General features: G+C 66.0%; 229 protein-coding genes and 2 tRNA genes (2 of these 231 running past the window's edge). 124 read left to right on the top strand and 107 right to left on the bottom strand.

Annotated elements, in window-relative coordinates; translation table 11 throughout:
* Window positions 1–34, top strand: partial view of an ABC transporter substrate-binding protein gene (locus ACERIM_RS01700; protein WP_049905619.1) — the 3' portion only. The gene continues 1,739 nt to the left of window position 1, outside the view; 34 of the gene's 1,773 nt are visible here — the last part of the coding sequence; its start codon lies off the left edge, out of view; it ends in the stop codon at window positions 32–34.
* Between the two features lie 130 nt (window positions 35–164).
* Here ACERIM_RS01700 and ACERIM_RS01705 read toward each other — a convergent pair whose 3' ends face one another.
* The gene (locus ACERIM_RS01705; RefSeq protein WP_006649133.1) at window positions 165–545 is read right to left on the bottom strand and encodes a hypothetical protein; all 381 of its coding nucleotides are present in this window, start codon (window positions 543–545) and stop codon (window positions 165–167) included.
* A gap of 123 nt (window positions 546–668) precedes the next feature.
* On the bottom strand, window positions 669–1,430 hold the full coding sequence (locus ACERIM_RS01710; RefSeq protein ID WP_373630917.1) for a DUF2797 domain-containing protein: 762 nt from the start codon (window positions 1,428–1,430) through the stop codon (window positions 669–671).
* A 110-nt stretch (window positions 1,431–1,540) separates the two neighbouring features.
* Between ACERIM_RS01710 and ACERIM_RS01715 the strand changes: the two genes are divergently transcribed.
* From ACERIM_RS01715 to ACERIM_RS01735, 5 genes are all read left to right on the top strand, one after another.
* Window positions 1,541–1,681 (top strand): hypothetical protein, encoded by a 141-nt coding sequence (locus ACERIM_RS01715; protein WP_172704557.1) that lies wholly within the window; start codon window positions 1,541–1,543, stop codon window positions 1,679–1,681.
* A 2-nt stretch (window positions 1,682–1,683) separates the two neighbouring features.
* Window positions 1,684–3,183 carry a glycosyl hydrolase family 28-related protein gene (locus ACERIM_RS01720; protein WP_373630918.1) on the top strand — a complete coding sequence of 500 codons (1,500 nt, stop codon included), beginning with the start codon at window positions 1,684–1,686 and terminating at the stop codon, window positions 3,181–3,183.
* Window positions 3,184–3,238: 55 nt separating this feature from the next.
* Window positions 3,239–3,583 carry a BsuPI-related putative proteinase inhibitor gene (locus ACERIM_RS01725; protein ID WP_373630919.1) on the top strand — a complete coding sequence of 115 codons (345 nt, stop codon included), beginning with the start codon at window positions 3,239–3,241 and terminating at the stop codon, window positions 3,581–3,583.
* Between the two features lie 233 nt (window positions 3,584–3,816).
* The gene (locus ACERIM_RS01730; RefSeq protein ID WP_015299117.1) at window positions 3,817–4,716 is read left to right on the top strand and encodes a CbiX/SirB N-terminal domain-containing protein; all 900 of its coding nucleotides are present in this window, start codon (window positions 3,817–3,819) and stop codon (window positions 4,714–4,716) included.
* A gap of 3 nt (window positions 4,717–4,719) precedes the next feature.
* Window positions 4,720–5,892 carry a DR2241 family protein gene (locus ACERIM_RS01735; RefSeq protein WP_373630921.1) on the top strand — a complete coding sequence of 391 codons (1,173 nt, stop codon included), beginning with the start codon at window positions 4,720–4,722 and terminating at the stop codon, window positions 5,890–5,892.
* 15 nt (window positions 5,893–5,907) lie between these two features.
* On the opposite strand, the gene ACERIM_RS01740 is transcribed toward ACERIM_RS01735, so the two are convergent.
* From ACERIM_RS01740 to ACERIM_RS01750, 3 genes are all read right to left on the bottom strand, one after another.
* Window positions 5,908–6,492 carry a hypothetical protein gene (locus ACERIM_RS01740; protein WP_373630922.1) on the bottom strand — a complete coding sequence of 195 codons (585 nt, stop codon included), beginning with the start codon at window positions 6,490–6,492 and terminating at the stop codon, window positions 5,908–5,910.
* A gap of 12 nt (window positions 6,493–6,504) precedes the next feature.
* On the bottom strand, window positions 6,505–6,699 hold the full coding sequence (locus tag ACERIM_RS01745; RefSeq protein WP_373630923.1) for a methytransferase partner Trm112: 195 nt from the start codon (window positions 6,697–6,699) through the stop codon (window positions 6,505–6,507).
* A 77-nt stretch (window positions 6,700–6,776) separates the two neighbouring features.
* Window positions 6,777–8,141, bottom strand: coding sequence for an adenylosuccinate synthase (locus ACERIM_RS01750; RefSeq protein ID WP_006649142.1), 1,365 nt, complete (start codon window positions 8,139–8,141; stop codon window positions 6,777–6,779).
* 244 nt (window positions 8,142–8,385) lie between these two features.
* Here ACERIM_RS01750 and ACERIM_RS01755 point away from each other — a divergent pair, with 244 nt between their 5' ends.
* Window positions 8,386–8,691: a hypothetical protein gene (locus tag ACERIM_RS01755; protein WP_006181938.1), complete on the top strand. Its 306-nt coding sequence runs from the start codon at window positions 8,386–8,388 to the stop codon at window positions 8,689–8,691.
* A 151-nt stretch (window positions 8,692–8,842) separates the two neighbouring features.
* Here the strand turns inward: ACERIM_RS01755 and ACERIM_RS01760 are convergent, their stop codons facing one another.
* The 3 genes from ACERIM_RS01760 to ACERIM_RS01770 form a co-directional block, all read right to left on the bottom strand.
* The gene (locus ACERIM_RS01760) at window positions 8,843–11,500 is read right to left on the bottom strand and encodes a transcriptional regulator (RefSeq protein WP_373630924.1); all 2,658 of its coding nucleotides are present in this window, start codon (window positions 11,498–11,500) and stop codon (window positions 8,843–8,845) included.
* A 54-nt stretch (window positions 11,501–11,554) separates the two neighbouring features.
* A complete protein-coding gene (locus tag ACERIM_RS01765; protein WP_006181940.1) occupies window positions 11,555–11,833 on the bottom strand; it encodes a UPF0058 family protein in 279 nt (92 codons plus the stop codon).
* A gap of 69 nt (window positions 11,834–11,902) precedes the next feature.
* Window positions 11,903–12,544, bottom strand: coding sequence for a DUF998 domain-containing protein (locus ACERIM_RS01770; RefSeq protein ID WP_373630926.1), 642 nt, complete (start codon window positions 12,542–12,544; stop codon window positions 11,903–11,905).
* Window positions 12,545–12,677: 133 nt separating this feature from the next.
* Here ACERIM_RS01770 and ACERIM_RS01775 point away from each other — a divergent pair, with 133 nt between their 5' ends.
* Window positions 12,678–12,851, top strand: coding sequence for a hypothetical protein (locus tag ACERIM_RS01775; protein ID WP_373630927.1), 174 nt, complete (start codon window positions 12,678–12,680; stop codon window positions 12,849–12,851).
* Window positions 12,852–12,871: 20 nt separating this feature from the next.
* Here the strand turns inward: ACERIM_RS01775 and ACERIM_RS01780 are convergent, their stop codons facing one another.
* Entirely contained in the window at window positions 12,872–14,050 is a 1,179-nt protein-coding gene (locus ACERIM_RS01780; protein ID WP_006649145.1) for an ABC transporter ATP-binding protein, read from the bottom strand.
* Between the two features lie 89 nt (window positions 14,051–14,139).
* A complete protein-coding gene (locus ACERIM_RS01785) occupies window positions 14,140–14,610 on the bottom strand; it encodes a DUF5793 family protein (RefSeq protein WP_006181943.1) in 471 nt (156 codons plus the stop codon).
* 170 nt (window positions 14,611–14,780) lie between these two features.
* Between ACERIM_RS01785 and ACERIM_RS01790 the strand changes: the two genes are divergently transcribed.
* The 6 genes from ACERIM_RS01790 to ACERIM_RS01815 all read left to right on the top strand — a co-directional run bounded on the left by ACERIM_RS01790 (window position 14,781) and on the right by ACERIM_RS01815 (window position 21,475).
* On the top strand, window positions 14,781–16,631 hold the full coding sequence (locus ACERIM_RS01790; RefSeq protein WP_373630929.1) for a type II/IV secretion system ATPase subunit: 1,851 nt from the start codon (window positions 14,781–14,783) through the stop codon (window positions 16,629–16,631).
* Window positions 16,628–18,694 (top strand): type II secretion system F family protein, encoded by a 2,067-nt coding sequence (locus ACERIM_RS01795; RefSeq protein ID WP_373630930.1) that lies wholly within the window; start codon window positions 16,628–16,630, stop codon window positions 18,692–18,694. Before ACERIM_RS01790 ends, ACERIM_RS01795 begins: the two co-directional genes overlap by 4 nt.
* A gap of 186 nt (window positions 18,695–18,880) precedes the next feature.
* Window positions 18,881–19,354, top strand: a complete 474-nt coding sequence (locus ACERIM_RS01800) for a 30S ribosomal protein S15 (protein ID WP_006649149.1) — start codon at window positions 18,881–18,883, stop codon at window positions 19,352–19,354.
* Between the two features lie 6 nt (window positions 19,355–19,360).
* Window positions 19,361–20,575, top strand: coding sequence for an exonuclease (locus ACERIM_RS01805; protein WP_373630932.1), 1,215 nt, complete (start codon window positions 19,361–19,363; stop codon window positions 20,573–20,575).
* On the top strand, window positions 20,572–20,862 hold the full coding sequence (locus ACERIM_RS01810) for a KEOPS complex subunit Pcc1 (protein WP_049905626.1): 291 nt from the start codon (window positions 20,572–20,574) through the stop codon (window positions 20,860–20,862). Before ACERIM_RS01805 ends, ACERIM_RS01810 begins: the two co-directional genes overlap by 4 nt.
* A complete protein-coding gene (locus ACERIM_RS01815) occupies window positions 20,855–21,475 on the top strand; it encodes a 30S ribosomal protein S3ae (protein WP_006181949.1) in 621 nt (206 codons plus the stop codon). Before ACERIM_RS01810 ends, ACERIM_RS01815 begins: the two co-directional genes overlap by 8 nt.
* A 173-nt stretch (window positions 21,476–21,648) precedes the next feature.
* On the opposite strand, the gene ACERIM_RS01820 is transcribed toward ACERIM_RS01815, so the two are convergent.
* On the bottom strand, window positions 21,649–21,954 hold the full coding sequence (locus tag ACERIM_RS01820; RefSeq protein ID WP_373630933.1) for a putative quinol monooxygenase: 306 nt from the start codon (window positions 21,952–21,954) through the stop codon (window positions 21,649–21,651).
* Between the two features lie 77 nt (window positions 21,955–22,031).
* Window positions 22,032–22,469, bottom strand: coding sequence for a plastocyanin/azurin family copper-binding protein (locus tag ACERIM_RS01825; RefSeq protein WP_006181951.1), 438 nt, complete (start codon window positions 22,467–22,469; stop codon window positions 22,032–22,034).
* Between the two features lie 137 nt (window positions 22,470–22,606).
* Here ACERIM_RS01825 and ACERIM_RS01830 point away from each other — a divergent pair, with 137 nt between their 5' ends.
* Complete coding sequence (locus ACERIM_RS01830) at window positions 22,607–23,332, top strand: protein sorting system archaetidylserine synthase (RefSeq protein WP_006649152.1); 726 nt, start codon at window positions 22,607–22,609, stop codon at window positions 23,330–23,332.
* Between the two features lie 66 nt (window positions 23,333–23,398).
* Complete coding sequence (locus ACERIM_RS01835) at window positions 23,399–24,742, top strand: HEAT repeat domain-containing protein (RefSeq protein WP_373630934.1); 1,344 nt, start codon at window positions 23,399–23,401, stop codon at window positions 24,740–24,742.
* 59 nt (window positions 24,743–24,801) lie between these two features.
* On the opposite strand, the gene ACERIM_RS01840 is transcribed toward ACERIM_RS01835, so the two are convergent.
* Window positions 24,802–25,098, bottom strand: coding sequence for a hypothetical protein (locus ACERIM_RS01840; protein ID WP_373630935.1), 297 nt, complete (start codon window positions 25,096–25,098; stop codon window positions 24,802–24,804).
* 101 nt (window positions 25,099–25,199) lie between these two features.
* Between ACERIM_RS01840 and ACERIM_RS01845 the strand changes: the two genes are divergently transcribed.
* Window positions 25,200–27,029 (top strand): phosphatidylserine/phosphatidylglycerophosphate/cardiolipin synthase family protein, encoded by a 1,830-nt coding sequence (locus ACERIM_RS01845; RefSeq protein ID WP_373630937.1) that lies wholly within the window; start codon window positions 25,200–25,202, stop codon window positions 27,027–27,029.
* A 6-nt stretch (window positions 27,030–27,035) separates the two neighbouring features.
* Here the strand turns inward: ACERIM_RS01845 and ACERIM_RS01850 are convergent, their stop codons facing one another.
* From ACERIM_RS01850 to ACERIM_RS01875, 6 genes are all read right to left on the bottom strand, one after another.
* Window positions 27,036–27,470 carry a metal-dependent transcriptional regulator gene (locus ACERIM_RS01850; protein WP_006181956.1) on the bottom strand — a complete coding sequence of 145 codons (435 nt, stop codon included), beginning with the start codon at window positions 27,468–27,470 and terminating at the stop codon, window positions 27,036–27,038.
* Window positions 27,471–27,603: 133 nt separating this feature from the next.
* On the bottom strand, window positions 27,604–28,098 hold the full coding sequence (locus ACERIM_RS01855) for a rubrerythrin (RefSeq protein WP_049964597.1): 495 nt from the start codon (window positions 28,096–28,098) through the stop codon (window positions 27,604–27,606).
* A gap of 212 nt (window positions 28,099–28,310) precedes the next feature.
* Window positions 28,311–29,525: a Fe-S cluster assembly protein SufD gene (sufD, locus tag ACERIM_RS01860; protein WP_373630938.1), complete on the bottom strand. Its 1,215-nt coding sequence runs from the start codon at window positions 29,523–29,525 to the stop codon at window positions 28,311–28,313.
* A gap of 1 nt (window position 29,526) precedes the next feature.
* Window positions 29,527–30,957: a Fe-S cluster assembly protein SufB gene (gene sufB, locus ACERIM_RS01865; protein WP_006181959.1), complete on the bottom strand. Its 1,431-nt coding sequence runs from the start codon at window positions 30,955–30,957 to the stop codon at window positions 29,527–29,529.
* A 60-nt stretch (window positions 30,958–31,017) separates the two neighbouring features.
* Window positions 31,018–31,929 (bottom strand): ABC transporter ATP-binding protein, encoded by a 912-nt coding sequence (locus tag ACERIM_RS01870; RefSeq protein ID WP_373630940.1) that lies wholly within the window; start codon window positions 31,927–31,929, stop codon window positions 31,018–31,020.
* A 272-nt stretch (window positions 31,930–32,201) separates the two neighbouring features.
* A complete protein-coding gene (locus tag ACERIM_RS01875; RefSeq protein WP_373630941.1) occupies window positions 32,202–34,931 on the bottom strand; it encodes a DNA-directed DNA polymerase in 2,730 nt (909 codons plus the stop codon).
* Window positions 34,932–35,134: 203 nt separating this feature from the next.
* Here ACERIM_RS01875 and ACERIM_RS01880 point away from each other — a divergent pair, with 203 nt between their 5' ends.
* Genes ACERIM_RS01880 through ACERIM_RS01890 form a run of 3 tightly spaced genes read left to right on the top strand, consistent with a single transcriptional unit; the run spans window position 35,135 to window position 36,379 of the window.
* Window positions 35,135–35,320 (top strand): hypothetical protein, encoded by a 186-nt coding sequence (locus tag ACERIM_RS01880; RefSeq protein WP_006649160.1) that lies wholly within the window; start codon window positions 35,135–35,137, stop codon window positions 35,318–35,320.
* A gap of 49 nt (window positions 35,321–35,369) precedes the next feature.
* Window positions 35,370–35,924 (top strand): hypothetical protein, encoded by a 555-nt coding sequence (locus ACERIM_RS01885; RefSeq protein WP_373630943.1) that lies wholly within the window; start codon window positions 35,370–35,372, stop codon window positions 35,922–35,924.
* Window positions 35,921–36,379 (top strand): hypothetical protein, encoded by a 459-nt coding sequence (locus tag ACERIM_RS01890; RefSeq protein ID WP_373630944.1) that lies wholly within the window; start codon window positions 35,921–35,923, stop codon window positions 36,377–36,379. Before ACERIM_RS01885 ends, ACERIM_RS01890 begins: the two co-directional genes overlap by 4 nt.
* Before the next feature lie 18 nt (window positions 36,380–36,397).
* Here the strand turns inward: ACERIM_RS01890 and rad50 are convergent, their stop codons facing one another.
* Both rad50 and mre11 read right to left on the bottom strand, forming a co-directional pair.
* A complete protein-coding gene (gene rad50, locus ACERIM_RS01895; RefSeq protein WP_373630946.1) occupies window positions 36,398–39,085 on the bottom strand; it encodes a DNA double-strand break repair ATPase Rad50 in 2,688 nt (895 codons plus the stop codon).
* On the bottom strand, window positions 39,082–40,443 hold the full coding sequence (gene mre11 / locus ACERIM_RS01900; protein ID WP_373630948.1) for a DNA double-strand break repair protein Mre11: 1,362 nt from the start codon (window positions 40,441–40,443) through the stop codon (window positions 39,082–39,084). Before mre11 ends, rad50 begins: the two co-directional genes overlap by 4 nt.
* A 218-nt stretch (window positions 40,444–40,661) precedes the next feature.
* Here mre11 and ACERIM_RS01905 point away from each other — a divergent pair, with 218 nt between their 5' ends.
* Window positions 40,662–41,357 (top strand): hypothetical protein, encoded by a 696-nt coding sequence (locus tag ACERIM_RS01905; RefSeq protein ID WP_373630949.1) that lies wholly within the window; start codon window positions 40,662–40,664, stop codon window positions 41,355–41,357.
* 43 nt (window positions 41,358–41,400) lie between these two features.
* On the opposite strand, the gene ACERIM_RS01910 is transcribed toward ACERIM_RS01905, so the two are convergent.
* A complete protein-coding gene (locus ACERIM_RS01910) occupies window positions 41,401–41,670 on the bottom strand; it encodes a helix-turn-helix domain-containing protein (RefSeq protein WP_006649167.1) in 270 nt (89 codons plus the stop codon).
* Window positions 41,671–41,795: 125 nt separating this feature from the next.
* Between ACERIM_RS01910 and ACERIM_RS01915 the strand changes: the two genes are divergently transcribed.
* On the top strand, window positions 41,796–43,013 hold the full coding sequence (locus tag ACERIM_RS01915) for a proteasome-activating nucleotidase (RefSeq protein WP_006181969.1): 1,218 nt from the start codon (window positions 41,796–41,798) through the stop codon (window positions 43,011–43,013).
* Between the two features lie 285 nt (window positions 43,014–43,298).
* On the opposite strand, the gene ACERIM_RS01920 is transcribed toward ACERIM_RS01915, so the two are convergent.
* On the bottom strand, window positions 43,299–44,363 hold the full coding sequence (locus tag ACERIM_RS01920) for a polyprenyl synthetase family protein (protein WP_373630951.1): 1,065 nt from the start codon (window positions 44,361–44,363) through the stop codon (window positions 43,299–43,301).
* Between the two features lie 138 nt (window positions 44,364–44,501).
* Here ACERIM_RS01920 and ACERIM_RS01925 point away from each other — a divergent pair, with 138 nt between their 5' ends.
* On the top strand, window positions 44,502–45,812 hold the full coding sequence (locus ACERIM_RS01925) for a M28 family peptidase (RefSeq protein ID WP_373630953.1): 1,311 nt from the start codon (window positions 44,502–44,504) through the stop codon (window positions 45,810–45,812).
* Between the two features lie 75 nt (window positions 45,813–45,887).
* Window positions 45,888–46,694: an NAD(+)/NADH kinase gene (locus tag ACERIM_RS01930; RefSeq protein WP_373630954.1), complete on the top strand. Its 807-nt coding sequence runs from the start codon at window positions 45,888–45,890 to the stop codon at window positions 46,692–46,694.
* Window positions 46,695–46,745: 51 nt separating this feature from the next.
* Here ACERIM_RS01930 and ACERIM_RS01935 read toward each other — a convergent pair whose 3' ends face one another.
* Both ACERIM_RS01935 and nth read right to left on the bottom strand, forming a co-directional pair.
* Window positions 46,746–47,006, bottom strand: coding sequence for a hypothetical protein (locus ACERIM_RS01935; RefSeq protein ID WP_049964608.1), 261 nt, complete (start codon window positions 47,004–47,006; stop codon window positions 46,746–46,748).
* A 100-nt stretch (window positions 47,007–47,106) separates the two neighbouring features.
* Complete coding sequence (gene nth / locus ACERIM_RS01940; RefSeq protein ID WP_373630956.1) at window positions 47,107–47,790, bottom strand: endonuclease III; 684 nt, start codon at window positions 47,788–47,790, stop codon at window positions 47,107–47,109.
* A gap of 206 nt (window positions 47,791–47,996) precedes the next feature.
* Here nth and ACERIM_RS01945 point away from each other — a divergent pair, with 206 nt between their 5' ends.
* From ACERIM_RS01945 to mvaD, 3 genes are all read left to right on the top strand, one after another.
* On the top strand, window positions 47,997–48,329 hold the full coding sequence (locus tag ACERIM_RS01945) for a hypothetical protein (protein WP_373630957.1): 333 nt from the start codon (window positions 47,997–47,999) through the stop codon (window positions 48,327–48,329).
* A complete protein-coding gene (locus ACERIM_RS01950) occupies window positions 48,251–48,631 on the top strand; it encodes a zinc ribbon domain-containing protein (protein ID WP_373630959.1) in 381 nt (126 codons plus the stop codon). Before ACERIM_RS01945 ends, ACERIM_RS01950 begins: the two co-directional genes overlap by 79 nt.
* A gap of 78 nt (window positions 48,632–48,709) precedes the next feature.
* Window positions 48,710–49,693 (top strand): phosphomevalonate decarboxylase MvaD, encoded by a 984-nt coding sequence (gene mvaD / locus ACERIM_RS01955; RefSeq protein ID WP_006649174.1) that lies wholly within the window; start codon window positions 48,710–48,712, stop codon window positions 49,691–49,693.
* A gap of 58 nt (window positions 49,694–49,751) precedes the next feature.
* Here mvaD and fen read toward each other — a convergent pair whose 3' ends face one another.
* On the bottom strand, window positions 49,752–50,729 hold the full coding sequence (gene fen / locus ACERIM_RS01960) for a flap endonuclease-1 (RefSeq protein ID WP_373630961.1): 978 nt from the start codon (window positions 50,727–50,729) through the stop codon (window positions 49,752–49,754).
* 136 nt (window positions 50,730–50,865) lie between these two features.
* Between fen and ACERIM_RS01965 the strand changes: the two genes are divergently transcribed.
* Complete coding sequence (locus ACERIM_RS01965) at window positions 50,866–51,873, top strand: sulfurtransferase (RefSeq protein ID WP_373630962.1); 1,008 nt, start codon at window positions 50,866–50,868, stop codon at window positions 51,871–51,873.
* Window positions 51,874–51,892: 19 nt separating this feature from the next.
* Here ACERIM_RS01965 and ACERIM_RS01970 read toward each other — a convergent pair whose 3' ends face one another.
* A complete protein-coding gene (locus tag ACERIM_RS01970; protein WP_373630964.1) occupies window positions 51,893–52,447 on the bottom strand; it encodes a GNAT family N-acetyltransferase in 555 nt (184 codons plus the stop codon).
* Window positions 52,448–52,567: 120 nt separating this feature from the next.
* On the opposite strand from ACERIM_RS01970, the gene ACERIM_RS01975 reads away from it, so the two are divergent.
* The 3 genes from ACERIM_RS01975 to ACERIM_RS01985 all read left to right on the top strand — a co-directional run bounded on the left by ACERIM_RS01975 (window position 52,568) and on the right by ACERIM_RS01985 (window position 54,740).
* A complete protein-coding gene (locus ACERIM_RS01975) occupies window positions 52,568–53,116 on the top strand; it encodes a hypothetical protein (RefSeq protein ID WP_373630966.1) in 549 nt (182 codons plus the stop codon).
* A 151-nt stretch (window positions 53,117–53,267) separates the two neighbouring features.
* Entirely contained in the window at window positions 53,268–53,570 is a 303-nt protein-coding gene (locus ACERIM_RS01980) for a transcriptional regulator (RefSeq protein ID WP_373630968.1), read from the top strand.
* A 357-nt stretch (window positions 53,571–53,927) separates the two neighbouring features.
* On the top strand, window positions 53,928–54,740 hold the full coding sequence (locus ACERIM_RS01985) for a TrmB family transcriptional regulator (protein ID WP_006649180.1): 813 nt from the start codon (window positions 53,928–53,930) through the stop codon (window positions 54,738–54,740).
* A gap of 50 nt (window positions 54,741–54,790) precedes the next feature.
* Here ACERIM_RS01985 and ACERIM_RS01990 read toward each other — a convergent pair whose 3' ends face one another.
* The 5 genes from ACERIM_RS01990 to ACERIM_RS02010 all read right to left on the bottom strand — a co-directional run bounded on the left by ACERIM_RS01990 (window position 54,791) and on the right by ACERIM_RS02010 (window position 58,123).
* On the bottom strand, window positions 54,791–55,048 hold the full coding sequence (locus tag ACERIM_RS01990; protein ID WP_006649181.1) for a HalOD1 output domain-containing protein: 258 nt from the start codon (window positions 55,046–55,048) through the stop codon (window positions 54,791–54,793).
* A 214-nt stretch (window positions 55,049–55,262) separates the two neighbouring features.
* Window positions 55,263–55,457 (bottom strand): cold-shock protein, encoded by a 195-nt coding sequence (locus ACERIM_RS01995; protein ID WP_006181985.1) that lies wholly within the window; start codon window positions 55,455–55,457, stop codon window positions 55,263–55,265.
* Between the two features lie 530 nt (window positions 55,458–55,987).
* A tRNA-Gly gene (locus ACERIM_RS02000) sits at window positions 55,988–56,058 on the bottom strand.
* A 150-nt stretch (window positions 56,059–56,208) separates the two neighbouring features.
* Window positions 56,209–57,159 (bottom strand): WD40/YVTN/BNR-like repeat-containing protein, encoded by a 951-nt coding sequence (locus ACERIM_RS02005; RefSeq protein ID WP_373630970.1) that lies wholly within the window; start codon window positions 57,157–57,159, stop codon window positions 56,209–56,211.
* Window positions 57,160–57,421: 262 nt separating this feature from the next.
* Window positions 57,422–58,123 (bottom strand): class I SAM-dependent methyltransferase, encoded by a 702-nt coding sequence (locus ACERIM_RS02010; RefSeq protein ID WP_373630972.1) that lies wholly within the window; start codon window positions 58,121–58,123, stop codon window positions 57,422–57,424.
* Between the two features lie 156 nt (window positions 58,124–58,279).
* On the opposite strand from ACERIM_RS02010, the gene ACERIM_RS02015 reads away from it, so the two are divergent.
* Window positions 58,280–58,351, top strand: a tRNA-Ala gene (locus tag ACERIM_RS02015).
* 114 nt (window positions 58,352–58,465) lie between these two features.
* Here ACERIM_RS02015 and ACERIM_RS02020 read toward each other — a convergent pair.
* The 3 genes from ACERIM_RS02020 to ACERIM_RS02030 form a co-directional block, all read right to left on the bottom strand.
* The gene (locus tag ACERIM_RS02020; RefSeq protein WP_373630974.1) at window positions 58,466–59,473 is read right to left on the bottom strand and encodes a tyrosine-type recombinase/integrase; all 1,008 of its coding nucleotides are present in this window, start codon (window positions 59,471–59,473) and stop codon (window positions 58,466–58,468) included.
* Window positions 59,470–60,237, bottom strand: a complete 768-nt coding sequence (locus tag ACERIM_RS02025) for a DNA cytosine methyltransferase (protein ID WP_373630976.1) — start codon at window positions 60,235–60,237, stop codon at window positions 59,470–59,472. Before ACERIM_RS02025 ends, ACERIM_RS02020 begins: the two co-directional genes overlap by 4 nt.
* A 189-nt stretch (window positions 60,238–60,426) precedes the next feature.
* Window positions 60,427–60,783: a helix-turn-helix transcriptional regulator gene (locus tag ACERIM_RS02030; protein ID WP_373630978.1), complete on the bottom strand. Its 357-nt coding sequence runs from the start codon at window positions 60,781–60,783 to the stop codon at window positions 60,427–60,429.
* 452 nt (window positions 60,784–61,235) lie between these two features.
* On the opposite strand from ACERIM_RS02030, the gene ACERIM_RS02035 reads away from it, so the two are divergent.
* Window positions 61,236–61,547: a PhiH1 repressor gene (locus tag ACERIM_RS02035; protein ID WP_373630979.1), complete on the top strand. Its 312-nt coding sequence runs from the start codon at window positions 61,236–61,238 to the stop codon at window positions 61,545–61,547.
* Window positions 61,548–61,881: 334 nt separating this feature from the next.
* On the top strand, window positions 61,882–62,511 hold the full coding sequence (locus ACERIM_RS02040) for a hypothetical protein (RefSeq protein WP_373630981.1): 630 nt from the start codon (window positions 61,882–61,884) through the stop codon (window positions 62,509–62,511).
* 39 nt (window positions 62,512–62,550) lie between these two features.
* Here ACERIM_RS02040 and ACERIM_RS02045 read toward each other — a convergent pair whose 3' ends face one another.
* Window positions 62,551–63,138 carry a tyrosine-type recombinase/integrase gene (locus tag ACERIM_RS02045; protein WP_373630982.1) on the bottom strand — a complete coding sequence of 196 codons (588 nt, stop codon included), beginning with the start codon at window positions 63,136–63,138 and terminating at the stop codon, window positions 62,551–62,553.
* A gap of 436 nt (window positions 63,139–63,574) precedes the next feature.
* Here ACERIM_RS02045 and ACERIM_RS02050 point away from each other — a divergent pair, with 436 nt between their 5' ends.
* From ACERIM_RS02050 to ACERIM_RS02150, 21 genes are all read left to right on the top strand, one after another.
* Window positions 63,575–64,267, top strand: a complete 693-nt coding sequence (locus ACERIM_RS02050; RefSeq protein WP_373630983.1) for a hypothetical protein — start codon at window positions 63,575–63,577, stop codon at window positions 64,265–64,267.
* Between the two features lie 48 nt (window positions 64,268–64,315).
* On the top strand, window positions 64,316–65,500 hold the full coding sequence (locus tag ACERIM_RS02055) for a hypothetical protein (protein ID WP_373630984.1): 1,185 nt from the start codon (window positions 64,316–64,318) through the stop codon (window positions 65,498–65,500).
* An 82-nt stretch (window positions 65,501–65,582) separates the two neighbouring features.
* Window positions 65,583–66,257 carry a hypothetical protein gene (locus ACERIM_RS02060; RefSeq protein WP_373630986.1) on the top strand — a complete coding sequence of 225 codons (675 nt, stop codon included), beginning with the start codon at window positions 65,583–65,585 and terminating at the stop codon, window positions 66,255–66,257.
* A 5-nt stretch (window positions 66,258–66,262) separates the two neighbouring features.
* A complete protein-coding gene (locus ACERIM_RS02065) occupies window positions 66,263–67,024 on the top strand; it encodes a hypothetical protein (RefSeq protein WP_373630987.1) in 762 nt (253 codons plus the stop codon).
* Between the two features lie 374 nt (window positions 67,025–67,398).
* The gene (locus ACERIM_RS02070) at window positions 67,399–68,298 is read left to right on the top strand and encodes a hypothetical protein (RefSeq protein ID WP_006649193.1); all 900 of its coding nucleotides are present in this window, start codon (window positions 67,399–67,401) and stop codon (window positions 68,296–68,298) included.
* A 509-nt stretch (window positions 68,299–68,807) separates the two neighbouring features.
* A complete protein-coding gene (locus ACERIM_RS02075; protein ID WP_373630988.1) occupies window positions 68,808–69,131 on the top strand; it encodes a hypothetical protein in 324 nt (107 codons plus the stop codon).
* Entirely contained in the window at window positions 69,131–70,225 is a 1,095-nt protein-coding gene (locus tag ACERIM_RS02080; RefSeq protein WP_373630990.1) for a hypothetical protein, read from the top strand. The genes ACERIM_RS02075 and ACERIM_RS02080 overlap by 1 nt, the downstream gene beginning before the upstream one ends.
* Entirely contained in the window at window positions 70,222–70,869 is a 648-nt protein-coding gene (locus ACERIM_RS02085; protein WP_373630992.1) for a hypothetical protein, read from the top strand. The genes ACERIM_RS02080 and ACERIM_RS02085 overlap by 4 nt, the downstream gene beginning before the upstream one ends.
* Entirely contained in the window at window positions 70,866–71,405 is a 540-nt protein-coding gene (locus tag ACERIM_RS02090; protein WP_373630993.1) for a hypothetical protein, read from the top strand. The genes ACERIM_RS02085 and ACERIM_RS02090 overlap by 4 nt, the downstream gene beginning before the upstream one ends.
* Window positions 71,402–71,980: a hypothetical protein gene (locus ACERIM_RS02095; protein ID WP_373630995.1), complete on the top strand. Its 579-nt coding sequence runs from the start codon at window positions 71,402–71,404 to the stop codon at window positions 71,978–71,980. Before ACERIM_RS02090 ends, ACERIM_RS02095 begins: the two co-directional genes overlap by 4 nt.
* Window positions 71,977–72,765 (top strand): ATP-binding protein, encoded by a 789-nt coding sequence (locus ACERIM_RS02100; protein WP_373630996.1) that lies wholly within the window; start codon window positions 71,977–71,979, stop codon window positions 72,763–72,765. Before ACERIM_RS02095 ends, ACERIM_RS02100 begins: the two co-directional genes overlap by 4 nt.
* A gap of 6 nt (window positions 72,766–72,771) precedes the next feature.
* Window positions 72,772–72,948, top strand: coding sequence for a hypothetical protein (locus ACERIM_RS02105; RefSeq protein WP_006649200.1), 177 nt, complete (start codon window positions 72,772–72,774; stop codon window positions 72,946–72,948).
* A gap of 102 nt (window positions 72,949–73,050) precedes the next feature.
* Window positions 73,051–73,326: a hypothetical protein gene (locus ACERIM_RS02110; RefSeq protein WP_373630997.1), complete on the top strand. Its 276-nt coding sequence runs from the start codon at window positions 73,051–73,053 to the stop codon at window positions 73,324–73,326.
* A complete protein-coding gene (locus ACERIM_RS02115) occupies window positions 73,327–73,818 on the top strand; it encodes a hypothetical protein (protein WP_373630999.1) in 492 nt (163 codons plus the stop codon). It abuts the gene before it with no gap.
* A complete protein-coding gene (locus ACERIM_RS02120; RefSeq protein ID WP_373631000.1) occupies window positions 73,818–74,555 on the top strand; it encodes a hypothetical protein in 738 nt (245 codons plus the stop codon). Before ACERIM_RS02115 ends, ACERIM_RS02120 begins: the two co-directional genes overlap by 1 nt.
* 6 nt (window positions 74,556–74,561) lie before the next feature.
* Window positions 74,562–74,801: a hypothetical protein gene (locus ACERIM_RS02125; protein ID WP_373631002.1), complete on the top strand. Its 240-nt coding sequence runs from the start codon at window positions 74,562–74,564 to the stop codon at window positions 74,799–74,801.
* A 62-nt stretch (window positions 74,802–74,863) separates the two neighbouring features.
* Complete coding sequence (locus ACERIM_RS02130; RefSeq protein ID WP_373631004.1) at window positions 74,864–75,601, top strand: phage tail protein; 738 nt, start codon at window positions 74,864–74,866, stop codon at window positions 75,599–75,601.
* A gap of 1 nt (window position 75,602) precedes the next feature.
* On the top strand, window positions 75,603–75,818 hold the full coding sequence (locus ACERIM_RS02135) for a hypothetical protein (protein WP_373631006.1): 216 nt from the start codon (window positions 75,603–75,605) through the stop codon (window positions 75,816–75,818).
* A complete protein-coding gene (locus tag ACERIM_RS02140; protein ID WP_373631007.1) occupies window positions 75,815–76,291 on the top strand; it encodes a hypothetical protein in 477 nt (158 codons plus the stop codon). Before ACERIM_RS02135 ends, ACERIM_RS02140 begins: the two co-directional genes overlap by 4 nt.
* Complete coding sequence (locus ACERIM_RS02145) at window positions 76,288–77,283, top strand: hypothetical protein (RefSeq protein WP_373631009.1); 996 nt, start codon at window positions 76,288–76,290, stop codon at window positions 77,281–77,283. The genes ACERIM_RS02140 and ACERIM_RS02145 overlap by 4 nt, the downstream gene beginning before the upstream one ends.
* Before the next feature lie 425 nt (window positions 77,284–77,708).
* On the top strand, window positions 77,709–77,966 hold the full coding sequence (locus tag ACERIM_RS02150) for a hypothetical protein (protein ID WP_373631010.1): 258 nt from the start codon (window positions 77,709–77,711) through the stop codon (window positions 77,964–77,966).
* Window positions 77,967–77,998: 32 nt separating this feature from the next.
* Here the strand turns inward: ACERIM_RS02150 and ACERIM_RS02155 are convergent, their stop codons facing one another.
* The 3 genes from ACERIM_RS02155 to ACERIM_RS02165 all read right to left on the bottom strand — a co-directional run bounded on the left by ACERIM_RS02155 (window position 77,999) and on the right by ACERIM_RS02165 (window position 80,599).
* Entirely contained in the window at window positions 77,999–78,463 is a 465-nt protein-coding gene (locus ACERIM_RS02155; protein WP_373631012.1) for a ribbon-helix-helix domain-containing protein, read from the bottom strand.
* A gap of 121 nt (window positions 78,464–78,584) precedes the next feature.
* Window positions 78,585–79,016 carry an SWIM zinc finger family protein gene (locus ACERIM_RS02160; RefSeq protein WP_373631013.1) on the bottom strand — a complete coding sequence of 144 codons (432 nt, stop codon included), beginning with the start codon at window positions 79,014–79,016 and terminating at the stop codon, window positions 78,585–78,587.
* Between the two features lie 425 nt (window positions 79,017–79,441).
* Window positions 79,442–80,599 carry a Fic family protein gene (locus tag ACERIM_RS02165; protein ID WP_373631014.1) on the bottom strand — a complete coding sequence of 386 codons (1,158 nt, stop codon included), beginning with the start codon at window positions 80,597–80,599 and terminating at the stop codon, window positions 79,442–79,444.
* Window positions 80,600–80,825: 226 nt separating this feature from the next.
* Between ACERIM_RS02165 and ACERIM_RS02170 the strand changes: the two genes are divergently transcribed.
* The gene (locus ACERIM_RS02170) at window positions 80,826–81,005 is read left to right on the top strand and encodes a hypothetical protein (protein WP_373631015.1); all 180 of its coding nucleotides are present in this window, start codon (window positions 80,826–80,828) and stop codon (window positions 81,003–81,005) included.
* A gap of 61 nt (window positions 81,006–81,066) precedes the next feature.
* Here the strand turns inward: ACERIM_RS02170 and ACERIM_RS02175 are convergent, their stop codons facing one another.
* The 4 genes from ACERIM_RS02175 to ACERIM_RS02190 form a co-directional block, all read right to left on the bottom strand.
* Window positions 81,067–84,975 (bottom strand): Eco57I restriction-modification methylase domain-containing protein, encoded by a 3,909-nt coding sequence (locus ACERIM_RS02175; protein ID WP_373631017.1) that lies wholly within the window; start codon window positions 84,973–84,975, stop codon window positions 81,067–81,069.
* Between the two features lie 484 nt (window positions 84,976–85,459).
* Window positions 85,460–86,131, bottom strand: coding sequence for an SDR family oxidoreductase (locus ACERIM_RS02180; RefSeq protein ID WP_373631019.1), 672 nt, complete (start codon window positions 86,129–86,131; stop codon window positions 85,460–85,462).
* Between the two features lie 102 nt (window positions 86,132–86,233).
* Window positions 86,234–86,692, bottom strand: a complete 459-nt coding sequence (locus ACERIM_RS02185) for a hypothetical protein (RefSeq protein ID WP_373631020.1) — start codon at window positions 86,690–86,692, stop codon at window positions 86,234–86,236.
* Window positions 86,693–86,757: 65 nt separating this feature from the next.
* Window positions 86,758–88,167 carry a PQQ-binding-like beta-propeller repeat protein gene (locus ACERIM_RS02190; RefSeq protein ID WP_373631021.1) on the bottom strand — a complete coding sequence of 470 codons (1,410 nt, stop codon included), beginning with the start codon at window positions 88,165–88,167 and terminating at the stop codon, window positions 86,758–86,760.
* Window positions 88,168–88,350: 183 nt separating this feature from the next.
* Between ACERIM_RS02190 and leuS the strand changes: the two genes are divergently transcribed.
* The 6 genes from leuS (at window position 88,351) to ACERIM_RS02220 (ending at window position 94,491) form a co-directional block, all read left to right on the top strand.
* Complete coding sequence (gene leuS / locus ACERIM_RS02195; RefSeq protein WP_373631023.1) at window positions 88,351–91,020, top strand: leucine--tRNA ligase; 2,670 nt, start codon at window positions 88,351–88,353, stop codon at window positions 91,018–91,020.
* Between the two features lie 108 nt (window positions 91,021–91,128).
* Window positions 91,129–91,422: a HalOD1 output domain-containing protein gene (locus tag ACERIM_RS02200; protein ID WP_373631025.1), complete on the top strand. Its 294-nt coding sequence runs from the start codon at window positions 91,129–91,131 to the stop codon at window positions 91,420–91,422.
* A 299-nt stretch (window positions 91,423–91,721) separates the two neighbouring features.
* Window positions 91,722–92,327, top strand: a complete 606-nt coding sequence (locus ACERIM_RS02205) for a DUF420 domain-containing protein (protein ID WP_373631026.1) — start codon at window positions 91,722–91,724, stop codon at window positions 92,325–92,327.
* Between the two features lie 67 nt (window positions 92,328–92,394).
* The gene (locus ACERIM_RS02210) at window positions 92,395–93,294 is read left to right on the top strand and encodes a thiamine-phosphate synthase family protein (protein WP_373631027.1); all 900 of its coding nucleotides are present in this window, start codon (window positions 92,395–92,397) and stop codon (window positions 93,292–93,294) included.
* 9 nt (window positions 93,295–93,303) lie between these two features.
* On the top strand, window positions 93,304–94,029 hold the full coding sequence (locus ACERIM_RS02215; RefSeq protein ID WP_373631028.1) for a class I SAM-dependent methyltransferase: 726 nt from the start codon (window positions 93,304–93,306) through the stop codon (window positions 94,027–94,029).
* Between the two features lie 81 nt (window positions 94,030–94,110).
* The gene (locus tag ACERIM_RS02220; RefSeq protein WP_373631030.1) at window positions 94,111–94,491 is read left to right on the top strand and encodes a hypothetical protein; all 381 of its coding nucleotides are present in this window, start codon (window positions 94,111–94,113) and stop codon (window positions 94,489–94,491) included.
* 12 nt (window positions 94,492–94,503) lie between these two features.
* Here the strand turns inward: ACERIM_RS02220 and ACERIM_RS02225 are convergent, their stop codons facing one another.
* From ACERIM_RS02225 to ACERIM_RS02250, 6 genes are all read right to left on the bottom strand, one after another.
* On the bottom strand, window positions 94,504–95,961 hold the full coding sequence (locus tag ACERIM_RS02225; RefSeq protein WP_373631031.1) for an arylsulfotransferase family protein: 1,458 nt from the start codon (window positions 95,959–95,961) through the stop codon (window positions 94,504–94,506).
* A gap of 181 nt (window positions 95,962–96,142) precedes the next feature.
* Entirely contained in the window at window positions 96,143–96,553 is a 411-nt protein-coding gene (locus ACERIM_RS02230) for an acyl-CoA thioesterase (protein WP_373631032.1), read from the bottom strand.
* A gap of 86 nt (window positions 96,554–96,639) precedes the next feature.
* Window positions 96,640–97,404, bottom strand: a complete 765-nt coding sequence (locus ACERIM_RS02235; RefSeq protein WP_373631034.1) for a DUF6775 family putative metallopeptidase — start codon at window positions 97,402–97,404, stop codon at window positions 96,640–96,642.
* A gap of 12 nt (window positions 97,405–97,416) precedes the next feature.
* Window positions 97,417–98,346, bottom strand: a complete 930-nt coding sequence (locus ACERIM_RS02240; RefSeq protein WP_049964668.1) for a sulfide-dependent adenosine diphosphate thiazole synthase — start codon at window positions 98,344–98,346, stop codon at window positions 97,417–97,419.
* 177 nt (window positions 98,347–98,523) lie between these two features.
* On the bottom strand, window positions 98,524–100,011 hold the full coding sequence (locus ACERIM_RS02245) for an MATE family efflux transporter (protein ID WP_373631037.1): 1,488 nt from the start codon (window positions 100,009–100,011) through the stop codon (window positions 98,524–98,526).
* A gap of 251 nt (window positions 100,012–100,262) precedes the next feature.
* Complete coding sequence (locus ACERIM_RS02250; RefSeq protein WP_373631038.1) at window positions 100,263–100,502, bottom strand: hypothetical protein; 240 nt, start codon at window positions 100,500–100,502, stop codon at window positions 100,263–100,265.
* Window positions 100,503–100,795: 293 nt separating this feature from the next.
* Between ACERIM_RS02250 and ACERIM_RS02255 the strand changes: the two genes are divergently transcribed.
* Window positions 100,796–103,327, top strand: a complete 2,532-nt coding sequence (locus ACERIM_RS02255; protein ID WP_373631039.1) for a DNA topoisomerase — start codon at window positions 100,796–100,798, stop codon at window positions 103,325–103,327.
* A 230-nt stretch (window positions 103,328–103,557) separates the two neighbouring features.
* Here the strand turns inward: ACERIM_RS02255 and ACERIM_RS02260 are convergent, their stop codons facing one another.
* Entirely contained in the window at window positions 103,558–104,178 is a 621-nt protein-coding gene (locus ACERIM_RS02260; protein WP_006649230.1) for a TlpA disulfide reductase family protein, read from the bottom strand.
* A gap of 177 nt (window positions 104,179–104,355) precedes the next feature.
* Between ACERIM_RS02260 and ACERIM_RS02265 the strand changes: the two genes are divergently transcribed.
* The gene (locus ACERIM_RS02265; protein WP_373631040.1) at window positions 104,356–104,979 is read left to right on the top strand and encodes a class I SAM-dependent methyltransferase; all 624 of its coding nucleotides are present in this window, start codon (window positions 104,356–104,358) and stop codon (window positions 104,977–104,979) included.
* Window positions 104,980–105,039: 60 nt separating this feature from the next.
* On the opposite strand, the gene ACERIM_RS02270 is transcribed toward ACERIM_RS02265, so the two are convergent.
* Window positions 105,040–105,660, bottom strand: a complete 621-nt coding sequence (locus tag ACERIM_RS02270) for a TlpA family protein disulfide reductase (RefSeq protein ID WP_373631041.1) — start codon at window positions 105,658–105,660, stop codon at window positions 105,040–105,042.
* Between the two features lie 347 nt (window positions 105,661–106,007).
* On the opposite strand from ACERIM_RS02270, the gene ACERIM_RS02275 reads away from it, so the two are divergent.
* On the top strand, window positions 106,008–106,688 hold the full coding sequence (locus ACERIM_RS02275) for a LysE family translocator (RefSeq protein ID WP_006649233.1): 681 nt from the start codon (window positions 106,008–106,010) through the stop codon (window positions 106,686–106,688).
* A gap of 165 nt (window positions 106,689–106,853) precedes the next feature.
* Here ACERIM_RS02275 and ACERIM_RS02280 read toward each other — a convergent pair whose 3' ends face one another.
* Window positions 106,854–107,528: an HD domain-containing protein gene (locus tag ACERIM_RS02280; RefSeq protein WP_015299133.1), complete on the bottom strand. Its 675-nt coding sequence runs from the start codon at window positions 107,526–107,528 to the stop codon at window positions 106,854–106,856.
* Window positions 107,529–107,750: 222 nt separating this feature from the next.
* On the opposite strand from ACERIM_RS02280, the gene ACERIM_RS02285 reads away from it, so the two are divergent.
* From ACERIM_RS02285 to ACERIM_RS02295, 3 genes are all read left to right on the top strand, one after another.
* Window positions 107,751–108,167: a cobalamin B12-binding domain-containing protein gene (locus ACERIM_RS02285; protein WP_006182017.1), complete on the top strand. Its 417-nt coding sequence runs from the start codon at window positions 107,751–107,753 to the stop codon at window positions 108,165–108,167.
* Window positions 108,164–109,258 (top strand): methylmalonyl Co-A mutase-associated GTPase MeaB, encoded by a 1,095-nt coding sequence (gene meaB / locus ACERIM_RS02290; protein WP_373631044.1) that lies wholly within the window; start codon window positions 108,164–108,166, stop codon window positions 109,256–109,258. Before ACERIM_RS02285 ends, meaB begins: the two co-directional genes overlap by 4 nt.
* A gap of 139 nt (window positions 109,259–109,397) precedes the next feature.
* Window positions 109,398–110,336, top strand: coding sequence for an alpha/beta fold hydrolase (locus ACERIM_RS02295; RefSeq protein ID WP_373631045.1), 939 nt, complete (start codon window positions 109,398–109,400; stop codon window positions 110,334–110,336).
* Between the two features lies 1 nt (window position 110,337).
* Here the strand turns inward: ACERIM_RS02295 and ACERIM_RS02300 are convergent, their stop codons facing one another.
* From ACERIM_RS02300 to ACERIM_RS02315, 4 genes are all read right to left on the bottom strand, one after another.
* Window positions 110,338–110,994 (bottom strand): DUF502 domain-containing protein, encoded by a 657-nt coding sequence (locus ACERIM_RS02300; protein ID WP_006649236.1) that lies wholly within the window; start codon window positions 110,992–110,994, stop codon window positions 110,338–110,340.
* A gap of 72 nt (window positions 110,995–111,066) precedes the next feature.
* Window positions 111,067–111,462, bottom strand: a complete 396-nt coding sequence (locus tag ACERIM_RS02305; RefSeq protein ID WP_006649237.1) for a Zn-ribbon domain-containing OB-fold protein — start codon at window positions 111,460–111,462, stop codon at window positions 111,067–111,069.
* Window positions 111,462–112,628: a beta-ketoacyl synthase N-terminal-like domain-containing protein gene (locus tag ACERIM_RS02310; RefSeq protein WP_006182025.1), complete on the bottom strand. Its 1,167-nt coding sequence runs from the start codon at window positions 112,626–112,628 to the stop codon at window positions 111,462–111,464. The genes ACERIM_RS02305 and ACERIM_RS02310 overlap by 1 nt, the downstream gene beginning before the upstream one ends.
* A 138-nt stretch (window positions 112,629–112,766) precedes the next feature.
* Window positions 112,767–113,825 carry a M20/M25/M40 family metallo-hydrolase gene (locus tag ACERIM_RS02315; protein WP_373631046.1) on the bottom strand — a complete coding sequence of 353 codons (1,059 nt, stop codon included), beginning with the start codon at window positions 113,823–113,825 and terminating at the stop codon, window positions 112,767–112,769.
* Between the two features lie 160 nt (window positions 113,826–113,985).
* Between ACERIM_RS02315 and ACERIM_RS02320 the strand changes: the two genes are divergently transcribed.
* Together ACERIM_RS02320 and ACERIM_RS02325 are read left to right on the top strand one after the other, a co-directional pair.
* Complete coding sequence (locus ACERIM_RS02320; RefSeq protein ID WP_006182027.1) at window positions 113,986–114,231, top strand: hypothetical protein; 246 nt, start codon at window positions 113,986–113,988, stop codon at window positions 114,229–114,231.
* Between the two features lie 56 nt (window positions 114,232–114,287).
* Entirely contained in the window at window positions 114,288–115,907 is a 1,620-nt protein-coding gene (locus tag ACERIM_RS02325) for an SLC13 family permease (RefSeq protein WP_084158236.1), read from the top strand.
* Window positions 115,908–116,031: 124 nt separating this feature from the next.
* Here the strand turns inward: ACERIM_RS02325 and ACERIM_RS02330 are convergent, their stop codons facing one another.
* Both ACERIM_RS02330 and ACERIM_RS02335 read right to left on the bottom strand, forming a co-directional pair.
* The gene (locus tag ACERIM_RS02330) at window positions 116,032–116,496 is read right to left on the bottom strand and encodes an N-acetyltransferase family protein (protein WP_373631047.1); all 465 of its coding nucleotides are present in this window, start codon (window positions 116,494–116,496) and stop codon (window positions 116,032–116,034) included.
* A 406-nt stretch (window positions 116,497–116,902) separates the two neighbouring features.
* Entirely contained in the window at window positions 116,903–118,324 is a 1,422-nt protein-coding gene (locus ACERIM_RS02335) for a heme o synthase (RefSeq protein WP_373631048.1), read from the bottom strand.
* Window positions 118,325–118,473: 149 nt separating this feature from the next.
* Here ACERIM_RS02335 and ACERIM_RS02340 point away from each other — a divergent pair, with 149 nt between their 5' ends.
* Window positions 118,474–118,812, top strand: coding sequence for a hypothetical protein (locus tag ACERIM_RS02340; RefSeq protein ID WP_006649241.1), 339 nt, complete (start codon window positions 118,474–118,476; stop codon window positions 118,810–118,812).
* Between the two features lie 42 nt (window positions 118,813–118,854).
* On the opposite strand, the gene ACERIM_RS02345 is transcribed toward ACERIM_RS02340, so the two are convergent.
* On the bottom strand, window positions 118,855–119,148 hold the full coding sequence (locus ACERIM_RS02345) for a hypothetical protein (protein ID WP_006182032.1): 294 nt from the start codon (window positions 119,146–119,148) through the stop codon (window positions 118,855–118,857).
* 107 nt (window positions 119,149–119,255) lie between these two features.
* Here ACERIM_RS02345 and ACERIM_RS02350 point away from each other — a divergent pair, with 107 nt between their 5' ends.
* Window positions 119,256–120,155: a DUF3267 domain-containing protein gene (locus tag ACERIM_RS02350; RefSeq protein WP_373631049.1), complete on the top strand. Its 900-nt coding sequence runs from the start codon at window positions 119,256–119,258 to the stop codon at window positions 120,153–120,155.
* A 40-nt stretch (window positions 120,156–120,195) separates the two neighbouring features.
* Window positions 120,196–120,495 carry a PadR family transcriptional regulator gene (locus ACERIM_RS02355; protein ID WP_006649243.1) on the top strand — a complete coding sequence of 100 codons (300 nt, stop codon included), beginning with the start codon at window positions 120,196–120,198 and terminating at the stop codon, window positions 120,493–120,495.
* An 85-nt stretch (window positions 120,496–120,580) separates the two neighbouring features.
* Here the strand turns inward: ACERIM_RS02355 and ACERIM_RS02360 are convergent, their stop codons facing one another.
* From ACERIM_RS02360 to ACERIM_RS02380, 5 genes are all read right to left on the bottom strand, one after another.
* Window positions 120,581–120,988 (bottom strand): PIN domain-containing protein, encoded by a 408-nt coding sequence (locus ACERIM_RS02360; protein WP_006649244.1) that lies wholly within the window; start codon window positions 120,986–120,988, stop codon window positions 120,581–120,583.
* Window positions 120,985–121,215 (bottom strand): antitoxin VapB family protein, encoded by a 231-nt coding sequence (locus tag ACERIM_RS02365; protein WP_006649245.1) that lies wholly within the window; start codon window positions 121,213–121,215, stop codon window positions 120,985–120,987. The genes ACERIM_RS02360 and ACERIM_RS02365 overlap by 4 nt, the downstream gene beginning before the upstream one ends.
* Window positions 121,216–121,295: 80 nt before the next feature.
* A complete protein-coding gene (locus ACERIM_RS02370) occupies window positions 121,296–122,441 on the bottom strand; it encodes an acyl-CoA dehydrogenase (protein WP_373631051.1) in 1,146 nt (381 codons plus the stop codon).
* 171 nt (window positions 122,442–122,612) lie between these two features.
* Complete coding sequence (locus tag ACERIM_RS02375; protein WP_049964684.1) at window positions 122,613–124,265, bottom strand: long-chain fatty acid--CoA ligase; 1,653 nt, start codon at window positions 124,263–124,265, stop codon at window positions 122,613–122,615.
* Window positions 124,266–124,594: 329 nt separating this feature from the next.
* Window positions 124,595–125,242, bottom strand: coding sequence for an SDR family oxidoreductase (locus ACERIM_RS02380; protein ID WP_373631052.1), 648 nt, complete (start codon window positions 125,240–125,242; stop codon window positions 124,595–124,597).
* Between the two features lie 151 nt (window positions 125,243–125,393).
* Here ACERIM_RS02380 and ACERIM_RS02385 point away from each other — a divergent pair, with 151 nt between their 5' ends.
* Window positions 125,394–126,452 (top strand): phytoene/squalene synthase family protein, encoded by a 1,059-nt coding sequence (locus ACERIM_RS02385; protein WP_373631053.1) that lies wholly within the window; start codon window positions 125,394–125,396, stop codon window positions 126,450–126,452.
* Between the two features lie 131 nt (window positions 126,453–126,583).
* Window positions 126,584–128,062, top strand: coding sequence for an HTTM domain-containing protein (locus ACERIM_RS02390; RefSeq protein ID WP_373631055.1), 1,479 nt, complete (start codon window positions 126,584–126,586; stop codon window positions 128,060–128,062).
* A gap of 42 nt (window positions 128,063–128,104) precedes the next feature.
* Here the strand turns inward: ACERIM_RS02390 and ACERIM_RS02395 are convergent, their stop codons facing one another.
* Window positions 128,105–129,457 (bottom strand): hypothetical protein, encoded by a 1,353-nt coding sequence (locus ACERIM_RS02395; RefSeq protein ID WP_373631056.1) that lies wholly within the window; start codon window positions 129,455–129,457, stop codon window positions 128,105–128,107.
* A 61-nt stretch (window positions 129,458–129,518) separates the two neighbouring features.
* Complete coding sequence (locus ACERIM_RS02400; RefSeq protein ID WP_049964690.1) at window positions 129,519–130,373, bottom strand: 3-hydroxyacyl-CoA dehydrogenase family protein; 855 nt, start codon at window positions 130,371–130,373, stop codon at window positions 129,519–129,521.
* A gap of 114 nt (window positions 130,374–130,487) precedes the next feature.
* Between ACERIM_RS02400 and ACERIM_RS02405 the strand changes: the two genes are divergently transcribed.
* The 3 genes from ACERIM_RS02405 (at window position 130,488) to ACERIM_RS02415 (ending at window position 133,136) form a co-directional block, all read left to right on the top strand.
* Window positions 130,488–131,246 carry a hypothetical protein gene (locus ACERIM_RS02405; RefSeq protein WP_373631057.1) on the top strand — a complete coding sequence of 253 codons (759 nt, stop codon included), beginning with the start codon at window positions 130,488–130,490 and terminating at the stop codon, window positions 131,244–131,246.
* Between the two features lie 225 nt (window positions 131,247–131,471).
* Entirely contained in the window at window positions 131,472–132,266 is a 795-nt protein-coding gene (locus ACERIM_RS02410) for a class I fructose-bisphosphate aldolase (protein WP_006649252.1), read from the top strand.
* Window positions 132,267–133,136: a class 1 fructose-bisphosphatase gene (locus ACERIM_RS02415; protein ID WP_373631058.1), complete on the top strand. Its 870-nt coding sequence runs from the start codon at window positions 132,267–132,269 to the stop codon at window positions 133,134–133,136. It abuts the gene before it with no gap.
* A gap of 32 nt (window positions 133,137–133,168) precedes the next feature.
* On the opposite strand, the gene ACERIM_RS02420 is transcribed toward ACERIM_RS02415, so the two are convergent.
* The gene (locus tag ACERIM_RS02420; protein ID WP_006649254.1) at window positions 133,169–133,393 is read right to left on the bottom strand and encodes a hypothetical protein; all 225 of its coding nucleotides are present in this window, start codon (window positions 133,391–133,393) and stop codon (window positions 133,169–133,171) included.
* A gap of 98 nt (window positions 133,394–133,491) precedes the next feature.
* Window positions 133,492–134,664 carry a hypothetical protein gene (locus ACERIM_RS02425; RefSeq protein WP_373631059.1) on the bottom strand — a complete coding sequence of 391 codons (1,173 nt, stop codon included), beginning with the start codon at window positions 134,662–134,664 and terminating at the stop codon, window positions 133,492–133,494.
* A gap of 690 nt (window positions 134,665–135,354) precedes the next feature.
* Here ACERIM_RS02425 and ACERIM_RS02430 point away from each other — a divergent pair.
* Window positions 135,355–135,705, top strand: a complete 351-nt coding sequence (locus tag ACERIM_RS02430) for a DUF5658 family protein (RefSeq protein WP_006649256.1) — start codon at window positions 135,355–135,357, stop codon at window positions 135,703–135,705.
* 136 nt (window positions 135,706–135,841) lie between these two features.
* Complete coding sequence (locus ACERIM_RS02435) at window positions 135,842–136,561, top strand: hypothetical protein (RefSeq protein ID WP_373631060.1); 720 nt, start codon at window positions 135,842–135,844, stop codon at window positions 136,559–136,561.
* A gap of 14 nt (window positions 136,562–136,575) precedes the next feature.
* Here the strand turns inward: ACERIM_RS02435 and ACERIM_RS02440 are convergent, their stop codons facing one another.
* Window positions 136,576–137,976 (bottom strand): NAD-dependent succinate-semialdehyde dehydrogenase, encoded by a 1,401-nt coding sequence (locus ACERIM_RS02440; RefSeq protein WP_373631062.1) that lies wholly within the window; start codon window positions 137,974–137,976, stop codon window positions 136,576–136,578.
* A gap of 119 nt (window positions 137,977–138,095) precedes the next feature.
* Here ACERIM_RS02440 and ACERIM_RS02445 point away from each other — a divergent pair, with 119 nt between their 5' ends.
* Entirely contained in the window at window positions 138,096–138,308 is a 213-nt protein-coding gene (locus tag ACERIM_RS02445; protein WP_006649259.1) for a hypothetical protein, read from the top strand.
* 75 nt (window positions 138,309–138,383) lie between these two features.
* Here ACERIM_RS02445 and ACERIM_RS02450 read toward each other — a convergent pair whose 3' ends face one another.
* A complete protein-coding gene (locus ACERIM_RS02450; protein ID WP_006649260.1) occupies window positions 138,384–139,670 on the bottom strand; it encodes a Cdc6/Cdc18 family protein in 1,287 nt (428 codons plus the stop codon).
* 931 nt (window positions 139,671–140,601) lie between these two features.
* Between ACERIM_RS02450 and ACERIM_RS02455 the strand changes: the two genes are divergently transcribed.
* Together ACERIM_RS02455 and ACERIM_RS02460 are read left to right on the top strand one after the other, a co-directional pair.
* A complete protein-coding gene (locus tag ACERIM_RS02455; RefSeq protein WP_006649261.1) occupies window positions 140,602–141,858 on the top strand; it encodes a Glu/Leu/Phe/Val dehydrogenase in 1,257 nt (418 codons plus the stop codon).
* 110 nt (window positions 141,859–141,968) lie between these two features.
* Complete coding sequence (locus ACERIM_RS02460) at window positions 141,969–142,718, top strand: DUF6517 family protein (RefSeq protein WP_373631064.1); 750 nt, start codon at window positions 141,969–141,971, stop codon at window positions 142,716–142,718.
* A gap of 78 nt (window positions 142,719–142,796) precedes the next feature.
* Here the strand turns inward: ACERIM_RS02460 and ACERIM_RS02465 are convergent, their stop codons facing one another.
* Both ACERIM_RS02465 and ACERIM_RS02470 read right to left on the bottom strand, forming a co-directional pair.
* A complete protein-coding gene (locus ACERIM_RS02465; RefSeq protein ID WP_373631065.1) occupies window positions 142,797–143,939 on the bottom strand; it encodes an acyl-CoA dehydrogenase family protein in 1,143 nt (380 codons plus the stop codon).
* A 68-nt stretch (window positions 143,940–144,007) separates the two neighbouring features.
* Window positions 144,008–145,222, bottom strand: a complete 1,215-nt coding sequence (locus tag ACERIM_RS02470) for a hypothetical protein (RefSeq protein ID WP_373631066.1) — start codon at window positions 145,220–145,222, stop codon at window positions 144,008–144,010.
* Window positions 145,223–145,348: 126 nt separating this feature from the next.
* Between ACERIM_RS02470 and ACERIM_RS02475 the strand changes: the two genes are divergently transcribed.
* The 5 genes from ACERIM_RS02475 (at window position 145,349) to ACERIM_RS02495 (ending at window position 150,840) form a co-directional block, all read left to right on the top strand.
* Entirely contained in the window at window positions 145,349–146,158 is an 810-nt protein-coding gene (locus ACERIM_RS02475) for an RIO1 family regulatory kinase/ATPase (protein ID WP_049964701.1), read from the top strand.
* A gap of 79 nt (window positions 146,159–146,237) precedes the next feature.
* Window positions 146,238–146,759, top strand: coding sequence for a hypothetical protein (locus ACERIM_RS02480; protein ID WP_373631068.1), 522 nt, complete (start codon window positions 146,238–146,240; stop codon window positions 146,757–146,759).
* Between the two features lie 410 nt (window positions 146,760–147,169).
* On the top strand, window positions 147,170–148,702 hold the full coding sequence (locus ACERIM_RS02485; RefSeq protein WP_373631070.1) for an aldehyde dehydrogenase family protein: 1,533 nt from the start codon (window positions 147,170–147,172) through the stop codon (window positions 148,700–148,702).
* A 94-nt stretch (window positions 148,703–148,796) separates the two neighbouring features.
* On the top strand, window positions 148,797–149,987 hold the full coding sequence (glmU, locus tag ACERIM_RS02490) for a bifunctional sugar-1-phosphate nucleotidylyltransferase/acetyltransferase (RefSeq protein WP_373631072.1): 1,191 nt from the start codon (window positions 148,797–148,799) through the stop codon (window positions 149,985–149,987).
* A 130-nt stretch (window positions 149,988–150,117) separates the two neighbouring features.
* On the top strand, window positions 150,118–150,840 hold the full coding sequence (locus ACERIM_RS02495) for a hypothetical protein (RefSeq protein WP_373631397.1): 723 nt from the start codon (window positions 150,118–150,120) through the stop codon (window positions 150,838–150,840).
* Between the two features lie 521 nt (window positions 150,841–151,361).
* On the opposite strand, the gene ACERIM_RS02500 is transcribed toward ACERIM_RS02495, so the two are convergent.
* The 6 genes from ACERIM_RS02500 to ACERIM_RS02525 form a co-directional block, all read right to left on the bottom strand.
* Window positions 151,362–152,216 carry a nitrilase-related carbon-nitrogen hydrolase gene (locus ACERIM_RS02500; protein ID WP_373631073.1) on the bottom strand — a complete coding sequence of 285 codons (855 nt, stop codon included), beginning with the start codon at window positions 152,214–152,216 and terminating at the stop codon, window positions 151,362–151,364.
* A gap of 27 nt (window positions 152,217–152,243) precedes the next feature.
* Window positions 152,244–152,678: an SRPBCC family protein gene (locus ACERIM_RS02505; protein WP_373631074.1), complete on the bottom strand. Its 435-nt coding sequence runs from the start codon at window positions 152,676–152,678 to the stop codon at window positions 152,244–152,246.
* 95 nt (window positions 152,679–152,773) lie between these two features.
* On the bottom strand, window positions 152,774–152,998 hold the full coding sequence (locus tag ACERIM_RS02510) for a hypothetical protein (protein WP_006182062.1): 225 nt from the start codon (window positions 152,996–152,998) through the stop codon (window positions 152,774–152,776).
* A gap of 111 nt (window positions 152,999–153,109) precedes the next feature.
* Complete coding sequence (locus tag ACERIM_RS02515; protein WP_006182063.1) at window positions 153,110–153,295, bottom strand: hypothetical protein; 186 nt, start codon at window positions 153,293–153,295, stop codon at window positions 153,110–153,112.
* A 132-nt stretch (window positions 153,296–153,427) separates the two neighbouring features.
* Entirely contained in the window at window positions 153,428–154,459 is a 1,032-nt protein-coding gene (locus tag ACERIM_RS02520) for a phosphate uptake regulator PhoU (RefSeq protein WP_006649272.1), read from the bottom strand.
* Window positions 154,460–154,589: 130 nt separating this feature from the next.
* Complete coding sequence (locus ACERIM_RS02525; RefSeq protein ID WP_373631075.1) at window positions 154,590–155,732, bottom strand: ATP-NAD kinase family protein; 1,143 nt, start codon at window positions 155,730–155,732, stop codon at window positions 154,590–154,592.
* A gap of 190 nt (window positions 155,733–155,922) precedes the next feature.
* On the opposite strand from ACERIM_RS02525, the gene ACERIM_RS02530 reads away from it, so the two are divergent.
* Window positions 155,923–156,057 (top strand): hypothetical protein, encoded by a 135-nt coding sequence (locus ACERIM_RS02530; RefSeq protein WP_006649274.1) that lies wholly within the window; start codon window positions 155,923–155,925, stop codon window positions 156,055–156,057.
* Window positions 156,058–156,059: 2 nt separating this feature from the next.
* Here ACERIM_RS02530 and ACERIM_RS02535 read toward each other — a convergent pair whose 3' ends face one another.
* A complete protein-coding gene (locus ACERIM_RS02535; protein WP_373631076.1) occupies window positions 156,060–156,743 on the bottom strand; it encodes a competence/damage-inducible protein A in 684 nt (227 codons plus the stop codon).
* Between the two features lie 145 nt (window positions 156,744–156,888).
* On the opposite strand from ACERIM_RS02535, the gene ACERIM_RS02540 reads away from it, so the two are divergent.
* From ACERIM_RS02540 to queC, 4 genes are all read left to right on the top strand, one after another.
* Complete coding sequence (locus ACERIM_RS02540) at window positions 156,889–157,245, top strand: helix-turn-helix domain-containing protein (protein WP_015299140.1); 357 nt, start codon at window positions 156,889–156,891, stop codon at window positions 157,243–157,245.
* A 126-nt stretch (window positions 157,246–157,371) separates the two neighbouring features.
* Window positions 157,372–157,851: a 6-pyruvoyl tetrahydropterin synthase family protein gene (locus ACERIM_RS02545; protein WP_373631078.1), complete on the top strand. Its 480-nt coding sequence runs from the start codon at window positions 157,372–157,374 to the stop codon at window positions 157,849–157,851.
* 1 nt (window position 157,852) lies between these two features.
* A complete protein-coding gene (locus ACERIM_RS02550) occupies window positions 157,853–158,641 on the top strand; it encodes a 7-carboxy-7-deazaguanine synthase QueE (RefSeq protein WP_373631079.1) in 789 nt (262 codons plus the stop codon).
* 14 nt (window positions 158,642–158,655) lie between these two features.
* Window positions 158,656–159,390 (top strand): 7-cyano-7-deazaguanine synthase QueC, encoded by a 735-nt coding sequence (queC, locus tag ACERIM_RS02555; RefSeq protein WP_373631080.1) that lies wholly within the window; start codon window positions 158,656–158,658, stop codon window positions 159,388–159,390.
* Window positions 159,391–159,416: 26 nt separating this feature from the next.
* Here the strand turns inward: queC and ACERIM_RS02560 are convergent, their stop codons facing one another.
* The 3 genes from ACERIM_RS02560 to ACERIM_RS02570 all read right to left on the bottom strand — a co-directional run bounded on the left by ACERIM_RS02560 (window position 159,417) and on the right by ACERIM_RS02570 (window position 161,312).
* Entirely contained in the window at window positions 159,417–159,890 is a 474-nt protein-coding gene (locus tag ACERIM_RS02560) for a redoxin domain-containing protein (protein ID WP_373631081.1), read from the bottom strand.
* Between the two features lie 137 nt (window positions 159,891–160,027).
* Window positions 160,028–160,312, bottom strand: coding sequence for a sulfurtransferase TusA family protein (locus ACERIM_RS02565; protein ID WP_373631082.1), 285 nt, complete (start codon window positions 160,310–160,312; stop codon window positions 160,028–160,030).
* On the bottom strand, window positions 160,305–161,312 hold the full coding sequence (locus tag ACERIM_RS02570; RefSeq protein WP_006649279.1) for a hypothetical protein: 1,008 nt from the start codon (window positions 161,310–161,312) through the stop codon (window positions 160,305–160,307). The genes ACERIM_RS02565 and ACERIM_RS02570 overlap by 8 nt, the downstream gene beginning before the upstream one ends.
* A gap of 211 nt (window positions 161,313–161,523) precedes the next feature.
* On the opposite strand from ACERIM_RS02570, the gene ACERIM_RS02575 reads away from it, so the two are divergent.
* From ACERIM_RS02575 to ACERIM_RS02585, 3 genes are all read left to right on the top strand, one after another.
* On the top strand, window positions 161,524–162,432 hold the full coding sequence (locus ACERIM_RS02575; protein WP_373631084.1) for a hypothetical protein: 909 nt from the start codon (window positions 161,524–161,526) through the stop codon (window positions 162,430–162,432).
* 113 nt (window positions 162,433–162,545) lie between these two features.
* Window positions 162,546–163,598, top strand: a complete 1,053-nt coding sequence (locus ACERIM_RS02580) for a DUF2249 domain-containing protein (RefSeq protein ID WP_373631086.1) — start codon at window positions 162,546–162,548, stop codon at window positions 163,596–163,598.
* A 61-nt stretch (window positions 163,599–163,659) separates the two neighbouring features.
* Window positions 163,660–164,142, top strand: a complete 483-nt coding sequence (locus ACERIM_RS02585; protein WP_373631087.1) for a hypothetical protein — start codon at window positions 163,660–163,662, stop codon at window positions 164,140–164,142.
* 7 nt (window positions 164,143–164,149) lie between these two features.
* On the opposite strand, the gene ACERIM_RS02590 is transcribed toward ACERIM_RS02585, so the two are convergent.
* A complete protein-coding gene (locus tag ACERIM_RS02590) occupies window positions 164,150–165,376 on the bottom strand; it encodes an iron-containing alcohol dehydrogenase family protein (protein ID WP_373631088.1) in 1,227 nt (408 codons plus the stop codon).
* Between ACERIM_RS02590 and ACERIM_RS02595 the strand changes: the two genes are divergently transcribed.
* Both ACERIM_RS02595 and yqeC read left to right on the top strand, forming a co-directional pair.
* A complete protein-coding gene (locus ACERIM_RS02595) occupies window positions 165,375–165,614 on the top strand; it encodes a hypothetical protein (protein ID WP_373631089.1) in 240 nt (79 codons plus the stop codon). The two genes, ACERIM_RS02590 and ACERIM_RS02595, sit on opposite strands and share 2 nt — an antisense overlap.
* 46 nt (window positions 165,615–165,660) lie before the next feature.
* Window positions 165,661–166,410, top strand: a complete 750-nt coding sequence (yqeC, locus tag ACERIM_RS02600; RefSeq protein ID WP_373631090.1) for a selenium cofactor biosynthesis protein YqeC — start codon at window positions 165,661–165,663, stop codon at window positions 166,408–166,410.
* Here the strand turns inward: yqeC and ACERIM_RS02605 are convergent, their stop codons facing one another.
* Both ACERIM_RS02605 and ACERIM_RS02610 read right to left on the bottom strand, forming a co-directional pair.
* Window positions 166,411–167,043, bottom strand: coding sequence for a molybdenum cofactor guanylyltransferase (locus tag ACERIM_RS02605; protein ID WP_373631091.1), 633 nt, complete (start codon window positions 167,041–167,043; stop codon window positions 166,411–166,413).
* 101 nt (window positions 167,044–167,144) lie between these two features.
* Complete coding sequence (locus tag ACERIM_RS02610) at window positions 167,145–167,699, bottom strand: hypothetical protein (RefSeq protein ID WP_373631093.1); 555 nt, start codon at window positions 167,697–167,699, stop codon at window positions 167,145–167,147.
* Window positions 167,700–167,914: 215 nt separating this feature from the next.
* Here ACERIM_RS02610 and ACERIM_RS02615 point away from each other — a divergent pair, with 215 nt between their 5' ends.
* Both ACERIM_RS02615 and fdhF read left to right on the top strand, forming a co-directional pair.
* A complete protein-coding gene (locus ACERIM_RS02615) occupies window positions 167,915–168,229 on the top strand; it encodes a hypothetical protein (protein ID WP_006649288.1) in 315 nt (104 codons plus the stop codon).
* Window positions 168,230–168,411: 182 nt separating this feature from the next.
* Window positions 168,412–170,550: a formate dehydrogenase subunit alpha gene (fdhF, locus tag ACERIM_RS02620; protein WP_373631094.1), complete on the top strand. Its 2,139-nt coding sequence runs from the start codon at window positions 168,412–168,414 to the stop codon at window positions 170,548–170,550.
* Window positions 170,551–170,555: 5 nt separating this feature from the next.
* Here the strand turns inward: fdhF and ACERIM_RS02625 are convergent, their stop codons facing one another.
* Window positions 170,556–171,413 carry a hypothetical protein gene (locus ACERIM_RS02625; RefSeq protein ID WP_373631095.1) on the bottom strand — a complete coding sequence of 286 codons (858 nt, stop codon included), beginning with the start codon at window positions 171,411–171,413 and terminating at the stop codon, window positions 170,556–170,558.
* Window positions 171,414–171,672: 259 nt separating this feature from the next.
* On the opposite strand from ACERIM_RS02625, the gene ACERIM_RS02630 reads away from it, so the two are divergent.
* Genes ACERIM_RS02630 through ACERIM_RS02640 form a run of 3 tightly spaced genes read left to right on the top strand, consistent with a single transcriptional unit; the run spans window position 171,673 to window position 175,420 of the window.
* A complete protein-coding gene (locus ACERIM_RS02630) occupies window positions 171,673–172,560 on the top strand; it encodes a hypothetical protein (protein ID WP_373631096.1) in 888 nt (295 codons plus the stop codon).
* Window positions 172,561–172,564: 4 nt separating this feature from the next.
* Complete coding sequence (locus ACERIM_RS02635) at window positions 172,565–174,274, top strand: pyrroloquinoline quinone-dependent dehydrogenase (protein WP_373631097.1); 1,710 nt, start codon at window positions 172,565–172,567, stop codon at window positions 174,272–174,274.
* Window positions 174,275–174,301: 27 nt separating this feature from the next.
* The gene (locus ACERIM_RS02640) at window positions 174,302–175,420 is read left to right on the top strand and encodes a plastocyanin/azurin family copper-binding protein (RefSeq protein ID WP_006649293.1); all 1,119 of its coding nucleotides are present in this window, start codon (window positions 174,302–174,304) and stop codon (window positions 175,418–175,420) included.
* Window positions 175,421–175,465: 45 nt separating this feature from the next.
* On the opposite strand, the gene ACERIM_RS02645 is transcribed toward ACERIM_RS02640, so the two are convergent.
* From ACERIM_RS02645 to lrpA1, 4 genes are all read right to left on the bottom strand, one after another.
* On the bottom strand, window positions 175,466–176,374 hold the full coding sequence (locus ACERIM_RS02645) for a DMT family transporter (RefSeq protein WP_373631098.1): 909 nt from the start codon (window positions 176,372–176,374) through the stop codon (window positions 175,466–175,468).
* 49 nt (window positions 176,375–176,423) lie between these two features.
* A complete protein-coding gene (locus ACERIM_RS02650) occupies window positions 176,424–177,008 on the bottom strand; it encodes a nitrous oxide reductase accessory protein NosL (RefSeq protein ID WP_373631101.1) in 585 nt (194 codons plus the stop codon).
* 89 nt (window positions 177,009–177,097) lie between these two features.
* Window positions 177,098–177,577, bottom strand: coding sequence for an SRPBCC family protein (locus tag ACERIM_RS02655; protein WP_006649296.1), 480 nt, complete (start codon window positions 177,575–177,577; stop codon window positions 177,098–177,100).
* A gap of 72 nt (window positions 177,578–177,649) precedes the next feature.
* The gene (gene lrpA1, locus ACERIM_RS02660) at window positions 177,650–178,078 is read right to left on the bottom strand and encodes an HTH-type transcriptional regulator LrpA1 (RefSeq protein ID WP_006181100.1); all 429 of its coding nucleotides are present in this window, start codon (window positions 178,076–178,078) and stop codon (window positions 177,650–177,652) included.
* A gap of 140 nt (window positions 178,079–178,218) precedes the next feature.
* Here lrpA1 and ACERIM_RS02665 point away from each other — a divergent pair, with 140 nt between their 5' ends.
* Window positions 178,219–178,539: a hypothetical protein gene (locus ACERIM_RS02665; RefSeq protein WP_006181101.1), complete on the top strand. Its 321-nt coding sequence runs from the start codon at window positions 178,219–178,221 to the stop codon at window positions 178,537–178,539.
* 81 nt (window positions 178,540–178,620) lie between these two features.
* On the opposite strand, the gene ACERIM_RS02670 is transcribed toward ACERIM_RS02665, so the two are convergent.
* The 3 genes from ACERIM_RS02670 to ACERIM_RS02680 form a co-directional block, all read right to left on the bottom strand.
* Window positions 178,621–179,556, bottom strand: coding sequence for a thiamine pyrophosphate-dependent enzyme (locus ACERIM_RS02670; protein ID WP_006181102.1), 936 nt, complete (start codon window positions 179,554–179,556; stop codon window positions 178,621–178,623).
* A 2-nt stretch (window positions 179,557–179,558) separates the two neighbouring features.
* Window positions 179,559–181,463, bottom strand: a complete 1,905-nt coding sequence (locus ACERIM_RS02675) for a 2-oxoacid:acceptor oxidoreductase subunit alpha (RefSeq protein ID WP_373631105.1) — start codon at window positions 181,461–181,463, stop codon at window positions 179,559–179,561.
* 226 nt (window positions 181,464–181,689) lie between these two features.
* Window positions 181,690–182,475, bottom strand: a complete 786-nt coding sequence (locus tag ACERIM_RS02680) for a PHP domain-containing protein (protein ID WP_006649298.1) — start codon at window positions 182,473–182,475, stop codon at window positions 181,690–181,692.
* Window positions 182,476–182,683: 208 nt separating this feature from the next.
* On the opposite strand from ACERIM_RS02680, the gene ACERIM_RS02685 reads away from it, so the two are divergent.
* From ACERIM_RS02685 to ACERIM_RS02725, 9 genes are all read left to right on the top strand, one after another.
* Window positions 182,684–183,340: a lactate utilization protein gene (locus ACERIM_RS02685; RefSeq protein ID WP_373631107.1), complete on the top strand. Its 657-nt coding sequence runs from the start codon at window positions 182,684–182,686 to the stop codon at window positions 183,338–183,340.
* A gap of 189 nt (window positions 183,341–183,529) precedes the next feature.
* Entirely contained in the window at window positions 183,530–184,027 is a 498-nt protein-coding gene (locus ACERIM_RS02690; protein WP_006181107.1) for a hypothetical protein, read from the top strand.
* Complete coding sequence (locus ACERIM_RS02695; protein WP_373631108.1) at window positions 184,024–185,526, top strand: UbiD family decarboxylase; 1,503 nt, start codon at window positions 184,024–184,026, stop codon at window positions 185,524–185,526. The genes ACERIM_RS02690 and ACERIM_RS02695 overlap by 4 nt, the downstream gene beginning before the upstream one ends.
* Window positions 185,523–186,920: a prenyl carboxy-lyase gene (locus ACERIM_RS02700; protein ID WP_373631110.1), complete on the top strand. Its 1,398-nt coding sequence runs from the start codon at window positions 185,523–185,525 to the stop codon at window positions 186,918–186,920. Before ACERIM_RS02695 ends, ACERIM_RS02700 begins: the two co-directional genes overlap by 4 nt.
* A 186-nt stretch (window positions 186,921–187,106) precedes the next feature.
* The gene (locus tag ACERIM_RS02705) at window positions 187,107–188,789 is read left to right on the top strand and encodes an acyl-CoA synthetase (RefSeq protein ID WP_373631111.1); all 1,683 of its coding nucleotides are present in this window, start codon (window positions 187,107–187,109) and stop codon (window positions 188,787–188,789) included.
* Window positions 188,790–188,837: 48 nt separating this feature from the next.
* On the top strand, window positions 188,838–190,004 hold the full coding sequence (locus ACERIM_RS02710) for an acyl-CoA dehydrogenase family protein (protein ID WP_373631112.1): 1,167 nt from the start codon (window positions 188,838–188,840) through the stop codon (window positions 190,002–190,004).
* Between the two features lie 2 nt (window positions 190,005–190,006).
* A complete protein-coding gene (locus ACERIM_RS02715) occupies window positions 190,007–191,779 on the top strand; it encodes an acetyl-CoA carboxylase biotin carboxylase subunit (protein ID WP_373631115.1) in 1,773 nt (590 codons plus the stop codon).
* Window positions 191,780–191,784: 5 nt separating this feature from the next.
* Window positions 191,785–193,539, top strand: coding sequence for an acyl-CoA carboxylase subunit beta (locus tag ACERIM_RS02720; protein WP_373631116.1), 1,755 nt, complete (start codon window positions 191,785–191,787; stop codon window positions 193,537–193,539).
* A 28-nt stretch (window positions 193,540–193,567) separates the two neighbouring features.
* The gene (locus tag ACERIM_RS02725) at window positions 193,568–194,032 is read left to right on the top strand and encodes a MaoC family dehydratase (protein ID WP_006649306.1); all 465 of its coding nucleotides are present in this window, start codon (window positions 193,568–193,570) and stop codon (window positions 194,030–194,032) included.
* Window positions 194,033–194,063: 31 nt separating this feature from the next.
* Here ACERIM_RS02725 and ACERIM_RS02730 read toward each other — a convergent pair whose 3' ends face one another.
* Both ACERIM_RS02730 and ACERIM_RS02735 read right to left on the bottom strand, forming a co-directional pair.
* Window positions 194,064–194,786 (bottom strand): class I SAM-dependent methyltransferase, encoded by a 723-nt coding sequence (locus tag ACERIM_RS02730; RefSeq protein WP_373631117.1) that lies wholly within the window; start codon window positions 194,784–194,786, stop codon window positions 194,064–194,066.
* Between the two features lie 47 nt (window positions 194,787–194,833).
* Window positions 194,834–195,661 carry a CoA ester lyase gene (locus tag ACERIM_RS02735; RefSeq protein ID WP_006649308.1) on the bottom strand — a complete coding sequence of 276 codons (828 nt, stop codon included), beginning with the start codon at window positions 195,659–195,661 and terminating at the stop codon, window positions 194,834–194,836.
* A 193-nt stretch (window positions 195,662–195,854) separates the two neighbouring features.
* Between ACERIM_RS02735 and ACERIM_RS02740 the strand changes: the two genes are divergently transcribed.
* Window positions 195,855–196,148: a PadR family transcriptional regulator gene (locus ACERIM_RS02740; RefSeq protein ID WP_006181117.1), complete on the top strand. Its 294-nt coding sequence runs from the start codon at window positions 195,855–195,857 to the stop codon at window positions 196,146–196,148.
* A gap of 75 nt (window positions 196,149–196,223) precedes the next feature.
* On the opposite strand, the gene ACERIM_RS02745 is transcribed toward ACERIM_RS02740, so the two are convergent.
* Entirely contained in the window at window positions 196,224–196,556 is a 333-nt protein-coding gene (locus ACERIM_RS02745; RefSeq protein ID WP_006181118.1) for a hypothetical protein, read from the bottom strand.
* Window positions 196,557–196,746: 190 nt separating this feature from the next.
* Window positions 196,747–197,559 carry a polyprenyl synthetase gene (locus ACERIM_RS02750; RefSeq protein ID WP_373631120.1) on the bottom strand — a complete coding sequence of 271 codons (813 nt, stop codon included), beginning with the start codon at window positions 197,557–197,559 and terminating at the stop codon, window positions 196,747–196,749.
* Window positions 197,560–197,878: 319 nt separating this feature from the next.
* Here ACERIM_RS02750 and ACERIM_RS02755 point away from each other — a divergent pair, with 319 nt between their 5' ends.
* Complete coding sequence (locus ACERIM_RS02755; RefSeq protein ID WP_006649310.1) at window positions 197,879–198,475, top strand: TetR/AcrR family transcriptional regulator; 597 nt, start codon at window positions 197,879–197,881, stop codon at window positions 198,473–198,475.
* Between the two features lie 24 nt (window positions 198,476–198,499).
* Here the strand turns inward: ACERIM_RS02755 and ACERIM_RS02760 are convergent, their stop codons facing one another.
* Window positions 198,500–198,925, bottom strand: a complete 426-nt coding sequence (locus ACERIM_RS02760) for a zinc ribbon domain-containing protein (protein ID WP_373631121.1) — start codon at window positions 198,923–198,925, stop codon at window positions 198,500–198,502.
* 96 nt (window positions 198,926–199,021) lie between these two features.
* Complete coding sequence (locus ACERIM_RS02765) at window positions 199,022–200,050, bottom strand: LLM class flavin-dependent oxidoreductase (RefSeq protein ID WP_373631122.1); 1,029 nt, start codon at window positions 200,048–200,050, stop codon at window positions 199,022–199,024.
* 323 nt (window positions 200,051–200,373) lie between these two features.
* On the opposite strand from ACERIM_RS02765, the gene lonB reads away from it, so the two are divergent.
* Window positions 200,374–202,530 carry an ATP-dependent protease LonB gene (gene lonB, locus ACERIM_RS02770; RefSeq protein WP_373631123.1) on the top strand — a complete coding sequence of 719 codons (2,157 nt, stop codon included), beginning with the start codon at window positions 200,374–200,376 and terminating at the stop codon, window positions 202,528–202,530.
* A 798-nt stretch (window positions 202,531–203,328) separates the two neighbouring features.
* Here the strand turns inward: lonB and ACERIM_RS02775 are convergent.
* On the bottom strand, window positions 203,329–203,937 hold the full coding sequence (locus tag ACERIM_RS02775; RefSeq protein WP_006649313.1) for a TetR/AcrR family transcriptional regulator: 609 nt from the start codon (window positions 203,935–203,937) through the stop codon (window positions 203,329–203,331).
* A gap of 538 nt (window positions 203,938–204,475) precedes the next feature.
* On the opposite strand from ACERIM_RS02775, the gene ACERIM_RS02780 reads away from it, so the two are divergent.
* The gene (locus tag ACERIM_RS02780; RefSeq protein WP_373631125.1) at window positions 204,476–207,505 is read left to right on the top strand and encodes an MMPL family transporter; all 3,030 of its coding nucleotides are present in this window, start codon (window positions 204,476–204,478) and stop codon (window positions 207,503–207,505) included.
* A 127-nt stretch (window positions 207,506–207,632) separates the two neighbouring features.
* Here ACERIM_RS02780 and aroC read toward each other — a convergent pair whose 3' ends face one another.
* Window positions 207,633–208,784 carry a chorismate synthase gene (gene aroC / locus ACERIM_RS02785; protein ID WP_373631126.1) on the bottom strand — a complete coding sequence of 384 codons (1,152 nt, stop codon included), beginning with the start codon at window positions 208,782–208,784 and terminating at the stop codon, window positions 207,633–207,635.
* Between the two features lie 255 nt (window positions 208,785–209,039).
* Here aroC and ACERIM_RS02790 point away from each other — a divergent pair, with 255 nt between their 5' ends.
* Window positions 209,040–210,212, top strand: a complete 1,173-nt coding sequence (locus tag ACERIM_RS02790) for an MFS transporter (protein WP_373631127.1) — start codon at window positions 209,040–209,042, stop codon at window positions 210,210–210,212.
* Between the two features lie 149 nt (window positions 210,213–210,361).
* Window positions 210,362–210,937 (top strand): DoxX family membrane protein, encoded by a 576-nt coding sequence (locus tag ACERIM_RS02795; RefSeq protein ID WP_006649317.1) that lies wholly within the window; start codon window positions 210,362–210,364, stop codon window positions 210,935–210,937.
* Between the two features lie 480 nt (window positions 210,938–211,417).
* Here the strand turns inward: ACERIM_RS02795 and ACERIM_RS02800 are convergent, their stop codons facing one another.
* The 3 genes from ACERIM_RS02800 to ACERIM_RS02810 form a co-directional block, all read right to left on the bottom strand.
* Entirely contained in the window at window positions 211,418–212,560 is a 1,143-nt protein-coding gene (locus ACERIM_RS02800) for a thiolase family protein (protein WP_006181130.1), read from the bottom strand.
* Window positions 212,561–212,645: 85 nt separating this feature from the next.
* Complete coding sequence (gene aroA, locus ACERIM_RS02805; protein WP_373631130.1) at window positions 212,646–213,941, bottom strand: 3-phosphoshikimate 1-carboxyvinyltransferase; 1,296 nt, start codon at window positions 213,939–213,941, stop codon at window positions 212,646–212,648.
* Between the two features lie 40 nt (window positions 213,942–213,981).
* On the bottom strand, window positions 213,982–215,130 hold the full coding sequence (locus ACERIM_RS02810) for an outer membrane lipoprotein carrier protein LolA (RefSeq protein ID WP_373631132.1): 1,149 nt from the start codon (window positions 215,128–215,130) through the stop codon (window positions 213,982–213,984).
* A gap of 99 nt (window positions 215,131–215,229) precedes the next feature.
* On the opposite strand from ACERIM_RS02810, the gene ACERIM_RS02815 reads away from it, so the two are divergent.
* On the top strand, window positions 215,230–216,426 hold the full coding sequence (locus ACERIM_RS02815) for a M24 family metallopeptidase (RefSeq protein WP_373631133.1): 1,197 nt from the start codon (window positions 215,230–215,232) through the stop codon (window positions 216,424–216,426).
* Window positions 216,427–216,613: 187 nt separating this feature from the next.
* On the opposite strand, the gene ACERIM_RS02820 is transcribed toward ACERIM_RS02815, so the two are convergent.
* Window positions 216,614–217,060: a PKD domain-containing protein gene (locus tag ACERIM_RS02820; protein WP_373631135.1), complete on the bottom strand. Its 447-nt coding sequence runs from the start codon at window positions 217,058–217,060 to the stop codon at window positions 216,614–216,616.
* Between the two features lie 102 nt (window positions 217,061–217,162).
* A complete protein-coding gene (locus ACERIM_RS02825; protein WP_373631136.1) occupies window positions 217,163–218,182 on the bottom strand; it encodes an aldo/keto reductase in 1,020 nt (339 codons plus the stop codon).
* A 178-nt stretch (window positions 218,183–218,360) separates the two neighbouring features.
* On the opposite strand from ACERIM_RS02825, the gene ACERIM_RS02830 reads away from it, so the two are divergent.
* Window positions 218,361–219,986 carry a TrkA family potassium uptake protein gene (locus ACERIM_RS02830; protein WP_373631138.1) on the top strand — a complete coding sequence of 542 codons (1,626 nt, stop codon included), beginning with the start codon at window positions 218,361–218,363 and terminating at the stop codon, window positions 219,984–219,986.
* 60 nt (window positions 219,987–220,046) lie between these two features.
* On the opposite strand, the gene ACERIM_RS02835 is transcribed toward ACERIM_RS02830, so the two are convergent.
* Complete coding sequence (locus tag ACERIM_RS02835; protein WP_373631140.1) at window positions 220,047–221,003, bottom strand: TIGR03557 family F420-dependent LLM class oxidoreductase; 957 nt, start codon at window positions 221,001–221,003, stop codon at window positions 220,047–220,049.
* Between the two features lie 365 nt (window positions 221,004–221,368).
* On the opposite strand from ACERIM_RS02835, the gene ACERIM_RS02840 reads away from it, so the two are divergent.
* The 3 genes from ACERIM_RS02840 to truD form a co-directional block, all read left to right on the top strand.
* A complete protein-coding gene (locus tag ACERIM_RS02840; protein WP_373631142.1) occupies window positions 221,369–222,364 on the top strand; it encodes an ABC transporter ATP-binding protein in 996 nt (331 codons plus the stop codon).
* The gene (locus ACERIM_RS02845; RefSeq protein WP_373631144.1) at window positions 222,361–223,134 is read left to right on the top strand and encodes an ABC transporter permease; all 774 of its coding nucleotides are present in this window, start codon (window positions 222,361–222,363) and stop codon (window positions 223,132–223,134) included. Before ACERIM_RS02840 ends, ACERIM_RS02845 begins: the two co-directional genes overlap by 4 nt.
* 169 nt (window positions 223,135–223,303) lie before the next feature.
* Window positions 223,304–223,862 carry the 5' portion of a tRNA pseudouridine(13) synthase TruD gene (gene truD / locus ACERIM_RS02850; protein WP_373631145.1) on the top strand. Its footprint extends 818 nt past the window's final position, so 559 of the gene's 1,377 nt are visible here — the first part of the coding sequence; the start codon lies at window positions 223,304–223,306; its stop codon lies beyond the right edge, outside the window.

The raw sequence follows: 223,862 nt of genomic DNA on the forward strand, positions 1-223,862 counted from the left end.
CGACGAGCAGGGCCGGCTCCGGGTCAGACAGTAGCGTCGAAGCGATAGTTGCTCTTGAAACGATTCATACCGATCGCAACGCTGTCCTGCGATCGGGTGTCCAGTGACTTTCAAGAGCTACTATTGGACTCTCGGAACGGAAAACGGCGAAAACGGCGCGGGTGTTACTGGTCCTCGAGCGCGTCGGCGATCCGCTTGAGCGCGCGGGTCTGGTCGCGGAGTTCGTCACGCATCTGTCGGACTTCGCGGACGAGTTCCTCGTTGCTTTCGTCCTGTCCGCTGCCGCCGGGGCCGCCCGGACCGGGGCCGCCGGGACCGCCGCCCATCATGCCGCCCATCATCTGTGCGAACGGGTTGCCACCGCCCATGCCGCCGGGACCGCCGGGGCCGCCACCGCCGCCGAACGGGCTTTCGGGGGGCTCGCCCTCGCCGTCTCCTTCTTCGGCGCGTTTCTCGCGGATCTCTTCGACTCGCTCTCGGAAGGATTTCTCCTCGCTTTCCTCACCGGCGTCGCCGTCGTCGGGGGCGTCGTTGTCGTCCGTCATACAATCGGGTTCTGGTGCGGCGGGGAAAAGGGTTGCCATGTCTCGGATATCGGCCCTCGACTCGCTCGCGGCGGACCGAACGCGACGACCGTGGCGTGTCGGTCCGGCGGCCGGCCGACCCGATCAGGTGCCGAACGACCCCAGCGACGACTGCAGGTTCCGATCGGGTCGCCCGCCCTCGAGGTCGTAGCCGACGAGGTCGCGCATGTCGACGGCGTAGGCGGTGCCGCCCGTTTCCAGCACCAGTAGTCGACCCTTGACGCCGACGACGGTCCCCGAGGCGATCGTCTCGCGGACTGGCCGGGCCTCGAGACCGAGCCCGTAGTCGAACCGATACCGATCGATGACGTCGAACTCGGCGAGGACCGACTCCCAGCCGGCCTCGTCGACGGTCGCGGCGAGCGAGGCGACTTTCGCCGGCGTCCGAACGCGGTCGACCAGCCGTTCGGCGATTTCGGCCTCGAGTTCGCGGGCGATGCGGCCGTTCGAGACGGTGTGGACGTGGGCCCCGCGGTCGGCCCCCTGTTCGCGCAGTCGGGTCTCGAGCCGCCGGCGTTTGGTGACGCCGACTTTGAACGTATCGGGGGCGAAGGCGGCGATGTAGACCGCGTGGTCCTCGTAACAGTCCATCTCGTCTTTCAGGCAGGTACCGGTACAGCGGGCACAGACCCACGTGCTGGTGTGGTACTCGCAGTGAGGCGCCGACGGCCGATCGCAGGCGACGTGAACCCCCGACTCGTCGATCGTACCGGCACAGTGGCGCTCGCCGAGCGAGTACGCGAGGTCGTCGCCGGCCTCGAGCGGGCGGGCGTCGATCTCGGCGTCGGCGTCGCTGACCAGCAGCGCCGATCCCCGTCCGCTCGGTTCGTAGCCGACCAGTTGCACGACCGGGAGTTGGGACCGGGCGCAAATAGACGTAGCGTCTCGGTCGACCCCGGTGAGGTGACGAATCGTACGACCCGTGGCTATATGTCGGCTCGAGAGAGTCGCCCCGTATGGACGGTTCGGAACTGCGGCGGCGGGAGCTGCTCGGCGCGGCGTCGTGTAGCTGCGTGGCGCTTGCTGGCTGTACCGACGGACTCCTCGGCGGACCGGCGTACGGCGAGTCCTACGGGCGAAATTACGGAGGCGAGTGAGCGTGGCCGACGAAACCCCGCGGCTCGGACTCGGGACGTACGAACCGGGCGACGAGTGGGACCACACCGATACGGTCGAGGCAGTCGATCGACACGCCATCGTCCGCGGACCGATCGCCGACCGGCCCGAGACGGGCGAGTACGACGACGAACTCTACCACGCCACCGACCAGGGGATCACCTGGCGGTGGGACGGGGCAAGCGAGGACTGGGTCTATTTCGGCGGTCGGGGGAGCCCCGAGCGGCCGGTCCCCGGAACGAGCCACTTCGAGGCGGCGACGATGACCCGCGCCAGCACCGCGGAGTCGCCCGTCTGGAACGTCGAGGCACACGGGATCGAGGGCGACGGCGAGACCGAGGTCGGGTCGGCCGTCCACGCCCTCCTCGAGACGGTCCACGAGGCCGGCGGCGGGATCGTCTACTTCCCGCCGGGCCGCTACCTGCTCGAGCGGACGCCGCTGATCGGCGACGACACGATCCTGCAGGGCGCGGGCTCGGCGACGGTCCTCGAGGGCCCCCGCCCCGAAGGCGAGGAGGGGCGAGCCCTCCTTTCGAACAGGGGGTTCGACGCGACGGGGTACGACGGCGCGTCGAACTGGGGCGTTCGCGACCTCCGGATCGACGCGCCGGAGTCGACCGGGATCATGCCCGCCCACGCCGAGAACGTCCGACTCGAAGGGATCTACGGCGACCGCATCTACTACCACCACGTCGACGTCGTCTCCTCGAAGAACGTCACCGTGGACGGCTACTGGGCGACCCGCGGCGGCGAGGGCGACTCCGACGCGCCGGTCCAGTTCGACAACCAGAACGCGGGCACCGGTGTGAACGGCATCTGGGACGGCAAGCGGGAGTCGCTGGTCACCGACGACGGGACCCCGACGCGGAACTGCACGCTCGCGAACTTCGAGATCGATCCGACGAACGGGCCCGAGTACGGCGTTCACATCCACCGGGACGGCACCGAATCGATCACGATCGAAGACGGGTACATCACCGGCTGCGGGTATGCGGCTATCAGGGCCGACACCGGCAGCCTCCTCTCGGACCTGACGATCGACGCCGTCTCGTGTCTCGGCAACGCGCGGGGGATCTCGCTGGGACAGGTCGCGGACGGCCGGCGGGAGCTGACGATCAGCAACGTCACGATCAGGACCGACGATGACGCGACGGCCGCCGGCTCGGGGCTGTACGCGGCCGGCTTCGACGGCGCGACGGTCTCGAACGTCGTCGTCGACGGCGCGTTCACGAACGCCGTCGTCTTCGACGACATGGACGACCTGAAGCTGACCGGAATCACCGCGACGGGAGCCAGACACCAAGCGTTTCGGTTCAGGGAGGGCGTCGATGCGACGCTGACGACCGCCCGCGCGGCCGACTGTGGCACCGTGGGAGTCTACGTCGGCCCGGACAGCAGCGTCGCCTACGGCGGCGTCACGTTCGAGGACGTCGGCCAGCGGGTCGAGGTCGACGGCGACCTCCGGGAGTGGGTCACGTCCTGAGTCCGAGCGCTCGAGACGGCCAAGACCTATCCGCGACGGCCCCCAACACGGAGCCATGACCCTCGAGGGTTCGCTCGAGACGGCGGCCGACGGCTCCAGAGACGCCGTCATGTTCGTGTTCACCGTGACCAACGCGGGCGAGGCGGCGATCGAACTCGATTTCGCCGACGCCTGCAAGGCTGAGTTTCTCGTCGTAGACGACGGCACCGAAGTCTGGCGGTTCAGCGAGGGGCGGGCCTTCGCGCAGATGCTGAGTTCGGACCGCCTCGAGCCCGGCGGGTCGACGACCTACGAGGCGGAGTGGTCCGATCCCGAGTCGGGCGAGTACACCGCCGTCGCGAAACTGCGGGCACGAGAGCGGACCTGCGAAGCGACGACGACGGTCGCGGTTCCGGACTGATACGGATTGCTGTCCCGATGTCCCGACGCACCCGCGACCCGGGCGGCGGGTGCGCCGGGACTGACTGACAGGAAACCGTCTGAACGGGTGAGAACTCCCGCGAGGCGGAGCCGATAGTGAATTTGTATTTCTGAAATCAGTTTTAACCGTACCCGAACTCTCGTTCGTCAGACGAAGGGGAACTATTGTGCTTCTCCATAGGGTATAAACCGGCTCCGTCCGAACGGTCGCGCATGCAAGCGCTGGTCATCGCGGCACACGGATCGCACCTGAATCCGGACGCCTCGGACCCCACCTACGCCCACGCGGACACGATCCGCGAGACGGGCGCGTTCGACGAGGTCCGCGAGGCGTTCTGGAAGGAGGAACCCCACTTCCGGGAGGTCATCCGAACGCTCGAGTCCGACGAGGTGTTCGTCGTCCCCCTGTTTATCAGCGAGGGCTACTTTACCGAGCAGGTCATCCCGCGGGAACTCCGACTCGACGACTGGGACCCCGACAAGTGGGAGTCCGACGGCACCAGCGCCTCGCAGGCCACCCTCGAGGCCGAGGACGTGGGCAAGACGATCCACTACTGCGGGCCGGTCGGGACCCACGACGCGATGACCGACGTGATCGTTCAGCGGGCCGAGACCGCGACGGAAGACCCCGACGTCGGCGAGGGCTTTGGCCTCTCGGTCGTCGGCCACGGCACCGACCGCAACGAGAACTCCGCGAAGGCCATCGAGTACCACAGCGACCGCATCGCCGAGCGCGACCGCTTCGACGAGGTGAAGGCGCTGTTCATGGACGAGGAACCGGAGGTCGACGACGTCACCGACTACTTCGAGAGCGACGACATCGTCGTCGTCCCGCTCTTTATCGCCGACGGCTACCACACGCAGGAGGACATCCCCGAGGACATGGGGCTGACCGAGGACTACCGGCTCGGCTGGGACGTCCCCGCGGAGGTCGACGGCCACCGGATCTGGTACACCGGCGCGGTCGGGACTGAGGACCTGATGGCCGACGTCGTCCTCGAGCGAGCCGCGGACGCCGGGGCCGACATCGGTGACGCCCGGGAGGCGGTCCGCGAGTTGGCCGCGTCGGCCGCCGAGTCGGAACCGCACGCGGGAGCGGGCGCGGGGGACTGACTCGTGACGGTGGCGACGGCGGATCTCGACGCCCTCCTCGAGCGCGCGTCGGCGGGCGTCTCCGTCGACGGGCTCCGCGTGGAGGAGGCCGACGACGGCTATCGGCTCGCGACGCCGGACGACGAATGGACCGGCCTCGACGAGGACGAACTGCGGCGCGCACTCGACGCCGCCGACGAGTACGTCACGAACTGGCGCTACTGGCAGGAACGGGTCGGCGGGGAGGGGACCGCTCGCCGCGCGTTCCTCCGCTGGTGCGAGCGAGCGCCGCTCGCGGACGCTGAGACCGGCAACGCGACGACTGGGCCCTGGAGCGAGAGCGGAGAGGGCGACGCGGATGCCGGCGAAGATCCCCTCGCGGTGCCCGAGCGCTACGACGCGCTCCGCGACGGCATCGACCGCGAGTGGGGCCAGCTCTCGATCACCGCCCGCTTCGTCGACGTCGACGACCCCGACGGGGAGCGCGTCTACGACCTCTGGCACGTCGACGACGCCGACACCGATCTCGCCGACCTCGAGGTTTACGACGATCCACGGGACGCCCGCGAACTCGCGACCTACGACGGGGACGGCCGCTACCGACCGTTAAAGACCGCACCGACCCTGCCCGGCGGCTGGGCCTTTACCGGCCTCTCGGGTGACGACCTCGTCGAGGCGGTCGAGTTCTTCTACCCCGCGACCGTCGCCAACTGGCACCGCGAACTGCGGGGGAACTTGGATGTCGACCACTGGCTCGAGACCGCGGAGCGCCAGACGGGAATCTACGACGTGATCGACGAACTCCCCCGCGAGGCCGTCGCGTGGATGGCCGAGGCCTGCTGTGTCGACTCACAGTGTCTCCGCCGCCGCGAGTGGGAGTACGAGGAAGGCGACGACCTCGACGTCGACGGCGGCGACGGTCCATTCCCCTGTCGCGAGCCGTGTTCGCTCGTCGTCGCCGCCGCCCGCAAGTGGACGACTCTCGAGTCCGAAGACGAACACACCTACGAACTCGAGTTGACGACCAGCGAAATCAACCAGCTCACGGAGCTGATCGACGCCGTCGCCGAGGGCCGCACCGACGAGATCCGCGAGGCCGACGTCTACGACGGCGCGAACCGCTACCGAGCGCGATACCTCCGGGCTAAACGGTTCGACGACGAGGGCGACCTCGAGGCGACCAGGGTCGACGACTGAGCCCGGTTTCGACCGTTATCGAGCGAGTAACAAGAGTGCGACGGCGACGCCGACGAAGACGATCACCAGGCCGGCCGCGGTGACGGGGCCGCCGATCGTCGCGGCGGTCGCGCCCCCGACGCCGATCGCGACCAGCCCCAGCGCGGCGACCGCCAGCGTCGCCGGCTCGAGGCCGCCGATGAGTCGAGCGAGCGGCTGCTCGACCTCGGCCGACGCCGGCTCGGGACTTGCTGGCTCGGCCAGCGAGTCGTCGACGTCGACGGCCGACGGGCCGGGAACGACAGTGACGGCGATCGAGATCGATTCCGCGCCGTACCCCGTGAGTACCTCGAGGGCGCCCTCGACGGGCCCGTCGATCCCGTCGGCGTCGACGGCGACGGGGACGGTGGTGACGGCGTTCGGTTCGACGTAGTAGTTCCCCGCTTCGAGGGCGGCGATCCGCTCGAGGTCACCGGCGAGCCGACAGTGGGCGTGTGCGGGCGCGTCGTGGCCCTTCAATCGAAGGGCGAACGAGCCGTCGACCTCGAGAGCGCTCGCGGCCGTCTCGAGGGCGCCCGTGGACTCGCGGTTGACGTGAACGGTGACCTCGGTGTCGGGCATGACTGGCTGGCCCTATGCCGGGGTCTCCTCGCGCATGTCCGGCGGCAGCAGGTTCGGGATGCCGTCCTCGATGGGGTAGGACTCGCCGCACTCGGTACAGACGAGCGCGCCGTCGACGACCTCCTCACTGTCGTAGTCGGCGTCCTCGAGGTCCAGATCGTGTTTGTCGAGCGGACAGCAGAGAATCTCCAGCAGCGACTCCTTCATACTACGTAGGCGAGTCGCCTCCAGCAAAAGGTTTCGGGAACGCTCCGAGCGATTCGACCCCGTTCGGTCACTGACGCCTACTCGTAGGGGTTCTCGACGACGACGGTCTCCTCACGGCCGGGGCCGACGCCGACGGCGTAGACCGGCGCATCGAGTTCGTCGCTGACGTACTCGAGGTAGGTCCGGGCGTTCTCGGGGATCGCCTCGTAGCCGTCCTCGGCGACCGCCGCCCAGTCGACCTCGGGCCAGCCGTCGAAGGACTTGAACGTGGCCTCACAGCGGCCCCACTGTTCGGTCGTCGAGGGCATCGTGAGGATCTCCTCGCCGTCGAACTCGTAGCTGTGGCCGACTTTGACCTCGTCGAGGCCGGCCAGCACGTCGACGTGGTTGACCGCGAGCCCGGTGAAGCCGTTCGCGCGGGCCGCGTGGCGCAGCATCGGCATGTCGAGCCAGCCGACGCGGCGGGGGCGGCCGGTGACGGTGCCGTACTCCCCGCCCTCGTCGCGGATGTAGGTCGCGAGTTCCTCCTCGTCTTCGCCGGCTCCCTCGTCGGGATCGTAGTCGGGCGTCTGTCCCTCGACACCGCCGAGTTCGGTCGGCAGCGGGCCGGTGCCGACCCGCGAGAGGTAGGCCTTGACGATGCCGATGACCTCGCCGTCGCCGACGACGGTCGGACCGAGCCCGGTGCCGACGGTCGCCCCGCCCGCAGTCGGGTTCGAAGAGGTGACGTAGGGGTAGACGCCGTGGTCGATGTCGAGGGAGGTCCCCTGCGCGCCCTCGAGCATGACGTTCTCGCCGGCGTCGATGCGCTCTTGCAGGAAGGTCCCGCAGTCGACGGTCATTCCCTCTTCGGCGAGGCGCTCGCCGTACTCGCGGTAGGTGTCATAGAGGTGGTCGATGTCGAACGCCTCGCCGGTCTCCTTGTCGAAGACGTCCTCGGCGAGGGCCTTCTTCTGGGGAACGACGTACTCGAGGCGTTCGCGCAGCGTGTCGGGGTCGAGCAGATCGCCGATCCGGACGCCGCGGCGGCCGGCCTTGTCCTCGTAGGTCGGGCCGATGCCGCGTTTGGTCGTGCCGGCGGCCAAGTCGTCTTTCTCCTCCTCCTCGATCCCGTCGAGCGCGCGGTGATAGGGGAGGATGACGTGGGCGCGCTCGGCGACGCGGACGTCCGGATCGAGCCCGCGTTCGCGGAGCGTATCGATCTCGTCGAACAGCGTCTCGGGATTGACGACACAGCCGTTGCCGAGGACGCCGATCTTGCCCCGAACGGCACCGGAGGGCACCAGCGATAGTTTGTACTTCTCACCGTCGTGAACGACGGTATGGCCAGCGTTGTCGCCGCCCTGATAGCGGGCGACGACATCGGCGGCGTCGCCGTAGAGGTCGACGACGCCACCCTTGCCTTCGTCGCCGAGTTGCGACCCGACGATAGTGACGGTCATAACAGCGGCGGGTTCATGCCGGGCCGATAAACAGATTACGGTATACGGGTCCGTCCAGAAGGTATCAGTATTTATGCGCACAGCACCAACGACGGGATAACGTGTGACACGACCGATACTGTGTCGTGGCGTTGCCCCGATCGGAAGCGTTAACTACTGACAGGAACGAGCATCGAGTTGAGAGTGGACGTTTCAGTTCTCGAGGGCAACCTTTAAAAGGTCCAAAGACAAGTTAACAAATGCCATGATAGACCGACTTGAGAAGGAAGTCGATATGCTGGAACGCCATCTGCAGGTCCTGAAGATGGTCATCGAGAACGAGCCGATCGGCATCGTCAAGATGTCGAACGAGACCGGCTACCCCCACCACAAAGTCCGGTACTCCCTCCGGGTCCTCGAGGAGGAGAACCTGATCGAGCCCTCGAGCCAGGGTGCGATCAAGACCGAGCGCACCGCCGAGTTCGTCGACGAACTCGACGGCAAGATCGACGACATCGTCGACAAGCTCGAAGGCATGAAGATCGAAGACGTCGCCGAGATCGAAGGCTAGTCCCTCCGCTCGCTTCGGACATCGCCCGTCCCCGCGACCGGAGCCGACGCGAACCGATTTCTCATCGCCGTTTTCAACCGCGGTAGCGACTACCAGGAACTGTCGAGCGATCGCCGGACAGCCGTCGAAAACGAGGTCGGAACCCGCGAGCCTACAGTTCGGGCACGTTCATGTGGAACCCTTCCGATCGCGATTCGACCAGACAGAGATGATACCCCGTCTTGCGCGAGAGGTTGACGTAACTGAGCTTCGAGCCGCGGCTGAGCAGTCCGCCGCTGGTAGCCTGCTCGGCCACCTCGAGCGCGCCGGGTTCGAAGAAACTCGAGGTGACCGCGATCGCCGCGGCCAGATCCGGGTAGTTGGCCTTGACCGCGGAGGCGGCCGCCTCGAGTTCCTCGAGGGTATCCTGGGTCGCGGGCTCTCGCGAGTCGTTGAGCGCGACCAGCACTAACGGATTCCCCATCTTGTCGAACGCGACGATGTCGAAGGTGACCTCGTCGGGGACGTCCTCGGTGTCGTCGTCCTCGAGCGAGATCGTCGCGCCGAGTTCGGCCCGGTCGATGCGGGGGATCGCGTCATAGAGATCGCCCAGCCCGTCGGCGTTGCCGGTGTCGCGGATCTCGTACAGCAACGTCGCGGTGAGCCAGTCGACGAACCGGTACTCCATCGAGGCAGCGAGGAACTCGTCGTACGGCCGGCCGTCGACGGCCGCGTCGGCCGAATCGAACTGCGTGTGATGTTCGAGTTGCAGGTTCGATGCGACCTCGCTGCGATCGGCGTCGCCGTCGTGGGCCGTCTCGAGGGTCGGCTGGCTCTTCGAGGCGTACCGGACGAAGAGGTTCGTCCCCGCGAGCGCTCGCTGGGCCGAGAGCTGGGTACTGGCACCGGAGTCGGCCGTTTCACTGTCGGCTTCCCGCGCCCGTTCGAGTTCCGTCTCGAGGCTCTCGATTCGGGACTGGAGCCGCTCGACCGTCGACGAGAGGTCGTCGTTCTCCGATCGCAGCCGGTCGCGTTCGGCCTCGAGTTCCTCGGCTCTCGTCTCGAGGGCCCCGTATCGCTCCTGAAGCGTCTCGAGCTTCTCGGTCAGTGCGGCGACCCGCTCGCTTGCGGCATCGGTCGCGGCCGACCGACCGCTCGCGTCGGTGTCCCCGCTACCGGCGGCGCGGTCGCGGGACGCGTCCCGACTCGCTCCCGTCGTGGTCGCCTCCGCCGTCGTCGACGGGGCTTGGGTCGCGCTCGAGTCAGTCCGCCCGTCGCTCGACCGGGAACCGGTCGCCGTCGCGGACCGGTCGCCCGAACGCGTGCGCTCGTCGGACTCCGACTCCGACTCGCTGTTGTCCGGATCGATCGACGGGATGCGCCGCGTCTCCCGCCACTGTTCCTCGCGCTCGAGTTCCTCCTCGAGGTCGCCGTCGGGTGTCTCGGCGTCCTCGGCCGTCGTGGGATCGGTGGGTGTCGCGGGACCCTCGACCGTCGAGTCCTCGTCGTCCTCATCGACCCACGAAATATCGTTGCGGTCCAGTTCCTCGGCTGCCGCCTCGACCTCGGCGAGGTCCGGGTCCGTGGGACGGTCCGTCTCGACTCCGCTCGGTTCGCTCGAGTCGGTGGCGTCGTCCACGGGTTCGGCCGCCTCGGCAGACGCCGCCGGCTCCGTCCCTGTCGGGCCGTCGGCAGCCCCGTCTTCGGTCCCGGTGGTCGTGGGATCGGCCGGCTCCGTCGTCCCTCGATCGGCGTCGGACTGCGACATCGTGCCGGTGTCGGCGGTGTCTTGCCGTTTCGTCTCTGCAGCCGTGGGGCTCGTCACCGAACCGGCGTCGGCAGTACCGTCGGGGGCCGGCTCCTGACTGCCGGACGGGTCGGTATCGATAGCCGACTCCGCGTCGGTAATACCGGTCGGTTCGGGTTCGGTGTCGACCTCGTCGGTCGCGGTGATCCCCGACGGGTCCTCCGTCAGATCGATCTCCGACGACAGCGACGACGCGTCGTCGGTCACGCCCTCGGCCGACTCGGTGTCGGCGGCGGCCACGTCCTCGATCGGATCGGCCTCGACCGAGTCCGCTCCCGAAACGTCGATCGGCTCGATAGACGAGTCCGTCGGATCGGTCGTCGGGCTGTCGGCCGCGGATGCGGTCGGTTCGGAAGCCGGATCGGCATCGGTCGCGGCGTTTGCCCCGGCCGTCCCGGTACTGGACGCCGAGTCAGTGGCCGCTGGCTGACTCGAGCCGGCCGCGCTGTCGGTCGTGCCCGCGGCCGCCGGCTCGTCGTCGGCCGCACCCGGAACGTCGGTCACGTCGATCTCGACGTCGATGACTTCGTAGATACCGACCTCGTCGGCCGCGCGCTCGAAGGCTTCCTCGCCCGTCAGTAGCCGTTCGGCGTTGCCGATGTAGGCGGCTGCCATCCGGCGACCGCCGTAGTAGACGGCGTAGTAGTCGCCGCTGAGGACGTTCTCGCTCAGTTCGACGTAGCCGGTAAACGAGCCGCTCTGGAGGGTGTTATCGACCTCCCGGAGCGGCGTCTCGTTGGTGTAGTACTTCGCCCTCGTGTCGCCGCCGCGTTCCTCCATCGCACAGAGCAGCGGCAGCGACGGGTGTGGTGCCTCGTAGCGGGTCCCCGAGGCGGTTTCGAAGTCGTCGATGTCGCCGTCGATGACGCCCACGATCCGGCCATTGAGCATAAAGAGCCACGTGCCGTGTCCCGAGACGGCACCCGAGAAATCGGCGGCAGCGAGATCGGAGAGGCCATCGAAACCGCCGCTGAACGGGCGGGAGTCCCACTCCTCGACGCGCTCTTGCGTGCGCGGGTCCATACGTCAACAAGCGGGAACCACACCAAATACGTTTCGCCTAGACTACGCCGCGAGTTAAATCTTCGATTCGGCGTCCTCGGCCAGTTCCTTCATCCGCTTGCCGATCCGGCCGGCGCTCGAGAACTCGTCTTCGCTCATCGCACTCGCTAGGGCGTTACCAAGCACGAAAACGGCGTGTTTGTGTTCGCTCTTGGACTTGTGGACGTGCGAGGGATCGACGTCGAGTTGGCGATAGGGATCGAACAGCGTTTCGTCGACCTCCTCGCGCTCCGAGAAGTACTCCATGATGACGACGAGTTCTTCGTGGAGCTCGAGAAGTTCGTCTTTATGCATACACACCGCTTGGAACGGTTTGAAGTTAAGCGTTGTGTGGCGAGACGTCGCAAATCCGGCTCGAGGCGTTCAGCGTGCCGACCAGCCGGGATCGTCGTTCCGGGACGCGATCGTGACCGCGAGCAGGAGGACCCAGCCGCCGAAGGCGACGGCGGCGATAAATTCCGGGACGGCAAACCACGTGTCGGTATCGGCCCCGCCGTCCAGGGAGCCTATCCACACTGCCCACGCCAGCGGGTGGACGAGTCCGATGAGAATCGACGGGACGGCCAATCGGCGGTCGCCGGCCAGCGCCGCCCCGGCCCCGTAGACCCAGCCCGCGAACGGGGCGACGCCGAACACCGAAAGCGCCGCGACGGCGTGGAAACTCCGGTCGAGGTAGACGGCCGTATGCTCGAGAAAGAAGATCCCGACGCCGATCTGTCCGAGTACGGTCACCGCGAGCAATACGATGCCGGCCCGCTCGAGGCGGTTGCGACTCGCGGTCCACAGCCGCCAGGCGAATGGGAAGCCGATCAGTCCGCCGACGATCAGACCGCCGTTGAAAAGCGGGAACGTCGGCGCACCGTACCGGCCCATGTCCGAGAGCGCTCGCGTGCGCCAGGTAAACGTCTCGGGGGGAGCCACGAACGTCGCGAGGAGGATGGCCCCGAGCGTGACGACCGGGGCGGCGATTCCACAGTAGGTCGCGATTCGCTTCGTCTCAGTCATGGATAGCGTGGCGTCGCGACGTGATCGGACCCCCGAACCTGCCGTGAGCGGGCGGCCGTCGGATCTTGCCGCGGGAGTTCCGTTCTGGACGGAGTCCCGAAGACATATATCTATTTCCGATTACGTTTGTTCGATGACAGATAAGGGGATCGTCCGGCGACTGAACGCGGTCATCGGACTCCAGGTCGTGATCCTCGGTGTAATCGTCGCCTCGACGGTTCCGGCCGCATTACTACCGGTATTCGTCCTCAGGGGAGTCCTGTTCAGTCCGACGGTCGTACTGGCACTGTTGCTCGTCTACTCGTGACCTCGGGACGACAGTCCGTCTCAGTCGTCATCGGATGCCACAGCCGCGTCGGTCTCGTCCTCGCGGTGGTCGGCGGGGAACCACGCGAGGTCGTGGTCGGCGGTGACGCGGACCCCGACGCGTTCGTCGAGATCGATCCGGTCGGAGTGGTTGTGCATGCACTCGATGGTTTCGCCGCCGTCGAGTTCGACCCGGTAGAGGACCGTCGGACCGAGATAGCGACGGTAGACGACCCGGCCGTCGGCCTCCGCCCCTTCTGCGGGGTAGGCCGTCACGTCGTCGGGCCGCACCAGCAAGTCGACGACGCTGCCGTCGTACTGGTGGGCGAGCCCGTTGACGTCGTCGCGGAGAACGCGCCCGAGCGCGGTGTCGACGTGGTCGCCGTGGACCTCGCCCGGGAGGAAACTGGCGTGGCCGAGAAAGCCCGCGACGAACCGCGATTCGGGCTGTTGGAAGACCCGCTGTGGGGTGTCGATCTGTTCGATGTCGCCGTCGTTCATCACGGCGACTCGGTCGGAGATCGACAGCGCCTCCTCCTGATCGTGAGTGACCGAAACCGCGGTCACGCCCGTTTCTTTGATGATCCGGCGGACCTCCTCACGCATCTCGACACGGAGGTCCACGTCCAGATTCGAGAAGGGCTCGTCGAGCAACAGCATCTCCGGCTCGGGCGCGAGCGATCGGGCGAGCGCGATCCGCTGTTGCTGGCCGCCCGAGAGTTCGTCCGGGTGGTCGTCGCCGTGGTCGGCAAGCCCGACGAGTTCGAGCAGTTCGTCGACGCGGGCGTCGCGCTCGCTCTCCGTCCAGTCTTTCAGCCCGAAGGCGACGTTTTCGCGTGCGCTCAGATGTGGAAAGAGGGCGAAGTCCTGAAAGACGACCCCGACGTCGCGTTGCTCCGGCGGAACGAACCGGCCCTCGCCGGCGACGGTGTCGTCTTCCAATCGAACCCGGCCGTCGTTGGGTCGCTCGAGGCCGGCGATCAACCGGAGCGTCGTGGTCTTCCCACAGCCGGAGGGGCCAAGCAGGGTCAAGATTTCGCCGTCGCGAACCGACAGCGACAGGTCGCCGATGACGTCCTCGCTGCCGTATCGCTTGGCGATGCCGTCGAGCTCGAGGACCGCCTCGTCGGCCGTCGGCGCTCCAGTGGGTTCCCGCGTTCCGTCCTCGGCGGCCGTAGTAAGTAGGTGTCCGTTCGCCATGGGTCCTCTCCGGCGTCTGCCGGCGTACATTCCCTTTAGGCGGCCCTAAAATACTTATAACTGCCGGTCGGCTCCCGAGCGCTGGGAGCCTAGAGTTCGACGCCGCTCGGGATCAGGCTGTGCTGGCGAAGCAGGCTCCCGTCGTCGTCGTAGACCAGAAATGTTCCCTTGTCGTAGCTGACGAACTGGTCGCCGTCGAGCGTGATCGTGACCTCGTAGCGGCCGTCGTCCTCGGCGGCCGCCTCGCCGTAGCCCCGGGCCGCGCGGATGAACTGCAGGACGTCGTCGGCGTCCTCGTTGAGTTCGAGAATGAACTCGCCGGTGACCCGGTTGGTCACGCTCACGACTCCCTGAGTGTCGTCCCCGAGCGGCCCCTGGAGCCGGAGTGCGACGTCGGTCTCGCTCGCGTCGAGAACGTCGCCGTCGGGGCCAGTCAGGCGCTCGCGAAGCATCGTCGCCGGGCCGGTGAAGTCGATCGATACCGATGGCTTTCGTGGTTCGCCGTCGGTTTCGACCCAGTCGATGTGCGTGACGTCTAGCGTGAAGTGCTCGCGCCTCATTCCGTACGCGGTAGTTCGGACTCCCACGGTATGAACGTAACGCACAGCAACCCGTTCATACGAGGGGTCGACGCACGTCGCCTCGCCGCCGCACGCGCTACGTCGATCGGTAATCGAAACGGCCGCCTCATTTATGCCGGTCGCGTCCGGACTGTCACGGAGCCCTGAACATGGACCAGCGGGACACGACTCCTCGAGCCGACAACGAGCCGGCGGTCGCGGGCGCGACCGATAGCGCAGCCGACGGGGCCGTCGAGGAGATCACGGAGCCGGCCGCGGGCGGCGACGCCGAGGACTCGACGATCGAGACCGTGCGGCGGGTCGTCCGACGGGTCGTCGAGACGCTCCGTGGGTCGACCGTCGACGTCGGCGACTACGAGCCGGACACGCACGGGCCGCTCGTCGAACTCGACGACCCCGGTGACCTCGAGGTGATCGAACGCTACTGGGTCGACGCCCCCTTCTCGTACGTCACGATCGGCTACGATCACGAGGCCAACGAACACCGCTACCGGCCCGTCGAACCGCGGCTGCGCGATGACGAAGCGGTCCTGCTCGAGACGCTGTTCGAGGACGTCCGCGATCCGCTCCTGTATCGCGCCGAGGACGGCGACGACGTCGAGTCCTTGCTCCGGGAGACGGTCCGTGAGTACCTCGAGCGCTACGGTGCCGCGGTCGACACCACGACGTTCTATCGCCTGTTTTACTATCTCTACCGGGATTTCCGGGGCTACGGCCGGCTCGCGCCGATCATGCACGACCCCCACGTCGAGGACGTCTCCTGTGACGGCTACGAGCTGCCGATCTTCGTCTATCACGACGAGTACACCGACATCGAGACCGACGTCTCGTTCGAGGCGGACGCGCTCGATCGGTTCGTCGTTGGACTCGCCCAACACTCGGGGCGACACATCTCGATCGGCGATCCGATGGTCGAGACGACCCTGCCGGACGGCTCGCGGGCCGAACTCGCGCTCGGCGAGGAGGTTACTCCCCGCGGCTCGGCCTTTACCATCCGCAAGTACGCCGACGAGCCGTTTACCCCGATCGACCTGCTCGAGTACGGAACCTTCGGCGTCGAACAGTTGGCCTACCTCTGGCTGGCGATCGAACACAACAAGAGTCTGATCTTCGCGGGCGGGACCGCCTCGGGGAAGACGACGAGCATGAACGCCGTCTCGATGTTCGTCCCGCCCCGGTCGAAGGTGGTGACGATCGAGGACACCCGCGAACTGCAGCTCTCTCACGATAACTGGCTCTCCGCGATCACCCGCGAGCGGGTCCACGAGGGGACCGACGTGACGATGTACGATCTGCTGCGATCGGCGCTGCGTCACCGCCCGGAGTACATCGTCGTCGGCGAGGTCCGCGGCGAGGAGGCGATGACGCTCTTCCAAGCCATGAACACCGGCCACACGACCTACTCGACGATGCACGCCGACTCGGTCCAGACGGCGATCAACCGCCTCGAGAGCGAGCCGATCAACGTTCCCCGATCGATGGTCCAGAGTCTCGATATCCTCTCGGTCCAGACACTGACCCGGGCCGGAGACGGGCGCGTACGCCGCAACAAGGTCCTCGCCGAGATCGAGGGCGTCGACCAGCGTACTGGCGAACTCGACTACTCGACGGCCTACCGCTGGGACAGCGAGAGCGACAGCTTTCGGAGCGCCAATAGCCGCGTCCTCTCGGAGATCCGCGACGAGCGTGGCTGGAGCCAGACGGAGTTGCTCACCGAACTCGAGAACCGCAAGCAGTTCCTCGAGTACCTCCGCGAGAACGGGATCAGCGACTACCGGCGGTTCACCGCCATGGTCAACGAGTACTACAGCGACACGGCGAGTGTCCTCGAGCGGATCGGGGTCGAGAGCCGACTCGAGGCCGAAGACGGGGCCGACGAGGGGTACGGGGACGAGAACCGAACCGGAGGCGAGGACGGGCTCGCGGACGAGAGTGTTCCGGCCGCCGACTCCGACGCTGCGGACTCGAGCGGGGGACCGGACGTCCCTCGGGACCGATGAGACTGGTTCCCCTCCTCCCGCTGGCGCTCGCGCTGGCGTGTCTCGTCCCGATCGCGGCGGCGAGATACGTCGCCCGGGTCGATCGCGTTCTCGCCCGGATCGCGAACCGCTGCTTCGGGTCCCACGTCGATCTGTTTCGCAGCGAGCGACCGGACCGGCGGGCGGCCCTGCAGGCCGCCCAGCTCCCGACGACTGATCGCGAGTACGGGGCGACGACGCTGCTGTACGCCGCGATCGCTACCGTCGTCGGTGCCGTCCTCGGGATCTACGCCGGCTGGGGACTGCTGTCGCTGCTCGCGATCGATCCCGAGACCATCCGGGCGGCGGTCCCGGGCCCCCTCGAGTTCCTCGCGGGGCTGGCCGGCATCCCGTCGCTGTCCGCGATCGAACTCGCCGCGCTCTTGCTCGGCTCGGCGGTGACCGTCGGGGCCGTCGCCGGCGCGGGGACCTACTGGTTTCGGTGGTGGTATCCGGGCTACCTCGCGGACGGCCGTGCCCGCCGAATCGAGGCGAGTCTGCCCGCGGCCGTCGCCTTCCTCTATGCCCTCTCGAAGAGCGGGATGGCCGTCCCCGACGCGGTCCGGGTCCTCGCCGACCAGGAGGACACCTACGGCGAGGTCGCCGCCGAGTTCTCGGTCGCGGTCAGGGAGATGGACACGTTCGGTACCGACGTGATCACTGCCCTCGAGACGATGGGGCGGCGCTCGCCGAGCCCCCAGTTCCGGGAGTTTACCGAGAACCTCGTCGGCGTCCTCCGGAGCGGACAGCCCCTCTCGACGTTCCTCGAGCGCCAGTATCGAGACTACCGAGAGGAGGCCGAGTCCCAGCAAGAGAGCGCACTCGGGCTGCTCGCGACGCTTGCCGAAGCCTACGTCACGGTGCTGGTCGCCGGGCCGCTCTTTCTGATCACCATCCTCGTGGTCATCGGGATCGCCGCGGGCGAGACGTTCGGCCAGTTGCAGCTCCTCGTCTACCTGTTCCTGCCGCTTGCAAACCTCGGGTTCGTCGTTTACCTGAGTACGGTGACCGACGACCTCACGCCGGGCCGTGACGCCAGCGGAGGTGAACAGGCCCTCGATCCCCCCTCGGTCGACGCCGTCCCGACCGAACGCGCCCCCGATCTGCCGGGGGCGCGGCCGCATCCCAACGTCGAGCGCGTTCGGTACTACCGGCGGCTCCGTGGCCTTCGTGAGCGGCTCGGGCAGCCACTCCGAACGCTCGTCGGACGGCCGTCGCTGACGGTCGTGATTACCGTTCCCCTCGTCCTCGCGGCGTTCGTCGGTCGCCACTCGCCCCTCGCGGGCGAGATCACAGTGACCGCGGTCGACGACACCATCGCGGTCGGGGCGCTGTTCGCGATCGGCGTCTTCGCGGTCGCCGAGGAGGTCCGGCGGCGCCGGCTCTCGGCGATCGAGGCCGCGGTGCCGGACCTGCTCGATCGACTCGCCAGCGCCAACGAAGCCGGCTCCTCGATCGTCTCGGCGATCGACCGCGTCCGGGACTCCGAACTCGGGCCGCTCGGCGACGAACTCGACCGCGTCTGGGCCGACGTCGAGTGGGGTGCGGACCTTCAGACCGCGCTCCGCCGGTTCGAGGGTCGCGTCGGCACCCGGTCGGTCTCCCGGATCGTGACGCTGCTGACCGAATCGATGGCGGCCAGCGGCAACCTCGGAACGACGCTCCGTATCGCCGCACGCGGGGCCGCCGCCGACCGCCGACTCGAGCGCGAACGCAGACAGGCAATGATCGAGTACGTGGTCGTCGTCTACGTCTCCTTTCTGGTCTTTCTGTTTATCATCGGCGTGCTGTCGGGCTATCTCCTGCCGAACCTCCCGGCCGAGGGGGCGGAACTCGCCTCGGGGACCGGCACGACCGAACTGGGCGGCCTCTCGGAGGGCGACGCCGACGCCTACGCGACGTTGTTTTACCACGCGACGCTGGTGCAGGGACTGCTGTCGGGCCTGATCGCCGGCCAGTTGAGTACCGGCGACGTCAGCGCCGGCGCGAAACACGCCGCGATCATGCTCGCGCTCGCCATCGGACTCTTCACGGTCGTCCTGTAGGGCGCTGACCGGCGATGAGAAACCCTTTAGTCCTCGACGGCGGAAGCGGTAGTGGGAAGCGCACGGCCGCAAATCCGACTCCGTCGCCCGCTCTTTGGGGCGGCTTGGGATTGCGGAAGTGCAGACGAGAGCAGTACTGCCAACGGCAGTACAACGCAGCGGTCAGTGCGATTCCTATCCTCAACAATGGCACGAATGCACACCCGCCGACGCGGCTCGTCCGGTTCGGACAAGCCCTCGGCAGACGAACCACCGGAGTGGAGCGACGTCGACCCCGAAGAGATCGAATCGCGGGTCGTCGAACTGGCAGAACAGGGTCACGACCCCAGCCAGATCGGGATGAAGCTGCGTGACGAGGGCGTCACCGGCACCCCGATCCCGGACGTCAAGCTGGCGACCGGGAAGAAAATCACCGAGATCCTCGAGGAGAACGACGCGCGAGCGGACATCCCCGAGGACCTCTGGAACCTGATGGAGCGTGCGGTGCGCCTGCGCGAACACGTCCAGCAGAACCAGCAGGACCACCAGAACAAACGCGCTCTGCAGAACACCGAAGCGAAGGTCCGTCGCCTGGCCGACTACTACCGCGGCGACGAACTCGAGCCGGACTTCACGTACACGCCCGAACTCGCGAAGGAACTCATCGGAGACGCCGAGTAACGCCACATGGCAACCGAGGGTCGATCCGCACCGTCGTCGTCCGCCACGACCGCGCTCGAGAGCGCCGGCTTCGTCCGGCTGATCGCGCGGGCCGACGGCGACGCCATCGCCGCCAGCGCCCTCCTCGCGAGGGCGCTTGCCGACCGTGATACGCCGTATCAGATCACCGTCGGCCGGACGATCGCCGAGCGGGCACGGCGCATGCGCGCGCCGACCGCCGACGGCGACGCCACGGTCGTCGTCGGCACCGCCGACGCGACCGCCGACGAACCGATCCGGCTGCCGGCGACCGACCGACCCGCGGCGCTCGAGGCCGTCGATCTCGTCCGCGACCTCGGCACGACGCCGGACCCGGTCCTCGCGCTGGCCGGCGTCGTCGCCGCCGGCGGCGACCCCGGCGCGGGCGAAAGCGAGTGGCTCCTCGAGAGCGCACTCGAGCGCGGCCTCGTCGACCGCCGACCCGGCATCGCGGTGCCGACCGCCGACCCGGTCGACGGGCTCGCCCACTCGACGCGGCTTCACGCGCCGTGGTCCGGCGATCCCGAGGCGACACGCGAGGCGCTCGCCGATGTCGCCGCCGATCCCGATGCGCTCGAGGCGGATGATCGCCGCGCGATCGGATCGTTGGTCGCGCTCGATACCGTCGGTGCCGACGCGGCGACCGACGCCGCCGCCGAGGCGGTCGGCCGGGCGCTCCGGCCCTATGCCACGCCCGAGGCCGCCGTCGCGACGCTCGGCGGCTTCGCCGACGTCCTCGCGGCGCTTTCCCGGACCGAGCCGGGTACCGCAACGGCGCTCGCGCTCGGCCACGACGTCCGCGAACGGGCGCTCGAGGGCTGGCGCGATCACGGCCGCCGCGCCCACGCGGCGCTTGCCGACGCCTCGATCGACCGCTACGACGGGCTGGTCGTCGTCGACGTCGACGACGCCCCCGTCGAGACGGTCGCGCGGCTCGCGGTCGACTACCGGTCGCCGGAGCCGGCCGCCCTCGCACTCGGCGAGGACGAGGCTGCGATCGCGACCCGCGACGCCGACGCCCTCGGCGCGGCGCTCGAGGCGATCGCGCGGGACCTCGCGGATGCGGTCCCGGCGACCGACACGGCGGAGCCCGACGCCGATGGCGGCGTCGAGTACGACGTCGGCCATCGCCGCGGCTACCTGCGCTTCGACCCCGGACTCGAGGACGAGACGATCGTCACGACAGCGAGGGAACTGCTATGAGCCGGCGAGCGACGATCCGGACGACCCACGACGACGCAGCGCTGGTCGCACGGGCGCTCGAGCCGGACAACACCGACGAGATGGCGACGACGGTCGACGACGGCACGGTCGTCACGCGGATCGACCGCGGGACGACGAGCGGCCTGCAGTCGACGGTCGACGACTACGTCGTCAACCTCGCCGTCGCGATCGACGTCGCGTCGACGACACGAACCGAACAGGACGACCGACCGACGGACACGGGACCTGTGTCCGACCACGACACCGATACAACACACAATGAGTGAACGATCAGTTTCACGCGCGAAACAGGAGAAGCGGTGGTACACCGTCCTGGCACCCGAACAGTTCGACCGCCAGGAACTCGGCGAAACCCCCGCTGACGAACCGGAGAAAGTCTACGACCGAACCATCGAAACGACGCTTGGCGACCTCAACAACAACGCCAGCGAGAACAACACGAAGCTGACCTTCAAGATCACGGACGTCGGCAGCGACTCGGCCTACACCGAGTTCGTCGAGCACTCGCTGACGCGGGACTACCTGCGCTCGCTCGTCCGCCGCGGTGCCTCCAAGATCGAGGCCTACGTCACCGTCCTCACGACGGACGACTACCGCGTCCAGATCCAGCCCGTCGCCTTCACGACGAAGAAGGCCGACGCGAGCCAGGAGAAGGCCATCCGCGAGCAGATGGTCGAGATGATCGAGGAGGCCGCCGAGGAGCGCTCCTTCGAGGAACTCGTCGACAGCGTCGTCGAGGGTCGTCTCTCCTCCGCCATCTACGGCGAGGCCAAGACGATCTACCCGCTGCGACGCGTCGAGATCCAGAAGACCACCCTCGAGGCCCACCCCGAGGAAGTCGCCGAAGAGGAAGCGACCGCGGTCGACGTCGAGGACTGACCGCGATCGGCGCGGCTCGTCATCGCTCTCCCAACCGACATTTCGTATTTTGACGACGACCTGAACCGTGAGCCACCGCTCTCCTCGATCGGCTGAACCGCCGTCGTCACCGGTAGGACGCGCCGCCGCTTCGCTCGAGGTGGTCACCGATCGAGCGAGCGAGTCGCTGGCCGCTACAGTTTGACGTCCTCGGCCGAGTCGACGTCGAACCGGGTGACCTCGGGCTCGCCGGCGAGCAGTTCCGGCAGCGTGGCCTCGAACTCCTGGTAGTGGTCGCTCCGGGCGTGTGCGCCGACGGCCGCTTCGTCCTCGTAGCGCTCGAAGAAGCGGACGACGTTCGGCTCGGCGATATCGGTCGTGGCTCGGTAGTCGAGGATGCCGTCTTCGGCCTGCGATTCGTCGACGAGGTCCGCGATCAGCTCGAGGGCTTCCTCGCGGCGGTCGGGATCGATCGGGAAACTCGCGTGGATAACGATCATGCCGGGCACACGGTGCGGGCGAGGCGTGATAAAGGTAGGCACACGGGCAAGGCGGGACCCCGTTTTCGGTCCGCGGCTCACTCGGTGACGACGATTTCGCCGAGCATCTCCGCTCGCTCGTGGGGAATACAGACGTAGTCGTAGGTGCCGGGGACCTCGAAGGTGTGTTCGAACGTCTCGCGGGAGGAGAGGCGACCGCCCTGGTCCTCGTGCCAGGCCTCGTAGGCCGTCGCCTGGTCCTCGAACCCGCCGGTGGCGAAGTAGTCGGCCCCGTCGGGAATGCTCGACTCGAAGGCGGTCACGGTGTGATAGGCCTCGCTCGTGTTCTTCCAGACGACCGTCTCGCCGACGGAGACCTCGTAGGATTCGGGCCGGAACTCGGTCCGAGTCATGCCGATATGACAGTCCTCGCCGGTACAGGAATCGTCGTCGAACACGCTGAGCGCGGACGAACAGCCGGCCAGTCCGACAGCGGTGGCAGTGCCGACGGTAGCGAGATAGGCGCGCCGGTTCATACGGGCGCTTAGGGGACTCCCGGTATAATCACCCCGGTTCGATTCCCGGTCCGTAGGAGTAGCCTCCGCCCCGACTCGAGGACGGCCGACCCGTGGAAACGAAAACACGTAAGGGAACGCCCCGCCGACTCGGCGATATGCTCCCCCGGTTCGTCGGTCGACTCGGTGTCGCCGACGCGGTGACGATCGCGAACGCCGCCCTGGGTTTCGTCGCCGTCGTCGTCGCGGCCGTCGACATCGAGCTGGCCGCCCGACTGATCCTCCTGGCGGCGATCGCGGACGGGCTCGACGGCATCCTCGCGCGCCGCTACGGCGGCACCGAGGCCGGGCCGTACCTCGACTCGCTCGCCGACGTCGCCTCCTTCGCCCTCGCCCCCGCGGTCCTCTCCTTTACCGTCGTCACCGACGGCCTCGCGGTCGATTTCGATACGGTCACGCCGGAACTGCTCGCGGTGGCCGGCGTCTGTGCGCTGTTCGTCGCCATGGCCGTCACCCGGCTCGGGATGTACACCGCCTACGACATCTCCGGGAGCTACACGGAGGGCGTTCAGACGACACTGGCTGCGACCGTGCTGGGTGCGGCGATCCTCGCCGGCGAAACCCAGCCGTGGCTCGTCCTCGGCGTCACCGGCGCGTTCTGTTACCTGATGGTCTCCCGGATCCAGTACCCCGACCTGCTCGCCCGCGACGCCGGCATCATGGGGATCGTCCACGCACTCGCGATCCTCGTCCCCGACTTCGCCGGCCGGACGTTCCCCTACGCCCTCCTGACGCTCGGGTTGGCCTACATGACACTCAGCCCCTGGTTCTACTGGGGCGACGCCGAACGCACCGGCGAGGTCGACGTGCATGGAAACGCTTAGGGCCGTCCTGACACGACCGTAGGATATGTACACCGTCACGCGTCGGCGTCGTCCCGAGGTGGAACCATGAGCGAGGACGAGGCAACTGACGACGCGGCCGAAGCGGGGGCAGACGAGCAAGAACCCGTAGACCTCGAGGCGATCCGGGAGCGCCTCGACGGACTCGCCGCCGACCTCGAGGCCCTCGAGTCGAGCCTCGAGTCGGCCGAGACCGAAGACGATCTAGACGTCGTCGAGGCCGACCTCGAGTCGTTCCGGGCGGAACTCGAGAACGTCGAGGTGCCGGAGCCGCCGGAAACCGACGACGAGGACGAGGAAGACGAGGAGCCGGCCCCGGAAGAGGAACTCCAGGAGCAGTACGACGACATCGAGAGCGATCTCTCGGATCTCGAGTCCGACCTCGAGGACCAGCGCGGTCCCTACGGCGAGGACGTGGTGAGCGAGATCGAGGGCGTCAGCGGGACGATCACGGGCACCCGCTGGACCGAGGAGGGCAACGCCGAGCTGATCGAAGCCGTCGATGGCTTCCTCGACGAACTGAACGGCTTGCTCGAGAGTTCGGTCACGCTGGTCAACGAGGGCGAGGACGTCTCCGAACAGCTCGATGCGACCCTCGACGACGCGGCCGACGCCGTCGCGGACGCCGGCCTCGACGCCGACGACGACGCCGAGACGATCGCCGGCCTGCTCACGGCCACCGACGATCTCGAGGGCGACGTCGACGATGCGACGGAGTGGACCGACCTCGAGATCCGCGAACAGTTGCGCCGCGAGGGCTACTACGACGTCCTCGATCACGTCAAGGACTTCCCGCCGGAGTGGCACGCGCTGAAGGTCCACGAGAAGCAGGGCAACGTCGACATGATCCTGCTTGCCCTCGAGACCTTCGACTCCGATTTCATGGAAGAACACTGCATGGAGTCGCTCGAGCGCATGGGATCACGCGCGGAACCGGCCACCGACGCAATGCTGCAGAAGGCCAACCGCCGCGATAAGGCCGCCATGCGCATCCTCGGGAAGATCGGCGTCGCCGACGAGGAGGTCGTCGAGACGCTGGTCGACTACGTCGACTCCAATCCGAACCTCCAGCAACCCGCCTTCCGCGCCCTCGGCGAGATCGGTGCCGAAGACGCGGTCGAGCCGATCGCCCAGCAACTCGTCGCCGAGGAAGCCGACGTCCGCAGCTGGGCCGCCCGCGCGCTCGGCCTGATCGGCGACACCCGTGCCATCGAGCCGCTCGCGGACGTCCTCGCGGACGACGAGGCCGACCGCGTCCGGGCCAGCGCCGCGTGGGCGCTCAACCGCATCGGCACGCAGGAGGCCCTCGAGATCGTCGCCGACTACGGCGACGACCGGGCCTATCTCGTCCAGGCCGAGGCCGAGAACGCCGACCTCGAGCCCGCGGCCTGACGCAGCGTCGACGAACAGCTCTCACTGCGTTCTGAACGGACCGTCTCGGAAACCGACGGCTACTCGTCCCGCTGTTCGGGCTGTAACTGCCGAACGAGGTTTAGATGCATCAGGTGGAGATGCATCCCGATACCGTACAGGATGGTACCCAGCCCGACGAACGTCAGCGGCATGAGTATCGACTCGACCGCCTGTGACGGACTGTCGAGGTTGGCGGGGAGGACGATACCGACGGCCAGCAGGAATGCGCTCAGAATGATCACCAGTCCGAGGCGCACTGCCCGGGAGTACCTGCCGATCCGCTGGATTCGCGCTTCGATCTCCGCTCGAGAGGGTGGTGCCGTCTCGCGATCCATGGGTACTAGTATCGGACGGGATCCTTTAACGTCACACCGTCCGGGCCGACCCGATCGGATCGCCCGACAGTTTAAGTACGAACAGCCGGCCAGACGGAGCGATGGATACCCGACGGGCCGCTCTCGCGGCCGCGGTCGTCTGTGGGCTCGTCGTCAGCACCGCGCTACTGGCGGGCTTTGCCGTCGCCAACGAACCGGCGGCAGCCGATCGTGCCGCCGCTCGAGCGACCACGCTCCCGGCGACGAACGCAACCGACCTCGCCTGCCCGCCTCGAGCGGGCGAAACGAGCTCCACCAGTACGGAGACGCCTGACGAACCGCGGATCGCCGGCCTCTATCCGAATCCGACGACCGACGAGAACGTCGGCGAGTTCGTCGTCCTCGAGACGCCGTCCGACACCCGACTCGGGAACCTGACGCTGACCGACGGCCACACGACGGCCCGGCTCCCGAACGAGACGGTATCCGGACGGATCGCCCTCTCGATGGCCCCCAACGTGACGGAGACGCTGACCGACGTTCCCGTCAGCGAACTCGAGGGCCGACTCCGGCTCGCAGCCGACGGCGACGATCTCCGGCTCCGAAACGCGACGGCGACCGTCGACTCGGTCTCCTACGACCGGGCACCGACCGCCGAAAAATGGTATCGAACGGGACCGGTCGGCGGCAAGGCGGACCGCCGGAGCGACGGCCAGTGGTGGCCCCGCGACGCCACCTGTCTCCCCGTTTCGACGGCCGCCGTCGACGACGCGACGGCGTTCGTCCTCCCGGACGGTCCCGGGGTCCCGCGGGAAACGATCCGCAACGCCGACGACCGACTCCTGCTGGCCGGCTACACCGTCACCTCCGAGGCGATCGCTGCCGACCTCGTGGACGCGGCCGATCGCGGCGTCGAGGTCGCGGTCCTCCTCGAGGCCAGCCCGGTCGGGGGAACACCCGCGGCGACCGAGGGTGTCCTCGAGACACTGGCGGACGGCGGCGTCGACGTGCGCGTCATCGGCGGCGAGGACTCGCGATACCGGTATCACCACCCCAAGTACGCCGTCGCCGACGACCGCCTGCTGGTCACCACCGAGAACTGGAAGCCGTCCGGTGTCGGCGGCGAGAGCAATCGCGGCTGGGGTATTCGCCTCGAGTCGGCGTCCCTCGCGGCCGATCTCGCGACCGTCTTCCGGGCTGACTTCGCGGGCCGGGACACGACCGCGGGCGCGGCCTATCGCAGGAACACGACGTTTACCGATGACGGGCCGGTCTACTCCTCGTCGGCTCCCGAGTATCCCACGACCCACGAGCCGACTCCGGTGCCCGTCGAGTCGGCCGAACTCCTGCTCGCACCGGACAACGCCGACGCCCGGCTGAACGACCTGCTCGCAAGCGCCGACGACGAAATCCTCGTCCTCCAGCCGTCGATCGCCGACGACGTCTCGCTGCTCGCGTCCACGCTCGAGGCCGCCCGTCGCGGGGTCGATGTCCGCATCCTGGTCGGCTCGGCGCGGTACAACGCCGCGGAAAACGAGGCGCTGGCGGCGGATCTCGAGCGGATCGCGGACCGAGAGGGATTGCCGCTCGAGGTTCGACTCGTCGGTGACACGGACCGCTTCGAGAAGATACACGCGAAAGGGATCGTGATCGACGGCGAGACGGCGGTCGTCGGCAGCGCCAACTGGAATTCGAACTCGCTCGAGAACAACCGGGAGGTGTTGGTGGCGCTTCACGGCGAGGCGGTCGCCGACTACTACGCGACCGTCTTCGAGTCGGATTGGGCGGGTGACTCGTGGTCGTTCCCGATCGGTGCCGGCGTCGCGGTCGCGGTTGCACTTGCTGTCGCCGCGGTCGTCGGCCGGCGCTATGTCAGGTTCGGGGACGAGTCGGCCGTGGAGAACGAGTCAGCCGTGGACCCGGTCACGCCGGACGCGAACGACGAGGACTGAGCCGGCTCAGTCGGCGTGGCCGCTGGCCTCGAGTTCGAGCAGCTCACAGCAGTCCTCCTCGGCGTCGAAACAGTCGGGACACTGGTCGGGTCGGTCGATGATCGTATCGAGCCGCTCCGCGACGGTGTCGTCGATGACGCTCTCTAGGGCGCGGGCCTCGTCTTTGAACTCCTCGACCTCGAGGACGTTCGCGAGGAACCGCTCGATGATACAGTAGGTCTGGAGGGCGTCGTGGGCGCGCTCGAGCCCCTCGTTGGTCAGACTCGCGCCCTTGTACTTCTCGTGGTCGACTAGCTCGCGGTCCTCGAGCTTGCCGATCATCTCGTTGACGCTGGCCGGGCTCACCTCGAGCAGGTCCGCGAGCGTACCGGTCGATGCAGGCCCGTCCTCGATGCGCTGGGCCAGATAGATCGCCTTGAGGTATTGATCTGCAGTGTTCATGCCGTCCCTCCGTCGGTGTGTGACACGTCGGTTCCTCGCCGGCAGTCTCGCGGCCGGGCGTCGATACGCGTCATGGACGATGCCGCCGACTCCGTGGCCGTTCCAGCCCCGGTCGAGGTGACGATCGCCCCGATCATGCTCGCTGCTCCATAATTGCGGTCACTTCCTCGACGCCCTCCTTTTCCTCCTCGCGGATGCCGTATAGCGTCTCGAGGAGTCGCTCGCGGTCGACCGCGAACTCGGAGTCGGAGGCCTCGATCGCCTCGATCAGGTCGTCGTAGAACTTGTAGGCGGTCTCCTCGTTTGCGAGCTGGTCATAGAGGACGCCGTCCGTGTCCTCGGGCGGTCCGTACTGGGCGTCGACTAAGGCGTTTATCTCCTCGTATCCGACCGTTTCGGCCTCGAGATCGTCGATCAGCGCCTCGAGTCGCTCGCGGTGGTCGGCCGACTCCGTGGCGGCCTCCGCGAGCAACTCCTCCACCTCCTCGTCGACCGTCGCCCGCTCGTCGGGCGGGAGCGACTCGATGTGGTGGGCGGCGCGTGACTCGACGAGTTCCTCCAGCACGACCCCGATCTGTAGCAATCGGGTCAGCTGGTGGTCGCTCGAGACACGCTGTCCCAGACTCATATCACGACAAGGGAGCCGTGGTTACTTAGTCGTCTCGGAGCGCGGACGTCGAAAACGCGGCAAAACGACGATCGGGCGGCGGCGACGGCGCTCAGTCTCGCTGGCGGAGCCACCGTGGGATCTCTGATCCCACGAGCCGTTCACTCGCTCGCTTACTCACGGAACGCGTAGCGCTCCGTTCGTTCGAGACTCTCGCTCCGCTCCGAGTCTCGCTACTCTCGCTCGCGAAGACGAGTGCCGATCAGGTTCTCGAGGTCCTCGCGGAGTTCGTCGACGTCGATCTCCGCGAGAACGGGCACGAAGAAGCCCTCGACGAGCATGTTTCGGGCCGCGCGGGGGTCGACACCGCGGGAGGTCATGTAGAACAGGTCCTCCTGATCGATCTGGCCGACCGTCGCGGAGTGGCTGGCCTCGGTGTCGTGGTTGTTGATGATCAGCTTCGGGGAGGCGTCGGCCTCGCTCTCGTCGGAGAGCATCAGCGTGTTCTCGCGCTGGTAGGAGCTGGTGTCCCACGCGTCGGAGCCGACGTCTTGGACGCCCTCGTAGACCGAGCGGGCGACGTCGTCGGTGACGCCGCGGGTCACGAGGTCGGCCGTCGTGTGTTCCGCACGATGCCAGACCTTCGCGTCGAGGTCGAAGTGCTGGTCGTTGTGGCCGTAGAAGGCGCCGACGATCTGCGTCTCCGAGGAGTCGCCGCGCAGCTCCGTCGAGACCTCCGTCTTCGTCAGCTGGGTGCCGAGGTTGCCCTCGATCCAGTCGATCGTGGCGTAGGTGTCGGCGACACCGCGCTTGAGCGTGAAGTTGTAGGCCTCCTCCGAGAGGTTCTGGAGGCTGCCGTACTGGACGTAGCTGTTCTCGCCGGCGGCGACCTCGACGATGCCGCTGTAGTACTGTTCGTCCTGCTCGGCGCCGGTGGACTGGCGCTCGAGGATCGTGACCGAGGACGACTCCTCGGTGACGACGAGCGTGTAGTTAAACAGCGAGCGGGAGTTCTGTTCGGTCCGGACGGTGACGTCCTCGGCGTCGACGCCCTCGGGGACGTAGATGACCGTGCCGGTGCTAAACAGCGCCGTGGAGAGCGCCGTCAGGTAGTTCTCCTGGGGGTCGACGATGCTGCCGAAGTGGTCCTGCAGGAGGTCCTCGTGTTCCTGGACCGCGTCGGCCCACGAGAGGACCTCGGCCTCCTCGGGGCCGACCTGGTCCTTGTCCTCGGCCGCGTTCAGCGGATCGACGAGGGACTCGAAGTCGAGTTCGTGGAGGTTCGTCCAGTCCCGACCCGGCGTCCGGATGACGTCGGGCATCTCGAGGTCCTCGAGCGCCGCGAGCGCCTCGAGACGCGTCTCGAGGAGCCAGTCGGGCTCGTCGAGGTCGCCCGAAATTTCGCGTACCTGTTCTTCCGTCAGATTGGCGTGTACCTGCGTACTCATATTATCCGAGGCTCCCCTCCATCTCGAGTTCGATGAGGCGGTTGAGCTCGACCGCGTACTCGATCGGCAGTTCCTCCGTGATCGGCTCGATGAAGCCGGCGACGATCATCTTCTTGGCGTCGTCGTCGTCCAGCCCGCGGGACTGCAGATAGAAGATGTCCTCGTCGCCGATCTTGCCGACGGTCGCCTCGTGGGCGACGTCGACCTTCGACTCCTCGATCTCCATGTACGGCATGGTGTCCGAGGTCGACTCGTTGTCGAACATCAGGGCGTCGCACTCGACGGCGGTCGAGGCGTTCTCGGCGCCGTCGGCGATGTGGACGAGGCCGCGGTAGTTGGTGCGGCCGCCGTCCTTGGAGATCGACTTGGACTCGATGGTCGAACTCGTCTCGGGCGCGTTGTGGTAGACCTTCGCGCCGGTGTCGATGTCCTGGCCCTCGCCCGCCAGGGCGATGGTGATGTGGGTGTCGGTCGAGCCGCGACCCTTGAGGATGGTACACGGGTAGAGCATGGTCACTTTCGAGCCCATGCTGCCCGAGACCCACTCCATCGTCCCGTTCTCCTCGCAGATGGCGCGCTTGGTGTTCAGGTTAAACGTGTTCTTCGACCAGTTCTGCACGGTCGAGTACTGAACGTGAGCGTCTTCGCCGACGAAGACCTCGACGCCGCCGGAGTGGAGGTTGTGGGTCCCGTACTTGGGCGCGGAACAGCCTTCGATGTAGTGGACCTCGGAGCCTTCCTCGGCGATGATGAGCGTGTGTTCGAACTGGCCCATCCCTTCCGAGTTCATCCGGAAGTAGGCCTGCACCGGCATCTCGACAGTGACGTCCTCGGGGACGTAGACGAACGACCCGCCGGACCAGACGGCCCCGTGCAAGGCGGCGAACTTGTTGTCGCTCGGGGGCACGCAGGTCGTCATGAAGTGTTCTTTGACGAGCTCGGGATGTTCGCGGACGGCCTCATCCATGTTACAGAAGATGACGCCTTTCTCCTCCCACTGCTCTTGCATGTTCTGGTAGACGACCTCGGACTCGTACTGGGCACCGACGCCCGAGAGGGCGTTCTTCTCCGCTTCCGGGATGCCGAGCTTGTCGAAGGTGTCCTGAATCTCGTCTGGCAGCTCCGTCCAGTCGTCGACGCCTTCGCGTTTGTCGACGTCCGGTCGGATGTAGGGGATGATCTCCTCGACGTCCAGTTCGGAGAGGTCGGGCATGCCGGGCCAGTCGGACGGCATCGGCATGTTGTGATACTGCTCGAGCGCACGGAGACGCCGCTCGAGCATCCAGTCGGGCTCGTCCTTGTCCTCGGAGATCATGCGGATGACCTCTTCGGTCAGACCTTTGCCGGATCTGACGGCGGAGTTCTCCTCTTTCTTGAACTCGAACCGGGCCTCAGTGTCTGTCTCTTTTAGGTGGTCTTGATCGGAACTCATTGGTTGATGTAGTTGTGGTTACGGCTGTAGCGTTATTACGGTTGTTCTAGTCGAATCCGGTTACGCGGTGCCGTAGACGTCTTCGCGGACCCAGTCGTACCCCTTGTCCTCGAGCTTCTCGGCGAGTTCGGGACCGCCGCTCTTGGCGATCTGGCCGTCGAGCATCACGTGGACGTGATCGGGCTCGACGTAATCGAGGATGCGCTGGTAGTGGGTGATCTGCAGGATGCCGGTGCCCTGCTCGTCGCGCAGGGCGTTGATGCCCTCCGAGACGTCCTGCAGGCGGTCGATGTCGAGCCCGGAGTCGATCTCGTCCAGCACGGCGACCGAGGGCTCGAGGATGGCGGCCTGCAGCACTTCGTTTTGCTTCTTCTCGCCGCCGGAGAAGCCGGCGTTGAGATAGCGCTGGGCGAACTTCTCGTCCATCTCCAGCTGCTCCATCTTCTCCTGGAGGATGCCCTGGAACTCGGCGACGCCGACCTCGCCCTCGTCCGCGGGGCCTTCCATCGGCGAGTTCTCGAAGCCTTCGTCGTCCTCTTCCGCTTCGTCCTCGTCGTCCTCGTCCTCGAAGAGTTCCTCGCGCTCTTCGATCTTGGCGTTCAGCGCCGTGCGGAGGAAGTTCGTCATCGTGACGCCCTCGATCTCGGCGGGGTACTGGAAGCCGAGGAAGATACCGAGCGAGGCACGTTCGTTGGGTTCGAGATCGAGCAGGTTCCAGGTGCGCTGGTCCTCGTCGATCTCGATGTCCTCGCCGAACTCGTCGTCCTCGAGGTGGAGGAGAACCTCGCCCTCGGTGACCTCGTAGGCGGGATGACCGGCGATGACCTTCGCGGTCGTCGACTTCCCGGAGCCGTTCGGGCCCATCAGGGCGTGGATCTCGCCCGACTGGACCTCGAGGTCGACCCCCTCGAGAATCTGCTCGTCGCCCTCCGCCACTTCCGCGTGCAGGTTGGATAGTTCGAGACGTGCCATAGTACTCTGTCACTCGAACGGTGGGCCGTATGACTGATAACGGTTTCGTATCCAATTGGATACAGTCTCGCATTAGCAAAATAAGTTTCCCATTCGAAAACCAGCCTTTGGGTAGATGGAGAAATACCGCCATATAGACCCCTGTTCACCGGTGGGATCGGCAGGGCCACAGGAACGGATTACGGGGCTGTTCGAACCCCGAAGACGGCGGAAAAACTCGTCGGAACGGCTGCGATAAGAAGCGACGACCGGGACCGAAGCGTCCCGACGTGCTACATAAAGGAGTCGAGACCTTTCTGTTCCTGGCCGTTTTTCACTTCGTCCCACGAGATGTCCAGTGCTTCGAGGATGCGCTCGATCGGCCCCTGCAGGGTCTTCTCGAGCATCTTCTCGTAGTCGACCGCGAACGCCTCGGGGATCTGGTCCTCGTACTCGAAACAGATCACGTCGGGATCGCGCTTGAACGCACCGTAGAGCGGGTCAGTCCGGGCGTCGAACCCTTCCTCCGCCTCGAGTCGCTCGAAGAACGAGGGATCGACCCGCTCGAGATAGAGCCGCTTGGGCTTGCTGCCCCGCTGGAAGTTGGTGCCGAGCAGCAGGTTGGCATACTTCGCGCCGCGGACCTGTGCCGTGTCGGTGTCGTAGTTGTCGAGTCGCTTGCCGATCCCGCCGGGGATGGCGATCTCCTCGAGGGAGATCTCGCCCGCCAACACGTCCTCGATGACGCCGTTGACGTACTCCTTGGCCCCTTCGATGTCGCCCTCCCGGACGATCATCTCGATGACGCGGTGCTGGACCTCCTTGGTGATCGGCGCGATATCGGAGCGCTGGTACTCGAAGCCGACGATGTCGACGTCGTTGACGTCCTTGCCTTCCTTCCAGGTGATGTGGCCCGCGTAGCGTTTCTTTTTGCCCGCCTGGAAGAACCGCCGGTAGAGTTTTTCGAACTCGATCTGGAAGCGGTGTTCCTCGGCGTTTAGGTCCTCCTGTGCGAAGTCGTCGTAGCGACCGTTGATGTACTCCTCGATCTCGAAGGACTGCTCGAGCGCGTCGTCCTTGGGTACGTCGGGGCCTAACTCGAGCATGACTGAGTCAGTATCCCCATACGTAACTTGATAATTGAGTTCGTTTGCGGCTGTATCCGTGAACTCAATCACTTCGCGGCCAGTAGCCGTGATTGCGGATGCCGCCTCTTTATCGTATAGACGGAATTGTTCCCACCCCGATACTCCGTAAAGCGAGTTCATGATAACCTTTACCGCGCCCTGCTGACGGTCGTACTGTTCGTACTCGGGCGAGCCGGGTTCGTGCTGGTCTCGCAGTTCCTTTTTCTCCTCGCGCTCGGCGAGCAGTTCCGTGATCATCTCACGGTTGACGCCGTCGGGTTCCTTCCGGAAGTGGGTCCCCGTCGGCGCAACGTAGGTCTCCCCATCGTACTCGTCGGGGTCGACTTTCGTCTCCGGGGAGGCGTTGATCGTCGTCATACACATCGGGTACAGCGACTTCAGATCCAGTACGGTGACGTTCTCCTTGACGCCCGTGATGGGCTCGAACACCGCGCCACCCTCGTACTCCTCGCCGGCCTCCTGTTGCCCCTTCGAGGGCAGCGCGAAGCGGCCGTGGGCCTCGTGGAGGACGTACATGTCGACCGCATCGCCCGGCGTCGGCGCGTCCTCGAGTTTGCAGCCGACGAACGCCCGGACTTCGTCCCAGAAGGGGATGATCTCCTGCTGTCGGTCGAGTTCGACACAGAGTTCGACGTCCCGGAGGTTGTACGCGAGCAGTTGGGTCGGGTCCTCCTCCCAGAGGTCGCCGATGTCGCCGGCGTAACGCTCCTTGCCGACGCCGAGTTCCGCCTCGCCGACTGCGTCGAGCCGGTACGAGTCCAACTCGGAGAAGACCATCCGCTGATAGCCATAGAGCAGGTCGAAGACGACGCGACCCTTGATGTCCGGGCCGCCCCAGTTGCTGCGCCAGACTTCGTCGACGCGTGAGAGCCGATCGATCGAGAGGTCGTACTCGTGGTGGGAGCCGGCGAGTTCCTCGAGGCGGTCGAGGAAATAGGGCGCGTCGAAGTCCTCGAAGTTCCAGCCGGTCAGTACATCGGGGTCGGTCTCGTCGACGTACTCGATGAAGGCCTCGAGCATGGCCTCCTCTTCCTCGAAGCTCCGTACTTCGTGGTCGATCTCGCCCTCGATCGGGTCGTAGTCGTCGATTTCGGCCGGAATCTCGCCGTCGCCGATCGGGGCCTCGTAGAGCCACATCACGTACTCGTCGCGGTAGGAGTCGTGGCTGGTGAGACAGACGATCGGCTCCTCGCCGTCCTCGGGAAAGCCCGACCGGTCGTCGACCTCGATGTCGAAGGTGTTGATGCGGGGGTCGGCGTCGACGTCGACCGGTTCGACCTCGTCGTGGGGGACGACCAGCGAGTCGTCCTCGGCCCGTCGTTCGGGCACCCGCATTCCGCTGCGGATGTCCTTGTCGATCAGAAAGCGGTTCGGGAACAGGATGTCGGCTTCGTAGTGTTCGAAGTCGTCGCGGACCTGCCCGACGTCGCGGGGGGTCTGGCCGAAGATTTTGGTGAGCCTCTCCCCCCGGATGCTCTCGTAGGGGTCGCCGTCGTGGTCGTACTCCCTGCTGCCGGTCAGTCGGTCGTATTCCTCCGCCGGCGGTCGCTCGAGGCTCTCCGTCGGCGCGTAGAAGTAGGGTTTGAAACCGACGATCTGGACGTGTTCGAGTTCCTCATCGGGGGTACGCCCGAACACGTGCATGATGGGTCGTTCCTCGTCGCCGTAGCCGACGATGGTGTAGTCGACCTGCATCACGGCGAGTTCGAGGTCGCCCTCGGATTCGGGGAGGGTTTCCTCGACGACGTCGATCACCTCCGCGGCGTCGCTACCGCCGTTGCCGGCGACGGCGACGGCCTCTTCCTCCGGCCGGTCGTCGGCTGCCTCGGAGTCGCCGCCGAACTCCGTGAGTCCGGTCTGGCCCGCCTCAGTCATGGTACTCCGGTTGGCAGTCGCCGGATAAAAACCCCTGCAATCCCCGCCCGCGAGGGGCTCGCGGCGGGTCGTTCGGAAGCGGTCGGCCATTGCGAACAGTCACGCGTAGGGCACGGTCTCGTCGGACCAGCGAGACGGCGTTCGGGGGAACACTTGCGGGGGCAACAAGACATATAACGTGGTAACACTTAGCATGGGATCAGGTGATCGATGTGTCCACCTACCTAAACGACGACGCGACGGACCGGCGCGAACCGAGTAGCCAGCCGGCGGGGACTGCGACCATCGAGTCCTACGAGACCGAGGACGGCGTCGTCTTCTATGACGCCGAGAACCCGCTCGCCTGGGTGGAAACCTCCCGGACGCTCACCCTCGAGGAACTGGCCTAAGCCGTCCGCGAAGCGAACGCTTTTCCTTCCACTGCCCGACGATCCGCCTGTGGTCTTCGACCGGACCGAGAACGAGCCCGACGAGTGGGACCCCGAAGAGGAGTACTACGACCCCGACAGCGACGGGTTGACCATCCCACAGGTGTCGGGAGACGACGGTCCGGACGATCTCGATGACCTCTCGAGCGCGATCGAGCCCCCCGAAGTGGAGATGGGGGAAACGGACGCATCCGCGGACCTCCTCCAGACCTTCTGGGCGCTCGTGTTGGTCATCAACGCGGCGGTACTGGCCGTCTCGCTCGGTCTCTTGTTCCTGCTGTTCGAGGGGGTCTCGACCCGCGCGGGCGCACTGGTGGTCGCCGGCCTCGTCCTGCTGGGGTTCGCCGTTCGACGATACAGACGGTTCCGAGCCGACGATTCCGGCGATCTCGACGACGGTTCCGACGCCGAAACGCCACCGGAATCCGACGGCGGGGGTTCCGACGCCGGGACGGCGTCCGACGACGAGGACTCCGAGGCGACGACCCGGTCCGACGAGGGGGCCGAAACTACTTCAGGGTCGGTGGCCCAAGGGCAGTCACCGAACGGAAACGACCGCTCATGAACACAGTCGAGGACGATACCGGAAAGCGGTACCTGCTTCGCAAACGCTCCGAGGACGCGAGTCTGGTCCGCGATCCCGAAACCGGCAACGAGTGTTACATCCGAAACGACCGCCTCGAGGCCGTCGACCAAACGGCCCTCGAGACGGCGGCGCAAAGCGTCCCAGACCCGGTTCTCACCTTCCTGACGAACGTTCACGACGCGGAGACGCTTGGCCTCCTCATCGAACTCGCAGAGCGGGGGCCGCTCGGGGTCCGGACCCTGCTCGACGCCTACGACTTCTGCGAGAGCGACCTGCACGGCCGCCTGACGGTCCTCTCGGCCGCCGGCCTGCTCGAGGAGGCCGAGATCGCGGGGGAACGGGGGTATCGAGTGACTGCAGACTGCGAGACGGCGCTCGAGGCGATCCGACCGGCTGTCGACTCGACGGCCGAGTCGGACGGTGACACCGCCTGAGCCGCAGGCCCCGTTTCCTCAGTCCGACGCGAGCAGTTCCGACTCGGGCGGCTCGCCACGCTCGAGTCGCGAGCGGTTCGAGGTGGCGTCTTTCTCGACGCGGACGAGCGAGTCGGCCGCGCCGACGAGTTCCTCGTCGTGGCTGACGACGACGATCTGTTCGACGCCGAAGTCGTTGCGCATCGACTCGATCAGCGAGACCAGTTGCGTCACGTGGCCCGAATCGAGGAAGACCGTCGGCTCGTCTAAGATCAGCGGCGGCATCGGTGCCGATCCCTCGACGCCCTCCGCGAGCAGCCGATAGATCGCACACCGCAAGCTGAGGTTGAACAGCGCCCGCTCGCCGCCCGAGAGCTGTTCGGGCTCTAAGGCCTCGCCGTCTTTCTGATAGACCGTCAGTCGGTAGTCGCCGTCCAGATCGATCGCGGCGTAGGAATCGTTCTGGTAGACCAGCTCGAAGGTCTCGTTGAGCAACCGCTCTAAGGTCTCGACGTTGCGCTGGCGCAGTTCCGCCCGCAACTCGCCGTAGGTGGTCTGGAGCGTCTCGGCCTCCTCGTACAGCGACTCGAGGCGTTCACACCGTTCTTCGACGGTTTCGAGTTCCTCGCGTCGCTCCTCGAGTTCCGCGAGTTCGTTCTCGGCGGCACCGATCGCGTTCTGAATCTCGTCGCGCTGGGCCTCGAGTTCGTCGAGTTTTCCGTCGACCTTGTCGATGTACTGCTCGGCGTTGGCCTTGTCCTCGCGGGCGGTCTCGACGCGGTCCTCGTCGAACTCCGACTCGAGGTCGCGCTTGCGGTCGCGCTTTTCCGAGAGCGTCTCGCGGCGCTCGTCGTTCATCGTCTCCCAGTCGGCTCGCCGCTCGCGCAGGTTCTCGATCTCCGTCTCGAGAGCGGCCTGCTCGTCGGTAATCTCCGAGATACGCTCGAGCGTCTCGAGGGTCTCTTTGATCTCCCCCCGCTCGGTGTTGATCTCGCCGAGTTCCGCCCGGGCATCGGCGACCTCGTCCTCGCGGTCTGTGGCTGCCGCCCGTTTCTCCTCGGCCTCGGCCTCGTACTCCTCGGCGTCGTCACGGAGCCGATCGCGCTGCTCGCGCCGGTCCGCGAGGCTCTCGCGTTTTTCCGCGAGCAGTTGTTCGATGTTGTCGCGGTTTTCCTCGAGCCGGTCGACCCGCCGCTCGGCGTCTCGCAGTTCCTCGGCGCGGTCGACCCGCTCGTCTATCTCGTCGCGCTCGGTCTCGAGAGTCGCCCGCTCGGCTTCGAGGTCGGCGAGTTCCTCCCGGCGATCGCCAAGGACATCCACGTGCGGTGAGTCCTCGACCGGCTGGCCGCACTCGGGACACTTCCCTTCCTCGAGCAGCCGCTCGCCGTCCTCGATCGCGTTCTCGACGGTCCTGATATCGGCGGTGATGTCGTTGATTCGCGAGACCAGTTCGTCGCGCTCGGTCTCGAGGTCCTCGAGGTACGATTCGGCCGCGCCGAACTCGACCGGCGCATCGTCGAACGTCGCCTGCGCGGATGCGATCTCGTCGTCGAGGTCGTCGAGTTTCGCCTCGCGCTCCGCGATCGCGTTCTCGTCGGCCTCGATCTGTGCCTCGAGGTCGTCGGCCTCCTTCCGGGCCGCTTCGGCGTTTTCCTCGAGGTCGTCGGCCTCCTCACGGAGCCGCTCGACCTCGTTGTTCCCCTCCGTGATCGTCACGCGAACGTCCTCGAGTTCGTCCCGGAGTTCCTCGTCGCGGTCCTCGAGGTCGTCGATGTGGTCCTGAACCACTTTTTCGTCGGGTTCGTCGACCTCGAGATCGACGGCCGCAACGAGGTCGGCACGCTCGTCTGCGAGTTCTTCGCGTCGGTCTCGGATCTCGCTGATCTCGTCGCCGGCCTCGTCGCGCTTGCGCTCGGTGTCGCTGATCTTCGAGCGCAACTCCTCGATCTCCTCGTCGAGCGTTGCGATCTCCTCGCGGGTCTCCTCGTGCCGTTCGAGGACGTCCACGGCGGCTTCCAGGGTTTCCTGGGCCTGCTCGCGCTGTGTCTCGTAGTGATCGATCTCCTCCGCGACGTCGTTCCGGCGGGACTCGAGGCTGTTCAACCGCTCGTGGAGGTCCTTCTTTTCTTTCTCCTGAACCTTTCGTCGGACGTTTTCGAGGATCTCCCGCTGGCCATCAAGCACCGTTTTGACGCCGAGTCGGGCCTCGCTGGCCCGCTCGCGGTAGTCTTCGAGCGCGCCCAGTTGAAGGAGATCGTCGATCATGTCCTGGCGGTCGCTCGGCGAGGCGTGGATGAGCTTGTTGACCTCGCCCTGGCGGACGTACGCGCAGTTGACGAACGCCTCGGCGTCCATCCGCAGGAGTTCAGTTACTTTCCGGCGCACGTCGCGAGCGCCCTCGTAGGTCTCGGTAGGCGTCTCGAGGACGCACTTGGTCGTGGTCGCGCGGTCGCCGCGCAGTTTGAGCCGGCGTTCGACGTGATACTCGCGGTCGTCGTGGGTGAACCACAGTTCGACCTCGGCTTCTTCCTCGCCGGTCGTGATCACGTCGTCGAGGGTACGGTCGTCGAGGGCCTTCGAGCCGTAGAGCGCGAAGAAGACCGCCTCGAGCAGCGTCGACTTCCCGCTGCCGTTGACGCCGTGGACGACGGTGACGCCGCGCTCGAGCGTCAGGTCGGCGTCGCCGTAACACTTGAAGTTCAGCAGGCGAACGCGGTCGACCCTCACGCGAAATCACCCAGCGAGGCGGTGTCGGCGTCGTCGTCCGTTCGGGCGTCTCCCTCTCCGGACCCGTCGGCCGCGTCGGCGACTGCACCGTCCTCGTCGGTGGCCGCTCCACCGTCGCCGTCGGCGGCCGTCGGCTCCGTCTCACCGTCGGCTTCGCCACCGCTCGAGTCGGCTTCCGCCGTCTCGAGTTCGTCGGCGACCGTCGTCACGTCGTCGTCGGCCGGCTCCCGGTCAGGCGCGGGCTCGAGCGCCGATGCGTCGTCCTCGAGGAGGTCCCGGACCCGGCGTTCGACGCGCTCGCGGACGTTCGCGTCCGCCAGGTCGTCGGTCCGGACGGTCTCGTCGATCTCGAGAGCGGCGTCGCTCAGCCCCAGTTCGCGGACCCGCTCGCGGACGGCGGCGTCGGGATCGGCGAAGCTCACCGAGACGTCCTCGTCCTCGTCGGGTAGCTCACGGCGGTCGTTGACTCGGGCGACTAAGGCCCCGCGGTCGATCGCGAGTTCCTCGATCGCGGCGGGAGTGATCGGTCGGCCTTCGCCCTCGACGGTGACGATAACGACCGCGTCCGCGAGGTCGTGCTGGCGGACCCGCTCCTGAACGCGGTCGACGCCCTCGCCTTCGGCCAGGTCCACGTCGACGAAGACGAACTCGCGGGTGTCGGTCAGCCCGCGGCGACTGATCGCGACCTCGTCGTCGAAATCCACGAGGTTGTAGCCCCGGTCCGCGCGCTCGCTGGCGCTCGCTCGCTCGGTCGATCCGCAGTAGGTGATCCAGGTGCCGCGCACCTCGGCGGTATCCGGTTTGTGGTTGTCCCCCAACAGGACGGCGTCGAAATCGACCGTCGATTCCGCGAGGACGGTGTCCGTATCCCAGTCCGCGTGCGCGAAGGGCTCGAAGAGGCCGTGGCTCACGAGAGTGGCGTGGTCGGCCTCGGCGGGGACGGGATCGAACTCGTACTCGAGGTCCTCGCGCCGGGACCGGGGGACGAAGTCCAGGCCGTAGACGGCGACGTCGTCGACGACGACCGGTTCGGCACCGAGTCGCGTCGCGAGGCCGAGATCGGCGAAGAGATCGAGCCACTGAGCGTCGCGTTTCGACTCGTGGTTGCCGACGACGGCCAGAAAGGGGATGTCGGCCGCCGAGAGCGTTCGGAGGATATCGACGGTGCCCTGCAGATCGACCAGGCTCGGCCGGCGGTCGTGAAAGAGGTCGCCGGCGTGGATCACCGCGTCGACGTCGTCGGCGACGGCGTCCTCGACGACCGAGCGGAAGGCCTCGAGGAAGTCACGGCGTCGCTCGGGCGAGTTGTACTGCTGGTACCCGATGTGGGTATCGCCCGTATGGATAACCCGCGTCATTGGCCAGTCGTTGGCGAGCCCGCCCTAAAGGGGTTCGGTGATCGAGGTGAAAGTAAATCGGCCGGTCCGAACGGAGGCGTGACCCGACAGACCGAGGGAAGCGTCGGAGCGATCGAGTCGAGACAGGGCCCGTCGGCGACGTGGCTACGTCCCGTTCCGCTCGAGGCGGACAACCCTGTTGACGTAACTAATATATAAATAAAAATTAAAGTGAATGTATGGATACTAACAAGTTGAAAACAAGCGTCCTGCTGTTGATCGGCGTGGGGCTGTTACTGAATCCGATCTATCTGGTCCCCGAAACTCTCGACGGATCGGAAACACGAGTCAGTTACGACATCGAGCGAGTTACCAACGAGTCGACCGCGAAAACGGTCATCTATCGATCCGATCAGACTCTCCAGTGTGGTGGTGAACCCGTCGAACGGGCGTGCGCACTCGAGAGGAGAATACTGGAGCAGGGACCGATCGAGTCCGATCGACCCATGGGCCGATTGAACGTCTCGACGGAGCGGTATAAGCGGGCGTGGAGCAGATATACGCTCGTGTCGATCGACGACGGGTTCTACGTCCCCGACACACGGACCGAGGGGAACACGACGCGACTGTCACTACGTGAGGTCTCGCCCATGGACGCAGTCGAGCGGATCGCAGTTCCGAGCCGACGAATGCCCGTCGCGGTACGGGAAGCCGCCGAGACGGGATCGGTTACCGTCCTCGACCGGCGACTACCCGTATTCGAGCGGCATGATCCCGTCGTCCACGACGGCGACGTATACTATCGGACGGCGAGGGGAGTACAGCGTCCGCGAGAGCCGACCCAGCTCGTCGGTGTTCGTCTCCTCGCGTTTGTCGGGGGCGGAGTGTGCATCGCTATCGCTTGGAAGCGGCGGGGTCAGCGACACTCTTCTTGAACGGACTCGGAGACGAGAACAGCGACGTCTACTCGAATGAGAGCTACGACTGAATGTCGAGACTGTACAGGCGCTTTCGGGCGTCGGAGAACGAAAAGCGCGAGTCGATAACGTTCGCCTCGTCGAGTCGGTTCAGGGCGTACCGAACCGTCCGCGAGGGCAACAGCGTCTCGTCGGCCAGCTGTTGCTGAGTCATCGTGTCGTTGTACTCGAGGACCTTCGCGACGAGTTTCGCACTCGGGGGCAGGTCTCGGACGTCATCCCACGTTCCGCGCTCGTTGGTCTCCTGTCGAAGCGGCTCTGAAGCACTCATCTTACTCCTCCATTCCGAATACGGGGTAATAATATTTTCTATTCCGATTAATGTCTAACAGTTATACTCCGAGTTGAGTGCACCTACCCGAAGTCTCTTAAGAACCAACACCCAAAGGTCGGGTGATGAGCGACACCGTGGACGACGTCGACCTCCCATACGACGAGGACGAGGCGTCCCAACAGGAGAAAATCCAGGCGCTCGAGGAACGGCTGGAGATCCTCGAGGCGCAAAACGAGGAGATGCGCGACAAACTCCTCGACGCCAACGCCGAGAACAACAAGTACCAGCAGAAACTCGAGCGGCTCACACACGAGAACAAGAAGCTCAAGCAGTCCCCGCTGTTCGTCGCCACCGTACAGGAAGTCACGGAGGAGGGCGTCATCATCAAACAGCACGGGAACAACCAGGAGGCCCTGACCGAGGTCACTGACGAGATGCGCGACGATCTCGAACCCGACGCCCGGGTCGCGGTCAACAACTCGCTGTCGATCGTCAAGCCCCTCTCGAACGAGACCGACGTCCGCGCCCGTGTGATGGAAGTCACCGAGAGCCCCGAGGTCAGCTACGAGGACATCGGCGGGCTCGAGGAGCAGATGCAGGAGGTCCGCGAGACCGTCGAGATGCCCCTCGAGAAGCCCGAGATGTTCGACGACGTGGGCATCGACCCGCCGAGCGGCGTTCTCCTCTACGGGCCGCCGGGGACGGGGAAAACGATGCTCGCGAAGGCCGTCGCCAACCAGACCGACGCCACCTTCATCAAGATGGCCGGCTCGGAACTGGTCCACAAGTTTATCGGCGAGGGCGCGAAGCTGGTTCGGGACCTCTTCGACGTCGCCCGCGAACACGAACCCGCGGTCATCTTCATCGACGAGATCGACGCCATCGCGGCAAAGCGAACGGAGTCGAAGACCTCCGGCGACGCCGAGGTCCAGCGGACGATGATGCAACTGCTCTCGGAGATGGACGGCTTCGAGGAGCGGGGCGAGATCCGGATCATCGCCGCGACCAACCGCTTCGACATGCTCGACCGTGCCATCCTCCGGCCCGGTCGGTTCGACCGCCTGATCGAGGTCCCGAAACCGAACGCCGAGGGCCGCGAGATCATCTTCGAGATCCACACCCGCGGGATGAACGTCGCCGACGACGTCGAGTTCGCCGAACTGGCCGAAGAGGCCGACAACGCCTCCGGTGCCGACATCAAAGCCGTCTGTACCGAGGCCGGCATGTTCGCCATCCGCGACGACCGCACCGAGATCCGGATGGAGGACTTCCGCAACGCCTGGGACAAGGTTCAGGCCGAGTCCGACGAGACCGAGGACGTCTCGAAGACCTTCGCCTGAGACCGCGTCGGGAGGTCGACGTCGTTTCTCACACCGCTTTCGACGCAAACCGCGGTCGGTGCCGTAACCACTGGCTTCGTTTCAGAACGACGAGCGACTCGTTCGGTCGGGCCCCCTCGAGAGCGGACGGGACCACAAGACATATTCTGCCCAACGCCTACCCATCGGGTAGGACGGTGGACAGCGGGTAGGGGTACTCGCAGTTTCTGTCCACCGATTTATCACCGCTCTCGAGCGGCGTCAGTGTCGTTCGACGGCCGAAGCGACGTCCGTTTCGACCCGGCGTCACTCGTCGCGTTCGATGACGAATTCGGTGAACTCCTCGAGCTTGCGGGACGTTTCGTCGTCGAAGCCGAGGCCGTCGATCTCGGCGCGGGCCTGGGCCGCCAGTTCGAGGGCGCGATCGCGGGCGTACTCGATGCTGCCGGCGTCGGAAATGATCTCGAGGGCCTCGCGGACGTCGTCGTCGGTGGTGTCGTCGGCCGCCAGAATCGTCTGGAGTCGGTCGGCGCGTTCGGGATCGCTCGTTTCGATCGCGTGAATGACCATGAGCGTCTTCTTGCCCTCGCGGATATCGTTGCCGAACGCCTTGCCGAAGTCGCCGGCCCGCCCCAGCGAGTTCTCGACGTCCAAGATGTCGTCGCCGATCTGGAAGGCGACCGCGGTCAGTTCCGCGTACTTCGCGACCGCCGCCTCGACCTCGGAGGGCTGGTCGGCGATGATCGCGGCCAGTCGCGCGACGATCCGCCCGAGACAGCCGGTCTTGCACGCGCACATCTCGAGGTACTCCTCGGTGCCGATCCGGACCTCGCGCTCGTTGTGCCAGCAGATGTCCATGCCCTGCCCGAGATGCGTCCGGTTGAGTTCCTCCATGAGCATCTCGTAGGCGGCGAGTTGCCGGTCGGCCGGGAGGTCGGCCGGGTCGTTCGTGATGATCTTCAGCGGCAGGAAGTACATCGCGTTGCCGGCGTTGAGCGCGATGTCGCGGCCGTAGACGCGGTGGAGCGCCGGCTCCCCACGACGGATCGTGGCCCCGTCCTCAACGTCGTCGACGATGATCGTCCCGTTGTGCAGGATCTCCGGAATGCAGGCGTAGGGGAGATACTCGGCGGGATCCTCCCCGAACCCCTCCATGAAGACGAGAAAGAGGACCGCCCGCCAGCGTTTGCCGCCGCGGTCGAGCAGGTCCCACAACGGCGTCGCGAGGGCTCGCTGGATACCCTTGGGATCGTACGCGTAGGTCGGTGATCCGAAGTACGACTCGAGGTAGTCGGCGTCGATCTCCCGTGGGACCAGTTCGGCGATGGCGTCGTCGATAGCCGGTCGCCAGTCGGCAAGCGTTTCCCGCATACGCGGTCCGAGAGGGAGCGGCGTAAAAAAGATTCGTAGTTCCGTGTGACTGAACTGTCATCAACGACGGGACGGTTCCATCGGCGGGCCGGCTCCGCGAGCGGAACCGTTACCCGGGCTTACCGTGATAGCTCGGACATGTCCGAGTGGATCGGCAACGTCTTCGAGAGCGACGTCGGTTGGGACCACCTCGAGGCCCTAGTCGACGTGGGGAACCGCATGGCAGGCAGCGAGGGCGAACGCGAGGCCGCCGAACTGACCCGGGACGCGCTGGCCGACGCCGGCGCGCGAAACGCCCGCCTCGAGCCGTTCGAGATCCAGGGCTGGGAACGGGCAGACAGCGCGATCGAAGCCGGCGAGACGACTCAGGACTGTATCGCACTGCCGCGCAGCCCTGCGGACCGTGTCGACGCGCCGCTGGTCGATCTCGGCTACGGGCTGCCCGCCGACTTCGAGGAGACCGACCTCGAGGGAACGATCGTCATGGTCCGCAGCGACGTGCCGGACTACTACGACCGGTATCTCCACCGCCGTGAGAAGTACTTCCACGCGATCGAGAACGGCGCAGTCGGGTTCGTCTACCGCAACCACGTCGAGGGCTGTCTGCCGCCGACCGGCAGCGTCGGCTGGACGGACCAGCCGATCGGGCCGATCCCGGCCGTCGGCGTCTCGAGCGAGGTCGGCGCGCGTCTGGCGCGTCGGTTCGACGGCGACGAGATCACGCTGTCGGTCGACGCCGAGATCCACGCCGCCGAGAGTCAGAACGTCCGCGCCGAACTCGGGCCGGACACCGACGAGCGGGTCCTCGTGACCAGCCACGTCGACGCCCACGATATCGCCGAGGGGGCGATGGACAACGGGGCCGGCACCGCGATGATCGTCGAACTCGCGAACGCCCTCGCGACCCGGGAGGCCGACCTCGAGACCCGTATCGAGTTCGTCGCGTTCGGCGCGGAGGAGGTCGGACTGACCGGCTCCGAACGGTTCGCCGCGGCGGCCGATCCCGAGCGCATCAAAGCGGTCGTCAACAACGACGGCGTCGTCCGCGATCGGACGCTATCGATCGTCACCCACGGGTTCGGCGGCCTCCAGGCGGCCGCCAACGAGGTCGCGGACCGGTACGACCACCCGATCGAGACGGTCCCGACGCTTGGCCCCCACAGCGACCACTGGCCGTTCGTCGAGCGGGGTGTCCCCGGCTGTCACGTGAAAGCGAAGTCCGAGGGGCCGGGTCGGGGCTGGGGACATACCTTCGCCGACACCATCGAGAAACTCGAGCCCAGAACCCTGCGCGAACAGGCGATCCTGCTGACCGCCTACGTGGTCGAACTCGCCCGCGAGGACGTGTCGGTCGAGGCCCGGGACACGGCCGCCATCGCCGCCGACCTCGAGTCACAGGGACTGGCCGAGGGCATGAAGGTCACCGGCGACTGGCCCTACGACGGGTAGCCGCCCCCGCGGCCGGATCGGACCGCCCGGAGCGACAACCGTACGCTTTTGAGCGGGCCGTGTGAATTGGCGGCCATGGATGCCGCGTGGAGTGCGGGCGACTCCCCCGTCGTCGGCGTCGTCGACCCCGAGGACGACGAGACTGTGCCCGTCGAGGTCGACCGCCTCGAGGGGGCGGTCGCCGATGCCGGTGGAACGGTCGTCGACGGCGGGCTCGAGGGGGTTCTCTCGGCGACGCCGTCGCTGCTCGTGATCCCCGGCGAAGCGGGGCTGTCGGCGCTCGCCCGTGCTGGCGTCGACACGCCCGTCCTCCCGGTCGGTCCGGTTTGCGGGATCGAGTCGGTCGACCGAAAGCGACTGTCCGACGTGGTTCGGCAGGCACTTCGGGGGGCGGCGACCCGCCAGGAACGACCGGTTCTCGAGGCCGCACTCGAATCGCGTGCCGACGAGGCGAGCGATCCGATCGCTCGAGAGCGCGCACTGTTCGACGTCTCCCTGATCACCGACAAGCCGGCCCGCATCTCGGAGTACGGCGTTTACAGCCGCGGGTCGTCCGTTGCGACGTTTCGGGCCGACGGCGTCGTCGTGGCCACGCCGGCCGGCACCCACGGGTACGCCAGCGCCGTCGACGCACCGCAGCTATCGGCAGCCGTCGACGCCGTCGCGGTCGCTCCCATCGGCCCGTTCGTCACCCAGACCCGACGGTGGGTCCTGCCGAACGACGACCTGCGGTTCACGATCGAACGCGAGGCGTGTGACGTGCAACTCGTCGCCGACGGCGACGCCGTCGGAGCCGTCACCACCGACCGGCGGGTCACCGTCGCCGTTACCGACCGGCTGTCGACGCTCTCGGTACCGGAACGGCGTCTCGAGGACGACTGAAAGTGCGCGAAAAACGGCGTCGATCGCGGAGCGACGGACCGCACGGGAGCGCTACCCGTTGTACGGCTCCTCGTCGCGGTGGTTGTCCGGATTCTGGTTCTCGAGGGCGTCGTCCTCTCTGTCGACCGATCCCTCCTCGATGTCCTGCTCGCGCTCTCGTTCGGCCTCCCGCTCGCGGGCCTCTTTCTCCTCCTCGGTGAGCCCCTCCTCGTCGCGGGCCTCCTCGGGATCGGTCGCCTCGTGTTCCAGTTGGACGTCGCGTCCGTGTTCGTCCTTGTCGGTGTCGTCGCGTTCCTCGGATGTGTCGGACATCGTGATCCCGTCCGGGGATACCCGCGGTCCCCGAAAAGACGTTGGGCTTGCGAAGGTCGGCGTCCCGGTCGGTTCCCGACAGCTGCCCGCGACGGGCCCGTTACCAGGGATCGCCGGAAGCGAGATCGATCTCACCGTCGCCTTTCTCCGAGGGGCAGACGTCCGCCAGCACGCAGTCGCCGCAGTCGGGGTTCTGTGCCGTACAGACCGCCCGTCCGTGATCGATACAGAGGTGGGTAAACTCCTGCCAGCTCTCCTCGGGAACGATCCCCATCAGATCCTCCTCGATCCGTTCGGGGTACTCCTCCTCGGTCAAGCCCAGCCGCCGGGAGAGCCGCTGGACGTGCGTGTCGACGACGATGCCCTCGACGATGTCGTGACCGTGCTGGAGGACGACGTTCGCCGTCTTCCGGCCCACACCCGACAGCTCGATCAGCTCGTCCATCGTGTCCGGCACCTCGCCGTCGTGGTCCTCGAGGATCGTCTTGCAGGAACTCTTGATGTACCCCGCCTTGCTGTTGTAGTAGGTGATCGAGTTCAGGTCCTCGGCGAGTTCGTCCTGATCGACGGTCGCGTAGTCTTCGGGGCCGTCGTACTTCTCGAAGAGGTGTTTCGTCTCCTTGTTGACCCGTTCGTCCGTACACTGGGCCGAGAGGATCACCGCGATCAGCAGCTCGAGGCGGTTCGAGTACCGCAACGAGATCGTCGAGTCGGGGTATTCGTCCTCGAGGCGGTCGACCACTACCTCGGCTTGGGCCTGCGTCGAGTCCCGTGGCGTTCCCATAGGAAGAGGTTGGAGTCGGTTCGTTTCAGCGTTCGGATCGCGACCGAGCGGCGCGATCCGGAACCCGACCAGTTCGAATACCGCTCCGGAGCGCTGCCGGGGACTCCCTCGGAGGCCGTCGCGAACGAGCGATATACGTACGCGAGAGACACATATGAAACGGTGAGATTCAATATTTATACAGCCTCCGACAACGCCTATCCCGTATGACGACGAACGCACATCGGAGACTAAACGACGCGCTCTCCGAGGCGAAGGCGGACATCGTTCGGGACCACCTGCTGGACGACGGCGGGGCCGGCGCGACGGTCCTCCACCGGCTCGAGGCCGACGAGAAGGTCCAGTACCTGTTCAAGCACAGCAGCAAGGGCATCCGTATCGAGCGGCCCGGCGAGGGCGAAGAGACGCCGTACAACTCGCATCAACGGGGAACCGGTACTTTCTGGTCACCGATCGGCGGGTGCTGTTCGTCGCCCAGAAGGAGGGGGAACCGGAGACGGTCGACTGGTCGTACGCGGAGGTCTCCGCGGTCGAGGTGAACGAGGGGTGGACCAAGAACCGCATCACGCTGCACCTCTCGAGCGGCGAGACGGTCAGCTTCTGGAACCAGGACAGCGAGTACCACAACACGGAGGTCGACTACGAGGCGGTGAAGGGATACATCGAAGACGCGATACCGAGCGGCGAGACGTTCTGTCCGGAGTGTGGCGAGTCGCTCACGGGCGAGGAAGACTTCTGTTCGGGGTGTGGTACCGACCTCCAGACGATGACCTGTCCCACCTGCGAACAGACACTCAGCGGCAACGAGAACTACTGTATCAGTTGCGGCCGGGAGCTGTGAGTCGTCCCTCGGGATCGTCCGCCGCGCGAGCGGTCGGATGCCGTGAGCTTTAAGCGGCCTTCAGCCACCTATCAGGGTATGAAAGCCACGGCCATGGCCCACCCCATCCAGGGGCTTGTCAAGTATCACGGGATGCGCGACGAGATCGAGCGGCTTCCCTATCACGACAGCATCAGCGTCTGTACGGCCCCCAGCCACACCCGCACGACCGTCGAGTTCTCGATGGACTACGACGAGGACACCTTCATCGTCGACGGCGAGGAACTCGAGGGGCGAGCGTACGAACGGGTCGAGGCCGTCGTCGAGAAGGCCCGCTCGAAGTCCGACGCCGCCCACACCGTCTACCCGGTCCGCCTCGAGAGCGAGAACAGCTTCCCGACCAACGTCGGGCTGGGATCGTCCTCCTCGGGCTTTGCGGCCGCCGCGATGGCCCTGGCCGAGGCGGCCGAACTCGACGCCTCGAAGGGGGAGATTTCGACGATCGCCCGCGTCGGGTCGGCCTCGGCCGCGCGAGCGGTCACCGGCGCCTTCTCGCATCTCCGTACCGGGATGAACGACGAGGACTGTCGCTCCGAGCGGGTCCCCTCGAACCTCCACGAGGACCTCAAGATCATCGTCGGGCTCGTTCCCTACCACAAGGACACCGACGACGCCCACCGCGAGGCCGCCGACAGCCACATGTTCCAGGCCCGCAACGCCCACATCCACGAACAGATCGCGAAGATGCGTGACTCCCTGCGCAACGATGACTTCGAGGGCGTGTTCGAACGCGCCGAACACGACTCGCTGTCGCTGGCCGCGACGACCATGACCGGCCCGTCGGGCTGGGTCTACTGGCAGCCGGCCACGCTCGCGATCTTCAACACAGTCCGCGAACTCCGCGAGGAGGAGGACATCCCCGTCTACTTCTCGACGGACACCGGAGCCAGCGTCTACGTCAACACTACCGAGGAACACGCCGACGAGGTCGAGGAAGCCGTCGCCGACTGCGGCGTCTCCACCACCGTCTGGGACGTCGGCGGCCCCGCGAAACTCCTGGACGAGGACAAACACCTGTTCTGAGACGACGTTTTGTTTGGCGCACCCTCGGCAACAATTCGATCAAGAGCAGGTTAGGAACTCACGTCCAGCGGTCCAGCCCGGTCTGGGTGACGCTGTCCTCGATTCGCTCGAAGCCGCGTGCGACCTCGTCTTCGTCGACACCCCACTCGTCGGTAACGTACTCGCGGGCGGCGGCGAGATCCGGCTCGAGCGTCGTCTCGAACTCGTAGTCGTCGGTCACGTCGGGGTCGCGAAACAGCTGGCGGACCCGATCGCCGTGTTCGACGTGGTCGCCCCGCGCCTCGAGGACGCTCCAGAGATCGCCGTGTTCCGCGATCGCCGACAGCGCCGTCTTCGGACCGATCCCCGACACCCCCTCGTTGAAGTCGGTCCCGATGAGGATCGCCGCGTCGATCAGCTGTTCGAGGGTCAGGTCGTGGCGCTTCAGCGTCGCCGCGAGGTCCATCAGTTCGGGGTCGCCCTTGCTGGTCAGCTGCCGCAACGTCAGCGGCGCACCAAAGAGTAGGGCGTCGTAGTCCTCGGAGCCGACGTAGTCGGCGTCACCGCGTTTGACCATGTGGGCAGCCTGCGCCTCGCCCTCCGCCGGCGCTTCGACGATCGGCACGTCGAGCAAGCGCAGGAGTTCGCGGCTGGTCTCCTGAATCGTCGGCGTCAGCCGCTGGGTTCGGGACTCGAGTTGCGCGATGGCGACCGCGTCGCCCTCCTCGCGGGCGGTCTCGAGTTGCTCCTCGTAGCTGCGGCGCTGTTCGCGCCGGGACTCGATCTCGTCGTCTTTCAGCTCGGAGGGGCCGCCGTCGAAGACCATCACCGGCGTGATGTCGTGTTCGAAGAACTTCGGCAGTCCCTGCACGATCCCGACGAGGTTGGCGACCTCGGTCCCGTCGGCGGTCGTGTACTTCGCGCTGTCGGTCCATTTGACCGTTGTCGTCAGATAGCGATAGAGCCAGTTGTGCGCGTCGACGGCGACGACCCCCTCGATATCTTCGAAGGGGATCTCCTCGATCGCGGCGATCTCCCGGAGTGCAGCGTTTCCCATTGGCGGTAGTTGGGTCGACCGGGATTTGAATCGTCGGCTTCCGGACGGGGACTCGCGGCGGCGGTCGGGGATGTCCCGAGCGCGAGCGCCGTCGGGCACTACGCTTTTGCTTCTCGGTCCCGTTTTCGCCCAGAACATGGGCGCAGATCGCCGGGCCGACCGACGGACGGTGCTTCGGGGTATCGGGACAGCGGCCGGTGGTCTCTCGCTCGGCGGGTGTTTGGGTGAAACTCGAGAGGCGGCGGAGCCGGACCTGTTTCAAACGCCGGCGGCCGATGCATTCGAGGCGGTCGTCGATAGCATGCGACTCGAAGAGCGGCTGGCGGATGTCGCGCTGCTCGACATCCGGGCGGAAGACGCGTTCACCGAGGGTCACGTTGCGGGCGCGGGCCGGGTCCCGCGGTCCGACTTGCTCGATGCCCACTACGAGGAGACGCCCGACGGCTACCGGGCGTCGCCGGACGCGGTCGCGGACGCCATCGGGGCGGCCGGCATCGCGCCCGACGACGACGTCGTCGTCTACGGCGAGGGATCGAACCTCTGGGAGACCTACGCGATCTACACGCTCCGCGCGATCGGTCACGAGGGGCGCGTCTCCCTCCTGGACGGCGGGTACGCGGCCTGGACGGCGTCGAACGGCGAGACCGAAACTGGGGCAGCCGAAACGGCGACCCAGGAGTACGAACCCGACCTCGAGATGAACGTGATCGCGACGCGCTCGCGCGTCGCGGCGAACGTTCGCGAGGACGGCGCGGACGTACAACTCGTCGACAACCGGTCGCCGGCGGAGTACCGCGGGGAGGAGCGAGACGACGACATCGACCGACACGGCCACATCACGGGTGCGGTCAACGTCGAGTTCACACAGAACCTCGTCGACGGGGGCGAGCGGTTGCGGTCGCCCGCGGACCTCGAGACGTTGTGGCTGGACGACGCCGGGCTCGATCCGAGCGAGGAGACGATCTCGTACTGTTCGACGGCCGTCCGCGGCTCCGTCGGCTGGTTCGTTATGGAACAACTCGGCTGGGACACCGTCCGGAACTACGAGGGCAGCTGGGAGGACTGGGGGACACTCTCGGACGCGGACGGCTACTACTACACGTCCGGTCCCGACGCGGGGACGGTCGTCGATACCTTCTCGTGATCGGGGCGCGGCCGTCCGCTCACTCGCCGCTCGGATCGACGCCCGGCGGCTCGCCGTCGCGTCGTTCCGCGAGGAACCGTTCTTCCGCGTCGGAGAGGTCCCGATCGCGGTAGTCCGCGAGGCCGGCCTGGTACCGCTCGCGGTCGGTCCACGTCGCGGTATCGGGGTCGTCCGGCATCGGGTACTCGAGGATCAGTTCGGCGATCCCGGTCGTCTCGCCGGTGTAGGCGAAGCCGGTCCGGTAGAGCGCCTCGTAGGCGAAGGGGTTGTTGACGGCGATCCGGAGTCGCTCGTAGCCTCGCTCGAGGGCCCGATCGCGGACCAGCCGACAGAGCGCGGGGCCGATCCCCTCGCCGCGCCGGTCCCGATCGACGGTGACGTACCGTAGCCACAGCGTGTCGGCGTCAGTCCGATCCTCGTTGAACGCGACGGCGGCGACGACCCGGCCGTCGTCGGTACGGGCGACGGCCTTGCCCGTGTTCGTCATGACGAACTTGCCGGCGTAGCTGAACCGTTCGTGATCGAGCCGGAGTTTCGGGCCGTCGGGCGGCCAGCCGAGCAGTTCGTATTCCACGGGTCGGCTTGGCGCGACGGCCACAACAATCCTCGGAATCGGACGGATTCCTCGGCGCGAGCGTCTCGGATTCCGACTGTTACGAAGCGTTTTGGGCCCGTTCGTGGTACCGCAACCACGATGAGCGGCGAATCCGATACCACGACCGCACTCGGTGGTCTGAACGGTACCGTCGGCTGGCTCGTCGGGGGCGCGGTCAGCGGCGCGGCCGGCGGGATCGCGTTCGGGATCGTCATGTGGCTCGTTAGTCCCGATGTCCTCACGGAGGCGATCCCTGCGCTGTTCGGCCTCGAGCCGACCGGCGCCGTCGGCTGGGCGATCAACGTCGGACACGGCGTCGCGCTCGGACTCGTCTTCGGCCTGCTGGTCACCCGCGAGTTCGTCCTCGGGGTCATCCGGGCCGATGTCGAGACGGACGCGCTTTCGCGAGCGGGCATGGCCGTTCGACTGATCGGTGCCGGATTCGTCTACGGGCTCGCAGTCTGGACGGTCCTCCCGCTGCTGATCCTGCCGGTCTGGATCGACGCGGTCGGCGGCAGCGGCGCCGGCTTCCTCACCGGCGCCTCGACCAGCGCCCTGCTCGGCCACGCCCTGTTCGGGATCGTCCTCGGCGCCGTCTTCGCGGCGACGGTCGATCTCCGGGACCGTCCCGCTGCGGACCCGTTCTGAGCGCCCCGTCGCCGGTCAGCTCCGGTCCCCTCGAGCGACGACCGGTCGTCGGGGGAGACCATTCACTCGATTACTCAAAACACAGAATCCGCGTGAAAACCGTACTACGTCAAGTGAACCGAAGTGCTAACGATACGCAGAGAATTTCTACATGGTCGACGACGCCTTCGATGCGCTGGCAGACGGTCACCGACGACGATTGCTGCTCAGTCTCTTGGATCACAACCCGCAAGACGTCTCGACGGTCGACGGTATTCCCTGGGAGGTCGCCGAGATCGACGACGAACTGACGCGGAAGTACCACGTCCACCTCCCGAAACTGGTCGACTACGGCTACATCGAGTGGCACCGCGAAGACGGGACCGTCGTCAAAGGACCTCGGTTCGACGAGATACGGCCGCTACTCGAGTTACTGGACGACCATCGGGACGAACTCCCCGACGGATGGTCCTGAGGACGAGGAACGCGGTCTCTTCTCATCGGTCTCGCGAGTAGACGCGCGGAGGCGCCGTTTCACGGACGATCGCCGATAGCTACGGCTACGGTACCTGCTACGAAGCGACTGCAAGCGGATCGCTCGAACGAATGAAACGACACGCCCCGCCGTGGTTGGGCCATAACGGGGCGCGCCAGCGAACCCTACCGGTCGTAGACTCAAGTAGCTTGTGTGATAATATGGGTGAATCGGAGATCGCGTCTGAAACCACCGTTTTCGGCGGCTCGTATCAGTGATTGCAAGCCATACACGAATCCTTTTCCCGCCGTCAGTTCCTATTGTACGTGTTCGGAACGCCGGACACGTGGTTGGGCCATGACACAGGACGACATTACGAACGAGGCGGTTAGTCTACTCCAGGATCTCGGCCTTCAAGAGTACGAAGCCCGGTGTTTTCTGGCGTTGACGCGGCTACCCAGCGGTACAGCGAAAGAAATACACGAGATCTCGGAGGTTCCCCGAACGCGGGTCTACGACGCCATTCGGGTACTCGAGTCACAGGGACTCGTCGAGGTACGACACTCGAGCCCCCAACAGTTTCGGGCGGTCGGCATCGACGAGGCCACGCGGACCCTCCGCCAGAAATACGACGACCGGGTCGACACCCTCGAGTCATATCTCGAAACCGTCGAACACCGAGAGACCGAGCCCGATGACGACCGGATGCAGGAGGTATGGTCACTGACCGGACGCGACGCGATCGAATCGCGAACGCTCGATCTGCTCACGGAGGCCAACAGCGAGATCGCACTGGTCGTCGCCGACGAATCGCTCCTGTCTGACCCGCTCTACGAGACGTTACACGACGCGGTCGATCAGGACGTCCAGGTCATCCTCGGCGGCCGGACCGACGGCATTACCTCCCGGCTGGGAACGGAACTCCCGACCGCCCGCGTGTTCGAGACGAACCTCGATTTTCTCATCGGATCGGGAACCGACCACGAAGTCGCGATCAGTCGCATCCTGCTCGTCGATCGGGAGACGTTGCTGATCGGGTCATACTATCCCGACAGCGAGGACCCGACCGAACAGGCGATCTTCGCCAGCGGCCTCGAGAACGGAATCGTCGTGTTGCTCCGGCGGTTGATCTCGTCGGGACTGACCGCCGTCGAGGACTCGGAACCGTAACCGCAAGCGGGCGTTGCGTACAGTACGTCCACGACTGTCGTCGGTGAAAATCAATCGGTAGCCACTGTCAGTTCGGTGCCGTCGATCCGAATCCGATACTCCGCCATGGAAAACGATACGACGACGTGATCGCCGGCGACGAGAGCGTCCAGCGCACCGGGATCGATATACGAGTACAGCGTCATCTCGGCGGTCGTCGGGAGGTCGATCGGATCGACGTTCTCGATATCGGCGATCACAGTCACGATAGCGATGCTCGGCGGCGTCTCCGACCAGTCGAACTCACGTCGTACGATCACATCGTCCATGGCGATCACCGGTGCAGTAAACCCACGACGACATGGAGGACTATATAACCGTTGTGAGGACTCGAGAGACAGCCGCCGACCGATTTCGGCGCCGCCGCCGCTCTCGAGCCACGCCGGTCGTCACCGCGGGTATCGACCGATGGCTCTCGAGGGTAAGGGTGTCGAAGAAACGAAGTCACGCGACGTCGCCGTAAGACGACGGTGCGAACCCGTGTTAGTTACGAACGACGTTCGTCGCTCGCGGGCCCTTGGGGGCCTGCTCGATGTCGAACTCGATGTCTGTGCCTTCTTCGAGGTCCGGACCGCCAACGTCCTCCATGTGGAAGAAAACGTCCTCGTCCGCGTCGTCAGTCTCGATGAAACCGTAACCGCCCGTGTCGTTGAAGAAATCAACCGTTCCGTTTGCCATTGCGATTAGACGAAAGTCCGATACACGGATAAGTGTTCTGCATCTGTTTTCCAAAACCCATCTCGAGTAGACGAGTGTTTAGAATAGTATGGTCTGTCTGTATTTTCGTCTACCACTCGTATTTGTGTCCGAATAACCGACTGCACCGTCGGAATGGTCTGTTGTCTCCGCCGTATCGACACTTCCGGACCGCTCGGTCCGCCATCGCTCGAGCCACCCCGCGACCGACGACGGTCGGTCCGGCCTGTCACCGTCTCGAGTCATCGCACAGCGTCCCGCAAACGGGGCCGAGTACTGCTGTCTCTAGCGAGTTCGTAACTATGGCCTCGACGCGTTGTTCCCGTCGTCTGCTCGTCGAAAAGTGCGCGGACCGGGATTTGAACCCGACTGCGAGACGGTCGCTCACGACGTTCGCGCTGCGACTCGCGTGCTTCAAATCCCGCTTCCGATTGCTGTCGCTCGCGAGTTTGCTCACGACAGTAGCGCAGATCAAAGATTTGCTGACCTGCGAATCACAGATTCGCAGACAGTGCGCGGACCGGGATTTGAACCCGGGCCATGAGCTTGGAAGGCTCAGGTCCTACCACTAGACCATCCGCGCGCATCACCGGCTTTTCGGTCCACGTTTAAGGCTCTTCCTTTTCTGTGTCGCCGCCCGCTCGCGATCACGGGGTCCTGAGGGGAAAACGGGAGATCGGTACTTAGCGATCAGCGGGCTACCGGGCGGTCCACACCGCGGGTCGGCCGGCGGTTACCGCTCGAGCAGCGCGCCCGAGGAGCCGACGGCGATGTCGACGTCACCGGTGGCGACGGCACGGAGGTTCTCACCGACCGGCGTCGTGTTCTGGATCCACTTGTCGTCCTCGAGTTCGAACACCGCACCACCGCTGCCGACGGTGTAGCCCGTGCCGGCCTCGGTTTCGATGTCGAAGAGGGCGGCGTCGCCGAGGCTCTCGGGGATCCAGCGGCTGCCGGTGTAGTCGAAGACGGACGCGTTACCGCCGCTGACGTAGACGTCGTCTTCGGCGTCGCTGTCGAGGCCGTAGTAGGTGACACCGGCGTCCTCGATGCCGATCGGGTTCCAGGTGACGCCGTCGTCGGTGGCGAAGACTTTCCCGTTGGTGTCGATGACGTGGCCCGCGCCGTCGGCGTAGAACTCGATCGCGTTCAGCCCGGAGCCGCTGCCCGGCACTACGTAGTTCCAGGTGCCCTCTTTACCGTTGTCGAAGCTGTAGTGGATCGATCCGGAGTCGTCGGCCACGTAGACGTCGGCCTCACCGGCGGGACCGGTGACGGAGACGTCGTTGAAGTTCGCCGTGTAATCGTTGGGCGCCGAGCGGTCGACCAGGTTCCCGGTCGTTACGTCGTACTCGCCGATCGCACCGCTCGAGCCGACGATCCAGAGCCGCTTGCCGTCGTCGGTGGTGTCGACCCCGTAGAGGTCGTTCCCGTTGCCGGTCGGGCCGCCCTGCAGGACGACCTCCCAGCCGGTGGCGGTGCGTTCGATCACCAGCCCACCGCCCGCGACCGCGTGCGGGTTGGTGGCCGTATAGGCGACGTCGTGGAGGGTGCTATCGACCGGCGTCTCGACGACGGTCCACCCGTCGTCGCTCTCGGCGGCGGCAGCCGTCGCGGGGACGGTGGCTGCGGCAAGCGATGCGCCTGCGACCTTCAGCGCCGAACGTCGAGTCAAGCGCGTCATAGCGCATTCCGGTCTGGTGGACGAGACCATCATAAAAGCCGGACGTTCTTCAGATCGTTAGCGTCTATTCCGGACCTTTTACTCGATTTCACACCGTTTTCATCGAGTGGGACTGAGGCCGATATCTACGGATTCGACCGGCTAAAATAGCGAGTCGGATCGCTTGTGGAATCACCTGTCACGGGAACAAATACCACCATAGCCACCGGGCGACCGTCGGCCGAACGATCCCTCTCGAAACCGAATTCCGGGTACGGTCGCGCTATCCCGACTGGCCCGCGCCCGCGACCGTGGCATAACAGTTCCCGCTCGAGAGTTCCCACTCCCGGAGCGTGAGGTCGCTGGCAGCGAGGTCGACCTCGAACTCCTCGGGCGCGTAAATATGATAGAACCGATCGACCGGCTCGCCGCCGGGGAGGGTCCACTCGACGGTCGTATCGAACCCCTCAGTCGCATCGAACCGGTCGTGAGCGGTCGACCACGCACTGACCAACGCACGACCGTCCGGGGACAACACGCGGGCGAGTTCGTCGAGGCTTGCCAGCCGCGCCGCTCGCGTCGGCAGGTGATGCAGCGTCGCGACGTAGACCGCTAGGTCGACGCCGTCGTCAGTGAGCGGCAGCGCGGCCGCGTCTCCCTGCACCAACTCAACGTCGAACCCCCGCTCGAGGGCGCGTTCCTGACCCGTCTCGAGCAGGCCACGGCTCACGTCGAGGCCAACGACGGACCCGCACTCGGCTGCGAGCAGTTCGGCGTGGCGACAGTTGCCACACCCCAAATCGAGCCCGACCGCATCGGAGCCCCGATCGGTCGCGTGGGACGCGACGAACGATTCGACCTCCGGCCACGCGTACTCGCGCGTGGACGCGAAGTGGGTCGCAATCCGGTCGTACGTCTCCCGGACATCGCCGCGTTTCACATCACTTCCGTCCCGACGCTGCGTTCGGTCCCGGTTCCCGGCCATCCGTTGGCTCTCGTCTCGGGACGGTCAAAAAGCGTTCGCCACCGCGAGCAACGGTACGGGCTGCCCGTGTCGCCCCGACGAATGTGTATCCGTGACGGGCCTCGATGAATTCGAGGGGTTTATCTATTCCCGACGGGAACTGGAGAATGCGCTCGAGGGCTCGTAGATCAGGGGTAGATCACTCCCTTGGCATGGGAGAGGCCCCGGGTTCAAATCCCGGCGAGTCCACTCGAAATTTGGCGTTTCAGGCGTTCTACTTGCCGAATTCCGTTCCCTAAGGGTGTTCTGACGGCTATCGATACGACAGTGCTGACAGCGGCTTGTGTGAGAGTCATGTTCCTGTTATAGATCTTCGATGAAGTCGCGTCGCTGTTCCATCTTCTCACGGTCTGTACGGCGGTCATAGTGGCGATCGAGGACTTCAGAGGAAACGTCACAGCGGTCGCTGACGATCTTCTCGGGAATGTCCTCACGGAGCTGGTAGGTGATCGCCCCGCGCCGAATCGTGTGCGGCGAGAGACTGCTCGGGCAGTCGTAGTAGTGCCCGTACTCCGTGGCCTCACAGTCGTTCGGATCGCGGTCGTGCGGGCACTCCCCGATCATGCAGGGCTGGGTAAGCCGGTACACCTCCGAGCGAATCTGGCCGGAACTCAGCCTCCCCTGGTCGCTCGTGACGAGCGGCTCGCGGCCGTGTTCGTCTACGACATCGTGGCGATGGAACCGGATGTACTCGTCGAGGACATCGCAGTAGTAGTCGTCGAGTGCCATCGCCCGCTCGGCTGGCCCCTGATTCTTGAGCGGCGTGCCCGTATCGGGTCGGTGCCGCAACCAGAAGCACTGCTCGTCGGGCTCGTAGTCCTCGAGGTCGACCGCTCGAAGGCTCCCGAGGCGGATCCCCGTGTGCCAGAGGATCGCCATGATGACGTGGTCGCGACTCGCGCGCTTGTACCGCTCGAGGTAGCCGATGATCTTATGGCCGCGATCGGCGTCGAGCATCTCGTCGCGCGCTTCGTCACCGCGGTCGACGTCTGGCAGTTTCACCCGCTCGCGCATCCCTGGTTCGACGGCGTCGATCGACGCGCAGAACTCGAGGAAGACGCGCAGCGTCGCGAGCTGCCCGCGAAGCGTGACGATGTTTACGTCCTGCTGTCGCCACACTCGGTATTGGTGGAGATGACGGCCGGTGAGATCGTTGAGGTTGTCGATCCCGACCTCGTTGCACCACTCGACGAAGGCGTCAAGCCGGTACTTGTGATTCTGGAGCGTCTTCTCGCTCACCTCGAGTTCGCGGTGGGAGACGTAGAGATCGACCGCCTCGCGGGGTGAGATCGGCTCGAGGTCGCCGCTCATCGTTCACCTCCGTTGTCAATATTCGTGTCGCGTTGCCGGGCACTTCCGCCGTCGGCCCGTGCAAGCAAGGTCGTCTGTTCCGGTGGAGGATTATCTACGACGTCGTCAACGGCATTACGGATCGATTCTGACAACTCGAGTGGAACTTTCGACCGTTCAGCTTTCGTATCGCCAAGAACGCGGGTCGCACTGGTTCCGTCGTACTCGACGTTCGCGGTGTGGCACTTACTTCCGCGCTGGCATCGGCGATACGTCATCGGCGGGTGTTCGCCCCACAGATCGGTCCGCTTCATGTATGGGCGGCCATACTGACAGTAGGTCACCTGCCCCGTGGGCTCGCCGAGGAACCATCGGAGGCGTCCCTGTGGATTCTCGAGGAACCAGTAGTCGGGCGCGAGCGCCTTGATCAGGCCCAGCGTGTGGTACACCAGCGCGATCGCCTGACGTGCATCAGAGTGGATCGGCGTCTGCGTGTCGAAGTCCCAGTGGTCGTGATTGCCAGCCGTCGAGAACTCTGGGCATGGCGGGCTCGCAAGTACGACCAGCACATCGATCTGTTCTCGATCGAGGCCGATCAGTTCGAGTAGGTCCGTCGGCCGAAGCTCGTAGATATCGGCACACAGGTCTGGGCTGAACTCGCCATTTATCTCGACGGTGTACACGGTCCACTCGTCGCTCTCCTCAAACGCACTCGAGAAACCACCGAGGCCCGCAAACAGGTCGATACAGATTCGAGCAGTTCCGTTCGAGGATTCGTCGCTCATGCTCGAGCCCTCCGTGTCGCGTAGTTCCGGAGCTGACGGAAGACACCGCCTCGCCGAAGTTCTCTGCCGTCTTCGGTACGGACGATGTGCCCGCCAGCGTGACACTCACTACAGCGGTAGCAGGACGCCTCTGTTGCGCCCCACGCGATCCGTCGGGCGGGCCCGCCGCAGGTCCGACAGGTGACCGCTTCAGGATCGTTGCTCATCGTTCACCTCGTCACCTTTGTCGGTCGCGGCGATCTCGATCCCACAGGCGTCCGCACGTCGGCGAACGCTCTCCTCGAGCAGCGCCTCAGATTCGGGCGTCAGCGTATAGCTGTTCGTCCGCCCGTCGAGCTCGCCGCGATCGATGAATCCGTCGTCGGTTAGTCTATCGAGGTTCTGGTATAGTCGGCTGTGGCCGATCTCGCCGTAGTACTCCTCGAGGGCTTCTTCGATCGCGAGCCCGTAGGGATCGATCCCGCCTGTCTCGAGCCCAGCGATCGTCTCGAGGATGTCTCGCTGGAAGCCAGAGAGTTCTCCCCAGAAGGTTCCGCCGTCGGCCACCAGCTCGGGCTCGGCTTCGTAGTCCTCGGCGAGTTCGTCCGCTTGCTGCCGACCCTCAGGCGAGCCCGATGCAGGGCCACCGTCAGCTCGGAGGTGCGCACAGGAGCGACAGACCGATTCATTGCTCCTAGCGTCGTAGCCGTCCGCTCGAGCCCCACAAGCGCACCGAGCGTCAGACCTTTTGGCTGGCGATACCTCTTGCCGTGCGTGGGGTGCATTCCCCACGGAAGTTCCGAGATTCATTCGGATCACCGGAGCTACCTTCTGGGCGGCGTGCCAGCGCCGCCCGGTCTCACATACCAACAAGAGTCATCTTCAGCCGAGTTGGTAGCTCCGTACAGCCACTGTTAGGCTAGTCTTGCATAAATGCAACGGTTAGCTATAGGTGCCTAATTCTGTTTTTAACAGTATATTCCGGACCATTAGGGCCACAGATACCGTTTTGGATCACAATGAGACAATCTGGGACATGGATGACTATCTGGGATGACCGTATTCTGGAGATCGTTCGAGACGAGGATGCAGGACGAGTAGGAGATCTCACCGACCGGGATGGGATTAGAATCTCTCAATCATCGGTATCCCGGAGATGCAAGAAGCTTGCAGAACATGGTCTCCTCACCCCTCTCGGAAACGGAGTCTACACGATCACCGAGCGGGGCGAAGCATACCTCGACGAGGAGTACGACGCCGAAAACGAGACCTACCTCAACGGCGGCAGCTCGAGAGATGGACCGAGCGCCAGTGGAACCACTCAACCCTAATGAGCCGAAAACCCGCCCGCTGGATGTGTACGCTTGATGAACGGATTCTCGAGCATCTTTCTGAGGATCCGTGGTCGACACCGCGACATATATCTCAAGCTGTCAAACTCACTGCGTCTCGTGGGCGGGTTGAGGAGCGATGTCTGATGCTTTCTCAGGTCGGACTAGTCGCTCCGATCTTCGAGGATAGCAACATGTACGAAATCACCTGCGAAGGACAGGGATACCTCGATGGCGAGCTCGATGTTGAGAATCGGCCGGAGCCATCGCCTCGAGCGCTTCGCGGGTAGCATTTCCCGTAGATTCATTTGATAGAAAAATACACAATCAGTTGATGGAACAAGACGATCTCTCTGATATTCAGAACGATGCACGGAGTCAGAATCTAGTTCGTGCTATTGAGCGATTCATTCGAGTGTTAAACGAACAAGCAGGGGAGAAACACGCTGCGAAGGTCATTCTTGAGGGCGCTATTCTCCAAGGTAGTGAACTTGAGCAGAAGCCGGAACGATTTATTGAGAAGGAATTGATCGATCCAGTGATGCGGGTTCTCGGGTATGAACCTCGATTTCAGCCAACGGGCTTCAATGGACTTGGTGGCCGTTATCCGGACTTCACCGCACTAAACCTCGATATCACGAACTTCGGTGAGGTCAAAAAACCCGGCCGGATCGAAAATGCTCGAAAAGAATCGTTCGAGTATTTGCAGAAGGCTACTGACCGACCAATCGTCGGCATTGCTACTGACGGCTTTGTCTGGATCCTCCATACCGCGACTGATCCTCAGGAAGAGCCAGCATACACGCATCACGTTACACTCAATGATCTCTTCGAGAAGATTCGACTCGAGCAAACACAGCCGAATGCTGACCGACGGTCCCGAACTCACCTTCGGAATCTCTCTCAAAAGTTTGTAAGTCAGTTCAATGCTAGCCACGTGGAGGAACTCGTTATCGATAACTAAGGTCGTAGACGGTGTATTGACACAGTGATTACACGAATTTCATAGCCAACCGACCTTACCGCGCTCTCGTTGTTGGGCTTCAGGACTGTAGCTACCCCGGTAATGCTCAAGGAAGGTCTCGAGGTCGTTCCATCCACCCCAGTCACAGACTAAGAGCGGGTCGACGTCGTCGGAGGCGAGTGCAGTCGCCCAGGTCCGTCGGAGATCGTGGAAGCCGAGGTGATCCCAGCCGGCGTCTCCCGTCTCGTCGTACAGCTGGTCGGCAGCCGATCGCACCCACCGTCGGAGTGACCGCGTACTCGTGATCTCGACGAGCGACGAGCTGGTCGGCGCGTCGCGCACGTCGTCGACCGTCCGGATGGTCGTCGCGAGATCGCGCGGGACTGGCGTCTCACGGAACTTGTCTCCCTTCCCGTGCCACACGCGGAGCATCGTCCCAGCGTCAGTATCGACGATGTCCTCCGGTGCAACGTCGAGGACCTCGTGTGAGCGGAGCCCGCACCGCGCTCCGAGCGCGAATGCGATCCGCTGCTGGGTGTCGTCGGCCGCCTCGAGCAACTGTTCTACTTCGTTCTGGCTGAGCCAGACCTTCATGTCGTCGCGGTTCTCGTGCTGTTGGAGATTCATGCGTCCGGGTTGCCTGCATTCCGGACAAAAACCGCCAGCAATCTAGTTCTTTCGGTGGTCCTCGAGGGGGAGATCGGGCCGATTCTGTCCGACTCTTAGTGAATTCCCGGACACAGTATTCACGATAAGTGCAGGTGAAAGAGTTACCGCGGCGAGTTCGGTATCTCCGTTAATTGGTAGAAGTCCGTGCAAGATATAGAGGATACAGCCATCACATTGTTTGTTCCGGTCGATTACCTTTGGAACAGGCAGTAGGTTCTTGGAATGCGTTGATTGTGGCGTAGAGGTGCTGAAAGATGGACTACCAAGAGGGATGTGATCAACTCAATGATCACCCGATTTCATTCTAATCCTCTCTGGCCAGTTAAACACCCTAGTCTACTTCTCCGGGATATATGATAAAGAGACTTTACGGTGGTACTTCAAGACATGAGATATGCGAGCAGGAGTTATCGGAACTATCGATGGGAAGTTTGACGAGATAGAACCGTTCCATCAAACCCAAGAGCAGGATGGACGGAGGTTCACAAGGTCCTTGCAGGTGAACCGAACCAGTCACCGGGATTCTGGATATACAGTCTACGTAGGAGAGGCTGCTACACAAGTAATTGAAGACGTAGAATCTGTCAAAGTCGATCCTGAAACAGGAGAAATCAGTGTAGGTGAGCGACCTACAAAAGAGAGTAAATATACTCAATTCGTTGCGGTTCCTGGAGTGTTCATAGCCGTTTCAAGTGGCTCAGGGACATTCGCATTTGACCTGCTCCAATCCCAACATCCGGGGACCCACATTGAGAGAGCAGAACTGAACCTCAACGCTTACGCTGATGACTATTACACAGCAGAGGGAGTTGACCCTTGGCAAATCGGTTTCTATGGAAACATCGGACAAGCCGAAAAGGGAGTCGTATATGGTGAGAACGTGATATCAGATGACGACATTGGCGATGTGTTGGAACGGTCTCAGATTAATCAACTTGGTCTCCAGTATGAAATGATGGGTTATGATATGAAGGTAACATTGGCAGAGAGTGGCTACGTTGAGGTCTACAATCCGAGTAACATCGAAACTGAGGAGTTTGCAGAATATATTGCCGATGAAATTCTGGCATACGAGAAAGAGAAGTAGCGTATAGGTTGAGTTAAATTTATAACCTATCTTTCTCTGGATGGGAATATGGCATCTAAAGAGGAAGATGGGGAATTACAGTACGACGGCCATCTGTTGTTTAATGAGCTATGTCGTACTTCGGAAGTAGAAAATCCGAATCTAACTGGAGTTCCAAGAAGCATTGAGGGGTTTCTTCTTGACGAAATACTCGAGGTATTTGAGCAGGGGAATTCACGAGATCCAGGAGATGGATTTGAACGCTCCCAGGTGAGAGACTATTCAACAAAACTCCCAGAGGGGACACAGAATTTCATTGACTCACTTGTTGCTTTGCGGTATAGGGATGAATCATATAATACCGAAGAAGCAGAGGTTGAAGTTGGAAAACGCAAGAAAGTAAAGATACCTGAAGAGACATCTGTTGATGTCTTCTGGGATTCCCCGGATTATCTCTTAATTAGAGGTGCAGAAGATGAAGCAGAGGACGCACGAGAGAGTATTCAATCGAATTTCAGTGGCAATGCGAGTGTCAAAACTGTGCGTCTCAGCTTCGATTTCCTCCTATGGCTCTTCTACAAGCATGCTAACGAGGAGCCACTGAGTTCGAAATTGGAGACGGACAGATTAGCTAACGCCGAGGCCAAAGGGTCAGAAGACCTACTGGGAAAAACGAGTATCGTGGAGGATGCACCCGATGTTAGGGATGCTCCCAACTTCCTTCTCTGCTTAGTTCATGGAAAATCTGTTTCGATGCTTGAAGGCGATTTTGTAATTCAAACAGGCCCTGAGGATGACGAGGAAGAATCTGTCCGAGTAGAGGTTCAACCAGAGAAGATCCAGATCAAGGCATCAAAGGCTGGGCTTCGCAATTCGGAGAAGATCGAGAAGATGGGGTTCGCCACTCAAGTTGCCCATGAAATTTTACGGATTTATGATGAATGGGACAACAAGGACCCTGCAGATAGTGACAAAATTGTCCCTCCCGATTTCATTGCCGAGATGCTCAAACGGTGCCACGAACAGGGCGTAGACATACACAATGAGTCAACTGTCTTGCGGGTGCTGAAACAACAGGCTCGCCGACGAGATGAAGACTTGGAAGAGTACGACTTGTCGGACGCCCTTGGGTTCTTATCTGAAGATGAGGAAGAGGGTGGTGAAGAAGATGCGGAGGAACATGAAACAACCGAGGACGAAGACGGGAGTGGAGTCGCTGACGACGAAGACAGTGATGAGGGGGTGTCCGCGTAGGACGAATTAGAAAGACATGTACCCAAGCAGCCCTGATCCAAAGCCGCTGAATAAGAAAGGCCTTTCGCAGAAAGATTAATCTATGGACTCTATCCGACGTGCCAACCGAGGTAATATAGGGCGGCAAGACATATCTGAAATTTCTTCTGAGTCGGTTAGAGTCGAAATTGATCCAGAGGGCGAAACGGCTGATCCGATCGTTGAAGACTACCCATATTCATATCAGACAGAATATACAGGTACGGTATATTATCAGGAGAGTAGTCCCATTCCGTCCCTGTCTCCTAACGAAGAAGCTATCAGTTTCCGGTATCGAGAAGAATCCGGCCTGTTCATCTTGCAGGGAAAGATTGACGAAACTAAATCAAGAGCTATCCTTCAGAGCTTAAATAAGAGGTTGGAAGATGAGGCCGATGATGTTCTAATGTCCGTTAGCTATGGACGGGTTAATCTCTGGTCTTTCATTTGTAGCGCCAGAACCCAAACACAGATAGTAGTGAGGGATGAGAGCGGGAACAAACTCTCCGATGAGGACATTGCTCACCTAAGCCAGAGGGAATTGGCACAAGACTATTCACTTGACCAAGCAAGAGCTGTCTTCTATCATCAGGGGGAACGGATCAATGTCAGTTACGATTCAGGGATTCTAAACTTCGTAGACTCAGTTTCCAGTGACGGAAAAGAATACGTCTTACAGCTATTCGAGAAATACGTCGTTGCTGGCGCGGTTCTCGAACAATTTGAAAGTCTCGAATGATGATTATGTTCCCTCTCCAGAACGCTTTGCAATCACCGATTCCTTGGGGGAACGACTATATCACACTCATAGTCACCGGACTGGTTGTTGCGTATGTAGTTTATCTACTGGGATGGAACGGAGGTGATGACTCAAAAGAGAAAACAGATGGTGGGCAGGATGTAGACCAAGACCTAAACGTAGATCAGAATCAGGAAGTAGGTGGCCAAGATGTAGACCAAGAAGTCGGCGCGCAGGATGTAGACCAGGAAGTAGGTGGCCAAGATGTAGACCAAGAAGTCGGCGCGCAGGATGTAGACCAAGAAACTGAACAAAATGTCAATCAAAATGTTGACGTCGACGTCTACGCGGGAGACAGTGACTCTGGTAACGAAGTCGAGAGTGAATCACAGAATCCTCTTGACGAGTGTCTAAATTGCTATCCAAAGAACTTGGAGGATGGTAGTATTGACACTATTAACGATACCAGAAACGAGATCCCGACTTTCAAGAGCGAAGGAGAAGCCGAAGTTACCGTCGACTGGCCCAGTGAACAGGGCCCGTCGTGGATACTTGTGGACGGTGGGACCGAAGTCTATGTCAATTTCAAAGACAAGCCGGGTAATATGGATTTTGATGGAAAACGTTTTAGGGTGGGCGAAAATTCAAATATAGAACACTTCGACATCGAGTTTTCCGCACCCACCCTTTCAGGAACACAAGAAGTGCAATTCCAAGACCTTTCTACTGGAGATATTATCCACACAGAGACGTTGACCAGACTTTAGATATTATGATCAGTATGCTGGTGTTTGGTTTTACATGACTCGGCGGGACGATATATCCAATTTAAACTCAACTTAGCAATCGCTCTGTTACAGATCAGGCCGATCCTTGTGCTGCATTCGCGCCTTGGCATGGCGACACAAACAGCCTCTGATTTTGACAAAGGCAGTGCAGTCAGTTTACACTCTGTACTCAGCAGACCATAGTGTCCTCGATCTGCGTATTTGTCCATACAGAACGTGAGGAGTCGCGCTATCAGCACGGAAATCAGCTTGAATTTCTGCTCAAACGTCCTCGAGGAGTGGGTTCGCGGACACCACGGAACGCTAAGGACAACGGATATATCCGTCTCTCCTCGTAGTAGTAAGCCAATCAGATGCCGACTCGAGTTGTTCATCAACACCATCCGGACGATATCAACTACTCTCTCGAGGATGTCAGTACGGATCCGGATGCGTTCGAGGACAAACTCAGCGACCCAGCTGACGATGTCAAGGTGATGGACTACTCGCTGCCGAACGGCGATGTACGTGTACTCTATACGCCGGGGGTGTCGGGAACGGCCGACGATCTCGATCGGGAAATCAGCCCCGCGCAGTTGCAGGACGATTTAGACCCGATGGATCCGACGAGCCGAGTTGTCGCGATCTGGCTGCTCAAATTCTTCGCGGAGATGCAGCAGGAAGAGCGGGAAAACGGTGATGAGCTTGCGATCTACAAAAACCTCGAGATCGATCGCGTACCGGAGGCGTTAGACCACGTCTCGTGGGACGGCTCTGTGACCGATGTTGCCGGGAGTCTCATGTCAAATCTGATCCTCAGACACTCGCTTCCGAACGCGAATCATCGAACAGGCATTACGATGGCCCAAACCTACCTCGAGGCAGCAGGGGCCGATTTTGAAACGCCGAAAACGCACACGGAAGAGTACGAATGGCGCGAGTGGGTCGATCCCTATATCGTCGAATCAAAGCGGCTGCTAACCGTGCGACGACACAACCTGTACTTCCTCACGCTGAAACGGAACGGGTGTGAAATCGTCCGCCGGAAGCACGATATCGAGATTCCACTTGGTGACTACGAACTCGATATGCGCTACTATGAGGCGTGGGAGGAATACGCCAAACTACATGAAGCACATTGCATCGAGTTCGCCGAGGAACTGGCTGCTCGAGGGGGAGAGGCAGACCTCGTCCAAGAGCCAGCTCTAACCGAAGAAGCGTTTATCGACTTTCTGCGTGCGGAAAACGGCAGTCCTGGTACGAAGACGGAGTAACGATTAGTCGCGAAGGTGCGCGTTCGACCGCGCCAATTCTTGAAGCCGCTCGTTGTCCGGAATGTCGTACTCTTCACTGACATCGCGAACAGCTTCTTGTAGCGACATGGTTGCTGGAGATGTCTATGGGGTTGGCAGAGATAAAACTTCCCAACATTCCTCTGTTTTCTGCGGTTATCAGCGGTACCAGATAAAGTGGTCAATATCGGTCCCTATGGTGCGGGATAATCTTCCGGGTCAATAACCGAAACTTCCCACGTTCCTGTATCGGTCCGTGTCACCCGCACTGGCTGATCTTTCACGTTGCCCTCTTCGTCGACCAATCCAAGCGCCCGAAGCTCGCCCTTCGGGAGTACAACGCCGCCAGACGTACGACCAACTTGTGTCAACTGGTGGATCGGCATGGCTACGTTCCTAACTGGTGCTGAACCTGTTTAAACATTAGTCTCACCAGTACGAGACTATGATATTCCCGACCGCTATCACTCGCTCTCGAGTCCCATCGAAGCATGGGTGCAGACAACCCGCCACCGACTGACGAGAAGCCTATCGACGAGGTCTACCACGACCGGAATCTCCTCGCGATCGCCTTCGCGAGAGCGATCCGCCTTACCTGGGGCCCGAACACCGCGGGCTGGTACTGGCACGACGGGTGGCCCGTCGTCTGGGTCGATACGCCGACCGGCCAGAAATCCTGGCACGTCACCCCCGACCTCGAGGATGTCCTCGAGCGCTCGTCGCTCCAACAGACCGAACCGACCGGCGGCTACGACGGCCACTCGCGGACGCTGAAGAACTGTCGCCTCGCCCGCTACATCACCGGAACCTACTGATGACCGAACGGATCGAGTTCGGATCGAAAGCGGCGGCCGACCAGTTCCGCGACGAGTACGCCGACCACCTCTGCAGTGACGACGATCGCCGACTCAAGACCGTCGCGATCTCCTCGGACGCACCCGACCACGTCCTCGAGACGGCGACGGTCGAAGCGTCCGATGGCCAGACCGACCGTGACGGCTCGGGACAGCTCCCGCTCGAGGACCACGAAATCGAGTCGATCGACTGGTCGAAGGGGCGGGCGAACGTCCCGTGGGCCCGCTCGATCAAGGCGGCGATGCGCGACGAGGGCGTCGACGACTGGCTCGCCTACCTCGATCCGTCGCTCACCGTCGACGAACACCGCGAGGTTGCCAAGCGGGCCACTCGAGACGAGCGCGGCGATCGCCTCGATGCCGAATCGGATGTCGACGAGCAACTCGCCCAGACGCGAGCTGCAGGCGATCAATGCGGCAACGCGGCGACCCACTGTGAGGACGGCGACGATGCCGCCTGCGAGTTCCTCACCGACGAGTGTGGCTTCGACGAATCGGAGGTACAGACGCTGCTCTCCGATTTCGACGACGAAATCCCGTCCGACGAAATTACCGGGAAGTGGCTCGGTGCGATCCGTCGGGCCTGGCAAGGCTACCACAACGCGACCGACACGCTCGAGGCGGCCCTCGCGGAAGCCGGCGATTCGGTCAACCACGCGATCGCCGCGGCGAAGGCCATCAATGGCATCCGCCGAGCGCACGGTCAAGACGAAATCCAAGCGTTCACCGAACTCGAGCGACTGCAGCGGCCCCTTCGGTGGGATCCGACAACCGAGATCGTCGACGGGCTCGACGGTGACGACGATATCGACGAGCCACCACTCACCGACGACCGTCAGCTCGAGGACGAGACCGGCGAGACGCTGTTCGACCACGCAGTGAACGAGCCCGACGAAGGGACCGACAGCCCCTCGAGGGAGTTCCGTGCGGCCCAGCAAGACGGCTACCTCCGACAAGGTGACAGCGACGATCCCGACGAACGCGAGGGACTCGGCCAGTTCGGAGCGAGGCGTAGCGACACGAAAGCACTCGAGGACTTCGAGAGCGACACATGACAGGCTACTTCTGCCCCGTAGAGGGGTGCGAAAAGCACGAAGACGAATGGGACGACGACCAACCGCCTTTCACCTCGAAGGAGGGGGTTCAGGGCCACGTCAACGCCAAGCCCGACGACGACCACCAGCGAGCAAGGGATCAAGGGGCGTGGGTAGGGGCCCCCGTGGCAGGCAAAGCAGGGGACGGCGAGGGGGGCGAGAGCGACGACGACCAGCAAACCGACCAGCAAGAAGGGGGCGATCAGGGGGCCTCGAGCGGTGGCTCGGACCCCTCGACCACCCCCTCGAGCGACGACGACATGACCACGACCAACGACGACCAACCGGACGACCAGGGAGAACCCGCAGACAGCACCGACCCGTGGGACCCAGACGACCAGGGAGACGACCAGCAAACAGGGGGCCCTCAGGGGCCCTCGAGCGGTGGGTCGACCCCCTCGACCGGCCCCTCGTTCGGCGGCCCGAGTCTTCGGACGACCGCACTCCTGATCGGGACGGCCGTCGCGATCGCCGTCGTGATCGTTCTGTGGCGACGCCGCCGGTCGGACTCAATCGATGCCGACTCGGCCGACCCGACCCCCGACGACGAGGACGAGTCGACCGGCAACGGCATCGACCGCGAAAGCGGGGGTGGCCTCCGGTGAGCGACGCGGTCGACGAGTCCGAGGACGACCTCGAGGACACCGGTGACGAACCCGGACCCGAACTCGAGGAGGACGCCTATGCGGAGGTCGACCCGGAGATCGCCGAGCAGGTCGCTGCGGCCGACGCCGAGGATGATGCCGACGACGCCGGCGACGAGGTAGACGTCGACGACCCAGCGGACGATTCGGACGCCAGCGACGGCGCGGATGACTCGCCGAACGACCTCACTCCCGGCCACATCTACTGCAAGGCGCTCGGAGCAGGTGCGACCATCGGGCAGGAACGGATGGGGTCGGGCGTCGACGACCGATCGGAGTCGATCGAGGAGTACGCGGCCCTCGCGAAGGACCTCGACTTGGACGACTACTTCGACCAGTGGTACGCCGAGAACTTCGGCGGAGATCCCGACCTCGGGCCCGGACAGGGGCTCGTAGCGTTCACGTCGCTGTTCGCGGTGATGGTCCTCGTCGAGGACGCGGAGATGCTCGACGGCGCGCTCGATTCGATGAACGACCTGTCGATGGAGGAAGCATGAATCTGCGAAACCTTGCAACCGGCGGAGATCCACGGAAAGCGATGGCAGAACAGTTCTTCAAGAGCCAGCAGGCCGAGGCGTTCCTCTCGATCGTCGCCCATCGCGAGCGGCGGATGATGGAGGCCGTCGCCGACCTCCAGGAGGCGGCCGGCGACGACATCGAACCCCTCGAGGGACTGCCGTCAGTCGACGACCGCGTCGGTCAAATCCGCTCGATGGCCCTCGCGATGATCGACGGCTCGCTCCCCTCGTGGTACGTCACGGAGGCGATGCACGACCTCGAGAACCCCGAGGAGGCCGCTCAGTACGCCGATCAGACGGCGGAAGAGTGGCAAGAAACCAAAGAGACGTGGGCCGACCGCTACCGTGAGCAGGGAATCGAGGGCGGCGTCGACGAACTCGCGACGGCTCACGTCCGGACCCGCTTCGATGTCGACGACCTCGAGACGTTCCGCGAGGCCGTCATCGAGTGGTCCGACGAGAGACGCCAAGCCGTCCTCGAGGAGGCCCTCGCCGGCGGACTCGAGATGGCCGAGCAAGGCATCTACGAGGTAGCGGAGGACCTCGAGGGATGAACCTCGCGTTCGGTGCCCGGACGAACTGGGGGAAGAGCTACGGGCTGCAGGCGTACACCGAGCGGAACGCACCGGAGTACGACCGAACGGTCCTCGTCGACTACAAAGACGAGTACACAGGGCTGGTCGAGTCGGGACTCCTGCAGCGTCTTCCGATCCGACCCGGCACGGAGAACCTGTCTCGGGCCGAGTGGCGGCGGATCCTCGAGGACAACGGAAACCTGCAACTCGGCCGCGACGGGATGACCGACGACGCCTGGCGGGAGACGATTGCGACGGTGATCGAGGCGCTGGCCCAGCTGGACGAGCGGACGTTCCTCGGGTTGGACGAGGCCCATCGACTCGCGCCGCAGGGGAAGGGCTACCCGGACGCTTTCGACACGCTCGCGACGACGTGGCACGGCGACGGGATGGGCGTCGGGTGGGTCACCCAGCGCTTCGCGAAACTCGACGAAGACATCGCCTCACAGTGTCAGGCGTCGATGCTCGGCGGCTTCGGCTCCGGCAACGACCTCGACAAGGTCCGCGGCATCGTCGAGTACCCGGCCGACGTTCACAAAGCCGACGCGGAGCGATGCCCGCGGACGCTCCCCGACGATCTCCTCGTCGACGGCGAGCCCCTGACGCTCCGCCGGTTCAGCGATGACGCGGGCAACACGATCGGGTCCGAGTGGATCTACTCGGACGACACGACGCTGCAGCGGATCGACTCGCGCGATTGGACGCTCAACAGCACGCACTACGGCAGCGACCGAGTCCGGATCAAACACCCCTTCGACGACTAACTCACGATGAGAACCGACATCACGCTCCGCGGGAGCAAGGCCGACCAGTTCGAACGGATTCAAGATCGCCTCGAGGACCGTCGCGGTCACGAACTTTCGCGGGCCGATGTCGTTGGGGCCCTGATGGCGGACTTCGAACAGGACCTCGAAGACGATCGTGGCCGACAGCGGCCGCGGCCGTGACGGCGGTCCGCGGGCAACTGCGGGCAACCGCTGCGGTCCGCGTCGGCTGACTGCGGTTCTAACGCGCTCTTATTCCTGTTTTCGGCTGTTTGGTCGGATCGCATGGCAATGCAATTCGATCAGGCCACGGAGGTCCTGACTGACAGTGACGTGTGGATGGATGTCGGCTTCGTCGCGGGGGGCTACCTCGTCCCGTACCTCATCGACACCGCGACGGGGACGATGCTCCCCTCGGAAATCTTCGGTATCGGTGGGATGGCCGTCGGCGAGATGGTCGTCAACAACCGTGCATTCACCCTCGGCTCGGGCGCGTTCGCCGTCCGCGAGGCTGCCGAGCGCTTCAACGCCCAGGGCATGATCAACGAGGTGCTGGCCTAAATGAGCCTCTCTCTCTACGCCGCTCTCGGCGACTCGAGCAAGTACGTCGAGACGGAGACGAACGTCACCGACCAGCTGACGCCGGTCCTCTCGATCGATCCCAAAGACGGTGTGGGCGTTCTCATCCGCAACGCCGTCGACATGGGGAGCAAGGTCGGCGTCCCGATCTACGCGAAGTTTCGCGACGCCGACGGCAACCCGCTCCCCGCAGACACTCGCGTTGCGCTCGGCTACCAGGCACCGACCGACGAGAGCGTTCAGGTCGTCTCCGACCCGAAGTCGACGATCGCGAGCTACATCAAAAATTCCGTCTCGGATCAGCAGGACGACCGCAAGGTCGACGCCATCAAGCACCAGCTCAAGGGCGAGAAGCTCGAGGTACGGGACATCGACGAAGCGTACATCCTCGTCGATTCCTCCGAACCGATCGATCACACCCAGAGTGAGATCTACTTCGAGGAAGCGGCGCTCGCGGAGGTGGACCTCGAGTAATGGCGGTCAAACACAAGCTCAAGTCGGCAAACTGGGTTCCCGGCAGTGTCTCTCTCCGAGAGTTCGAGACCCAGGCGGCCACTCCCGGCGAGGCGAGTGTCGTCGCCGAGATCCAGCTCGGTCGGCCGCTCCAACTCCGCGACGACCCTGACAGCGAACTACGGGTCGTCCTCCCGGCCCACGAACACTTCACGACCAACGGGACTGCCGACGATCAGGAGACGTTCGAACTCGGTCACAACCTGATCGAGTGTCCGACCACCGAGTCGTTCGTCCTCTACGAAGACGGCGCGGTCGTCGATCCGGACAGCGTCGACTACGACGCCAACGCCTTCGATTACACTTCGGGCGGGACCGATACCGACCTCGACGTCTTCTACGTTCCCCGCGATCCGGCGGCGGTTGAGATCCGCAAGACCGCGCCCGGAGCGGGCGGCAAGGTCAATCAGACGCTCAAGGAGGCACAGACGGCGATCCTGCACACTCGCGACCAGGCCCAGCAGGAGATCCGGTTCGGCTTCGATCGGACGCCCCTGCAGCCGTACCTTCCCCGCAAGTTCCGGCTGCAGGTCGTCGTCGACGCACCGTACAAGGTCGCGTTCGAGGCCCCCGAGCGGGCCAACGGGACGCCTCGAGCGCGAAACGCCCTGCTGTCGCTGCCGCGGTTCCAGACCGAGGCCCGTATCGACGGGCTGGGCGCGGCGGTCAAGCAGGACATGATCGGAGTCCGGGGGTGATCCCCCGTGCAGGGCGGTCTTTCCGAAGGAACTGGACCCGGAGAGGTAGCAGTGACGACGACTACGTCGTCCGAAGCGACTGCGACCACGACCTCGAGGCCGGCGAACCAGAATCAACCCCAGCAGCCGCCGGAGAGCCCGACGGCACGGCTCGTCTACGGGACGCAGTGGACGCAGGACGACATCATGATCGGTCTGCTCGCGCTGCAGGCGGTGCTGCTGGTGTTCGTCACGATTCGCTCATGAACGGACACACGCAGGGGCTCGTGACGGGCCCCACTGACAGTATCGACAGGGAGGTGAGCTAGATGCCGGGACCTGCAGCGGCCCTGGCTGCTGGCGAAGCGGCCGACAAGGCCGGCGACGCCGCCGAACCCGCTGCCGAGGCCGTGAGCAACGTCTCTGACAACTTCAGCGACGCAGCCAAGAACAGCCGCGGGTTCAACATCGCGATGATCGTCGGCGTCGCGATCGTCGGCTACGTCGTCTATCGCTGGATGCAGACGATGCGTGGACCCGGCCAGACTGCCGACGGGATCGGCGACGCACTCGGCAACATCGTCGGCGGGACGACCAACGCAGCCGGTGGAGCCGGCGACGCCGCAGCCGGTGTCGGTGGCGCGATCGGCGACATCTGGGGCGGCTCGACCGACGCAGCCGGCGGAATCGGTGGCGCGATCGGCGACGTGTGGGGCGGCGCGACCGATCTCGCGGACGGCGCGAGCGACTTCGGTGGCGATGTCCTGGGCGATGTCTGGGGCGGCTCGACCGATGCCGCGGACGGCGTCGGCGATGCGATCGGCGACACCTTCGATGGGGTCACCGATGCCGGCGGCAACCTCTTCGGCGGTCTGATGGGTGCCGGTGACGACGCGGCCGACGCCGGCGGTGATATGGTCGACGGCGCGACCGATGCCGGCGGCAACCTCATCGACGGTGCAACCGACGCCGGTGGAAACTTCGTCGACGGCGCGACCGACGCTGGCGGGAACTTCGTCGACGGTGCCGGCGATGCCGTGGGCAACCTCACCGGAGGGCTGATCTAGAATGGAACCCACCGCCTTGCTCAACAACTTCGGCTTCCCGACCGTCGCGTTCCTGCTCATGTACCGCCTGTACCTGAAAGAACGCGACCAACGCCGCGAGGAGCGGAGCAAGTGGCTCGGTGCGATCCAAGAACACACGGCTGCCGTGCGCGATCTCCGGCGCGACGTGCGGACGGTCGCGACCGACGGCGGCGAACAGGAGGGTGAGGCATCGTGATCGGCTCGTCGACGGTCGGCCCCAACAGCCCCATCGAACGCGTCCTCGAGGACTACGGCGTCGGTGCCTCCTCCTGGGGCGAGGACCTTGTCGAGAGCGACACCGAGCGACTGCTCCTCGCGCTCCTGCTCGAGCATCGGGGAGAGAACGCGGTCGAGGCGCTCAACCCCGAAGCGGACGACAGCCAGGAGGCGGCGTACTTCGTCACCGAGACGCCGCTCGCAGTGACCTCGACCGACGAGGAACGGCTCAACTGGGGGTTCCCAGCGTCCTCTGTGACGGTCTGGGGCTTCACCGAGCCGATTTACGTCGCGTTCCGCTCGGACGGCGACTATCGCAAGATCCCTCTCGAGCCGGGCAACGCGCCGTATCACGAAGCCCCGCCCGGCGGGCTCGGTGCCTCGAGTGCTTGGATTCGGAAGCGGAGCGACGACACGAACGATACGCAGGTAATCGTCAAAGCTAACAAATGACTACTATCGGAGAGAAAACGGCAGACTACGCGACGTTCATCGACGATCTCGTCGGCGCACTCACTGGATTCGGCAACTGGAGTGACGCCGACAGCTACGTCCAGAACGACGGTACTGGGAAGACGGACAACGAAGACGGAACGGAGTGGCACAACAACGGCCGCGTCCTCGAGGACACCAACACCGGGACCTACCTGCTGTTGTACCTCCACCACTCCCGATTCGACAATCACGACAACGACGATGTATCGGGCGTTCGGCTCGTCTACTCGTCGGACTGGAATACGTCCGAACACTACCCAGCCGGCGACACGAACATCGGCAACGCCGATGCGAACGACCTCACGAACAACGTCGGGTTCCAACTTCGCGATAGCTACACCGACGTAGTCACCCAGTCGTACGACCGGTACAACGGTTCCACGTACGGTATCTGGGGCAGCTCGAATTCCCTGAATCGAGACGTACTCCGGGGAACGAGCGTCAGCTACATCATGTCCGTGAACGCCGACGGGTTCAACATCGGTCTCTGGAACGACAACGACGGCAACAACGGAATCGCCTGTATGACGGTCTTCGACTACCTCGGTAGTCGATTCTTCAACGATCCATCCGTCCCGTTCCTCGCGGCGACTCGAACCTCGTTCCGGTGCCACAGTGTGGCCTACGGATTCAATTCCTACTGGTCGCAATCCCGAACCTTCGACGTGGACGCAGTCGGCCACGGTTCCGCGCCGCTCGAGGCAGCCGATTGGGGAATCATCAACCCCTCGAGCGAGGACGACACGTTCTTCTTCCGCTATCCGGCGGTCTACAAGAACACGAATCAAAGCGTGCCCGTCGCCTACCTCAACGAGGCCGTCCCGAACGATGCCCAGGAGGGCGGCGCACACGGCGACGATTTCACTCACGACGGCACGAGCTACAAGGTCTTCAAGCAGTCGGGAGCAAGCCGCAATAACGTCGTCAGCGCCGGTCTACGGAACGAATAACCATGGTCACGCTCACCACCGCTGCTGCGATGGACAACGGCGGCATAGCGACGACACCGCTCACGACGATCTCCCGTCTCAGTCCGTCGAACGATCCGGTCAGGCAGACGGTGGCGTTCGACTCTCGAGCAGGGGACGGACGTGCCTCGTCGGCACAGCGGACCCGATCGCCCGGCCCGCTGTCTACAGACCCAACGACAGGGTTTACCACGACCACACGGCTCGGAGCGGAAAATACGCCACTTCGGCGGTCAGTTCCCTTCGACCCACTGGGTGCAGGGATAGCCCGACGGACCCCACAGACACGTTCATCGTTCGGTGTCTCCCTCGAGCAGACCACACTCATTCCCGGCTCGTATTTCCGCTCACTACGGGGCATCGCGATCGACACGGACGGGAACCCCCTTGGCGACGCGAAGTACATCATGGCGATGGGCGATCTCCCGACGGTCGGCCCGGTCGCGGACGACGGGACGTTCACCGTCTACACGCTCCGCTCGAACTACGACGACTTCGTCCTCGTCGCCAACTCTGGGCGAGAGGGCGTCGACTATACCTGGTACACGCCGGTCGACGTAGAGATCGGTCCGTCCGAGAACGATGTCGTCCTCGTCTTCGAATCGCGCAAGCTGACCGGGCTATACGCCGGACCAGGGACTGAAATGGGCGGCTCGCTTCGGTAAACGGCGATCGAGAGAAAGGCGACGAGGGCCGCTTACGCGACTGCTTTTTCGCCCGGTTCGACGGTGTCCTCTCCGTCGATAATATACCGCATCGGCGGGACGATCACCCAGACGTGCTGGTTCCCCGTCCATACCGACACGTAGCCCTCGCTCTCGAGGGGCTTGATGATCTCGTCGAGGACGGCGCTCTTGGGCGTGGTGTTGTCGTATAGCTTGTTCTTGGCCATCTCGAGTTTGACGCGGCGCTTGCTCTTGTGGGGTGCCGACGCCCGCTCGTGGAGGATGCGGTACGCTTCGGCGAGTCGTTCGTCGTCGGGTAGCACCGGCTGGGGCGCGTCGAGATCACCTTTCGCCTCGACTTCTTTCTGGACCAGCTCGCGAAGCTTCTCGCTCCGGTTCATGTCCTCGCGGTCGGCGATCTCGTCGAGCGTCTCGAGCAACTCGTCGGGACAGCCGAACGAGACGCGGCTCGAGGGGTCGTGATCCATCCGTCCCATCAGTGGCTCACCCCGATTTGCATATCCCGTGAATACGGGGACGGCGTCGGGATGTGCAGTTCGTATGCAAGGGGGGTGGGGATGCCTACGGAGGCGGTTATCGCGCGGGTGTGCGTGCGCGTCATGCGCGACCCTCCATCTCCCGCTCGTAGTCGCGTGATCGTTCGATCGCCCCGTCGTGGGGCTCGCCCTCGAGCGTCTCGCCGGTCGCGTGGTGCATCTCGTGTTCGTCGTCGGGACTGCCGTCGGTCGACGCCACGCCGATCAACTCGAGGAAGTCGGCCTTGCGAAGCGTGCAGAGATGAGCGCACGGGCCGTCGTGGTACTCCCAGCCCTTGCAGTCGCACCGACCGATGTACTCGCCGTCCTCGATCCCGAGCGCGCAGTAGTGGACGCTCTCGCCGTCTCTGAGCGTCACCTTGTAGCCGAACCGGCCGAACGATTCGATCAGCGCCTCGCGTGGATCCGCTCGAGCCCACGACTCGGTGTCGCCGTCGCGTTCCTCGAGGAAATCGATAGACTCCCCATCAGTGGGTTTCGGGAAGGTACTCATCGGCCTCGAGCCACCTCCTGTAGATCGTGTGGTCCGTTCTCACAAACGCGACGGGGGAGACCGCCGGCCGTAGTCTCGGTGATCATCTGACCGCCGCAGTGGGGACAGTATCGGGTCACGCTCCGACACCTCCGCTGTACTGCGATTGACCATGACCGAGGATTTCGGTTGCCCGCCCGGCGAGTCCACTCGAAATTTGTCTCTTCAGCCCCTTAATTGCCGAATTCCGGTCCCCAAGGGTATTTTGACGGCTATCGATAACTAGTTCGGACGGATTCAAGACTTCCTCGAGGACCGGCGCGGTCACGAACGTTTGCGGGCCGATGTCGTTGGGGCCTTGATGGCGGACTACGAGCAGGATCTCGAGGACACCCGTAGCGGCTCCGTTCTCCAACGTAGCGGGTAATGTGCCTGCGATCCCCGAGTTAGTGATTCGGCCGTCGCTCGAGGATGTCGAAGATATCGATCGCTTTGTACTCCTGATTCCGCTGCTTGCCAGTCGTCTCGACGAGGACTCCGTCCGATACTAGCTCCTCGATGGCGTTGTACGCGGTCTGTCGACTGACATCGAACTCGCCTTGAACATCGTTGGCGGTGAAGTACGGCATATCGAAGACGCCGCGCGCAAGGCGATGGCTCGTTTTCTGGTGCGGATACCGTTGCTCGTAGTCGCGTCGAAGTTCTATCAGCCGCTGTGTTCGCTCGTACGAGTCTCGTGCCTGCACTTCGATCCCTTCGAGAAAGAACGCGATCCAGTCGCGCCAGTCCCCGGTTTCGCTCACAGCGCGCATCTTCTCGACGTATTCCTGCTTGTTGCGATTGAAGTAGGCGCTCGGATAGAGAGACGGCTCGCTCAGATAGCCCTCAGCGCAGAGCTGTAAGACGATGAGAATGCGGCCGAGTCGGCCGTTTCCGTCCTCACAGGGGTGAATCGTCTCGAACTGGTACTGCGTAATCGCGAGATCGACGAGCGGGTGATATTGGCCGCCCATCTGGATGTACGTCTCCAGCGAGTCCATCAGCTCGGGCACCGATCCGTGCGGCGGGGGAACGAACGGTGGTTGACTGGCGTACGGAGAGGGAAGGTGGACATCGGTCGTCCGCCAGTCTCCGACGACTTCGCCCTCGTTCCGGACGTTTTCGAGGAGCAACTCGTGGAGCGACTGGAGGAGATCGAGCGTTATCGGCTCGCCCTGTTTGATCGCGTTGAATCCCTTCTGAAGGGCGTGTTCGGCGTTCAGGACCTCCTGTAAGTCCCGGCTCACGTCGACGGTCTCGTCTCCGCTGGTCCGCGTGTGATGGGCGTATACCTCGTCCACGTCGACGTCGGCCCCTTCTATTTCGGCGGTCTCGACGGCCTCGAGGCGGACAAGAGACGTGTAGAGGACCGGCGAGGAATCGACGGTTGGACTGATCCCGTCGATTCGGCCGAGTTGAAAGGACGCGTCGGCGATACACTCCGTGAGTTCGTCGTCGATATCGATCCCTGTCGAGAGGGGAAGCTTGTCCGGAATGTAGTATGGATGTGGATGAGACTCGCGATAGTGGCCGGGAGCCCCTTCCGGAAGTTCTCGAGTCCGCATTTGACTATACCACGAACTCCGGCCTGTTAATCATACTGCTCTTAAACGGATTTGATTACTGGTGCCTGAGGCGGCCCCACTGAAAATACGAGACGGGAGGTTTGGAGAACGGGTCACCTCGTGACAGCGGTTGACTGCGGATTACCGCGGACCGCCACCAGCCACGTCGGCTAACTGCGGACCTGACGCGCTCTTATATCCGAATTCGGCCGGTCGGCCGGATCGCATGGCGATGAATTTCGATCCGGCTACGCAGGCCCTGACTGACAGCGACGTGTGGACGGACGAGAACCACCGGCACGAGCGACGCAACGCCCTCGAGCGAGGCGAAGACACCACGGATCGAAGCGCCGACGAAGTGAAGCGTGAGAACCACGCTGACGAGCGCTCGTCGTGGTGCCAGTAGCGGGCAGTCGCTCGAGAGTTTTTGAACAACGAAACCGTCTACGGGCCGTCGCTAACCGCGCTCACTCGTCCCCGAACTCGCGTCGTACGGTCTCGCGTTCGGTCGCCGAGAGGCCGTACAACGCACTGACTCGCTCGTCGATCCGTCGGTCGAGCGCCTCGAGTCGTGCGTCCAACGCCGCCACACGCTCCCGTGCCTCACGATAGGCCGCGAGTCCGTCGGCGACGTCCTCGAGTCGGGGCAGGGCCAGCGACTCGAGTCGGTCGAGCGGGGAGATCGTCTTCGTCGCGTCGCGTCTGCAACCCGCGGCCCCGTCGCCCGCCGAGACCGCGTGGGGGACGAACGCCGCGAGCAGCGCCGCCCGGTCGTCGTCGGGATCGGTGACCTCGAGTGCAGGGATGGGATCGGTTTCGGCGTATCCCCAGCGGTCGGTATCGACGGCAGCGTCGTCGGGCTTGTACCGGACGGTCGCCGAGAGTCGGAACGTCGTGCCGTCGTCGACGGCGACGGAGCCGAGTTTCAGGGTCGGACGATCGGTCGTCGTCGCCACGAGGGGCGTCGTCGCTACGCCGTCAGCTCGACGGACGATGGGGAGATCGCCGACCGACGGACCATCTCGGTAGTCGCCGAGGTAGTCGGGAAGCGACAGCGAGAGGGCGGACCGCTCGGCGGTCAGCGAGCGCCGTTCGTCGACGGCCGCGACGAGTTCCGGATCGGGCGAGTCGGCCATCGGAACGGGCAACGACTCGACGGTGGACTGGTTGAGCTGGGGGAAGACGGCACGATAGGCGGCGTGTTTGTAGTGGTGATAGAAGGCGAGTACCGACGAGTTCAGGACGCCGAGCAGGTGTTTCAGCGCGGCCGCCGATCCCGGCTCGAGACGGACGTTGTATACCGACTTGATCGTCACGAGGTCGTCGGCGTCGTAGGCGGCGACGAGGGCGTCGCCGGTCTGTCGGAGGAGGAGTTTTGGGCTCTCGTACTGTCGCTCGGCTTTCGCCACGTCGGTCGGGTCGACGTATCGGAGTTCGTCCGCGTCGAGTCCGTACCGGCGGATCGCCGCGCCAGGCGCGATCGGTCGGCGGTCGGTCTCCGGGCTGTCGGCGAGGGAATCGGCGCGCTTGCCGATCTCCTCGCCGCGGGAGATGTCGATAAACGAACCCAGAGCCGGCCGTTCCTCGAGCGTCGACAGCACGCGTCGCGTCTCGGCGTCCAGATAGATGCGAAACCGGGCGGCGTCCTGAGACTCGAAGACCGAGGCGGGGATCGATTTGTAGGACAGCGCGTCGAGGTCACCGACGTCGGTCGTATCGGCACAGTCGACCGTGACGTCGCCGTCGCTGGAGGTATCGCCGCCGCTGACGACGATCGCCGCGCCCGTTTCGACGCCGTCGAACGCCGCGCCGACGCGGACGATCGTCGACGGCGGGGCGTTCGTCAGGAGAAACGCCCTGAGTGGCGCGTTGCCCTCGCGGGTGAGGATCGAGTCGGGGACGACGAATCCGACGCGCCCGTCCGTCGACAGGCGGACCGCCCGCTCGTAGCAGGCGACGTAGAGGTCGAACTGGTTCTCGGTCGTGACGAACGCGTCCGCGAGGTACGAGCGGAGCGCGGGCTCGAGCGACGCGCTGATGTCGGCCCGGCCCGCGGTCGCGACCCAGGGCGGGTTGCCGACGACCGCGTCGAAGCCGCCCGCTTCGAGCGGGCGGCCGGCCGGGTCGTAGAACCGTTCTGGAAACGCCAGCCGCCAGTGGAGGAAGCCGTTGGCCGCGGCTGCCCGCTGTGCGGCGGTGAACCAGTCGGTCCGCGCGAGGTGATCCCACGCTTCGTCCCCGTCGCCGTCGAGCGCGGCCAGCAGCCGATCGACCGCGTCGTCGGGGGCCGACTCGAGGCCGAACGCGCGGGCGGTCCGAACGTTCGCGACCGCCTCGAGTCGCCGGCAGTGGGGATCGCGTTCAAACGAGCGGACGCCGGCCGCCAGTTCCGCGGGGGCGGCTGGCGGATCGGCCTCGAGGGCGATGCGATCCCGAACGGGAGACGGGAGGTCGACGGATGCCTCGGTCCAATCGATCGGATCGTCCCGTCCCGTCGCCGTCGTTCCGAGCGGGTCGCGGTCGCTGCCGACCAATGCGTTCCCGGCCCGGAAATGACCACTGAGGGGCACGGGCGGCCGGTCGGCGGTCAGCGTCCGGAGCCGGAGCGATGCGATCGCCAGTTCTACCGCGAGTGGACGGCGGTCGACCCCGTAGACGCAGTGCTGGACGACCCGTCGGCGGGCCCAGTCGGCGTCTCGCTCGGAGGCGAGGGACTCGAGTCCCCGCTCGCGGGCCTGTCGTTCCTGTGCGGCGACGAGGGCTCGGGTGAGCGCGTCGACGACTGCGGTCAGGAAGCGGCCGCTGCCCATCGCCGGGTCGAGGACGGCGAGATCGAACACGCGGTCGGCGACCCGGTCCGCGACCGGCGCGTCCGTCTCGGGGTCGTGATCGGTGAGGTCGGCGCGGATCTCGGACAGAAGCGGCCCGACGATCCGATCGACGATGTACTCGACCATCGACGGCGGCGTGTAGTACGAGCCCGAGGTCTTCCGGTGACTCCCGTCGGCGGCGAGATACGGCTTCCCCCGGTCGACGGCGACGGGGCCCCCGTCGGCCGGGACGTACTCGCCGTCAATCAGCGCGAGCGGTTCGTCGGCGACCTCGAGGCGCGCCTCGAGCAACCGTTCGTAAACGCGTCCGAGGTCGCGGACGTCGAGCGACGTGGGGACGAACACGAGCCGTCCGTCCCCGTTCCGTCGGGCGAGCAATTCGAGCGCGTGCGACAGGCTGTCGTCGCCGACGCCGTGCGCGGCGAGAAAGCGCAATGCGGGGCTCGAGCGCTCGTCGACGGACCGACTGCTGGAGACGCCGGCAGATCGTTCGAGCCGATCCTCGAGGCGCGCCCAAGCGTCGGTCCCGTCGACATCGTCAGACTCGTTTGACTCGTCGGGGCCGAGCGCGATCGAGCGCATGCACGACCGCAGGCCGCCGCCGTCGGACCGGTCGGTCGCGCTCGAGCGCGTCCGTTCCCGCTCGACCACCGCGCCGATCAGGGGCCGATAGACGGCGGTGAGGGAGGCCTCGAAGAGCAGTTCGCGGTCGCTCTCGTCGAGCGTGTCCCGCTCGAGGTCGGTGTCGGGCGACGAGAGAAAGCTGTCGGCGACAACGGCGACGGCCTCGGCGACGTTCACTCGGAGGTCGTCTCGGAGCGTCTGCGCGTAGGCGGCCGACCGTTCGGCGGCGCGATCGAGGAAACAGTCGCCGTCGGCGTCGGGACTGACGGCCTCGCGACGGAAGAAACAGTAAAAGTACCTGAAAGCCTCACGGTCGCCGGCCTCGAGGATCGCGGGAAGGTCGACCTCGTAGTACGAATCCAGCCGGCCGCTGGTCGAGGCGTCGTAGAGCCGCCACCGCCGGCCGTTGGTCAGCACGCCCCAGCGTACGTCGTTTTCCTGCAAGGCGACGTGCAACCTGTGACCGGGATTCTCTGCGGGCCGATCGTCTCCGGCGGCCCCGCGCCCGTCGAGGGGTCGGCCCCACGACCTGACGTCGGCGATCGCGACGGCCGCGTCCGGGACCTCGCTCGCGGCCGCGTCCGAATCGTCACGATCTGGACGGTCGGTTCGTGCCGTGCGGTCGGCGCCGGCGTCGCCCGCCAGAACCGCGTAATCCGGCCGACTTCTCGGTGGCCCGGTCGACTCGACCGGGACGACCGACAGTCCAAGAGTCCGGAACGCCGGGCGAACGAATCGCTCCTCGATGGCGTCGGTCGCCGCCGAGTCACGGACCCGATCCCAACAGCGGCGCAGTTCGGCGAACGTCTCGCGGCAGTCGGCGTCGTCGATCGCGGCCCACTCGTCGGTCTCCGGGAGCCGCCGCTCGAGGAAGGCGCTCGAGAACGGGCCGTGAACGGCGCGAACGTGTGGCGACTGCATGGCTGTGTGGACAGCTCGCGGGCCGGGCGGGCCGGCGGGACGCGAGGAGCCGATAGCGATCGGGCGGCTCCGGTGCTGTGTCCCTTCCCAAGTCAGGCCCGCGACACATAGGTTTTCCTCAGTCTCCGACGATTCGAGACGACGACCCCGGCCGCGTCATCGATCACCGCGCGGATACCGATCCGACGCGGCGGCGGGCGTCCGGCGCTCGAGCAAGTCCAGCACGGGTTCGCTCGCGGCGAGGCGGATCCCGAGTCGAGTGAGTCGGTCCCGGATCGTCGCGGGGACGAGGGTGCCGTACAGCGAGCCCAGCAGCGGGACCGGTCCGACGCGGTAGTGCGTGTCGGGAGTTCGAGCGGTCGCGGCCTCTCGGACCGTCTCGGCGACCGCTCGGGCTCGTTGACGAACGGCCCGCCGCCTTCGACGGCTCGGAGCCGCTCGAGGACCCGATAGAGGTCGGTGTTCCCGTCCGATCCGACGACGGTCACGTTCCTGCGCGCCGCGGTCGTGGGGTCGCGATCGGGGGGGTCGCCCCGTCGGCGCCGGGTCGCGGCGACTCCGCGCTCGCGGCCGCGTCCTCGACGGCTGCCAGCGCGCGGTCGTAGAACGGCGTCGCGACGATCCCCGGCTGGACGACGACGACCGCGATCTCGGTCTCCGACAACTCTTGTCGAAGCGCGTCGCTGAGACTCGCCAGCGCCCACTTCGAGGCCGTGTAACCGCCGATGCCCGCCAGTGCGAGCCGGTCCGCGGCGCTGGTCACGTTCACGATCCGGCCGCGACCCCGTTCGCGCATGCCCGGCAACACCGCGCGGATCAGTCGGTGGGGCCCGAAACAGTGGACCGCGAACTGGCGCTCGAGCAGGCGCGTCGGCACGTCCTCGACGGGCCCGAACTGCCCGTAGCCCGCGTTGTTAACCAGACAGTCGACGCCGCCGGCCTCCTCGCGGATCCGCGAGACGACGCGCTTGGGCGCCTCGGTCTCGGTGAGATCGAGCGCCGCGATGTCGGCCCCGCGGTCCGCCAGTCGCTCGAGGCCCGGCCGGTCGCGATCGCGGGCGGTCGCGTAGACTCGGTACCCGTCATCGAGCAGTGCGCGGGCGGTTTCGTAGCCGATCCCCGAAGAGCAGCCGGTCACGAGTGCGGTCGATGGCATGTGCGGTGCTACGACGGCCCGGATGAAGGGCGTCCGTGTCGGTCGGTGGCACGGACCGTCACGGGTATCGACGGATCGGGATAGCGTCGGTCGAGACAGGGGTCATCGGCCCGGCGGGCCGCGATTACCGTCCGGCGGTCCGCGTTCGGCCTCGTTCGGCAGTCCTCGACCGGCGTCCGCCGGTGGACCGCGATCGCCGTCCGATGGTCCACGGTCGCCATCCGGCGGTCCGCGATCGACCTCGTCCGGCCGTCCGCCGTCACCGGTCGCCGAAGCAGGGGCTTCGCCATCTCGAGCCTGTTCCCCGGTCCCGGAATCATCGCCGCCGTCGATCGAGTCGGCGCTCTCGAGGGGGCGCTCGGCCGCCTCGCGAGCCGGGGTCGCGTTCCTGCCAGTCGCCGGCGACTCGTCGGTGAAGTCCTCGTTGCTCGGTGGGCTCGTCGCGTCCGGCAGCAGGCCCGGGGCCAGGCCGACGGCGGTCACGGTGACCGCGATCAGGACGACCGCAACGGTTCCGAGCAGCGTCGCCGTCGAGGGCCGGTCGACTCGAGGCTGCGGCATTCGGTTCGTCGGTAGGTTCGCTCACCGCTTTGTTACGCGCAGCCAACACCGCTGCTCGAGGGGCCTCAGTCCCCGGCCGTTCGCTCGAGTCGTCGCGCGAGCAGCGACGCCGCCCCGCCGACGCCGGCGAGCCCGGCCCCGATACCGAAACCGGGGGCGCCATCGTCGGAACCGCCCGTTCCGCCACCGCCGTCCGCCCCGCCGCCGGTCCCCCACTCGAGATCGCCGTGGTGACCGAGCGTCCCCAGCAGCACGCGGGAACCGTCGCTCGAGCCCTCGAGACCGGCCTCGAGGGCGTAGACGGAGTCGTCCATGCTTCCGACGTAGACGGTGCCGTCGACGACCGTCGGCGACGAGTCGACGGCGCCGTCGGTTTCGTAGGTCCAGCGTTCGTCGCCGGAGTCCGCTGCGAGCGCGTAGACGACCTCGTCGTCGCCGCCGACGAAGACGGTGTCTCCGGCCACCGTCGGCGACGATCGGACCCGATCGCCGGTGTCGACCGTCCACACCGGTTCGCCCGATGTCGTCCCGAGCGCATAGACGGTGGCATCGGCACTCCCAACGTAGACAGTACCGCCGGCGACCGTCGGCGTGGAGTAGACGATCCCGTCGGTATCGAACGTCCAGCGCTCGTCGCCCGAACTCGCATCGATCGCGTGGACCCGCGAATCGGTCCCGCCGACGTAGACGGTGCCGTCGGCGACCGTCGCGGACGAACCGACCGAACTGCGGATTTCGTAGGTCCAGACCTCGTCGCCGTCATCCGCGGTCAGGGCGTAGACGACCCCGTCCCAGGAGCCGACGTAGACCGTCCCGTCGACGACCGTCGGCGAGGCCGAGACCGGTCGCTCGGTTCCGTAGGTCCAGATTTCGTCGCCCGAGTCGGCGGCGAGGGCGTAGACGCTCTCGTCGTTGCCGCCCACGTAGACGGTGCCGTCGACGACCGACGGCGAGGAGAGGACCCGCGAGTCGGTCTCGTAGTCCCAGCGCTTCTCGCCCGAGGCCGCGTCGATCGCGTAGACGGAGGTTGCCTCGTCGCTACCGACGTAGACGGTCCCGTTCACGACGGCCGGGGAGGAGTAGAACACGTCACCGCCGGCGCGCATGCCGCCTGTGTCGAACGTCCACTCCTGCTGGCCCGATTCGGCGTCGATCGCGTAGAGGAGGCCGTTCCAGTTGAGGGCGTAGACGGTCCCGTTTACGACCGTCGGCGACGAACGGACGTTCTGGCCAGTGTCGAACGCCCAGCGGACCCGCTCGTCGTCGCTCGGCTCGTCGGGCTCCGATCTCGGCCCCTCTGTACCCCGTTCGTCCTGCATCGCCCCCGTCCGTCGCGCTCGAGTCCTCGCACTCGCCACCGACGAATACGCCGCCGTCCCGACGAGCCCCACACCGGCCGTCCGCAGGACGGCTCGCCTGTCGATCCGCGATCGGTCCGCTCGAGTCCGCCGGTTCGCGTCGTCCCTCTCTGTCATGGCCAAAGATATGTAACAGATCCTGATAAACGGCCTGTTCGACAGGTGTACGGCGGATCGCGTTCGATCGCCGATCAGCAAGAACCCGTCGGCCCCGCGGGGTGCCGGACCCACGGACCGGCGGCACGGCCGAACAATGATATGGGCGGCCCACCCAGTGGGAGTCAACGGATCTCGCCGACCATGACGAGTCATTACGATCACGCGCAGGTGCAGGAGTTTTGGCAGTACGTCTGGGAACGCGACGACGTCTACGACCTCGACGACGACGCCGTCGACCCGACGTACGTCCTCGGGATGTTCCCCTACACGTCGGGGACGCTTCACATGGGACACGTCCGTAACTACGCGATCACGGACGCCTACGCCCGCTATCGGCGAATGTGCGGCGACGACGTCCTCCATCCGATGGGGTGGGACGCGTTCGGCCTCCCCGCGGAGAACGCCGCCTTCGAGCGCAAGACCGACCCCCGGTCGTGGACCGAGGCCTGCATCCGGCGCATGCGCGAGGAACTCGAGACGATGGGCTTTGGCTACGACTGGTCGCGCGAGATCACCACCTGCGAGCCCGACTACTACCGATGGAACCAGTGGCTGTTCGAACGCTTCTACGAGGAGGACCTCGTCGAGTACGAGGCGGCGGCGGTCAACTGGTGTCCGGACTGCGAAACGGTGCTGGCCGACGCGCAGGTCAGCGAAACCGACGGTGATCGGGTCTGCTGGCGCTGTGAGACGCCCGTCGGTCGGCGGGAACTCGACCAGTGGTTCTTCACGATCACCGACTACGCCGAGGAACTCCACGAGGGGCTCGACGACCTCGAGGGCTGGCCCGAGGGGGTCCGCGAGATCCAGCGCAACTGGATCGGCCGACAGGAGGGAACAAGGATCACGTTCGACGTGTCCGGGGACGGCGGCGCTGGCGCTGACGACGACGGAACGGTCGACGTGTTCAGCACCCGCCCCGAAACGATCCACGGTGCGACCTACCTCGCGGTCTCGCCCGGCCACGACCTCGCCCGGGAGCTGGCCGAGACCGACGACGCCGTCGCCGAGTACGTCGACACCGCCCGCACCCGTGACCCCGACGAGGTCGGCTTCGACGGCGTCGAGACCGACGCGACCGCCGTCCACCCCCTGACCGGCGACGAACTGCCGGTCTACGTCGCCAGCTACGTCCTCGAGGACGTCGGGACCGGGGCCGTGATGGGCGTCCCCGCACACAACGAGCGCGACCACGAGTTCGCCCGCGAACACGGCCTGCCGATCGAGCGCGTGATCCGACCCGCAGACGACATCGACGTCGAAACGGCGGCCTACACCGGCGAGGGCGTCCTCGAGGGAAGCGGCGAGTACGACGGCATGGAGAGCGAGCGTGTCCGCGAGCGGATCGTAGCGGAAAACGACGCCCTCGAGGCCGACGTCACCTACCGGCTGCGCGATTGGCTAATCTCCCGGCAGCGCTACTGGGGGACGCCGATCCCGATCGTTCACTGCGACGACTGCGGCCCCGTCACGGTGCCCGAGGACGAACTGCCCGTCGAACTCCCCGAATTCGTCCGGACGACCGGCAACCCGTTAGACGCCGCCGAGGAGTGGAAGCAGACGACGTGTCCGGACTGCGGCGCGCCGGCCGAGCGCGAGACCGACACGATGGACACCTTCGTCGACTCCTCGTGGTACTACCTGCGATTCCTCTCGCCCGACCTCGCGGACGCGCCCTTCGACGTCGACCGCGCCGACGACTGGCTCCCCGTCGACGTCTACGTCGGCGGCGACGAACACGCCGTCTTGCACCTGCTCTATACCCGCTTTTTCACGAAGGCGCTTGCCGATCTCGGACTGCTCGAGCGGCGCGAGCCCATTCGGGAACTCAAGAGTCAGGGGACGGTCCTGTACGACGGCGAGAAGATGTCCAGTTCGAAAGGCAACGTCGTCGTCCCCGAGGAGTACGGCGCGGAGACGACCCGGCTGTTCGTCCTCTCGGCAGCCCACCCCGAACAGGACTTCGAGTGGACCGCCAACAACGTCCGCGGGGCCTACGACCTCCAGCAGACCCTCTACGGGATGGCCGCGGACTTCGTCGACGAGGGCGACACTCGCATTGAGCGTCGGGCCCACGACGACTACGTGTCACGGGAGATCGACCGAACCATCGCGGCGGCGACCGAGGAGTACGAACGATTCCGATTCCATCGGGCCGCCACCGAGATCCGGGAACTCGCCCGACTGCTCCGGCGCTACCGCGAGTACGACCGTCCCAACGGCGCGGTCCACCGACGCGGCCTGCTGACCCTGGCCGCGCTGATCGCGCCGATGGCCCCCCACCTCGGCGAGGAGTGTTGGAACAAGCTCCGCGGCGAGGGACTGGTCGTCGAGGCCGACTGGCCCGAACCCGACGGCGACGTCGGGGCCTACCAGCGAGAACGCCAGCTCGTCGACCGCACCCTCGAGGACGTCCGGGACATCGTCGACGTCGCCGACATCGACGAGCCCGACCGGATCGAACTGGTCGTCGCCGCCGACTGGAAGTACCGGGCCGCCGAACTGGTCGCCGACGCCGCCGGCGACGGGATCGACGTCGACGAAATCGTCGACCGACTCTTCGACCACGGCGCGCTCGAGATCGACGCCGACCGGGATCAGGTCGCGGCGTTCGTCGGCCGACTCACGGGCCGCGACGGCGGGGACGGCGAGGACGTGCTGCCGGCCGACCGCGAACTGGCCGTCCTCGAGCGCGCCGACTGGCTCGTCACCGACGAATTCGGCGCGACCGTCGCCGTTCGCCAGGCCGACGCCGACGACGACCTCGCGGCCAAGGCCCGGCCGGGCAAACCCGCGATCCGCATCGAGTGATCGGGGCAGCGACGACGGTCAGCCGCCCAGTGGTCGGACCGCAGTGAGTGGGTGGCCCGGCGATCGAGAGGTAGTTTTATTCCATCGGCATCGGAAGCCCCGGACACGATGGTGGAGGGTGGCGATACCGTTGGCGAACCGTCGAACCGGCCGCCGAGTCAGGCGGTGATCGAAGCCGTCGCCGAGGCCGAAGGCGTCCAACCGGAGGGGCTCGCCCCGCCGGCGTACGAACCGCTGCACGCCGTCGTCGATCCGACGGCGCTCGACGGACTCTTCGCTGCCCGGTCGGACGGCAGGGGCCGACCGAGCGGCACCGTCTCGTTTCGGTTCTGTGGCTACGACGTGACCGTCGATCGGGACGGGCGGGTCACGCTCGAGGAGGCGGTCGAACGGGCCGACTGAACGGCCCGCCGGACCCTGATCGGCGTCTCGGAACAGTGGCTTTCTCCGCGCCCACAACACCGGCCTCCGGCCGCTCGAGTGGCGGGGCCGGTGACACCGAGCGCTCCCGCTTCGAACTGCGACCGCTGGTCCGCGAGCGGCGCAACCGGCTGCCGTTCGAGCGTGACTGAAACCGGTGCGATGGCGGACGAGTAGACGGGCGAGAGACGACTCGGCCGACTCGAGCGAACGACGTTGCGTTTCGGACGCGGTCTGCTGGAACAGCAAGGGTGAAAGGGTGGTACTCCTAACGTCCGGCAATGGCAACCGCTGACGCGAGACGGCGACTCCGGGAGCGGCCGAAGGGCGCGACGATCGTCCTGACCATCGTCGGCTACGCGCTGGTCCTCGGGACTTTCCTGCTGGACGTGCCGATCTACCCCGACCTGACGAACGCACAGGTCAACCTGCTCTCGCACGTCATCGCGGGGATCAACACGACCGCGACCGTCGTTCTGACGCTCGGGTGGTACTGGATCCGCAACGGCGAGGTCGAGAAACACCGGCTGGCGATGGTCTCGGGGTTCGTCCTGATCCTGGGCTTTCTGGTCGTCTACCTGCTGAAGGTCGGCGGCGGCGGGACCAAGGAGTTCGTCGGACCCGACCTCGTCTACTACCCCTACCTCGTCATGCTCGCGATCCACATCATCCTCTCGATCGTCTCGGTCCCCGTGGTCCTCTACGCCCTGATCCTCGGGCTGACCCACACGCCCGCGGAACTCCGGCGAACGGCCCACGCCCGAATCGGGCGGATCGCCGCCGCCGCGTGGATCCTGAGCCTCTTCCTGGGCGTCGTCACCTACGCCCTGCTCAATCACGTCTTCTCCTACGAGTTCGCGGCGATGCTGGTCCCAGTACTGTTCTGACCGACCGGCCCACCGTCCCGCAGGACCCACAAGTTATCCCCGCGCCGGTCATAGCCTCGAGCAACGAATGCAATTCGTCGAAGAAATCGTCGTGGACGAGTTTCTGCCTACCGTCCGCTCGCTGCTTGCCGGCGATCTCCGCGATCGCGGACTCACCCAGAGCGAGGTGGCCGAGGTCCTCGGCATCAGCCAGAGCGCCGTCTCGAAGTACGCCCACGGCGACGTGACCGTCAACGACCGCATCGCCGACGACGACCGCGTCCAGTCCCTCGTCGACGAACTCGGCAGCGGGCTGGCCGGCGGCGAAACCTCGCCGGTCCAGGCCCTGATCGAACTCGAGGTCCTGATCCGCGAGCTGGAGAGCGGCGGCGACCTCCTCGCGCAGCTCCACGAGGAGGCCGTCCCGGAACTGGCCGACCACGGCTCGAGCTTTCGGGTCCACGACCCCGAGAGCGAACTGCGCTCGAGCGAGCGGGTCCTCTCCTCACTGCGCCGGGGGCTGCGGGTCCTCGAGACGACGAGCGGCTTTACCGGGCTGATCCCCGCGGTCGGCTCGAACCTCGTCGCCTGTACGCCCGACGCCGAAGGAGTCGACGACGTGGCCGGCGTCCCGGGCCGGATCTTCGACGTGAAGGGACGGGCGACCGTCCCCGCCGACCCCGAGTTCGGCGTCTCCGAACACGTCGCCCGCGTGCTGCTGGCCGCCCGCCGCCACGGGGCCACCGTCGCGGCCGGGATCAACGTCACGTACGATCCGGAACTGATCGATGAGTTGGCCCAGCGGGGCCACGTCGCCGCCGAGTTCGACGAATCCGGCGACGTCGCCTCGAGCGTCGGCGCGGCGATCGAGGAGGAACCCGAAGCGACCGTCCTCTATCAGACCGGCGGGATGGGGATCGAGCCGCTGATCTACGTCCTCGGATCGGACGCGGAGTCGGTCGCGGACACGATCCGATCGCTGGTCTGAGCGTCCACGATGTCCGAATCCGCACAGGAGTTCTACGGCCGCTGGGCCCGCCTCTACGACCTGATCGCACGCGAGACGCCGGGGATCGCCCGTCTCCGGCGACGAGCGGCCGCTGCCTGCCGCCTCGAGCCCGGCGACACCGTCGTCGAGATGGGCTGTGGCACCGGCGCGAACCTCCCCTATCTGCGCGAACGGGTGGGTTCCGAGGGGACCGTGATCGGGATCGATTTCACCCGGCCGGTCCTCGAGCGGGCACGCGCCGCCACCGCCGAGTATGACAACGTCCACGTCCTACAGGGGGACGCGACGGAGCCGCCGGTCGGGCTTGAGGCGGCACGGTCGGTCGCGAACGGCGCCGATAGTGCGGTCGGCGAGGACGTCGCGGCCGGTGACATCGACGCCGTCCTCGCCACGTTCGTCGTCGGCATGCTCGCGGACCCGGCAGGCGCGGTCGACGACTGGTGTGAGCTGGTCGGGCCCGGGGGGCACGTCGTCCTCGCGAACGCGGCCCGGAGCGACGAGTGGTACGCCCCGCCGGTCAACGCCGTCTTCCGGGCGATCGTCGTCCTCTCGACGCCGCCGACGACGCGGCTGCGCTACGACGACTCGCCTCACCTGCGCCTCGACGCGAAGATCGACGCTGCCCACGAGCGACTCCGGGAGCGGGCGGTCGCCGTCGCGGACGAAACCCACCTGTTCGGCGTCGTTCGGCTGACCGGCGGTCGGGTAGCGTAGGCGAGCCACAAGAGGGGATGCCTCATAGAGACTGTCGACGTGCAGGCAAACGCATAGCCTCCCGCTCGAGAACGGTCACCTATGGCGACCGTTGCAAACGTCCTCTCGTCGATCTTTAATACGATCCCGGAACTGCATTCGGGACAGCTCGGACTGCTTTCGGGAGTTCTCGTCGGGCTGCTCTACTGGCACGGCCACCACCGGTCGTCGCTGGCCGCCCTCTCGGGGTTCTACCTGCTGGCGATCGGCGTCGTGCCCGCATCGACGCGGGGGCTCGCGGTAGTCCAGTCCAAGCCGTGGTACTTCTGCTCGCTGCTGCTCGCCACCGCCGTCTGTGCGATCGCCGGCCGCGTCCTCTGGACGTGGCTCCCGTTCCGACACGGCGTCTCGCGCTCGAGTCGCGTCGAGAGTCGGACCGAGGTCGGGCACGCGAGTCGGACCGACGGCGACGGCCGCCCCTAACATCCGCGACAGTCACTCGCGGTCGCGAACGACGGGGGATCTGAATCCGATACCGGCGTCACGGAGTCGCCACCGGGCCTCGAGCGCGGCCCAGCACAACCCCGTCAGGACGCCGCCGGCGATGGCGACGGCCTCGGTCTTGCCGACCCAGACCGGGGCGACGAAGAGCAACGCGTTGGCGATCCGGTGTGGGAGGATCGACTCGACGAGACTGCCGAGGGACTCGAGCGGTCGGAACCCGGGCTCCCCGTTACCGCCGGCGGCGGCCGTCCGTGACTCGAGCCCGAGCGACCGGGCGCTGTGTCCGCCGGCGCTCTCGGCTCCCGTCTCGAGGCGTTCGGCGTCGTAGGCCAGCGTCGATTCGACCTGCCAGACGATCGCGCCGCTCTCGTTGACTTCCAGCACGCGGTTGCCGTGCGTATCGGTGATCAGCGTGTTGCCGTTGGGCAGGCGGTCGGCATCACGGGGCCACTGCATCCGGTCGTCTTCCCACTGCCAGGTACGGGTCCACGCGCCGTTCTCGCGCTGGAACTCCTGGACGCGGCCGTTCTCCGAGTCCGCGACGACGATCGCGGGGCCGCCCCGATGCTCGGGAATGTAGTCGGGGTTGTGCTGCTCGTGGAGGATATCGTACTCGTTCTCGCTGCCCAGCGTCCAGTCCTCGAGCAAGCCCTCGTCCCGGTCGAGGAAGACGACCTGGTCCTGATTGCGGACGCTGACCATGATCCGGCCCGCCATCCGACCGTCCTCGACGTACTCGACGTCGTTGATGTGGGTCCAGTCGTTGGGATAGGAGTGGCCGCTCTCGAGGTCGAACGCGCTCTGGGCGTCCCAGAGCCACTCGACGATCTCCGTCTCGGTGTCGACGACGAAGACCTGATCCGCGATGATGTCGGCGACGACGACGTGGTTCTCGTCGATGCGATCGGCGTCGTGCCACTCGCCGGCGTTCTCCGCGTAGTCGTACCGTTCGTAGACGACCTCGACCTCGCCGGTGGTGAGGTTCGCCCGCTCGATGACGTTGCGGGCACACGGCGGGTCGCCACAGGTCGGCCCGGCCGTGTGGATCGTGTCGGTCGCGGTGTACTCGACGGTCAGTGGATCGCCCTCGACGGGGTCGACGTCGAAGTACTTCGTCCGCGAATTGTTGTAGTAGACGACCTCGCCGTCGGGTGCGTAGGCGGTGATCGTCCCCGCCCGTCCCGACTCGGTGACGACCGTGTGGTTCTCCGTCGGCGGGGCCTCTGGGACGGCGTCGGCGGACCCTGTCGAGAGGCCCCCCGACGCCGCGCTGGCGACGACGATTGCCGAGGCGAGAAGCAACACGGCGAAGAGCGCACGGAGCCGGGTCCGCGTGATCCCCACTCGAACGCGGGCGATACCCGACCGGACCCGACCGCGCGACTGTGATCCGTCACCCACGGTTCGGTCCCCCTCGAGCCGGACGCGGCTCGTCGACAGCAGTTCCATCGCGGTCCTGTCCCGAGTGACGGTGATCGGCGAGTCGCGTCATCGAACCCGTATCGGACCCGGCCACACCCTGACGGAAAACCGTAACCGTGCGATTGCAACCCCTGAGAGTTCCGGTCGCCGGACTGCTTCGTTCGGACCGACGCCAGCGGCTGGCTCGAGCGCGACGCAGAGTCGCCGATTACGCTGCGGCCTCGAGCCCTTCGTACGCCCGGATCCGGTCGGCGATCCCGTCCGGGATGGGGCTCGGCCGCTCCGTCTCGGGATCGACGTGGACGATGGTCGTCTCGGCGGTCGCCGCGATATTGCCGTCGACCTGGATCTCGTAGCGCATCGTACAGCTCGTCTCGCCCAGTCGCGAGACGGACAGCGCGACCGTCGGCTCGTCGCCCATTCTGATCGGCCGCTCGTAGGAGATCTCGAGGTTCGCGATGACGAAGGAGATGTCCTCGGAGTGCAGTTCGGCGACGTCTCTGAGGTAGTCGGTCCGGGCCGCCTCGAGGTAGCTGGCGTAGACGGCGTGATTGACGTGATTCAGCGGGTCGAGATCGCGATAGCGAACGGGAACGTCGACGGTAAACTCCGCACTCATTGTACGTTGTCGAAGCGGACTGGATCAAAAATACGTACCGGTTACGGCTCCGCCCGTCCGCGAGACGGCGACGCGGGCGGTCGATCTCACGGCCCGTACAGTCGCGCGTGGTCGTCACAGAACGCCGGCTCGCGAAGGTGGGCCGCGAGCAGATCCGCCTGATAGTGGGCGTTGAACAGACGACAGCCCTCGCGGTCGCAAAACGCCTCGCCGGTCTCGAGGTAGTGATACCCCTGTAACACCGTCCCTTTCAGCACGTCGGTAGTCCGGGGATCGTCCGCGATCAGGAACTCGCCGTCGACCTGATTCTCGAGGACTTCCCGAGGCGGCGTATCGCCCGAGAGCAGGGCGTGGCGCTGTTTCTCTTTGTAGTAGGACTCGGGCTTAGCGGGGGCCTCGTAGAGGCCGGGTACCGAGACCAGCGCCGGCTGGCCGAGGACGGTCACGCGCTTGTGCCAGCGGCCGTCGTGGTCGCCCCAGGTGCCGATCGCCCGGTCGAGGATCGGGACGTGCAGCGTCTCGAGGCCGCGTTCGGCCGCGGGCAGCGCGGCGTTGAGCGCGCGCTGGACCTGCACGCCATCGTAGAGGACCCCGCCCTCGCGTTCGGGGTTCTCGAGGGCACGTTCCTCGTAGCGGATCGTCCCCAGCATCGTGTTGCCCGTCTCGCGCTCATAGGGCGAGGGGACCCGCGCCTCGGCGAACCGCTCCGCGAGGTCGTCCGTGCGGTGGACGTCGAGGAACCGGTCCCGGACGGCCACGTCGGCGTCGACCCGCGTGGCCAGCCAGTCGGCGACCGCGTCGACGTCTGCGACGGTCGACGGCGCTCGATAGCAGATGATACGCTCGACCATGTGGGGCCGCGATCAGTCGTCCGCGGGCGTCGCACGCGAGGTCAGTTCGACGGGGTCGGCGTCGACCTCGAGTTCGTCGAGCGCTTCCTGGGCGGCGCGTTTCCCGGAGACGAGCATGGCACCGAAGGTCGGGCCCATCCGCGGGAGGCCGTAGGTCGTCGCGGTCGCCATCCCGGTGGCGATCAGGCCGTCGTGGACGAGGCCGGTGTGTTCGACGACGGCATCCTCGGACTTGCCGACCCACATCGAGTCGTGGCCCGGCGAGTCGTGGCCCGGCGCGCCGTAGGAGTCGTCGCCGGTCTGGTCCATGCCGGTCGCCGATTCCGCGGCGTCGCCGATGCCCGGCGCGTCGAGGACGCCGCGCTCGTCGAGTTTCTTGACCGCCATCGCGTCGTGGCCGGTCGCGTCGATGACGAGGTCGGCCTCGACGGCGATCGGATCGACGCAGGTGATCTCGCGGGGCAGGGCATGCACCGGCGTCCAGTTCATCACGATGCCGCCGACGCGGTGGTCCTCGCGGATGACGATGTCCGTGAACTCGGTCATGTTCTGCATCTTCGCGCCGGCGTCGCAGGCGGCCTTGATCAGGCCCGAACAGGCCTCGGGGCCGTTCGCGACGTAGAGCCCTTCGCTGTCCTGAGACTCCTTGAAGTCGACGTCGAGATCCGCGAGGATCTCCTGTGCGGGGTCCCGTACCGTGACCTTGTTCATCAGGAAGCCGCCGAGCCAGAAGCCGCCCCCGAGGTAGTTGTTCTTCTCGACGACCATCGTCTGGACGCCGCGCTCGGAGAGTTCCTTCGCCGCGGTCAGCCCCGAGGGGCCGCCGCCGACGATGATGACGTCCGAGTCCGAGAAGTCCATGAACTCCTCGGTCCACTCCTGTCCGATCGCGCGGGTGACATCGGCTTCACCGACCTGACTGAACTGCTCGAATTCGCTCATACAACTAGGTGGTATGACCCGGTAGTAAAAAGTCTATCGCAGCCGATGCCCGAACGTGATCGGCGGTCGTGAGCGGTCCGCGGACGGTTCCGTCCGTGTGAGAGCGCGTCAACACGGTCGAACGCGGCTCCGGCCTCGAGTCGCATCAGAAGCGGGTGAGAACCGAGACGGTCCGTCTCAGTCGTCGACGAACCCGGCGTCGTCCTCGTCGCCGGTCGGCCGTTCGTCCGGCGACCGGCGCCGCTCGGGACGGTCGTCGATGACGCCCTCGGTCCAGGTCCCCCGACGGAACCAGACCACGGCGACGACGAACGAACCGACCATACCGGCGACCATCGCCCACCAGATCCCCTCGGGACCCCAGCCTAGCCCGGCGATCTCGAGGCCGGTTTCGGGGATCGGTACGGACCAGGCGAACGCGAGAACGACCACCAGCGGGAACCGAAGGACCCACCGCGAGAGGATCGAGAGGACCATCGCCGTACGAGTATCGCCGGCCCCGCGGAACGCACCCTGGATGACCATGACACCGGCGTAAGGGGCCCAGAAGAGGGCCGTAATCCGCAGGAAGACCACGCCCTCGGCGATCACGGCGGAATCGGTGATGAAGGCCCTCATCGCGGTCGCCGGAAACACAAACAGGACGGCCGCGACGGCGAAGATACAGACCGTCGTCGCGGCGGTGGCCGTCCGCGTGACCGCGACGGCCCGCTCGGGTGCCCCCGCACCGAGGTTCTGTCCGACGCCGGCCGCGGTCGCCTGCCCGACGGCCCCGGCCACGGCCCACGTCACCGACATGAGTCGAACCCCGATCCCGAACGCCGCCGTGGGCGCGGCCCCGAACCGGGCGACGAACCCGGCCAACGCGACCGCCGCGAAACTCCGGACCCAGCCATCGAGCGTGGCCGGATAGCCGACGTCGAGTAGCCGTTTCAGGAGGGCGACGTCGGGTGTGAGATCGCCGAGTCGGAGCCGAACGCCGAACCGACCGTCCAGCAGGACGGCGATCCCGGCGGCAGTGGCGAGCCCGCGCGAGACGAAGGTCGCGATGGCCGCGCCTCGCGTCCCCATCGCCGGGAACGGCCCCCAGCCGAGGACCAGGAACGGATCGAAGACGACGTTGAGCCCGGCCGAAACGAAGACGAGCCACATCGCCGTCTTCGTGTCGCCCGCCCCCTGCAGCGAGGCCCGAAAGGCAAAGAAGAGGAACGTAAACGGCAGTGCCAGGAAGATCACCTCGATATACGCGAGCGCCTCGACGAACACCGGCCCGCGAGCGCCGATCAACTCGAGCAGCGGCCGCCGGGCGGCGAACCCGAGACCGGCGAGGACCGACGAGACGGAGAGCGTGAGCAGGATCGTCTGGGCGACGACGCGATCGGCGATTCGTTCGTCACCCGCACCGACGTACTGGGAGACCAGCGCGATGGTCGCAGCGGTGATCCCCATCGCGGTCGAGACGAACAGCCACGAGAGGGGAAACATCAGCGAGACGGCAGCGACGGCGTCGCTGCTCACGCGGCCGACCCAGAACATATCGGCCAGGTTGTAGACGGTCTGGAGGAGGTTTCCCAGGACCAGCGGCCACGCGAGTCGGAGGAGCTTCGGGGAAATCGCCCCCGTCGTCATGTCGACGCGCTTTCGCTCGGGGTCCGTCGCTGCCACGAGATCTCGTGTGTGAACCTCAGCCAGGCATGGTAAAAAGGATTGGCTCACGGGAGCCGTTGCCGGTTCCGGTACCGACGGCGCTCGGCCGCTTCTGGCGATGATTCCGAACCGCTCGCGGATCACAGACCCAGTCGATCGGTTAGGTCGGCCGTCTATAGTAGCCGTTGAAAGTCATTGCACACCTGATCGAACGGCGGCGTTGCGATCAGTGTGTGAATCGTTTCAACGGCTACTATATCGAGACGTCGTCAGTCCAACCTGCCTCCACCGGGTCGCCGCGATAGGGTGTCGATCCCCGGCAACCGGTTGACGACGCGCCGCCGACGGGCACCGGTCGAAAGCGCCACCGGAACGGCGACGAGCAGAACCACGGCAAGGGCGAGCCCGATCGAGACGAGGCCGACGAAGGAGGCGACGAAGACGAACGCGACGAGCGCGCCGCCGACCAAGCGCCAGGCGCGATCGAATCCACCGAGAGTGTGTTTCATTTCAGTATTCTCCGCGTGAGTTCACGCGATCTCCTCTATGACTCGAGCGAAGATAAGCTATCTGGTAACACCCCACATGATGTTCGCTCGAGCGAGCCGTCCCCGCTGCCGGTGTGCTGTGCAGTTATTTCGTATCCCTCACGCGCCTGCGCGACGCCCGACCGCACGCACACCCGCGCTGTCCCTCGGTTTTCGGCGAAAGCGTTATCAGATCCTCAGTCGTACCGAGCGACGATGACCGACACTCGTCCGCGACGAGCGCGACCGGACGGCCGAGCCGGAGGTGAGCCGCGGTGGAGCTGATAATCACCGAGAAGGACAACGCGGCCCGCCGGATCGCCGACATCCTCTCCGGTGGGACCTACGACTCGAGCCGGGAGAACGGCGTCAACGTCTACGAGTGGGGCGGCAAGCGCTGCGTGGGGCTGTCGGGCCACGTCGTCGGCGTCGACTTCCCGTCGGAGTACTCGGACTGGCGCGACGTCGAGCCCGTCGAGCTGATCGATGCCGACGTCGAGAAGACGGCGACGAAGGAGAACATCGTCGCGACGCTGCGGCTGCTGACCCGTCGCGCGGAGCGCGTGACGATCGCGACCGACTACGACCGCGAGGGCGAACTGATCGGCAAGGAAGCCTACGACATCGTCCGGGAGGTCGACGAGGACGTACCCATCCGTCGGGTGCGGTTCTCCTCGATCACCGAAAACGAGGTCCAGCAGGCGTTCGACGAACCCGACGACCTCGACTTCGACCTCGCGGCCGCCGGCGAGGCCCGCCAGATCATCGACCTGATCTGGGGGGCCGCGCTCACGCGCTTTCTCTCCCTGTCGGCGGGTCAGCTGGGCGACGACTTCATCTCCGTCGGCCGGGTCCAGTCGCCGACGCTGAAACTGATCGTCGACCGCGAGCGCGAGATCGAGGCGTTCGATCCCGAGGACTACTGGGAGATCTTCGCGGACTTACGAAAGAGCGAGGCGCAACGCGCCTCGGAGACGTCGAGCGGTGAGGAACCGCGAGACGACGACACCGCCTTCGAGTCCCAGTACTTCTACCGCGACGAGGACGGCAACGAAGCCGAACGCGTCTGGGAGGAGGAGATCGCGGACGAGGTCTACGAAACGCTGTCCGACCGCGAGAGCGCGACCGTCGTCGACGTCAACCGTCGGACCCGCACCGACACGCCCCCAGAGCCGTTCAACACCACCCAGTTCATCCGGGCGGCCGGTGCCATCGGCTACTCGGCCAAGCGCGCGATGTCGATCGCCGAGGACCTCTACACCGCCGGCTACATCACGTACCCGCGGACCGACAACACCGTCTACCCCGACGATCTAGACCCCGAGGACCTCCTCGACGAGTTCGTCACTCACTCGACGCTCGGGGATTCGGCCGAATCGCTGCTCGAGGCCGACGAGATCACCCCCACGGAAGGCGACGAGGAGACGACCGACCACCCGCCCATCCATCCGACGGGCGAGATCCCCTCGCGGGGCGACGTCTCCGACGATGAGTGGGAGATCTTCGAACTCGTCGTCCGGCGGTTCTACGCGACCGTCGCCGACGCCGCGAAGTGGGAACACCTCAAGGTCGTCGCCGACGTCGACGACTACCGGCTCAAGGCCAACGGCAAGCGGCTGGTCGAGCCCGGCTACCACGACGTCTATCCGTACTTCTCGACGACGGAGAACTTCGTCCCCGACGTCGACGAGGGCGAGGAACTGGCGCTCTCCGACGTCGAACTCGAGGCCAAACAGACCCAGCCGCCCCGACGCTACGGCCAGTCGCGGCTCATCGAGACCATGGAGGACATGGGGATCGGAACGAAGAGTACTAGACATAACACTTTAGAGAAATTATACGATCGCGGATATATAGAAAACGATCCGCCGCGCCCGACCAAGCTCGCGATGGCCGTCGTCGACGCGGCGGAGAACTACGCCGACCGCGTCGTCAGCGAGGAGATGACCGCCCAGCTCGAGGCCGACATGGACGCCATCGCCAACGGCGAGGCGACGCTCGACGACGTGACCGACGAGTCCCGGGAAATGCTCGAGGAGATCTTCGAGAACCTCGCCGAGTCGCGCGAGGAGATCGGCGATCACCTCCGGAAGTCGCTGAAAGACGACAAGCGACTCGGCCCCTGTCCGGAGTGTGGCGAAGACCTGCTCGTCCGCCGGAGCCGTCACGGCTCGTATTTCATCGGCTGCGACGGCTATCCCGACTGCGAGAACACCCTGCCGCTGCCCTCGACGGGCAAGCCGCTGATCCTCGAGGAGGAGTGTGAGGAACACGGGCTCAACGAGGTCAAGATGCTCGCGGGCCGGCAGACGTTCGTCCACGGCTGTCCGCTCTGTAAGGCCGAGGACGCCGGCGAAGGGCCGGTGTTGGGCGAGTGTCCCGAGTGCGGTGAAGAACACGGCGGCGAGTTGGCTATCAAAACGCTCCAGAACGGCTCTCGACTCGTCGGCTGTACGCGCTATCCCGACTGCGAGTACTCGCTGCCGCTGCCCCGCCGCGGCGAGATCGAGGTCACCGACGAGTACTGCGACGACCACGACCTGCCCGAACTCGTCGTCCACAGCGGCGACGACCCCTGGGAGCTGGGCTGTCCGATCTGTAACTACCAGGAGTTCCAGGCCCGCGAGAGCGACTCCGGCTCCGATCTCGAGTCGCTGGACGGCGTCGGCGCCAAGACCGTCGAGAAACTCGCCGACGCAGGGATCGAGGACCTCGAGGACCTGACCGAGGCCGATCCCGACGCGGTCGCGGACGACGTCGAGGGCGTCAGTGCGGATCGCATCCGGAGCTGGCAGGCGAAGGCCTGACCGACCGTTCACGACCGGCCGTCCAGGCGAGCCGCTCCGTTGGGTCGGGTTCGTCGGCGGCCCTGTGCCGGTTCGGCACCTCGAACCCGGGGCGCGCTGGCGAGAACGAGTCGGCCGACGGGAGTGGCCGGCTCCCCGGGAACCGCCGGCGGTCGAGGCCATGTTGAACGTCGCCCACGCCCTCGAGCGGCAGGCGTGAGAATAGTCACGGTCGACCCGACAGGGGCCGATCAGGCCGTCGCGGATTCGTTCGTTTCGGCCTCGGCGTCGTCGCGCTCCTCGAACGATTCGAACACGTCCTCGACCGCCCCGACGATGTCGTCGCTGGAGCCGACGCCGAGTTTCTCCCAGCGTTTCTTCCCCGTTTCGTCGACGACGATCGTGACCGGGTAGCCGGCGATGCCGTAGTTCGCCGTCAGCGACGACGTCGTATCGCGGCCGACGGCCCAGTTTCCGTCGTGGGTTCGCCACCAGGACCGGAGTTCGTCGTCCGGCATCGAGTCCGCCGACTGGTAGGTAACGGAGAGGACCGTGAGATCATCCCCGTAGTCGTCGACGAGTCGCGACCGAGCCTCGGCAAGGCGCGGCATCTGGGCCTGACACATGCCACAGCCCGTGACGAAGAACTCGACGACCGTGACCCCGTCGTTTGGAACCGTCACGGTCCCGCCGTCGCTGCCGCGAGCGTCGATCGTCTCGACTTCGATCGGCCATTCCGAGCCGTCGTCGCCGTCCGAGTCGGCGGCCGGTTCGTCGGTCCCGAACGACGGGAGGCCAGCGAGGACAACGCCGGTTCCGCCCGCGAGGACGCCGATACTGCCGACGCCCGCGAGCAGTTCACGCCGTCTCATCGCCGACTCACCTCCGCGGCGCGGACGTGCGAGCCGGTGGCGGGGATCGCCGGTCGGGTTCGATGGGCCGTCATACGTCCCAGTACGTACGCGAGACTGAAAGAAGACACTGGTCCGAACGTCGAACACGCCAGCGAGAGGACACGAACTAAGGGACCCGCAGTCGTCGGGACGCTCGTGAACGACGACCGCGAGCGCTGGAACGAGCGGTACGAGAAGCGAGACCGCGAACCCCGCGACGATCCGGTGGGAGTCCTCGAGCGCCGGATCGAGACGCTTCCCGACGGTCGTGCGCTAGACGTGGCGACCGGCAGTGGGCGAAACGCGCTCTTTCTGGCCGAGCGCGGCTACGACGTCGACGCCGTCGACATCGCTGATGAGGCCATCGAGACGGCACGCGAGCGGGCCGACGAGCGCGGTCTCGACGTCGACTGGACCCGGGCCGACCTGGCCGAGTTCGATCCGGAACCGGGCCGATACGACCTGATCGTCGTGAGCTACTTCGCCGCCCTCGAGTTCCTGCCGGATCTCAAGGAAGCGCTCGTACCCGGCGGCGTCCTCGTCTCCGAACACCACCTGCGCTCGAGCGATCCGGTCGCGGGCCCCTCGACCGACCGCTATCGGTACCGCTCGAACGACCTGCTGCGGGCGTGTCTCGACCTGACGGTCCTCTCGTATACCGAGCGGCGGCGGCCGACCGACGACGGGGAGCCGGTCGCGGTCGCGACGCTGGTCGCCAGACGCTCGAGCGGCGGGACGCAGTCGTATCCGCTCGTCCCGGACGACAGGCTCGAGCCGTAACGCGGGAATCGACCGCTCGAGTGGCTCGGCGCGACCGACGGGAGTCCGAGCGGGCGGCGATCAGCCGTCGGTCCGGTTGCCCGCGCTTTCGTTACCGCCGTCCGAGCCGCCGGCGTCCGCCTCGAGGGCGTCACGGACGGTCGCGGTGACGGTGCCGGGTGAACTCTCGCCGCGGTTGCGCCAGTGGACCGTCCCCACACTGTCGACGAGGATCGTCGTCGGATAGCCGTCGATGCCGTAGTAGTCGTAGCAGGTCCCGGGCTCGTCACGGCCCAGCCACCAGTTCCCCCCGTTCGCCTCGAACCAGGCGGCCAGTTCGTCGTCGGTCGGCGAGGGGCCGCTGGTCCCGTCGGTCACGGAGAGGAATCGCACGTCCGGATCCGCCCCGCCGACGGCGTACCCCCCGCCCTCGAGTCGGGACATGGCCTCGGCGAGCGTCGAGAGGAATCCCCGGCTGGTCGGACACTCGGTCCGGGTGAAGTTACAGAGGAGCGACCGGCTCGAGTCGGGTACCGTGATCGTCCCGCTCTCGCTGCCCGACGCGTCGAGCGTGGCGATCTCGAAGGGGGGCTCGGTCGGCGCGTCGTCGTCCTCGCCGGCGCCCTCGTCGTCGGGCCCGCTGAGACAGCCGACCAGCGCCGTCGTCGCGGCCGTCGTCGCGAGCAGGTGTCGGCGTTTCATCGCGATCCCGTCACCCCGTCGCACCGATGCCGGACGGCCGGCCGTCCGACACGAGCGCCGCCGATCGCTCCCATGCTACGAGTTCCCATTCCATCCATACCGCTCGTATGGACGCCCCGCCCAAAGAGTCACTGGTCGCGACAGGTCCGGCGGCGACCCCATCGCCGGTCGCATCCCCGACCGCGCCATCGGCCGTGGTCGCTCTTGAAAGGATTTACACACCGATCGCAACGCTGTTCTGCGGTTCGGGTGCGAATCGACGTTCAAGAGCGACGACAGTATCGGTCCCTGCCACGGCCGGTTCGTCGTGTTTTTCACGCCGCGGCTCCCACCCGAAACCGATAGCCGTGATCGAACTCGTCGTGACGGGACTGGCCGGCGTGGTCTTCGGGCTCGCCCTCGCGGCCCCGCCGGGACCGATGAACGCGATCATCGCCGAGGAGAGCGTCGTCCGCGGCTGGCCCGCCGGCTTCCGGGCCGGTCTCGGTGCCATGCTGGCCGACGCGGTCTTTTTCGGCCTCACGCTCGCAGGGTTCGTCGCCGTGATCGACCGCGTTTCGATCGTCCGACCCGCGCTCTATCTCGCCGGCGGCGTCCTCATGCTGTACTTCGCGGTCGGTGCGATCCGGGACGCCCGGACCGCGAGTTCGTTTACCGACACCGATCAGGGCGTCTCGAGGGGGTTCCGCAAGACGTTCGTCCTCTCGCTGACCAACCCCTACCAGATCGGCTTCTGGCTCACCGTCGGCGTCGGCCTGCTCGAGCCCGGGACGCTCGACGTGCTGGCGTACGTGCCGGCCGTCGGGGAGCTGCTCGAGGGGGCCCTCGTCGTCCGGACCGGCTCACCCGCGCTCTTGCTCGGGTTCTTCGGCGGGATCGGTTGCTGGATCGTGGGCTACCCGGCGGCGCTGGTCGGGGCCGGACGACGCGTCGACACGTTTGCCCCCCTCGTCGCGGCGGGCAGCGCCGTCGTCCTCGCGGGGTTCGGACTCGCCTTCCTGGGACTGGGAACGGTACAGTTCGTCTGAGCCGCGGACGCTACGGGAAACGGCTCGCAGACGGCGGGGGCTGCGATAGACGTCGATCGAGGGGGCACGTACTATCTTGATACAGCGAGAGAATCCCGCCGTTTACGGCGGGCTGGTCGATGGTCCGATACGTGGCCGTCGTGCCGGGACTGGCGCGCCGACGGCTCACTCACCCAGCGCGGCGATCTCGTCCTCGAGCCACTCGCTGAACCACTTGACGCGTTTCAGGCGCTGGTGGGCGATTCCCTCCGCGGTGTCGCTTTGGACGCGCGAGGCGGCGTCGTAGCCCCGCTCTAAGACGCGCTGGACCATCTCGTCACAGTCCATGTGCGTGCGGGCCTCATACCCCATCCGCAACAGCATCAACGCCGTCCCGTTCGCGCCGACCTTGTCGAGCAGGTCGGCCTCGATGAGACACTGCGTCTCCAGATCGAGGTCCGTCAGGTCGCCCTGATAGGAGTGGTGTTCGATGGCGCGACACACCTGCTGGATGAACGACTCGGGATAGTCCGCACGCGACTCGAGGAACTCCCGGGCGACCCGGGCCCCGGCCTCGGCGTGGAGTTCCTGATCGGTCTCGAGTTTGGCCACGTCGTGAAAGAGGGCGGCGACGCGAGTGACGTCGACGTCGGCACCCTCCTCCTCGGCGATCTCGGTCGCGAGATCGACCACGTTGAGGATGTGGTTGTGTCGGTACTCGGCGGAGTGCCACGGGTACCAGCGCATGCGGCCGCCCTCCTCTTCCTTCTCGACACTGGCCGCGAGATACTCGAAGACGAACCCTTTCATCTCCTCGAGTTCGGCGTCGGACACCCGCGTCTCCTTTATTTCGACGCCCACGATAGATCCCTCCGCAATAGACGAACGATAGTCATTGACTGAATGTTCGGTCGTTTCGCTCTTTAGCCTTTGGTTCGTGACGGTTTCGCCCGCTCGTGACAGTCACGAGTCGAACAGCGTCCCCGATCGACGGGACAGACTCCGGGCGAAATCCCGACGCTCCGTCGACGATTCCCACGATCTTCCGTTAAAGTCAAACCGCGGGCTCGGGAAGTAGGGGGTATGAGCAGCGAACAGGAAGCGGAGTCGATTCGGTGTCTCGTCGCCAAAGTCGGCCTCGACGGTCACGATCGCGGCGCACACGTCATCGCGCGCGCGTTCCGGGATGCCGGCTTCGAGGTCATCTACTCCGGGCTCCACAAAGCGCCCGACGAAATCGTCCAGGCAGCGGTCCAAGAGGACGTCGACGTCCTCGGCATCTCCATCCTCTCGGGGGCCCACGACACGCTCGTCCCGAAGATCATGGACGGCCTCGAGGAGTACGGTGCGGCCGAGGACACGCTCGTGCTGGCCGGCGGCGTCATTCCCGAGGAGGACCGCGACGAACTCAGAGAACAGGGTGTCGCAGCCATCTTCGGCCCCGGAACCTCCGTCGAGGAGACCATCGAATTCGTCCGCGAGAACGCGCCCCAGCGATGACCATGGACGCCGACGACCGGTCGCTCCTCGAGGATCTGCTCGCGGGGGAACACCGCGCGCTCGCCCGCGTGATCTCGAAGATCGAGAACCGCGCGCCGGGCTATCGCGATCTCGTCTCGGAGCTGTATGCCCACACCGGGAACGCCGACGTGATCGGGATCACCGGCTCGCCGGGCGCGGGTAAGTCGACGCTGGTCGACAAGCTCGCCGAGACCTACCGCGATCGGGGCGAGACGGTCGGCGTCATCGCGATCGACCCTTCCTCACCGTTTACCGGCGGAGCGGTACTCGGCGACCGCATCCGGATGGCCTCCACGGTGGGCGACATGGACGTCTTCGTCCGCTCGATGAGTGCCCGAGGAACCCTCGGTGGACTCTCGACCGCCACCGCGGACGCCGTCAAGGCCATGGACGCCTTCGGCAAGGACAAGATCATCATCGAAACCGTCGGTGCCGGGCAAAACGAGATCGACATCGTCCGGACCGCCGACACCGTCGCCGTCCTCGTCCCGCCCGGCTCGGGCGACGACATCCAGACGCTGAAAGCGGGCATCCTCGAGATCGCCGACGTGTTCGTCGTCAACAAGGCCGACCGCGACGGCGCGGATCGGACGGTACAGGAACTCCGCGATATGGTTCAACTCGGCGACGGGAGCGGTCACGAGGGCGGTGGCCACCACAGCCAGGAGATCATCGACGCCCACGACGACTGGGACGGAGAGGCCGACGACGCCGACGAGACCGACGCGGGCTGGACGCCGCCGATCGTCGAGACCGTCGCCATCCACGGCACCGGCGTCGACGAGTTCATCGACGAACTCGCGGCCCATCGGGACTACCTCGTCGCCTCCGGCGAACACGCCGAGCAGGTACGTACCCGCTACGCCGAGGAGATCCGCACCCTGTTGCGCGAAGACGTCCACGGCATGCTCGAGACCGAACTCGAGGCCGCCGGGGGAATCGACGACCTCGCGGAAGACGTCCGGCAGGGCGAGACCGATCCCTACTCGATCGCGACCGACGTTCTCGAGCCCGTCGCGACCTGCCTCGAGAACCTCGAGACCGGGCCGGACGGATCGGGCACGGAGTGAGCCGGTCGGCACCGACGCGGCGTCGCTCGAGTCTTCGATCCACCGGCGAAACCGCCGTCTCCGCCGGCCGTGACCGGGATCCCAGCAGAAACCGTTCCCGAACCGGAGGTCTAAGTTCGTTGGCAACTTACGGCAGCGTATGAAAGCCCGAACAGTCCTCGGTGCAGCCCTCGGAACCGTCGGTGGAGCCGTTCTCGGTAACCGTCTCCTGAAGCGGCGCGCTGGCGACCTCGAGAACCCGCTCGTCGGCATCGAACGGACGTATCGCTGGCGTGGGATCGAGACGCAGTATACGGTCGCCGGCGACCCGAACGACCCCGACATGTTGCTGCTCCACGGGGTCTACGCGGGCGCGAGCAGCCACGAGTTCGAGCCGATCGTCGACCGGCTGGCGGAGGACTACCACGTCTACGCGGTCGATCCGCCCGGCTTCGGCCGCTCGGAGCGGCCGCCGCTGGTCTACTCCGCGACGCTGTACGCGGAGTTCGTCCGCGACTTCGCGAGCGAGGTCACCGACGAGCCGATCGTCGTCGCCTCCTCGCTGTCGGGCTCCTTCGCCGTCGAGGCCGCCGACGAGACCGACTTCGAACGCCTCGTGTTGATCTGTCCGACCGGCGAAACGACCGACGAACGGCCGTGGGTCCGCACCCTCCTGCGGACGCCGATCGTCGGCACGACGCTGTACAACCTGCTCGCGAGCAAGCCATCGATCCGCCACTTCTACGACCGCGACGGCTACTACGACGCCGATCGCATCGATTCCGACGAGGTCCAGTACGCCTGGGAAAGCGCCCACCAGCCCGGGTCGCGTTATGCCCCAGCCTCCTTCGCCGCCGGCACCCTCGATCCCGACTTCGACCTCGCGACGGAGCTGGCCGCCCTCGAGACCCCGACCACGCTCGTCTGGGGCCGCGACGCCGAGTTGGTCCCGCTGCGTGACGGGCGGAATCTGGCGGCGGCCGCGGACCTCGATCTGGTCGTCATCGACTACGCGACCCAGCTGCCCCACGCCGAACACCCCGACGAGTTCGTCGAGTACCTGCGCGCGGAACTACCGCGGGCCGACGCCGGCGACTGAGTCACCGTTCGACACGCTCGAGTAGCTGCGGCGACACCCCCTCCGGTGCCCGCTCGTCGCCCATCCCGGTCGTTACGATCAGGCGCATCCCGCGGCGGACGCTCATATCGGTCTCGTGGACCTGGTCCTCGGGGAGCAAGACGAGCCGGCCGGCGGTCGGGTTCGGACTGTTCGGTAGAAAGACGTTGTAGACGTCACTGCCGGCGATCGCCTCGGCCTCTCGTGGCCCCTCGCCGGTGACGAGCCCGATCATGTAGACGCCCTCGCGGGGGTACTCGACCAACACGACGCTCTCGTAGCTGGTCTTGCGCTCGACGAGCGAGTCGGCGACCTGACGGACGCTGCCGTAGATCGTACTGACCAATGGGACGACGTTGACGAGTCGCCCGACGTTCCCGAACAGATGTCGGCCGACGCTCAACTGGGCGAGAAAGCCGAGGACGACGACCGCGACAGCGATCAGGACCACGGCGAACGCCTGGGCGACGACCGTCACGTTGCCGGTGTACTGGGCCAATCCCGCGGCGCGTACGAGCGGATCCACGAACTGTAAGGACCAGTTGACGAGAAACCGGAGGACGTACAGCGTGACGACCAGCGGCGCGACCAGAATGAGTCCGGCGACGAAACTCCGCCTGACGGTATCCCAGACGTTCATAGCGGCCGTGACGTCTCGCGAGTGAAATAGCCATCGGCGGGCGGCCCCGCAACGGCCGCCCCGTTCGGCGGCTTACGCCGGTCGCAGACCGATCACGCGCTCACCGGTCGTCTCCGAGGTCGCGATCTCGAGTTCGACTTCGAGGCCGGTCTCGACGTCGTCGACGTCGATCCCGACGACCTGGCCGGTCAGGCTGACGGGGCCGAAGTCGACGACGGCCGTCGCGTAGGGGGCGTCCTCCTCGAAGGCCGGCGTCGGTACGTGTGTAACGGTGAACGTCCGAATCTCGCCGGTGTCCGGGAGGGCGAGTTCCTCGAGGTCGGTCGCGCCGCAGTCGGGACAGACCCGACGCGGCGGCAAGGCGGTGTGGCCGTCGGGACACTCGAGGTAGTCGGCTGTGCCGTCCTCGGCGGCATCGAGCCAGTCGTCGAAGCCGGCGTCGGTGACGGTGTCTTCGGAGTCGCTCATTACTCCATCACCTCCAGAACGTGAACGGTCGCGCTCGCGACCGTACCGCCCGCGTTGTGGGCGACGCCGGTCGTCGCGTCCGCGACGTGGTCGCTGTTTGGATGCTCGCCGGCCAGCAGGTCGGTCACTTCGGCGATCTGGGAGGCCCCCGTCGCACCGACCGGGTGGCCTTTGGCCTTCAGCCCGCCCGAGAGGTTGATCGGCGTCTCGCCGTCCGCGGTCGTCCGCCCGTCGCGGGCGGCCGTGATCCCCTCGCCGATCGGCTCGAGATCGAGCGCCTCGAGCGCCAGCACTTCGGCGATAGTAAAGCAGTCGTGGACCTCCGCGAGGTCGACGTCGCCGGCCGAGACGCCGGCGTCGGCGTAGGCTTCCGCGCCGGCTTCGCGGGCCGCGGGCGAACGGGCGAGGTACTCGCGGTCGTGCAGCGCCATCCGGTCGCCACCCTGTCCGGTGCCCGTGATCGCGACCGGGGCCTCGAGGTCGTGTTCCGCGGCGTAGGACTCGCTCGTCAGCACCAGCGCCGACGCGCCGTCCGAGATCGGACAGGCATCGTAGAGCCCGAGCGGTTCGGAAACCGGCGGTGCCTCGAGGGCGTCCGAGACCTCGATCGCGCTCTGGTACTGGGCCTTCTCGTTCGAGAGGGCGTTGGCGTGGTTCTTGACCGCGATGTGGGCGAGGTCCTCGTGTTCGCCGCCGAACTCGTCGAAGTAGGCCCGGGCCATCAACGCGTACGCGCCGGGGAAGGTCACGCCGGCCCGTACCTCCCAGAGGTCGTCGGCGGCGATCGCCAGCGCCTCCGTCGCGCCCGCGGTGCCGAGGTTGGTCATTCGCTCCGCACCGCCGACGAGGAGGACGTCGTTCTCGCCGTTGCGAATCCGTGTGACCGCCTCGCGGACCGCGGTACCGCTCGAGGCACACGCGGACTCGTACCGGGTCGCAGGGGCCTGAACGCCGGCCGCTTCGGCCATCAGCGGCCCCTGGTGGCCCTGATGCTCGGAGAGTTCGCCCATAAAGTTGCCATAGAAGACGCCCTCGACGTCCTCACGGGGAACGCCGCTGTCCTCGAAGGCCGCGATACTCGCCTCCGCGAAGAGATCACGGCTGGTCCGCTCGGGACTGTTCCCGAACGGCGTCAGCCCTGTCCCTGCAACACGTACGTCACTCATGTACACACGCGTAGTGGACGGATCCGTTAATACTCGGCGGTTACGGCGACGAGTGCCACTTGCGTGAGCTGGGTGGCGGGTCGATCGGTATCGCCCTACCCCACGACGAACGGCGGACGCTACGAGGGGCTGCTCGCGCTATTCGATGCTAGCGGAAAGATCGCAGTCAGCAACAGTAGCTGGGACGCCACTCAGAAGTTCGGCAACCGTCTCGAGATCCGCCAGGTCCACAACCTCGACGGGTGTGTGCATATAGCGGTTCGGGACGCCGACGTTCACCGATGGAATCCCCCCGCGGGACGTATAGAACGCATCAGCATCCGTCCCGGTGTTCGTTCCCGATGCCTGTAACTGGATATCGATATCGGCCGCAGCGGCAGTCCGCCGAACCGCATCGACGAGTCGCGGATGGTTCGCGCTTCCGCGTACGACGACCGGGCCGTCACCGAGTTCGACACCGGTTTTTTGCGCTGACGTGATATCCGGAGTATCCGTCGCGTGAGTCACGTCTATCGCGACTACTGCATCGGGTGCAAGATCGAAGCCGACCATTTTCGCGCCCTGTAACCCGACCTCCTCTTGAACCGTAGAGACGGCATAGATCGTCGCCTCGTGGTCACGTTCGGCTGCCCGCCGGAGTGCTTCCGCCGCAGCCCAGATACCGATACGATTGTCCAACCCGCGTGCTGCGATCCGTCCGTTCTCCAGTTCGGAGACCGTTTGATCGAACGTAATCGGATCGCCGCGCTCGACTAATTCCTCGGCTTCGGCCGCATCGTCGGCGCCGATATCGATATACTGCTCGTCGATATCGGTGAGCGATTCGTCTTCGTGATCACGAAGATGAATCGCCGTCTGACCGATCACTCCCGAAACTGGCCCAGCATCGGTATGAATACGGACGTGCTGGCCCTTCGAGACGGTCCGGTCCGACCCCCCGACAGGAGTTATTCGGAGGATGCCGCTTTCTTCGATGTCCCGCACCATGAAGCCGATTTCGTCGCTGTGTCCAGTGAGGGCGATCGACGTCTCGTTCCCCTCCAGCACAGCGACGGCGTTTCCGTAACTGTCGGTCCTCACTTCGTCGGCGAACTCCTCGACGTACTCTACCCAGCGGCGTTGTGCCGGTGTCTCGAACCCCGACGGCGTCGCTGTGGTGAGTAATTCGTCGAGAAACCGACGGCGTTGTTGCTCCATGTACCGACATGGGTCCCGATAGGTGAAAAACTCGACTATGATCTCGCGGACACGCCCGTCGCGGCATTCGTGGTGATCGTGGGCCAGAAACGACGATTCCACCGCCGCCGGACGGAACGCATTTCAAGTCACCGTAGTATGTCTCCCGTAACTGACGCTCATGGATACTTCCGACCTCCCCGACCCCGAGGGCATCTCCCCGCTGGCGTGGCGACTCCTCCGTGTTGCGGCCGGATACGAACAACGGGCGGTCGAACGGGAGATAGACGACCTTATGCAGGCACACCTCTCGATGCTCGAGAGCGGGAGTCGGTCCCTGTCCCGACCGCGCCGGAAGACGTTGCTGGAACTCTACGCCGCGGAACTGACCGTCGAACAGGTGCGGGCGATCGTCGACCACTTCTAAGGGAACTCTCGAATGGAAGCGCTTAAGATCCATAATGATAATTCCTCTGTGTATCAATGATACACGGACTTTTGGGTGGTTTAGACCGCCGGACATCCCTATTCGCCCTCGCAGGGATCGGGACAGTAGCAATCGCGGCCGCACCGTCGCCGTCGGGGCTGTCGATGACGGGCCAGTACGCGCTCGCAACGATGTTCTTCGCCGGGTTCCTCTGGGTCACCGGCGCGCTCCCGCTCGCGGTCACCGCGCTGACGATCCCCGTCTTGCTCACGGGGACCGGCGTCTATGACTCGATGGACGCGGCCCTCGTCGGGTTCGCCGATCACATCATCTTCCTGTTTTTGGCCGGGTTCATGCTGGCTAACGGGATCCAGAAGTACAATATCGACCGACGGATCGCGCTGTATTCCATCGCCAAAATGGGCAGTTCGCCGCGGCGGCTGATCTTCGCGATCATGGTCGTGACCGCCGTGTTGTCGATGTGGGTATCGAACACCGCGACGGCCGCGATGATGATGCCGATCGCAGTCGGCGTCCTCAGCCAGGTCCTCGACCGGGACGATCTTGCGTCGTCGGACGAGCAGGATCGGGCGAGTGATGCCGCCGAGACGGCCGCCGACGGCGGGACCGCCGAATCGACGGCTGCCTTTACCAACCTCCAGATTTCGATGCTGCTCGGGACCGCCTACGCCGCGAGCGTCGGCGGCGTCGGGACGATCATCGGCACGCCGCCGAACGCGATTCTCGTCGGCCAACTCAACGCCATTCTGGACTACGAGATCGGGTTCACCGACTGGTTCCTCGTCGGGTTCCCGGTCGTCGTCGTGACGCTGCCGCTCGTCTGGTTCCTCCTGACGTACGTGCTGTATCCGCCCGAGGTGCCGGACGTCGAACGGGCGCGAGCCACCGCCCGGGAGCAACTCGAGGCCGAAGGCGAACTCGATCCCCGCGGGAAACGGGTGGCGGCGATCTTCGCCGTGACGGCGGGGCTCTGGATGCTCGGCGGACTCGGTGACCTCTTCGAGCCGTACCTCCCAGCCACCTGGATGACGACCGTGTTCGGCGGCGAGGGGATGACGGTCTTCGGCGTCGAGGGCCATCAGGGGCTGCTCTACTACGTCATGGTCGGCGTCGCGGCGATTCCCGCGCTCGTGCTGGCCGACACGATGGAGTGGGACGAACTGGTCGACATCGACTGGGGAACGCTGTTGCTGTTCGGCGGCGGGATCTCCCTCGCGAACGCGCTGGCTGACACGGGTGCGACGGAGTGGATCGCCGACACCGTGTTCGGCGGACTCGTCGGCGCGCCCATTATCCTCGTCATCGGCGCGGTCGTTCTGGTCGTCATCTTCCTCACCGAAATGACCTCGAACTCCGCGACGACAAGTATCATCGTCCCCATTCTGATCAGCCTCGGAAGCGTCTTCTCGGCGACGCTCGGGCTGACCGACTTCTCGACCGCGCTCTTTCTCTCGGTCGCCGGCGCGATCGCCGCGAGCTTCGCGTTCGCGCTGCCGGTCGCGACGCCGCCCAACGCCATCGTCTTCGGCAGCGGATACGTCAAACAACGCCACATGCTCCGAGCGGGGCTGGTCCTGAACGCGATCATGACGGTCGTGCTGACGGCTATCATCTGGTTCCTGTTCACGTTCGTCTGGCCGCACTTGCTCTGGTAACCCGTCTCGAGGACAAGTGATTCGAACCGAGGCATCTCGTCGTTGTGCGGGATCGAAGGGGTTGCGAGATCCGCGAAATCCCGGTTCGCTCTCGTGCGGCAGACCGGAACCGTGCGAACGGTCACTACAGTGACTGCACGTATTCGATTTGTTTCGGTCTGAAATCCGTCTCCCGGTAGAACCGCCGTGCATCTTCGTTCTGCCACTCACAAGATACTTTGAGGAAATCACAGCCTCTGTCGCGAGCCATCTCTTTTACGCGTTCGACGACCGCTGTGCCGTGACCGCGACTCCGTTGGTCGTCGTCGATGAATAGGTCCACGATGCGAAGGGACTCCGAACACTGGCGGGACGGGTGGTGGCCCTCCCGAAGGAGGACGTAACCGACAGTCTCATTCTCGCGGACGGCGAGATAGGCAGTGGTATTCTCGGCATCGAGCAACTTCTGGAAGCCGTCCTCGGCGACATCGTAAACGTCCGTGCGGACGAGTCGGTTCAATTCGTCGTATGCTTCCATCGACTTTGCGAGGGAGTGCCAGCGATCGACCAACGCGTCGAGATCGTCTGCTGTGGCTTCTACGAGTTTCATACTTCACCTTCTTACGTTCCAATAATAATGTATTCGGAGTGTGATTGTCGATAATACGGGACGATGAGCAGTTCTGTGACCGGTATCTCCACCCGAGTAACCGCGGAATGAACGCGGAGCAGTCGCAGACTACACACTCTATTCCGCACGCTGTTCTCAACGGGTATCGGTGGGATCGATCGTTTCTGTGTTACTTACGTGTCCCAGACGCACCGGGCCTTCATGGACGACTCCGACGAATCAATCAGAGCAGTAACCGCCGCTCTGTCTCGACAGCGGTAGGGGTGTATTCCGTGGCACCAAAATTGGCACCCGTTCCGGACGTAACATCTCTGTATCCGTCGAACAGCCGGGTTCAACCGGGACGGAAACGGCCCCCATTCGCTCGAGCCGAGAGCGCGATCGGTCAGAACGCCAGCGCATCCACGAGGATCGCGACCAGCACGGCCCCGAGGAAGGCGTTCGAGGCGTGGAACGAGCGGAACGCGGCGGCTTCGGTCTGCTCGAAGTGGAGTCGCACGGCGGTCCAGAGGAAGATCCCGCCGAAGACGACGACGGTCCCGGCATACAGCGCGCCGAGGTCAGTGATCCAGGCCAGCGCGATCGTACTCACGAGCGTCGCGGCGATGTAGTAGATGATCTGCTTTCGGGTCTCCGTCTCGCCGCGGACGACCGGCATCATCGGGAAGCCGCCGCGGGCGTAGTCGTCCTTGTAGGCCAGCGCGAGGTTGTAGAAGTGCGCCGGCGTCCACAGGAAGATGACCGCCGCGAGCGCGAGGCCGGGCCAGCCGATCTCGTTAGTCACGGCGGCCCAGCCGATCAGCGCTGGCAGCGCCCCCGCAGCGCCGCCGATAACCGTGTTCTGGACCGTGTTCGGCTTGAGTAACAGCGTGTAGACGACGCTATAAAACAGGATCGCAGCCAGGCCGAGCGCCGCGGCCAGCCGGTTGATCGTCAGGAAGGCCGCAAGCGACAGTCCGGTCAGCGCGAGCCCGAAGGCCAGCGCGTTCCGGACCGGAATCAGATCCACCGCGAGCGGGCGCTCGGCGGTCCGGGACATCTTCTGGTCGACGTCGCGCTCGAGGACGTGGTTGAACGTCCCGCTGGCACCGATCGCGAGGACGCCGCCTCCGAGCGTCGCGACGATCGTGTAAGTCTCGAGGCCGGGGCCGGCGGCAAGCGCCATTCCGGCGGCGGCGACCAGACAGAGCAGCCACATCAGGCGCGGCTTCATCATCTGGAAGTAGGCAAAGGCGGTCAGCCGGGCGCGAGCCAGGCGACTCGAGGGGAGCGTGCGTTCGGTCGCGGTCGGGACCGACTCCTCGAGGGGTTCCGGAGACGTGACGCCGTCCTCGTCTTCGCTCCCGGTCGCGATCTCTAAGTCCCAGGCGAGCGCGAGGACGACCGCCGAGAAGATGACGAGCCCGAGCCCGAGGTGCAGTCCGGGGACGATCGCGGCGGGGCCGATCGTCGCGGTGACGGCACCGACGCCGACCTGGACGATATAGAGGACGGCGGCGACGGCGAGCGTCGTTCGGACGCGACTCGAGACGTCACCGAAGACGGCGGCGGCGGCCGTCGCGGCCACGAGCAGGCCGACGACGACGGCGGCGAGCCGGTGGGCCCACGCGATCGCGAGTTCGGTCTGACTCAGCGGGTCGACCGGCGCGTGACAGGTCGGCCACGTCGAACACGACGCGGCGGCGTTCGTCAGCGACGTCGTCGCGCCGACGATGAGGAGGAGGTAAACGCCCAGCGCGGTCGCTGCGAGCAGTGCGGAGAAGCGATGTCGCGTGCCGACGGGGCGGGGAAACGACTCTGTTGCCACGGCTATTCTCGTCTACACCCTTCGACTCCGCGTATTTAGGGCTCCCGCTTTTTCCCACAGCGGGACACCGACGCCGGTCGTCTTGGCCGGCGAGACAGTCGGCGAAAACCGACCGAAAACGCATATGACGGGTCGTCGTAGTCGTCGCCGTGTCGGGCGACTCGAGCGATCACGCGCCGACGGGTGCGAATCTCACTCGTGGTGCCACGACGGGCACCGAACCCGCAGTCGACGCACCCGAGGGCGGCAAAGACGGCGACCCGCCAGCGCGGTGTCCGTACTGCGGGCGGCCGTTTCGGCGAGTCCGCTACGAGCGACTCCACCGGGGCCGCGCCCACCCCGCGCGACTCTCGGACCGGGAGCGGGCAGCCCTCGAGCGGGCCCGCCGTGCGGAAAGCAAGACGATGCGGCGAGTCCGCCTGTACGCCGTCGGCGCGGTCGTCGTCATCTATTTCGGCCTGTTGATCGTCGCGGCGTTCGTCGTCTGATCCGTGGAGCGTCGTCTTCTCCCGGCCTCGTCGCCGGTCCGTTCACATCCCCATATCTTCGGCGGCCTCGGGGACCGGCAGGTCGTGTGGCGGGACGCCGAGCAGTTCCCCGACGTGATCCAGCGCCATGTCGAACCCGTAGTAGCGCTCGAGTTCGTCGCCGTCGGCCGTCGGGCGTACCTTCAGCATGGCGTACCCCTCGACGTTCTGTGCGATCGCGGCGGTCGCGCTCGGGCCGGCTCCGGAGTCGCGCTCGAACGACAGGATCCGTTCGGTCTCGGTCTCGTCGTAGGTCGCCGCGATCCCGTTGGCGTCGGCCGTCCGTTCGTCGGTCATGGGCGACAGTGGGGAACCGATCACCGGGAAACTGTCGGTTCCGGTCGAGCCCGCCGGGAGGGGCGAACATCGACACCGATTTTTCGGTCGCCTTCGAGATGCGGGCCGTGAACCGATCGGACTCCGCTACGGCCCGTCGCCCGCTCGCGACGTTCCGACTCAGCCGAGCGGTCGCCCTCCAGTGGCTCGTCGTCTCCGCCGCGGGGTTTTTCGGCGCGGTCTACGCGTTCGCCCGCGTCCTCGCCCGGCTCCGCGGGGTCGCCCTCGAGCCGATCGTGATCGCGCCGTCGTCGCCGCCGACGGTCCTCGTCTGGCTGGCCGTCTCCATCGGCCTGCTGGTCGTCGTGGTCGTCCCCCACGAGCTGTTGCACGGCCTCTTTCTGGCCCGCTACGGCGGCTCGCCGCGCTACGGCATCGGCGTCTCCCACTTCGTCCTCCCCTACGCCTACGCCGAGACCGACGGCTCGAGCTACACCCGCAACCAGCTGCTGGTCGCCCTGCTCGCGCCGTTTGCCGTGATCACCGCCGTCGGCCTCGCCGCGATGGTCGTCTCCCCGTCGCCGCTGCTTGTCGTCCCGCTGGCGGCGAACGCGGCCGGCTCGATCGGCGACCTCTGGATGGCCGCAGTCCTCTGTCAGTATCCCGCCGACGTCCGCGTCGGCGATCCGCCCGGCGGCGTTCAGGGCTTTGGCATCTACGGGACCGACGAGGGTGCGAGCGACCGGTCGCCCGGAATGCGGTTCCTCTCACGCTTTGTGACCGGAAGCGTCGGAACGCTCGCCGCCGTCGTGACCTACGCGCTGGTGGCCGTCTTGCTCTCGCTGGCCTTCGGCTCCGGCGACGTCGTCCTCGGCGATCCCGATCAGGGGTGGCTGCTCGTCCGGCACGACCGCCGCCCCGACGGGAGCGCCCTCCTCGAGATCGGCGATCGAGCCATGCTCGGCGCAGCGGCCCTCGGCGGGCTCGCATGGACGATCGTCGCGACGCTGCGACAGCGCCTCGAGTGAAACCGTAACGCTCGAGCCGCCGGTGGCCCGACCCCGCGGTATGACCAAGTGGCTCCGGAGCGGCCGCCGGCGGGACATCTGTTTCCTGCTCGCCGCGGCCGCGGACGGCGAACTGCGCGGCCAGCAGCTGAAAACGCGCCTCGAGTCCCACTACGACGACCGGCTCGAGCCCAAGTCGTTCTACGGTTCGCTGTCGGCGCTGGTCGACGCTGGATTCGTCGAGAAGCGGACTGAAGGACTGCACGACGTTTACGCACTGACCGAGGCCGGCGAACGGCGGACACGGGACCACGGCGAGTGGGTCGGAGCGTGTCTAGATCCTGGTGGAGAATCAGCGTAAGTGCCGTTTTGGATCGAATCGGTGTGAGAATGCGTACGACCACGGTCGGAGACGATGGGGCGACCAGAGGCACCAGTCGACTCGATTACCGGTACGTCTCGACATCGATACCGGAGATCGTTTCGAAGTGAGTATCGCCAGTGAGGACCGGTTCGTCGCGCTCGAGCGCGGTCGCAGCGACGACCGCATCTCCCTTGCCGATCCCCGGCCCGTCGCCGGCAGCCGCGTCGGTTAGTCGCCGACCGAGGAGACGACCGGCACGTCGGGAGATACTCGGCGTCATCGGCACGAGCGGATAGGAGTCCAGGACGGCCTCGACACGCTGCCGTTCGGCTGTCGTGTGCGCGACTTTTCCGACGCCGATATAGAGTTCCAGCACCGTCATCGTCGGAATGACCAGCGGAACGCCTTCGGTCTCGAGTTTTCGTTCCTTCTCGAGGGCTTCGTCGACGCCGTCGATAACGTCCAAAACGAAGCTCGTATCGACGATCATTCGAACCGATCGCCGACGTCTCGGACTTCGTCGCGATCGACGCGATCGGCCTCGTCGATAGCCGTACGCATCTCGTCTACCTGTTCCGCGTCGAATACGTCACGGAGATCGCGGAGTGATCGACCACCGATGAGTCGTTCGACAGCCTCGCTAAACGACTCGTCGCTTCGTTTCTTCGATTTGATCCGTTCGTACACGTGTTCGTCGAGGCGGACTTGCTGCGACATCCCTGTTGACAGTGTTGACGCCACAGCCGAATCAATATTTGGGAGACGAACGTAGTACTGAGATAGAGTCGGCGAAGCGGCTATTCCTCGAGCAACTGGTCGCCGATCGTGTTGCGCAGCACTTCGCTGGTGCCCTCGTAGATTTCGTTGAGTTTGGCGTCGCGGTAGAACCGCTGGGCCGCGAAGTCCTTGGTGTAGCCGTAGCCGCCGTGGATCTGGATGCCCTCGTTGGCGACCTCGCGGCTGACTTCGGAGGCGTAGAGCTTGGCCTGCGAGGCGTCCTTGATGTAGTCCTCGCCGCGGATCTTCTTGTCGGCGGCCTTGTGCATGAGCATCTTCGCGGCCTGAATCTTGGTGTCCATGTCCGCGAGCTTGTGCTTGATCGACTGGAACTCGCCGATGGGCTGGCCGAACTGCTCGCGCTCGTTCGCGTAGTCGCGGGCCTCCTCGAAGGCCGCGCGGGCGATGCCAACGCCGCGGGCGGCGATGGTGATCCGGCCGCCGTTGAGGGTCTTCAGCGCGTGGACGAAGCCGTCGCCTTCCTCGCCGAGCCGGCGCGTTTCGGGGATCCGGAGATCGTCGAACCGGAGTTCGGCGGTCGGACAGCCCTTGTCGCCGAGTTTGTCCTCGGTGCCTTCGACGATGAAGCCGTCGTCCTCCTCAGGACGGACGATAAAGGACGAAATGCCCTTGTTCCCCGCGTCGGGATCGGTCTTGGCGAAGAGCGTGACCGTATCCGCGACGGAGCCGTTCGAGATCCAGAGCTTGCCGCCGTTGATGACGTACTCGTCGCCGTCTTTCTCGGCGGTGGTCTCCATCGCCGGCACGTCGCTGCCCGCACCGGCCTCCGAGAGCGCGAACGCCCCGATGTCCTCGCCCGCCGCGACGGGGGTCAGGTACTCCTCTTTCTGGGACTCGTCGCCGAACTCGTAGAGCATGTTGCCCGCCAGCGAGGTGTGGGCGGCGACGATCGTCCCCAGGCCGCCCGAGCCCCGGGCGATCTCCTCGAGCCCGATCGCGTAGGAGTGATAGTCCAGCCCGGCACCGCCGTACTCCTCGGGGAAGGGCATCCCCATCAGCCCCAGTTCGGCCATCTGGTCGACGAGGTCCTGTGGGAACTCGTCGTCGTGGTCGATCTCTTCGGCGACGGGGACGACCTCCTCGTCGACGAACTCCGACACCATGTCCCGAATCTGTTGCTGCTCGGCCGAGAGTGCAAAGTCCATATGGCGGGATTAGGAATCATGATCCTTTACTGTTCTCTCTTTGCGCTATCGTGTCTATCAGTGTCATGATAAGGGACGTCGTGCAGTAATGTCTCGACCGGCAGTAATCGACGACGAACCGCACTCGGTCCCGGTACGAACGCGGACTCAAAAAATCGGTAGCCGATCGCCTCAGTTCTCGTCCGGCGCGGCGTCTTCCGGAACCTGTCCCTCGACGAGGGACTGGTCGGCGTACTCCTCGCGGATGTCCTTCTTCGAGAACTTGCCCGTCGCCGTCTTGGGCACCTCCTTGATGAACTCGATCTCGTCCGGGAGCCACCACTTGGGATACTCGTCGGCGAGCATCTCGTTGACCTCGTCGACGAGCGCGTCCCGATCGGCTCCCTCGGCGGGGACGACGAACGCGACCGGTCGTTCCTGCCAGCGCTCGTGGGGGACGCCGACGACGGCCGCCTCGGCGACACCGTCGTGAGCCATGATCGCGTTCTCGAGTTCGACCGAAGAGATCCACTCGCCGCCCGATTTGATCACGTCCTTCTCGCGGTCGACGATCTTGATGTAGCCGTCCTCGTCGACGGTGACGACGTCACCCGTCTTGAGCCAGCCGTCCTCGAAGTCCGCCTCGTTGGCCTCGGGGCGCTCGAAGTACTCCGTCGTCACCCACGGTCCGCGGATCCACAGTTCGCCGAACTCCTGTCCGTTCCACTCGATCTCCTCGCCGTCGTCGTCGATGACCGTGAACTCGAGGCCGGGAACGACCAGCCCTTGCTTACCGCGCTTTTCGACCCGCGTGTCGTAGTCCGCGTTCTGCAGGTCGGATTTGAGATGGGAGACCGCACCGATCGGCGCCATCTCGGTCATCCCCCAGGCGTGAAGCACCTCGACGCCTTGCGTGTCGAACCACTCGATCATCGACTTCGGCGCGGCCGAGCCGCCGACGATGACGGTATCGAGCGTCGAGAGGTCGACGTCGTTCTCCGTACAGTACTCCATCAGCCCCAGCCAGACGGTCGGGACGCCCGCGCTGATCGTCACGCCCTCGTTTTCGATGAGGGACGCGAGGTCTTCGGGCTCGGGAGAGGGGCCGGGGAAGACCTGTTTGGCCCCGCCGGCGGTCGCCGTAAACGGCATTCCCCAGGCGTTGACGTGGAACATCGGTACCACGGGCATGACGACGTCGTCGTCGGCCATCGGGATCCCCTGTGGCGTCTGGGAGGCCATCGTGTGGCTCCAGAGCATCTGCTGGGTGTATTCGACGCCTTTCGGGTTGCCGGTCGTCCCCGAGGTGTAACACATCCCCGCGGGCTGTTCCTCGTCGACGTCGGGCCAGTCGTAGTCGGTCTCGTGGCCGTCGATGAACGACTCGTACGGTGTTGCCTCGAGGTCGTCGGCCGGCTGGCTCCCCATGACGACGAAGTCGATACCGTCGAACTCGTCGTCGGCGTCGGCGACAGCACCCGCGAGTTTCGGCGCGAGCGACTGGTCGACGAAGATCAGTTCGTCGTCGGCATTGTCGACGATGTACTGGATGTGTGCGTCGGGGAGCAGCGGGTTGATCGTATGGAGCTGTGCCCCGATCGATGGCACGGCGAAATACGTCTCGAAGTGGCGCGAGTGGTTCCAACAGAAGGTTCCGACCCGATCACCTTCCTCGATTCCGTACTCGTCGAGCGCGTTCGCGAGTTGGCTCGTTCGCTGCTCGTACTCGCCGTACGTGTATCGCTGCATTCCATCGTGATTCCGGGAGACGATCTCCGTCTCGGAATACAGCTTGCTTGCCCGCCACAAGAACGGCCGAAGCGTTTGATCAGTACCTGCTGGCATGTCGTCTTATATAGAGGGAGAAATACTGTATTATTCTTTCCATACATATGATGGAGTCCGGACACCGATTTCGACCCAACATATCGAAGGTGTCGTCTGCCAGTCCGTCGACCACAGAGCGACGGATACCTTGCCCCCGTAGCAGCTGGCGTTCCGGGGCGTAAGCCGCCTCGGCCGAGACGGGTGCGGTACGACGAGTCCCCGGGAACCGATAGTCGCTACCGAAACGGTTCACACGCCGATCGCAGCCACCGTACGGCCGGTTCATCGACTGCCAGTGACGAGCAGAGAACGGGCTGCGATCGTCTGCAGTCCGTTCTGCGACGGGCTCAACTCGAGCCGACGGCCTCGAGCGCGTCCGGAATCGGGTTCTCGCCCGAAAGGATCTCGAACGTCTCGCCGACGACGGGCTCGCAGTCGATCGCGGCCACGAGCGTCGCGGCCACGTCCTCGCGCGGGATGTCATCCTCGCCCAGCTCGAGCCCCTCGGCGGCCCGGATCTCGCCGGTGCCGGGTTCGTCCGTCAGTTCACCCGGCCGGACGATCGTGTCCGCGCGCCCGCTGTGTCGGAGGTACTCGTCGGCTTCGGCCTTCGCGATCAGGTAGTCCCGCAGCGGCTCCGGCCCCGCATCCGGGTCGTCTGCCCCCATCGAACTGAGCATGACGAACCGGTCGATGCCCGCCTCGCCCGCGGCGTCGATCAGGTTGATCGCGCCGTCGCGGTCGACGCCGTAGACGTCCTCGCCGCCGGAGCCGGCCGCGAACACGACGGCGTCACAGCCCTCGAGCGCGCGCTCGAGCGTGGACGGCTCGGTCAGGTCCGCAACGACCGGCTCTCCGCCCAGTCGTTCCAGTTCCTCCCGCTGGGACTCGTCGCGGATCATCGCTCGCGGGGTGTAGTCGCCCTCGGCTAGCAGCGCCGTTACGTGCTGACCGACCCCGCCGTGGGAGCCGGCGACGAGTATCGACTGATGCATGGGTCCGGATTCGCCGCTCGCACGCATACGGGTTTCGGCGGGAGTTGCCGGCCCCCCGATCGGTCGGGCCGACCCGCTCGGAGCGCCGGGCGGAAGAGCGCGCCGCGACCGCGGTGTTTTTCCGGGATGATAACCAAACTAACTCGAGTAGATGACCACGGGCCAGCCCGAACCCAAACCAGACGCCGACCTCGAGGACGACCTCGAGTGGTGTTACGATGCGGTTCACGGCGTTTCGCGGACTTTTTCGATCACGATCGATCGGCTCGAAGAGCCGATGGCGAGACACATCTGTCTCGGCTATCTCCTCTGTCGGATCGCGGACACCATCGAGGACGCCGGCCACATCCCGCCGGCGCGACAGACCGAACTGCTCACGCGGTACGACCGGCTGCTCGATCCCGATGCGACGGAGTCGGTCGAGGCGTTCATGGACGACATCGAGCCCTGGATTCCCGACGACCGCAACGACGACTGGGAGGTCGTCGCCCGGACCCCCCGCGTCCTGCGGACGTTCGAGTCCCTCGACGAAGAGCCCCGCGAGATCATGCGCGACCCCGTCCGAGAACTCGTCGACGGGATGGCGATGTTCACCGACCGGTACGCCGACGAGGGCGGCCTGCGCTTACAGACCATCGAGGAACTCGAGGAGTACTGCTGGTACGCCGCCGGCACCGTCGGTACCCTGATCACCGGGCTGGTCGCCCGCGGCACCTCACAGGACCGGGCCGACGAGATGCGGGAGAACGCCCGCTCGTTTGCCCTCCTCCTGCAGCTGGTCAACATCGCGAAAGACGTCGACGACGACTACCGCGAGGAGAACAACGTCTACCTCCCCGCCGAATGGCTCGCCGCGGAAGATGTCGACGTCGAGGCAGTCACCGACGAGGCCCACCACGGTGGCGTCACGAACGTCATCAAGCGGGTGACAGGCCGCGCCGAGAGCTACCTCGACGACGCCCAGCGATACCTCGAGGTCGTCCCCGAACACAACGGCAACCGCCTCTCGGCGTGGGCGATCCCCTATCTGCTGGCGGTCGGCACGCTCCGCGAACTGCGCGAACGGCCCGAGGACGTCGTCCGCGAGGGAGACGTGAAGGTCTCGCGGGCGGAGGTCTTTGCCCTCCTCCAGCAGTTCGAGGACGGCGTCTCCCGCTCGCGACTGGCCGAACTGCGCGAGCAGATGGCCAACCAGCCGCTCCATCAGTGAACGGCCACCACTGCGCCTGACACGCCCGACGAGGGCCGTTCTCGAGCCGTCGAACCGAACCGGCAGCGCCGTTGCCCGGCCCGCGGCGGAGACACAAGACGTATGCGAGCGTCCTGACGAGTTCTACCCCGATGGTCCGTCCCGCCCTCGAGCGCCGCGTCGGCATCGACGAGCGCGCGCTGGCGGTGTTTCGCATCGCGCTCGGCGGCCTCCTCCTGTTCGACGTCTCTCACCGGGTGCGGTTTCTCAGCGCCTTCTACACCGACGACGGCGTGTTGCCCCGGGCGCTCCTCCGCGAACAGTACGCGCTCGGACGCTACTCGGTTCACGCGCTGTCGGGCGAGCCGTGGGTCCAAGTCGTTCTGTTCGGCTGTTCGGCGCTCCTCGCGGTCGCACTGCTGGTGGGCTACCGGACGAGAACCGCGACGGCCCTCGCTGCACTCTTGCTCTTCTCGCTGCACTTTCGCAACCCGTTCGTCCTGAACGGGGCCGACAGGCTCCTACGCGAACTGCTGGTGCTTGCCGTCTTCCTCCCGCTCGGCAACCGCTGGTCGATCGACGCTCGAGAGAGGGCAGGCCGGGACGACGCCGCGGCGCGAGCAGGCAACGACGCGCTGATCGCGACGCCGGCGACCGCGGCGGTCCTCGTTCACGTCGTCACCCTGTTCGTCGGCAACGCCGTCCTCAAGACCGAGGGCAGCACCTGGTATAGCGGCGACGCCCTCGGCTACGCGCTCCGGCAGGACCAACTGACGCTCCCGCTCGCCGACGCCGTCGCGACCTACCCGTTCGCGCTCACGGCCGGCACCTACGCCTGGGCGGGACTCGTGACCGGCGCACCCCTGTTGCTCCTGCTTACCGGCCGTCTCCGAACTGCCTACGCCGCGGCGTTTCTGACCGCAGTCTCCGGAATGGCGTTCTCGATGGCCGTCGGCCTCTTCCCGGCGGTCCTGTTCGCCGCGGTCCTCCTCTTTCTCCCACCGGGCATCTGGGACGCTCTGGAGCGCGTCGCCGCGGAGGCGGTCGACCGGGCTACCCCGCTCGAGCGCGCTCTGACGGCCTGCCGGCTCAGGATCGATCGCGTGACACCGCCGCGGTCCGTCGGCTCGCCGCTGCCGTCGACGGTCCGGATCCGAATCGGCCGGTATCGATCGGTCGCACTCGTCGGCGTTCTGGCCGTCGTCCTCCTGTGGAGCGGACTGCTGCTCGGCGCGACGGCAGGCCTCGAGCCGGCCGACTCGCGGGTGCCCGACGACTATCGGTGGACGATGTTCGCACCCGATCCGAGTACGACCGACGGCGGGTTCACGGCGGTCGGCCACGTCGACGGCGGGCCCGATATCGACGTTCTTCGCGGTGCCGCCGTTCGGGCCGACCACCCGCCCGCGGCCGACATGGGCCCCGACTTCCGCTGGCGGAAGTATCTCTATTCGCTGCTCGAGAGCGACGCCCGCGCCGATCGGTTCGCGGGCTACATGTGCGAGCGGGCGACCGCGGCGAGCGGGAGCCCCGTCGAGAACGTCACCGTGACGTACACTGAACGGCGGATCGCGCTCGAGGGCGAGGCCCCGCCGCCGGAGACGACGACGGTCGTCGAACGGTCGTGCTGAGAGCGGGGAAGAACTGCGACAGGGAGTCGGGAGATTACGCCGTCAGCCGTCCGCGGCCGCGAGCGTTCGGCCGAGCAGCGCCAGCGGATAGCCGAAAATCCCCACGACTGCGACCCACGGCAGGAAGACGAGCATGCCGACGAGGACGGTCCAGACGCCGATCGGACTCGCCGGGTAGACGAGCGCGCCGACGGCGCTCGGAACGAGCGCGGCGGCCCCGAGTAGCGCGACCGGACGCCGGTCGCGCTCGAACGCGTGGCCGATCGGCAGGAAGAGTGCGGTAGCAACCCCGAACAGGAGCGGTAGCGCGTACACGACCCCGCCGGCGAGCGCTCGCGTGTAAGCGGCGGCGACGAGCGTCGCGAAGACCGCGAGGACGAACAGCCCGCGCGTCTCGAGTCGGGGACCGATCCGTGCGGCGGCCAGCCCGAGCAACGCGTATCCGACCCCCAGCGACGACAGCACGATGGCGGCCGGCGGAAACACCCGGTCGGTCGCTACCGCACCGTAGGCGAGGAAGCCGATCGCACCGCCGATGCCGACGGCGACCAGCAACCGCTCGAGCGTCGCCGCATCGACCGTCGGCCGCTCGAGGCCGAGGCGGCTGGTCACCCGCTCGACCACGGTGGATCCGCGGCTGGAACGGCCGATCACGATACCGAGGAGACCGATCAGCGCGCCGGGGACGGCCCCGATAGCTAACCCGCAAGCAAGCGCTGGCGGCCCGGTCACGCGGGCGATCGTCGCGTAGCCGCTCGCGGTACCGAGGAGGCCGCCCTCGCCGTAGGTGACGTACGTCTGGTCGTCGAAGCCGCGGTCCCGTGCCCCGTCGTTCTCGTTCGTCCAGGTCGCCTCGTTACCGTCGACGTCGGCGGCGGGGAGACGGTTCGTGATCACCGTTCCGTCGGGCGTATGGATCGTCAGCCGCTCGGCCGCCAACTCGTAGCGCGTGGACGACGTCCCGGTCGCGAAGTAGTCAATAATCCAACTGTCGCCGACGCCGCGACGAGCGACGTCGTCGACGGTGTAGTTCACCACGACGGTGTCGTCCTCGACCATCGCCTCGACGGCCCGAACGTTGCCATCTGCGGCGTGAGAGTGTGCCCAAGCGTCGTCGACCGCGGCCTCGAGGGCGCTCTCGTTGGACCGGTAGCGTTCGGCGGCCGAGTCGGTGACGGGGATCCGGGCGTGCCATAGCGAATCACCGGTCTCGTCGACGTAGACGTCGAGGGTTCCGTGATCGGTCGCGCCCGCGACTTCGGCGTCGTTGGCGACGCTGGGACCGCAGACGCCACAGAGCTGTGTCGGAGGCGGTGCGGCCGCCACCGCGACGACGGCGATCAGTCCGACGAGACACCAACAGAGGAGGAGCGGGAGAACGCGGGCGGTTCGCATCGTCTTCGCAGACGCATGTCGGCACCAAATAAATTATGCCAAGCTGAAACGACGGGCGCGGCTATTCGTACTCGTAGAACCCCTGCCCCGTCTTCTTACCGAGGTCGCCGGCCTCGACCTTCCGCTTGAGGAGGTAAGCTGGCTTGTACCGATCACCTAACTCCTCGTGAAGCGTCTCGGAGGCGTGGAGACAGACGTCGAGCCCGATGTGATCGGCCAGCGTCAGCGGCCCCATCGGCACGTTGGTCCCGAGTTCCATTCCCGTGTCGATGTCGTCTTTGGAGGCGACGCCCTCGTCGTAGGCCCGGATCCCCTCGTTGATCCAGGGCATCAGGATCCGGTTGGTGACGAAGCCGGGCTTGTCGTCGGCCTCCCAGGTCGTCTTCCCGAGGTCCGCGGCGAGGTCGTGGGCCAGTTCGGTCACTGTGTCGGTCGTCTTCTCACCCACGACGACTTCGACGCCCTCCATGATCGGCACCGGGTTCATGAAGTGCAGCCCGATCACGCGCTCCGGGCACTCGAGGTCGCTGGCGATCGAGGTGATCGAGAGCGTACTCGTGTTCGTCGCCAGCACTACGTCGTCGGCACACACCCGCTCTAAGTCGGCGAAGACCTCCCGCTTGACCGCGAGTTCCTCGAGGGCGGCCTCGACGACCAGATCGCAGTCGCCGAGATCGTCGAGGAGCGTGGTCCCCTCGATCCGGTCGCGGATCGTCGCCGGCGCTTCCTCGAGGGCACCCCGGCTCTCGAGGCGGCTGAGACTGTCGTCGATGGTGTCGAAGCCGTTCTCGACGTACTGCGATTCGATGTCGCGCATGACGACCTCGTAGCCGTTCGTGGCGGCGACCTGTGCGATGCCGCTGCCCATCGTCCCCGCGCCGACGACGCCGATCCGGTCGAGCTGCTCGCGAACCATACGCTCCCTTCCGTCGTCGCGGCCGTAAGCGTGCTGGTCGGCTGGAGTCGTGTCGGCGCGCGAGGGTAACTTTCAAGACGAGACAGTGTGAGCTACGCACGACCGGTGAATCGCGTGAGCAAGGAAGAAGTCGTCAGCGACGCGGAGACGGGAGCCGGCCCGGCGAGCGATGGGGAGGACGGGGACACGACCGTCGTTGACATCGGGATCACCGTCGACGTCGGCGACGACACCGCCGATGTCGCCGACGACGGTTCGGACCCCGTCGAACTCGCCTTCGACGAGGACGAACTGCTCGCGGCGACCGACGCCGCGACCGTGGACACCGACGACGAAGCCCCCGCGGGTTCGGAGCGGGACGCGGCGATCGAACCGACCGAACGCGAGGCGCTCGCGGCCGCCGGCATCGACCCCGAGGCGGTCGTCGACAAGGAGTACTCCTATCGACTGTTGCTCGAGGACGGGGTCGACGAGGACGTCGCGGCCGCCCTCCGGAGGCGCTTCTCGCTGCCGTGGTCGTTCGAGTCCGACGGCGATCTCCAACGGCGCTCGAGCGAGGTCCGCGGGCTCGGCGCGGCCGAACGCGAGTGGATCGCGGTCAGCGACGACGAGGACTGGCAGGCCTTCGAGTACGACGAGGCGGCCGTCTCGATCGGTCGGGAACGCCCCTCACAGCGGCCGTATCCGAAGCCGACGCCGGTGACGGCGGTCACCGGGGTCGGCCCGGACGACGCCGATCGGCTGGCCGAGGCCGGGATCCAGTCGGCCGAGCGGCTGGCGACGATCAGCGCGATGACCGTCGCCACGGCGCTCGATCTGAGCGTCCTGCACGTCCGTACGTGGCGACACAACGCCCGCGAATTGCTCGAGTGACGACGGCGATAGCACGGTGACGCTGTCGCTAGCACTCGTCGCTCGAGCCGACGCCGCGTTGGCAGTCGGCTCCCGATAGCTGATTTCGATCCCGTTTCGAGTACTCGATGAGTCGGATCGCCGTCACGTCGCACGGCCCGAGAGAGTGCGATTACTACACGTATACTCAATTTCGACAATCAGGACCATCAGAGATTTATAGCGCACTGTTGGACCGTCTAACAGATGATTCCGATCGACGATTCCCCGATCGTACGCGACGGCAAGTCACTGATTCTGGCGATGGACCACGGCTTAGAACACGGCCCCGTCGACTTCGAGGAGGTTCCCGAGAAGCTCGACCCGTCGACGGTCTTCGAGACGGCGACCCACGACGCCGTCTCCGCGATGGCGGTCCAGAAGGGGATCGCCGAGGGCTACTATCCCAGCTACGAAGACGACGTCAACCTGCTGCTGAAGCTAAACGGCACCTCGAACCTCTGGATGGGCGAGCCCGACTCGGCGGTCAACTGCTCGGTCGACTACGCTGCCGAACTGGGCGCCGACGCCCTCGGTTTCACCGTCTACGGCGGCTCGAACCACGAGATCGAGATGGTCGAGGAGTTCCGCGACGCCCAGGAGAAGGGCCGCGAGTACGACCTCCCCATGGTCATGTGGTCCTACCCGCGCGGCCAGGGACTGAAAAACGACACCAAGCCCTCGACGATCTCCTACGCGACGCGGCTGGCCCTCGAGCTGGGTGCCGACATCGCGAAGGTCAAGTACCCCGGGAGCCCGGAGGCGATGGCTCACGCCGTCGACTGTGCCGGCAATATGAAGGTCATCATGTCGGGCGGCTCGAAGACCTCCGACTACGAGTTCCTCTCGCAGGTCGAGGCGGTCATCGACGCCGGCGCGAAGGGGCTGGCCGTCGGCCGCAACGTCTGGCAGCGCGAGGACCCGACGCGGCTGCTGGACGCCCTCGAGAAGGTCATCTACGAGGAGGCGACGGCCGACGCCGCGCTCGAGGCCACCGAATAGATGACGGTCTCGGACCCGGTCGTCGAGGACATCGTCGCGACGATCAGTCGCTCGGCGACCGAGATACGGCAGGGACTGATCGGCCGCCGCGGGACCGTCGACGAGGAAAACCCAAGCGGCGAGACCCAGGCCGAGGCGGATGTCTGGGCCGACGAGTTGCTCGGCGAGCGCCTCACCGGGATCGACGGCGTCGGTCAGTACGCCAGCGAGGAACGCGCCAACGTCGTCGACTGCGGTGCGGATCCGGCCGACGGCGACGCCTACGCCGTCGCAGTGGACCCGCTCGACGGCTCCTCGAACCTCAAGTCCAACAACACCATGGGGACGATCTTCGGCGTCTACGACGCCGCACTGCCCGCCCGCGGTGAGACGCTCGTGGCCGCCGGCTTCGTCCTCTACGGCCCGATCACGACGATGGTGATCGCCACCGAGGAGACCGTCGCCGAGTACGAACTCTCCGGAGGCGAGCGGAACGTCGTCGACGACGACGTGACCCTCCCCGACGAACCGGTCGTCTACGGCTTCGGCGGCCGCGTCCCCGATTGGCCCGACGACTTCCGCGCCTACGCCCGCGAGATCGAGGACGAACTCAAACTCCGGTACGGCGGCGCGTTGATCGGCGACGTCAATCAGGTACTGACATACGGCGGCACCTTCGGCTACCCCGGCCTCGAGTCCCGGCCCGAGGGCAAACTCCGCCTGCAGTTCGAGGGGAACCCGATCGGCTACGTCGTCGAACGGGCCGGCGGGCGCTCCTCGAACGGGGACCGCTCGCTACTCGCCGTCGAGCCCGACGCCCTCCACGATCGCACGCCGGTCCACGTCGGCAACGACGAGCTGATCGAGCGCCTCGAGGCGGCCCTCGCGTAGCCCGCCGATCCGTTTTTCGCTGTTCGGTATCGTCAGTCGATCCAGGCGGCCGTTACGGCGACGTAGACGCCAACACCGACGAGCAACAGCGCGTAGAACGCCCAGCGGGGCCAGCCGGTCGCGAGGAACGCCAGGGTGAGAAACAGGACCCACAGGGAGATGGCGATCAGATCCCCGACGACGCGGCCGATCGTCCGGACGGCCGTTCTAACAGGTCCGGTCGCGCCCTCCTCGGACCGACTGGTATCGTTACGCATCGCGGTTCGGTCCTCGTGGCTCCGGTCGATCGTCGGTTCGATCCTCGTGGCCCCCGTCGGTCGTCGATTCGATCCTCGTAGCCCCCGTCGGTCGTCGCTCAGAAGTGATAGCCATGTGTTTCGGTCAGTCGATAGGCCCCCACGCCCCAGACGTAGCTCTGGCCGGGCCACCAGGTCCGGGCGTTGTTGAAGCCGGCGATGAGGACGTCGTCGGCCTCGCCCTCGGGATCGCGGTGGTAGCTCACGGAGCCGCTATCGCCGTCCGTGAGGTCCATCTCGCCGCCCCAGCGGAGTTGGCCGCGCCGGCAGAAGTCGTCCGTGAAACAGGTCACGGCGTCGATTCCCTGTATCTTTCCCACCGTGTGACCGGTCATCGCACCGACCTTCTCGAGTTCGGCGTCGCGTGCGACGAGCGTCGCGAGGCCGAACTTGGTGAACTGGCCCCGCACCCGCGGGCTCGAGGGGGCGTCGATCCTGTTCGTCGGTTCGATGCCGCCGGTCGGTTCGACGGTCGCGACGTCGGCGACCGGGTGGTGTCGTGCAACGGTCCCCAGTTCGGCCGCGTCGTCGCCCCCGATGGGCAGCGAGAGGGATTCCTCGGTCGACCCCTCGATCCCGTCGAAGGCATGATCGGCCGTCACGAAGAACCGCCGTTCCCCGTCGGGGTGATACAGCGCCGGACCGAGCGTCGCCAGACTCGTCGGCGTCTCGCAGGCGACGCCGCTGGGGACGCGACCGTCCGTACCGGGGTAGCCAAGCCGGGGTTCGCTCGCCTCGGAGTCGTCCCCGATGTCGTCGACATCGATGAACGTCTCCACGTCGATCTCGACGCCCTCGGCGAGTTCGCCGAGCAGTTCGTTCACGGAATGCCCCTCGCTCGAGACGCCGACGGAGACGGTTGCGGTCCCGCTATCGAAGTCACCGGGGACGACGGCACTCCCGAGGTAGCCGGTGAACCCGACCCGGGACAGGAGATCATTGATTTCGAACGCCTTCTCGACGGCGGCGTACCACGCTGCAGGGACGCGTTCCGTTCGCTCCCGGATCGACCACGGGTCGGCCGGGTCGTCCCTGACGAGGGCAGTGACGACGGGGACCTCGCCGTCGCCGGCGGCGAGGAAGTCGTCGACGCCGATCCAGTGGGCCATCCCGAGGGCGTAGCCACCGCCGGCGACCGTCCGCAGGAACTCGCGTCGGTCCAGTCCCCGCCCGATCCGGTCGCGAAGCGTCGCTCTCCGTTGTCCCGAACGTTCGGTGTGTACCTCCGACATATCGCTATCTACCCCGCTCCACACTATTGGAACGGATCGCTAACCGTCGAAACGAACGGCGATTCGACGGAAAGCCGTGCTGCCTGCAATTGCCGCCGAACGTCTTTCTCGCGGCCGGATCGTCGGTCGGCAGCGGCCGTGGTGCTGCCCGCCAGTCGATCGCGGCCTCTCGGACACCCATATAACGCGGACTCCCATGTAACGCGTGGACTACTGAACGCGAGCGTTCGTATCATCGGACCCGACAGTGTATGATGTCTCCGTGCTGGTGACCACGGAGACAGAACGCACTCTCGAGCGGGTCGCGCCATAGTCGATCCGTCTCCCCTCGCGACGACCGCCACACGATCAGTGGCGATCCGTCGGCGCGACCCCTCTCCCCCTCTACTGTCCCACCCAGTCCGTGATCGGTTCGTGTGACCGACTGACATGGGGGCGACGGTAACGACAGTATTCGGCCGGCAGGAGATCCAGTATCATGTGGTTTCGACGCATAGCTGACCCCGCCTTCGAAGTACGACCCGGTTACAACCCCGAAATCGTCGCGGCCGCCGCCCGAACCGTTTGCCGTCGATTGTAAGCGATTACCGGCGACGGCGATCCCCCTACGCCTGCCATAACAATACCCCGCGTACTGGTACGGGTTCTTGCTCCCGATGGCAGTGCCGGTTCGATTCCGGCGGGGAGGGTATGAGTTCCGAGCGCGCGACCCCAGGCCAGTGGCTGCCGGGCGATGTGACGCCCGTCGACCTCGAGCGACTGCTCTGGGGGCTGGTCGCGCTCTCGCTGGTCGCCGACATCGTCACGACCTTCGTCGGACTCAACCTCGGGTTGGCCGAGTCCAACCCTGCGGCCCGCGGCGCGATCGAGAGCTACGGCGTCGTCGGCATGCTCGGACTGAAGGCGTTCGCGGTCGGCGTCGCGCTGGCCTGCCGGCCCCTCCTCGAGCGGGCGTATCGGCCGATCGTGCCCGCAGGGCTCGCGGTGCCGTGGCTGGCCGCTGCAGTTCTCAACGTCTATACGATCTCGACGGTCGTGTGAGCGGCCGAAGACGGGCGGGACCAGTGGCGGTGTCGTCGAACGACTCGAGGAAGGGAGACAATCCGGCGGCTCCGGTTTCAGATTCTGCAATTCCCCCCATTTCCTAAACGGCGTTTCACCGTACCAACGGGCTCGAATGAAGCGGAGACAAGTCGTACGATTGGTTGCACTGAGCGGCGTCGCAGTTCCGCTTGCCGGCTGTTCGAACGAGGCGGCCGAGGGCGATGACGAGAACGACGATACGGATGGCGACACTGACGACCAAGACGGTTCCGCCGACGAATCGGACGAACGGGAGTTCTCCGGGACCGGATCAGAGGCGCTCGAGGACGTCAGTGTCGAGGGCGGGCTCACCGTCGTCGACGCTACCCACGAGGGCGACGGCGAGTTCCAAGTTCGGTTGATTCCCGAGGAAGACGACGGTAGTGAGGACGACACGGAAGACACAAGCGAGACGGAGTCAACTGGGACGCTGTTCGCCGATTCGTCGGGCGAGTACGATGGACAGACCGCGTGGCATATGGAGGGCGGGACCTATCAACTCAGCGTCGTCGCCGGCGGCGATTGGACGGTGACCGTCCGCGAGCCGCGTGAGACCTCCGGGGATTCCATGCCCGTGTCCCTCGAGGGAACCGGAAACGAAGTCCACGGTCCGTTCGAGTTCGACGGATCGCACCAGCCCTCCGGCGACTACGACGGAACGGAGATCAACGTCACCATCCTCTCGACGACGCGGGAGTCCACCCAGTTCGTGTTTCACGAGGACAGTATCGAGAACCCGACCGAGTTCGAGTTCGACGGCGTCGGCTACGTCGAAGTCAAATCCGACGGCGAGTGGTCGGTCGACATCGAGTGACCGGCAGCGGCCGGTCACTCGACCCTATCGGCCTCGTCGCCGGCGTCCTGCTGGATCCAGATCGTCTTCGTGTTGACGAACTCCGTGATCCCGTGTTCGGCGAGTTCCCGGCCGTAGCCCGAATCCTTCACGCCACCGAAGGGCAGCCGAGGATCGGACTTGACGAGTTCGTTGACGAAGGCGAGCCCGGACTCGAACTGCCGGGCGACCCGCTCGCCGCGCTCGAGATCCTCGGTCCAGACGCTCGCACCGAGACCGAAGCGGGTGTCGTTTGCCTTTTCGATGGCGGCGTCCTCGTCGGGGACCCGGAACACGGAAGCGACGGGGCCGAACAGTTCCTCCCGGTCGGCGGGGGTGTTCTCGGGGACGTCCGTGATTACCGTCGGCGGGTAGTACGCGCCGTCGCGGTCCATCGGCTCGCCGCCCAACTCGAGTTCGCCGCCTTGCTCGACCGTCTCCGCGACCTGCTCGTGGAGTTCCTCCATGAGGTCCGGGCGGGCCTGCGGCCCGAGGTCGGTGGCCTCGTCCATCGGATCGCCGACCGTCTGGGCCGCCATCTCGTCGATAAAGCGGTCGACGAACTCGTCGTAGACGTCGTCGACCACGACGAACCGCTTGGCCGCGATGCAGGACTGGCCGTTGTTGATGAGCCGCGCCTGGACCGCCGTCTCGACCGCCTCGTCCATGGGGGCGTCCTCGAGGACGACGAACGGGTCGCTCCCGCCCAACTCGAGGACCGACTTCTTGAGCTGGCTGCCGGCGGTTTCGGCGACCGCCCGACCCGCGGCGTCGCTGCCGGTGATGGTGACGGCTCGGATCCGGTCGTCCTCGATGACCGCGTCGATCTCGCTCGAGTCGATCAGCAGCGACGTGAAGGCGCCGTCGGGGAACCCCGCTTGGTCGAAGACGTCCTCGATGGCTCGGGCGCAGCCAGGGACGTTCGAGGCGTGTTTCAGCAGGCCGACGTTGCCCGCTGCGAGGTTCGGCGCGGCAAAGCGAAAGACCTGCCAGAAGGGGAAGTTCCAGGGCATGATCGCCAGTACCGGCCCCAGCGGCTGGTAGGCAACGACGGTGCGGGCGCTCTCGTCGCCGGCGATCACCTCGTCCTGGAGGTGTTGTGCCGCGTTCTGGGCGTAGTAGTCACAGACCCACGCGCATTTCGCGACCTCGTCGCGGGCCTGCCCGATCGGCTTCCCCATCTCTTCGGTCATCAGTTCGGCGTACTCGTCGGTGTTCTTCCGAAGGACGTCGGCCGCCCGCGCGAGCAGCCGCTGGCGGGTCTCGATCGGCGTCTCCGACCACTCCGCGAAGGTCTCGGTCGCGCGCTCGAGTCGGGCCTCGCGTTCCTCGTCGGAGGTCGCCTCGAAGCTGTCGACCACGTCGCCCGTCGCCGGGTTCGTGCTTTCGATTGACATGCCGTGATCGACCACGACGAATCGCTTAGTACGCGGGGCTGCCAACCAATGGTGAGTCGATCCGTCACGGTCGTTCGTGCCACACAACCCCTATGCCGGTCGGATCCCTACGAGCGACCATGTCAACTGACACGTCCCACGACGATTTCGAACCGCCACCCGAAGCGCGGAAGACCGTTCTCTTCTGTCCGGACTGTGGCCACGAGAGTCCGGTTACCGGCGACTGGGAGACCGTGACAGCCGGCGACGAGCGACTGCTCGTCTGTGTCGACTGTGGCTGCGTCGTCGATCGGCGATCGCGACGCCGGCGCGAGACCGTGAAAGCGGTCTAGCGCGGGACCGGGGGATGGTCCCACACCCCTCGTTCAGAGTGAAACGCGTGTTCGAGGTGGTGGCAGTTCGACGGATCAGGAAAAGGACTCGAGGTCGGCGTCGCGGTTCCCAGTCGACGGCCCCGTCTCCCGAAGTCGATCGTACGTCGGCAGGTCCTCGAGCGAGGCGTCGCGACGGACCGCCTTGACGATGTGTTTCGGATCGGTCACGAGCCGGTGCAGGAGGTAACTCCCCTGTGACCGACCGCCACCGGTCTTCTCGGATTCGATGACGCCGAGAAACGCCTGCTCTTTGAGTTGGCGATAGAGGCCGTTCTCGGTGATCGGGTCGGTCGCGACCAGCTCACAGATGCCGACGTAGCGCTCGTACACCTCCCGGGTCTTGTACGTCTCCCGATCGCCCGTGATGATACAACTGGCGAGCGCATAGAGGGCGAGTTTCGCGTGAACGGTCGCGCCGCTCGTGAGTTCCTCGATGCGGTTGATCTCGGCGACCTCCTGAGCCTGCTGAATGTGGGTCTCCGAAACCGTCTCGCTGTCGGTGCGGCGGGCGAGTTCCCCGGCTTCCTTGAGGATCTCGATCGCTTTTCGTGCGTCGCCGTGTTTCTTCGCCGCGAGGGCGGCACAGAGTTCGATCGTTCCGTCCTCGAGAACGTCGGGCTGGAAGGCGTCCTCGCGATTGCGCATGATCTCGCGGAGCTGGGAGGCGTCGTACGGATGGAAGAACAGCTCCCGGTGGCCGAAGCTGCTGTCGATCCGCTCGTCGAGGGTCTCCCGGTACTGGACCTTGTTGCTGATCCCGATGACGCCGATATAGGCGTCGGTCTTTCGGGCCTCTCGAGCGCGCGAGAGCTGCATCAGAATGTTGCTGTTGTCCAGTTTGTCGATCTCGTCCAAGATGACGATGACGGCGTCGAAACAGTCCTCGAGAATCCCCCAGATGTGCTGGTAGTACTCCATCGTTCCGACGCCGCGAAGCGGGATGTTCTGCTGGTAGTCGGTCTGGTCTTTCAGACTAAGCGCCAGCTGTCGGGTCGCACGGGTCTCGGTGTTCGCTTCGGAGCAGTCGACGTAGAGAACGGCACAATCGATGTCGTTGCCGCGGGCGGCGTCCTGGGCCCGCGTCGAGACGTGTCGTGAGATCAGACTCTTTCCGGTCCCCGTTTTGCCGTATATCATCACGTTGTTCGGCGGATCACCGCGCGTGATCGCACCGACTTCGGCGGCGACGGACTGGATCTCGTCGTCGCGCCCGACGATGCGGTCCTCGTCGGGAACGTGACCGACGTGGAGGAGTTCCTTCCGATCGAAGATGGGATCATGAGATTCGAAGAGCGGGTCCCCACCGGTCTGCTCGGCCATAGTTCAGATCTGGAGACGGACATTATAAACCTGTGGAAGCCCGTTCAGACTGATAGTGAACAGAGATAGAACTGTTACTGTCTATTGAAGGCCGTTTCGGAGTATCCGTACTCGCTGCCGGGTGCAGACTGAACTGTGAACGCCCGTCGGGAACAGGCCCACACCCCGTTCAGACTGAAAGCGGTCAATAAGCCGTAGTCGCCAACCGGAGTGTACACCGAAATCGCGTGGAACGTCGAGAGTGCGACGGATGCAGTTTTCCGGAACGTCTCCTCTCCCTCTTCCACCTAAAAATGGTATTATATATTACGGTAGCGGAAACGATTGCGACACCTTACAGTACCAAATCGTAACAATCGCTTGTGTCCCCCGCAGGTCAATTCCGTCGGTCACAACCGGATACCGCTCACTCGGTATTCACTCTGAATGGGGGGTGTGGGTCCGGTACTACGAATCGCAAACCGTCCGATCGCGTTCGGTCGGATCCCCCGCCGTTCAGAGTGAACCCGGCCACCCCCTCACGATCCCGTTTCACTCTGAACGAGGGGTGTGACTACCCCATCGATCGTGATCCGTCGATCGCCGGGATGATTCCGAACGCCCGGCGACACCGCCCGGCTTTTCACTCTGAACGAGGGGTGTGCCACCGGGTTATCGGCCCGCGCTCGAGACCGGGCCCCGAAACGGGCGGTAGAGAACTGACCGATCGCCCATCCGCTCGAGTGCGGGCGCGATCGTGTTCGACCTCGAGGGCGCGCGGTTGCCCCCAACGGGACCCGCGTCGACGGCGTCGTGACCCGGCCGGAGCAACCGGCGAAACCGACTGAACGGTCAATATATAGGGTACTTAGGTCAGCCTTGGAGAACGTGCATCTCTTTCCATGATAGATATTCGCTACGCTTATCCCTTGGTCTCCGAAACCCCCCGCGTATGAGCGAAGAGACCAACCCGTTCGAAAGCCTGCAATCACAGATCGACGACGCGGCGGCGTATCTCGACGTCGGCGACGACGTGATCGAGCGACTCAAACACCCCGAGCGCGTCCTCGAGACGAACCTCACGATCGAACGCGACGACGGCGATCTGGAGCGATTCAAGGCCTTCCGCTCGCAGTTCAACGGTGACCGTGGGCCCTACAAAGGCGGCATCCGCTACCACCCGGGTGTCTCCCGCGACGAGGTCAAGGCCCTCTCGGGCTGGATGACCTACAAGACCGCGATCGTCGACATTCCCCTCGGCGGCGGGAAGGGCGGCATCATCATCGATCCGGCCGACTACTCCGAGAGCGAACTCGAGCGGCTCACCCGCTCGTTCGCGAAGGAACTCCGGCCCATGGTCGGCGAGGACCGCGACGTGCCCGCGCCCGACGTGAACACGGGCCAGCGGGAGATGAACTGGATCAAAGACACCTACGAAACCCTCGAGAACACGTCGGAGCCGGGCGTCGTGACCGGGAAGGCGCTGGATTCGGGCGGCAGTGAGGGCCGCGTCGACGCGACCGGCCGCTCGACGGTCATCGCCGCCCGCGAGGCCTTCGACTACCTCGACAAGGACCTCGAGGGCGCGACCGTGGCCGTCCAGGGCTACGGGAACGCCGGCTGGATCGCCGCCCGACTGATCGACGAGATGGGCGCGACCGTCGTCGCCGCCAGCGACTCGAGCGGCGGGATCTACAACCCCGACGGCTTCGATCCGGTTGCAGCCAAGGACCACAAGAACGAGACGGGCAGCGTCGTCGGCTTCGAGGGAAGCGAGGAGGAGATCACCAACGAGGACGTCCTCACCCTCGACGTCGACCTGCTGATCCCCGCGGCGCTGGAAAACGCGGTCGACGCCGACCTCGCGGAAGACGTCGAGGCCGACGTCATCTCGGAAGCCGCAAACGGGCCGCTGACGCCCGCGGCCGACGAGGTCCTCGAAGAGAAAGACGTCTTCGTGATTCCGGACATCCTCGCGAACGCGGGCGGGGTCACCGTCTCCTACTTCGAGTGGGTACAAAACCGCCAGCGCTTCTACTGGTCCGAGCAGCGGGTCAACGAGGAACTCGAGGGCGTCATCGTCGACGCCTTCGACGCCTTGATCGAGGCCTACGAGGAACACGACCTCGAGAACCCCCGGACCGCGGCCTACGTCGTCGCGATCCAGCGGGTCGCAGACGCCTTCGAGGAAGCCGGCAGCTGGCCCTGACCGACGGTCGCTCGCCCAATCCGGACCGATTCGAACGGACCTCCTTTTCGAGTGACACACTGTCAGGATTTCAGTAAACACTTACCACCTGGACCGCCATTTGCAGGGAAATGAATCGACGAACCGTTATCGCAGGACTCGGTGCGGCGGGACTGGCCGGCCTGTCGGGCTGTCTGGGACTGCTCGGTATGGACGAACACGAATCGTCGCCCGCGGGCGTCGAATCCGAGGCCCGCGCGGAGACCGGCTACGAGCAGACGGCCATCGACCCGCTCGAGATCGAGCGTGACGTCGGCCCCACGAACGAGACCGTCACAGTCACGAACTACATGACCAAACACGAGAAGCAGGTCGGGATCGAAGGGCTCGGCGAGCGCCGCGCTGCGGTCTTCAACGTGTTAACCACGCCGCAGGTCAACATCCTCGGGCGGGAACTCAACCCCGTCGGAGAGATGTCGACCGAGGAACTCATCGACCTCGTCCGGGAGAACTACGACGGCATCTCCAACGTCTCGCACGACCGAGACACCGAGGTCACGATCCTCGAGGAGTCGACCACGAAAGCGCAGTACACCGCCGACGCGACCTTCGACGGCCGCGACGTCGAGGTCGACGTTCACATCACCGAGGCCGTCGAGGCCGGCGACGACTTGCTCGTGACCATCGGCGTCTATCCCGAGCGCCTCCGGAGCCAGGAACGGCCGAACATCACGGCCCTCGCCGAGGCGGTGACCACCGACGTCGACGAGGGTGCCTCGAGCGGCGACTCCGGCGGCAACGAATCCGATTCCGACGACGGGTCACAGAGCGACGGCAACGAGAGCAGCGACAACGAGAGCGACGACGGCATCCTCGGCTGATTGGCCGCAAAGCAGCCGGGCCGGTCCGACGACGAACGGCTCGAACTGCGGGTCCGAGGCGAAGACCTCGCGGCGGCGTTACAGTCCGAGTTCGCGACCGATCACTAAGTGCTGGATCTCGCTTGTTCCCTCGCCGATCTCCATCAGCTTCGCGTCGCGGTAGAACCGCTGGGGTGCGAAGTCGGTCGTGTAGCCGTAGCCGCCCAGGACCTGGACGGCGTCCTCGGCGACCTTGCGGGCGGCCTCGCTGGCCTCGAGTTTCGCGAGGGCCGACTCCCTGGTGACGGGGTCGCCCCGGTCGTCGGTGCGGGCGGCTTGCCGCGTCAGGAGCCGCGCCCGCTCGGTCTTGCGGTGCATATCGACGATCGTGTCCCGAATCGCGTCGAACTCGCAGATCGGCTGGCCGAACTGCTCGCGCTCCTGGCTGTAGGTCTTCGCGTGTTCGTAGGCCCCCTGTGCGAGCCCGGTCGAGAGTGCGGCGATCGAGATGCGGCCGCCGTCTAGGGTCTTCTTGGTCTGCTCCCAGCCGTCGCCCACCTCGCCGAGCAGGCGGTCCTCGGGGAGGCGAACGTCGTCGAACGCGATCTCACAGGTCGGCGAGGCGTTGAGCCCCATCTTCTCCCAAACGGTCGTCACCTCGAAGCCGTCGTCCGCGTCGGGGGCGACGATGAACGTCGAGATGCCGTCGTAGCCCGCGTCGGGATCGGTGACGGCCTTGACGAGGATCGATCCGGCCTCGGAGGCGTTCGTGATGAACTGCTTGGTCCCGTTCAGTACCCACTCGTCGCCCTCTTTCCGGGCCCGGGTGTTCATGTCCGAGGCATCCGAGCCGCTCTCGGGTTCGGTCAGCGCCCAGCCGCCGATGGTCTCGCCCTCGGCCAGCGGCCGCAGCCAGCGCTCCTTCTGGGCCTCGGTCCCGAACCGTTCGATGGGTTTCGAGGCCAGCGACGTGTGCGCGACGTAGGAGAGGCCGACGGCCCCGGAGACCCGGCCCAGTTCCTCCGCGACCAGCGTATACATCAGGGTATCGCCGCCGAGTCCACCGTAGTCCTCGTCGATCGGCACCCCCATCATATCGAGGGCGGCCAACTGGTCGAAGACCTCGGCCGGGAACCGATGGTCGTCCTCGATCTCCTGAGCGATCGGCTCGATCTCGGCCTCGCAGAAGTCCCTGACGGTCTCCCGAATCATCCGGTGTTCGTCGGGCAGATCGGCGGCCATACGCAATACTTGCCGAGGGCGGGAATAAACGCACCGCCGCCCGCAGGGGGCGGCCGAGAGAGGCACTCCTACCAGCCGCTTCGATCGTCCCGATCGTCGTCATCATCGTCCGACCCGCTCGAGTCGCCCCAGCCGTCGCCGTCATCGTCGGAGTCGCCTCCGCCGACCCCGCTGTCCGACTCGTCGCGGTCCCCCCAGCCGCTCGAGTCGTCGGAATCCGGTTCGTTCCAGCGGCTGTCGAACGATTCCGAGTCGTCGCCCCACATGTCGTCGGTCCCGAGGTCGTCGCGGTCGTCCCGGCGATCGTCCTCGGCTCGAGAGTCGGGCGTCTCCCAGGAGCCGCCGGTGCCCGGGCCGCCGCGAACCGCGTCCCGTCGGTCGGGAATCAGATCGAGGTCCGCGTCGGTATCACCGAGCAAGAGCAGGGCGTAGTAGCGCAGGTAGACGACGACCGGCACCTGGACTAACAGAACGAGTACCACGAGCAGCGGAATCGCGACCAGCAGGACGAGCAGGTTCAGAAACGGAATGAACAGGAGAACGAACAGGACGATCACGATCGGAATCGCCAGGATGAACAGCGCGATACCGATCGAAAAGGCGAAGACCAGCTGTAGGAGCCAGACCAGCAGGAGGTAGACGATATACTCCGCCCAGTTGCCCGACAGCGTCGGCCAGAACCGCTTCCAGGCGGCGACGACGCCGAGATCCTCCCGCAACATTGTCGGCGCGACAAAGACCGTCGTGAACCGGCTGATGATCGCGTAGGCCAGCACCACGGGGATCGCGACGAGGATCACGATGCCGATCATCGCCAGCGAGACGGCGTCCGACCCCGAGAGGAAAACTGCGGCCACCGGGAGCCCGATCACTGCGAGCGCGATCAGCCCGAGGACGACCCGAAACCCGAACAGTTGAACGCCGTGCCCGACGTTGCGCTTCGTGTACCGACGGACGTGTACCTCCCCAGAGCGCAGCGACTCGAGGAACGTGAACTCGAATATCGATCCGACCAGCAGGAACGCGAGTCCAACGAGGAGGACGGCGACGGTGACGACGACGAGTATCGGGAGTAACTCGCCGACGTCGACGGTGCCCGGATCAACCGTCGCTCCCTCATCGCTAACTCCCCCACCGCCGCCTGAAAAGACCGGGTTGCCGAACCCGACGCCGCCGATGAAAAAGAGCAGCAAGGCGAGTTTGAGCCACATCCAGGGACGGATCGGTGTCAGAAACTCGCGGGTGACATCGATCGCGTCGCTGAGGTCGTCGAGCGCATACATTGGCTACGAGTAGAACGTCTCGACTCATAGTGTTAGCGTTCCAACCCCTGGTCCCCCGCCGTCAGCGACACCTTCCACCGATAACACTTCGGGACGCATTTAACGCCGCCGCTCCTGACTGGCGGTATGGACATCCGCCGGCTCGCACGAGGGACCGTCGAGTGGAGCCGCATCGAGCGTGTCGTCCGCACGCTGGCGGATCGCTACGACCGCGAGGAGGTCCGCGTCGAGTTCCTCGAGGCGGACAACTGGCTCTCGACGCCCTGCGTCATCGACGACGAGTGGTTCGTCAAGATCGTCTCCCGGCAGAACGCCCTGGTGCATGCGGTGTTGACGACCGGTCGGAACGTCGGCGCGTTTTCCTCTGGTACCGAGGGCTTTTTCGATCGGTTCGATACCCCTCGAGAGATGGTCGAACACGAGTACGAGGCCACCCTCCGGATGCGCGAGATCGGTATCAACGCCCCCCGGCCGATCGATGCCTTCGAGGTCAACGGACTAGGCGTCCTCGTCCTCGAGTACCTCCCGGAGTTCCGGTCGCTCGACGATGTGGCCGACGACGCCGTCGCCGAACGCGCGCCGGAGCTGTTCGCCATGCTCGCGATGCTGCACGACCATGGGCTTGCCCACGGCGACCTGCGGGCCGAGAACATCCTGCTGTGTGACGACGAGTTCTACTTCATCGACGCGACCAGCGTCCACGACGACCGCGTCGACGAGACGACCGCCTACGATCTGGCCTGTGCGCTCGCGGTCCTCGAACCCCGGATCGGGCCTCGAGCGGCCGTCGACGCCGCTGCGACGGCCTACGGACCCGACACCTTGCTCGCCGCACGGGAGTTCCTCGATTTCGTGCGGCTCCGGCCCGACCACGAGTTCGACTCGACGACGCTGCGCAGCGAACTCGAGAAGGCGGCCGAGTTGGGCGGGGTGTGAGGGCGAGGACCGGTCACGCCCCCGACCACAGGCGGCTGCAGGCACCACGGGTTTTTCGGGAGTCGCGCTAGGGCCGTCCATGGGGCAAACGTTTACCGACGACGACGTCGGCAAGCGGGTCGAAACCACCGGTGGCGACGTCCTCGGCACCGTCGAAATGACCGAGCCCGAGACGGCCTACGTCGACGTGAACGACGACGCCCGGGAGACGCTCCGGGCGATCCTCGAGTGGGAGTCCGAGGAGGACATCGTCCCGCTAGACGCGAGCGCGGTGACCGAAATCACCGGGACCGTGATCCGACTCGAGGCCGGCCAGTCGTTGGCGGCCGAGCTGTCGACGGGCGGGACGGATCCGGTCATCGAGCGCGACGAACGCACCGCCGGGCGGGGCGACAGCGACGAACAGCGGACCATGGGGCCGCCGTCCGGAACGCCCGACGAGCCGGCCGCGAGCGAGGAGGGTCGGACCGGTGAGGGCCTCGAGCCCTCGGCCGAGGGGATGACGGAGGCCGGTGCGGAGCGCCACCCGGACATGGCGGACGCGCCGCCGGAGGGGGAGCGGACCGTCACCGAGGAGCGCGGCGAGAAAGAGGACCGATAGACGACGCCGTCTTCGAGTGCCGTACTCGAGTCGGCGGACCGGAACGAGGCGTTCTGCTATCGTGGCACCACGGGATGACCACGCCCTCCCCAACCGATTCACTCGCGCCTCGCGGCGCTCGTTCATCCCTCGCACGATGTTGCCAACTGGCCTCGCTGTACTCACGGTTCCCTCCGGTCACCGTTCGTTTTCGAAACGCTCGCTCGGCCAGTAGCCAGCGCGCGCCACCGCATGCCGGATGATCAGGGAGGACATCCGCGGTTCGCCTGTCTCGAGCAGTCGACTGTCCGTCGACCGAGACCGTCTCGAGTCGACCAATTACCTCCCTTTCGGATACGAAATCCCCACGACCGACTCGTGACATGTGAACGACCAGCAGGATTTTGGCCGCGCCGGTCGTAGGCAGTGGTATGAGCCAGCAAGCCACTGAACAGGTATACGGCCACTACATCGGCGGCGAGTGGACCGAGGGCTCGGGCGATACCTTCGCGAGCGAGAACCCCGCGACCGGCGAGACACTGGCGACGTTCCGGCGAGGCACGGCGGCCGAGGTCGATCGGGCGCTCGCAGCGGCCGACGAGGCCTTCGAGAAGTGGCGCGCGCTGTCCTACATCGACCGGGCGGAGTATCTCTGGGACATCTACCACGAGCTGCGCGAACGCCATCAGGAACTCGGGGAGATCGTCACCAAGGAGTGTGGCAAGGAGATCTCCGAAGGAAAGGCGGACGTCACCGAGGCCTGGCACATGGTCGAGTGGGCGGCGGGCAACGCGCGACACCCCCACGGCGACGTCGTGCCGTCGGAAGTCGCGGGCAAGGACTCCTACATGCGCCGCAAACCGCGGGGCGTCGTCGGCTGTATCACCCCGTGGAACTTCCCGGTCGCGATCCCGTTCTGGCACATGGCCATCGCACTGGTCGAGGGCAACACCGTCGTCTGGAAACCAGCCGAGCAGACCCCGTGGTGTGGCCAGATCATCGCCGAGATGTTCGAGGACGCGGGGATCCCCGACGGTGTCTTCAACATGATTCAGGGCTTTGGCGACGCCGGCGCGGCGATCACCGACGACGAGCGCGTCGATACCGTCCTCTTTACCGGCTCGGCGGAGGTCGGCCACGGGATCGCCGACAAAGTCGGGGGCGAACCCGGCAAGCTCGCGGCCTGCGAGATGGGCGGCAAGAACGGGATCGTCGTCACGGAGAACGCGGACATGGACACCGCGGTCCACTCCGCGGTCATGTCCAGCTTCAAGACGACCGGCCAGCGCTGTGTCTCGAGCGAGCGCCTGATCGTCCACGAGGACGTCTACGACGAGTTCAAAGAGCGGTTCGTCGACATCGCCCAGGACATCGCGGTCGGTGGCCCGCTCGAGGAGTCGACGTTCATGGGGCCGGCGATCGAGGCCGACCACGTCGAGAAGATCCGCCGGCACAACGAGTTGGCCCGCGAAGAGGGCGCGAACGTCCTGGTCGATCGATTCGAACTCGAGGACAGTGAGATCCCCGACGACCACGAAGACGGCCACTGGGTCGGCCCGTTCGTCTACGAGATCGACTACGAGTCCGATCTGCGCTGTCTCAACGAGGAGTGTTTCGGCCCCCACGTCGCCCTCCTCGAGTACTCGGGTGACATTGAGGACGCGGTCGAGATCCACAACGATACGCCCTACGGGCTGGCGGGGGCGATCATCTCGGAGGACTACCGGCAGCTCAACTACTTCCGCGACCACGCCGATATCGGACTCGCGTACGCGAACCTGCCGTGTATCGGCGCGGAGGTCCAGTTGCCCTTCGGCGGCGTCAAGAAGTCCGGCAACGGCTACCCGAGTGCCCGCGAGGCCATCGAGGCCGTGACCGAACGCACCGCCTGGACGCTAAACAACGCCGACGAGATCGAGATGGCACAGGGGTTGTCGGCCGATATCACGACCTCCGAGGACTGAGCCCGTTTCGCCCCACCCTATCAACGACCGGCTTGCGTTTCAGATCCTACTCGGAAACGAATCGCTTATCCGGGGATTCGTGGAAGGGCCGGACATGAAAGCAGTCGTTCTCGCGGCGGGCCAAGGAACCCGAATGCGACCGCTGTCGGAATCGGTGCCAAAGCCGATGCTACCGGTCGCTGACCGTCCGCTCGCGGCGCACACAGTCGACGCGGCGATCGAGGCCGGAGCCGACGAGATCGTCCTCGTGATCGGCTACGAGGCCGAGACGGTCCGTGACTACTTCGGCCCCGAGTACCGCGGGGTCCCCGTCTCCTACGCCGTTCAGGAGCGACAGGCCGGGACCGCCGACGCCGTCAACGCCGCTCGTGACCACCTCGAGGGCCCCTTCGCCGTTCTCAACGGCGACAACCTCTACGATCCGGCGGCGATCGACCGGCTGTTCGACGCCTGTCCTGCGATCTGTGCGATCGAAGTCGCGGAGCCGTCCAACTACGGCGTCCTGAGTACCGAAGGCGGCCCCGACGGCCCCGTCACCGGAATCATCGAGAAGCCCGACGAACCGCCGACGAACCTCGCCAACGCCGGCGCCTACGCCTTCCCAGCCGAAGCCCAGGAGTGGCTCGAGGTCCCCGCCAGTGAGCGGGGCGAACACGAGATCACCGACGTCGTCGCGCGGGTGATCGAGGAGTTCGACATGACACCGGTCACGCTCGAGCGGTGGCTCGACGTCGGCCGCCCGTGGGAACTGCTCGAAGCCAACGAGTGGAAACTCGCCACCCTCGAGCGCCGAATCGACGGCGACGTGAGCGACGACGCCACCCTCGAGGGATCGGTCGTCGTCGAGGACGGCGCAACCGTCGAACCCGGCGTCGTGATCGAGGGGCCGGCACTGATCCGCGAGGGTGCCGAAGTGGGGCCCAACGCCTACATCCGCGGCGCGACGCTGATCGGCCGGGACGCCGAGATCGGCCACGCGGTCGAAGTGAAAAACAGCGTCGTTTCCCCGGGCACCTCGGTCAGCCACCTCTCCTACGTCGGCGACAGCGTCCTCGGGCGAAACGTCAACGTCGGCGCGGGGACGAACGTCGCCAATCTCCGACACGACGACGCCGACATCCGGTTCACCGTCAAGGGCGAGCGCGTCTCGACTGGCCGTCGGAAGTTCGGCGTCGTCGCCGGCGATGGCGTCAAGACCGGCATCAACACGAGTCTGACTCCCGGACTGAAACTCGAGGGCGGCGCGACCACGCGGCCCGGGGAAGCCGTCGAGCGGGATCGGTAGTCCGACAGCCCGCTCGAGTGACGCGGCGGCTACCCCCTCGGACAGCGTTGCGTCGGCAACATCGTTTATGAGGGATTAGTGACTTCTCCCGCACATGTCGACGGCGACGGTTCGCGGCACGATCAGGGGGATGGGACAGCGAGCGAATCCGGCCTTCGCGGTCGCGGTGATACTGATTCCGCTGGCCGCCTTGGGCTATGCGGTGACGGTCGCGACGGTCCAGCAACACACCTACGTTCACGTGATGGCGGGGGTTCTCTGGACGGGAATCGACGTCTTCATGGGTACGGTCCTCGGCCCGGTCATCGGCGGCTTGGACGACGAGGAGAGTTCGGCGGTGTTCCAGCGGCTCACGCCGAAGACGGCGTTTCTGCTCCCGTCGCTGGCCTTTGTCACCATCGCGGGCGGGATCACGCTGGCCCAGCGGATCGGACTCTTTCCCCACGCCGACGCGTGGCTGGCGCTGTTTACCGCGGTGAACGTGATTCCGATCCTGCTCCTGCTGGGCTGGCGACTGGACGCCTGGGACGACCGCCGCTGGCAGATTCCATTCGCCGTCGCGACGGTCGGCTCGCTGGCTTGGGTCGCCCTGACAATCGACGGCTTTGCGATGACCGAACCGACCGTCGCGGTGGCGCTTGTCCTCGTCACGGTCCTCTCGGTACAGGGCTTTGGCTTCCTGTTGCCCGGCGAGATCCGGATGTACCGCGAGATGCGCTCGGCCGAACCCGATCCGTCGATCATCGCCGGGATCGGCAAGCAAAACGCGATGCTCGGCGGCGTCCAGGGAGTCTTTCAGTTGCTTCTCATCCTCGATATGGTGTACCTGCGCTACGGCGGCTTCCCGTTCTGACTCGACCGGGTCGCAGCCGCTCGTTCCGAACCGACCGTTCGCTCGCGGTGGCGCGCGCTGTTTATCCGTCCGAACGACAGTGAGGGCGGATCGACGACGCTGCGCGAGGGATGAGTGAGTGACCGGAGGGAACGAACGAATCGGCTGGGGAGGGCGTGGCTACTCACTGCAGCCACGGTAGCAGGACGCTCCGTTCCGCTCGGGCGATTCAACTCCGATAATTCACGGCCCTCTCGCGAGTACGATATTTGACCTCGAGACGTTGCTTCCAAGCGATCGGGCTGAAAGCGAGAGGCGAAAGGGTGGACGAGGAGGCGGGCGCGGTGTAACGCTCGGGCCCCGGGACCCGAGCGCGCGACGGGCCGGAGCGACGCGCAATGCCGGGTAGACGTGAAAAGCGTCTGTGCCGGCAGCCAAACAAATGGCGTGGGAAAGTAAAAAGTCAGCGGTCGGCGAACCCGTGTCCGGCCCGCGGTCACGGCCGTCCGTCCGGGCCCGTTACAGCCGCTGGTCCAGCCCCGTCACAGCCGTCGGTCCCGCAACGCGGGGAACTCCTCGCGGACCTCGGCGACCGTCGCCGGATCGATCTCGGCCGTGACCAGCGCCGGCTCGTCCCCGCTCGAGGAAAGCGCGACGCCCCAGGGATCGTAGACGCTCGAGCGGCCCAGCAGGGTCGCGTCGTCGAACTCGCCGGCCCCGTTGATCGTCGCCACGTAGGCCTGATTCTCGATGGCGCGGGCCCGCGAGAGCGTCTGCCAGTGTTCGATGCGGGGGTAGGGCCACGCGCTGGGGACCAACACCAGCTCGACGCCGTCGTCGACCAGCCGCCGGTAGAGTTCGGGGAACCGCAGGTCGTAGCAGGTCGTCACGCCGACGGTCAGGCCGCCGATCGTCGCCGTCTCGAGGCGCTGGCCGGGAACCAGCAGCTCCGACTCCGCGGACTCGTAGCCGAAGAGGTGGTGTTTCCGGTAGACCAGTTGCAGGTCGCCGTCGGAATCGAACAGGGCGGCGGTGTTCGCCAGCCCGTCGTCGGCCGGGGTCGGGACGCTCTCGGTCGCGGCGAGATCCTCGACGATGGTCCCCGCGAGGACGGCGACGTCGTGGTCGGCCGCGGCCGCGCGGAGCCGACCGAACGTCTCGCCCGCGAATGGCTCCGCCTTGCGCGCGTAGAGATCGAACGCGAAGTAGCCCACGTTGAACAGCTCCGGCAGGGCCACGAGGTCCGCGCCGCGGTCGGCGGCGCGAGCGATCGCCGCCAGCGCGCGGTCGACGTTGGCCTCGACCTCGCCGGCCTCGACGCGAATCTGTGCGAGCGCGATCGATAGCGAGTCCCCGGACTCACCGCCGTCGCGGTCGGCGTCCGTCTCGATGCTCATACCTCGAGCGTGGCGGCCCCACCACCGTTACTGTGTCGTCTGCAGGTCCCGCTCGAGGGCCCGCTGGAGGTTCCGCAGTTCGGAATTGAGGTTGCGCTTGAAGAACTTCTCGACGCCGGGGAGCTTGCCGTCGACGTCGAAGTGGTTCTCGAGGCGCGTCCCGTCGTCGGTCTCGACGATCTCGTGTTCCCCGGTGACGTCCATCACTTTCGACTTGCCGACGAATTTGACGTACTCGGGCGGTCGCCGGGTGACGTCTTCGGTGTTGACCGTCACCGTCTTGCGAACGAGCGGAATGGGCAGCGACACCTGCCAGGTCACGCGTCGGCCGTCCGCGTCGTCGACGGTGTACTCCTCGACGACGCTGATCGCCCGGGCGCGGTTCGACGGGTCGGCGATGAACTCCCAGACCCGCTCGGGCGACGCGGGCACGTCGAACGACCGGTCGACACGTACAGTCATGCCCGTACCTCTGCGATTGTTGGATAAAAAGGCCGTGGACCCATCGGCGGCGTCGACTCGAGTTGGGCCCGGCCGTCGCGGTCCGGCGTCGCCGGTCAACTGGTGGTGACTCGCCAGGTCGTCGACCGGGCACGACCCCACTTCTCGATGTCGACCTCGTCGGCTTTCTCCGCGAGATGCGGGAGCCGAGCGCCGACCTGTTTCGACGAGAGTCCGATCGCGTCCGCGATGTTCTTCGCCCGGAAGTACTGTTCGCCGCGGGCCGCGCTCTCGCGGAGATACGAGAGGATCCGTTGCTCTTCGTCGGAGTAGTCCGTCATCGTCCGTACGTCCCGCTAGGGGAGCAGCGCTCTTAACTGTTAACGGCAACGGCCCGCGATACCCAGCGAGCGGTCGAAACCGGAGGCATGTGGCCGGGGCTGCCGACGGCCTCAGTAGGAGAAGAGGTGGATCCCGACGACCGCCAGCGAGCTAAAGAGAACGGCCGCGGCGAAGCCCCAGGCCGCCGTTATCTCCGGTGCGCCGACGAGCATCAGCAACGCGCCGATCACCGCGAGCGCACCCAGTGCGAGCGCCAGTCCAACGCCTTTGTCCGTCGTTTCGGATTCCGTAGCCATGCTCGGGGGTTGCGTGTGGGGTCCCTTAACTTCACCCATTCCTGACGGATCGAGCGTCGAACGGACGCCGGCCGCTCGGCCACCGATTCGCGGGAGAATCGACCGAACGTCTTCGTCACGTTCGCGCGGCTGTCACTTGATCGTCGTGTGTTCGGACTCCTCGTTGAGCGCAAGGTTGGCCGCGATTTCCCCGTTTCGGGCCGCGTACTGGGCGGTCTGCTCGAGGCTGACCAGCACCTCCCGCACCCGAAGCAGATCCTCGTTGTCCATCTCCGGCAGCCCCGTGAGGATCTCGTCCTCGCGGGCGGAGATCTCGTGGAAGAGCCCGCGGACCTCGTTGGACTTGTCGTAGTCGCGCTCGACGGCCGCCTCGACCGACTTGGTCGTGATCTCGTCGACCAGTTCGTTCAGTTCCCGGATCTCGCGCATCACGGCGCTCTCGACGTTCAACGTGTGTCCCTCCGTCTCGATGACGATGTCGGCGATGTCCTCGCCGTTGTCGGCGGTCAGCTCGAGGTTCTTCGCGATCGAGCGGTAGCCGATCAGGGGGAAGCCGGTGTTCAGGCCGACCGCCCGCGCGAGGTTGGGGTTCTGGTAGGCCGTAAAGATCAGCCGCAGCAGGAGGACGAAGATCTTGTTGGCCTGGCGCTCCCGGTTGAGCGCGCGCTGGGCCAGATCAGTGTTGCCGTGGGCAAGCGCCTTGATCCCCTCGCCGCGCATCGTCTGTCCCGTTCGCTCTAAGCGCTCGAGGAGGTTGTCGAGCGTGAAGTCCTCGGGGTCGACCGAACAGCGGATCGAGATACTCTCGGGGGTTTCCTCGATGACGCCCAGCCCCATCAGCTGGGTCTCGGCCTGGTAGACCGCGTTGATGTGATCCGACTCGAGCGCGCCGTCCTCGCGTTCGATGCGAATGATGCGGCGGCCGAGGACGTACTGCGCGACGATCGCACGCTCGACGGCGTCGGCGTCGAGATCGTCGGTGTGGATGATCGCCTCCGTCTCCTCCGAACTCGCGGACTCGGGCATCACGGTCAGCGTGCCCTTGCCGCTGGTTCGCAGCGAGACCTCGTCGCCCTTCTCGACGCCGTGTTCGGACGCCCACTCGGCCGGGAGCGTCATCGCGAGCGTCGACGGACCGAGTCGTTGAACTTTCCGCGTTTCCATACGGGCCCCTAGGCGGGACTTGACCTTAATCTTGACTATATGGTCATTATATAGCGCCGCATGGTTATATGGTTGATTTCCGTGGCCGTTTCGCACAACCCCTTATACGCTTCGAGCGTGACGGGGCCGGCTACACGACGTTGATCAGTCGCGTCGTGAACCGGCCGGTCCGGACCTGTAACCACCCGCGGAGCCGCTCGTCGATCTCCTCGTCGTCAGTGTCGACGCGCAGCGAGTCGAGGTCGGCGAGTTTCTCGTCGGACGCGACGACCTCGATCTCCTCGGTCCGTCGGATCACGGCCGGCGAGATCTGGTGGTTACCGCGGCCGAAAACAAAGCCCTGGCCGCCGATCGGCGAGACGACGATCGTGGCCGGCGACTCGAGTGCCGAGAGGATCTCCGATTCGCCGGCGTCGCGGGCCAGCAACTCGCCTCCTGACTCCCCGTCTTCGGTCCCAGCACGCCAGACGTCGACGCCCAGCGGTGAGGGATCGATCCCCAACTCCGTCTCGATCGCGCCGACAGTGCTGCCGGGGCCGAAGACGTAGGTCCGGCCGGGCTCGACCTCGCGAGCGAACCCCGCTGCCAGCGAGTCGACGCTCCCGCTCGAGACCTGTTTGCCCGACTGGACCGCCGGCGCGACGGGGACCGGGACGATCGCTTTGAGTTCCGTCCGGACCGCCCCCTCGCGGTAGGCGTCCTCGTCGATGTCGTTGACCTCGCGGCGCTCGACGCGGTCGAACTCGGCGGCGATCCGACCGGCGTCGGCCGGCGTCACGCCGAAGACCGACGAGTAGATCTTGACCCCGGCCGGCACGCCCAGCATCGGCGTCTCCCCGTCGGCTTCCACGAGCGTCTCGGCGACGTCGACGGCGGTGCCGTCGCCGCCGACAAAAAAGACGAGATCGACGTCGGCCGCGAGCAACGCTCGGACGGCCGCGCGCGTGTCGTCGGCCGACGTCTCGGCCGTCTCGGGATCGGCAACCCGCGCCGGGCCGTCGGTCGCGTCGGCGGCGTCGGCCGGGTCGTAGACGATCTCGGGTTCGTAGCCGGCGTCCCGGACCGCGCGTTCGCCCATGACGCCCGCGGCCGTGGAGACCGCGAGGTCGGGGGCGCGGCGATGGAGCGACCGCAACGCCTCGCGGGCCCGCTCCGGGGCACGCGGCTCGGCACCGCGGCGGCGTGCCTCCTCGAGTTTCCCGTCGGTCCCCTTCAGTCCGACCCGACCGCCCATCCCCGCGATCGGGTTGACGACGACGCCGATGGACTCCATACCGGTCTCTGGGGAAGCCAGTCGGAAAGCCGTGTCGTGTCCTGCGGGCGGTGTTTGGCGGGTAGGCGATCGAATCCTTCACTGGCGGCAGCGCGCGATCGAGGTCGAGCGGGACCCCCCGGGGTCGGGCGGCGTAGCCGACCCGCTCGCTTTCTGAACAATTAAGGGGGACGGGTACCGATCGCCGACTATGTCAACACTGATCGAGGCCGCTGTTCTCGCGTCGGAAACGGAACCGGAACTGCCGATGCAACTCGTCGGCTGGGGCGCGCTCGCGCTCGGCCTCCTGGTGACGATCGCCTGGGCGGTCTCGCTCTACCGGTAAGATCACGGCGAGTCGACTCGCTCGCGGAGCCAATCGGCAGCGTCGGCGACCGTCGCCTCGTCGGTGCCGGTCAGTTCGATCCTGACCGACTCGCCGGGATAGCTGCCAACCGACACGTCGAACCGCTCGCGGACGTCGGCGATCCGATCGAGCAGGGCGCTCTCGGCCTCGCCGGCGACGACCGTCTCGCGGTATGTCGGGGTCCCCGCGAACTCGTCGGCGATCGACTCGAACATCGCCTTCATCTCCGCCGGGACGCCCGGAAGGACGTAGATCCCTTCGAGGGCCGCGCCGGGAGCGACGCCCGCGTCGTTGTGCAGGGCCCGCGCGCCGGCGGGTAGATCGGCCGTGCCGGCCGCGAGGTCGTCCCGCGTGTACCCGTCCTCCTCGAGCCAGGCCAGTGCAGCGTCGTGTTCTTCGACCTCTCGCCCGAGGGCCGCCGCGACCCCGTCCATGGTGAGATCGTCGTGGGTCGGGCCCAGCCCCCCGGTGACGATGACGGCGTCGTATTCGGCGCGGTACTCGTTGACCACGCGGGCGATGTCGGCCACGCGATCGGGAACCGTGGTCACCCGGCCGACGGTGACGCCGCGGTCGTCGAGTTCCGAACAGAGCCACGTGGCGTTCGTGTCCGTCGTTCGTCCGGCGAGCAGTTCGTCCCCGACCGTTACGACCGCGACGTTCATACCCCGTCGTTCGGGCCGGACCCCCAAATGCGTCTCGCCCTCGGCGGATCGCCGCCGGCTCGTGGGCCTCGCCGCGACCTGTCTGATAAAGTAGTACTCACGGTAACCACAAGATTCAATCCAGATAATTAGTAAGGAGGGTACTATGTCTCGGAGTCGGACGGAACGAACGGAGGCGGACTCGGCCACAGTGCTATCCGCGCTAGGGAACAAATACAGCGCGGAGATCCTGTGTGCGGCGGGAACGCCGAAATCAGCGCAGGCGCTCAGCGAGGACATCGAGATCCCGATCGCGACCTGTTACCGCCGGATCGAGGAACTCGTCGACGCCGGACTGTTGACCTGCGAAGGGCGACAGCTCTCCGACGAGGGGCGACGGACCAACATCTACCGACGGACGCTCGACGAGATCGAGATCGACTTCTCGAACGACACCCCCGAGTTCTCCCGCAAGCGCCGGACCGAGGCGAAAAACAGGCTCCAGGACAAACTCGAGGATTAACGCCTCGAGCCGGCAGTTCCCGCCGGGAGGCGGGACGGTCCGCGTTCCGTTCTCGAAGCGACGACTCCGATCCCAGCGTAGCGGCCGTTCGGCCATCCTTAAGTATTCCCACGAGAATCTCCTGATATGACCGACACCGCCGATCCCCGCGAACGCGGCTCCGACACGACGACCGACGACGCGATCGTCGGCGCACGTCGCACCCTCCACGTCGGCCGCGACCGGCCGATCAGGATCAGTACCGGCCACCGGATACGACACCACGACGGCAAGTGTGCCCGCCCGCACGGCCACAACTACGAGATCGCCGTCACCGTCACGGGCCGGCTCACCGACGAGGGATGGATCGCCGACAAAGGCGATATTACCGACGTAATATCCGAGTGGGACCACCGGTTCCTGCTCGAGGCCGGCGACCCGCTGATCGAGGCCTTCGAAGCGGCCGGCGACGGGGACGGCGTCGTCGTCCTCGAGAACCCGCCGACCGCGGAGGTGATGAGCGTCGTCTTGGAGCGAAAGCTCGCGGCGGCACTGCCCGAGACGGTCACCGACGTCGCCGTGCGGGTCAGCGAGACGAGCGAACTCTGCGGGGGCAGCGGGTTCTGAGATGCCGGTTTCCGACTCCATCGACCTCGAGTCCGGTACGGAAGGCGGCGACGAGGAGACGCCGGAGGGACTGCCGATCAACGAACTGTTTCACTCCCTGCAGGGGGAGGGCACCCTCGCCGGCGTCCCGTCGACGTTCGTCCGCACGAGCGGCTGTAACCTCCGGTGTTGGTTCTGTGACTCCTATCATACCTCCTGGGAGCCCACCCACGCGTGGCTCGACCGCGAGGAGATCCTCGCCGAGATCGAGGCCCGCGATGCCGACCACGTCGTCCTGACCGGCGGCGAACCGCTGCTCCACGCCGAGAGCGTCGGCCTGCTCGAGGCCCTCGACGAGCGGGGGTATCACACCACCGTCGAGACCAACGGGACGATCTACCGGGACGCGCCGATCGATCTCGCCTCGATCAGCCCGAAACTCGCGAGCAGCACGCCGACGCCGGAACGCGCACCGGAGGACGCCCCCGCCGGCGAGTGGGAGGAACGTCACGAGCGCGATCGGATCGACATGGACGCGCTCGTCCGACTGGTCGAGGCCTACGATGTCCAGTTGAAGTTCGTCGTAACCGACGCCGACGACATGCCGGAGATCCTCGAGTTGCTCGGCGACCTCCGCGACGCCGCCGCGGTCCCGATCCCCGACGACGACGTCCTCCTGATGCCCGAAGGCGCGACCCGCGAGCGCCTCGCGGAGACCCGAACCCGGGTCGCCGACCTCGCGATGGAGTACGGCTTTCGGTACACGCCCCGACTCCACGTCGACCTCTGGAACGACGCGCCCGAAACGTGACCCCCTGACTCACCATGACCGACGACACCACCGACACCGCGACCGCCGATGCATCGTCCGCAAAACGCGCCGTCGTCCTCCTCTCTGGGGGGATGGACAGCGCTACCGCCGCCGCCGTCGCCCGCGATCGGGGCTACGAGATCTACGCCCTGCATACCTCCTACGGCCAGCGCACTGAAGATCGGGAACTCGAGTGTGCCCGCCGACTGGCCGAGGAGTTCGCCGCGGCCGACTTCCTGCGCCTCGAGACCGACCATCTCGCGGCGATCGGGGCCTCGAGCCTGACCGACGAGGAGATGGCCGTCGAAGACGCGGACATGGAGAGTGACGAGATCCCCACCTCTTACGTCCCGTTCCGGAACGCCAACCTGCTCGCGATGGCCGTCTCCTACGCCGAGGCCAACGACTGCGGCGCGGTCTTCATCGGGGCCCACAGCGAGGACTTCTCCGGGTATCCGGACTGCCGGCCCGCGTTCTTCGAGGCCTTCGAGGACGTGGTCGACGTCGGCACCAAACCCGAGACCGAGATTTCGATCGAGGCACCGTTCGTCGAGTGGTCCAAGACCGACATCGCCGAACGGGGCGTCGAACTCGAGGTCCACTACGAACACACCTGGAGCTGTTACCGGGAGAACGAACCCGCCTGTGGCACCTGCGACGCCTGTGCGTTCCGGCTGCAGGCGTTCCAGAACATCGGCGTCCGAGATCCGATCGAGTACGCCGAGCGGCCGTCCTACGCCGACGAATAGTCCGTATCGATCGTCTCGAAACCAGCTTAGGCCGCTTCGACCGCCGACAGGAGGCCCTCGTAGTCCGGCTCGTTCGTCGGGTCGTCGGCGACCCAACTGTACGTCACCTCGCCGTCATCGTCGAGGACGAACACAGCACGGTTGGCGACCCCGTGCAGTCCGAGGTCCGGAATCTCGATCTCGAGCCCGTATTCGTCGATCGCCTCGCGGTCCATGTCGCTGACCAGTTCGAACTCGAGGCCGTGTTCCTCGCGGAACGCGCCGAGCGAGAACGGGGAGTCCGCGCTGACGCCGATAACCGTCGCGCCGGCGTCGCGGAACTCCTCGAGTCGGTCCTGGAACGCCACCATCTCGTTGGTACACGGCGGCGTGAACGCCCCCGGGAAGAACGCGAGGACGACCGGGCCGTCGCCGAGTCGGTCCTCGAGGTCGAACGGTTCGTGATCGCTCGTGCCGACGGTCGCCGTGAACCGCGGTGCGGTATCGCCGTTGGAAACCATCGGATAGACGTATGACAGGAGCCGGGTAAAGCTACGTGCGAATATGGTCGGCACGTTCCGAGCGGTCGGGTCTGCAGGTAGTCGCCCGATCGTGCGGACGACAGGTCACTTACCGTCGCGACGGTACGGAGACACCGTCACGCGTCGTGAACGCGCAGGTAGGTCGTGTACACCGTCGTCAGCAGGCCGGTTCGCTCGCTCTCGATGCCGAGCAGTTCGTGGGGGGTCTGTGCCGCCAGTTTCGGATATTCCTGTTTCGCTCGCTTGTCCGTACTCCGGATCTCGAGGACGGCCCCGTCGGGCAGATCCTCGAGGGCTCGCTGGACGGCGGCGATGCCGTTGGCACAGCCCCGGCCGCGGTTGTCGACGGTCCGATCGGGGTCGACGTCGGGCAGCTCCGTCGGGACGGCCGCGTCAGTCATCGCTCGTCACCTCCGTCGGCTCGGGGCCGGCGGCGTCGGTCGTCGGTCCGTCGCGCTGGCCGCCCATCTCCTCGAGGTCACAGACCCCGTCGATGGGCGAACAGGCCCGCCACATCGGGCAGAGTTTGAAGATGACGACGAGGACGCCGATCGAACCCAGTTTCGCCGCGACTGCGAGTCCGAGGGTCGTTCCCAGATAGGGCCCGATCGTCGTGCCGAGGGCGTCGACGGCCTGATACAGTCCCGTCGCGATCAGGGTCGGAATGATAAAGCGGACGGCCCACCGGAACCGCTCGAGCTGCTGGCCGGCGGCGCGGATCACGGGCGTCGTCGGGTACTCCTGGCCGGTCGGGACGGCGACGAAGATGTTCCAGACGGCCCCGCCGACCCACACCGCGAACGCCAGCAGGTGGAGGACGCGGACGCCGACCGCGAGGCCGTCGCCGGCCCGGAGTCCGACCTCGAGCGCGGCCGTCAGGACGACGGCGGCCAGTGCCAGCGCCAGCGCCGCGAGCCCGAGCGGGCCGCGGAACTGGGCGTCGACCGACGCGGAGCGCAGCGACTGCGTCCCGCCGATCGCGACGAGTCCGAGGACCGCCGTCCCGAGCGCGAGGACGGGAAGCGGCCGCGAGACGGCCGCGGCGTACCGGTCGATCGCGACGGCAGCCCCGGGGACGAGAACGACGAGCGCCCCGATCGCGATCCGGTGGAACCGGTCGTACATCCGCGCGCAGTAGGCGTCGGCCCCGGTCTCGAGATCGCCCGGGCGGACGAAGCCGTGTTTCCAGAGTAGTCCGCCGGCAAGCACGCCGAGGGCGACGAAGTAGCCCCACTTGGCGACCGCCACCGCGAGGTCCCCGCCACCGGCGAGTCGGCCGGTCACCACCGTGCCGAGGAAAGACGCGGCCAGAATGATCGTCAGCGCGATTTTCGGGAGCGTGTACTTGTCGAAGAGGTCGTCCGCCGTCGTCTCGACGGATTGCCTCGTGGAGCCGGCCATACTGTGGGGTCACCCGCCTCGTCGTTGGGTCGGTCGCCACTAAGGGCTGGTCGCGGACATATTCGCTCGCGCGGTTTCAGCGGGTCGAACCGGTTCGGCGTCGCGACGGCCAAGCGACGTTGTCCCCCACCGGCCGAGCGGTTCGGAACCAAGGACGAATCGGTTCGGGTCCGGACCTTAGCGTCTCGACGCCCTAGCGCCGCCCAACGCCATGCCCGGCACCGACGCTCGAGAGTCGACGACGCCGATTTCGTGGACGAGGGGGAGCCAGGATCGGCCCGCAGCCCTCGTGGAACGGGTGCCGTACGTCGAACTCCGTCTCGAGCATCCGTCGCTCGAGGCCGACCGGTTCGGCGACGCGTTCTTTCCGGACGCGATCCCCTACGAGTTCCGGGGCGAACGGCGCGTGTTCTACTGGCGCTCGGTGCTTCCCCCCGACGGGCCGGCACCCGCCGACTGGACCGGCGTCTGCGCGACGACACACGGCCTCCGTACGCTCACCGCCGACGGGACGCGGTCGCCGCCGCTGTGGCGGGAGGGGGCCACCGGCGACGGGGCTGCCTCCGGTACCGATGCTGTCCACGAGATCATCGTCGACGGGACCGTCGCGGGCGACTCGACGGTCGCCGCCGTCCGCGAGTACTCACCGCCCGCAATCGCCGTTCGATCTGCCGACGCCGACGCGGTGTCCCTCGAGACACCCGCCGGTTCGCTCTCCGTGCCGGCCGGTGAGCGGACGACGGTCGAGCTGTCGTCCCAGTCCGTCCGCTCGGCGACGGGCGACGAGACACGGACCGTGACGCCGCAGCTCCGCGTCCGCTACCCCGGTCTGCGGACGCTGTATCACCCTGCTCGCGGTTCCGACACCGCCGTCTTTCCCTCGTTCGGGCTCGACCTCGAGGCCCTGCCGAACCCCGTCCCCGTGCCGACCGCGGCCGGCGAACTGGACGACCGCAGGCTGGCGGCCGCGCTCGGTATCGATCTCTCCGAACGGCCGTATCCCGAGCGCGTCCTCTGGCAGGCCGTCGCGTACGGCGCGTTCGATCCCCACCGGGAGACGGAGCCACGGCTCTCCCAGCCGGGAGAGGACCTGCTCCGACTCGAGAATCCGACGACGTGATATCGCCGCCGGCGATCACCGTCGTGACCGCCCGTCGATCCCCACAGGTGTTATGACGTGGCGAATACGTTCGGGAGAGTCCCTATTCGAATCCGGTTCGTCGATTCGTCCCGATGGAAGACCCTCTCGATGTCCATGACGAGCCTCGAGCCGAGCGACGGGACAGCGTGTTCGGCCGTCTCGATCGGGTCGAACCCGGGGAGACGGTGGCGATCACCGCCGACACCGACGTTCGCCCGAGCATCGCCCAGTACCGCATCGAACGGGAGACGGCCCTGGAGTGGACGGTCGAGACGGACGGCCCCGACGCGTGGGAGGTCCACGTGACGAAACGGGATGAATCGACGGCTGAATCTCCCGATTTCGATGTCCGAGAGATCCCGCCCAAGCGCCGCCACGAGGTCCTGACCGACACGTTCGACCGTCTCGAGCCGGGCCAGGGGTTCGTGCTGGTCAACGACCACGATCCGGAACCGCTGTATCACGAACTGCGATCGACTCACGGCGACGTCGTCAGCTGGGAGTACGCGAGCCGCGACGCCGGCGAGTGGCGCGTCGAAATCGCGAAGACCGACGAGAGCGACGCCGCAACCGACGACGGCGTAGCCGCGACCTTCGACGTTCGCGAAATCCCGAAGCCGGAGCGCCATCCGACGATCCACCATCGGTACGGCAACCTCGAGGCTGGCGACGCGATGGAGATCGTCGCCCCCCACGAACCCAAACCGCTCCACCAAGAGTTCCAACAGCAGTACGGTGACGCCTTCGAGTGGGCGGTGATGGATCGATCACCCGGCGAGGTTCGGGTCCGGATCACCAAGGGGTCGGGCGGGGCCGACGAAGCCGGAGACGACCTCGCGGTGACGACCGAACTGGACGTCCGCGATCGGCCGCCCGCCGAGCGCCACGAACTGATCTTCGAGTCCTACGCCGACCTCGAGGCCGGCGAGGGGTTCGTGTTGGTCAACGACCACGACCCGAAGCCGCTGTACCACCAGTTCGAGGCCGAGGCCGGCCCCGAGTTCCACTGGGAGTATCGGTTGAAAGACCCCGGCGAGTTCCGCGTACTGATCGGGAAGACCGACGCCGGCAGCGGGCCGGCATCGACGGCGACGGCAACCCATTCTGACGCCGCGGCGGACGACGGTCCACAGGCCCCGTTCTGACCGCGATCGAAACGACAACTGATAGAAACGTTCTTACTCGCTCGCCGTGACGGTCCCGGCGATGGAACGGCGGGAACCGATCCGCGAGTGGTTCCGGGACGACGACGGGGACTGGCGGTTTCCCGAGGGCCGTCGCGGCGAGTTCGTGGTGTTGGTCGTCGGGCTGCCGCTGTACGCTTGGGTCGCTGACGTCTATGTTGGACTGCCCGCCGTCGTCGACTACTGGCCCGCGGTGTTGCTCGGTGCGTGCTGCGGGTTCTCTTACACGAGCCGTTATCGAGACCGCATCGTCGACCGGCTGCCCGACTGGGCCCCCGCCAGTCAACTCCTCTCGCTACTGGTCGGTGGGATCGGGCTCGATCTCCTCGAGATCGTCCAACTAGCCGACCCGTTCGTTACCCTGCTCCTCACTGCGGGATGTACGGCCATGCTGATCTCCCTCATCAGGCTCGCCTCACCGTTCCATCGCGGTCTCGAGCCGCCGCGCCGCGGCGTCGAACCGCCGACGGCCGTCGGAGGGCCGCGGACCGGCACCGACCGCTGAAACCCCTCTACCACGCCGCCTCGAGGATTCCCTCGATTTCCGCGACGGTCGGCTCGAGCCCCGGCGGCGCGTTGGCCATGAACGGGTCCGCGAGAACCGCTTCGGCGACCGCCGTGAACTCCTCGGGCCCGGGACCGTCGACATCCCGGAGCCGTGCGGGGAGACCGAGCGCGTCCCGGATCTCCGTGACCGCCTCGACGACCGCGGCCCCGTGGTCGGCCGCGTCGTCGACGCCGAGCGCGGTCGCGAGCATGCCGGCGCGTGCGTCGACCCCGTCCTGCTCGAAGCAGTACGCGAGGGCGTGCGGGACGACGATGCCGTGGGCCGCGCCCTGCTGGACGGTGTCCGTCCGCGTAAGAGCGTGGCCGAAGGCGTGGACGATCGAGGCCGTCGTCTCGCCGGGCCGGGAGATGCCGTACTGCACGAGGACGATCCCCTCGAGGATCGTCTCGACCGTCTCGATCCCGCGGTCGCCGTCGCCGAACGCCCGGAGGCCGTCCGCGAGCGTCTCGAGGCCGGATCTCGCCGTCGCGTCGGTGACCGGTGTGGCGTTGCTCGCGTAGAGGGTCTCGATCCCCTTGTCGAAGCCGTTCATCGCCGAGCCGGCCAGGATCGCGTCCGGCGTGGTCGCGACCAGTTCCGGGTCGTAGACCGCAGCCGTGGGCATCAGGTCGGGATCGGAGATCCCGCCGCCGATCTCCTCGTCGACCGGACTCGAGTCGGGCGCGGCGGTGACGCCCGCGACCATCGAGAGGTCGGCCCCGGCCAGCGTCGTCGGGACCGTGACGATCGGCACCAGCCCTTCGTCGGGGACGGCGATCGTCCCCGTCTCGGCGAACTCGGCCGCGACCTCTTCGTGGGTGCGATCGCCCGCCGCGAGGACGCTGATCACCGTCGCGACGTCGAGACTGCTGCCGCCACCGAGTGCGACGAGCGCGTCAGCGTCCGCCGCACGCAGGCGTTCCCGACCTTCGACGGCCGTCGCGAGCCGCTTTTGCGGCGTCGTCTCGTCGAAGACGCCGGCCAGCCGATCGCCGAGTCCCTCCCTGACGGGATCGATAACGTCGGGCGTACTCCCGACGGTCGAGCCACAGACGACCAGCGCCCGTTCGAGACCCTGTGCCTCGAGTTCGGCCGCGAGGTCGTCGGCGCAACCGGACCCGAACCGGATCGTCGGGGGCTGGTAGTCGAATCGGAACGCGGAGTCGCGGCCGTTCGCGTCGGACAGTGTCATGGACACCCATACGGAACGGGCGGTGTTAAAAGCGCGAGCAGCGGCGGTCCGGTCTCAGTCCCCCGTCGCCGGCGTTCAGTCGTCGCTCGAGGTGTTCAACGACGGCCACACTAACGAGACCCGCGGCCTGTTAGAGCGCCGGAACCTCGCCGAGCCGGTCTACGCGACGCTGATCTTCGGCCGCCACCAGCTGCCGTTCGCGACGCCGGCACAGGCGCGGGAGATACTGGGGCTGTGAAGCGCGGCGTCCCAACTACTTAGCGAGTGCCGATGATAGCTGGGATATGGACCCCCTCGAGGCGCTCCGGGCCGAGTCCGGCCTCGTCGCGGTCGTGGGCGCGGGCGGGAAGAAGACGACGCTGTACGCGCTGGCGGCCCGGGCCGCCCACGATCGGTCGCTCCGGGCGGCCGTGACCGCGACGGTCCGGATCCCCATCTTCGACCGCCGCGTCGAGCGCGTCGTCGTCACGGACGACCCAGCGGCGACGCTCGAGCGCGCCGAATCGTGGCCGATCGGGGTCGTCCCCGAACGTGAGGGCGAGGACCGGTACGTGGGCTACGATCCCGCGGTCGTCGACGGCCTCGCGGCAACCGACGCCGCCGATCTCGTCCTCGTCAAGGCCGACGGCGCGCGGACCCGGGAGTTCAAGGCCCCGAACGACCGCGAGCCACAACTCCCCGCGAGCGTCGATACCGTGGTCCCGATCGCGAGCGTCCAGGCCGTCGGGGAGCCGCTAGCCGCCGCGACGGTCCACCGGCCCGAGCGGGTGGCCGCGATCACCGGCCTCGATCGGGGCGACGCGATCCGCCCCGTCGACGTGGCCCGGGTCCTCGCGAGCGACCGCGGTGGGCTGAAGGACGTCCCCGAGGGCGCGACGGTCGTCCCGCTGCTCAACAAGGTCGACGGGCCGGAACTGCGGGCTACCGCCACGGCGATCGGCCGGGAGCTGCTCGAGCGAGCGCCGGCCGTCTCCCGGGTCGTGCTGGCCCGGATGATCGACGACGAACCGATCGTCGACGTCCTCGAGCGGTAGTCACGAGTCGGCCGCGAGCCGCTCGGCCGCCGCCTCGAACTCCTCGCGGGTATTGAGGTTCTCGAAGGTCTCGAGCGGCGCGTACTCGCGGATCTCGTCGTCCTCGACGACGACGTAGTCGAGGTCCGACAGCGGTTCGACGACTCGGCGGTCGCCCCGCTCCAAGGCACGCTCGCAGGCGGCGGTCATCGGATCGGCCCGGTAGACGGCTTGCGTGGTCTGGAACCACTCCCCGTCGACGCGAGGTACTGCGGCCTCGCGGCCGGCGGCCCGCTCGAAGAGGTGGGCGATCAGCGCCGGGTCGACGAAGGGCATATCGCAGGCGACGACGGCGGCGTACTCCCCAGTCGTCGCTCGGAGGCCGGTCATGATGCCCGCCATCGGCCCGCGGTCCGGCACCGGGTCGACGGCGAACGAGGGGTCGGGACCGCCAGCGAGCGCGTCCTCGAGCGCCGGCACCTGCTCCTCGCGGCAGTTGACGACAATCTCGTCGACGACCGGCTCGAGGCGATCGACGACCCGGCGGACCATCGGCGTCCCGGCGAGGTCGGCGACGGCCTTGTCCGCGTCGCCGAAGCGGGTCGAGCCCCCGCCCGCGAGGACGACGGCCGACCGGTCGGACTCGAGGGACATAGCCGAGCGTTCGTCCAGCGATGGCAAAAGTGCCCCGCCGACGGGAACGACCCCGGTGACGGCGGCCGGGGCAGGGCAGGGCGGTCGAGCGGAGTCGGTACTCAGTCGGAGAGCCGCCAGAGCGCCCGGTACAGCGTCCAGAGACCGCAATCGAACCGATCGGCGAGGATCCGACAGCGTTCGAGGTAGCGTTCGTAGTCGGCCACCGACGGCGGATCGGGGTAGGGCCGATCGAGTTCGCCCGCGTCGCGGAGCGTCGCCCACTCGCGGGGGCCGACGACGACGTACACGTCCGGCTCGAGAAACATGCAAAACGCCGAGGCGACGGGAACGTCGACGGCCTCGAGGGCGGTCAGCGCGTCGACTGCCTCCGTGGCGCCGTCCGCCACGACGGCGTCGGCGATGGCGTCGCGGACGGCCTTGAAGTCGTTGTCCCGGAAGCGGTCCTCGGCCGCGCGGCGGTCAGCGTCGGGGTAGTCGCCGAGGAAGCGCCGGTAGTACCACCGGACGACCCAGACCGCGTCCCGACGGCCGTACTCGCCGGCCGCGAAGGCCGCCGGCAGCGTCTCGAGCTGTTCGGCCTCGACGGCGTACAGCGGCTCCCGCTCGCGGTACTCGCGGGTCGTCGCGGCGACGAGCGAGTCGGTGAGTTCCATCGTGAAACCGTTTGACACGGTGGCCCGTAGGCGTTGTCCCGGCGGTCTCGAGAGGAGGCTGTCGCTCGGTCACGGTCCGGTGTGCAACGGTTCCGTCACAGCAGTAGTTCGGCAGCCGGTACTGCAACGAATGTCTATTTACTCAGTTAATCAAAACTCTCCCCGGAGTGAAAACCTCGAGTACCTAAACGGACAGAAGGCCTACGTAGAGTGTAATGGCTCAAAAAGCCGACAAGGTATTTGATGCGTTAGCAGACACTCACCGGAGACGGGTATTGTTCGCCCTCCTGGAGACGCCCATACAGACCGATTCACCGATGAATCTCGACTCTCCGCCCGACGGAGAGACCGCCGACGAAACGAACAGAATCGCCTATCGACACAAACATCTCCCCAAGTTAGACGAGTACGGCTACATCAACTGGCTGCCGAGTGTCAACTCCATCGAACGGGGCCCTTGCTTTGACGAAATCAAACCGGTATTAGAACTGCTGGCTGCTCACCAGACGAAACTCGCCAAGATAGAGTAACCCACTAACAGTGGTATCACAAGCGGAACTATCGGACTGGTATACCCTTCATCGATACTGAGTACGGATTTCACGGATAGTTTCGAGAAACCGTACCACTACCGACGGTCACATGCCAGTTTCATGGTAGAAAGTATCATGCACACGGAGGTGGACCCGTTCGACTAACGGGTGTACCCACGATGTCCAGCGAACAACAGGAGCCAGTCAAGACGATCTGTCCGTACTGCGGGGTCGGCTGCGGGATCAAAGTACAGCCTGGCGAAGAGCCCGGCGACGTTCGGTTCATGCCCTGGGGCGAGGCCCCGGTCAACGAGGGCCGGATCTGCATCAAGGGCGGCGCGGCGACGGAGGTAGTCGACCACGAGGACCGACTCACCGAGCCACGGATCAAGGAAAACGGCGAGTTCCGCGAGGCCTCCTGGGAGGAGGCCTACGAGTACGTCGTCGACGAACTCGAGCGGATCCGTGAGGAGTACGGCCCGGACGCGATGGGCTTTTTCGGCTCCTCGAAGGTGATGAACGAGGAGAACTACCTGCTCCAGAAGCTGGCCCGCCGGTACGGCACCAACAACGTCGACAACTGCACGCGGATGTGCCACGCCTCGACGGTCTGGGCCCTGCGGACCAGTCTGGGCGCGGGGGCGATGACCAACAGCATGCGCGACCTCCGCGAAGAAGCCGACGTGTTCTGGATTCAGGGGGCCAATCCGGGCGAGCAACACCCCATCGCCAACAGCCAGTACTTCCGGCAGGCGGTGCTGGAGGGCGCGACGGTCATCCAAGTCGACCCCCACGCGAACAAGACGACGCGGTCGTTTCAGATCGACGACACCGAACGTCACCAGCACCTCCAGTTGAATCCCGGGACCGACATCCCGCTGCTCAATATCGTCCTGAAGACGATCCTCGAACATCACGAGGAAAACCCCGAGGACGGCTGGATCGACGAGGAGTTCGTCGCGGAGCGGACCGAGGGATTCGACCACCTCAAAGCGACGCTCGAGGACTTCGACAAAGACGCCGCGGCCGAGGAATGTGGCGTCCCGCTCGAGGCGATCGAACGCGCCGCGGAACAGTACGCGACGGCCGACAACGCGGCCATCTTCACCGGGATGGGGATGAGCCAGCACGCCTGTGGCGTCGACAACGTCCAAAACGAGATCAACCTGGCGCTGATCACGGGCAACCTCGGCCGGCCCGGCACCGGCGTCAACCCGCTGCGGGGCCAGAACAACGTTCAGGGGACCTGTGACGTCGGCGCGATGCCGAACGTCCTCCCGGGCTATCAGCTGGTCGACGACGACGAGGCCCGCGAATCGGTCGAAGACGTCTGGGGGTTCGAGATCCCCGACGAACCCGGCCTGACGAACGTCGAGATTTCCTACGAGGCGGGCGACTCGATCAAGGGCCTCTACGTCATGGGCGAGAACCCCGTGATGAGCGAACCCGACGCCAACGCCGTCGCCGAGCGGTTGGCGGACCTCGAGTTCACCGTCGTCCAGGACATCTTCCACACGGAGACCGCGGACTACGCCGACGTGATCCTCCCGGCGACGACGTGGGCCGAACGCGGCGGGACCGTCACCAACACCGACCGGCGCGTCCAGCGGATGCGCGGCGTCGGAAAGGTCCACGAGAACACCAGACACGACCGGGAGATCCTGACCGAGATCGGGACGCGGCTGTTCAATGAGGGCTTTGACTTCGACGACCCCGAGGAGATCTTCGAGGAACTCCGGCAGGTCTGTCCCAGCTACCACGGGATGACCTACGACCTGCTCGGCGAGGAGGGACTGCACTGGCCCTGCTACGAGCCCGGCGACGAGGGCGATCCGTTCCTCTACGAGGACGCGTTCGAGACCGAGAGCGGGCTGGGCCACATCGAAGGGGTCGAACACACCCCGCCCGCGGAGACCCCCGACGACGAGTACCCGCTGATACTGACGACCGCGCGCCTCGAGGAACACTACAACACCGGGACGATGAGTACCCGCTCGCCGACGCTGAACAAACAGACGCCGGAGAACTTCGTCGACGTCCACCCGGCCGACGCCGAGCGGTACGGCATCGAGGACGGCGAGTACGTCCGATTGCACTCGCGCCGGGGCGAGATCACGCTCGAGGCCCGCGTTACCGACGACACCAAGGAGGGGGTCGTCTGGACGACGCCGCATTTCGCCGCCGCGTCGGCGAACAAGCTGACGAACCACGTCCTCGACGAGCGCGCGAAGATCCCCGAGTACAAGGCCGCCGCCGCGGAGATCGACGTCGAGGTCGAACCGCTCGGCGAGACCGCGGATCCGACGGCCGAGGACTGACCCGCTCAGGGTTCGGACGGCGACTCGTCCGCGAGGGCGAGGCCGGCAACCTCGAGCCACGGGTCGGCCGCCGATTCGGCGACGGCGAGTTCGACGAGCGGCCGGTCGCAGTCCTCGCAGACGGCCCGAATCGCGACGCGGGGCCGCCGACAGCAGTGATCGCGACGGTCGGCGGCGGTCGTCACCGCTCCGCCACAGATCGGACAGCGATCCCGGAGCAGCCGGACCCCTCGAAGGAGGTCGCGGCGCTCGTCGGTTTCGAGGTCGTCCCAGCCCTCGAGGCGGGCGCGAAGCAGCGGGGCCGCAGCGACGTCGGCCCGCAGCGCCGCGGGCGATTCCCAGCGGACGCGTTTGCGGCCGTCGACGACGAACGCGGCGTCGTCGATCCGTTCGATGTCGTCCGCACCCAGGATCGATGCCACGGCGGCGGCGCTCGGTTCGGCCGGCCCGTCGCTCGAGGAGTCGTCGACCCACCGCTTCCGGGCGGTCGCGGTCGGTCGGAGGTCACCCGCCCGGTCGGTCGCGATCCCGGCAGCGAGCAGGACGTCCGTCACCTCCGCGGGCGACACGGTCCCGATCGTCGCCTGCGGCGACGGCGTCTTGCCGAACAGCGCGAGGACGCGATCGGGGAGATACCGTTGGGTAAGCGTCGGCGTCCCGGGGAGCAGGTAGCCGCGGTAGCGGACGACGACGAGACAGCCGGCGAGTACGAGCGCGCCGACGGACGGGGCGACGGCGATCCCTGCCGCGATCCCGGCGGCGACCGCGATCACGATGTTGACGGCCGTACACGGCCAACACCGGTTCTCACCGACGTACGCCGGCTGCTCGAGGCGCGTCCGGAGGTCGCGGAGATCGATCACCGGCTCTCACCCACGGAACGTACGGTCGCGAGGATCAAAAACGGGTGTCGTCCCGTACGGTCCGGCTACGGGACGACCTGCCTTACCGGCCGGCACCACGGTCGCCCGGTAAGTCGTCCGTACAGTCTGTGAGAACCACCACAGCAGCAACACGTTCTCTCCGCTCGGCCGTACACTCGTTTAGGTGGACCCTATCGCGCCGGAATTCTTTGATAAGCATTATCAAAGCACGTGATGGCGTTCTTTGTGCCGTGGTATCATGGCACAAATATCCACTGCGGCGAACATGACAGCCGCGGAACAACGCGATCTGGCAGCGGTTCTCGGCGTCGACGAGCCGTCGGACGGCGCGGTAACGTGGGCGGGGCTCGCGGGACAGATCGAACCGCGGTCCGACTCGTCCTTTGCCTCCCGTGGCGAAGCGATTCGGGCCGACCTCGACGGGCGACTCGAGCGGGAACGGGAAAACATCGCGGCGGCGATCGGTCGCGTACCGGCGGTTCGCGACGGCGGCGTCCCCGACGGGACGGACGGCCCGTATACCGCGCTGGCGGCACCGGGCTGGCGACTGTACGACCACCTGCTCGAGGCGGGCTTCTTCGAGAGTCTCGACGAGAACCTGCCGCGGTTTACCGCGGGACACATCGAGACGACGGTCTGCGAACTGGTACTGGCGGACCCGCTGTCGTCGGCGCTCGACGGCGTCGGGTTCGACGAGGCCGAGAAGACGGCACTGTTGACCGATGTCGCGAACAACAGCGAGCGGCTCGCGCGGTGGGTCCCGTCGAACGGGATCCCGGCGGGCGTCGAGTTCGAAACCGAGACCGTCCCACCGCTGCATCAGCGGGCGATGGGCGGGGCTTTGCTGTGGATCCGCGGGCTCGATAGACACCTCAGCCAGTACGAGGTTCTCGTCACCGACGAGATCCTCGACGACGCGGCCCAGTACACGAAGGCGATGCTGGGCGGGCTGTTCGTGACGGCGACGGCCGCCTGCGATCTCGTCGGGGACCGACGGCTCACCGACGAACAGTTGACCGCCGCGTTCACCGCGGGGTCGGCCGTCGGGATCGTCGCCCAAGAGGAACTGTGTCACTCCGTGTTCTACATCACGGACGAGATGCGCGCCCCGAGCGAACTGCGGTGATACGATGGCACTACGCAACGACAGGGCCGTTCAGGCCGCACGCGAGATCGAATTGAAAGAGATCGAGGACGGCTATACGCTCGTCGGGGGTCCCGATGAGGCAGTCACCGAACAACACGACACCGACCGGATTCCCGAGGTCGACGTCGACCAGGAGATGCTGAGCGACACGGGCGAGGACCCCGAGTCCTGGCTCATGTACGGCGGCAGCTACGAACAACACCGCGCGACGCCGGCCGAGGTCATCACGCCGGAGAACGTCGCCGACCTCGAGCTGGAGTACGAGCTGTCGGTCGGGACGGGCTCGAGCATGGAGGGGACGCCGATCGTCGTCCCGGGCGATCCGCCGGTGATGTACCAGACCAACGGGCCGAACCACATGAAGGCGATCGACCCCCGCGAGGGCGAGATCCTGTGGAGCTACACCTACGCAGTCCCGATGGGCGTCGAGTTATGCTGTGACGACAACAACCGCGGGGCTGCCGTCCACGGCGACACGGTCTATATGACGACGCTCGACTCGGGCGTCGTCGCGCTGGACCGCTACACCGGCGAGGAGCGCTGGTACACGAGTACCGCCGACCACGAAGAGGGGTACTCGGCGACGTGGGCACCGGTCGTCCACGACGGGACGATCTACACCGGTAGCGCCGGCGGCGAGTACGGCGTTCTCGGATTCATCGCCGCAATCGACGCCGAGAGCGGCGAGATACAGTGGCGGACCGATACGCTGCTCGAGGACGAGTGGGTCGGTGCGAGCCGCGAACACGGCTGTGGGACGAGTTGGATGACGCCGACGATCGACGAGGAGGCGGGCGTCCTCTACACGGCGGTCGCCAACCCCGGCCCCGACTTCGACGGGACGGTACGGCCGGGGCCGAACTTCCCCACCTGTGGAACGATCTCGCTGGACTTAGAGAGCGGCGAGTCCCAGTGGGGGTTCCAGAGCAGTCCCCACGACGTTTGGGACTACGACGCGGTCGCGCCGCGCGTGCTGGTTCGGGACGTCGAGACCGACGACGGGTCGATGGACATGGTCGTCGGCTCGGACAAGACCGGCTGGGTGTACATGATGGACGCCGAGTCGGGCGACCTCCACGAGCGCAGCGAAGAGATCTGCCAGCACATCAATATGTGGGAGATGATCCCCCACATCAGCGAGGACGAGCGCGTCCCGTTCGTCCCCGGTGCGCCCGGCGGCAACGACTGGCAGCCGCCGTCGTACAACCCCGAGACGGGACTGGTGTACGTGATCCACCAGAACTACCCGCAGGACCTCTACTGGCGCTACGAGGAGTTCAGCGAGGGCAACCCCTACTGGGGCGGCGGGTTGGCCGATCCGGCCAGCGAGTTCCCCGATGAGTGGAACGGCGCGATCACGGCCTTCGCGGCCGTCGATCCGTCGACCGGCGAGCGCGTCTGGCGCGAATGGATCGAGAGCGAGGACGACCACTACATGTGGGGCGGCTCGCTGTCGACCGCCACCGGACTCGTCTTCAACGGCACCCAGAACGGCACCTTCGTCGCCTACGACGGCGAGACCGGCGACCGCCTCTGGGAGTACGAGTTCGACGTGCCGATCAGTGCCTCGCCGATGAGCTGGTACGACCCCGACGAGGGGAAGCAGTACGTCGCCGTGCAGGTCGGGGGCAGCGGCTGGCTCCGGCAGGGACCGCGCGGGGACACGCTCGCCGTGTTCTCGATGGAGGACTGACCGACGACCGATCACCACCACACAACAATGTCGAACGAACAACGTTCACGCGACGACGTGTCCCGCCGCGGCGTGCTGCGAGGCACCGCGGCGATCGCCGGAACGGCCGCGGCCGGCACGGCGGGCGCGTACCGCGACGAGATCGACTTCCGACTGCCGGCCACGCAAAACGACGGCGCGGGCCGGACCCTCTCGCTGCTCGGTATCGTCGGCGGCTGGGTCGGGGTCGCCCCCGCCGAGATCGACGGCCGCTCGAACCCGCCGCTGCGACTGATCGAGGGCGAAGACCACGAGATCGTCTGGACGAACGGCGACGGCTCGCGGCACAACTTCACCCTCGAGGACGAGGACGGCAACGTGATCGAGGCGACCGACTTCGTCGAGGAGCAGGGCGAATCGACCTCGCTGACGGTCACCGCCGAGGAGGGGATGGCGGGCTACTACTGCGTTCCCCATCCCGTCCAGATGCGCGGCCCGATCGAACTGATCGACGTCGACGAGGTCCACGAGTTGCGGGTACGGGTCGAAGACGAGAACGGCGACCCACTCGGCGCGGAGGTGTTCGTCGGCGATCACCACTCCTTCTCCGACGTCGCCGCCAAACCGGGCCAACAGGAGGAGGAAGCACCGCCCGCGGTCGCCCGCTTCGATATGCTCGAGGACGGGGAGTACGACGTCGAGGTCTGGACCTACGGTCACGAGCGACTGACCGACACGGTGACCATCGACGGCGATGACGCCGCGTTCACCGCCACCCTGTCGGCGACCGAACCCGGCGACCCGGCCGAGACCTACTCGATGCGACTCGAGGAGGGGCGCTGGGTCGGGGTCGGCCCCGACGCCATCGCCGACGAGGAGAACCCGACGCTCGAACTCGAGGCCGGCGAGACCTACGCCCTCGAGTGGGAGAACACGATCGGACAACACCAGCCGGAAGCGGACAACCGGACCTACGAACCGCTGCCCGGCCACAACTTCGTGATCGCCAGCGGCGGCGACACGAACGAGTGGAACACCTACGTCCGTTCGGACTTTCTCGACGAGGCCGGCGCGACCCAGACCGTCGAGTTCGTTGCGACCGAGGAGATGGCCGTCTACCTCGACCAGTCACAGCTCGACGCGGTCGGCGAGATCGACGTCCAGTAGCCCGCTGCCGGGCTCTTTTTTCCGTCGACGACTCCGCCACGGCCGTCAGTCCGTCGTGTCGACGCGCCGGTCCCGCTCGAGCGTCGTCACCGCAACGCCGGCGATCACGACGAGGCCGCCGCCGACCGTAACCGGGCCCGGCACTTCCCCGAGCAGGACGAGCGCGAGCAGCGTCGCGCCGACCGGCTCGCCGAGCCAGGCGACGCTGACGACGACCGACTCGAGGTGGGCCAGCGCCCAGTTGCTCACCGTGTGCCCGAGGAGGCCGGGGCCGACGGCCAGCGCGAGAAAGAGCGCCCATTCGCGGGGCGGGTAGCCGACGTAGGCGTGACCCTGCACGCCCACGAGGACGAAGAGCGCGACCGCACAGACCCCGTAGACGACGGTCACGTAGGGAAAGAGCGGGACCCGCTGGCGGATCGAGCGGCCGGCCAGCACGTAGCCGGCGACGGTCACCGCGCCGAGGACTGCGAGGGCGTTGCCGTACGGGGCCGTCCCGGCGAAGGCCGAACCCCCGGCATCGCCGAGCGACATCGCCGTCGCCCCCGCGAGCGCGACGGCGATCCCGGCGGCCGTCGCGCGCGTGAGTCGCTCGCCGAGGACCAACCACGCCCCCAGCGCGACGAAGATCGGCTGGCTCTGGACGAGCGTGACGCTGGCGGCAACGCTGGTGTGGGCGAGACTTTCGAACCACGCGGCGAAATGGATCGCCAGCGCGACGCCGGCGACGACCGCACCCGCGAGGTCCCGGACGGAAAGTCGTGCGAAGGCCCCGCGGTGACGGGTCGCGGCGACGGGCGCGACCAATACGGTCGTAAAGAGGACGCGGTAAAGCGCCGCAACCGAACTCGGAGCCGTACTCCAGCGGACGAGGACGGCGCTGGTACTCGTCGCCGCTACCGCGACCGCGAGGGCGATCAGCGGCGTCGGCTCGCGATCGACGTACACGTCCATCGCTCCCGCGCGACCCCACAAACGGCTTCCGGAACCGGTCGAACCCGAGCTACTCGTCGGGTACCCGATGTGGGCGGTAGATCGCCGCGATCTCGAGGTCGACCGGCTCGAGCCCGGTGATGATGTCGTCCTCGGGAGAGAGGTCCTCGGCCTCCCACGCCTCGAGGTAGCTCAGGGCGTCCGCGCGGTCGGCGAACGCTTTGGGATCGATTCCCATCGGATCGTCGACCGCCCTCTCGTCGGTGATGAGGACGTAGTGTGCCTCGGTCGCGTCGATCTGCTCGCCGGTTTCGCGATCGACCGTCCACGCGCCGTCGATCGGCGAGTCCGGCGTCGACGAGACCACGTACGTGAACAGACACCCCGGCGACTCGAACACGGCTGCCTGCCCGTTCTCGTGACGGAGTTGGCTCGATTCGGGAAAGTCCGCGGCGGTCATCCCACAGACCGCACAGGACATCCCCTCGGGGTACTCGAACGGTCCCTCCTCGATGCCCTCGAGCGTCGGTTCGTACACCTGTGCGGGGGGGCCGTCATCGGACTCGCTCTCGCCGAGACAGCCGGCGATACCCACGCCCGTCCCCGCCGCGAGCGCACCGATGAATCGTCGCCGGTCGACCCCGTCGTCAGTCATACATCCCGGTAGGCCGGCAACGGGCAAAACGGGACTGGTTCGGGTGTCGAATCGCCCGATTTGGCCGCCGACACGTCACCGCGGCTCGGTCACTCGAGCTGGGCCTTCGCCAGCCGGTGGCGTGCCCGAAACATGGCCTCGAACCCGAGGTTCGAGAGCGGCGCGATCGCGTCCCCGAGCCCGCCGAGCGGGAGTTCGTAGGTGACTCGGTCCCGGATCCGGGTCCGCCGCCCGTCGGCGTAGAACGAGTGGGTGTGCTCCCAGCGGTCGAAGGGGCCGTGGACCATTTCGTCCCGGAAGTATGCCGATCCGTCCTCGCGCTCGCGGTCCGTGATCACCGACGTCCAGTGCTGGCGCGGCCCGACGCCGAAGGGACGCATCGAGAGCGCGATCTCCGAGCCGGGTTCGAGGACGTTCGGATCCGGCTCCCCGTCGGGTCCGATCACGCGCTCGACGCGCAGGTTCATCCAGTCGGGCGTCAGCCCCTCGAGGCCGGAGATCTGTGAGTGGAAGGCCCAGACGTCCTCGAAGGGCGATCGAACGGTCGTCTCGCGTTCGTAGGTAGGCATCGCTCGGTGATGGCTACGGCGGCCACGGGGAAAACGTCGGTCCCAACGACCGGCGACGAACGGCGACGCGCGTTACTTGAGACGCTCCTGGAGGAACGAGGGATGGGCCGCAGTCACGCCGTCGATCTCGAGGAGATCCTCGGAGATGATCTCGCCCAAGGCGTCGCCGTCCTCGGCGCGCACCTCGGCCATCAGCATGTGGTCGCCGCTGGAACTGTACAGGGCCTCGACCGCTTCGAGGTCCTTGATCGCCTTCGTCGCCTCGACGTAGCGTTCGCTGGCCACGTCGAGCCCGACCATCGCGATCGTCTGGCTCGAGAGCTTCTTCGGATCGATGTCGGCCGAATAGCCGACGATCACCCCCTCCTCCTCGAGCTGGTTGATGTACTTTCGTACCGTGGGCTTCGAGACGTTCGCCCGATCAGCGATCTCCGCATAGGACGCCTGGGCGTCCTCCTCGAGGACCTCGAGGATACGATCTTCCGTCGCCTGCGTACTCATGAGCGTACGTTTTGCTCCGGCGGAAAAATATCTTTTGTATCCGAAAACGACGTATATCCGAACGGAAGACACGGGGAGACGGCTGGCTCGAGGCCCGAAATCGCGCGGTTTATTCCCGTGGTAGACCCAGGGCGACCATCGTGGTCGCTCCGACTCTCATCAGCGGCGTCGTCTGGATCGGCTGTGGACTCGCGATCCTCGGACTGGCGTGGCTCATCGCCGTTCGCGGGCGGGCGGACCTCCACGCCAACTACGACGAATCGGTCGATCCCGCATACGCCTCGCGGTGGGCCGGCGGAACGGCACTGCTAATGGGACTGTTGGTCGTCGCCTACGGCGTCCGCGAGGCGCTGTACGGGTTCGATCCGCGCCTGCTCGCCGGGCTCGTCCTCGCCCTCCTGATTCTGAGCTACGTCTCGAAGCTGTTCGCCAAAGGGGTCGGCGCGGACGGACGCGACTGAGTTCGATCTAACCAGTCACGTCAACGGCTCCCCGAAGCGGTGAAACGGGACCGACGGATTCGGGGTCGTTCGCGACCGTCCTCAGGTGTGGCGCTCGAGGAGGTCGTAGCTGCGTTCCCACTCGGCGTCGTCGTCGAAGTACCGCTCGGCCAGTGGCTGGTCGGGCAGCTCGCCGACGGCTGCCTTCTCCTCGGTGTAGGACGGCCGGTCTTCGTCGACGTAGTACCGGCCCGTGAGGACGGTCCCCTCGTTGAGGACGTCCTCGGTCTCGCGCATCATCTCGGCGGCTTCCGCGCGGTCGGTGACGTCGAACTCGTAGTCGTCGGACTCCTGGACGTCGATGTAGGGGACGTACTGGCGGGCGTCCTTGTTCCAGGTCGGACACTGGGTCAGGAAGTCGACGTGAGCGAACCCGTCGTGTTCGATGGCCTCCTTGATGATCTCTTTCGCCTGGTTAGGGTTGACCGCGGCGGTACGGGCGATGTAGCTCGCGCCGGCGGTCAGCGACTGCGAGAGCGGCCGGATCGGCGTCTTCGCGCTGCCCGAGGGCTGGGTTTTCGACTTGTGGCCCTTCGGACTCGTCGGCGACGTCTGGCCCTTCGTCAGCCCGAAGATCTCGTTGTTGAACACGATGTACGTCATGTCGTGGTTCTCCCGGGCCGTGTGGATGAAGTGGTTGCCGCCGATCCCGTAGCCGTCGCCGTCCCCGCCCGCAGCGATGACCTCGAGTTCGGGGTTGGCGAGTTTGGCCGCGCGGGCGACCGGCAGCGAGCGACCGTGGATCGTGTGGAAGCCGTAGGTATCGAGGTAGCTGTTCAGCTTGCCCGAACAGCCGATCCCGGTGACGGTCAGCACTTCCTCGGGGGTCTTGCCGACCTCCGGCAGCGCCTGTTTCAGGGACTTCAGGACGCCGAAGTCGCCACAGCCCGGACACCACGTCGGCTGCGGTTCGACGCCGGGGGTAAACTCGTCCCGGTCGATCTCTCGCTCCTCACCGATTGCGTTGAATGCGCTCATTGTCAGTCACCTGCAGCGGGTTCGATTCGTACCTGTGCGGTCGGTTCGCGGTCCTCCTCGGCGAGGTTGACCTCGTAGCCCTCGACGATTTCGGCGGGCTCGAAGGGGTTGCCGTTGTACTTCAGCAGGCTCGTGAGCTTCTCGCCGAACCGACCAAGCTCCTTCTGGAGCAGGCCGCGGAACTGCGCCGTGGCGTTCATCTCGACGACCATCGCCTCGTCGACGCTCTCTAAGAACTCGGTCACCTCCCGCTCGGGGAACGGCATCATATCGGAGACGCTGAGCCCCTTCACCGAGTGGCCGTTCGCGTTGAGCCGGGACACGGCTTCCTCGACGGCACCCTGTGAGGATCCCCACGTGATGATGCCGTAGTCGGCCGTCTCGTCGCCGAAGTAGGTCTGGGTGGACTCACGCTCTTCGTCGAGTTCAGCGCGGATGGACTCGAGTTTCTCGAGCCGGCGGTTCATCTGGGCGACGCGGTTGTCGGGGTCCTCGCTGATGTGGCCGACCGGGCTGTGTTCGTTCCCGGTGGCGAGGAAGCGCCCGCCCTTCTGGCCGGGGATCGACCGCGACGCGACGCCGTTCTCGGCGGTCTCGTAGTTGAACCGCTTGAACTTCCCGGAGTTGTCGTGGGCGGCCTCGCGGAGTTCGTCTTCGGTCAGCGTCGAGCCCAGATCCGGCGACACCTCGCGGTCGAAAAAGTCGACATCGACGTTGGTGTTCTCGCCGGAGAGTTTCTGGTCGTAGATGACGATCGCCGGGATCTGGTAGTCCCAGGCGATGTCGAAGGCCAACCGGGTCTGTTCGTAGGCCTCCTCGATATTACCGGGCGCGAAGACGACCCGCTGGGAGTCGCCCTGGCTCGTGTAGAGGACGTGTTCGAGGTCGGCCTGTTCGGGTTTGGTCGGCATCCCGGTCGAGGGGCCGGCCCGCATCGACTCGACGAGGACAACCGGCGTCTCGGTCATCTCGGCGAGCCCGAGCGGTTCGGACATCAGCGCGAAGCCGCCGCCGGAGGAGCCGGACATGGCCTTGACGCCGGCGTGGCTCGCGCCGACGGCCAGCGCGGCCGCGGCGATCTCGTCCTCGACCTGCTCGGAGACCCCGCCCATGTCGGGGAAGTTCTGCGCGAGGATGGTGAACACGTCCGTCCACGGCGTCATCGGGTAGCCGGCGATGAACCGACAGCCGGCGTCGATCGCGCCGTAGGCGATCGCGTTCGAACCCGACAGCAGCGCCTGCTCGGCGTCGTGAGAGCCTTCGGGGGCCCGCAGGTCGTGTTCGAACTCGTACTCCTCCCGCGTCGTCTCGTAGGCCTCGTGGAGGATCTCGAGGTTCGCCTCGAGAACGTCCCCGCCCATCGCGTCGGACATCAGGTCCTCGATGTGCTCGAGGTCCATGTCCAGCAGGGCGGCGGTGACGCCGACGCCGGCGGTGTTGCGCATGACCTCGCGACCGTGTTCGCGTGCGAGTCCGCGCAGGTCCATCGGGAAGACGTGCCAATCGTTTTCCTCGGCACGCTCGTGGAGATCGATCGCGTCGACGTCGTCCTCGCTGATGAGACCCTCGTCGTAGACGATGATCCCGCCCTCGCGAAGCTCGTCCAAGTTCTCCGAGAGGGGCTTGATCTCCTCGTTGCCGTAGTAGGCTTCCTCCTGGGGGTTGCGGGCGAAGGAGTCACCCAGCGAGAGCAGGAAGTTGTAGCCGTCGCCGCGTGACTGTACCTCATGGTCCGCGGCTCGGATCTCGACGTAGGTGTGGCCGCCGCGGATCCGCGACGGATAGTGGCGGTGGGTAAATACGTCGAGCCCCGAGCGCATCAGCGCCTTGGCGAAATTCTGGCTCGTCGAGTCGATCCCGTCGCCGGAACCGCCCGCGATTCGCCAGATGAGTTCATCGTCGCTCATAGTGGATCAGTGGCCGATGATCGACCGTATCCTCGAGTTTGCTCCACGCGACCTAAAGACTTTGCTATAGATTACCAAGGATCTTTCGTGAAGAATGGACGTACATTGAAGAATATGTATGAACGATCATTACGATAGCCGGGAACCCGTTGCTGTTCGTCACATTCGATCGGGAACGGGTGTATCGTTTCTCAGCGTTGAAGCAGACGTGACGGCTCCCGTCGATTCACGCGTCGGTCCCGAGCCCGTCCGGGTCGACTGCCTCGAGACCCCATTCGTCGAGGAAGTCCTCGAGGAAGGCAGCTCGATCGGGGAGTTCGTCGGGGTGGTGGGAGTCGGTGCCGACGGTGACGGCCACGTCGTGGTCGCGGAGAACGGTGAGGAACCGCTCGGCGGGATGGACGACCCCGGCGTCGGAAAGCGCCCGCCCGGCGTTTACCTCCGGCACCGTTCGCGAGTCGGCAAGTGCCCGCGCCACGCGCCGGTAGTGGGCCTCGGTCGCCCGCCCCCGGAGCGGCGGCGTCCGCTCGAGCAGGTCGACGTGGGCCGCGATATCGAACAGTTCCGACTCGACGAGCGCGACCAGCCGGTCGAAGTACTCGTCGACGACCGCGTCGCGTTCGGCGTCGGACATCGCCGCGAAGTGGGACGCGACCTGGACGTTGTTGCCGTCGACGGCGTGGACGCTGCCGATCGCGTACTCGAAGCCCGCCTCCGAGAGGAAGGCGTCGATGGCCGCCTCGTCGCGCGGATCGTAGTCCATCTCGACGGCGTCGTAGATCTCGAGGTCGAACGCCTCGCGCAGTCGCTCGATCCCCCGACGGCGGCGCTCGTAGGTGAGATCGAGGTTGAAGCCGTAGACCCCCCGCATCGACTCGGGCCGCTCGCGCGAGGCCACGTTGCAGTGGTCGGCGAACCCGATGCCGTCGAGACCGGCCGCCTCGGCCGTCCGAACCATCGATCGAAGGAAGTCTCCGTCCGAGTAGTTCGAGTGAACGTGAAAGTCCCGCATACGTCGCCGACCACGGGTGACGTGTTAGTCGTTTTGCTTATTGGCGGTATTCGACCCGGTAATTCGTGATTGGGCCCAGCGTGTGGCACTCGTGGACGGCAGTGCGGGCCGACCGAACGACGAAGTAACACCGGTGTAATCAGCTAACACCGGTATCCGCGAACACTTACGGTGATCTCGGCCCCAGACGAACGTACGGCAACGACACATGTCACAACGAAAACCGGACTACGTAGACGACACCGAGATCGACGCGACGCTCGACGAACTGCCGACCGACGAGGCCATCGAGGCGACCGTCGACAACCTCGAGGCGAACGGCTTCGACGTCGTCGTGGCCGACTCAACCGAAGAGGCCCTCGAAGCGGTCCAATCACGGATCCCTGCCGGTTCGTCGGTGATGAACGGCCACTCCACGACGCTCGAGGAGATCGGCTTCGACGACTACCTCTCGGCGGGCGACCACGAGTGGGAGAGCCTGGCCGACGACATCTGGAGCATCGACGACGACGCCGAGCGCCAGGCGGCCCGCCGCGAGTCCCAGACCGCCGACTACTTCCTCGGCGGTATCAACGCGATCGCCCAAACGGGCGAACTCGTCGCGGCCGACCGCTCTGGCAGCCGGATCGGCGCGTACCCCTTCGCCGCGAGCAACGTCGTGATCGTCAGCGGTGTCAACAAGATCGTGCCGACGCTCGACGACGCGCTCGACCGCCTCGAGTCGGTCGCCTATCCCCTCGAGAACGAACGGGCACAGGAGGCCTACGGCGTCGAGTCCGCCATCGCCAAACAGCTCATCTTCCGACAAGAACTCGAGGACGATCGGACGACCGTCGTCCTGGTCCGCGATCAACTGGGCTACTGAGGTCCCGTTCGGAGCGACGCCTGCAGTTACGCGCCGCTCCGATCGCGCCCTCGAGTAGGGGTAGCCCCCGTCGCGACCGTCGCATCTCGTCCCGCCGAACTCGTCGCCTGCGGACGAGAAAGAGCATAAGGGCCACTGGCCCGTGGCCCTACGAACGTGGGTCGTGGAAACGATACGCGACGGGAGGCCATGTCAAACCAGTACATCACGGCAGCGGACCATCTGCCCGACGAGGAGCGGACGGAAACGACACTCCAGATAACCGATGCGGAGACGAAGCGGATCTTCGAGGCGCGAGTCCGGATCGCAAACGATCCCGACGAACTCACGGATCCACAGCCACTGACCGTCGTCGCCGGGCCACACGAGAGCGTCAGCGAGCAACGGTACGTCGAACTCATCGACGAGATCGACGCGGCGGGGATCAACGAGGACCTCCTGCGCCGGCTCGCGGCGGACCAGGAATCGACCTCGAACATCGTCAACACCCGGTCCGACGATCTCAACGTCATCCTCCGGTATCTCGTCGAATCCGGCCAGTACGACTCGACCGCCGAGGCGCTTCGCGAGATGGCGTTTCAGTATCTCGCGGCGAACCGCCCCGCGTTACTCGACGCCTACGAGACCGTCCGAACCGAGTTCGAGGACGATCCGCTCCGCCGCGCCCGCTCGGAAAACGAGCCATGACGGTGGATTCGTTCCGGGGATTCCTCCGGTGTCTCGACGAGGCGGACGCCCTCGTCTCGTTCGACGAGCCGGTCTCGTGGGACCTCGAGGCGAGCGCGATCACGACGCTCGCCAACCGGTCCGACGGCGACGTCCCGGTGTTCGAGTCGGTCGCGGAGACGGCGGTCGACGCGTCGCTCGTCGGCGATCCGTACCGGGGGCCCCGAAACCGACCGTGGGATCACCTCGCCCGGGCGATCGGGCTGCCGACCGGCCTGTCCGGCGCGGCGTACTACGAGCGGCTCATCGACCGACTCCGATCGCCCCGGGAACCGCGGGTCCTCGAGCGCGACGCGGCGCCCTGCAAGGACGTCGTTCGGACCGGCGACGACGTCGATCTCCTGTCGCTCCCGTGGCCGTACATCCATCGGGGCGATGGCGGGCGGTACTCGAACCTCCACACCGTCGTCGCACCGGACCCGGAGACGCGGTGGGGCCGCTGGTCGAGCCATCGGCTGATGATCCACGACGGGCCGTTCGCCAGCCTGCTGTTTCTGGCGGGAGAACAGGTACCCAACCGGTATTACTACGACTACGAGCCGCGAGAGGAACCGATGCCGGTGGCGGTCGTCATCGGTGCCGAGCCGGTCGTCCAGTCGACGACGGAGATGTGGATCCCGGCGGGGCGGAGCGAAGCCACCTTCGCGGGCGGCATGAAAGACCGACCCGTCGACCTCGTTCCGTGTGAGACGAACGACCTGTCCGTCCCGGCGACGGCGGAGGTCGTCCTCGAGGGCCGTGTCCTCCCGAACGAACGACTCGACGAGGGGCCGTTCGGCGATTACTTCGGATATATGAACGGACCGCGGCGATCGATGCCCGCGTTCGCGATCGACGCGATAACCCGCCGGACGGAGCCGCGGGTCCCGTTTTGCGTCGAAGGGACCGGCGTGGGATACGGGCGAAACTCCGGCAGCACGCTCCAACTCGCCGCGGCCGGCCCGGATGCGACCCTCGGACTGCAGGCCGCCGGCTTCGACGTCGAGTCGGCCGTGCCGTGGCGCTTTACCTCCCGGACCGTCTGGGTTATCTCGACGGATCGTCCCTATCCGGGCTATCTCCATCAACTGGCCAACTTCGTGTTCACGACCTGGGGGATGCTCCACATCGATTTCTTCGTGTTCGTCGACGCCGACGTCGACCCGTTCGACCCGCGGGCCGTACTGACGGCGATCGCGCTGGACGCCGACCCGGACGCGGACTTTCACCAGTTCGGCGTCGAACGGATGCCCAAGGTCCCGCTCAACATCTACCAGACGCCCGAGGAGAAAGGCAGCGCCGACGTGGGGACCTCGAAAGCCAAGACCGCGAAGGCGTACATCGACGCGACCAGTGACGGGGAACGGGCGAACGAGACGGCCGACGACGACCGTCGGAAACGGGCCCAAGAGCGACTCGTCACCGCGGGCATGTCGGCGGCGCGGTTCGACCTGCTCGAGGCGGAGGGGAAGCGGCGATGATCCCGTTCGCACAGTACGTCCAGGGGCTGGCGAGCAACGACGAGTTGCTGACGCTCGAGGGCCCGTTCGAGGTGCCGCCGCCCGTCATCGCGGCGGAGGCACTGCGTGCCAGCGGCCCGGCGATCCGGTACGAACGGACCGACGGCGCCGATCTCACCAGCGGTGCGTTCAGCGGCCCCGACCAACTGCAGCGACGCGAGTCGGCCCCGTGGTCGCGGCTGGCGCTGGGTCTGGGACTGGACCCCGAGGCGTCGTTCGTCGCCGTCCTCGAGACGATCACGCGGCTGGGGCCGGCCGGCGATCGGCCGGAGCCGACCTACGACAGGCGGGCGGCCGCACGCACCATCGACGGGATACGGCAACTGGCCCTGCCGCGCGATGCCGACGACGTCTGGCCCGCCCTGACGCTCGGCGTCGCGTCGGTATCGACGGCGGCGGGGACCCACTGGGCCCCGGTTCACGGTGCCGTTATCGGCGACGACACGCTCCGGGTACGGACGCCCGCGGCGCTGTCGTCGCTGCTCGACGGTGGGACGGTGTCGGTCGCCCTCGGCGTCCCGCCGGCGGCCGTGACGGCGGCCTACCTGCTCGCCGTCAGGGACCGCCTCGAGGTCCCGATCCAGGACTGTGGCGTCGCCGAACGCGTGTCGCTCGTCCCGACGAACGGCGGGCTCGTCCCGAGCGCCACCGAGGTCGTGATCGAGGCGGCGGTCGACGACCGCCATCCCGACTCCCGGTCGGACCGACGCGAAGCGTGGGAGTACGGCACGGAGAGTACGTCGATGGCGCTGTCGGTCGAACGGATACTCGCGACCGAGGACCCGGTACTTCCCTTTTCACCGCTCGAGCGGCCGCTGTCGGACGACCTGCAGCTGACGGGACTGGTGACGGCGGCGACGCTGTACGACCGCATCGACGACTACTGGGGGATCTCGCCCGTCGAGTGGGTGCTGGTGCCGGCGGCGGCCGAACTCGGGATCTGTGTCGTCGCGACGAACGTTCTCTACGCCGGATTCGAGTGGCAACTCGCCAACATTCTCTTTGCGTTCTCGTCGCTGTTCGATACGGTCATCGTCGTCGACGACGATGTCTCGCCGCGGGACCTCGGCCGCGTTCTCGGCGATATCTGGGTCAAAGCACATCCGTCTCGAGACTGGATCTTCAGCGAACCGTCGGCACCGATGGCGGACCGGCCTCGGTATCGCCGGGACGGGGAGACCGGCTCCCGGCTGTACGTGAACGCGGCGTGGGACCCGCGGTGGGACGACGCGTATATCGCGCCGCGAGTCGCGTTCGACCGGTCGTTCCCGGCGTCCGTTCGCGACGACGCTCGACGGTTGTGGGACACGCGTCACGACGGGGCGGCCGACGACGAGAACCGCGACGGCGCGTAGGACGAGGAGGGCGTTTTCAGTCGATAAAAATACATATCTAAACGGATGTGCTGAAAACAGGACCGTTTACGCATGACTGACTCGATGACACTCACCTCGGCGTAACAGTTCCCTCTACGATGTGTCTATTAGCATCGCATAATTTACCGATACTATTATATCGGGAAACGGGATCCGGGGCGGTGTATGGTGTCCAGCCACAACCTCTCGGACTACGAGGCCGAACGGGATCAGTTCTCGTGGGACGAGATCTACGCGGAAGCCGACTGGGACGCACCGACGGACCTGAACATCGCCCACGAGACCGTCGACCGACACGCCGCCGACCGCGAGAAGGTCGCGCTCTATCAGGTCGACACCGACGGCGAACTCACGAAGACGACCTTCTGGGAACTAGCCGACCGCTCGAGCCAGTTCGCGAACGTTCTCGAGGAACTCGGCGTCGAGCGCGGCGACCGCGTGTTCTCGTACATGCCACGGATTCCGGAACACTACGTGGCGATGGTCGGCACGCTGAAACGGGGAGCCGTCTGGGGGAGCGTCAACGAACGCTTCGGGCCGGACGGGATCTCGTACCGGCTCGACGACTGCGACGCGAAGGTCCTCGTGACGACGACCGACAACCGCGAGACGGTCGCGGACGCCCTCGCGGACGCGCCGTCGGTCGACCACGTCATCACCGTCGACCGCGGCGGCGGCGCGCCCGCCGACGACGTCGTGTTCAACACGGCACTCGACGGCGCGAGTACGGACTACGAGGCCGCCGACACCGGCGGCGAGGACGACGCCTTGCTGTACTACACGTCGGGGACGACCGGGCTTGCCAAGGGCGTCCGGCACAAGCAGCGCTGGGTGGCCGGCGTGGCGGCAACCCAGAAATACGCCGTCGACCTCCAGCCCGGCGACCTCTACTGGAGTACCGGTGACCTGGGTTGGCTGACTGGCGTAATCAACACGCTCGGGGCCTGGTACTGGGGCGCGTCGCTGTTCACCTACGAGGGCGAGTTCGATCCGGCGGAGTGGGCCGAACTACTCGACGAGTACCCGATCACCGTCCTGTTCTCGGTGCCGACGGCCTACCGGATGCTCCGTGAAAAAGAGGAGCTACTGGCGGACGTCGACCTCGACTTACGGCACGCGCTCTCGATCGGCGAGCCGCTCAGCGCCGGCGTCGTCGAGTGGGGCGAGGACGAACTCGGCGTCACCATCCTCGACACGTACGGCCAGACGGAGACGGGCAACATGATCATCAACAACTACCCCACGATGGAGTTGCGGCCCGGCTCGATGGGCAAGCCCCTGCCGGGCATCGAGGCCGACATCGTCGACCCCGAGACCGGGGCCGTCCTCGAGCCCGGCGAGACGGGCGAGATCGCCCAGCGGGGGGACTACCCCTGCTTCTTCGCCGAGTACTGGGCCAAACCCGAGAAGACCGCATCGTGTTTCGTCGACGGCCCCGAGGGAGAGTGGTACCTCTCGGGCGACCTCGCACACAAGGACGAGGACGGCTACTTCTGGTTCGAGGGACGGGCCGACGACGTCATCCTCTCCTCGGGCTACCGGATCGGCCCGTTCGAGGTCGAGAGTTCGCTGGGCGAACACGCGGCCGTCGCCGAGGCGGCCGTCGTCCCCAAGCCCCACACGGAGCGGGGCAACATCGTGAAAGCCTACGTCGTGCCAAGCGAGGGGACGACGCCGTCCGAAGACCTCAAAGAGGACATCAGGACCCACGTCCGCGACGAACTCTCGGCCCACGAGTACCCCCGCGAGATCGAGTTCCGCGAGGAACTGCCGAAGACGGTCACGGGGAAGATCCGCCGAACCGAACTGCAAGACGACGCGGAAGAAGAGTCCGAGGCGTCGCCGTAAGCGACCCGCCCTCGAGACGCCTCGATCACGAGCGATCTATCCCACAACATGAATTTCGAATCTACCGACGAACGTGCGATGATTCGGTCGACCGCGGAGGCGGTCGCGGCCGAATACGGACCGGAGTACTGGCGAGAAAAAGAAGCGGACGGCGAGTTCGCACAGGAGTTCTGGGACGAACTCGCGGAGGCCGGGTTCCACGGCCTGTTGGTTCCGGAGGAGTACGGCGGTGCCGGCATGGGCATGCAGGAGATGGGCCTGGCGATGGAGACGCTCTGTGCCGAGGGCTGTGGCATGGCCGGGACCTGGTATCTGGTCCTTACCGCGGGGATGGCCGCCGTCGGCATCCGCGAGAACGGGACCGAGGCCCAGAAGGAGCGGTACTTACCCGATATCGCCGCCGGCGAGCGAAACTTCTCGATCGGCATCACCGAGCCCGAAGCGGGAACGAACACGCTGAACGTCGCCACGCGCGCGGAGAAAGACGGCGACGAGTACGTCCTCAACGGCAACAAGGCGTGGATCACCTTCGCCGACCGGGCGGACAACATGATCCTCGTCACCCGGACGACCCCGCGGGCGGACGTCGACCGTGGCACCGACGGCATCAGCCTGTTCATCGTCGATATGGACGACCCCGGGATCGACGTCTCACCGATTCCCAAACACGGCATCAACTACTCGAAGTCCTGTGAGGTGTTCATCGAGGACGTTCGCGTCCCCGAGGAGAACCTGCTCGGGGCGGAAGACGAGGGCTGGTGGGCGCTGCTCGATATGTTGAACCCCGAGCGCCTCGGCTTCGCCGCGGCCGGGACGGGGATCGGGAAACTGGCCGCCGACACCGCCATCGAGTACGCCACCGACCGCGAGGTGTTCGGTGCCCCGGTCGGTAGCCACCAGGCCGTCTCGTTCCCCATCACCAAGGCCTACGCGCGGATGGAAACGGCCGCGCTCATGCGCGAGAAGGCCGCCTGGCTCTACGATCAGGGCGAGGAGTGTGGCTACGAGACGAACGTCGCGAAGGCGACGGCCGTCGAGGCCGGCATCGAAGCCGTCAAGCAGTCGATGCAGGCGTTCGGGGGCTGGGGCTACGCGAAAGAGTACGACGTCGAGCGCTGGTGGCGCGAGATCAACCTCACGAGACTCGCACCGGTCTCCCAGCAGATGGCCTACAACCACATCGGCCAGGAACTCGGCTTCCCCAAATCCTACTGACCATGTTCGACAAAGTCCTCGTCGCCAATCGCGGCGAAATCGCGGTCCGCGTGATGGCAGCGTGCGAAGAACTCGGTATCGGAACGGTCGCCGTCTACAGCGACGCCGACCGCGACGCCGGCCACGTCGAGTACGCCGACGAGGCGTACAACGTCGGCCCGGCACCGGCCAGCGAGTCGTACCTCGACCAGGAGACGATCGTCGACGTCGCCGAGCGGGCCGGTGCGGACGCGATCCACCCCGGCTACGGCTTCCTCGCGGAGAACGCCGACTTCGCCCGTCGCGTCGAAGCGACCGACGGGATCACGTGGGTCGGCCCGCCGAGCGACGCGATGGAGACGCTCGGCGAAAAGACGAACGCTCGAACCGTCATGCAAGCGGCTGACGTCCCGGTCGTCCCCGGAACGACCGAGCCCGTCGCCGACGCCGACGAAGTGCGATCACTGGGCGAGGAGTACGGCTACCCCATCGCGATCAAGGCCGAAGGCGGCGGTGGCGGCCGCGGCATGAAGATCGTCCGCAGCGAGGCCGAAGTCGATGACGCCCTCGAGAGCGCCCGGCGCGAGGGCGAGGCCTACTTCGACAACGACTCGGTCTACGTCGAGAAGTACCTCGAGTCGCCCAAACACATCGAGGTCCAGGTACTCGCCGATCGGCACAGCAACGTCCGGCACCTCGGCGAGCGCGACTGTTCGCTGCAGCGCCGCCACCAGAAGGTCATCGAGGAGGCCCCCAGTCCAGCGCTCGACGACGACCTGCGCGACGAAATCGGCGAGGCCGCCCGGCAGGGCGTCCGCGAGGCCGGCTACACGAACGCCGGGACGGTCGAGTTCCTCGTTGAAGACGGCGAGTTCTACTTCATGGAGGTGAACACGCGGATCCAGGTCGAACACACCGTCACCGAGGAAGTAACCGGAATCGACATCGTCCGGTGGCAGCTCCGGGTCGCCGCCGGCGAGGAACTCGCGTTCGACCAGGCCGACGTCGAGATCGACGGCCACGCGGTCGAGTACCGCATCAACGCCGAGAACCCGGCCGCCGACTTCGCGCCGACCCCCGGAAAGCTGACGACCTACAGGCCACCGGCGAGCATCGGCGTCCGCCTCGACCACGCGGTCGCGCAGGGCGACGAGATCGGCGGCGACTACGACTCGATGATCGGGAAGCTGATCGTCAGCGGCGACGACCGCGACCACTGTCTCGAGCGCTCGAAACGCGCGCTCGAACACTTCGCCGTCGACGGCGTCCACACGACGATCCCGTTCCACCGGCTGCTGCTCGACGACGAGACCTTCGTCGCCGGCGATCACACGACGACGTATCTCGACCGGGAACTCGAGGACGACGCGCTCGCGGCGGCCGTCGATCGCTGGGGCTCCGCGACGGCGACCGACGGGAACGGGTCCACGGCGACGACGACCGAGGTCACCGTCGAGGTCGACGGCCGACGGTTCGACGTCGTCATCGAGGACGGCGCGTCGCAGGCGACGGCCGAACGTACCGAGACGGGAGCCGCTCCCGGCGGTGGGGCCGCGGGCGGAGACGACGCCGAACTCGCCGCTGCCGGGGCCGTCACCGCCGAAATGCAGGGGACCATCCTCTCGGTCGCCGTCGAGGAAGGCGACGAGGTCGCGGCCGGCGACGTTCTCTGTGTCCTCGAGGCGATGAAAATGGAGAACGACGTGGTCGCCAGCACCGGCGGGACGGTCCGGTCGGTACCGATCTCGGCGGGCGACTCCGTCGACATGGGCGACACCCTCGTGACACTGGAGTGATACCGATGCGAGTCAAAATCACAAGCGACACGACCGACGCGCAGGCGCGGGCGATCGCCGAAGCGATGGCATCGAAGTACCGGGAGGACGTCACCGTCGTCGACGACGGCGGTGCGGAACTCGCCAGTGCGTCCGCCGACGGCGGGACCGACGAACCGGCCGAACCCGAGCCGGAACCGGAACTCGGGCCGACGGCCCGCGAGGAGGCGCTGCTGGCGGAGATCGACGAGATCCTCGCGGGCGGCCCCGAGAAGTACAAAGACCAGCTGCCCGATCAGGGGAAGCTGTTCGTCCGCGACCGGATCGATCTCTGGTTCGGCGACGACTTCCTCTTCGAGGACGGGAAGTTCGCGGCGTTCGACGACTGGCATCCGGACGGTGCAAACACCGACGCGGACGACGACGACCGGCTGCCGGCCGACGGCCTGATCACCGGCGCCGCCGAGTTCGAGGGGCGAGACGTCCACTTCATGGCCAACGACTACACGGTCAAACGCGGGAGCATGGCCGCGAAGGGCGTCGAGAAGTTCCTCCGGATGCAACAACGGGCCCTGAAGACCGGGAAGCCGGTGTTGTACCTGATGGACTCCTCAGGCGGACGGATCGACCAGCAGACCGGCTTCTTCGCCAACCGCGAGGGCATCGGGAAGTACTACTACAACCACTCGATGCTCTCGGGTCGGGTGCCACAGATCTGCGTCCTCTATGGCCCCTGTATCGCCGGCGCGGCCTACACCCCCGTCTTCGCGGACTTCACGGTCATGGTCCGGGACGTGAGCGCGATGGCCATCGCCAGCCCGCGCATGGTCGAGATGGTCACCGGCGAGCAGATCGATCTCCAGGAACTGGGCGGGCCGGACGTCCACGCCGCCCACTCCGGGAGCGCGGACCTCATCGCCGACGACGAGGAACACGCCCGGAAACTGGTCGCGAAACTCATCGGCTATCTCCCGAACAACAGCGACGAGACCCCGCCCCGAACGGACGGGCAGGCACCCGCCGCCTCGCCCGAGGGGATCGACGCCGTCGTCCCCCAGGAACCCAACAAGGGCTACGACATGTTCGACGTCATCGACCGGATCGTCGACGCGGGATCGACGCTCGAGTTACGTTCGGAGTACGGGCCGGAGATCATCACCGCCTTCGCCCGGATCGACGGCCGGCCGATCGGGATCGTCGCCAACCAGCCCGCACACCGGGCTGGCGCGATCTTCCCCGATGCCGCCGAGAAGGCCGCCGAGTTCATCTGGACCTGTGACGCCTACGATATCCCCTTGCTCTACCTCTGTGACACGCCCGGCTTCATGGCCGGCTCACAGGTCGAGAAAGACGGGATCTTGGAACAGGGCAAGAAGATGATCTACGCCACCTCCTCGGCGACGGTGCCGAAACAGTCGGTGGTCGTCCGCAAGGCCTACGGCGCGGGCATCTACGCGATGTCCGGCCCCGCCTACGATCCCGAGAGCGTCATCGGGCTTCCCTCCGGCGAGATCGCGATCATGGGCCCCGAGGCGGCGATCAACGCCGTCTACGCCCGCAAGCTCGCCGAAATCGACGACGAGGACGAACGCGAACGGATGGAGCGGGAACTCCGCGAGGAGTACCGCGAGGACATCGACGTCCACCGGATGGCCAGCGAGGTCGTCGTCGACGAGATCGTCCCGCCGAGCGACTTGCGGGAGGAACTCGAGGCCCGCTTTGCCTTCTACGAGACCGTCGAGAAGGACCTGCCCGATAAGAAACACGGCACCGTCCTCTGATTACCCTTCGAACGTTTCACAACCACCAATGACAGGACGCTACTACGAGGAGTTCGAGGTCGGCGAGACCATCGAACACGAGAAGCGACGGACGATCAGCGAACGCGACAACCAGCAGTTCTGCGATATGACGATGAACCAGCAGCCGCTGCATCTCGACGCCGAGTTCGCTGCGGAAACGCAGTTCGACGGGCGGCTGGTCAACGGGCTCTACACGATGAGTCTGGCCGTCGGACTCACGATCCCCGACACCACCGACGGCACGATCGTCGCGAACCTCTCCTACGACAACGTCGAGCATCCGAACCCGGTCTATCACGGCGATACGATCCGGGTCCAGTCGACGGTCACCGACAAGCACGAGACCAGCGACGGCGAGCGCGGCATCGTCACCATGCACGTCGAAGCGTTCAAAGTGAACGATCCGGAGGAGCCGCTGGTCTGTGAGTTCGACCGGACCGCGCTCTCGCTGAAACGCGAACACGCCGACTGACATCCCCCTCGGCGTGAACGCCGGGAAGACATCAGTCGGCGACGCCGACGATCCAGCGCCACCGCTGTTCGACGGTGCCCTCGAGGTCCGCGAGCAACTCGCGGGCCCGCGCGACGCGCTCCTCGGCGGCGAGTTTCGGGTAGAGCCGCGCCGCCATGGCCGGAATCGCGTGGAAGCGCCGCACGTCCGCTGCCGTCGTCGCGAACCGCCACGTCCCCGTCGTGACCGTGAACTCCTCGGCGAGCGCAGCCTCGACCGCGTCGGCACCCGTCGGCGATCGCGACTCCCGCTCGAGGGCCGCAAAGACGTCCCGTCCGTCGGCGTCGACCCAGCCAAGCGGCGCGACGGCACCGACGACCCCACCTGGCCGCAGGACGCGGGCGGCTTCCCGCGTCGCGACCGCGGGATCCGGGACCAGAAAGAGCGAGGCGGTAAACGCGACGGCGTCGAACGAGCCCGCGGCGAAGGGCAGGTGATCGAAATCGGCTTCGACCCGCGGCGCGCCCTCGAGTTCGCGCAGCATCTCGCGGCTGATATCCAGCGCGACTGTTCGCCGCGCCCGCTCGGCGAAGACGCGCGTACTCACGCCCGTACCGGCACCGGCGTCGAGGGCGGCGTCGACGGGGCCGTCCGCTCGAGCCGACAGCTCGGCGGCCAACAGCTTCGCGAGTGCAGTGAACCGACCGGTGCGTTGCTCGTAGGCGTCGTACGCGGAGACGCTCTCGTCGAAGTTCGTCCGGACGGCGGCCTTCATCACGTCCAATGGCCGGTGGGAAACACCTATTCCTATCGGTCGAGGGCTCACTCCACCTGCTCGGCACGCTCGAGGATGCGTTCGGCCTGTGCGATAAGCGGCGCATCGATCATCTCGCCGTCGACTTCGAACACGCCCGCGTCCGTCCGGTCCCGGGCGTCGAGAACGCGTTCCGCCCACTCGACGTCGTCGTCGCTCGGCGTGAAGGCGTCGTTGATGACCGGGACCTGCGCGGGATGGATCGCGATCTTCCCGTCGTACCCGAGCCGCGCGGCAAAGGCCGTTTCGTCACGAAGTCCGTCCGTATCCGTAAAGTCCGTATAGACGGTATCGATAGCGTCGACGCCGGCGGCGCTGGCCGCGAGAACTGTCCGCTCTCGAGCGTACAACACCTCCGTTCCCTCGCTCGTCCGCGTCGCGCCGATATCCGCCGCGAGGTCCTCGGCACCGAACAAGAGTGCGTCGGTCGCGGCGGCCGTGGCGATCTCGTCGGCCCGGAGGACGCCCGCGGCGGACTCGATCAGCGACAGGACCGGGAGATCGGCATCGTATTCGTCGAAGAGGCGCTCGACCGTTCGGACGTCGGCTGCTGACTCCGTTTTCGGGAGCATCACGCTGTCCGGACGCGGTCCCTCGAGGATCGCCTCGAGATCGGTCGCGGCCGATGTACCGACCGGATTCACGCGAACGCAGCGTTCGGGCTCGGCCGCGCCGTCGGCGAGGACGTCGCGAACGGCCTCGCGTGCGGCCGCCTTGTCGGCCGGTGCGACCGCGTCCTCGAGGTCGAAGACGACGACATCCGCCTCGCTCGTGGCCGCTTTCCGCATGATCTCGGGTTCGTCTCCCGGGGCGAACAGAACGCTTCGGCGAACCATACATACTGTTGGTAGTTCTCCCGATTAAGCGGTGTGGTTCGGCATCCCAAGAAAAGCGGTATCGTACCGATCGCCGTCCGCTCGGTCGACCGGTCGCGAGCGAGCCCCGACTCGTCAGTTGTGGATCTGTACCAATTGGACACACCGGATCTCGTTCCGCGGTTCTTATACGCGACCCGACCAAAACCCGGACATGTACGATCTCACGGGCTTTCAGCGTGACCTGCTGTACGTGATCGCCGGACAGGACGAGCCGCACGGACTCGCGATCAAGGACGAACTCGAGACCTACTACGAGAAGGAGATCCACCACGGGCGACTCTATCCGAATCTCGACGACGTCGTCGAGAAGGGTCTCGTCGAGAAGGGCGAACTCGACCAGCGGACGAACTACTACACGATCACGGCGCGCGGGCGGCGCGAACTCGAGGCGCGTCGGGAGTGGGAAGATCAGTACGTCGAGGAACTGCTCTCGGAGTCGGAGTGAGAACGGCCGCTATCGCCGCATCGATATCCGGACCCAGCTCCCGGCCATCTCTCCGGACGACGGGTGCAGCGGGAACTACGCCTCGTCAAGTACTTGCCCCCACAGTCCGGGCAGCTCGTCGATGCGTTGCCAGCCGGCCGCCTCGTCGACGTCGTCGGCGACGACGGTGATCTCGTCGAAGTACTCCTCGAGGACCGCGCCCCGCTCCATCGCCAGCGGCGGCGTACAGTAGTCCTCCTCGATCCACACCGCCTCGCCGGTCGTCGGATCGAAGCGTGCGTTCTCGAGGGCCGTCGTCATCGCACGGCCGAACGGGTCCAACTGCTCGATATCGCCGTCGTCGAGCCGGTCGCGTAACTCGGGGAGTCGCTCGCGCTTCGGCCGGGCGCGCACGAATCGGTGTGCCATGTGTTTACGGATGGGTTTATCGGCGATAAACCCCGAGATCGATCCGGTGGGTTGACCGGCGAAAGCGAGACCGTGCCGGTACCGGCGCGAGTACTCTCATCGGTTCGTGTCGCTGTTCGGCCCGATACTGACACGACGATTATACAACCGCCTGCGCTGTCATTTCCGGGGCGACGGGAAGCAGTGGCAGTCAGTGGAGTTCGGGATCGTGCGGGACGTTTCGACCGAGAAATTCGCGAAGGGAGTCGACGTCCGCGGTCGACGAGAGGGTCCGAAGCGCTCGAGTCGCGTCCGCGTGTTGGGCCCGTGCGTACCGACGCAGTTGCCGGTCGTCACGGACTCGGGGGCCGGGACGGGACGACACCGTGTCGGTTGCAACGTCGTCTCGGATGCGCCGTTCGACACTGCCGCCGCGTCCAACCGTTTCGAAGCGACCTCGCTGCCGGTCGTCGACAGCCGCAAGCGTCGCGCCGATATCGGCCGCACCGCGACCGAGCGCACCCGCCGTTCCGTCGACGAACGACCGGTACGCCGCCGGCGTCGGCTGTGACTCGAAATCCGCGTCGGCGAGCGTTTCGACGAGTCGCTCCGAAACGGTTGCGAGGCGCTCGATGCACGCCCCTCCCGCCGTTCCCTCGAGCGATCCGAGCATCGAATACGCTGCCGTCTGGAGGTAGTCGGCGGCCAGTAACGCCGCGTTCGACTCCCACGCCACTGCTTCGGTTCCCGGCGTGTCGAGCCTGGCTAGCAACCGTTCCCGAAGGAGCGAGTAGCCCCGGAACAGCTCCATCGCGGTCGCAGCCCGGAGTATCGACGGCGAGTCCGGCGCGTCCGTGACCGAGTTCGCGACGAGCGCGACGAGCTGTCCGTACCACCGATCGTCCCGGTCGACGACGGCCGTCCGCGCCGGCAGCAGGTAGTCGCCACGCGCGGTTTCGAGCGTCCCCTCGAGTCGCTCGTCGATCGCGTCCCGACGTTCGCCGAGCGAGAGTTCACGAGTCATCGACGGTCGGTCTCCGACCGGGTCGCGGTCATCGCGGGAACACCGACGTCCGTTTCGGCCGGCACCGTCGCCGACGTCACGAACCCGTCCCGCGTTCGATGCCTACTGTACGAACTCTCGGCTACTGCATCGGTATCCATGTCGTTCCGTGTTCCTGACTATTAACCAGTTAGTCAAAAGCGTTCGGGAACGGTATCGACTCGAGAGGGGCGTTCCGGAGCCGAGATCCGACAGACTCACGTGGGGGAGTCGGAACGACCCGCGACGGGCTAACGAGCAGGTCACAACTGTTATCCGCCGCCCGACCGACACTCGAACAATGGCAAAGTCGCCAACTGAGCCGGTCTCCGACCCGAACGAGGAGATCATGCGTGCGACCTATCGCGCGCTTCGCGAACACGGATACGCCGACCTCACGATCCAACGGATCGCCGACGAGTACGGGAAGTCGACGGCCGCGATCCACTACCACTACGACACCAAAGAGGACCTGCTCGCGGCGTTTCTGGATTACGTCCTCGATCGGTTCAAGGACACCGTCCACGAGGTCGAAACGACGGATCCGGAACGGCGACTCGACAAACTGCTCGACAAACTGCTCGTCGAGCCCGAAGATCACCAGGACTTACTCGTCGCGATCCTGGAGATGCGGAGTCAGGCACCGTACAAGGACCGGTTCAGCGACCGGTTTCGGCAGAACGACGAGTACGTGCGGTACCTGCTTCGCACGGTGATCGACCAGGGGATTCAGGACGGCGTCTTCGTCGACGTCGACACCGAACACGTCGCACGCGCGCTCATGACGATCGTCGACGGGGCCCGAACTCGAGCGGTCGTCCTGGACGAAGACTGTGCGCTTACAACGGCGAGACGGACCGCCGACGAGTACGTAACGAGCGTTCTTCTGGAAGACTGAGCGCGTCGATCGGTATCTGTGCCCTCAGCGATCCTCGGGCGTCGACTCTCGATCGGCGTTCTCGACCGCTCTCGTACACCAGTGACAGAACTCGAGGTCCGGATCGAGTTCGTTTCCGCAGTGGGGACAGTCAGTCGTTTCCGTCTCGGACGACGGTGACGGGGTCGTCCTCGTCTGCTGTGTGTACGCGAGCAGGTACGCGTCGACGGTACTGAGTCCCACGACGAGAAGCATCGGTGCGACGGCAAGCAGTGTCTCCGTGGTTCCGTTCCCGGCCAGCAACGCGTCGATCGCTGCCGGATCGACGAACGCGGCGGACACGCCGAACGAAACGACGATCCAGCCAAGCGCACGGCGCAGCCGACGGAGGTACAGGTGCCCGAGCCCGGTGGCGAGCGCCGCGAGCAGTGCTGCGAGCCACGGTCGCTTCTGGGATATCGACTTGGGCATACACTTACTAACCGGTTAGTATCGCATAAGTCTTCGTTTCTCACACACCGTCGGCCCTTCTCGGACGAGTGATCAGGGACCGTTCGGAACGGGCCCTCAACGAGCCGTGAGGCCGACGCCGTCGGCCAGTAGTTCGTGCGAACGGAGCGCGACGTCGTGATCGGGGACGACGTGCTGGATCATCACCTCGTCGACGCCGACGCGATCGGCGAGTTGCTCTAGGAGGCCTGCAACCGTATCCGGACTCCCGGAGATCGCACGCGGCCACTCGTCGGCATCGAGCGTCGCAGGCGTCGGCTGTGGGACGCCGCCGAGTTCGTCGATGGCGTCCTCGATCGACGGTCTCGTCCCGATTTCGCCGCGTTGCATCCGCTTGTACGTCGCCTCGGCGACCGCTCGGATCCGCGCCGCCGCTTGGTCCGTTTCGGCACAGACCGCGTTCACCGCGAGCATCCCCTGTGGCTCGTCGAGTCCGTCGGCCAACCGCGACGCCTGGAAGTGATCGCGGTAGGCCTCGAACGAACGCGTGGCGAGTTGCGGCCGAATGAACGCCGCGAAACAGTATCGCAAGCCGAGTTCACCGGCGATCGCCGCGCTGGACGGACTCGAGCCGAGGACCCATGGAACCGGCTCGGCGTCGCCCGAGCGCGGTATCTCGAGGTCCGCGTAGGCGTGTCCCTCGGGATAGTCGTCGTAGAGGTGATCGACGACGGCCTTGATCTTCTCGGTGTGGTCCTCGTCGGGGTTCTGCACGCGTCGCTCCGTGCCGAGGGCGCGGTCGGCGGCCGGCGAGCCGTTCGCCCGCCCGAGACCCGCGTCGATACGGCCCGGCGCGAGCGCATCCAGCGCGCCGAACTGTTCGGCGACCTTGAACGGGCTGTAGTGGTTGAGCAGGACCGCTCCGGAACCGAGGCGGATCGCGTCGGTTTCCGCGGCGAGATGGCCGAGCAAGACTTCGGGTGCGGTGCCCGCGATCCTGGTCGCCATGCCGTGGTGTTCGGCGACCCAGAACCGTGAGTAACCGAGCCGCTCGGCCTGTCGGGCGGCCTCGACGGTGTTCGCGTAGGCGTCGGTCGCGGTACCGTCGTCTGGGACCGGAGAGAGGTCTACGGCGGAGAGTTCCATACCGATCCTCGGAGACTGTGAGACATAACGGTTCGGTTAGCAGTACGTCTGTACGCGACCGGATGCCACCGCACCACCGCCCCGCTGTACCGTCGTCGGAGCCGGTTCGTATCGGTGCCCAGTTCACGTCCGCCCGGTCGGACCCGTTCGCAGACATCGCTCGGGAACGGCACCCCTCCGGCGTCTGCACGGACCGGAACCCACCTGCCGGAACTGCCGTCTGTAGTCGTCGTATCGGCCGCTCGAGGCGATCGCTCGCAACTATCACGTGGAGAAAGTATATCAGTCGCAGTCCCCTCGGGTCGGATACTGAACGGAGTTTTATGAGTGAGAATACGAACGGCGGCGATCCTCCCGAAGACGCCTCGGAGCCCGCTCCGACCGACGAGCGACCCGAGGAGCCCGCCGAGCGTCAGGGAGATCGATCGTCGCCCGAGGACGAGAGCGGCCGTCGTGACAGCGCCGACGATCCGATCGACGGGGTCGACCCGTCGTCCGACGAGGACGACGACCTCGAGACGGTCGAGGACCTCGGCAGTACGGTCGAGGTCGATCCCGGCGTCGAGGTCGACGAGGAGATCGCCGAAGACGACCTTCTCGGTGGACTGAAGATCGATTCGACCGAGGACATCGAGGTCCCGGATCGGCTCGTCGATCAGGTCATCGGCCAGGACGAAGCACGCGATATCATCATCAAGGCGGCCAAGCAGCGCCGCCACGTCATGATGATCGGCTCGCCAGGGACCGGCAAATCGATGCTGGCCAAGGCGATGAGTCAACTGCTGCCCAAGGAAGACCTCCAAGACGTTCTGGTCTATCCCAACCCCGACGACGAAAACGAGCCGAAAGTTCGGACCGTTCCCGCCGGCAAGGGCGATCAGATCGTCGACGCTCACAAGGAGGAAGCCAGCAAGCGAAACCGGATGCGATCGATCCTGATGTGGGTCGTCATCGCAGTGATCCTCGCCTATACGATTCTGTCGGGATCCTCGCTCCTGCTTGGCCTCCTCGCGGCGGGCGTCATCTGGTTTATCTTCCGGACGCTGGGCCAGGGCTCGGACGCGATGGTACCGAACCTGCTGGTCAACAACGGCGATCAGCGCGTCGCGCCCTTCGAGGACGCGACGGGTGCCCACGCCGGCGCCTTGCTGGGCGACGTCCGCCACGACCCCTTCCAGTCCGGCGGCATGGGAACGCCGAGCCACGAGCGGGTCGAACCTGGCTCGATCCATCAGTCCAACAAGGGCGTGCTGTTCCTCGACGAGATCAACACGCTCGATATTCAGACCCAGCAGAAGCTGATGACGGCGATCCAGGAGGGCGAGTTCTCGATCACGGGCCAGTCCGAGCGCTCCTCGGGCGCGATGGTCCAGACCGAGGCCGTCCCCTGTGACTTCATCATGGTCGCCGCGGGCAACCTCGACGCCATGGAGAACATGCACCCCGCGCTGCGCAACCGGATCAAGGGGTACGGGTACGAGGTCTACATGGACGACACCATCGAGGACACCCCCGAAATGCGGCGCAAGTACGCCCGCTTCATCGCTCAGGAGGTCGAACGCGACGGGCGTCTCCCCCACTTCACCGACGACGCCGTCGAGGAACTCATCCTCGAGGCCAAGCGTCGCTCGGGTCGTAAGAACCACCTCACGCTGCACTTCCGAACCCTTGGTGGACTCGTCCGTGTCGCGGGTGACATCGCCCGCGCCGAGGACCGAGAACACACGACTCGAGACGACGTACTCCGGGCCAAGGACCGCTCGCGCTCGATCGAGCAACAGCTCGCCGACGACTACATCGAGCGCCGCAAGGACTACGAACTGCAGGTCACCAAGGACGGCGTGGCGGGCCGGGTCAACGGTCTCGCCGTCATGGGCGAGGACTCGGGCATCATGCTCCCGGTCATGGCCGAGATCGCCCCCGCACAGGGCGGTGGACAGGTCATCGCCACCGGGAAGCTGCAGGAGATGGCCGAGGAGTCGGTCCAGAACGTCTCCGCGATCATCAAGAAGTTCTCCGACGTCGACCTCTCGGAGAAGGACATCCACATCCAGTTCGTTCAGGCCGGCGAAGGTGGTGTGGACGGCGACTCCGCCTCGATCACCGTGGCGACCGCCGTCATCTCCGCGCTCGAGGACATCCCGGTCGATCAGTCGGTCGCGATGACCGGCTCGCTGTCGGTCCGCGGCGACGTGTTGCCGGTCGGTGGGGTCACCCACAAGATCGAGGCCGCCGCCAAGGCCGGCTGTACCAAGGTCATCATTCCCGAAGCGAACGAACAGGACGTGATGATCGAAGACGAGTACGAGGACATGATCGAGATCATTCCCTGCTCGAACATCAGCGAAGTTCTCGATGTCGCCCTGATGGGCGAACCCAAGAAGGACTCGCTGGTCGCCCGGCTCAGGTCGATCACCGGCACCGCGTTCGAACAGGAGGCGGTCGGCTCCGCCAGCGGTTCGAGTCCGAGCCCGCAGTAACCGACCGGTAACGGCGCTCGGCCGACGAAACCGCCGTCGCTTCTCAGTTTTGCCGTCCGCGTCTTCGATTCGAGTGGGGGCCGACAGTGCTTTCGATCCGATTCGCCGCGGTGTCGATACGCATCGGAACCGCCGACCGGACTGCCGATGGGACACCACACGCTCGGCGAGAGACCGATCGACGGCGTTGGATTCGGCTGCGAGGGCCTCGAGAACAGGTTACCGCAGGGTGTCGGCGACTGCATCGGAACGGAAACCGGCCCCTCCGTTTACACCCATACGTATGTAACCAAAAGCGACGCTATCGCTAACCGAAACATCCGCCGGCATACTTATAAAGATTACTAATCGGTTAGTTACTGGCGACACAGCTGTAGACCGGCGGCCGTCGCTGGTATCGTCGCTACCCCAACGTGGGAAACTGACACCGCAGAGAGTGATCGAACGGCGTTGCGAGAGAGGAACGGATCCGTCGTCACGGAGCAGTCTCCCGTCCGCTTCTGTAACGCACGCTCGAGGCGGCGACATCGCTCCATCATCGAGTGATAATCGATAATTGAACAGTTAGTTATCGGAGACAGCGCACCGTCGGCAGGACAGTCGTCATCGACGTGGACCGGGATAACCGCTTTACCGACGCAGAAACGCACTCTCGGTCGGGTCACGTCTCGGGTCAGTAACTGATCGGTAACTAACTGAGACGTTCGACTGCGAAACGCGACGCAGACCCAGCGCGACGGGGGGACCGTCGTCCGTGACCCGGTCCCAGTTCGTCCGACAGTCCGTTCTCGGGGCGATTCACTCCGCCTCGAGGAGGCACTCGCGGACGTATCGTTCGAACGCACTCCGTCCGTCCTCGAGGATGTCGTCGTCGCTGGTCACGCGCTGGGTCATCGTTCCGACGAACACGAGCTGAAACAGTGCCGCCGTCTCCTGTGGATCGACGTCCCGAAAGACGCCCTGTTCGATGCCCGACCGAATCGTGTGGGCGACGTGTTTGCGGACGAACTGATCGCTACGCGTGAAGTGTTCCCGGTAGCCCTCGTCGTGGGCCGCCTGCGCACGCAACTCGACGAGTGCCCGGGTGAAGTCGGTCCCCATCTCGGCGACACCGAGATCGAACGTTTGTTCAACGATTTCCGCGATGTGGTCGTCGGCCCCGCCCGCGCGATACGTCGGGATCTGTCCCTCGAGCTGGTCCAGCATGAACGACAGGAAATCGAGCAGGAGGTCGTCCTTGCTGTCGTAGTGGTGATACAGCAACGACTTGCTCTTCGAGAACTCGTCCCCGATCCGCTGGATCGTCAGTTCGTTGTAGCCGTGTTCACAGAGCGCGACGTAGGTCGCCCTCATAATGGCGTCTCGCGTGTCGTCTGTTTCCTCGAGAAACGGCGGAAACTGCGTCATAGCGGTCGCGTTCCCCCCGACTCAACGAGCGGCTGACAGTCGCCCCGCTCCGGTGGTTCGACTCGAATCCCGGCGTCGCCCGCCGTCCGATCCGCTGCCGTAACAGCCTCCATCTGAGTACGACGTACCGCTGCAACGTATAAAAATTGATTGAATGGTCAACTGCAGACGCTGCCGATTCGGTCCGAGTCTCGTGTGACGGTCGGTAGCAGGACCGATCTAGAGGGAGAAAGTAGATAAGTGCTGACTGAATATTCAGTTAGTACATGACCGAAGAATCGAGGCGGGCTCCCGAGACCGGGTGGCCGACGGCCGTCGTCGGAGCGTTCTCCCGTCCGGAACGGAGAGCAGTATCGAGACGGTCGCGAACCGCGTCGGAGACACCGGCACGCGTTCGTGTCCCGACGAAACAACTGTCGGACCGGCCGACGTGGACCCGCCGCCCGATCGCGGCCGCGAGTCCGGTGGGTCGCGGTCGGTCCCGATCGGGATCGCGTCGTCCTGACGCCGCGACGGTTCGCGGAGGGAGGAACGGCACATGAGTTGGATCGACCGGATCGCCGACGGCGTCACGGAACACAGTCGGGTCGTAATCGCCGTCATGCTCGTTCTCACGGTCGTCGCGGGCTCCGGGGCCGGCATGATCGAGCAGTCCTCGTCGCTCGATCAGTTCCAGAGCGACACCGAAGAAGCACAGAAACTCGAGTACGTCGAGCAGAACTTCTCGACCGGGCAGGAGAACACGTCGGCGGCACAGGTGATCGTCAGGGGTGACAACGTTCTCTCCCAGGAGTCGATGGTCGAGACGCTCCGACTCCAACAATCGTTCCGCGAGAACGAGACGGTCTCCGGGACGCTCGTCGACGACCGGCCGACGGTCGGCGCGGCGAACCTCGTCGCGATCTCGTCGCTTACCGCCGACCAGCAGCGCGAACTCGAGGCGACGGCCGCGGAGTTCGAGGAACTGAACGCGACCGTCCAGGCGGAACGCACCGCCGTGGCAGAACGGAGCGCGGCGCTGAACGCGACACGGGTGGAGCTTCGCGGGGCGCTCGAGACGCTTCGGGCCGATCCGTCGGCGTCGCCGCGTGAACAGTTCGCAGCGGTCGACGAGAACTCGTCGGTCGACCTGAACGAGACGCAGTACGCGACGTTCAACGAATCGGCACAGCGCCTTCGTGCCGCCGAGAACGAGTCACGGATCGACGCGGCGTACCGCCTCGGGACACAGGGCGTCCTCGAAGACGAGTACGCGGCCCTCGACCGGCGCAGTGCGGCCCTCGAGTCACAGAGCGAGCGACTCCAGTCGCTCGGCGCTGAACTGTCGGCCGAGCAAGCCGCCCTCGAGAACGCAACCTCACCGACGCTGCCCGAACAGATCGATGCGCTCGAGTCGATGAACGCCACCGAGTACGAGCGCGCCCTCGGTGCCGTCCTGAGCGAGGATTCGTCCGGTCGGACGAGCGGTCTGGCCTTCATGCCGACGAGCTACGACGCCGGATCGACGAGCGCGAACGCGACGATGCTGCTGGTCACCCACCAGACCGAGGGTGATGGCGGCCAGGGCGGAATGGCCTCCGACGCGCTCGTCGACGCGCAACTGGCCATGCAGTCCATCGCCACCGACGCGTTCGAATCCGACGGTGCCGACGTCATCGTCTTCGGCGGCGGCATCATGGGCGAGGAGATCGACAATTCGATGGGCGACAGCCTCGCGATCGTCGGGCCGCTCGCGCTGCTGTTCGTCGTCGTTGCCTTGATCGTCGCGTACCGCGATCTTCTCGATATCCTCCTCGGCCTGTTCGGCATCGCCGCCGTCTTGCTCTGGACGTTCGGCTTCATGGGCTGGACCGGAATCGACTTCAACCAGATGTTCATCGCGGTCCCGGTCCTGCTGATCGGGCTCTCGATCGACTACGCGATCCATATCTTCATGCGCCACCGCGAACAGCGGCAGGCGGGCGGCGCGTACGGTGCCGACGACACGCGCGGCTCGATGGGGACCGCGCTGGCCGGCGTCGGCATCGCGCTCGTGTTGGTGACCGCGACGACGGCGATCGGCTTCCTCTCGAACCTCACGAGTCCGGTGCCACCGATTCAGGACTTCGGCATCGTCAGCGCCGTCGGGATCACGGTCGCCCTGCTCGTGTTCGGCGTCCTGATTCCGGCGCTCAAGATCGAACTCGACGAGTTCCTCGAGAGCCGCGGCTTCGATCGGAAAAAGCGCGCGTTCGGGACCGGTGGCGGGCGGTTCAGCCAGCTCCTGTCGACCGGCTCGACGGCGGCACGTCGGATCCCGATCGTCGTCATCCTGCTCGCGCTTCTCGTGAGCGCTGGCGGTGCCTACGGCGCGACGCAGGTCGATACCAGCTTCAGTCAGGAGGACTTCATCGCGGAGGACCCACCGGCGTGGACGGACGACCTCCCCGAGCCGTTCAGGCCCGGCGACTACTCGATGAAGGAGAACCTCGAGTTCGTCAACGAGAACTTCGTTCGGGAGGATTCACAGGCACAGATTCTCGTGGAGGGAAACGTTACTGATCCGGCGACGATACAGCGGCTCGAGGCGGCCGAACGCGAGGCCGCCAACAGCTCCGTCGCCGCCACCCTCTCGAGCGGCGAGGCCGACGTCCGAAGTCCGATCGGGACGATGCAGCAGGTCGCACGCGAGAACGAATCGTTCAACGCGACGCTCACCGCGGCGGATACCGACGGTGACCGCGTCCCCGACCGGAACCTCGAGCAGGTGTACGACGACCTGTTCGCGGTCGCCCCCGACGAAGCGAGCGGCGTCCTCCACCGGACCGCGGACGGTGACTACGAGGCCGCCCGACTGGTTATCTCGACGAGCGGCACCGCGGCCATGAGCGACGTCACGACCGAGATGCGATCCATCGCGGACGGGATCGACGGGAACGGGCTCGAGGCCACCGCGACCGGGCAGACGATCCTGTTCGACATCATCCAGGACCAACTCATGGACACGGTCATCGAGAGCCTGCTGATCACCCTCGTGGCCGTCTTCGCCTTCCTGATGATCGCCTACCGGCTCACGAAAGGCAGTGCGACCCTCGGTGCGGTGACGCTGTTGCCGGTCGTGTTCAGCGTCTCGTGGATTCTCGGGACGATGTACCTGCTCGAGATCCCGTTCAACGTCATGACGGGGATGATCACGAGCCTCACGGTCGGGCTCGGCGTCGCCTACAGCATCCACATGAGCGAGCGCTACAGCCTCGAGTTGGAGCGGACCGGCTCCGTCTGGGAGGCGATGTCCCGGACGGTCACCGGCACTGGCGGCGCGTTGCTCGGCAGCGCCGCGACGACCGTCGGTGGCTTCGGCGTCCTCGCGTTCGCCATCCTCCCGCCGCTCCAGCAGTTCGGGATCATCACGGGGCTGACGATCGTCTACGCGTTCCTCGCGAGCGTCCTCGTCCTCCCGAGCCTGCTCGTGGTCTGGACGCGGTATCTCGGGCCGGACGTTTCGTTCGACGCGCCGAACAGTTCGCCCGCACCCACGGCCAGCGACGGCGGGCAGCCAGCGGATCAGCCGGACCGAACTGAGGAGTAACTCGGTCCCGGTCCGCCGTTCGATCCTCGCTCGAGCGACGTGGAACACGGACCGGACCGATTCCGTTCTACCTGTTTGCTACTCAGGCGATCAAAAAGAATCGCGGGGCGCCGTCCCAGTTTCGGCGCTACTCGTTTTCCGGGTTGCTCGGGTGGTACTCGGTGTCGTACTCCCCCGGGCTGTCGTCGACGCGGTCGGGGTTGAGTCGGCCCGACAGCAGCATGAAGTCGACCAGCGTCAGCGCGAGCATCGCCTCGACGACGGGGACCCCACGCGGCGGGAGGACGGGATCGTGGCGGCCGATGACCTGCTCCTCTTTTATTTCGCCGGTCTCCCAGTCGGCGGTCTGCTGGGACTTCGGGATCGAGGTCGGCGCGTGCAGCGTCACCTCGCCGTAGATCGGTTCGCCGCTCGAGATGCCGCCCTGAATCCCACCGTGGTCGTTCTCGACTGGGACCGGGTCGCCGTCCTCGCCGAACTCCCAATCGTCGTTGCGCTCCTTACCGGTCCACTCGCGGGCCTCGCGGCCGAGCCCGAACTCGAAGGCCGTCGTGGCGGGCACCGCCATCATTGCCTGGCCGAGTCGCGCGGACAGCGAGTCGAACCGCGGCGCACCCAGCCCGACGGGAACGCCCTGTGCCTCGAAGTAGATGCTGCCGCCGATGGAATCGCCTTCCTCCTGATACTCTTCGATCCGCTCTTGCATCCGCTCGGCGGTCTCGGGGTGGGCACAGCGGACGTCGTTTTCCTCCGAGTGTTCCTTGATCTGATCGAAGCTCACTTCGGGCGCTTCGATGTCGTCGATCTGGTTGACGTGTGCCTTGAGTTCGATCCCCTCACGCTCGAGGAGTTTCTTCGCGATTGCGCCCGCAGCGACCCAGTTGACCGTTTCGCGGGCCGACGAGCGACCGCCGCCGCCCCAGTTGCGCGTCCCGAACTTGGCCGAGTAGGTGAAGTCGCCATGAGAGGGACGGGGCGCGGTGATGAAGGGTTCGTACTTGCCCGAGCGGGCGTCCTTGTTCTGGATGACCAGCCCGATCGGCGTCCCCGTGGTGTAGCCGTCCTGAATTCCCGATTTGATCGAGACATCGTCGGGCTCGCCCCGAGATGTCGTGATCATCGACTGACCCGGCTTTCGCCGGTCGAGGTCCGCCTGAATGTCCTCCTCGGAAAGCTCGAGGCCGGCGGGACAGCCCGAGACGGTACAGCCCATCGCTTCCCCGTGGCTCTCGCCGAACGTGGTCACCTGAAAGAGGCGACCGAAGCGGTTGCCGTTCATTACCACGTCCTCGGGGACCGGGCCACTTAGCCCTGCAGGGTTCGGCCACGGCCGGCGGGCCGCCGCTGCCCGGGCAGTCGGCGACAGCTTGCGGAAGTCGAAGCCGTTCCGTTTCGGACCGGCCTCGTGTATGAAAGCGTCCGGACACGTACCCGAAAGCACGCGACAGCAGTACGGGACTGCGGTCGAGTCGATCCCGACGGGCCGATGTAATCACGCTTATACAGCTCAGCGAGAAAGTCGCCGGTAGAGTACATGCGCTGGCAGTACCGGACGACGGTCCTCGGCCTCTGTCTGCTCGCGTTCTTCGTCACGTACTTCGCCCGGATGGCGATCAGTCCGGTCGTTCCGTTCATCGTCGCGGACTTCGCCGTCTCGAACACGGCGATCGGGTTCGCGCTGACGGGGATGTGGCTCGCCTACGGCCTCTCGCAGTTTCCCAGCGGCGTCCTCAGCGACCGCTACGGGGAGAAGCCGGTGATCCTCGTCGCCGTCGGCGGGACCGTGATCGCGAGCGTGTTGCTCGCGTTCTCGCCGATCTTCGCCGCCTTCGTCGTCTTCGCCGTTCTCCTCGGCTCGGTCGCGGGGCTGCACTACGCCGTCGCGACGACGCTGCTCTCGCGGACCTACGACGAACTCGGCCGTGCGGTCGGGATCCACTCGATCGGCGGCCCGCTGGCCGGGCTCGTCGCCCCCGTCGGGGCGGCGTGGGTCGGGGTCCGGTTCGGCTGGCGGCCGGCACTCGCGCTCACGCTCGTCGTCGGCCTGCCGGTCTTCGTCCTCTTCGCGTGGCGGATCCGCCCGACCGAACCGCGGCGGCCGAACCAGCCGATGCGGGAGCGGTTCGAACTCGCCACCCTGCTCGAACTGGTCTCGCGGCCGGCGGTCGCCTTTACCCTCGCGATCGCCATGCTCGGTACCTTCATCGTCCAGGGGTTGCTTACGTTCCTGCCGACGTTTCTCGTCGAACACCACCGCTACTCGGCGACGCTCGCCGGAACCGCCTTCTCGGCCTTCTTTTTCGTCCGGACCGTCGGCCAGTTCGCCGTCGGCGAACTCTCCGATCGGTACGGCCGCGACCTCGTGATCGGCGCGTCGCTGTTTGCCGGATCGGTCGGCCTGTTCGGCCTCGTCGTCGGCGGGAGCCGCGCCACTGTCGGCATCGCCGTTCTCGCAGCCGGCCTGGGCTCGAGTTTCTTCGCGGCGATCGATCCCCGGTTTCTCGACCAGTTCGGCGACACCGAACGCGGGGCCGGCTTCGGGCTCGTCCGGACGTGCTACACCGTCGTCGGCTCCGCCGGCTCGGTCGGCGTCGGCCTGCTGGCCGACCTGTTCGGCTGGGGCGCGGCGTTTGTCGTTCTCGGCGGGCTGTTTTCGATCACGTTCCTCGCGCTGGCCGTGAACTGGGCGTTCGGACTCGGCTATTGACCGCGAGCGCAGCGACGGGTCGTCGGGGGGTCGTCTCGCACCCTCGCGTATAATTCGGATACGTTATGGAAATCCGTGCTAGCACGTATTCATCTATCTATATATACTCGAGTGACCGTCTAGGAAGTAGGAAGTATTCTTCCGTTACCATGACTGCATCCCCCATCTCTACAGACGCTCGCAACACGTTCGAAAGCACCGTCGGCGGCTACACGGTCGGCGGTCGCGCCCACAGCCTCTCGGCCTGGTTCGTCCTCTCGCTCCGGCTCATGATGGGCTGGGCCTTCGCCTACTCCGGGTTCACCAAGCTCGTCGCGGCCGAACCGTTCAGCGCCGGCGGCTACCTGACCAACGTCGCCGCGACCAACGGCAACCCCCTCGCCGGCCTCTTCGCCTGGATGGGCTCGACGCCGTGGTTCGTCGAGTTCGCGAACGTCGCCGTCCCGTGGGGCGAACTCCTGATCGGCCTCGGCCTGCTCGTCGGCGCGCTCGTCCGCCTCGCGGCGTTCTTCGGCGCGCTCATGATGCTCATGTTCTACTTCGGGAACTGGGACATCGCCCACGGCGTCATCAACGGCGACTTCGCCTACATGCTCGTGTTCCTCGCCGTTGCCGCCTTCGGCGCCGGCCGCATCCTCGGCCTCGACGCCTGGATCGAAAGCTACGATCTCGACGGCGAGACGTTGCTCGAGCGCTACCCCCGACTCGAGTACCTTCTCGGATAGGCAACTTCGTGCTGTTCTCCTGCTGTCGCTGTACTCGATTGTACTACTCGAAGCCGGCTACGACTCACTCGTGGACGGGACACCGCGACAGTGTTTGAGCAAACGATCAGCTCGAGCGACTCAGGGCAGTTCGAACTCGATCGCCGCTCCCTGGCGCGACCACCTTTTGTCTCGCTCGTCGCTCGCTCACGGGTCGCTTTGCTCCCCGTTCGCGTTCTGCGGTTCTCGCCCACTTCGTTCGATTCGAACCGCACCCTCCTCGCTCGCAAAATCTGGACCAAAAAGCCTAGTCGACTCGTCTCAGGGCAGTTCGAACTCGATCGCCGCACCCTGGCGCGACCACCTTTTGTCTCGCTCGTCGCTCGCTCACGGGTCGCTTTGCTCCCCGTTCGCGTTCTGCGGTTCTCGCTCACTTCGTTCGCTTCAAACCGCACGCTCCTCGCTCGCAAAATCTGGACCAAAAAGCCTAGTCGACTCGTCTCAGGGCAGTTCGAACTCGATCGCCGCACCCTGACCGAAGCCGACACACTCCGTCGCGATACCGCGCTCGACGCCCTCGCGGTTCATCTCGTGGACCAGCGTCACCGGCAGGCGCGCGCCGGAACAGCCCAGCGGATGGCCGATGGCGATCGCGCCGCCGTTGACGTTCAGTTGATCGTCCGGAATGCCCAGTTCGCGCTGGGAGTACAGCGTCTGGCTGGCGAAGGCCTCGTTGATCTCGACCAGCCCGTAGTCGTCGATGTCACGGCCCGCGCGCTCGAGCAGTCCCTCCGTCGCGGGGACTGGCCCGACGCCCATGACCGTCGGGTCGACGCCAGCGACGTAGCTGGTCCCGACTTCGGCGAGGACCTCGAGGTCGTTCTCGTCGGCGAATTCCCGGCTGGTCAGCATGACGCCGGCCGCACCGTCGGCGATCTGGGACGCGTTGCCAGGTGTGACCGTGCCGTCCTCCTTGAACACCGTCGGGAGTTCGGCGAGCTTCTCGGGGGTCGTCCCCGGACGGAGCCCCTCGTCCTCGTCGTGGACGCCGTCCTCGGTCTCGATCGGGACGATCTCGTCGTCGAACTTGCCCGCCTCGGTCGCTTCGACCGCGCGCTGCTGGCTGCGCGCGCCGTACTCGTCCTGTTCCTCGCGACTGATGTCGTATTTTTCGGCGACCTTCTCGGCGGTCATCCCCATCTGGAGGTTCCGCATCCCGTACTCCTCGTCGAGTTTCGGATACATCTCGCCGCTGTCGGCCGCGCCCATCTTCACGCGGCTCATGCTCTCGACGCCGCCGGCGATGACCGCCTGATGGCGGCCCGCGGCGATCGAGTCCGCGGCGCTGATGATCGCCTGCGCCGAGGAGGCACACTGGCGGTCGACCGTCGTCGCCGGGACCGACTCGCCCAGCTCGGAGAACAGTGCGATCTGACGCGCGATGTTCGTCCGCTGCTCGGAGCGTTGCTGGGCACAACCCCACATCAGATCGTCGACGTCGTCGCCCTCGACGCCGGTCTCCGCAAGCATCTCGTCGACCAGCGGAATCGAGAGGTCCTCGCTCCGAACCTCCGCGAGGGCTCCGTCTTCTTTCCCCTGTGCGGTCCTAACAGCGCTAACGATTACCGGCGTATTGCCTGACATTGTATGCCATCATTTTTCCTGGGGATAAATAGCTACCCTTGGCGGAAGATAACGTGGGTCTCGAATCGTCGATGGCTGGCGTCGGCTACGCCCGTCGCTCGAGCGCGACGCCTAACTCCTCGAGCAGGTCGAAGAAGCCGGGGAACGAGACGTCGACGTGGTCGGCGCCCTCGATAGTGGTCTCGCCGTCGGCCGCGAGGCCGGCGAGCGCCAGCGCCATGATGATCCGGTGATCGTCGCGTCCGGAAACGGTCGCACCCTCGAGCGTCGAGTCCCCGCCGTGGACCGTCAGTGAGTCGCGCTCCTCAGTGGTCTCGACGCCCATCTTTCCCAACGCCTCGGCCATCGCACTCACGCGGTCGGTCTCCTTGTAGCGGACGTGTTCGGCGTTCGTGATCTTCGTGTCGCCGTCCGCGACCGCCCCCAGCGTCGCGATCGTCGGCAGGAGGTCGGGCGTGTCCTCGACGTCGACCTCGATCCCGGCGAGCGGGGCGGCTGCGACGTCGATCGTCCCCGACTCGCGGTCCCAGTCGACGTCGGCACCCATCCGCTCGACGATCTCCACGATTGCGGTGTCTCCCTGTGCGCTGGGATGCGCGCCCTCGATGCGGATCCCCTCGCCGTCGGCGGCGATCGCCCCCGCAGCCAGCGGGTACGAGATCGACGAGAAGTCGCCGGGAACGGCGTACTCCCCGCCCGTGGGTGCGTAGGACTGGCCGCCCTCGACCGCAAAGCCGTCCTCGGTGTGGCGGGCGTCGACGCCGAAGTCGTCGAGGACCTCGAGCGTGATGTCGACGTAGGGTGCGGACTTGAGTTCCGTCTCGAGGTCGATCGAGATCCCTTCGTCGGTGACCGCACCGGCCATCAACAGGGCGGTGATGTACTGCGAGGAGACGTCGCCGGGGATCGACACCTCGCCGCCCGACAGCGGGCCGGTGACGACCAGCGGGGCCTGCCCGTTCCCGCGAGTGCTGTCGGCCATCGCGCCGAGATCGGCCAGCGCCTCGAGCAGTGGCCCCTGGGGCCGCGAGCGAAGCGACTCGTCGCCGGTTAGGACGGTGGTGCCGTCGGCCAGCGCCGCGGCCGCGGTGACGAGTCGCATCGTCGTCCCGCTGTTCGCACAGTCGACGACGTCGGCCGGCACGTCGGGCCGGCCGTCGAAACCGTCGATCTCGAGACGGCCGTCGTCGCCGCGGTCGACGTCGCCGCCGAACAGGCCGACCGCGCGGGCCGTCGCTCGCGTGTCGGCACTCCAGAGCGCGTCGCGGACGGTCGCGCCGTCGGCGTAGCCCGCCGCGAGGATCGCCCGGTGGGTGTAGCTCTTCGAGGGCGGTGCCCGCGCCGTGCCGGCGACGCTCGAGGGGGAGATGGTGACGTTCATGGTCACCCTGTGGCGTGGCCCCGTCTTACCGATACCGATCTCACGAACAGCCGATCGACGCCGTAATTTCGCGCAGTGGGTCGTCCGTGACCAGACTCGAGACTTCGTAGCTCACGTCCTCGCAGTCCCAGAAGAAGCTCTTGACGCCGCCGTCCCGGAAGTACGTCGTCTGCCCGTCGACCTCGGTTCGCTCGAGGCTATCGAGCGACGGATCGAACCGCCCCTCCTCGCGGACGACGACGAAGAGTTCCCGGGCGACGACGTTCGGATCGTCGTACCACAGCGTCGTCGTCACGCCGCCGTACCGTTCCTTTCGCTCGACGACCGTGATCCGGTCCAGTACGTACGACCCCGGGAGATCGGGATCGGGTAGATCGTAGGGAACGGTGTCCGCGGCCGCGTCGCGGGAGCGGAAGATCCCCGCCGGTTTCGAGCCGTCGCTGACGACCTCTGCGTCGGCCGGGGGTTGGTAAGTAAACGTCTCCGGGTCGATGCCGTCGTCGATCGCGAACTCCTCGTACGTGACCGTCTGCGCGTACAGCGTCTCGCCGTCGTCGCTGACCGCGTTTCGTTCCTTGATCGGGTACCGTGTCTCGTCGTCGATCCAGATCGTCCGGGAAACGTCCAACTTCCCGAGTTTGGCGGCGCTCACCGGAACGCTGTAGGTCGTGTCCCCGACGACGAGGTCGATGGCGGTCCCCTCGTCCTCGAGCGGCGGCCGCGTCTCGATGACGTGTGCCTCCCGCCCGTCGACCGGTTCCGTCCCGGCGTAGCCGAGCCGATACTCCTCGAGCAGGGCCTCGAGTACCCGCAGCGTCCGATCCGTGTCGGTCTTAGTCCCGTGGAACTGGAGTTCGACGATCCCCGTCGACGGGTTGTACTCCCACGTCTGCGCCCGGTTCGTCACGCTGACCGAGCCGACGGGCACGTCGTCGTCGGTCGACTCGAGGACTTCGATGCGCTGTTTGGCCGGTGGCTCGCGGGCGATCCGTTCCGTCCGCGTATCGGTTTCGGCCGGCGTTTCGATCGTCACTGACCGACGAGCTCGGAGCGCCGTCATGTGGCGACGCGCGTCGACCGCGTCCCGAACGATCTCCGCGCCGGAGGGGGACTCGTCGCTGCTCGGATAGCTGATACAGCCGGCGAGTACAACCCCGGTTCCTGCCGCCAAAATCCGACGCCGGTTCATACGCGGGGGATTGCCACGTTTAGTCATAAGTTTGCGGGTTCGAAACGTTATCCAACCTCGATCCGCGGGATTATGTGGCCAGCTGTCATCGATCCGAATATGAACGTCGACGTGAACCTCGCCCCGCTGCGCGAGTATCTCGCCGCCGAAGGAGCCGACGGCTACCTGATAGACGACGACGCATCGGATGCGGACCAGCGGTACGTCTCGGGCTTTACCGCACCGGATCCCTACCAGACGCTCGTTACCGCCGATGGCGTCCACCTGCTCGTCTCCGGCCTCGAGTACGGACGCGCCGCCGCCGAGGCCGGCGCGGACTCGGTCAGCCGCCGCGCCGCCTACGACTATCAGCGGCTGGTGGCCGAACACGGCCAGTACGAGGGCAAACTGCGGACGCTCGCGGCCTTCCTCGAGGACCACGGCGTCGACGCGCTCGCGGTCCCGCGGACCTTCCCGACGGGGACCGCCGACGGCCTGCGCGACCAGGGGTTCGCGGTGACCGTCGAACCGGAAGGGATCGTCACTGATATCCGCGCGACCAAGACCGAGTGGGAAGTCGAGCGGATCCGGGCGAGCCAGCGGGCGAACGAGGCCGCGATGGCGCGGGCCGAGGAACTGATCGCCACCGCCGATATCGCGGACGGCACGCTCGTCCACGACGGCGAACCCCTGACCAGCGAACGGGTCACGGAGGAGATCGAAGTCACCCTGCTACGCCACGGCTGTGCGTTAGACGAGACCATCGTCGCCTGCGGGGCCGACGGCGCGGACCCTCACGACCGGGGCAGCGGCCCGCTCGAGGCCGACGAGCTGATCGTGATCGACATCTTCCCGCGGGACAAGGAGACGGGCTACTTCGCCGACATGACCCGCACCTTCGCCCGTGGCGACCCCGGCGAGGAGGCCCGACGACGCTACGAGGTCACCCACGAGGCCTACGAGGCCGCCCTCGAGACGGTCGCGGCCGGCGTGACCGGAGCCGACGTTCACGCGGCGGCCTGCGACGTGATCGAGGACGCAGGCTACGAGACGCTGCGAAGCGACCCCAATACCGAGACCGGTTTCATCCACAGCACCGGCCACGGGGTCGGACTGGACATCCACGAACAGCCCAGCGTCTCGCCCTCCGGCGGCGACCTCGAGCCCGGCCACGTGATCTCGATCGAGCCCGGCATCTACGACCCCGCGGTCGGCGGCGTCCGCATCGAGGATCTCGTCGCCGTCACCGAGGACGGCTACGAGAACCTGACCGACTACCGGATCGGGCTCGAACCGACCACCGACGCTCGAGAGTGACCTCACACGGACGGTCGCGAGTCCGCCGGCCGTCCGGCACCAACCACGGAGACCAGCAGTCGCGAGCGAGAGCGCGGGACCGGCGGTCAGTGATCGACGAACACCGGCGAGTACGACGGCGTCTTCTCCGGGAAAATGAGTGACTTCGAATCGCGGGCGGGATTCGCCCGTGTCGTCGCCGTTACTGCTATTCGACCTGAATGTCGGCGACCATCGTCGTCGGGTGGACCTCACAGATGTACGTGACCATCTCGCTGCTGGCCTCGAACTCGAGCCACTGGTCTTCGGGTTCGGTGACCCGCTCGGTCGCGAGGTCGTCGACGACCTCGTCGTTCTCGTCGTAGATCGCGATGTTGTGTTCGGCGCCATCGCCGGTCGTCCAGCCGATCTCGTAGGTTTCCCCCTCTTGGAGGATGAGCGTCGGGTTCTCCTCGTCAGCGATCGCGTCGGGCGCGATGCCGACCCAGCCGGACGTCTGTCCGTCGAACTCGATCTGGGTCTCAGGATCGATCTCGATGCCGCCACCCCCGCCGCCGTTACCGTTGCCGTTACCGTTGCCGTTGCCACCACAGCCGGCGATAAACGCCGTCGATGCTGCGACACCTGTCAGCCCGAGCATTCGCCGCCGGGACATAGGCCCATCTCGTGCCATCGAGCGGATTTGGTACGCAGTAGCAATAAGTGTCTTGGAGAATCCGGTCAACTGGGAATGTTGCCGTCGCGACGGCTTCCGGGCTCAGCGATAGCCGTCGTCCTCGGGCCCGCGAGCCGCGTCGATCCGCTCGAACTGCGAGTCGGACAGTTCGATGTCGACCGCACCGACGTTCTCCGCGAGTTGCTCGGGCGTCCGCGCGCCGACGATCGGGACGCAGGTAAAGCGGTCCTGCTCCATCAGCCAGCGCAGCGACACCTGCGCGGGCGCGGCGTCGATCTCGTCGGCGACGCCCTCGACCGCCTCGAGGACCGCCCACGCGGTCTCGCTCGTATACCGATCCTCGAACAGATCGGTGAGACTCCCGCGAGCGCCGTCGGGCGCGATCACGGTCCCGTCGTCGGCTTGCTCGTACTTCCCGGTGAGGAAGCCGCCGGCCAGCGGCGAGTACGGACAGACCGCGATGTCCTGATCCGCACAGACGTCGAGGTAGTCGCTCACGTCGTCCGTGTCGGCAGCGTTGAACATCGGCTGGGTCACGTCGAAGCGCTCGAGCCCTTCCGCGTCGCTTTTCCACAGCGCCTTGGTGAGCTTCCAGGCGGCCATGCTCGAGGCCCCCAGATAGTGGACTTTCCCCTCGCGGACGAGTTCGGTCAGCGTCCGCATCGTCTCCTCGATCGGCGTCTCCTCGTCCCAGCGGTGGATGTAGTACAGGTCGAGGTAGTCGGTGTCGAGTCGCTCGAGCGTGCCCTCGATCTGGGCCCGGATGTGCTTGCGCCCGAGGCCGGAGTCGTTCGGCCCCGGCTCGCCCCGGCCGTCGAAGGGGAAGTAGACCTTCGAGGCGAGTACGAGATCCTCGCGGTCGACGTCCTCGCGGTCCGCGAGCCACTCGCCGATCCAGCGCTCGCTTTTCCCGTTGGGATCGCCGTAGACGTTGGCCGTATCGATGAAGTTGATCCCGTGGTCCCAACAGGCATCGAGCAGGTCGTGGGCCTCCTCGCGGTCAGTCTCCACGGTGCCGTCGCTTTCCTTCCCGAAGCGCCAGGTGCCAAAGCAGAGCTTCGAAACGGTCGTTCCGGTATTGCCGAGCCGAGTGTACTCCATGGACGCGGGTTCGCCCGCCGCGTGCAAAACGCATGGGGAAGCGGCGAACGGCGGTCGCTCGAGCGCGTCGGCGATCCGACGAACGCGTTCCCGATGACCGGTCGACCGACGCGTTTACTGCCCGGAAGTCGCTCCCGGTTTCCGAAGCTACAAACCGCTCGACAGTCACTACCCGGTGATGAATCACTGGTGGCGGCGGATCGTTCTCTCGCTGGTCGCCGTCCTCGTACTCGTTCTCGTCTACGCCGGGCTCTATCAGTTGGGGATGGCCGCCTTCGAGGGAGAGACGAAGACGTACGCGCAGTCGATCCAGGCCGTCATCGAGTCGCTGACGACGGCCGGGTTCGGTGGCGACGCCCCCTGGGAGAGTACCGCGATGAACCTCTTCGTGATCGGGATGAACCTCACGGGCGTCCTGCTGGTCTTTCTGGCCCTGCCGCTGATCGTCGTCCCGCTTTTCCAGCAGGCCCTCGAGGACCGGCCGCCGGAGTCGACCGACCTCACCGACCACGTCGTCATCTGTTCGTACACGCCGCGCTCGGACGTCCTCGCGGGTGAACTCGAGGCGGCGGGCGTCCCATACGTCTTCGTCGACGACGATGCCGAACTCGTCGTCGACCTCAACAACGAGGGCACCAACGCTATCTACGGCGCACTCGACCAGGAGGAGACGCTACGGGCTGCAAACGCCGAGCGGGCCGACGCGCTCGTCACCGACATCGACGACGAGACCAACGCGATGGTGATCCTCACGGCGCGGGAACTCTCGAGCGACCTCACCATCGTCAGCGTGGTCGAAGACGACGAAGTCGCGAGTTACCACCGCTACGCCGGAGCCGACGAGATCGTCCGGCCGCGTCGGGTGTTGGGCCAGAGCCTCGCGACGAAGGCGACGACGACCGTCTCGGCCGATCTCCGGGACACGATCGAACTCAGCGAGGACCTCGCGGTAACCGAACTGCTCGTTCAAGACCACAGCGATCTGGTCGGGCAGACGATTCCCGAGTCGGGCATTCGTGACCGGATGGGGATCACCGTCATCGGGGCGTGGTTCAACGGCGAGTTCGTCCCCGTTCCGGGGACGGAAAACGTGATCGACGGCAACACGATCCTGCTCGTCGCGGGCCGTCGCGACGATCTCACGGAGCTGAAATCGCGGACAGTGTCGGCGCTGCGGTACAACCCGGACCGGATCGTCGTCGGCGGCTACGGCGTCGTCGGCCGGACTGCCGTCGAGACGCTGGCGTCCGGGGGCGTCTCGACGGCCGTGGTCGACCTCGAGGAGCAACCCGGTGTCGACATCGTCGGAAGCGTCACCGACGAGGCGGTCCTCGAGACCGCGGACGTCGACGACGCCCGGGCGGTCATTCTGACCCTCGACGACGACTCGACGTCGATCTACGCGACGCTGGTCCTCGAGCAGGTCGCCCCCGACGTCGAGATCATCGTCCGGGCGAACGAGACCGAGAACATCCCGAAGTTCTACCGGGCGGGCGCGGAGTACGTCCTCTCGCTGTCGACGGTTACCGGCCGGATGCTCGGGTCCATCCTGATCGAGGACGAAGAGATCCTCACGCCGGAGACCCAGTTCGAACTCGTCAGGACGACCGCCCCACAGCTCGCCGGGCGGAGCCTCGGCGATGTGGACCTGCGGGCGCGGACCGGGTGTACCGTCGTCGCGGTCGAACGCGGCGAGGACCTGCTGACCGACCTCGGGCCGGAGTTCGTCGTCCGCGAGGACGACATGCTGATCGTCGCGGGAAGTGACGAGGCGGTCAACCGGTTCGTCTCGCTGGCGTGTTGAGACGTCCGGCGGTCGGCTCGAGAGCAGTGGTCTCCCCGCCTCGAGCAGCGCTCACCCGACTCACTCGAACGACGGCAGCACCTCGCCCTCGTAGAACTCGATCGCTTGCTCCTGTTCGTCACCGATCTGATGGAAATAGACGTGATCGTAACCGGCGTCGATCGCCTGTTCGATGCTGTCGATGTGTGCCTGCGGGTCGGGTTCAGTGGTCGTCCCGGCCTCGGCGATGTCTGCTTTCTCGACCATCCCCGCCGCCTGCTCGAAGTGGGCTGGCGTCGGTAGCTCCTGCCCGAGTTCGCCCGGAAGCGATCCGTTGGGCCACTGCTCGAGGATCGTCTCGATCGCCTCCGCTTCGCTGTCGGCGTAGCAGCCGTGCAGTTGCGTGTATTTGGGACCGTCGCCGCCGGCGTCCTCGTAGGCTGCGACCGGCTCGGATTTCGGCCCGGAACACCAGAGCCCGTCCGCGTTCTCGGCCACCCATTCGGCCGTCTGCGGGCCGAACGCGCTCCCGATCGTCGTCGGCTGCTCGTCGGGACAGGTGTAGAGCCGCGCGTTTTCGACCGTGTAGTACTCGCCGTGATGGCTCGTCGTCTCGCCGGTCCACAACGAGCGCATCACGTCCATCGCCTCGTCTAACATCTCGAGGCGCACGTCGTGTTCGGGCCAGCGCTCGCCGGTGACGTGTTCGTTCAGGTTCTCGCCGGTGCCGACGCCGAAGGTAAAGCGGTCGCCGAGCAGTTCGTCGACGGTGGCGACGGCGTGGGCGACGTTGACCGGATGGATCCGGATCGTCGGACAGGTGACGCCGACGCCGACGTCGATCTCGTCGGTCGCCTCCGCGATCGCCCCCAGCGTCGACCAGACGAACGGCGACTCGCCCTGTGCCGACACCCACGGGTGGAAGTGGTCCGAGATCGAGACGAAGTCGAAACCGGCCGCCTCCGCGCGACGTGCGATGTCGACCAGTTCCGTCGGCCCGAACTCCTCGCTCGAGAGGGTGTACCCGAGTTGCGTCATTCCCGGCCGGCTACCACGGACCGGCGGGTAACGGTTGCACCTGCAAGAGCGCGGCCGCGTTCCGGTCACACGACTTCCGACTTCGATAACGCCAGACCGCGTATCGGTCCGCGGTGGCGCGCGCTGAACTGTGCCGAACGAGAGTGAGGCACGGTTCGACATCGTGCGAGGGATGAGCGAGCGACTCCGGAGCGAGCGAGTCGGCTGGGGAGGGCGTGGCAACTCCGTGTTGCCACGATAGCGGGGCGCTTTCGTTCCGCCTCCTTCCGTCGAACTCCACACCGCATTCAGTTCCATCTCCGATCGCGAGCCCACGTGAACCCCGAACCGAACCCCTTACCCACGACGGGCCGGAACCGGCCCGTATGGAAGCCGTAGTCGACGCGACGGACCTCGAGAAGGTCTACGGCGAGACCGTCGCCCTGTCGGGGGCCTCGCTATCGGTCGCACAGGGGGAGGTGTTCGCGCTGATCGGCCCGAACGGGGCCGGCAAAACGACGCTCGTCCGGGCGCTGACGGGAACGGTCGAGCCCGAGGGCGGAACGGCGGCGATCCTCGGCGCGTCGCCGGCGGCCGTCGACCGCGACCGGCTCGGCGTCCTCCCGCAGGAGTTCTCGCCGCCGGCCCGACTCAGCGCTCGCGAACTGCTCGCGTACTACGCCGGGCTCTACGAGGACCCGCGCGACCCCGCTGACGTCCTCGCCGACGTCGGCCTCGCCGACGCGGGCGACACCTGGTACGAGAACCTCTCGGGCGGCCAGCAACGGCGGGTCTGTGTCGGCTCCGCGCTGGTCAACGACCCCGACCTGCTCTTTCTCGACGAGCCGACGACCGGCATCGACCCCGCCGGCCGCCGCACCGTCTGGCGGCTGATCGAGGACCTCGCGGCCAGCGGGACGACCGTCGTCCTGACCACCCACGACATGGCCGAGGCCGAACACCTCGCCGACCGCGTCGGCCTGCTCGCCGACGGCTCGCTCGTCGCGCAGGGCCCGCCCGCCGACCTCGTCCGCGAGTACGGCGGCTCGAGCCGGCTGACCGTCGAGACGACCGCCGACCCCGACGCGTTCGCCGACCTCGAGTACCCCGTCGAACGGCCGGCACGGGGCCGCGATCGAACGCCCGAGGCGGCAGTCGTCGTCCGGGAGATCGACCCCGCCGCGATCGGGAGCGTGGTCGATTACCTCGAGGCTCGCGGGATCGAGTACACCGGCCTCTCGTGGGCCGAACCCGACCTCGAGGACGTCTATCTCGCGCTGGCCGAGCCGGCCGAACGCGAGCGGACGGCACGGCTCGAGGGCGAGCGCGGGGACGGTGCGGCCGACGAGTCCGACCTCGCACGAAGGGGTGAGACCGCATGAGCCGGATGGGGCGGGTCAGGGCCGAGACCAGCGCCGGCTGGCGGTCGTTCGTCCGCCGGCGGACGGCGGTCTTTTTCACCTTTTTCTTCCCGGTGATCCTGATCGTCATCTTCGGGGTACTCGTCCGCACCGATCCCGCGGGCGGCGGGCTGTTCACGGAGCCGCCGGCCTACTACGTGCCCGGCTATCTGGCCGTCGTCGTCCTCTTTACCCCGCTGTCACGGATGGGCAGCGAGGTCGCTCGCCACCGCGAGGGGAGTCGCTTCGAGAAGCTCGCGACGACCCCGCTGACGCGCGCTGAATGGTTGCTCGCCCAGACCGCGGTCAACGCCGCGATCATCGGGCTGGCGAGCCTGCTCATCCTCGGGCTGGTCATCGCCCTGACCGGGGCCAATATCGCGTTCTCGCCGCTGCTCGTTCCCTACGTTCTCGTCGGCGTCGTCTGCTTTTGCGGCGTCGGCGCAATGTTGGGCAGCTACACCGACTCCCAGGACGGTGCGGTCGCGGCCAGCAACGGGATCGGACTGCCCCTGCTCTTTCTCTCGGAGACGTTCGTCTCGCCCGAGCTGCTCCCCGGCTGGTTCGGGCCGCTGGTGAACCTCTCGCCGCTCACCTACTTCGCGCGGGGTGTGCGGGCGGCGACCTACTCGGGGGCTGAGACGGCGGCCGTCGCCGGCGTCGATCCCGCGCTCGCGAACCTCGGGATCCTCGCCGTCCTCGCCGTCCTCGCGTTCGCCCTGGGCGCACGGTCGATCCCGCAGACGGACTGATACGGTTTGCTGTACCAATTTACCGGTGGGACCGCAGGACGAGCGCGGTCCCACCGGCAATGACGTACAGTAGACCGTATGAAGCGGCTCCGGACCGGCGGCGTCCGTTGCCCGCCGTTCGCCGCGAGAACGAACCGATTTACGCGCGGCGCTCGAATCGCCGGCCGACATGCGCTCGAGTCACCCCAGGGAGGCGACCGTCGGGATGGAGTACTACGTCAGCGACGCGGACGGCGTCGGCGGCCGCCTCCGCGCGGACGACGCCGACTTCCGGGTGCGCGAACTCGAGCGGTTCGACACCGAACCCGTTGACGCACCGACCGACGCCTACCCGCATCTCGTCTTCCGGGCGACGCTGCGTGGCTGGGACACCAACGACTTCGCCGCGCGGGTCTCGGACGCGCTCGGCATCTCCCGCGAGCGGGTCAACTGGGCCGGCACGAAGGACAAATACGCCGTGACGACGCAGCTGTTCTCGGTCTACGGCGCCGATCCCGAGGAGCTGCCGGAAATCGACGGCGTCGAGATCGAGGTCCTCGGCCGGGCCGGCCGAAACCTCGAGTTCGGCGATCTGGCGGGCAACGCCTTCGAACTCCGGGTCACCGACCCCGAGCGACCGGACAACGCCGCAGCGATCACCGACGAGTTGCGGGCCTTCGGCGGGCTCGCGGACGAACACCGGAGCGACGGTGCGGACGGCTCGAGCGAAGACGCGACCTCGATCGGCG

Source organism: Natrinema sp. H-ect1 (assembly GCF_041821105.1).
Lineage (GTDB): Archaea > Halobacteriota > Halobacteria > Halobacteriales > Natrialbaceae > Natrinema > Natrinema thermotolerans.

Coding starts and splice junctions, on each gene's coding strand:
- ACERIM_RS01705 (WP_006649133.1), bottom strand. CDS start 545: ATGACGGACGACAACGACGCCCCCGACGACGGCGACGCCGGTGAGGAA.
- ACERIM_RS01715 (WP_172704557.1), top strand. CDS start 1,541: ATGGACGGTTCGGAACTGCGGCGGCGGGAGCTGCTCGGCGCGGCGTCG.
- ACERIM_RS01725 (WP_373630919.1), top strand. CDS start 3,239: ATGACCCTCGAGGGTTCGCTCGAGACGGCGGCCGACGGCTCCAGAGAC.
- ACERIM_RS01730 (WP_015299117.1), top strand. CDS start 3,817: ATGCAAGCGCTGGTCATCGCGGCACACGGATCGCACCTGAATCCGGAC.
- ACERIM_RS01740 (WP_373630922.1), bottom strand. CDS start 6,492: ATGCCCGACACCGAGGTCACCGTTCACGTCAACCGCGAGTCCACGGGC.
- ACERIM_RS01745 (WP_373630923.1), bottom strand. CDS start 6,699: ATGAAGGAGTCGCTGCTGGAGATTCTCTGCTGTCCGCTCGACAAACAC.
- ACERIM_RS01750 (WP_006649142.1), bottom strand. CDS start 8,141: ATGACCGTCACTATCGTCGGGTCGCAACTCGGCGACGAAGGCAAGGGT.
- ACERIM_RS01755 (WP_006181938.1), top strand. CDS start 8,386: ATGATAGACCGACTTGAGAAGGAAGTCGATATGCTGGAACGCCATCTG.
- ACERIM_RS01760 (WP_373630924.1), bottom strand. CDS start 11,500: ATGGACCCGCGCACGCAAGAGCGCGTCGAGGAGTGGGACTCCCGCCCG.
- ACERIM_RS01765 (WP_006181940.1), bottom strand. CDS start 11,833: ATGCATAAAGACGAACTTCTCGAGCTCCACGAAGAACTCGTCGTCATC.
- ACERIM_RS01770 (WP_373630926.1), bottom strand. CDS start 12,544: ATGACTGAGACGAAGCGAATCGCGACCTACTGTGGAATCGCCGCCCCG.
- ACERIM_RS01775 (WP_373630927.1), top strand. CDS start 12,678: ATGACAGATAAGGGGATCGTCCGGCGACTGAACGCGGTCATCGGACTC.
- ACERIM_RS01780 (WP_006649145.1), bottom strand. CDS start 14,050: ATGGCGAACGGACACCTACTTACTACGGCCGCCGAGGACGGAACGCGG.
- ACERIM_RS01785 (WP_006181943.1), bottom strand. CDS start 14,610: ATGAGGCGCGAGCACTTCACGCTAGACGTCACGCACATCGACTGGGTC.
- ACERIM_RS01790 (WP_373630929.1), top strand. CDS start 14,781: ATGGACCAGCGGGACACGACTCCTCGAGCCGACAACGAGCCGGCGGTC.
- ACERIM_RS01795 (WP_373630930.1), top strand. CDS start 16,628: ATGAGACTGGTTCCCCTCCTCCCGCTGGCGCTCGCGCTGGCGTGTCTC.
- ACERIM_RS01800 (WP_006649149.1), top strand. CDS start 18,881: ATGGCACGAATGCACACCCGCCGACGCGGCTCGTCCGGTTCGGACAAG.
- ACERIM_RS01805 (WP_373630932.1), top strand. CDS start 19,361: ATGGCAACCGAGGGTCGATCCGCACCGTCGTCGTCCGCCACGACCGCG.
- ACERIM_RS01810 (WP_049905626.1), top strand. CDS start 20,572: ATGAGCCGGCGAGCGACGATCCGGACGACCCACGACGACGCAGCGCTG.
- ACERIM_RS01815 (WP_006181949.1), top strand. CDS start 20,855: ATGAGTGAACGATCAGTTTCACGCGCGAAACAGGAGAAGCGGTGGTAC.
- ACERIM_RS01820 (WP_373630933.1), bottom strand. CDS start 21,954: ATGATCGTTATCCACGCGAGTTTCCCGATCGATCCCGACCGCCGCGAG.
- ACERIM_RS01825 (WP_006181951.1), bottom strand. CDS start 22,469: ATGAACCGGCGCGCCTATCTCGCTACCGTCGGCACTGCCACCGCTGTC.
- ACERIM_RS01830 (WP_006649152.1), top strand. CDS start 22,607: ATGCTCCCCCGGTTCGTCGGTCGACTCGGTGTCGCCGACGCGGTGACG.
- ACERIM_RS01835 (WP_373630934.1), top strand. CDS start 23,399: ATGAGCGAGGACGAGGCAACTGACGACGCGGCCGAAGCGGGGGCAGAC.
- ACERIM_RS01840 (WP_373630935.1), bottom strand. CDS start 25,098: ATGGATCGCGAGACGGCACCACCCTCTCGAGCGGAGATCGAAGCGCGA.
- ACERIM_RS01845 (WP_373630937.1), top strand. CDS start 25,200: ATGGATACCCGACGGGCCGCTCTCGCGGCCGCGGTCGTCTGTGGGCTC.
- ACERIM_RS01850 (WP_006181956.1), bottom strand. CDS start 27,470: ATGAACACTGCAGATCAATACCTCAAGGCGATCTATCTGGCCCAGCGC.
- ACERIM_RS01855 (WP_049964597.1), bottom strand. CDS start 28,098: ATGAGTCTGGGACAGCGTGTCTCGAGCGACCACCAGCTGACCCGATTG.
- sufD (WP_373630938.1), bottom strand. CDS start 29,525: ATGAGTACGCAGGTACACGCCAATCTGACGGAAGAACAGGTACGCGAA.
- sufB (WP_006181959.1), bottom strand. CDS start 30,957: ATGAGTTCCGATCAAGACCACCTAAAAGAGACAGACACTGAGGCCCGG.
- ACERIM_RS01870 (WP_373630940.1), bottom strand. CDS start 31,929: ATGGCACGTCTCGAACTATCCAACCTGCACGCGGAAGTGGCGGAGGGC.
- ACERIM_RS01875 (WP_373630941.1), bottom strand. CDS start 34,931: ATGACTGAGGCGGGCCAGACCGGACTCACGGAGTTCGGCGGCGACTCC.
- ACERIM_RS01890 (WP_373630944.1), top strand. CDS start 35,921: ATGAACACAGTCGAGGACGATACCGGAAAGCGGTACCTGCTTCGCAAA.
- mre11 (WP_373630948.1), bottom strand. CDS start 40,443: ATGACGCGGGTTATCCATACGGGCGATACCCACATCGGGTACCAGCAG.
- ACERIM_RS01905 (WP_373630949.1), top strand. CDS start 40,662: ATGGATACTAACAAGTTGAAAACAAGCGTCCTGCTGTTGATCGGCGTG.
- ACERIM_RS01910 (WP_006649167.1), bottom strand. CDS start 41,670: ATGAGTGCTTCAGAGCCGCTTCGACAGGAGACCAACGAGCGCGGAACG.
- ACERIM_RS01915 (WP_006181969.1), top strand. CDS start 41,796: ATGAGCGACACCGTGGACGACGTCGACCTCCCATACGACGAGGACGAG.
- ACERIM_RS01920 (WP_373630951.1), bottom strand. CDS start 44,363: ATGCGGGAAACGCTTGCCGACTGGCGACCGGCTATCGACGACGCCATC.
- ACERIM_RS01925 (WP_373630953.1), top strand. CDS start 44,502: ATGTCCGAGTGGATCGGCAACGTCTTCGAGAGCGACGTCGGTTGGGAC.
- ACERIM_RS01930 (WP_373630954.1), top strand. CDS start 45,888: ATGGATGCCGCGTGGAGTGCGGGCGACTCCCCCGTCGTCGGCGTCGTC.
- ACERIM_RS01935 (WP_049964608.1), bottom strand. CDS start 47,006: ATGTCCGACACATCCGAGGAACGCGACGACACCGACAAGGACGAACAC.
- nth (WP_373630956.1), bottom strand. CDS start 47,790: ATGGGAACGCCACGGGACTCGACGCAGGCCCAAGCCGAGGTAGTGGTC.
- ACERIM_RS01945 (WP_373630957.1), top strand. CDS start 47,997: ATGACGACGAACGCACATCGGAGACTAAACGACGCGCTCTCCGAGGCG.
- mvaD (WP_006649174.1), top strand. CDS start 48,710: ATGAAAGCCACGGCCATGGCCCACCCCATCCAGGGGCTTGTCAAGTAT.
- fen (WP_373630961.1), bottom strand. CDS start 50,729: ATGGGAAACGCTGCACTCCGGGAGATCGCCGCGATCGAGGAGATCCCC.
- ACERIM_RS01965 (WP_373630962.1), top strand. CDS start 50,866: ATGGGCGCAGATCGCCGGGCCGACCGACGGACGGTGCTTCGGGGTATC.
- ACERIM_RS01975 (WP_373630966.1), top strand. CDS start 52,568: ATGAGCGGCGAATCCGATACCACGACCGCACTCGGTGGTCTGAACGGT.
- ACERIM_RS01980 (WP_373630968.1), top strand. CDS start 53,268: ATGGTCGACGACGCCTTCGATGCGCTGGCAGACGGTCACCGACGACGA.
- ACERIM_RS01985 (WP_006649180.1), top strand. CDS start 53,928: ATGACACAGGACGACATTACGAACGAGGCGGTTAGTCTACTCCAGGAT.
- ACERIM_RS01990 (WP_006649181.1), bottom strand. CDS start 55,048: ATGGACGATGTGATCGTACGACGTGAGTTCGACTGGTCGGAGACGCCG.
- ACERIM_RS01995 (WP_006181985.1), bottom strand. CDS start 55,457: ATGGCAAACGGAACGGTTGATTTCTTCAACGACACGGGCGGTTACGGT.
- ACERIM_RS02005 (WP_373630970.1), bottom strand. CDS start 57,159: ATGACGCGCTTGACTCGACGTTCGGCGCTGAAGGTCGCAGGCGCATCG.
- ACERIM_RS02010 (WP_373630972.1), bottom strand. CDS start 58,123: ATGGCCGGGAACCGGGACCGAACGCAGCGTCGGGACGGAAGTGATGTG.
- ACERIM_RS02020 (WP_373630974.1), bottom strand. CDS start 59,473: ATGAGCGGCGACCTCGAGCCGATCTCACCCCGCGAGGCGGTCGATCTC.
- ACERIM_RS02025 (WP_373630976.1), bottom strand. CDS start 60,237: ATGAGCGACGAATCCTCGAACGGAACTGCTCGAATCTGTATCGACCTG.
- ACERIM_RS02035 (WP_373630979.1), top strand. CDS start 61,236: ATGAGACAATCTGGGACATGGATGACTATCTGGGATGACCGTATTCTG.
- ACERIM_RS02040 (WP_373630981.1), top strand. CDS start 61,882: ATGGAACAAGACGATCTCTCTGATATTCAGAACGATGCACGGAGTCAG.
- ACERIM_RS02045 (WP_373630982.1), bottom strand. CDS start 63,138: ATGAATCTCCAACAGCACGAGAACCGCGACGACATGAAGGTCTGGCTC.
- ACERIM_RS02050 (WP_373630983.1), top strand. CDS start 63,575: ATGCGAGCAGGAGTTATCGGAACTATCGATGGGAAGTTTGACGAGATA.
- ACERIM_RS02055 (WP_373630984.1), top strand. CDS start 64,316: ATGGCATCTAAAGAGGAAGATGGGGAATTACAGTACGACGGCCATCTG.
- ACERIM_RS02060 (WP_373630986.1), top strand. CDS start 65,583: ATGGACTCTATCCGACGTGCCAACCGAGGTAATATAGGGCGGCAAGAC.
- ACERIM_RS02065 (WP_373630987.1), top strand. CDS start 66,263: ATGTTCCCTCTCCAGAACGCTTTGCAATCACCGATTCCTTGGGGGAAC.
- ACERIM_RS02070 (WP_006649193.1), top strand. CDS start 67,399: ATGCCGACTCGAGTTGTTCATCAACACCATCCGGACGATATCAACTAC.
- ACERIM_RS02075 (WP_373630988.1), top strand. CDS start 68,808: ATGGGTGCAGACAACCCGCCACCGACTGACGAGAAGCCTATCGACGAG.
- ACERIM_RS02080 (WP_373630990.1), top strand. CDS start 69,131: ATGACCGAACGGATCGAGTTCGGATCGAAAGCGGCGGCCGACCAGTTC.
- ACERIM_RS02085 (WP_373630992.1), top strand. CDS start 70,222: ATGACAGGCTACTTCTGCCCCGTAGAGGGGTGCGAAAAGCACGAAGAC.
- ACERIM_RS02095 (WP_373630995.1), top strand. CDS start 71,402: ATGAATCTGCGAAACCTTGCAACCGGCGGAGATCCACGGAAAGCGATG.
- ACERIM_RS02100 (WP_373630996.1), top strand. CDS start 71,977: ATGAACCTCGCGTTCGGTGCCCGGACGAACTGGGGGAAGAGCTACGGG.
- ACERIM_RS02105 (WP_006649200.1), top strand. CDS start 72,772: ATGAGAACCGACATCACGCTCCGCGGGAGCAAGGCCGACCAGTTCGAA.
- ACERIM_RS02110 (WP_373630997.1), top strand. CDS start 73,051: ATGGCAATGCAATTCGATCAGGCCACGGAGGTCCTGACTGACAGTGAC.
- ACERIM_RS02115 (WP_373630999.1), top strand. CDS start 73,327: ATGAGCCTCTCTCTCTACGCCGCTCTCGGCGACTCGAGCAAGTACGTC.
- ACERIM_RS02120 (WP_373631000.1), top strand. CDS start 73,818: ATGGCGGTCAAACACAAGCTCAAGTCGGCAAACTGGGTTCCCGGCAGT.
- ACERIM_RS02130 (WP_373631004.1), top strand. CDS start 74,864: ATGCCGGGACCTGCAGCGGCCCTGGCTGCTGGCGAAGCGGCCGACAAG.
- ACERIM_RS02135 (WP_373631006.1), top strand. CDS start 75,603: ATGGAACCCACCGCCTTGCTCAACAACTTCGGCTTCCCGACCGTCGCG.
- ACERIM_RS02145 (WP_373631009.1), top strand. CDS start 76,288: ATGACTACTATCGGAGAGAAAACGGCAGACTACGCGACGTTCATCGAC.
- ACERIM_RS02150 (WP_373631010.1), top strand. CDS start 77,709: ATGGCGATGGGCGATCTCCCGACGGTCGGCCCGGTCGCGGACGACGGG.
- ACERIM_RS02155 (WP_373631012.1), bottom strand. CDS start 78,463: ATGGGACGGATGGATCACGACCCCTCGAGCCGCGTCTCGTTCGGCTGT.
- ACERIM_RS02160 (WP_373631013.1), bottom strand. CDS start 79,016: ATGAGTACCTTCCCGAAACCCACTGATGGGGAGTCTATCGATTTCCTC.
- ACERIM_RS02165 (WP_373631014.1), bottom strand. CDS start 80,599: ATGCGGACTCGAGAACTTCCGGAAGGGGCTCCCGGCCACTATCGCGAG.
- ACERIM_RS02170 (WP_373631015.1), top strand. CDS start 80,826: ATGGCGATGAATTTCGATCCGGCTACGCAGGCCCTGACTGACAGCGAC.
- ACERIM_RS02175 (WP_373631017.1), bottom strand. CDS start 84,975: ATGCAGTCGCCACACGTTCGCGCCGTTCACGGCCCGTTCTCGAGCGCC.
- ACERIM_RS02180 (WP_373631019.1), bottom strand. CDS start 86,131: ATGCCATCGACCGCACTCGTGACCGGCTGCTCTTCGGGGATCGGCTAC.
- ACERIM_RS02185 (WP_373631020.1), bottom strand. CDS start 86,692: ATGCCGCAGCCTCGAGTCGACCGGCCCTCGACGGCGACGCTGCTCGGA.
- ACERIM_RS02190 (WP_373631021.1), bottom strand. CDS start 88,167: ATGACAGAGAGGGACGACGCGAACCGGCGGACTCGAGCGGACCGATCG.
- leuS (WP_373631023.1), top strand. CDS start 88,351: ATGACGAGTCATTACGATCACGCGCAGGTGCAGGAGTTTTGGCAGTAC.
- ACERIM_RS02200 (WP_373631025.1), top strand. CDS start 91,129: ATGGTGGAGGGTGGCGATACCGTTGGCGAACCGTCGAACCGGCCGCCG.
- ACERIM_RS02205 (WP_373631026.1), top strand. CDS start 91,722: ATGGCAACCGCTGACGCGAGACGGCGACTCCGGGAGCGGCCGAAGGGC.
- ACERIM_RS02210 (WP_373631027.1), top strand. CDS start 92,395: ATGCAATTCGTCGAAGAAATCGTCGTGGACGAGTTTCTGCCTACCGTC.
- ACERIM_RS02215 (WP_373631028.1), top strand. CDS start 93,304: ATGTCCGAATCCGCACAGGAGTTCTACGGCCGCTGGGCCCGCCTCTAC.
- ACERIM_RS02220 (WP_373631030.1), top strand. CDS start 94,111: ATGGCGACCGTTGCAAACGTCCTCTCGTCGATCTTTAATACGATCCCG.
- ACERIM_RS02225 (WP_373631031.1), bottom strand. CDS start 95,961: ATGGAACTGCTGTCGACGAGCCGCGTCCGGCTCGAGGGGGACCGAACC.
- ACERIM_RS02230 (WP_373631032.1), bottom strand. CDS start 96,553: ATGAGTGCGGAGTTTACCGTCGACGTTCCCGTTCGCTATCGCGATCTC.
- ACERIM_RS02235 (WP_373631034.1), bottom strand. CDS start 97,404: ATGGTCGAGCGTATCATCTGCTATCGAGCGCCGTCGACCGTCGCAGAC.
- ACERIM_RS02240 (WP_049964668.1), bottom strand. CDS start 98,346: ATGAGCGAATTCGAGCAGTTCAGTCAGGTCGGTGAAGCCGATGTCACC.
- ACERIM_RS02250 (WP_373631038.1), bottom strand. CDS start 100,502: ATGAAACACACTCTCGGTGGATTCGATCGCGCCTGGCGCTTGGTCGGC.
- ACERIM_RS02260 (WP_006649230.1), bottom strand. CDS start 104,178: ATGAGACGGCGTGAACTGCTCGCGGGCGTCGGCAGTATCGGCGTCCTC.
- ACERIM_RS02270 (WP_373631041.1), bottom strand. CDS start 105,660: ATGAAACGCCGACACCTGCTCGCGACGACGGCCGCGACGACGGCGCTG.
- ACERIM_RS02285 (WP_006182017.1), top strand. CDS start 107,751: ATGAGCAGCGAACAGGAAGCGGAGTCGATTCGGTGTCTCGTCGCCAAA.
- meaB (WP_373631044.1), top strand. CDS start 108,164: ATGACCATGGACGCCGACGACCGGTCGCTCCTCGAGGATCTGCTCGCG.
- ACERIM_RS02295 (WP_373631045.1), top strand. CDS start 109,398: ATGAAAGCCCGAACAGTCCTCGGTGCAGCCCTCGGAACCGTCGGTGGA.
- ACERIM_RS02300 (WP_006649236.1), bottom strand. CDS start 110,994: ATGAACGTCTGGGATACCGTCAGGCGGAGTTTCGTCGCCGGACTCATT.
- ACERIM_RS02305 (WP_006649237.1), bottom strand. CDS start 111,462: ATGAGCGACTCCGAAGACACCGTCACCGACGCCGGCTTCGACGACTGG.
- ACERIM_RS02310 (WP_006182025.1), bottom strand. CDS start 112,628: ATGAGTGACGTACGTGTTGCAGGGACAGGGCTGACGCCGTTCGGGAAC.
- ACERIM_RS02315 (WP_373631046.1), bottom strand. CDS start 113,825: ATGGAGCAACAACGCCGTCGGTTTCTCGACGAATTACTCACCACAGCG.
- ACERIM_RS02320 (WP_006182027.1), top strand. CDS start 113,986: ATGGATACTTCCGACCTCCCCGACCCCGAGGGCATCTCCCCGCTGGCG.
- ACERIM_RS02325 (WP_084158236.1), top strand. CDS start 114,288: ATGATACACGGACTTTTGGGTGGTTTAGACCGCCGGACATCCCTATTC.
- ACERIM_RS02330 (WP_373631047.1), bottom strand. CDS start 116,496: ATGAAACTCGTAGAAGCCACAGCAGACGATCTCGACGCGTTGGTCGAT.
- ACERIM_RS02345 (WP_006182032.1), bottom strand. CDS start 119,148: ATGACCGACGAACGGACGGCCGACGCCAACGGGATCGCGGCGACCTAC.
- ACERIM_RS02355 (WP_006649243.1), top strand. CDS start 120,196: ATGACCAAGTGGCTCCGGAGCGGCCGCCGGCGGGACATCTGTTTCCTG.
- ACERIM_RS02360 (WP_006649244.1), bottom strand. CDS start 120,988: ATGATCGTCGATACGAGCTTCGTTTTGGACGTTATCGACGGCGTCGAC.
- ACERIM_RS02365 (WP_006649245.1), bottom strand. CDS start 121,215: ATGTCGCAGCAAGTCCGCCTCGACGAACACGTGTACGAACGGATCAAA.
- ACERIM_RS02370 (WP_373631051.1), bottom strand. CDS start 122,441: ATGGACTTTGCACTCTCGGCCGAGCAGCAACAGATTCGGGACATGGTG.
- ACERIM_RS02375 (WP_049964684.1), bottom strand. CDS start 124,265: ATGCCAGCAGGTACTGATCAAACGCTTCGGCCGTTCTTGTGGCGGGCA.
- ACERIM_RS02380 (WP_373631052.1), bottom strand. CDS start 125,242: ATGCATCAGTCGATACTCGTCGCCGGCTCCCACGGCGGGGTCGGTCAG.
- ACERIM_RS02385 (WP_373631053.1), top strand. CDS start 125,394: ATGACCACGGGCCAGCCCGAACCCAAACCAGACGCCGACCTCGAGGAC.
- ACERIM_RS02390 (WP_373631055.1), top strand. CDS start 126,584: ATGGTCCGTCCCGCCCTCGAGCGCCGCGTCGGCATCGACGAGCGCGCG.
- ACERIM_RS02395 (WP_373631056.1), bottom strand. CDS start 129,457: ATGCGAACCGCCCGCGTTCTCCCGCTCCTCCTCTGTTGGTGTCTCGTC.
- ACERIM_RS02400 (WP_049964690.1), bottom strand. CDS start 130,373: ATGGTTCGCGAGCAGCTCGACCGGATCGGCGTCGTCGGCGCGGGGACG.
- ACERIM_RS02410 (WP_006649252.1), top strand. CDS start 131,472: ATGATTCCGATCGACGATTCCCCGATCGTACGCGACGGCAAGTCACTG.
- ACERIM_RS02415 (WP_373631058.1), top strand. CDS start 132,267: ATGACGGTCTCGGACCCGGTCGTCGAGGACATCGTCGCGACGATCAGT.
- ACERIM_RS02420 (WP_006649254.1), bottom strand. CDS start 133,393: ATGCGTAACGATACCAGTCGGTCCGAGGAGGGCGCGACCGGACCTGTT.
- ACERIM_RS02425 (WP_373631059.1), bottom strand. CDS start 134,664: ATGTCGGAGGTACACACCGAACGTTCGGGACAACGGAGAGCGACGCTT.
- ACERIM_RS02430 (WP_006649256.1), top strand. CDS start 135,355: ATGAGTTCCGAGCGCGCGACCCCAGGCCAGTGGCTGCCGGGCGATGTG.
- ACERIM_RS02435 (WP_373631060.1), top strand. CDS start 135,842: ATGAAGCGGAGACAAGTCGTACGATTGGTTGCACTGAGCGGCGTCGCA.
- ACERIM_RS02440 (WP_373631062.1), bottom strand. CDS start 137,976: ATGTCAATCGAAAGCACGAACCCGGCGACGGGCGACGTGGTCGACAGC.
- ACERIM_RS02445 (WP_006649259.1), top strand. CDS start 138,096: ATGTCAACTGACACGTCCCACGACGATTTCGAACCGCCACCCGAAGCG.
- ACERIM_RS02450 (WP_006649260.1), bottom strand. CDS start 139,670: ATGGCCGAGCAGACCGGTGGGGACCCGCTCTTCGAATCTCATGATCCC.
- ACERIM_RS02455 (WP_006649261.1), top strand. CDS start 140,602: ATGAGCGAAGAGACCAACCCGTTCGAAAGCCTGCAATCACAGATCGAC.
- ACERIM_RS02460 (WP_373631064.1), top strand. CDS start 141,969: ATGAATCGACGAACCGTTATCGCAGGACTCGGTGCGGCGGGACTGGCC.
- ACERIM_RS02465 (WP_373631065.1), bottom strand. CDS start 143,939: ATGGCCGCCGATCTGCCCGACGAACACCGGATGATTCGGGAGACCGTC.
- ACERIM_RS02470 (WP_373631066.1), bottom strand. CDS start 145,222: ATGTATGCGCTCGACGACCTCAGCGACGCGATCGATGTCACCCGCGAG.
- ACERIM_RS02475 (WP_049964701.1), top strand. CDS start 145,349: ATGGACATCCGCCGGCTCGCACGAGGGACCGTCGAGTGGAGCCGCATC.
- ACERIM_RS02480 (WP_373631068.1), top strand. CDS start 146,238: ATGGGGCAAACGTTTACCGACGACGACGTCGGCAAGCGGGTCGAAACC.
- ACERIM_RS02485 (WP_373631070.1), top strand. CDS start 147,170: ATGAGCCAGCAAGCCACTGAACAGGTATACGGCCACTACATCGGCGGC.
- glmU (WP_373631072.1), top strand. CDS start 148,797: ATGAAAGCAGTCGTTCTCGCGGCGGGCCAAGGAACCCGAATGCGACCG.
- ACERIM_RS02495 (WP_373631397.1), top strand. CDS start 150,118: ATGGGACAGCGAGCGAATCCGGCCTTCGCGGTCGCGGTGATACTGATT.
- ACERIM_RS02500 (WP_373631073.1), bottom strand. CDS start 152,216: ATGAGCATCGAGACGGACGCCGACCGCGACGGCGGTGAGTCCGGGGAC.
- ACERIM_RS02505 (WP_373631074.1), bottom strand. CDS start 152,678: ATGACTGTACGTGTCGACCGGTCGTTCGACGTGCCCGCGTCGCCCGAG.
- ACERIM_RS02510 (WP_006182062.1), bottom strand. CDS start 152,998: ATGACGGACTACTCCGACGAAGAGCAACGGATCCTCTCGTATCTCCGC.
- ACERIM_RS02515 (WP_006182063.1), bottom strand. CDS start 153,295: ATGGCTACGGAATCCGAAACGACGGACAAAGGCGTTGGACTGGCGCTC.
- ACERIM_RS02520 (WP_006649272.1), bottom strand. CDS start 154,459: ATGGAAACGCGGAAAGTTCAACGACTCGGTCCGTCGACGCTCGCGATG.
- ACERIM_RS02525 (WP_373631075.1), bottom strand. CDS start 155,732: ATGGAGTCCATCGGCGTCGTCGTCAACCCGATCGCGGGGATGGGCGGT.
- ACERIM_RS02530 (WP_006649274.1), top strand. CDS start 155,923: ATGTCAACACTGATCGAGGCCGCTGTTCTCGCGTCGGAAACGGAACCG.
- ACERIM_RS02535 (WP_373631076.1), bottom strand. CDS start 156,743: ATGAACGTCGCGGTCGTAACGGTCGGGGACGAACTGCTCGCCGGACGA.
- ACERIM_RS02540 (WP_015299140.1), top strand. CDS start 156,889: ATGTCTCGGAGTCGGACGGAACGAACGGAGGCGGACTCGGCCACAGTG.
- ACERIM_RS02545 (WP_373631078.1), top strand. CDS start 157,372: ATGACCGACACCGCCGATCCCCGCGAACGCGGCTCCGACACGACGACC.
- ACERIM_RS02550 (WP_373631079.1), top strand. CDS start 157,853: ATGCCGGTTTCCGACTCCATCGACCTCGAGTCCGGTACGGAAGGCGGC.
- queC (WP_373631080.1), top strand. CDS start 158,656: ATGACCGACGACACCACCGACACCGCGACCGCCGATGCATCGTCCGCA.
- ACERIM_RS02560 (WP_373631081.1), bottom strand. CDS start 159,890: ATGGTTTCCAACGGCGATACCGCACCGCGGTTCACGGCGACCGTCGGC.
- ACERIM_RS02565 (WP_373631082.1), bottom strand. CDS start 160,312: ATGACTGACGCGGCCGTCCCGACGGAGCTGCCCGACGTCGACCCCGAT.
- ACERIM_RS02570 (WP_006649279.1), bottom strand. CDS start 161,312: ATGGCCGGCTCCACGAGGCAATCCGTCGAGACGACGGCGGACGACCTC.
- ACERIM_RS02575 (WP_373631084.1), top strand. CDS start 161,524: ATGCCCGGCACCGACGCTCGAGAGTCGACGACGCCGATTTCGTGGACG.
- ACERIM_RS02580 (WP_373631086.1), top strand. CDS start 162,546: ATGGAAGACCCTCTCGATGTCCATGACGAGCCTCGAGCCGAGCGACGG.
- ACERIM_RS02585 (WP_373631087.1), top strand. CDS start 163,660: ATGGAACGGCGGGAACCGATCCGCGAGTGGTTCCGGGACGACGACGGG.
- ACERIM_RS02595 (WP_373631089.1), top strand. CDS start 165,375: ATGGACACCCATACGGAACGGGCGGTGTTAAAAGCGCGAGCAGCGGCG.
- ACERIM_RS02590 (WP_373631088.1), bottom strand. CDS start 165,376: ATGACACTGTCCGACGCGAACGGCCGCGACTCCGCGTTCCGATTCGAC.
- yqeC (WP_373631090.1), top strand. CDS start 165,661: ATGGACCCCCTCGAGGCGCTCCGGGCCGAGTCCGGCCTCGTCGCGGTC.
- ACERIM_RS02605 (WP_373631091.1), bottom strand. CDS start 167,043: ATGTCCCTCGAGTCCGACCGGTCGGCCGTCGTCCTCGCGGGCGGGGGC.
- ACERIM_RS02610 (WP_373631093.1), bottom strand. CDS start 167,699: ATGGAACTCACCGACTCGCTCGTCGCCGCGACGACCCGCGAGTACCGC.
- ACERIM_RS02615 (WP_006649288.1), top strand. CDS start 167,915: ATGGCTCAAAAAGCCGACAAGGTATTTGATGCGTTAGCAGACACTCAC.
- fdhF (WP_373631094.1), top strand. CDS start 168,412: ATGTCCAGCGAACAACAGGAGCCAGTCAAGACGATCTGTCCGTACTGC.
- ACERIM_RS02630 (WP_373631096.1), top strand. CDS start 171,673: ATGGCACAAATATCCACTGCGGCGAACATGACAGCCGCGGAACAACGC.
- ACERIM_RS02635 (WP_373631097.1), top strand. CDS start 172,565: ATGGCACTACGCAACGACAGGGCCGTTCAGGCCGCACGCGAGATCGAA.
- ACERIM_RS02640 (WP_006649293.1), top strand. CDS start 174,302: ATGTCGAACGAACAACGTTCACGCGACGACGTGTCCCGCCGCGGCGTG.
- ACERIM_RS02645 (WP_373631098.1), bottom strand. CDS start 176,374: ATGGACGTGTACGTCGATCGCGAGCCGACGCCGCTGATCGCCCTCGCG.
- ACERIM_RS02650 (WP_373631101.1), bottom strand. CDS start 177,008: ATGACTGACGACGGGGTCGACCGGCGACGATTCATCGGTGCGCTCGCG.
- ACERIM_RS02655 (WP_006649296.1), bottom strand. CDS start 177,577: ATGCCTACCTACGAACGCGAGACGACCGTTCGATCGCCCTTCGAGGAC.
- lrpA1 (WP_006181100.1), bottom strand. CDS start 178,078: ATGAGTACGCAGGCGACGGAAGATCGTATCCTCGAGGTCCTCGAGGAG.
- ACERIM_RS02670 (WP_006181102.1), bottom strand. CDS start 179,556: ATGAGCGCATTCAACGCAATCGGTGAGGAGCGAGAGATCGACCGGGAC.
- ACERIM_RS02675 (WP_373631105.1), bottom strand. CDS start 181,463: ATGAGCGACGATGAACTCATCTGGCGAATCGCGGGCGGTTCCGGCGAC.
- ACERIM_RS02680 (WP_006649298.1), bottom strand. CDS start 182,475: ATGCGGGACTTTCACGTTCACTCGAACTACTCGGACGGAGACTTCCTT.
- ACERIM_RS02685 (WP_373631107.1), top strand. CDS start 182,684: ATGTCACAACGAAAACCGGACTACGTAGACGACACCGAGATCGACGCG.
- ACERIM_RS02690 (WP_006181107.1), top strand. CDS start 183,530: ATGTCAAACCAGTACATCACGGCAGCGGACCATCTGCCCGACGAGGAG.
- ACERIM_RS02695 (WP_373631108.1), top strand. CDS start 184,024: ATGACGGTGGATTCGTTCCGGGGATTCCTCCGGTGTCTCGACGAGGCG.
- ACERIM_RS02700 (WP_373631110.1), top strand. CDS start 185,523: ATGATCCCGTTCGCACAGTACGTCCAGGGGCTGGCGAGCAACGACGAG.
- ACERIM_RS02705 (WP_373631111.1), top strand. CDS start 187,107: ATGGTGTCCAGCCACAACCTCTCGGACTACGAGGCCGAACGGGATCAG.
- ACERIM_RS02710 (WP_373631112.1), top strand. CDS start 188,838: ATGAATTTCGAATCTACCGACGAACGTGCGATGATTCGGTCGACCGCG.
- ACERIM_RS02715 (WP_373631115.1), top strand. CDS start 190,007: ATGTTCGACAAAGTCCTCGTCGCCAATCGCGGCGAAATCGCGGTCCGC.
- ACERIM_RS02720 (WP_373631116.1), top strand. CDS start 191,785: ATGCGAGTCAAAATCACAAGCGACACGACCGACGCGCAGGCGCGGGCG.
- ACERIM_RS02725 (WP_006649306.1), top strand. CDS start 193,568: ATGACAGGACGCTACTACGAGGAGTTCGAGGTCGGCGAGACCATCGAA.
- ACERIM_RS02730 (WP_373631117.1), bottom strand. CDS start 194,786: ATGAAGGCCGCCGTCCGGACGAACTTCGACGAGAGCGTCTCCGCGTAC.
- ACERIM_RS02735 (WP_006649308.1), bottom strand. CDS start 195,661: ATGGTTCGCCGAAGCGTTCTGTTCGCCCCGGGAGACGAACCCGAGATC.
- ACERIM_RS02740 (WP_006181117.1), top strand. CDS start 195,855: ATGTACGATCTCACGGGCTTTCAGCGTGACCTGCTGTACGTGATCGCC.
- ACERIM_RS02745 (WP_006181118.1), bottom strand. CDS start 196,556: ATGGCACACCGATTCGTGCGCGCCCGGCCGAAGCGCGAGCGACTCCCC.
- ACERIM_RS02750 (WP_373631120.1), bottom strand. CDS start 197,559: ATGACTCGTGAACTCTCGCTCGGCGAACGTCGGGACGCGATCGACGAG.
- ACERIM_RS02755 (WP_006649310.1), top strand. CDS start 197,879: ATGGCAAAGTCGCCAACTGAGCCGGTCTCCGACCCGAACGAGGAGATC.
- ACERIM_RS02760 (WP_373631121.1), bottom strand. CDS start 198,925: ATGCCCAAGTCGATATCCCAGAAGCGACCGTGGCTCGCAGCACTGCTC.
- ACERIM_RS02765 (WP_373631122.1), bottom strand. CDS start 200,050: ATGGAACTCTCCGCCGTAGACCTCTCTCCGGTCCCAGACGACGGTACC.
- lonB (WP_373631123.1), top strand. CDS start 200,374: ATGAGTGAGAATACGAACGGCGGCGATCCTCCCGAAGACGCCTCGGAG.
- ACERIM_RS02775 (WP_006649313.1), bottom strand. CDS start 203,937: ATGACGCAGTTTCCGCCGTTTCTCGAGGAAACAGACGACACGCGAGAC.
- ACERIM_RS02780 (WP_373631125.1), top strand. CDS start 204,476: ATGAGTTGGATCGACCGGATCGCCGACGGCGTCACGGAACACAGTCGG.
- aroC (WP_373631126.1), bottom strand. CDS start 208,784: ATGAACGGCAACCGCTTCGGTCGCCTCTTTCAGGTGACCACGTTCGGC.
- ACERIM_RS02790 (WP_373631127.1), top strand. CDS start 209,040: ATGCGCTGGCAGTACCGGACGACGGTCCTCGGCCTCTGTCTGCTCGCG.
- ACERIM_RS02795 (WP_006649317.1), top strand. CDS start 210,362: ATGACTGCATCCCCCATCTCTACAGACGCTCGCAACACGTTCGAAAGC.
- ACERIM_RS02800 (WP_006181130.1), bottom strand. CDS start 212,560: ATGTCAGGCAATACGCCGGTAATCGTTAGCGCTGTTAGGACCGCACAG.
- aroA (WP_373631130.1), bottom strand. CDS start 213,941: ATGAACGTCACCATCTCCCCCTCGAGCGTCGCCGGCACGGCGCGGGCA.
- ACERIM_RS02810 (WP_373631132.1), bottom strand. CDS start 215,130: ATGAACCGGCGTCGGATTTTGGCGGCAGGAACCGGGGTTGTACTCGCC.
- ACERIM_RS02815 (WP_373631133.1), top strand. CDS start 215,230: ATGAACGTCGACGTGAACCTCGCCCCGCTGCGCGAGTATCTCGCCGCC.
- ACERIM_RS02820 (WP_373631135.1), bottom strand. CDS start 217,060: ATGTCCCGGCGGCGAATGCTCGGGCTGACAGGTGTCGCAGCATCGACG.
- ACERIM_RS02825 (WP_373631136.1), bottom strand. CDS start 218,182: ATGGAGTACACTCGGCTCGGCAATACCGGAACGACCGTTTCGAAGCTC.
- ACERIM_RS02830 (WP_373631138.1), top strand. CDS start 218,361: ATGAATCACTGGTGGCGGCGGATCGTTCTCTCGCTGGTCGCCGTCCTC.
- ACERIM_RS02835 (WP_373631140.1), bottom strand. CDS start 221,003: ATGACGCAACTCGGGTACACCCTCTCGAGCGAGGAGTTCGGGCCGACG.
- ACERIM_RS02840 (WP_373631142.1), top strand. CDS start 221,369: ATGGAAGCCGTAGTCGACGCGACGGACCTCGAGAAGGTCTACGGCGAG.
- ACERIM_RS02845 (WP_373631144.1), top strand. CDS start 222,361: ATGAGCCGGATGGGGCGGGTCAGGGCCGAGACCAGCGCCGGCTGGCGG.